The organism is Bacillus sp. FSL H8-0545 (genome assembly GCF_038006105.1).
In the GTDB taxonomy this organism is placed as follows: domain Bacteria; phylum Bacillota; class Bacilli; order Bacillales; family Bacillaceae_G; genus Bacillus_A; species Bacillus_A cereus_U.
Window position 1 is genome coordinate 2,836,344 of sequence record NZ_JBBOUO010000001.1, and the last position, 230,686, is coordinate 3,067,029.

Consider the following 230,686-nt stretch of genomic DNA (forward strand, 5'->3'; position numbering starts at 1 on the left):
TGCCAAATGATTTTGGCTCATTTGGTTTATACGGTGAAACACCTGCTTCTTCCACATAAAAATATTGCGCAACTTGCTTTAAAAATTGCTCTACTGATAAGCCATTTAAATCTTTCACAACCCGGTTATAGTCCCAAATTGATAATTCATCATGAGGGAATAAAACAGATAGGAAGAAATTGAATTCCTCTTCTCCTGTGTAATTCGGATATTGCTCTCTTCGCATAACTCCTACTTTTGCAGCTGATGCAGAGCGGTGATGTCCATCTGCAATGTACAAGTTAGGGATATCTTCAAATGCATTTACTAAAGTCGTAATCACTTCTTCATCTGCAATCTTCCACGCAACATGCTCGACTCCGTCTTCTGCCGTAAATTTATAAATTGGCGCATGTTCTTCTTTCCAGCTTGCAATTAAACGTTTCACTTCTTCTTTTGTACGATAAGTTAAAAAGATAGGACCCGTATTTGCATCGCACACATCTACGTGACGAATGCGATCTAGTTCTTTTTCATGACGCGTTCTTTCATGTTTTTTAATTGTATCATCTTCATACTCGTCAATCGATGTACAAACGACAAGGCCTGACTGCGTTCTTCCTTGCATCGTCAGTTCATAAATATAAAGCGCTGGCTCTTCATCTTGAACGAACACTTCTTCTTGTATAAATTGCTTTAAATTTTCACCCGCTTTTTCATATACGCGATCATCATACGGTGAAAGTGCTGGATCTAAATCAATTTCTGCTTTATCAACATGTAAGAAAGAATATGGATTCCCTTTTACAACTTCTCTTGCCTCTTCACTATTTAATACATCGTAAGGTAAAGCTGCCACTTGCACAGCTTTTTCTTCTACTGGACGGATGGCCCGAAACGGTCGGATATTTGCCAAGTTCCTCTCTCCTTTACACAATCATTCGAACGGCTACAACACCTGTAATTTTGCTTATATTTTCCACAATATTCTCTTTAATTATATCATCAATACCATTATCAATATCAATCATTGTGTACGCCCAAGAATGTTTACTACGATTAATCATATCCGCAATATTAATATGATGTTCTGCTAAACATCCTGTAATTTGCCCTACCATGTTCGGAACGTTTTGATGCATAATCGTAATTCGTTTTTTTCCAATGTACGGAAGTTCTACGTTCGGATAGTTTACTGAATTACGAATATTTCCTGTCTCTAAATATTCACGTAATTGACGAGCTGCCATTACCGCACAATTTTCTTCAGACTCAGACGTAGATGCACCAAGGTGAGGCGTCGCTGTTACATTTTTCATCTTTATAACATTTTCATTCGGGAAATCTGTTACGTAATGTGTAATAATATCTTCTTCTAACGCTTTTTGAAGAGCTGTTTCATCTACAAGTTCTCCTCTTGAGAAATTGAATAGACGCATTCCTTTTTTCATCGTCTCTATAGCGTGTTCACCAACAATCCCCTTCGTTTGGTTCGTAAGAGGAATGTGTAATGTAATATAATCACAAGTTGCAAAAATTTCATCTAAACTAAATGCTCTTTGCACTTGCGTAGAAAGACGCCATGCTGTTTCAACAGATATATATGGGTCGTATCCGACAACGTCCATTCCTAAAGCTAACGCATCGTTCGCAACTAAAGCACCGATTGCACCAAGACCGATAACACCTAGACGTTTCCCTGCTATCTCTGATCCAACGAATTGCTTCTTCCCAGCTTCAACAAGCTGTGGTACTTCTTCTCCATCCAACTCTTTCGTCCAGCTCACTCCATTTATAATATTACGGGAAGACATAATAAGACTTGCGATAATAAGTTCCTTCACTGCATTCGCATTAGCCCCTGGCGTATTAAATACTACAATCCCTTTTTCCGTACAACGCTCAACAGGAATATTATTTACACCGGCACCAGCTCTTGCAATCGCCTTTAAATCTTCTGAAAATTCTTCTTGATGTAAAGAATAGCTGCGAAGTAAAATACCATCTGGATGACCTACTTTGTCTCCAATTTCATAGCGATTCCCATCAAAAATTTGCAAACCCTTTTCCGCAATTTGATTTAACGTCTGAACACGAAACATATCCCCATCTCCCTATCTATTCTCAAGCTCGAATTCCTTCATATAGTCTACTAATTCTTGTACACCTTGGGTTGGCATCGCATTGTAAATGCTAGCGCGCATACCGCCGACTGAACGATGTCCCTTTAGCGTAACGAAACCGCGTTCTTTCGCTTTTTGTAAAAACTGATTGTTAAGCTCTTCTGACGGTGTTGTAAACGGAATATTCATAAGTGATCGATACGTGGGATCAACTGGTGAAGTAAACAATTTAGATTCATCTAAAAAATTGTAAAGAAGTGAAGATTTCATTCTATTTTGTTCTTCAATCGCAGATACCCCGCCTTGTTCTTTCAACCACTCTAGTACAAGTTTCGTCACATAAATACTAAAGGATGGCGGTGTATTATATAGGGAGTTATTTTTACTGTAAGTTTCATAGTTTAGCATCGTAGGACAAGCACTACTTGCACTGCCAATTAAATCTCTTTTTATAATTACAATCGTTAAACCCGCTGGCCCTAAATTCTTTTGCGCACCCGCATATATGAGACCAAACTTCGTAACATCATATTGTTCTGATAAAATATTTGAGGACATATCCGCAACAAGCGGCACTCTTTCTACATGTGGAATATCCACATATTTTGTCCCCTCAATTGTATTATTTGTTGTAATATGTATATAATCTAGTTCTTCATCATTTGGTAAATCATCCATTTTAGGAATCGTAGTAAATTTCTCTTTTTCAGAAGAAGCAATCACTTGCACTTCCCCTACTTTTCCGGCTTCTTGCTGCGCCTTTTTAGACCATGAACCTGTCAGTACGTACCCAGCTTTTTTATACGTACTCATTAAATTTAACGGTATCATAGAAAATTGTAATGACGCACCGCCTTGTAAAAATAAAACTTCATAATCATCAGGAATGTTCATTAATTCACGAAGTAAGCTGCTGGCTTCATCAATAATACTTTGGAAATAAGAAGATCTATGGCTCATTTCCATAACAGACATGCCTGTCCCGTTATAATTTACAAGCTCCTTTTGCACTTTCTCTAAAACCGGCAAAGGGAGTATAGATGGTCCTGCTGAAAAATTATACACTCTCTCCATCACCCAGATAACCTCCCTATTTCTCATTTTTATTATTTTTTAAACTTTCTGAATTATAACCTATATACAATACACGGTCAATTTGTTTTCCGTTATTACGGCGTAAGACGCAATGGAATCGCTTGCATGTGCAAATATTTTTTTATATAAAGTGAGCAGAAAACATATCAACAAAACAACAGCCTAGATGCATAGTGCTCTCCTTTCAAATTTGATAGGTTCTTCTCTTATCTATTTTACTTTTTATACATTAGAAAAAGAGCGAATCTACATTCGCTCTTTTCCACATATTTATGGCCCAAAGCTTATCATCCAACCTAACATAAATCCAAATATAGAAAACAGCAGCATAAAAATAAATAAACTACATGCCCACAATGCATATTTTCGACTTTTGCTTTTTGTGATCATACCTATGACTGAGCACACCACTCCAATACCAACTATTTGCAGAAAACTTTTACCTATAAATGTTTCTTGAATAAGCAATATAATGTTCAAATACAATAACGCTAGAAAGGCAATAATTAATGAAATAGTCCCCATCCACGTTTCCTGTTTATACATATGATTCTTTCCTTTTTTTAAGAATGCCAATTCCATAACCTCGCTTCACCTACTTTCAATTTTCTAACTTTTTCGTGGCTCATCAATTTTTCAACTTCTACTTTAGGCCCAGTTACAACTGCCCCGTATGTTTTTATCCCATTTTTTTCAAGGAAAGAAATACGCTTTGACAACTCTAATACTTTCGCTCTAGATAGCTTCACTGCTAAATTTTCATGCTTCTGTAATGACTTTAACACATCAATAAATTGTTCCTCATGAGGTAAATCACTTACAAAAGCACCACTTGGACTTGAAATCATTTCTGCTGGAAAGCCAATCGGGGCTACATACATACCCTCTTCATTCGTTTGCTTCTCCTCTAATCCTGTATTAACGGCATACCACACAATATCAATAGTAGGAAACATATTCGTTACCTCTTGTACACTTAATAATTCTCTAAAAGATACAAATGCTTCTACAACAGATTCTTGCGGAAGACCCTTTAATACCTGCGCTTCTTCGCTACTATTATAGGACGCATTATAATTATTAGGATGAGACAACACCTCGTTATCTATATATGGGACTTCTGGAATTTTTTCATCTGTTGTATATTCACGGCTTACTTTCGTTGCTCTACTTAATACATAATCTGTTTTCTCTTCTCCTATTCGAATATCTTTCTTTCCTACCCTTTTATACAAATCAAAATGCAATTGCAAACTAAGCGGTAGCAATGTTTGCTCCATGTCCCTATCTTTCAAAAATACATTTGGTTCTGTTACACTTAACGTTTGATTTACTACATTCCGTATCTCCATTGCGTTTGTAGGTGCCACTGTATAATATAAGAGTGTAGATATATATAAAATAGGTTGAATAAGTAGTAAAAAAGTAAATACAATCAAAACATTCGTAATACGCGCTCTTTTTTTACCTATTTTCAACACTTGCTCCTGTTTTCCATCAGGAAGTGAAGCCGGTCTTTGATCAAGAGCTTCTTGTAACAATTCTTTATAATCATCTTGTTCAGAATGAGGTTTATCATTTGTCATTTTGACTCTTTTCCTCCTTTAACAATTCTTTTAATCTCTTTCTCCCACGAAATATGTGACTTTTATACGTGTTTAACTTTAAATCTAATACAGAAGCACCCTCTTCGTACGTTAATTGATGTACGTCATATAATAAAATAGCTTGTGCCTCTACCAGTGGTAAAGAGTGAATAATCTGAATTAACTTTTCGTAACTATTTTTTGCGACTACATACTCTTCTGTAGATTCACCTGCTTGTATTGTCTCTAATTCCTCCGTTCCTACAAAAGCTACTTTTTTCTCTTTCCTAACAAAATCAATAAACGTATGATATGCCACATTAAAAAGCCATGATTTTACCTTTTGGTTTTCATAGTCTTCTAGATAAAGATACGCCCGATAAAAAGTCTCCTGCATCAAGTCCTCCGCTACGTGATGGCTACGAGAAAGGGAAAATAAATACCGGTACACATCGTTTATATAAACCTTATATATTTCTTCAATTTCCATCCCCCTCCTCCTTTCATATATAACACGAATAAGCGCGTTAAAAAGTTGCATTATTTTTCCTTTTTATATTTTTTATTTATTAAAAAAGAAATAACATTTATAGATTTCAATAACTATTTACAATTATAAACAAAATATGAGATGTTATAACTGTAAATTCCTAAAAAAACTCCACATGTAGTATGTACGGAGATTATCTCATGGGTTATTTACAAATTATAGGTGGGGAATATTTGACGCTTATTTCATAAACATACAAAAAAGTGTTAAGTACATAATCGTACTTAACACTCTAGTAATAAAGTATAATAGCTACTTACTCGTAAAGAACCGATCAAAAATTTGATAAATAGCTGAAAGACCAAAGAGCCAATAAATAGTATCCACAAGCGCCGGCATAGAACCAAACCATTTCTCAACTACATTATAATCTAACGCTACAAACAACCAATTCAAACCGCCAAGAATCACCAAAATTACTGTAAGGTATGACAAAAATTTCATTATGATTGCCCCCTAGGTGATAAGATGGTGAAAGGCCTTTCACTAAAATATATGTAATGGATTCTAAAACTTACCTATTTTATAAAATTTATTTTCGATACCATCCATTAATAACTGCCTCTGCTTCTTTACTATGTATTTGATATGAATGATTACTATCATTAGAGCCAATAAACCAAATTGAAAAACCTTTAAAATACGGCTTCGGTTCTAATACATCTCGGTAAGCACGCCACCCGTTAAGTTGTACATCTTTTGAAAACACATTCGTAATATCTGGGTTCCACGGATTTTGCAGTCCAAGTTCACGTGCTGGTACATTAAATCCACCAAAATATACTGGCTTTCCTGTTGCTTTATGTAATGTCTCAAGTTGCTGAACGACATTTTGGCCACGATTATATACTGTCGTCGCAAATAAACTTTGTTTTACTTCTTCGTATGATGGATTTCTTTTTCCTGAAACTTCAAACCAACTATCAATACTTACGATGTCGACCTTTTTTAAATACGGGCGATTTATTTTCTCGTTAAATTTCGCCTCAAAAGAAGGATCCCAACTTGCAGTTAACCACCAGTTCATTTGATACAAAACATTTCCTTTATACTGCTGGCGAACAAAATCGATTGTATCATTCCAATATCCTTCTGCATATTCCATATTCACGAAATTAGAAGCGATTTTCAGCCCATAAATATTGTACTTACTTGTAATGGAATTAAAAATATCTTGTAAAACAACCGTTTTCCAATTCCAGAAGAAATCGTTAATATTACTCGGGTTCCATTCCGTCTCTCCAATATTTCCTTGCTGAATAAATGGGAATGGCTCCAGTATAACTTGAATATTACGCTTTAATAATTCTTGAATTAAAATAATAGCTTGTTTCTTTTGTGCCTGATTAATTACCATGTTAGCAGAATTCACATTCGGAATATCAACTTGAATCGGTACATTCACCGTATTTAAATTCAAGCGCTCTACATCAGCTAACACTTTCGCTACATTTCCTACTTCCCATACCGTTACGTTTCCTGATTTTATTTTTCCAGATTGAACAGTATTTACATCTGCCTGTATATTTCCTTGGAAACAAAAAGAAAACAACATGATACACACTCCTAAAATACTTACTAAACTCTTACTTTTCTTCACAAGTTTCCCCCTATAATTTTTGACATACTTGCTTATTCTATACAACGTTTCACATATATTCCATAAAAAAAAGAGTGGAATTTTCATCCATAAAAATGCTATTCATCCTTTATTCATACCTTATTCATACTAACCTCCTAAAAATAGTAAGGTAAATAAAAAAGGAGCGTATTTCCGCTCCTTTTTTATCTTTTCACGATTGAAGTTATTGAATTTTTTCTGATAATCTAACCACATCTATCTTTTCGCATAAATAAATTTTTATACTCATAAATGTATCAAAAAATTTTTATCTATATTCGCTTTTTGTTTGTATTACTTTTACATTTACTTCATTCGTATTACTTTCATATCTTTGAATATTCATGATTACACCTCCATTATATTTGTATATAACATCCGCCTAATTATGATATTTGGTAAAATTCACTATTCGAGACGTAATTATTGCAGTAATCAAGATAATAAGAGCAGTTATCAAGCCAGATTCTCCAATCCAAATCTCAGTTTGATATCCTGTACTTGCACGTGCGAAAGGTCCTTGAATAATGGCATTCCAAGTAGTATGGATGATAACCGAAGGCCAAACGCTACCTGTGATAAGTCGTAAATAAGCTGTAATATAACTGAATGGCACAATACAAAAATAGATGCCAAGTACTGAAAGAAGGACAGATGTTCCCTCTACATATAGACCAGCAATAACAATTGGAACATGCCACGTTGCCCAAATCAATCCACTAATAAGGATGGGCCGTGAAAACTCTGCATCGACTAGCCTTGTGAGCATATAACCTCGCCAACCCATTTCTTCTCCCAAAACTGGGATTAAGTTAAGCAAACTTCCTAAAATGCCGCTCAATACTACTAGATAAATGAAACTGAATGGTGCCGTTAGATACTGAAGCCCAAGTATATTGTAGATTGGTTCTAACATACCACCTTCGGGATGCTGAAACCCCGCAATTCCGCTCAACCAGGCGATAGAATAAGTAATTCCACAAATAATCATAGGTATTAGCAGAGCAAAACCAATCCCCTTCCATATCTTTAAGTTACCGAGACTAAAAGATACATCTTTAAACCCTTCTTTCAGTATTATGCGAGTCAAAATAGAAGAAAATGCTGGGGTAAACATATATACCACAATAAGCGGCATACTTTTAGTAATTATTACTACTACATTTAGGATAATAGAAGTAATGATTAAGATACTCAGAAAGAGTTGAAGTCCTATTTTAGCACGTTGGATTTTATCTTTATTGTGGAACGATTTTGCGTGTAATATCATTGTAATCCGCCCTTCCCCTTTAATTCACTTGTTTATCGAATTTACTTCTTGTCATTTCCACAGACACAACTTAGAATAAAAATATTTTGGCATACAGATTAATTCATCTTTAAAATCCCTCCCAAATTTATAATCTAGTCTTACTTGCGACTCATCAATGTAATTATTATTTATAAGTTGTCATAGCCGATAGTACAAAAGTGTAATGATTAGTCTATGACCTGTGTCAATTAACCTTATGACAATATGTAACTAGAAAATATGATATGGGATAGATAACAATTGAATTAAGGCAATTGATTCGTGCAAGTGCATGAATCAATCTCGCTTTTAAAAATAATTCAATTGAGGTGGAAAAAAATGAATAAGAAAAGAATAATTGCAATGGTTAGTACAGCTTTATTAGTCACAGGATGTGGAGAAGTAGGAAAGGCTCAAACAGTAGCAGTCGAAAATTCAGGCCAATCTATCCAAAAAAATATAGTTAAATCAATACAATCACAGGCTAACCCATTAAAAACGATAGAGCCGTCAAAACCATTTGAGGATTTAAAACCACTTAAGAAAATGATTGGGAGTGCACAATATGTAGGATTAGGAGAAAATACTCATGGAAGCTCTGAAATTTTCACTATGAAGTTTCGACTTGTGAAATATTTGGTTACTGAGATGGGTTTTACAAATTTCACAATGGAAGAAGATTGGGGAAACGGCTTAAAGCTAAATGAATATATCCAAACAGGAAAAGGAAACCCTAGGGAATTTTTAAACTTGTTATATCCTACTGATGAAATTATAGCCATGATTGAGTGGATGAAAGATTATAATGCTGATCCATCCAATAAAAAAAAGATCCAATTTATTGGGCTCGACTTAAAGGAATTGGACCAAGGTTGCTTTAATAAAGTAATTGATTATGTAAGGCTGCATCGACCAGATTTGCTGGTAGAAGTAGAAGAAAATTATAAAGAATTGTCGGCTTTTAATGGAAGTACACAGGAATATATGGACCTTGCTCCTGAAATAAAAGAAAAGTTCAAAGCAAACGCTGAGAGAGTAGCTCGATTACTAAAAGATGAGAATAAGCAAGCCAACACAGAAATAGTTTCACCCGAGTACATCTGGGCGAAAGCAACGGCAAGTGCAATAGAGAAATTTACCACAATGCTAATTCCTAACGACTATCCAAGTATGTTAAAGCTACATGAGCAATACTTGGCCGATCATGCAATGTGGGCACAAGAGGCATTGGGTGGTAAAACTATGGTATGGGGACACAATATTCATATAGCTAAAGAAATTATCGATGAGGAATTATACCCTTATGCTGCGGGGCAGTTTTTGAAGGAACGTTTAGACAATAATTATGTCACAATTGGTAGTACAACTACGGAGGGGAATTTTACCTTATACAGCGAATATGATCCTTCCACCGGAGGTAAGATTACAACGGGTACGATTCCACAAGATGTAAATAGTTTCAATTATACCCTCGGAAAAGTACCATATAAAATGTTTTTATTGGATAACCGTCACCTTAAAGGACAAGCAGAGAAATGGGTTAAAGCAAAAAGGCCATTACTAAGTATAGGGGGACAACTCCTCCCGGACGGTTCTTTATACTTTGATACTTCATTGCTTGAGCAATTTGATATTATTTTTCACATTCGAAAAACAAGTCCATCTCATATTAAATAAAAGTACAAAACAATCCCGTTCTTGTATCTGCAAGAACGGGATTGTTTTATGGAGATTAATATAAGCATCTTTTTTAACCAGAAGTAGGTTACTCTCCCCTTTTTAGCATCATTTAGAGATGTCATATGACACTTTTACACTAGTGAGAATGACAAAAAAAGCAATATAATTCGTTTATTACATAGATAGGAGCGATGAGCTTTATGAAATCAAGATTCATCCAGAATGGTTATTTTTTATTACTAACTTTCATTACAGGTTTGTTTTATTTTTGTTTTTATCTAATAGCTCTGCTATTCAGTTTCACCCTTTCATTTACGGTAGTTGGGATTCCATTAGTTATACGCGTACTACAAACTACCACACCCTTTATCCAATTCGAGCGCATACAAACGAAAATTTATACTGATATTTCGACAGAATCTTACGATAGAAGTGTAACAACGGATACATCGGACTGGGCGCAAGTAAAATTAGGACTTACGGATCGCCACACCTGGTCTGCTGTCTTTTGGTTAATGCAGAAATTTGTGATTGGCATTTTCAGTCTCATTAGTGCAATCATTTTTTATGTAATGCCACTTATGTTCCTGTTAGCACCACTATTGTATCGATACATCGATATGAATATTATTTTCATACAGATAGATACTTTTCCCAAGTCACTCCTTGTAATGTCTATCGGTATAGTGTTTACCGCCATAAGTATTAAAATAGTAGATGGTTTAACGAAAAAATTTGGAGGTTATACACGCAGTATGATTCAGCAACTAAATCGATAGAAGTTTGTAGTCTACGAATAGTAGGCAGTTTAAACTTAAAAATATAACAATGTAAGAAGGATTATTCTATAATATAGGAAATGAGAAAGAAGGCTACTTAGGGGGTAAATAAATTGTTTGATATGGTTAAATATTGGTTTTGGTATGATTGGATTATGTTAGGAATCCGTCTACTTGTTAGTGTGTCTACCCTCCTAGCAACATTAAATTTCCAGGATGGTTTAACATTACCACTTTGGATTATTATTATTTGGGAAATTATTGCCTTCTCTATTCCATGGGTAGCCTTACTATTCAATTATAAATATTACTTATTCACAGAAATATTGCTATATGGTGGACTATGTATATTCTTAACCTCTTTATTTCCAGAAGCTTACAATATCTTTCTTATATCGGTATTTCTTATCGCAGCAAATAGTAAGCATTTGTCCTATTATTGGACAGCTCCAACAACAGTTTTTATAACAACTGGAATTTTCTATGCGGTTGCGCAAAGTAATAGCTATTGGGTTATGGTCACCTATTATGGATTCGCTTATGTAATGGGATTCGCCTTTCATTTATTAATCGTCAATCATAAGCAAAATGAAGCAATTCGTAAACAAAACGCAGTACTTGAGCAATATATGTCTCAGATTGAACGCATAACACTGGCAGAGGAACGAAACAGACTGTCGGGTGAGCTTCATGATACAGTTGGTCACGCTTATACTTCTATTATTATGGGGATGGAAACGTTGCGCACCGAACTTGCTACTGAAATGGGTATACAGAGGCTAGATTCTCTGCTTGAAATGGGACGTAAAAGCATCGAGGACGTGAGAGGTTACCTACATCAAATGGAGTCTCCGTGTCAATCGCCCTCCTTAATTCAATCTCTACAAAATCTTGGAGCCGAATTTCAGGAGCACGCTCAGGTTACTGTAAGTTTTCGGGCATACGGAGAGGAATATCAATTGTCTCGGCAAGCGAAGATAGCGTTATCTCTTACAAATGCAGTACGTCATGGTCAGGGGACTGAAATTATAGTTTCATTGCAGTTTGAACAACAATATACGAGGTTAGAAGTTCAAGATAACGGAAAAGGAAATGTAGAATGGCAGGAAGGCTTCGGTATGAATGCGATGAAAGAACGGGCAATGAATTTGCAAGGTCAATTGTCTGTATATACAAAGCCAGAGGAAGGAATGCTTGTTACATGTACCATACCGCGACAAACTGAAATAAAAGATGGACTTATTCGTTTGTTAATTGTAGACGACCAGCCATTTGTTCGGGAAAGTTTGAGGACACTACTCGATAGATATGAAGATTTAAATGTAGTCGGTTTGGCTGAGGATGGCAATCAAGCCATCGATTTGTGTGGGCGCCTTCAACCCCACGTTATACTTATGGATTTAGATATGCAGCACATGGATGGAGTCGAAGCAACCAAAAAGATTAAGCAACAATGGCCACATATCCGCGTATTGATTTTTACAACTTTTCAGGATACCGAACAGGCGTTGGAATCACTTCGCAACGGTGCGGATGGTTTTTTACTCAAATCTATTGAAACATTGGAGCTAGCTAATACGATCCGACTTATTCACAAAGGTGGGACACTGATTGATCAGGGAATGTCTCACAAAATATTTGAGAAGTTTGATGAGCAAATCGAGACACCACAATCAAAAGCAACTGCTTATGAGCTAACAGCTAGAGAGATAGAAATATTGCAGCTAGTAGCAAAAGGACTTCGATACACTACCATAGCATCAAGGTTATATTTATCGAATGGTACGGTCAGAAACTATGCTTCCACAGCTTATACAAAGTTAGGAGTCCGTAACAAAGAAGAAGCTGTTCAAAAGGCTCTAGAAATTGGAATTATTGAATAACAAAATGTTATGCGGTGTATAAAAATGAGCAACAAAGAAAAAGAACGCTTTGTGTGGTTTCTTTTGTAACAGAGTAAATAAGGCCCGTTATCGTATAAGTAAATGTTAAAACACTTACTGTTTTGTCATAATAAAATCATTGAATCTTATTCTCTAAAATACAAAAGCCTACTATCAATTTAACTGATAGTAGGCTTTTAAAATGATTTAAGAACTGGGTTATGTTCTAATTTAACAGTTTTCATCAGTGGAAATATTATCACTTCGGCTGTAAAGTTAACACTTTCCCCTCTATTCCCTCCATATTAAGTGTAGTCGTATGATACTCACCATTCACCCAATCATCTATTTGATCATGATACCAATCGCTTCTAAAATGTCCTGACTGTCCCGGCCCCACTATATGATAACCGTTTGACATATCTTTCGTATCAATGACAAATCTCCATGAAGCACCGTGATTTACAATACCGTTATCTCCGTAATTCGCTGCTTGAACCGTAACTTGACTTCCTCCAATTGGAACTGGTTTCTCACGATTAAATGCGAGTAGTGCTAATATACTAGATGATCTCGAAATTGGATGTGTAAAAGCAAGTTGATGGTAATCGCCCCACTTCCATTCTCCAACATCGGATCCATACTCCTTCTGCAATTTCTTCATTACATTTGCATACGACGTATGTACAACTTCCGTGAAGCCACCATACTTTGAAAACCAAGTGCTATTTTCACCATTTACTTGTTTACGAATTAATTCATCGACAACTTGTTGCTTACCTTCAAATAACTCCATCACATCTTTCGGAATTTCTTTTGAAAATACTGTATTAGAAATCTCTTTCATTACTAAATGAAAAATTAATGGTGCTGCTTCATCCTTACTATCGTAAAAATTCCACTTCGATAATTCTTTTACTCCTTCTTTCTCTACTTCTGATAAATTTGTTTTATTTAACTCATTCAAAAATATAGGAACAAACTCTTTCCCATATAAATTTTTTTGATCCATCTGTAACTCTTCTAAATCTTTTACCGTATACTTATCCTTCTCTTGCAAAAACTCTTGAATACGCATTTGTCTGTACGGCTGCGCCCACGTATTACTAATATGGTATGGATAAGCGTCATCAACAATTTTATTATTCGCAGTTGAAATGAACCCTTGTTTTGGATTTATTACTTTCGGAAGCTGATCAAACGGAATATACCCTTCCCATTCATATTCATCTGTCCATCCAGGTACAGGCAAACTACCATCGCCTTTTTTACGCACTGGTATATTTCCGTTCGCTTTATAAGCAATGGTTCCGTCGTTTGATGCAAACAAAAAGTTTTGAGTCGGTGTGTGAAAATCTTGAAGAGCTGTTTCAAACTCATTCCAGTTTTTTGCTTTATTCATATTTAATACTGCCCTTAATTCAGCTGAAGGCTCTAAAGCAGTCCACTTTAAAGCGAATACTGTTTTCGTTTTCTCCTTACCCTTATCCGCAAATTCTGAAATTACTGGACCGTGCCTCGTAATTGTAACTTTATAAGGGATTGTTTTTCCGCCCTTTACCTTAATAGATTCGTCAACAACAGCAGCCTTTTCCCACTTATCGTTATACAAAAATTCATTTTCATTATTAGGATTGCGCTTTTCAATGTATAAATCTTGTACATCTGGTCCTGTATTCGTAACGCCCCATGCAATTTCCTTATTGTGCCCTAGCATAACACCAGGTACGCCTGCGAAAATAACTCCACTCACATTTATATCTTTCATTTCTAATTCAGTTTGATACCATATAGACGGCGTTGCGAGAGATAAATGAGGATCATCCGCTAAAATCGGCTTACCAGATGCACTCTTCTCACCGCTCACAACCCAGTTATTACTCCCATTAAACTCTGGTGGAATGATCGTCTTTGAAAAACTTTGTGCTACATTTACATTTGTATTTTTCAGTTCAGCTAGTAATCTAGGTGCATCTTTCGGATAAGCCGGAAATAGTTCAGCTGCTTGCTTTTCCGGAAGATTTTTCAACGCCCAATATCGAAATGCTTGTCCATGCCAATGTCCTCCTAAATCAAACGCCATATACTTTCCGATCGTTAAAGAATCAACCATTGACCATTCAGTAGGTTCATAACCTAATAAAGTAAACTCAACCGGCAATTTCTTTTCCTCTTTTGCCTCACATATAAAAGCGTTCACTCCATCAGCAAATGACTGTAAAGCATATTTCGCTTCCCCATCATATTGACTAACAGATGCTTCTGCCGCTCGCCGTAAACCGAGCGTTCGAAACAACTTATCTCTATCAACAGCTGCTTCCCCTACAACTTCACTTAACATACCAGAAGCTTGCCTTCTACTTAAATCCATTTGAAACAAACGATCTTGCGCTTGTACATACCCTTGCGAAAAATATAAATCATGTGCATTTCCCGCTTTAATATGCGGTACTCCTTTACTATCCCGCTTCACCGTAACAGCGTGTTGTAAATCCTCTAGCTTTATCGTTCCATCTATCTTTGGCATAGAACTAAGCGTATATATGTTCAAAAAAATCATAACGCAAATAAACAAAAAAAGAACGATACTACTAGACCAAATGAAAATTCTTTTTCCCCTATTTCGTTTCTTTTTTATAACGACTTCCATACAATCCCTCCTCTCTCAATCTATTCGCTTCTATTGTAAAAGAACCTTTTAGAAAAGAAGAAATCATTACTTGCTCATGCTATGGATCATACAAACTGAACACTTCTCTCTTACGCACTATTTCCTTTCCTTTACTGAATCTTACTCGTCCTTTCTTACACCAATTCCTCAAAATCCCATTTACATAAGCAAGTGTTCCCTTATTATTTTCAAACGCGATTTTAAGCGCCTCTAATACTGTCTCTCCTGAAACTTTTTGTATCCACTCCTTCAATTCCTTCACGATATATGGAGATAGACTACTTATATTTTGTTCGTAAAACTTATAAACTTTACTATGCGAAGTAGCCTCTTCTACCGTTTCTACCTCTTTCATATCTTCTTTCTCTTCAATAACTGCTTGTGAACCCTCTTCTTTCGGCATACCAAAATACTGTAGTAATAATGGAATCTTGTATTCTTCTTCAAGACATTTACGTAAAAACATATGTATGAACTCGTTACTTTTCACAGTCTTTAACTCACGTAACACACACTTCTCTACATTCGTATTTAAAATAGGGTTATAATGTAGCCAATTTATTATGAATAACTCTTTCGTTTCCGCATCATATAAAATCTTCCCGTATTCCACAAACCGGTTCAATAACTTCTCAACAGTCTCCATACTGTAACCAGTTTCAAGCTCTGCCAAACGCTTTGGCAATATGTAAATACCACATTGCTTCGTTTTCGTACCAGTTAACAAATATATATAAAAATAACGCTCTTCTGGCGTTAAATCTAATATGAATTCATCTTGCCAAAAGTTCACCTGCACATTACGGTACACCGCCATCAGTTTCCCTCCACTCTTTGCTAGCAAATAGGAAAATTCCAATCCTTCAATATAAATATAGGAATGAGGTAACGGTTTTGGCATTCGAATTTCAATTTTTTTTACTACTACTACACCGGTTTTATTTTTTCGCGCTTTTTTGTTCTTGTAGTTGTTTTTGTTTTTGTTTTTGTTTTTTCTTAGTGATTTATTACTTGGTAGGTGCTTATAAGGGGCTTTGAAGGGGGTTATATAGTGTTTGCATTCCCCTCTTATCTGATGTCTAATTACAAAGGTCTCCAACAATCTTCATACATTGCAGACAGCCATTATGATTCACCTGCTCATATTTACCCGAAAACAAAAAGCACTTGTTGCCTTCGTAGACAATTCAGTGCTTTAAGGTTGAAAGTTTATAAATAAAAGTGTCTATAATCGACATAGTTGATTGAAATACAATTCTGTTACATTTATTTTAGTAACGATAATATGATACATACCGAATTATCTATAACTGAACGTTCTGGACGAGATTTCATTAACACTGTTAATCCAATTAATGAAGTGACTAGCGTTTGTGCTAATGCTTTAGCATTCACATCACTTTGCAGTTCTCCAGACTGAATACCTTTGGCGATTAATTCTTGAAATATAACTGAAAGATACATTTGATGTTCTCTAGTCAACACTTCAAATTTTTCATTATGAGGGGCAATCTCAACCATTGTGTTAATACAAAAACAGCCTTTATTTGATTCTCTTTTATATTCCTCTTCCACCATATTTTCAAAAAACATACGAATTGATTCTTTGACAGATTGTTCTTTTTGAAGTTTTGTTCGAATGCTAGCTGCGTGTAAATTCGTGTATCTCCGTAATGCAGCTTCAAACAGCCCTTCTTTATCACCAAATGCCGCATATAAACTCGGTCTTTGTATTTCTATTTTAGCAGTTAGATCACTTAATGAAGTAGCAGCGTATCCTTTCTCCCAAAAAAGTTGCATAGCAGCATCCAAAGCTTTTTCTTCATCAAATTCGCGTAGTCGAGCCATTTAACCCCTCCTCTTTCTTCATCTGTTTTCTAAATTACAAATCACGATTTTATGTACTAATCAGTATATTATATATCGTATAAAATTATAAATGATATGTCAAAAGAAACTGAAATTACTTTACAATTCACTTGACATAGTAACTTCTCCCTGTTTATATTTTACTTACGAAATAATATACCGTTCGGTACGTTATTTTTCAAAAAACAAAAGGAGATGCTATTATGGATGCTAAAGAAAAAATGACAACTACTCTTACTCAGAATCATGATCAGTTCCAATTACCTACCAATACAATCATGCCTCGCTATATAACTCTATTATTTTCAATAGCTTGCGGGATGGCTGTGGCGAATATATACTTCGCTCATCCTCTACTTGATTCTTTATCAAATGAGTTTAAGATCAACCATTCAACTATTGGTGTCGTTATTACGATTACTCAAGTTTGTTATGCACTCGGATTACTTTTATTAGTTCCACTTGGTGATTTATTAAACCAAAAAAGACTTATTATTGTTCAAATGCTTTTATCCGTTTTCGCTTTAATTGTGGTCGGAGTCGCTCCTTCAAGTACCGTACTTTTTATAGGTATGGCCTTCGTCGGAATTCTTGCGACTGTTACGCAGACACTCGTCGCATACGCATCCATTTTAGCTAACCCAAAAGACCGTGGGCGAATAGTAGGTTTCGTCACGAGTGGTGTCGTAATAGGAATTCTACTTGCACGTACATTTGCCGGAACATTAACAGATCTAGCGGGATGGCGTTCCGTTTATCTTACCTCTGCTGTACTTATGCTCTTCGTAATTGGTTTGTTATATCGTAATTTACCTAATCTTGAACATAAAAAAACGGCTATGACCTATCGTAAACTATTACGTTCTGTTCTCTTATTATTTGTAGAAGAAAGGATCTTACGTATTCGCGGAATATTAGCATTGCTTATTTTTACTTCCTTCAGTATTTTATGGACTTCATTAGTTTTACCTCTAAGTGCTGCACCATATAATCTATCACATACAGCTATCGGAGCATTTGGTCTTGCTGGAGTTGCTGGTGCATTAGCTGCCACTAAGGCCGGACAACTCGCTGATCGCGGATTCGGAGAAAGAACTACTGGCATAGCCTTATCCTTATTATTACTTTCATGGCTCCTAATTAAATTAATGAACCATTCTCTATTCCTACTAGTTATCGGCGTTATCCTTTTAGATTTAGCTGTGCAAGCTGTACATGTCACGAACCAAAGTATACTTTTCACAGTGCGTCCTGAAGCGCGAAGTCGGCTCACTGCTAGTTATATGATTTTTTATTCTATCGGCAGTGCTACAGGTGCAATTCTTTCCACAAACATTTATGCAAGCTACGGATGGAACGGAGTTTGTATATTAGGTGCATCTGTTAGTGCTTGTGCTCTTTTATTCTGGGCAATGACCTTACGACGATCATCACAACTAAAAGAAGAATAATTCATTTGTGTATTTTTTAATACGTGTTTTTCTACAAGGCTATAAAGTGAAACTTTGATCAGTGGGGGTTTTGCTCATCCCCCCACTGATTATTAACCTACACCAATCGGGCGTTTACGGGCAGCCCGACTCCCACAAATAGCGGGATAAAATATCATTTACTTTTTAACATAAATCAACGGCATTTTTAATATAAAAATGCCGTTGATTCCAAATTTTATGTATGCGATTCGCCATTTCATGATAATAGATCATATACTAGCGAAATATATCTATTACAAATTACCTTTAACTTGTCCAACAATCTCATTTATCGTATTTCGATCAAACTTATCACTAATTTCGTATGGCTTACGATCTCCTACTAATTGTACCCCTACGATGTCTTTGCGGTCCTTACCATATTGCACTTCAATAATAGATCCGCGCTCTATTTGTTTCCAAATGTAACCAGCTTCATCTTTATTATCTAAAATAATACAGTCCTCAATATTTTCATCAATCCCAATTAACTTGTTATCATCCATATACCCAACCTCGTATTGTAGACGTTCTTTCGCTTTTCCACTTACTAATATACCTTTGCTACCATATGAGTAATCCGTATAATCCTTTTTCTCCGCTTGTACCGCTTTCGGCTCTTTTGCTTCAGTTTTTTCAGCAGTTCCACACCCCGCAATAAGACCGATTGGCATCACCGCCGTTACTACTACTCTAGTAAATTTCTTTATCATTTGTAACCAACCTCACATACTTATTTGTATTAAATGATAACTCATTAAATAAATGTAAGTTATTTCCATCCTAATCTTGAACTTTATATGCTAACTGATTGTTTGGGATTATATTTTCCACTCCATTTTCTAAACGTTTATTAAGGTGTAAATAGATTAAGAAAGCTTCCTTACCTTACTTGTGACCTTCTCACAACTATAGATAGCTTGTAGCAGTTACAAAATCAAAGCCTTCAAAATAACTAACTGAATTGTCATACTGAAAATTATAAATTAAAACAATAGAATTATAGGATTTATTTAATTTAACTCCTTCCTTAATTCGAGAAAATATTTTATCATCATATGAACATCCTGCTAATAACACAGAAATATCATCACTCGCTTCTTCTAACACTTTCTTTTCAATAAAATCCTCATCTACATCAATCATATCAATATTAAAATCAACAAAAAACCTTGCTGGTATAGAGTCTCCTTCTTCATCATACGTAACATCCATGTATGTATCTAACTGATCTTGCGTTTTCATATTACCTAACCAAATTGAAACCATTCCATGTACTTCCATCAATGGCGTCCTCCATTATTAAAATATTATACTTTCTCATTCAAATTACGCTTTAAATAATCGGCAATTTTCATTTCTCCTCTTTCAACAGCAAATGTATAAGCATCCATATCTTTCATATTATTACCGGAGTATTTTATCGTGATATCTATACCATTCATAACTAGCAATTTAACAATTTCAAAATGACTACTATATATTGCAGCAAACAGAGGACTTCTATCCGATTCACTTGTATCCATTTCAACATGATGTTTAATGAGATACTCTGCAATATGTAAATATCCTTTTGTAGCCGCTCTTTCAAGGACATTTGTAGAAAAAGTACCACCCTTTGCATGAATATCTATCCCTGAATTGACTAAGTACTCTATTATTTCTAAATGTCCATGAGCTGTCGCTACATGTAACCACGTACCAAATGGCGTCACATATTCCAACATCTTCGGCTCTCTCTCAAGTAAATCTCTTAACGTGTTTAATTGACCACTCTTTATAGACTCTCTAATTCTTTTCGCAATTTGAATCTTATCCATTGTATTTCTCCTTTAATTCTTATCTTGCAGAACTAATTTTATAACTTATCGACTACTTTAAAACTCATGATTCCTATCACTCACTTTTTCTATATTATACCATTCTCTCAATTAGCTCTGTCTTCATTTACAATAAAATGCAATTCATTTTATTCAAAAATCAGACCGCATGTCGAGAAACTATAGAAAGTAAACATGCCTCTTGAATACAATTAGTATTAAATTTGAGAAGTATGGAAGACTTGATACAAAATACAAACTAGATAATTACAATTAAAAGGGTCTTTATATTAAGGAAGGAAGTGCACAGCTATGGATTTTAAAACAGTGATGCATGAGCTTGAATCCCTCGGTAAGGAAAGAACGAAAAAAATATACATATCTAACGGTGCACATGAGCCAGTTTTTGGAGTAACTACGGGCGCTATGAAACCAATCGCTAAGAAAATAAAATTAAATCAATAGTTAGCTGAGGAACTTTATTCCACAGGTAACTACGATGCAATGTACTTTGCAGGCATTATTGCAGATCCAAAAGCTATGAATGAATCTGATTTTAATCGTTGGATGGATGGGGCGTATTTTTATATGCTATCCGACTATGTTGTAGCAGTAACTTTATCAGAATCAAATATCGCACAAGACGTTGCCGATAAATGGATTGCAAGTGGGGACGAGCTTAGAATGTCTGCAGGCTGGAGTTGCTACTGCTGGCTTTTAGGGAATCACAAAGACAATGAATTTTCCGAAAGCAAAATTTCCGATATGCTTGAACTGTTGAAAAATACAATTCATGATTCGCCATAACGAGCAAAATCCTCTATGAATAATTTTCTAAACACTGTGGCAATTTCATATGTGCCACTACACGAAAAGGCAGTCGAGACTGCAAAAGAAGTTGGTATAGTTGAAGTAAAACGTGACAACAAAAAAGTAGTTTGCTAAATGCTCACGAAAGTATTCAGAAAGAACTTGATAGAGGAAGACTTGGTTTCAAACGTAAATATGTAAGATGTTAAAAGTATAAAGGTGTCAATCTAAGCAAGATTGACACCCTTTTTGTAGATATTAAAAGTTACGGGGCGGGGAACCAATCATTCATTTCCCACTGTACATCTTATCCGTTAGAAACTTCTTCTTTCAATTTATATACCCTATCTCTTTTCTCATCATTTTTGATAAAAGTAAGCTTCCCTTCCGTAACAAAACCCTCTAATATTAAGCATACTTGTCCATATGCTTTCGGCTTATTCGTAGTGAATCTTTCATCGGGTATTTTACCAGATCGTATTAATCGTTCGCATAGCTCAAGTGCACTTATTTCTTCAGAATCAATTAATTCCAAAATATCTTTTTGTAATGGCGATAAAGGAGCTGGTATCTTAGATACCTCAGCTACCTCCACCTTTTCTTTTTCTTCTTCAAATAAATCTTCAAATGAAATTTGATTCATTACATCTTTTCCTTTCTGACAATGGATTTGTATAACATGAACTGAATCCTATATGTACTAGAACTTTTAAATTTAGTTATTGTCATGTAGTCCTTACCTTATTACATGAATTTCATACATTATGTACAGCGTTTCAAGTAGTATGTTTCGATTATACCAAATATACGTTCTGTTATCTATTGTAAAATTCGTTATAGCAGGACTGAAAGCAATAGTGAACATCATCTGATTTGTTAGTTGCACAAAACATGTAACAAATCTATACTCATCTTTTAGTTTGTCAGCCACTTCTATAAAAGTAAGACTAGAGCCACCTAACCCATGTAAACAAAAGATAACCGGATTTTTCTTATTATCCCATTCTGTGATGTGTACTTTCTTATTTCGATTATTAACACAATTTGTAAGATGCTAACAAATAAACAACACTACCAATCGCAGTGTTTGGGCTACCTCCACATGTCTATCAAGCTAAGAAAAGCGAACATCCAAAACAAAAAAGATGGCGAGGTTAATGTTGTAGCATCTGGAAAGCAGGCAGTCTCTAAAGCCTAGTTAAGCAGATACAGTAATCAAGTATTCTATGTTACGAATGAAAAAGGATCTGATATGAATATCAGATCCTTTTTCACTGCTTCTTTTATAAATTTAAGTTCTTCATACATACATCGTTTCACACGAGGTTGCTATTTACTAGTACACGATAACCGGTTCATACGTGCTTAAATTATCATACACAGTATTTACAATACTAGAAGGCAGGTTCACACATCCTCTAGATCCGCCTTTTCCCGTAGCAATGCATAATTTATTTCCTTTAAGGAAAGGAAATATGTCCACTGGCTTTTTAATAGAATCAAAGTGTATTTTTATTTGTCGGACTTAATCTTTTCGCAATACTCTTCTAAAGTTAACCCATTTTCTTTTAGATAAATAGCAACTTCTTTTCCTACATAACGATAATGCCATGGCTCATACTTAATACCAGTAATATTCTCTTTATCTTTTGGATAGCGGAGAATAAACCCATACTCTGCAGCATTCTTATCTAACCATTTGAATGCATCAGTCGTTTCAAATTTTGCATTTAAATCTTCTACCGTATTCTGCCATTCAACTGAAATAATGTCTAACGCTAATCCAGTATGGTGTTCACTTGCACCAGGATACTGAAGATATTCCAATGCCTTAGCACTAGCCTCTTTATCCGACAAACCTTGAGATTTATAGCTTTTAACTGAAGCATCATAATAAGTTTGTTGTAATTTTATAGCTCGATAACCTGATCTTAAATAAAGGTTGATTCCCTCTTTTTTTGCAGCTGTTACCATATCCTGATAGGAAGTTGCAATTCTGCTATCGATTTTCATATTTGGCTTAGCATTTTGAGTGATACTTGTTAATTCAATTCCTAGTTCCTTTGATAACATATGCTCTCTATTTACAAGGATAATTCTCCAATCATTAAGATCAGAGATAGGTAAAACATCTTTTTTATTCGCATTTATCTCATTTTTATTTTTATCGTTATTATTAGTAGTTTCCTGAGATGTTTGCTTTCCACTACAAGCAGCAAGGCTCCATCCCATTGCCAATACCAATGCTAAAATTATAAATTTTTTAATTGTATCTCATTCCCTTTTTGTTTATTAGTCTTTATACCAATTTCCCAACACATCTCTAGGAATCTCCTTGAAATCCTTCAAAGAAACGGGGCCGACAAATTTTTTAATCCCATGATTTTTAGAATCTTCATCCGAATAATCTTTTAAAAATTGAATTTTAAATTGTTTCTTACCATCAGCATAGTCGGTTACTGTCGGTACGAGTGCCGCTTGTCGTATACCAAAAGTTTTATCTTCATACTTGACGAATTGTATATAAGATAGTCCTCCAACCAATGTTTCTAATTTTTCTTGAGCAGAAATAAGATTTCCAAGAGAATAATAGATTAGCGTTTCATGTCCATCTTTATTTTGTTTCCACTCAATTGGTTGAATTACATGTGGATGATTTCCAATTACTACATCTACACCTAAATCTGTTAAATATTGAGCAACTTCTTTTTGTTGCTTTGAAGGTGTAGTGGTATATTCTACTCCCCAATGCACCATAACAATCACCATATCAGAGCTATTCTTTGCCTTTTCCACATCATTTTGGATCGCCTTTTTATCAATTAAATTTAATGCCCAAGACTTATCAGCTGCAACTTTAATTCCATTCGTACCGTATGTATAATTAAGTAGCGCAAAACGAATACCATTTTTTGTAATCGTTTTTATTTCATTGCGTTCATTTTGACTCTCATTAATGCCTAACGGGATAACATCCGGATATTTCTTCCAGTATTCTCTTGTATTCATAACACCGTTAATACCCATATCCATAGCATGATTTGTCGCTTGAGTCACTATATTGAATCCAGTGTCCACTAAAGATTGACCTACTTCTTCAGGTGTATTGAAAGTAGGATATCCCTGTACTTTTAGATTATTTCCTGCAATTGGAGTCTCCTGATTCACTATAGCAAGATCACTTGATTGAACAGCTTTTTTTATATTTTCATAAATATAGTGATAATCATATGAACCGTCTTTTTGTTTGCCATCTTTAATTACTGCATCATGATATAAATTATCACCCGTTGCTATTAAATTCACAGCCGATTTTACTTTTTTATCTTCAATAAAATTAGGAGATTGTTGAATAGGACTTTTATCTACCCAATTTGGTGCTTTTAATGATTTATCTATATTTGATTGAGCCGGTGGTAATGAAGCTTTAGATGTCTTAACATCCGTATTACCACAAGCGGTTAAAAGCACTAAAAAAATAAGACATAATAAAAAAATTCTTTTACTTCTCTGTAAATTATGTAACATGTGATCCTCTTTTCTGTTTTATTACTTATAACCAGTTCTAACAAATAACTTTTTAAAACAGCGTATTTTGGTTTTACACTTAATCATGGAAGGGTTACATCTACTTCGGAATATTCGGATAATCATTTTCCACTTTCTAACAATCTATCGATTCCATCAGAATTGATAGATTGCTAGAAAAACATTATCCACCAGGGTGTCGACCAGATTTTAATCAGCATCCTCCAGATATTGAATTTGATATACTTGTTCCAATTGTAGTAGCTGGTTAATCTAAACAAGAAAGGAGAATAGTTCATATAGCCTCCTCTCTTGCTTTACGTTTGTGAGTGGCTCCAAAAAGAGGGAATCGTTGCCGGACCCCCTTTAGATATTGCGAAATCTTTGTAACTAATTTCTTTAAGTTGAGCGACAATCATTCTACTGATAACAACAAGTAAGACCCAAGAACTTATTTTACCAATATACGAAAAAAGTATCAATATTTTCTGCGATCCGTATAAAGAAGCCAATTAGGAGAAATGAAAAAGGAAGTGGCATTTTATATGTGTTGTTTCGCACTGTGAATTGTACATAAGTTTTAGCAAAAATAATAAATAAAGGCTCTATTGCAAAGTTTTCTACATGAAGCTACACTTTAGAAAACAGGATCTAGGAGAATTGGGCATGTCTTTTCGTTCTTCCCAGAAAATATATTTTCCTTCACTGATCAATTGTAAAAAAACAAGCCATCCAATTCATAGAGGATGAATTGGATGGCTTGTTCTGTATCAAAAAGAAAATCTGTTATTTGATTACTTCAATTTCCCCTCAAAAACAATTTTTCTACCACACGGTTCAACTTCTGTTTTCCCGTCTTTCTTCACTTCATGAAAGATTGGCTCTTCCATGCGACGAGACGGTGCATATCCTTCTTGTTCCATACGTGCTAAACAGTCTGTAATTGTTTCGTTTTCTAGTACTTCAAATTTCTTTTTATTAGGTTGTTTTGTCATGCCCTAACCTACTTTCTATTTTTCTTGATGCGAATTGATTCTTCATGTAAATAATATATAACATTGCGAGAATACCCATTATAATCATAACTGCAATAAAAAAGCTTGTATACTGTATTTTTTCTATAAATACGCCTCCTAATACAGGGCCCATAATACTTCCTATACTAAAGGCGATTCCGGATAATATATTACCTGCTGGTAGTAAGTGCCTCGGTAATAAATCTGTCATAAATCCAAGACCTAATGAGAAGCACGAGCCAATGACCATACCAGCTAAAAGCATACAGGCAAAGACGATCCAGTAATATTGATCAAATACTGCTGCAAGTAGGAAAATGCCAGTACTTACGCTGAACATCCACGTTAAAATACGATCTCTTCCGTATTTATCACTTAACATACCGAGCGGGATTTGTGTAATAATACCTCCAACTGCGAATGCTGGTAATAAGAAGGAAACTTCCGCTACAGACCATCCTTTGCGAAGTGCGTATACTGGCAAATTACTATTTAACATCGCTTCAAGTACACCGTATGCAAGCGGACCAATTAACGCAATCCACGCTAATCCAACGACTTGTTTATAACGAGAAAAGGATGATTCACTTTCAGCTTTCGCCTCATCTTGTGCTGGAAATGCATTTTTCGTTGGTAGTAGTAAAAGCCAACCTATTAAGCAAAGTATAGTAGATACGATAAATGGTGTTGCAAGACCGTACTGAACAGTGCTTGCTAAATACGGACCAACTGCGAAACCAATTCCGAAGAATACACCGTATATCGATACTTGTCTACCTATTTTACTAGGATCTGACGTTGTCGTAATCCATGTTTGCGTTCCGACATGGAGCATATGATCTCCAACACCAACTAGGAACCTAAGAATAAACCATACCCAAAATGAAAAAGTTTGTGTAAAAAAGAATAATGAAATAATAACGAGAAACCCACCAATTACGATAATTGGTTTCATTCCAAACTTTTGCATCGGTTTTTCAAGAAACGGTGAAATAAATAATATCCCGATGTATAATGCCGTTGCATGAATACCGTTAATACTTGAACTAACCCCTTCTTGTTCAAAAATCATTGCAATGGCAGGTAAGAGCATACCTTGTGATAAACCTGAGATTGCCACAATCCCAACCATAATCCAAAAAGTAAAACGCATCGACATCCTTTTCCCTCTCTTTCTCACGCTTTCCAACTTTCATTATAAACTGTTTCTTTACATGCGTGTACGAATATTAGCAATAAAAAAGAAGCTAAAAGAATCAACCTTTTAGCTTCTTATCCTTCCCAAACTTGTGCTTTCACATGGTAATGAAAATGTTTAAAATATGGATTTTCATAAAATGATGGTCCATATAAGTAGTAATGTGCATGGGCGATTGGTAGTTGCTGCACTTGCATATACATCGGATCAATAATAATTTTTACATATTGATGATCATTATATGGCGAATGATACATTAAAAATGGATTATGCATTGACTCTCTCCCCTTATACATACAAATGCTATAGTATATGCAAGTTTTATATTTTGGGAATTATTTATTGTCTAACCAATCCTCTACATGCTGTATAAACACATCTAAACAATCAATAAACGGTGAATGCCCGCAATCTTCTAACACCTTCAACTCCGCATTTGGCAAATGTTTCGCTAATTCCTCGCCAACTACTTGTGGTACGACATAATCGCGGTCACCTTGTATGACGAGTGTTGGGGCTTGAATACGGTGAATATGTCCATTTCCTCGTACAACACCATTATGTTCATCTGAAATATTAAATGTAACTAATGAATAGTTCACATCAACGAAATTGCGCTGCGTTAACATATCATCTAAATACTTTTCATAACGATCCGGTTCAGGTTGATTATGTGTATATATTAGTAGATTCCATACTGTACGGTAATATAATTTATTCATATTTTTTATTGCATCTAGTACGGGGGCAATTTGCACTGGATCTTGCGCAATTTCTTCTTTCGTTTTTAATAAACTCGATACGATTGGTTGCCCGTTAATATCTTTTTTAAATATCGGGTACCCTTTCATTCCAACCGATTCTACTAATATTAGTTTTTCTACAAAAGTTGGGTGGCTCGCTGTAAACTCCATCGCAACACCGCCGCCCATTGACCATCCCATTAATGAAAATTTCTTTACATTTAATTTATCTATAAAAAGTTTCACATCTTCCGTAAAGTCTTGCAAAGAATCTATCGGCTTATTATACGTTGATTGTCCAAATCCTCTTAAATCAATTGCGTAAATATGATATTGATTTTGTAGTTTCTCAATAACTAAATCAAAGTGTTGTGACGATGTCATATTTCCATGAATGAGCACGAGTATTTCTTCATTTTGCCTTCCAACTTCTTGATATGCAATCGTTTCTCCGTTCGATAGTGAAACATACTCCATTGTTGCAGGCTTAATCATCACAAGTTCCCCCATTCTTTTAATAGAAAGAAAATTCTTTACTTAATTAAAGAATACCACACAGAATGTATGTTCTCAATATAAAATCTATACGAAATTTCCACATAAAACTGCATGTCTATTACTAGACAGTTATTATAAAAAAGTATATAGTTAGCTAGGTAACTAATTTGAAAGGATCCAAATACATGGACGAAAAACAACATTTTTTCCACATTGTCAGTCAAACTTCTCGTAAGTTTACGAAGAAATTTAATGAACGTGTATCTCCAACAGGATTATTTAGTGCGCAATGGGCTGTTATTTTCCGCATTAATCAAACTGGATCTTGTACTCAAACAGAATTATGTCAGTATTTAAATGTTGAATCACCAACGATGACCCGCACGTTAACACGTATGGAAACGATGGGCTGGATTATTCGTACGGAAGGAAAAGATCGCCGTGAGAAGCTCATTTCCTTATCGGAAACAGCAATAGAAATGATTCCAGTATGGCAAGAAGAAGTTGATTCCTTTGAAGAAAAGACGCTAGAAGGTATTAAAGAAGAAGACTTACATGAAGCTTTTCAATTGTTACAACAAATTATCAAAAATTTAGATCATTAATATGGAGGGATGACGATGCAAAGTGAAAAACTTTGGACGAAGGATTTCCTCGGAACTTGTTTTAGTAGTCTGTTTCTCTTTTTAACATTTTACATGCTTATGACTACTCTGCCTGTCTATGTTATAGACAGCCTAAAAGGAAAACCTGAGGAAATTGGTTTAGTTGCAACTGTTTTTCTTATTTCATCTGTTTTATGTAGACCATTCACAGGAAAATGGCTCGATGATTTAGGAAGAAAGAAAATATTATTCATTTCACTTTCACTATTTTTAGCCGCTACTGTTATGTATTTCGGTACGCAAAGTTTATTTTTATTACTTGCCCTTCGCTTCTTACATGGTATTGGATTCGGAATGGCAACAACAGCAACTGGAACAATTGTAACTGATGTAGCACCAGCTCATAGACGCGGTGAAGCACTTGCTTATTACGGCGTATTTATGAGTCTACCGATGGTAATTGGTCCTTTTTTAGGTTTAACAATTATTTCCCATTTTTCATTTACTGTACTATTTATCGTTTGTTCAGTATTTTCATTACTCGCATTTTTATTAGGATTACTAGTCGATATTCCACATGAAAAACCAGTAAGTAAACAAACACGAGAAAAAATGAAATGGAAAGACTTAATTGAACCATCTTCTATTCCAATCGCTCTAACAGGATTTGTTTTAGCCTTTTCTTATAGTGGCATTTTATCCTTTATTCCTATTTATGCGAAAGAACTCGGTTTAAGCGAAATTGCAAGTTACTTCTTTATTTTATACGCACTTGTTGTTGTAATTTCTCGTCCATTTACAGGAAAAATATTTGATCGTTTCGGTGAAAATGTACTTATTTATCCAGCTATCATTATTTTCACAATTGGGATGTTCATTTTAAGCCAAGCGCAAACTTCATTTTGGTTCCTTGGCTCAGGTATGTTAATCGGTTTAGGATACGGAACATTAATTCCAAGTTTCCAAACGATTGCAATTTCTGCCGCTCCAAACCATCGACGTGGTTCTGCGACAGCTACTTACTTCTCGTTCTTTGATAGCGGCATTGGCTTTGGTTCTTTCATTTTAGGTATAGTCGCTTCCAAATCAAGTTATCATAATATGTATTTTATCGCAGCTATTATCGTTGCGTTCACTTTACTTCTTTATTATGGATTACACGGACGAAAACAAAAATTCAAGAAACAAAGTACAGACGGACAAATCTCTGCATAACGCTCATAAGGAAAGTAAACTTACCCGTTTACTTTCCTTATTTTGTATTTCTTTTAAGACGAGCGTATACTTATAATAGAAACTAAAGGAGGTACATACATGAATGTAAAGAAATCTCCCCTGCTATTACTGTTACTAGTATTACTATTCGTAGTTACAGGGCTTGGGTTTACTTTTTTTAAACATAATAAAACGACCCCCACTAAAGATACTGTCACAAAAGAAAACTGGTTAGACGATCCTTACTTACGCTGGTCGTATACACATATGAAAGAATTTACTTTAATTAATGAAGTAAAAAACAATCCTGACCAAGTTGCTCCCTTCCCTACCGCGTTACAAAACTTAGACGATTTTGCTGTGGAGCGTAGATTTGGAAATACAACTCCTCTAAAAAAACTTTTAGACGAAAACAAAACAGACGCTTTTGTCGTTGTACATAATGGACAACTTGTTTATGAGCGATATTTCAATGGATATAACGGGAGTGATCCTCATGGAATGGCATCATTAGCAAAGGTGTTTACTGGTGCAATCATACAATCTCTCGCTGAAGAAAATCTTATTGATGTAGAGAAAACAGCTGACACTTACATAAAAGAATTAAAAAATACACCGTTTGGTAAAGCAACACTTCAGCAATTACTGGACATGCAAGTTTCTGCTGAATACCCTACTCACGGATATATGCAGCTAGGACTAGAAAATCAAGATGCACAACTATATTTAGCTAGTAATATTTTACCCCGAGGTAAAAATTACGAGGGGCCTATGAAAATTTATGATATGTTACTAGAGGCAGAAGAAACTGCACCGCCTGGCTCCGCTTTTTCTTACAATAACGGCTCAAGTGAAACACTCGCTTGGATTATCCGAACAATCACTGACAAATCATTAGCGGAAAATGTAAGCGAGCAAATTTGGTCTCAAATTGGTATGGAAGAAGACGCTTATTACGTTACAGATGAAACAAAAGTAGAACAAGCAAGCGCTGGTTTAAATGCAACTGCTAGAGATATGGCGAAGTTCGGGCAATTACTTTTAAATAATGGTCAATATAACGGAAAACAAATCGTCCCTTCTTCTATTACAGAAGGTGTAAAAAATGTACAAGAAGGCGAACTCGCAATTGGCAGCGGCGCTTCAATTTCTTATCATAATCAATGGTGGATTCCGCATAATGAACAAGATGCTTTCGAAGTGTTAGGCAGTTACGGACAAACTCTTTACATCGATCCGACAGCAAATATGGTAATCGTCCACTTCTCTTCTAACGCTGCGCCTAGTAATGAAATCCATTCGGTTTATTCCGATATGTATGTTGATATTGCACATCATTTGGAGAAGCTTCCGCGGTAGTGGAGGCTTTTTTATTTACACAAATCCTATTCCAGTTATCACTTGGTTATTAGAAGTTGCCGAAAGGATTACTATTTGAACCACGCCTAAACCCTATTTATAGTGATAATATTTTATAAATTTGAAAAGACTAGTGCTTAGGAAAGGAGGGATTGTGAATGTCTGTGAAAAAGCTATTAACTGGATTAATCATTTCCCTTACGATGATTGTAGTTATGACTACTTTAGGATCGCTCCGTGTATTTGCCGAACCCGACGTTGTGAGACAGCCTATCGAGGTTGAATTGAATGATGATTACTTTAATCCGAATGTCATCACTGTTCCGGCTGGGAAAACGACAACGTTGCTATTAAAAAACAAAGGAAATAGAGATCACACCTTTACGGTGAAAAAGCTCGGAATCGACGCTGAGGTCCCGCCAGGAAAAGAAAAAACAATTACCGTAAAACCTGAAACCCCCGGTACATATGAACTAATATGTCGGTTCCACTACTTGAAAGGAATGGATGGAAAAATAATAGTCAAATGACATGCAGTACCGACCCTTACTTTTTTATGAAGTGACACTTAAATTCGCGGGGGGTGTCTATCCCCCACGGATTATGAGCTCTCACTAATCGGTTTTTTACGTGCAGCATAAAATCTTTACATTGTCGTAGCGTACGAAATTTGTGTTTTGTTGGTACTAGCCCATGCCCATCAACTTAAGAAAATAGATTCACCCCAAAACGAAAAAATGAGCTTTTCTGTTAAAAGTTAGCACAAAATTTCGTTCTGGGGGTATTTGTTTTTCTTAGCTTGATAGCAATGTGGCGGTACCCCATTACGAAAGAATAGAATAAAGAAGAAATATTCCTTAACGTACAATTTTCTTTTTTCGATCGTGTGACCCCTAGTAACTGAGTAATTATAAAATAGCTTTCTTCTCAGCTTCATTCCTTTCAGAAACTTCAAGTTTCATATATATAGAAGAAACATAGTTCCTTACAGTCCCTTCAGATAAAAACAATTTTTTTGCAATTTCTTTATATCGAAGTCCCTCTTTAAGAGCACCTAAGACCTCAATTTCACGTCGAATTCATAAGGATACTTTTTGGGTATTGAGCTATATGCTTTAAACAAACGATTCGCAACACCTTGAGACAACATAGTCTCTCCTGAATTTACCAATCTAATTGCCGCTACTAATTCTTTAGGTGGGGCAGATTTAAGTACATATCCTTCAGCCCCTGCTTTAAGTGCTTCAGAAACACTAGAAGATTCTTCAAAAGTCGTCACTATAATAACTTTCGTATTTGTTTTGATATTTAACTGCTTTTGTTAGATGTAAAGTATTCCAGATACTGATGGCATTGATAATTATGTTTAAGGCACTGGCCCTTTGCAATTGATGCTGTATGGTTTGTTCCCTAAGCTCACCTTATTTCCCGAAGAAAATAGCTCTTGCAAGTCCATTCATGGCTTCTCCTTTAATTCGAATGGTGGCAGCACCTTTTATTAGAATTGTCCCCTTAGTTTAACAAATGCTTTTTTGTAAATAATATGTTTGTTAAACAATTAATTAAGGGGGACTTGTATGCCACAGGATCGGAAAGCAGAAGTTCAAAACGATGCATACGAAGGAAAAGCGATCATGCCAGATAATCCACAATATCTACCGCGTCACGTGCAAATGGAGCTGCCTCACGAATTTTCTGTAAATCCTCTGTTTGCCCGCGAAGGAGAATCAGTCGTTCCGCGCTTTCACATGCCTGATGAAGGCATGTTACCAGAAACAGCGTATCAAATCGTCCATGATGAAATTGCTCTTGATGGCAATGCCCGCTTGAATCTTGCAACATTCGTTAGCACATGGATGGAGCCTGCCGCAGAGCACTTATATGCCAAATCATTCGACAAGAACATGATTGACAAGGATGAATATCCACAGACAGCCGAAATTGAGGAGCGGTGTGTCCGCATTTTAGCCAACCTCTGGCATTCGCCCACCCCCCTTACGACTATGGGCGTTTCAACAACTGGATCGTCGGAAGCATGTATGCTCGGGGGGCTTGCGTTAAAGAGACGCTGGCAAAATGCACGCAAAAGCGAAGGGAAGCCGGTGGATCGGCCCAATATTGTGTTTAGTTCTGCTGTTCAAGTCGTTTGGGAAAAATTCGCGAACTATTGGGAGGTTGAACCACGCTATGTGAAGGTTAGCCCAGAGCATCCCCGATTGGATCCTCAGGGGGTCCTCGCTGCCGTGGATGAAAATACGATTGGTGTAGTACCGATTCTCGGTGAGACTTATACCGGGCTTTACGAACCGGTTGCCGCCATTGCGAAAGCGTTGGACGATTTACAGGAGAGGACGGGCCTCGACATTCCCATGCATGTGGATGCGGCTTCGGGGGGATTTATAGCACCGTTCCTTCAACCAGATTTAGTCTGGGATTTTCAATTACCGAGGGTGAAGTCCATCAATGTATCCGGACATAAATATGGATTAGTCTATCCTGGGTTGGGTTGGATAATTTGGCGGGAAGCTGAAGATCTCCCTGAGGATCTAATCTTCCGCGTCTCCTATTTGGGCGGGAACATGCCGACTTTTGCCCTGAATTTCTCTCGTCCTGGCGCACAAGTGCTCCTGCAATATTACAATTACCTGCGTTTGGGGAAAAGTGGGTACTATGATGTCCAAAGGGCTTCTCAGAAAGTCGCTCTTTTTCTTAGCGAGGCGATTCAGAAGATGGAACCGTTCGAACTTTTGTCCGATGGTTCGGATATTCCGGTTTTCGCTTGGCGACTGAAAGATGGTTACACATTAAACTGGAATCTTTATGATTTATCTCGACAATTGCGTGTGTTCGGCTGGCAAGTACCCGCCTATCCATTGCCTCCAGATATGGAAGCGGTGACGATTATGCGCGTTGTGGTTCGAAATGGATTTTCCATGGATCTCGCGCATTTATTTTTGAGGAACCTCAAACAGACCGTTGCCTTTCTGGATTCCCTGGACGGGCCTATGCCACATGATACGAAATGTGATAATGGGTTTCATCACTAAATGAAAAAAGCCTAATTTCTTCATATTTAATTGAGAAATTAGGCTTTTTAATATTGAAATTTCCTTAACGTTGTAAATCAGCATTTTTCTGACGCTACCCCATAAAGAAAAGACACCCTAAGGTGCCTTCCTCCGACTTGAACCATCTAAATTTTAATAATATGTATTGGACTCCCATCCAAATATTATTTTACTATGTTAAGTTATATTGTTCATTGAGGGTATCGCCAGCATTTCGAAAAACCCCAGGTTAAGCAAAAAATATAATAAGCCGCCCATATGGACAGCTTATTTACATAATTATCGTTATCGGAAGATATGTTCATAAATAATGAAAACTCTTCTTTATAATAAACATAATAAATAAAGTATTTGCATTTAAACTTTATAAAACTCAAATGTATTTTTTTCTAAACATATTGTTTCATTAGAATTTTTGATAATAATATTAAAAATTTGACTATACGGATGCATAAACACTTCATACTGAATCCGACGTTCTTCATGAGACTTCCTTAAATAATTAATATCGGCTCCTCTTTCAATAATATCACGGCTAGACCTTCTCATTAATTCTGTTTCTCCATCTGTATAGAAGTAAATTTTCAAATCAAATAAATTTGGATTAATAAATGCGACACTCATTCCTTCTACAATCGTCACCTTATTTTTCGAAGAAATTAACTCACTTTTTATATAATGTGTATCCATTGTATAAAAATCTAAACCAGCTCTTACCATTTGAACATCTCTTTCTAACGCAGACAAATGATGGGCTGATGGATGACAAGCTGTCATTTTATCATAATGATTTTCATTCTGATATGTATAGTGGATATTTGTATACTTTCGTACATTTGAACTAACAATGTATGGATCTGTATTAATATAATTCACTTTATTTTGATTTAATTGGTTTATGAGCTTATTGGCGAACGTTGTTTTTCCGGCAGCACCGTGTCCTGAAATGCCAATAACAATCTGTTCATCGGTCATACTAATCCAATTTATAATTTCTTGTAATAACTTTTTCATTATTCTCCCCCTGTTACTAATATATCCCTTTATTTATATCATCTTAATATAGAGGTATCCTTCTATAAAATCATACACGAAGTGAAAAAATGGTATGATTATCCATCATATCATCTCTATTTTAAAAAAACTATATTAATTTTCGAAGGATTTTATTGTTATTTAAACAACAACTTTATTATTTAATAAAAAATTCTTTCTCTAGGGGTAGTACCACATCGCTATCAAGTTAAGCTTTTGAAGACCCCCCAAAACGAAATTTTATCTCGCTACAGTTAGTTACTTATAAGAATTTAGATTCGTTTGAGATAACAATAAATTTCTTAACCTGATGGTGATGAAGCGAGACCTCATTTAGAAAAAGCATCCTATTTGGATGCTTTTTCTAAATGAATATATTACTATCTAACTGCTGCTATTGATCGTCTCAAAAAATCCAGTAACTTCATCATAAAAAATACTCTTAGATTTATCTAGGAGCATTTTTTATGAAACAGTATTTTTTATTTGCTTATGAACCACTTTATTATAGCAACCATGTTTTACTACTTGCCTAACATCATCTACTTCTATTCCCATTATCTCTGAAATATCTACAACAATTGTATTCTGTAGAACACTCACTACATATCCCATTAATTGCAAATTAGAATTTTTACGATATGAAAATTGAACGTAATTCCCAATGGTTACCTTTATTTTATACTCCATTTGGTACCCTCTGAATCATCTTTTTCACTTAACTTAGTGTACCATCTCCAATTGCTGCGTAATTTTTCTGTCTAACTTTTCGGGTTCAGTTCATTATATTTTCTACTTTGTCTTTATATACAACATATTCTTTCCCATCCACTACTGCTACCACTGCAAATTCATCTTTTGGATTGAATGAAAGCCAGTCAGCCCACATGTTTGTATTTGGTCCTCCACTCCACATATTATGAACAGTGTTTTTAGTTAAATTCATAACTTTATAAGACGCATTTGGTGCATTTGTTCCAGTCTTTATTTCAAATGTGTATGCGTTATGAATTTTTTTATAAAAATAGAAAACGTTTGATGGACGAAGCTGATTCATAAAATCCTGTTCTTTTTTCTCTGCAATTTTTATCCCTTCTTGTAATGTGACAACATCTGTTCGTAATGTTTTCCAACTGTCTTTAGCTGCATTCAAGTTAGGGGCTAAGAATTTATATCTATTTTGATCGGCTTTTTGATTAGCTTTATCAATATGTCCCAGTACGCCCGAATATTGAGAGTCTAAATCATCCCATTGCGTGGACATATAAGTAAGAGCAGTAATAGCATTATCAATCGCACTATGCATATCACTAATATTATGAAACGCAACTCCTACTACACGATTTAATGTTATCTTATAATCTACATTCTGACGTAATTTTGCTAATTCCGGCTCTAGCCAACCTAACTTACCTCTTGCATCACCTATCATTATCCCACCAGCAATCAATGTGGGAAGAAAGGGGATCTTTACCATGTCTAATCCTTTAGATTCTATGTCTTTCTGATAGTTTACTTGCCCTAAAAGGTCCTCTAGACGCTTTTGATCATCCTCTACCGCAGCTCCTTGGTTTTTTAAAATAGACTGCAAGGTCTCTTTATGGCTCCCAAATACTCTAACATCTTCTCCAATAGCATTTTTAAATTTAGTTAATTCTTCTATTAATACTTTTGCAGACTTTTGATTTTGTTGAATTTCCTCCCGTAAATCCGTAATCCCTTTTTTTAAAGTATCTCCATTCCCAGTATTGATCGCCTCTACTAATGTTTCATAATGATTTTCAAATTTTGTATCGTATTCAATAATACCTGTCAATGTATCTAAAAGCTGTTTTTTTACTTTCGTATTCCATGAAACTGCATGTGCTCTTGCATTCTTTTGATCTTGTACAATTTTACTAGGTAAATCTGCATATCCATTAATAGTAATTCCTTCAAAACTCACATCCGGATTATTAATTAACAAATAAGAATATTCATTCATAGATTTTACAAATAACCCAGCATCTTGCACAGTTTTTTTCATCTGTTCTTCATTTGCTGAAAGAGACATATCTCCATTGTTAGTTTGTTCAATTTCACTTGCAAAAGCTACTACTGGTGTAACTGCATAAGTTGTTGTCATAGTTAAAAATGTCGATACAGCGAGTATTTTATAAGGGATTTTTTTCATCATTTTATACTTCTCCTATATAGGTTTTGATTTCTAATTCTATTCCTATTCCTCTTTAAAAGCGACGTCTTTCAATTTTTTTGAAAATCAGCAATACAGCACGGTTATCTTGGTATCTGGGTAAAAATTTTATAAAAACGAAAGGCGAAGTCTTTAATGAGACTCCGCCTTTTTGGTGTATAAGGAATTATTAATTGTTGCATTACTATTGAACAACGTAATCATAGATTCTCTATGTTTTAGGTGACTTTGCAACAAAACTAATATTTTCTTATTTTTGCGGAGTAACAGGCTCCACTTTTAATTCTTTGATTCCTTCTTTTAAAGTGACCGCATCTGTGTGTAATGTTTTCCAACTGTCTTTAGCTGCATTCAAGTTAGGTTTTAAGAATTTAAATTTATTTTGATCAGCTTTTTGAGATGCAGTTTCAATATGTCCAAGTACTCCCGAATATTGAGAATCTAAATCATGCCATTGCGTGGACATATAAGTAAGAGAATTAATAGCATCATCAAGTGCCTTATGCATCTCACTAATATTAATATACGCAACTCCAACTACACGATTTAATGTTACTTTATAATCTACGGTCTGACGTAATTCTGCTAATGTAGGCTCTAACTTAGATAAATTACCTTGTGCTCCGAGTACTATTAGACCACCAATTAACGGTAGGCCAAAAAGGGCACCCTTCATTACATTAAATCCATCAGATTCTAATTGTTTATAATAATTTACTGATCCTAAAATTTCATCTAGACGTTTTTGATCGGCCTCAACATCAGCTCCTTGGTTTTTTAAAATCGATTGCAAGAGATCTTTATTACTTCCAAATGCTCTAACATCTTGTCCAATAGCGTCTCTTAATTTAGTTAATTCTTGTATTAACTGTTGTGCAGACTTTTGGTTTTGTTGAATTTCACCTCGTAAATCTGTAATTCCTTCTTTTAAAGTTTCTCCATCCCCTGCATTAATCGCATCTACCATTGTTTCATAATAATTGTCAAATGTTGTGTCGTATTCAACAATGCCTGTCAATGTATCTAAAAGCTGTTTTTTTACTTGTGTATCCCATGTAAGAGCATGTGCTCTTGCATTCTTTTGATCTTGTACAATTCTACCAGGTAAATCTACATATCCATTAATAGTAATTCCTTCAAAGTTCACATCTGGATTTTTAATTAACATATAAGAATAGGCATTCATAGATTTTGCAAATAACCCAGCCTTTTGCAAAGTTTCTTTCATCTTCACTTCATTTGTTGAAAGAGACATATCTCCATTATTTGTTTGTTCAATTCCGCTTGCAAAAGTTGCTACTGGTGTAACAACAGAAGTTGTTGTCAAAGTTAAAAACGTCGATACAGCGAGTAGTTTATAAGGGATTTTCTTCATCATTTCATATTCCTCCTATATAGGTCTTAATTTTCAGTTCTATTCTTGTTTAAAAGCGATGTCTTTCGAAATGAATTCTGCATCTTTATGAATATCATTCCAGCTTTGTTTAGCAGCTTTTAAATCATCCGGTATTAAAGAGAATTTATGTTCTTGCATAGAGTCGATATTATCATGTAAATCTGTATAGTTAGCCCCCATTGTATTCCATTGCTTTTGAATATTCGTTAGAGACAGTATCGCTTGGTCCACTGTCTGATACAGATATGCCAATGTGTCTTTCGCGTTAGTAAGCGAAATAACTGCTTGGCTAGCACGATCAGCTTTCGTACCTAATTCTCCGATTTTTTTAGAGATTTCGTTATAGGAGTTCATATGACCAGACGCCGTGACACCAGCTGCTGTTCCTAAACCGATACCAGCTGCACCAAGAGCCGACAGGCCACCAATAACAGCCGGTGTTGCTGTACCGCCAGTTACGACAATTACTACCGCTCCTCCAATAGCTGCAATAACTAAAATAGCTGCTCCCAATCCACCACCAATTGACCAGGCTAATACATCGTCAAAATGTTTTTTCTGAGTAGAACGGAGTTGCTCAATTTCAGCTTGAAGTTGTGGAATCGTAGCCTGTTGACCTGCTAATATTGCCGTTAATCCACCTTTCCCATCTGGGCCACCAACATTATTTTTAAAATCTGTAGAATTTTGATATAGTTTCCCTTTGAAGTCTTGTAACATCTTAATTACATCTGTAACTTCTTTTGAATTTGTATTAATTGTAGTGATTAAATCATTTATGCCCTCTTTTAGGCCTGCCTTATCTTTCTTTTGTACAGTATCTACTAATGTGTCGTAATAATTTTGAAATTGTTCATCGTAATTTACAATATTACGTGCTGTTTTTTGAATCTGCGGTTTTGCTGTATCTAGCCAATAATTCGCATTGATTTGAGACAGTTCCTGATTAAGGTGAATATTTTTGATTAATTCTCCCCCTTCTGAACCTAAATCAATATTGGATAAATTTACATTCGGTTGCTTAATCATTGTTTTTGCGTACAAATCCATTACAAGAATATGAGATCCTGTTTCAGCCAATGCTTTCTTCAGTCCTTCAGGCCCTAATGCATAATTCCCTATTTCCTGTTCTTGAGCGGTCTGTTCTTGTGCAAATGCATGAATAGTGTTACCGGTAGTAGAAGTTATAACCGTTGCCAGCGTGGCTAAAGTTAACACTTTAAATGGAAATTTATTCATATCTATTTTCCTCCCTATTTTTCGATAGATTCTTATAATCTTCATACTTTTTATAAATTCCTAATATTAAAATTTATAAACCTGTTCTTCAAGATAACTTGTCATATTTTTTAATCTTCTTAATGTATCTTTTTGAGACTCCTGGTTAGTAGTATCAACATTAGTAGATAAATTTGTAATACTATTTTTTATTAGATTCAAATCTTCTTTATAGCGTTTCATTAGATCAAGTTCTACATCTACTTGATTTGCAAACGTATGCAAATCATTTTGCATAAGAAGAAGCATTGATTTTTGTAAATCTGCTATTGATAGTTTCGTTGTTAAATCATATAATTTTTGGTTTTGTTTCTCTAAATCATCTAAATGTGCTCGCTGTTCTGCTGTTAGTTTATTTACTTCAGCGAAGGCACCATATGTTTTCTTAATTTTTTCAGTGTCAATAGCTTTCATCAAGTCATACTCTTGCGTTTTTGCGGCTGCAGCTGCAGCTATTTCACCTTGCTTGCTTTTCTCAATTGCTTCACGAGCTGCTTTTTTTGCCGATTCAATCTCTAGAGCAGTTTTACCCTTTTCTTTCGCTTCTTGCGCTGCTTTTGTCTCTGCTTCTAAAATAGAGTTATTAATTTCTTTTCCTTTGTTATACGCTGCCAACCCTGCTTGTGCAGCCGGTTCAATGATTTCTTTTGAAAGACTATAGACTTCTTTGAAAATAACAAATCCTTGTTCATTTAAAGCTCCTGGTACTAATGCTATTTGTTGTAAATCATTTTGAATTGCTTTTTTTGTATTTAGTAATTCATTTTTTAGCTGGTCTATTTTCCCTGTTCCATCTGAACTTAGTACATCCTGTGCTTTTGTCACATCAGTATCGAGATCTTTAAGTTTTTTATCAAGCTGTAATTTAAGATCTGTTAATTCATTAATCTGACGTTGTACATTGTCTTGGTTCGTCATAGCCATTTCTTGAAGAACTTCAAGTCTATCCACAAAACCTTCTTTATCTTCTTTATTGTCTACAAACGCTTTTAATGTTGGATAATAGCTATTAAATTTAGTTACAAACCCTTTACTTTTTGAATTTAATAGAATTAAATGTGGATAAAGTTCTGATGACCATTCCTTCATATCTTGCTTGATTAGGAATTGATTTGTATTTAAAGCTGGGACTTCCTCAAGCTGTACATTAGGACTCATTAAAGCTTGATCAATATATGTTTGGATTAATTTAGATTGTGCACCTAATTTTCGTAAGGATGAGGAAATATCCGTATTCTCTTGTTGCGTTTCTGCCTGAACGATTGGCATTGCGAGAGTATTGATAGGAATAGTCGCCCCAGTTACTATTGATGTTATTAAAAAACCTTTAATTATTTTATTTTTCATTCCGTACACCTCTTCACTATTGTCTGTTTATAATCTTATACATACATCTTGAACGACCTAACGCTAGGCTCTTTTCTTGCACATACTTGAGGAAGGAGAATTCTTTCGGATAGAGAGTGTTAAACCCTCGTTATTATTTACTTTTTATAGAATGTAAGGACCTTACTTCCCCCTCATTTAAATACTATGTTTTTCACAAGTAAACAATAAAAGTTCATCACCTATATTTGAATTAGCTGTCAAATGAATAGTATAATATTGATTTTTCTCTGGAGTTGCTGCTTGACTTACAGGAGCCCAGATAGATAAACTCATTGTTCCTAAAGCTAACCCTGCCATGACCTTTTTGATAATAAGTTCATAATATCTCTCCTAGTTTTGTCGGCAAGGCCCTACAAGATTACAAAAGATGAAATTATACTGTACATTGCTTATACTTTTATTACGGAATAAAATCATTTCTGCTATGTAGAAACTTAAAACACTTTTTCAAATGTGATACTTTTGAGATTCTAGACCCTTTTGGAAATGAACGAATATTACGATAATTAATTTCGACATAATATTACTTGCAACTTTAGTGAACATTTATTATTGCAATCTTCTCCCCCTCGAGTGGTCATACCAATTGCACCTTTATTAAAACATCAATTTTTTAATACGTAAATAGTAGAATTTTGTCGATTATATTCAATAATTCGACTATCGAGTATTAATGTGACTGAAAATGTTATACTTATAAAATAATTTTTTAATATAATTTAAGTAATTATAGCAGTTACAACTTGATATGCTTAGTTAAAAAGGAGTTATTTTAACTATATAAAAAATAGCTAATATAATTTAAATTTTTTTTAATATAATTTAATCACACTCTGCATATCGATCCCCTTTATTTAGATATGCATAATTACATATTTCTCCATGACAAAAAACAACAAATAAACAACAAATAAACAACAAATAATAGACAAATAAACAACAAATAAAAGATAAATAAGCAACAAATAACAACATTTTTAAAAAACATGTCGTTATTTGTTATTTTTCGTCATAAGATTTATAACTTAATATAAAGATTTAATAAAATGCGGTTTAATGTCAGCTCTAAAAAACAGTAAAATTGGTACAAAGTTGAATACATTAATGATTACAGCTAGTATCGTATGGGTTCTATTGCAAAGTTTTCTAACTAGGGTACACTCTAGAAAAAGGAACGAGGAGAATCATACATGCAATATTTTAATGGGAAACAGTTCAAGAAAGATTTTATTTTGGTAGCCGCTGGCTACTACTATCGTTTTTCTTTAAACTATCGGGATGTATCTGAGATTTTGAAAGAACGTGGGATTTCCGTACACCCTACAACTATCATGCGATGGGTTCATGAATATGGTAATCTTATTTATCAGATTTGGAAAAAGAAAAACAAATCTGCGCAACTCTCTTGGCATCTGGATGAAACCTAAATTGGGTAAAAACAAATCAAGACTAAAATGAAGAAAATATAGAATAAATAAGGCCTCCTACTTTGGTTATATGAACACAAAGTAGAAAGCCAGTTTAGTTTATGTTGTTCAACAATCGCACTCTTCACCTTAAGTTCTACTCGAGTTAAAACAACAATTGTTGTAATATGAAGTTATTAAAACATTTGTTGTTTTAAAGAAATTACGGGAAAACAATTTGTTTTTATGGCACGATATCGAAAAAAAGCAAAAGAACTTGGGAGGAACTTTTAAAAATATCCTCCGTATGAATAAAGCCTTTGATAAAATTAGTGCGATTGCCTTTGTTCGGCAAATGCACCCGATTACGGAATAGTAGCGCCCCCCAGTATAATCACCTTTTTACGAAATAAATGCTCCCATCATAAACTTTTGGCCTATTAAAAATAATCCCCAAGCAACTATTCCTAGTGAAATCGCTAGAACTAAATGAACAGATTGCTTTAATGCGATATAGATCACAAACAGCATTATCGCTGTTGCAGGAAATCCTACTAAAACGCCAAGTGTAAATTTGTTGATGTTTTGAGTAGATTCTCCTTGAATTGTTAGCCAAATAATACTTAGGATGCTGATTAAAGGAAGAGCAGCTACAATGCCTCCATATACAGGGAATCGCCTAGCCAATTCTGTTACGATGCCAATAATGGCAGCTGAACTTATAATTTTTATTAGCAAATACATTCATTTTGATACCTCACTTAAAATACGAAATGCTTCAACTACCATTTCCCTTTCATTAGCCGATAACCTGGTAAGTGCAGCTTGCAGTTTATTTTCATCTAACTCTGTATTCTTCTTTAATATTGCGGAACCTATTTCTGTTAAATGTAGATACACCTTACGTTGGTCTTCTTCCGACCTTTCTTTATACAACCATCCATTACCCACTAATTTTTTTACATGTTCCGAAGCTGTATTGTGTGAAATTGATAATTGCTCAGCAATGTCACGAATCATAACATATTGCTTTTTCTGAACCGTTTGTAAAATACGAACACTTTGATGTGAAATGGCTTCCTCTTGCTTAGGATGTAAATTGAAGTAAATATCGGAAAAGTAATTATTTATATTTTGAATCATTAAACCACGCTCCTACATTAATTGTATAATACGATTATATCGCAAATGACGATATATTATCAATAAAAAATTCTCCCTGTCTTTTCTATTTTAGTAACGGGGATCAGAGTATAAAATAAGCGCTTATCCTTTTTCAAGGATTGCGCCCGTTTGTTAAACATTATTTAAAAATATCTTCTAGTTCATCTTTTAATATTTCCTTGGTCTTGCCTAGATTGAATTGGGAATTATCAAGCCAAATTTTCTTCATATCAAGATTGTCGTAGATTTCTTTTTCGAGCAACTTCATAGCCTCTAACACCTTAATAGTTCCATCTACTCCATATAATTTGTGGCTTTCCCCGTAACCTTGTTCAGTATAATATTCGATAAACCCCTCCGACCATGCTTTTGGCCGTTCATCTAAAGCTTTTTTAAAGGATGTTTCAAGGTTGTTTTGATCCACATATATTAATAACGGATTTAAACTTTTTATATTCTCGGCTAACCCTAAAACGTAGCCTGAAACCTCTTCCATCGATCTATTATATTTGACCAATCCGATAGTCAATGGGTTTTGCATAAAACAACATTCAAATACATAAGGTGAATCTTCATGAAGTGCCTTTTCACCAAAGTCCTTCCAACTTTCCGTTATGAGTTCTGTATTTTTTTCAAATGAAAGTTCATAAATATCACGAGTGCAAATTTCATTGAATAGCTGATGAGGTATTTGTTCCCCATATTTTTCCTTGATTTTAACATACGGAATAAAATATCCGTTTCCTTTCATCACCACGTTATTTTTTAGCATTTTTTGGTACTCAGGGTATTCTTCTAGAAGTCTTCTATATTCGTTTTTATCAAAAAAAGCGACACTATCATAATCAGCAGGGTGATCTAAATTGCCTTCTAAAAAGAGTTGAGCATCCAACCCTTGTTTTTTCAAAAGCTCGTGTACAAGTTTTGCAATAGTTGTTTTTCCTGATCCGGGTAAACCTTCGATCAAAATTAATTTTGTATTCATCCTGTCTCCTTTGTTTAATTCTTTTTCAGTTAAATGGCCCGATTCTTGAAGATCAAAGAAAAACAAGCCAGCTTTTCTGTTGCATTTATTTAACGGGCAACGTATTAAACCTTTTCATATATTTTACCATATAGTCGTTTATTTTCTCCTTTCAATCGCTTATTTTCACCCTCCAGTTCCTTAATGCGCTCACGTAATAATTGAATCATTGCATCCTTACTCTCATCGCTCATTTGGCGTTTTACAGCTCCAGGTGACTGTTGCCATTGTTTACGAAGCATTTCAATTCGACTTCGAAAATTGGGATGGTTATATAAGTAAGACTTAGAAACCCCTGATTCCACCGAAACGGAGTTGAAGTTAATACGCTCATTTTTTTTAATCAACTGTTTGATTGCCTGCTCAACCTGTTGAGCCGTTTCTTCGCTCTTCATCTTAGCTAGGGCCACAATGGCGTCTGTAGATCGTTTATGTTTCATTGTAATACACCTTTTTCTTTAGTGATTTGAGCATCAAATAGGATTTTCTTTGCGCCATCTCCTCGATGAGACTTCCCTTCGGCAAGTTGATCTCTAATCTTGATGAGATTATCTAGTTGTTCCTTGGTCTTCTCATTGTAGATTGGGTAGTTTTGTGTCATCTTGATATGCTCTTCGACACGCTGAATTTCTTTTTCAAAGTTAAGCAGATTATCAGGAGTTGTGCAGAAGTTTGGACAAGTCAAGCAGGGCGTCACCACATATGGGCAACCTTCTTTTTTAGAAGCCAAGCAAAACCCAAGAGGTACTCGTACCGCCTCTACATTACTGAGTATGTACTCCCAATGGATCAGGTCTTCGTCCATAGTCATCTCATTGACTTGAATCCCAACATAGAACGCACGCGTTTCTTAATAAAACGATGATCCTGTTCCACTATATTATTGAGATATCTAACTTGCCTTAGTTGTATACCTTCAGGCATATGTTTCTCTTCTTTCAACTCTTGAATCGCTACAGGATAGGCAGGATTCTTATCTACTGTTATCACGCGAGGTTTAGAAACGTACGAAAAAGCGCTTGGCTGCTTGTTTATCTCTTGATTGACTTAGATAAAAATCAATTGTATCCCCTTCTGAATCGACTGCACGATATAAATACATCCATTGCCCTTTTACTTTGATATATGTTTCATCGACTCTCCAAGAGTCATTTGTTGACTTAAGATGATGTCGTACTTTCTCTTCTAATTGAGGTCCATATTGATGAACCCAGCGCATAATCGTTGTGTGAGCAATTGATAATCCTCTTTCCTCCATCATTTCCACCAGGTTACGAAAGCTCAAATTGTACCGTAGGTACCACCTTACTGTTAATAAGATTAGTTCAGGCTGATAATACTTCCATTTGAACAAATTCTCCTTTTCCATACTGATCACACACCTTTTGTAGAGTAGTAATATCAGTATGTCCAAGTTTAAGAGATTTTTTGCACCAGAACCAAAAACGCCATCCTTTCCTATGATTCTACAGAAAGAATAGCGCATTTTTTCATTTTAGGGGCATTTCTTTTTATTAGCTTGATAGCGATGGGGTATCGCCACATTTCTATCAAGCTCCTTATAGAAGCAACGGGGGAACTTTAATATAATAAGAATTAAAGATAGTATAAAGGACCAAAAATTAAATATATTAAAGGTGGAAAATGACATGGAAAGAAAGTACCGATTATATCAAATTGATTCATTTACGAAGAAAAAATTATCAGGTAATCCGGCTGGTGTAATAACAAATGCAGATGGTTTATCCTCGGGTGAGATGCAGAGGATTGCTAGAGAGCTTAACAATTCGGAAACGGCATTTATCTTTAAATCAGACAATAGCGAATCTGATGTACATATTCGTTTTTTTACGCCTACTCATGAGGTCCCTATCTGTGGACATGCGACGATTGCTGCCCACTATGCTCGTGCAGTTGAAAATAGTTTAAATACAGTTAAAGTTTATCATAAAACTGGTGCCGGCATTTTACCAGTCGATGTGATTAATGAAGATAATGATTACAAAATTATTATGACGCAGGGTAGTATAAGTTTTGAAACTGTGATTGAAGGTGTAGCTTTAGAGAATATATTTACAGCTTTCAATATTAGTGAAAATGATTTATTAGAAGATTGTCCAGTACAAATCGTTTCAACCGGGCATTCTAAGGTGATGATTGGAATTAAAAATTCGGAACTTCTTAACCAATTAAACCCTAATATGGATTTACTCACAAAAGTCAGTGGATTAATTAATTGCAATGGTTTCTATGTGTTTACGATGAATGCTCCCGACTCTGATATTTTAATTCATGGAAGAATGTTTGCTCCTGCAATTGGTATTAACGAAGACCCTGTTACAGGTAATGCGAACGGTCCTTTAGGCGCATACTTGATACATCATAGACTTGTCAAACATGATAATACTTTATTTAGTTTTAAAGCAGTGCAGGGCGAAGCTATAAAACGGGCGGGTATCATTGATGTTCAAGTGAAAATTTGTAATCAGGAACCAGAGGAAGTAAGAATTGCAGGAAATGCTGTAATCGTATTTAAGTCCGATTTATTACTTGATTAGCAATTCATATGCAAAGTTCGAATCGTAAATGGAGGTCTTTATTAATATGAATTTCAGTCATTGTAAACTGTAAATCATAATAAAGTTATTTCTATGACGGGGAATTTGTGAAATAATACATTCAAACAAAAAGGTGCTTTTGTTAAATAGAATAAATAAGAAAAGTAAACACCCCCAGAACGAAAATTTTGTGCATGTTGCTCGTATTTATTGTTTGGCGATAAGTCGTTCTTTAAGCTTGATGGCGATTTAGTGCTATCCCTAAAACATCTGGACTTTAATAGCCAACTAAAAAATGCAAACAAAAAGACCTTTAATCAGTCGTTTTGTTTGCATTTCCTTTTTCTAAAACCACAGAAAAGATAAGTACTATAGTTAACACCATAATAAACCTTACTTCACTTCCATCACTTACAAAAAATGAATACAAAGTATAAATTAAAATTAATATTCCATAAATAACTTTGTGCAATGAACTCCCCCCCTTTTTGCCGTATATATTTTAGTGTAAAAATTTAATTCAAGCCCTATATCAAAATGAAAATAAAAAGCACCTGTGATATACACAAAGTGCTTTTCTCTTGTCAATTTATCTATTTTCTTTTTATAACTCAAATTTCTTCGAATCGTACTTTTCTAGAGTTTGCTGCAATTCATTTTGTTCATATGGAATATGTTTATCTGTCTGTACATCTTCAACATTTTCTCCACCTGTTAATAATCTCCTGTACTTAAAAGAGTGCCCTGTTAATACTGTTTTAATCATTTTGTATTGCCCTCCTTTTGTTTGATTACTTGTATCATAAAACAAGTATCTGAAGTTGGTATGTAGTCTATCTAGAGTGTATGTAAATTTAAAAAATCTCTAATAAAATGTTTATGTTGTAACGTTACCACCAAAACTAGTGCTTCAAACACCATAATTTGAAGAGACAGTAACCCATATTCTAGCTTGAATTCCCTCTACAGTTCTATATTGAGTAAAACCAGTTGATCCCTATAATATAAAAAGAGCACCACTTTTTGGATGCTCTTCGTTATAACTATATAGTATTTAATTTCCTTCTTTTGTTGGTACCATTTTTCCTTCTTGAGAACCTGTACCTTCTGTTCTTTCAACAGTTTTTACATCTCCTTTGGGAGTTGCTGGCACTGCATCTTTAGGTGCATCAAAGTTTTGTGAGAAAGACGTTGTTCCATCTGCACTCTGTGTAATTACTTGATTTGAACTATCTTCATTTGATTTTAAATTGTCCATTTTCGCATCATCTGCACCTACTGCACCACCCGCTAATAATCCTGTACTTAAAATTGTTCCTGCTAATAATGTTTTAAACATCTTTCATTACCTCCTGTTTATTTGTAATATTCATCAAAAAAGTATCTAGAGTTAATGTTTTAGTCATTATCTTTATCTACTTGCTTTTTGATTACATTTAGCATAAGACAAGAATCTATAGTTGATATGGACTGTATCTGGAGATTATGTAAAGAAAAATAGATGGTCGCTTGGTGTGTAGGCAAGAACATATTATTAAAATCAATTTTGAATTAAGACCATAATGGGGCCCCACCACATCGCTATCAACTTAAGAAATTAAATGTTCCCCAAAACGAAAATTTGATATCTCTACGGTTATTTATGAGAACTTAGCCCATTTTTTTCGTTTTGGGGAAAGTTATTCTGATTAGGTTGATGGGCGGGCATAGGGTATCACCAGCATTTCGGAAAAAAAACACGCTAAGAAAAATAAAATCCTTGCTGCATATGAAATGTAGCAAGGATTTTTTAAGTTGTTTCATTCGAGAGCCGAAAAACACGAATTAGCCCCATGCCATCAAGCTAAAATTTTATAGTACCCCCAGAACGAAATTTTGTACTAACTTGTAACAAAAAAGCTCATTTTTTCGTTTTGGGGTATTTGCTTTTCTTAACTTGATGGCGATGTGACGCTACCCCATTATACAAAAGACAAAAATTAGAAGCCGATAAATGAAAAATAATAATTCCTTATTCAACTAACGAATGCATTATTTGAACAACCTAAGGCTGCTTCGGTAGCCATTTTTTTGTACCAACTGGCAGTTTAGTTTTCAATATGTGAAAAGGGATTTCTAAGTGATTAATTGAATATATATTTATTGTTTACTAATTTTTAGGAGGTCCCTTTATGGGAGATAGGCTTTACTGTATTGCTGCATATCAAGTTCTTAATGAAGAAAGACTAGGAGCTTCGTACGGTTCTATAATAACTTATAGTGATGCTGTGACAGGATCTCCTGTTAGTGAGCTAGGGTATTTTTTAATTTATTTATTATAGTAATGTAACCGAAGAGGTTGATATGGTGACATATCAACAAACTGAGGTGGTACACTCTCGTCCTCAAGAATTATTTCCTTGGGGTGAAAGTTTTTTTATTATGTCATAATTTAAAGTTTTTGAGAGGAGAAATTATATGGATCCTATTTTATTAGATGTTCCGTTACAGATAGAAACAGACAGACTAATTCTTCGAGCACCACTTCAAGCTGGTGACGGGAATGTAGTATACCAAGCTATTAAGGATTCAATTAATGAGTTAAAACAATGGTTGCTTTTATTCCAGTCAATTCCTACTGTTGAAGAAACGGAAATTATCCTGAAAAATGCCCATATAGATTTTTTGAAAAGAGAAAGCTTTCGCTATCTTATCTATCATAAGGATACTAATGATTTTATTGGAACTGCTAGCCTTCACGGAATTAATTGGAAGATTTCTAAATGTGAAATTGGATACTGGATTAACATGCAATTTAGTGGCAAGGGATATATGACAGAAGCAGTAAGTGAGTTAACAAACCTTGGATTTCAGTTACTCAAATTTAGAAGGATTGAAATACGATGTGAATCTAATAACACTAAAAGTCGTACGATCCCTGAAAAACTAGGTTTTGAGCTGGAAGGGATATTACGTAATGAAGATCTTTCAGCTGACAGTAAAAAACTAACTGATACCTGCATCTATGCAAAGGTAAATTAGATTAAAATTTTAATAATCAATTGAGTCTGTGTACATAGTTTATTCCCCTTCTAATCCGTTATTGTGATTTGTTTAGAACTATAGTACATCAATATGTTTAAAATGAAATGTACTGAAATGGTATATTCTATTAAAACAAGAAGATTTACTTCTCATAGTAATAATGTCAGTATTATATACAAATGTTACAATCATTTTATAAATAAATTACTTTATGAAGTTATAAAATTAGGACCGTACATATTAGACATATCTAAAATGTACGGTCCTTTTGTTTACTAGTGGTTCACTTATCTAACCTAAAGATAAGTATGTGGTCCTTTTACAATTTGAATTTCTTTTTAAGCTTCTTATATTTTCTATATGAACGTCTAACAATGTTTAACATGAAATACGGTATTTTAACAGGGAAAGGCAATTTATAAATGAAAGGCAAGTAAAATGTAAAATATGCCTTTTCTAGGTCTCTCCACTTACTATCTTCTTTTGTTTTTAAGAAATCAGATACATCGACTACATATCCCCTTCCGTTTTCCATCATCACATTTTTCCCGTGAACATCACAAGGAGTTAATCCTTGCTCCCTTGCATACTCTATAGCTTCATTGATATCAAGGATTACCTGCTTAGGAATTTTAATCCCCTTATGAATAGCATCGTATAAGGTAATTTCTTTTAAACGTTTCAATACTATGAAATTTCCCCCTTTATATATAAGCTTCGAATAAGAAGGATGATTTCCGATTCTTCGGTATACTTCTGACTCTTTTTCAATTCCTTCTCCTTCTCGCGCGTAAACTTTCACTACCCAATCTTTGTATTCTTTGTGCATAAATACTGCGGCATAATTACCTGTCCCTAAACACTTCCAAAGTCTAGGAATATCTTTAACTACTACAGGCTCGAATTCATCCTCACTTCTTATGCTTACCTCTTTTAATAATTCGTCCTTTATCAATCCCACAAAACTATTTATACTCATCATTCCCACTCCGGTTTTGCTAAAAGGGGTTCCACCCCATACCCATCAAGTTAAAAAGTACCTTCTTCCCTAATACGAAAAAATGAGCAGACTTCACTAAGTAACTAACTTTAGAGAAATAAAATTTTCATTTAGGGGGGTACTTCAAAACCTTAAAATGGATATTCTACGCAAATATATACTATTGATACAATAAGTTATGTTAACTTCACATGATTATATTATACAAAAACTCAGCAAATACCGTTACAAAAAGTGTACAAGCCATATCTACTCTCTTTAAATAGTTTATTGCGAATCTATTTTAAGGAGATCAGTAAATGGCATATTATGTAGGCTTAAATATATTTGTTGCCCCAAGTGCTAATAGTAGTAATGATAGACTTGCTCAAATGTTTATAGGAGCTCAAAACTATTGATTTACCTATATCAATGAAGAGTATTCCGCAGATAAAATTGACTGTTTTAATCCAGATACTTTAAATAATTTACTCCCATATACTCAAGGAGTTAACGAATGGATTGGATTATTTTTTGTCGGAGGAAATAGATTAGCAGATGGAGAAAACACTGGGTGCACTTCGTATGTACCGATTGTTCAGAATGGTGAAATAACTGATTTTCAAGCTAATATTGTTGTCACTGATGAAGCAGATCATTTGTTACTTGCTCATGAAATCGGACATGCATTATTTGCTAGAATGGTAGGAAACAATATAGAAAGCACAGCACCTTGTTGTCCAAATGATCCTACAGGTCATAGTAACGAAGAAAATGATCTAATGCTTCCGATAGTACCAGCAATTCCTAATCCTATTCTCACACAAGAAGAGGTAGAAAAAGCTCTGCAAAGTCCTAAAGCTTTTTATGTTCAATAATTAATATAAAAAAGAGGACAAGAAAATTCTTACATCACAATTCCCCCCCATTTCTCTACTTATCAAGTAACATTAATAAATGAGGTACCGTCACATTTTCATAAATCTAAGGTTACACACTATTCATTAAGCAAAAAAGACCGTATCACTACGGTCCTTTTCTCTCTCTTATGCAAACACTATGACTGTGTAACTTTATTAGAAACAAGTAATTTTTCAATACATATAGGTAACATATCTAATAACGTTTCAAATGCGTAATTTACGTCCAGACGCTCCGTCCATTGATGTGCATCTTTTCCTACCGGCCCCATATTTAATACTGGAACGTCAAACTCTTCTAATTCCTGAAGTGGAATTGAATAACCTTTATCCCATAATGGCATATTGTCTACAAGAGAACTCATTGAGTCCAATGGGTTTTGTAAGCCCACATAGCTCAAGTCTGAAATTCCTCCAAAATAATTTTGATTTTCAAATGTAATGCTATGATTATAGTGGGCATACTTTTCCATTTCTACAACTACCTCTTTAATTAAAGGATTGTTGCGTGAACTCACAGCTGGATAGTATGGCGGCGCAAAGAAAAGTACAATCATCGGAGCCTTTTCTTTACATAAGATAGATAATTTGTCTACTAAATCAATGGTTACCGCACGATCATCTTTATCTTCTCTATTTTTTATAATATTAGATTGAATTTCATCTATTTTTTCTCTTCCATGTTGTTCAATTGCATAAGTGATAAGCTCTTCATACGTTAATACATTTACTTTGAGATTAGGCGGTATGAACGGATTATGCTTAGAAAAATGATACGCTCGCTCCTCATACGATTCTTCGATTTTCTCTGCTACTTTCGTTACTTTTTGACGTAATAATGAAACTACATCTGTCATCGTTTTTTCTAGTAAAAACAAGTTAAATAATGTGACAGCACGATGAGGAATTTGTACAGAATAATCCTCCTTTAAGTCTCTTTGAAGCAAGTTAGTTGGTGGTGGACTCGCTTCACCATCTACAATATCACAAAGGTCCGTATTCAACTCTAATTCTGCTGTTAATAATGCAGCCATATAACTCCCATTTAATCCTGCAAAAGGTTCGCCTACATGTGTCTCTTTTCCATAGCAAAGGAAACCAGGTAACACCTTACCAATAGAACCAGTATAAATATACTTATTTTGGTCACCAGGATGCCTTGAAAACATAGGCTCTGAATTTAGAACCGTTTTATACTCTAAGTCATGTTCTCTTGCTAAGTCTAATAATCTCGGAACAGCAGCCCTCATCCCTACAGAGTTCACTTCTTCATCTGGAACAGCTAATAAAAGAACATTCCCATCAAATCTTCCTTCACAAGCTTGCTCAACCATTGCCATTTGTAAAGCTAGACCACATTTCATATCCATTGTTCCTCTACCAAATAGCCAATCTCCTTGTTCTATATCTTCACGTACGTGATCTGGTAGCTCATCTTTATGAGAATAAAACATAGATGTTAACTTTTTAGGGTTAAATGCATCTTCTTTCCACACTCCGTAATCTTGTACATCTACAACATCAAAGTGACTAACAAGAATTACGGTATTTTTCGTACTATCACTTTTCTTTACTAGCGCTGTAACAAAATATCTTCCATCCCCGGTCGGATTTTTTTGCAAATGATGCGGATTTTGTTTGAAATACTGTAAGTCTGATAATTGTCCTACAACAAAGTCTGGTAATATAACTTCAGCTTCTGAACCTGTAATACTAGGAATTTCAACAAGATTGCTTAATAATTGCACTAATTGTTCTTTTGATTGCCACTTTGACATATAAATCCCCCTATTTTTCCGCATTATGAAAATCAATTCCAATATATGAATAAAAAATGACGACAGCTATCAAAATTATAATTCTGATGTACTGCCGATTTTTATTGATATTTCATGAGCTGCTTGTTTTACCTTACTAATAAGAAAAGATAGTCGATCATCCTTAATGCGATGACTAATTAACCCAACACTTAATGCTCCTACTACTTTATGATTAAATCCGATAATAGGTGCAGCTACTGAAGCTGTCCCTTCTGTTTTTTCACCATAACTCACAGCATATCCTTCATTTCTTATTTGCTTTATTTGATCGAAAAGAATTTGCTTTTGTTCTGGTAAAGAAGAAAGTAAATGTTCTACAATGTGTTCCATTTCATTCGTGTTCATATTGGCAAGCATCGTTTTATTTGCGGCGCCAATTGAAAGTGGAATCTGTTCCCCTAAGTTATCGATAACTCGAATTTTTAAAGGGCTATCAATTCTTTCAATGATAATAGAATGTGTTCCATTTGGAATGTTCAAATAAACACTTTCTTCAACTTCAGAGGCCAAACGCTTCATTACTTCTCTTGCAACGGATCTGTAGTCTACCTTCTCCAATTGACGTAATCCTATTTCCATCCACATTGGCCCAATCTTGTACTGTTTTGTTTCTGAAATTTGCGTAACTAACCCATGCTCCATCAAAGAGTTCAGTAACCTATGTACTGTACTAACCGGGAGATGTGTTCTATCAGCTATATCAGAAATAGCCCAATACTCTTTTTCATTTGTAGAATTCAGTAACTTAATAATACCTATCGCTCGATCAATGGACTGTACCATAACTCGCCTCAACTTTACTTGTAGTATGTTTAGCCTAATTAACTATCAATTTAACAAAAATTCAAACTGAAATCAATTAATTTATTTAATTTTCCAAAAATAGAGATATAACACTATCAAAAAAATGAAAACGTAAACAAAAAAATATTGACTTTTCTTTTTAATTATCTGAAAATTAGAACAAGATTTCACATCACGGAATACATTCCATAATACGGAAAAACATCAATCTTCATACTACCAATTATGAAAGTGAGGAAAACAATGACGCAAGTAAACAATACAAACAATGAATTAAAGCGCACGATGAAAGGTAGACATTTATTCATGATTGCACTCGGTGGTGTGATTGGAACGGGGTTATTTAACGGATCTGGTTTTATTATAAGTCAAGCTGGACCTGGTGGATCCGTACTTGCCTTTATGGCCGGTGGATTATTAATGTATCTCGTTATGCTATGTCTTGGTGAGCTTGCTGTAGCAATGCCAGTTTCAGGTTCCTTCCAGGAATATGCCACTAGGTTCATCAATCCCGCAACTGGATTTACCATCGGATGGTTGTATTGGCTAAGCTGGGCGAATACGACTGGTCTTGAATTTACAACTGCTGGTATTACAATGCAGCGATGGTTTCCTGATATTCCTGTCTGGGTTTGGTGTTTAATATTTGGTGTTACAATATTCACTATTAACGCATTATCCGCTCGTAGTTATGCAGAAACAGAATTTTGGTTTTCAAGTATAAAAGTATCTGCCATTATCGCTTTCATTATTCTTGGCGGCGCCGCTATGTTCGGTTTTATTGATTTAAAAGGAAACGAACCCGCTCCGCTTCTTTCAAATTTCGTAAATCATGGTGGTTTATTCCCAAATGGACTTGCCGCTATCTTATTAACAATGGTTACAGTCAATTATTCCTTCCAAGGTACAGAACTTGTTGGAATCGCAGCTGGTGAAAGTGAAGATCCAGCAAAGACTTTACCTCGTTCTATTAGAAATATAATATGGCGCACGATGTTTTTCTTCGTCTTAGCAATCTTTGTTCTCGTGGCTTTAATTCCTTGGGAAGAGGCAGGATTAACAAAGAGTCCGTTTGTTGCTGTATTTGATAATATAGGTATTCCATATGCAGCTGATATTATGAACTTTGTTATTCTTACTGCTGTTCTTTCTGTCGCAAACTCAGGACTGTACGCCGCAACTCGAATGCTTTGGTCATTATCAAAAAATGATATGGCTCCAGCCTTTTTAAAGAAATTATCATCACGAGGGATACCTCTAAACGCTTTACTCTTGACGATAGCTATTTCTGCTTTTTCTCTTTTGACAAGCGTTGTAGCTGCTGAAACGGTTTACTTATGGCTGATTTCAATTTCTGGAGTCATTACAATTATTGTTTGGATGTCAATTTGTGTTTCTCAATTCTTTTTCCGTAAACATTATTTAGCCGAAGGTGGAAAATTAGAAGACTTAAAATTTAAAACTCCACTTTATCCACTTGTACCAATTCTTGGTTTTGGATTGTATGGCATTATATTAATAAGTCTTATCTTTATCCCAAGTCAAAGACTAGGAATCTATTGCACTGTACCATTTATCATCTTTTGCTACACCTACTATCACTTTAAGATAAAGAAAAGAATTGCTACTAACACTCATACAGAGACTAAAATTAGCGAAACTTCTTAATACTATACTTAAAAGCCCGCACATTGCTTTTACTTCATGTGTGGGCTTTTCTCATTGCTTTATTCATTTTTCCAGGTCCCCTATTTTCCCCTTACTATTGCAAGGATTATTTAGGCGAACTATAAGTTGAAGAGTTATCCTCAAACGAGTCAGTATTGCTATACCCTTTAGCTCAGATTTCAATTGTATCTTGCTTTTGTTTCCCAAGTTCTGCGAAGAATGATGTCGGTATCGTTAATGTAGTAAATGCTACACCAGCAATTATGATTTTTTACTGTTCATAAGTTGCTGATTTTCCTTACTATTACTCTTTTGTTTTGATATATTAAATACATACTATGTCACATTAAAAATTAAAAGACAGACAGGAGTTAGATACGATGATAAAAGGTTTCGGAGGAATATTTTGGAGAACTAAGAATCTTGATGTTATAAAAAAATGGTACAGTGAAGTGTTGAAGATTGAAATAGAAAATTGGAATGGGACTGTGATTAAACCCGAATTAGGAACTGAGACTATCTTTTCTTTCTTTGCCGAGAATGACAGTTATTTTCCTACAGAACAACAAGTGATGTTAAATTTCCAAGTACATAATCTAAACGAGACTATTCAGCATCTTGAACAAATTGGTGTACCTCTTGAAAAGAAAGAAGAGATTAGTGAATTTGGAAAGTTTATTTGGATTAAAGATCCTGAAGGTCGATTGATCGAACTTTGGGAGAAATAGCCCGTTGTAATCATTCGCTATTAAGCTAACAGGTGCTTTAGTTCAATAAAAAAAGTTGATTCCTTTGAAGTGCACCTTCGTTTATTAGACACAGTCTAACAATCGGAGGTGCACTTTTTCAATCTAAATTAATACTTTTAATAAAATCAAAATGATTTTCATCAGCTAATTTATCGATATAACCTGTTATATACAGATTTGCTTTAGATACTTCTGTATTCTTAAATTCAGAATAAAAATCAGGAGAAAATGATACTTCTAAAACAACACTATCCCCAGGTTTAATATTTAACTTATTACCTTTAGCCAACACTTTAAATGGATTGGTTGTTTGTCCAGATTTTGTAGATGATTTAGGAAATGAAAACATAACATTATTTTGCGCAATAACATAATCGGTATTATTAGTCATTTTTATTTGATAAGATATTTCAGTGTTCATATTAAGATTTTTAGAAATTAATTCATACACTATTCCATTTTCAACATCTTCGTATTTAAAAGTACTATTATTTTTACTAGAACAAGCACTCAAAATAAAAAACAAAACCAATATGATTATTCCACATTCTTTTTTCATTGATCTATTACCACCTATCAGTAAACACTATATTCTCTTTGGATTGTCATACCATTTGAAACGTACGTAACACTAGTAGTACTCTAAAAGCTAGAATTAGAACCGATAATGACAGTAGCGTCCAGTTCCTTGTTTCTAGCGACTTTCGTGCTAAGCCCAGCACCAGCAAAGATTTCAAAGGCCTGGGGTGCCTGAACTTCGCTTGTCTCTATCAAAAGATGGCCATCCAAAGCTAACCACAGATTAATGCTTCTTCTGCCACTCTTCGCAGAATGTTAAGACCATCCTCACCTCCGTCAAGCGTCACATTTGGTTCATGTAGGCGTGCCTCCCGGGGGAGAAACTTTATTATTTCGGTAGGAACGTAAGGTACGTTCGCAACTAGGATATTTACATGGCCCTTAAGTGAGTGGGGTAGAGCTTTATACAAGTCACCTTCAAAAGCATGACCGCCAAAATTCGTTACATTGCGGCTAGCGCATTGTACTGCGATAGGGTCAATGTCAACAGAATACAATTCAACTCGTCCCAAAGCTGCTGCCAGTGCTGCGCCCACAGCACCTGATCCACAACATAGATCAACAATGATATCGCTAGAACGTGACAGAGCCTCTGTTTGATGAACAAGGAACTCGGTACGTTTACGCGGTACAAAAACGCCTCGATCCACTTCTATTCGTAGACCACAAAACTCCGTGTATCCAACAACGTATTCCAGAGGTAAACCGTTGACTCGCATTTCTACCATTTTCATAAGGTCCTCTGGAGTTAGTGCCTCTGAAATAAGTAACCGGGTCTCATCTTCTGCGAAAACACAACCGGCACTCCGAAGCTTGCTAACTATACATTTTTCCATTTTAATATCCAAAAAGAAATTTGTTTTATTCTCTATATTATCTCACCACTTTTGATAAAGTTTGTTTGTAATTCAGAGTTCGTTAAAAATAGCTAATATCCTTCTTCAATAATCTGGATCTTACATACAGTGAAACTTTAATCAGTGGGGGTTTTGTCCATCCCCCACTGATTATTAGTTGAACCAATCGGGCGTTTACGGGCAGTTATCTCCCACCTAACTTCCTAGCATTCGCCGAATTTCGAGGTGGGAGTTTTACTGCCCGTTAATACGGGGTAAACTGTCATTTGATGAACATATTCGTCTATGCCCACCTCTTTCCCTTGTATATAGAGCATTCTTATCAATTTCTGTTTTCGTCAAATCTAATTAACAGAGATATAAACAAAAATACATATTTTTACACTATTTCGATTTATATACACAAACTATAATTTTAACGTTTTGGGCTATTTGCTTTGCTTAAGTTGATTCGCATAGGTACTACCCCTCTTTGAAATATTTCAGTTCAAAATGAAATAACATTTCGACATAAAATATCAATCTATCTATACATTACGACAACAGTCTTAGAAATCTGATTTTTCATTATATTAAAGGATATTACTCAAACAACCTCGAATATTGTAATACACATACATAAGGAGGTTGACCTATTTTGTTTCGTTCATTTACAAATGGATGTGTTGCCCTTGTGCAGCGTTTCTTACCAGAACCGTTTATTTTATCATGCTGATTAACTGTTTTCGTTATCTTCTTCGGCATGTTTGCAACGCACCAAACACCGGTAGAAATGATTACGCATTGGGGCAATGGCATTTGGGGACTTCTCGCCTTTTCTATGCAAATGGCTCTTGTACTCGTGACAGGATCTGCATTAGCAAACGCTCCTCTTATTAAAAAGGGATTAACAAAAGCAGCGAAACTACCGAAAACGAATGGACAAGGTATTATTGCAATTTCAATCGTAAGTTTACTAGGAGCGTACATAAACTGGGGATTTGGTATTGTTGTATCTGTTTTATATGCAAAAGAAGTGGCAAGACAGTTAGAAGGATTAGATTATAGGTTGGCAATTGCTTCTTCCTACTCTGGATTTCTCATTTGGCATGCAGGCCTTTCTGCTTCTATCCCTCTTACGTTAGCAACAGGCGGCGAAACGTTAATCAAAACGACCGCTGGAAGTATTAAAGAAGCGATTCCAATAACAGAAACGTTATTCCCACCATACGCTCTCGTTCCAGTTCTTATCTTTCTCGTTACGATGCCTCTTATTAACCGAGCAATGCATCCAGATGAAAAGCATACAATTACTGTAGACCCTAGCGTGTTCCATGAAGAGGCTGCCGCTCAAGAAGTAGAGCAAAAAACATTCGCTGAAAAAATGGAAAATAGTATGATTATTACACTTTGCATTGGATTATTAGGTCTTATTTATATTTTTAACTATTTTAGTACGAAAGGCTTTAACCTTACACTTGATATCGTTATTTTTATGTTATTGATTGCCGGTCTTATTTTCCACCGTACTCCGATTCAATATATCCGCGCTTTCTCTGACTCAACTAAGAGTGCTTCAGGTATTTTACTTCAGTTTCCGTTCTATGCTGGAATTATGGGGATGATGATTGGAGTAAATAGTGAAGGTCTGTCGCTCGGAGGAGCTATTTCTACTTTCTTTATTAGCATTTCAAATGAAACTACATTCCCGCTCTTTACATTTTTAAGTGCTGGCATTGTAAATATTTTCGTTCCATCTGGAGGCGGTCAATGGGCAGTGCAAGCACCCATTATGATTCCAGCTGGCGCTGAACTTGGTGTACCTGCTGCGAAAACAGCGATGGCAATTGCATGGGGCGATGCTTGGACAAATTTAATTCAACCTTTCTGGGCATTACCGGCATTAGCGATAGCTGGTTTAGGCGCTCGTGATATTATGGGATTTTGTGTTGTTAACTTACTATATGCAGGATTTATCATTAGTCTATGTTTCTTATTTATTATCTATACAGCTTATTACCTTCCTCCACTCTACCTCTGCATGATTTAATGCTTCATATGTAAACAAATCTTCACACACTTTTTCAATCATATGAGGATTGTTCTTAAGGAAATTCCACTGCAATACTTTAGGAAGAAAATATGTTTCATATTCTTTACTTCCCTTTATTACCTCATCAACTTCTCTTTCACAAATCCCTCTTATTAAATAATCATTTCTTAATTGTATTTGAATTTGTTGAAACGTTTCGCTGTATTTCTTCAATTGGACTAAACAATTAATATACGTACGCAAAAGTTCGTCATCACAATTGCAACACTTTATAATACGATCTATTTCATTCATAATGTACGAGCCTTTTCTTCTATTTGTAATAGCCATTTTTCACGCTTCTCTAGTTTACTCGTTTTCACAGATTGAAAAACTGACCGTTTTATATCGCGAATACCACAAAAACGTAAAACCCCTCGTTTCATCATAATCCAATCCGCTGATCGATATAATAGGGCCACATACCATAACGGTGAGTCTAACGTATTAATAACCCACGCCTTCTTTCCTTTCAATAACCCTTTTGGTAATGACCCCTCATATTTATAAGCAAATCCAGCTACAAAAATACGATCGATAAATCCTTTTAAAATAGCAGGCATGCCCCACCACCATATCGGATATATGAAAAGAAGAATATCCGCCGCTTTCACTAATTCTCTATATTGCTTCGTCTCTTCTTCATTTAGTAAATCACGTCTTTTCTTCTCTTCATTAAATACAAGCACTGGATCAAATTGTTCTTTATGTAAATCAAGTAGCGTAACAGAATGATTTGTTTCCCCAAGTCCTTTTTGCACATGCTCTAAAATTGCCCCGTTTAAGCTTGAAGGATTAGGATGAGCATATATAATTAGTACGTTCACTACAAAACAACTCCCTCTTTAGTTAATCTTTCCCCTTCTTTAACATCTTCTCTACAATTCGCACATTTTTCGAACTTTGTAACAAACGATTTAATACTGTTAGTAACTCTTCTTTTTCTAAACCGTTCAGTTTCTCTTTAACCGTACTCTCACCAGCACCTTGAATATCATACACAACCGCCGCCATATGTTTACAATAATTTTCGTACGGACACTCGCAGCTACTTTCTGCAAAATCTTCAAGATCAATAACTACTTCATAATTTCCTGCATTACCAGTCACAAAAGCAAATACTTTATTATCATGTACTTCAACATCTTCTACATGTCCCTCTTCATAATATTCATATCCTCTATCTATAATGTACTTTGGAATCCATTTCATTATATCTTTTAATAAGTACGCATACATCACAATACCTCTTCCTCTAATTCCCTTTTGACTTCCAAAATCCTGCATGTTATTCTAATAACTGTCAAGTAGCGAGTCTACGTGACAAAACGACTGACACCTATTCGGCGGAGGTGTCTCTTTTCATTTGCAGCCGATATGAAGTGCCTCTTTCAGGCACATTCAATCTTTGACACTACACACTCAACACCATTCCCTTGTATCAGGCTGCTTCAGCAGTCTTTTACTTTACATACTTCAAAAAAAGAGAGCCTAGCTCCCTTTTCCCGCTTTATAAAATACCCCTTTTTCAGCATAGCGATATTCATCATCAGCTAAAGTAATTTTCCCATCCAGTTTGAGTTCATCTAATAGTCTTGATAAATAAAATTGATGTAACATTTTTTTAGTGAATTTTCCTTCATGATGCGAAACGATATGTTCTTGAATATCTAACAATGATATTGGCTTATCTTGCTCTATCATATATTCATAAACTGTACTACGCAGTTTTACGTATTTTTCGAGTGTCACAGTACTTCGCAACCCCTTTCTTCTTATTATTATGTTTTCGTAATCGGTTTTTTTGCAACAAAAAAACCTCTCCGATAAGAAGAAGTTACGTATATCTTCGTCTTATCTCCCAGAACAAAAATGTTCTGCTGGAATTAGCACCTGCATCGCGGTTGCTGGGTTTCATCGGGCCAGTCCCTCCACCTCTCTGGATAAGAAAATATTCACTTTAAATTTAACTATACGTAATTTTATTATAATTGTCAAATAAATATAAAAATTATATTTTCTTCTTTATTGTTCATACTACAAAAAGATGTACAAAAGGAGGCTACTACGTTGCAAAAGAATGCTCGTGGATACGTACAAGATTCTTTTCAATCATTACAAGAAGCGAAACATTGTTTAGAAGATGCATTACAAACTGTTGAAGAAGATTTTAATCGTGCACGTATTGAACAATCCCTTTACGCTGTAGAACAAGCATTACAAAGATGCGATTATACAGTTCATATTTTAGAACAAGAATGAAAACTTCCCATCAAAAGATGGGAAGTTTTTTTCAAATGGCATACTTCATCATTATTACCGTTATGATTAAAAAATATACAGAATTAACAATTTCTAAAATCCCTACTTTTAATATAGAAATCTTTTTGCCATACAACATAATGGCCCGAATTACACTTGGTACAAATATGAGTGAACACCACGGATTTATAGTAAATACGATTACCGTTAATATAATATGATATCCCCAAGATATAAAACGATACTTCGGATTATTTTTTTCACGAATCATCGTTTTCACATAAAACGTACTTCCTAAAAAATATAGAAATGAAATAAGCGCAATGAATAATGCGGTTCTATCAATAAATTTCATTGAGAAATAATAACTTATTAAGCCACCTATACAAAACACAATAATCGCGCAAATATCATTTATTAATGCTCGTTCATTTTTTTGACGAGCATAATACATATTTACAATAAACAATGGAATCATTAATACTGCGAATAAAAGAATTCGCCATTCATATAATAAAGAAATCATCCCAAATACAAATGCAATGATAAAATAAACAATTGCAGCGTGTAGAAATTCTTTTTTTCGTCTTTGCCTTATGTACATGAGAAATGGATAAGTAGCTAAATAGATAAAGAACCAGGCTAAAAACAATGGGATATGATAAAAAGTAGGTTTACCAAGTAATACACTTAATAGAAATGGTATGACAAGCATCGCCCATGCTCCATGTTGCTTCGGAATAACTAACTTCATTAACTATACACCTCCCTCTTGAAAATAGTTCTCACCTACTATTATACAAATAATTTCATATAATAACGGATATATATTAGATCTATTTTTTGACAATAAAAAATGCTCCTTACACTATGTAAGAAGCATGAAAGAGGCAAACGAATATGTAAGTCGCGACCCTACCTTATATGAGTATGCTTTTCTATGTCACGTTATGCTCATCTAATATACCGTATTTCTTTTTAAATCTTGTGAGGATCGTAATCCATGACGTGCTAAATAACAGAAGGAAAATAACATTCGATATCGCATGACTCAGATCAAAGTAAAAACTTGCGACATAGTAGGAAATAACTGTTTCCCACGTTGCTTCTTGTATAAAACCAAGAAGACCCCACAAATTCATAATCCAGCCAAATAGAAATCCAACGGCAAATCCATATATGAGTCGTCCCCATAGTTTTTTCATCAAAAATGTATTTCGGAGTAATCCTGCTATAAAACCGATCATGCCCCAAGAGAACATTTGCCACGGAGTCCACGGACCTTGTCCTAAAAAAATGTTAGATACAATAGCCGCCGTTGCCCCAATCATAAAGCCAGTTTCACTCCCAAAAACAATTGCAGAAACGATAATGACAAAAGAAGTCGGTTGTACACTCGGTAAAATAGAAAATGGTACCCGGCTAACCGCTGCAATCGCCGCTAACACAGCAACGATAACAATTTCACGTGAAACAAACGCCTTCCTTTCAAAACGGACATAGAAAGGTAACATAATGATAGCTAATAAAAACAAACTACTTACCATGTAATACCCGTCCATAATAAGAGTCGTAAAGAGTAGTGTACATATTACAACAGCAAAAATAAATATTATAAATGCGACATATCGTTTGGACACGCTTCGTACACATCCTCCCACGTTAATGCAAATGGCAACTCTCTACGGATGAATCGGTTAATAGATGTTGTATAAAAGAAGTTACCACTAAAGAACTCTTTCGGTGCATCATTCATAATGACTTTCCCGTCAAATAACATCATACATCGATCAACGTATTTCGCTGCAAACTCAATATCGTGCGTTGCCATTACAATTGTTGTACCTTCTGTTTGCAACTGTTTAAATAGCTCTCCGACTCTTTCCTTTTTCCATGGATCTAGTCCCTTTGTCGGCTCATCCAGTAATAATAAAGTTGGCTTTGATAATAACGTTGTACATAATGCGAGTAATTGTTGCTCTCCGCCGCTACAATCATGTGGATGGCGCTCTTTAAGTGAATCTAACCAGAACTTTTTCAACATTTCTTCTGCTATTACTTTTCCCTCTTCGCCATATAATTCACGCGCACGCTCATAAACCTCTTCCCATACTGTATCAAATGTAAAATGATAGTACGGATGTTGCGATACGTACCCTATACTTTTAAATCGTTCTTTCGAATCAATTTTATGTATCACTTTTCCATTCCACTTTACCTTACCTCTTCTAGCTTTTTGCAATCCTGCTAAAATCGTTAACAGTGTAGACTTCCCAGTTCCGTTTTTCCCAACTAGAGCTGTCCATTTTCCCTTTTCGATGTACACTGTTAAACCTCGTAAAATAAGTGGACTATTTTTTTCATATTGAAAAGATATATGTTCTGCACTTAAAATTACTTCTTGCTTTTCACATTGTTCTACTTGCCCATTCCTATATGATATCGCTGAAAAATCATTCATTTTCATTTGCGCTTCTCGCACTGTAAATGGAATCTCTTTCACATTCCACTCTAAAAACAATCTTGGAATTTGCGGAATGAATGGACGGAACTTTTCTACTTCCCACATGTTCGCTATAACCGTTTTAGGGCTACCATCATAAACGATTCGGTCCTTATCCATACAAACGACACGAGTCGCTAGCGACATCACCTCATCTAAACGATGTTCACTTAAAATAATCGTAATTCCAAGTTCTTCATTAATACGCTTTAACAATCCTAAAAACTCTTTCGCTGCAATCGGATCTAGCTGCGCTGTCGGTTCATCCAGTAATAGTAGCTTCGGCTGCATAACTAATACCGCTGCTAAATTTACTAGTTGTTTTTGACCACCAGATAAAGTATGAACAGATTGATGTAACAAATCTTGAAATCCTAAAAAACTAATGAGTTCCGCTATTCTTTGTTGAATAATATGTGATGGTAGCCCGATATTTTCTAAAGAGAATGCTAATTCTTGAATAACTGTATCCATTACGAGCTGATTTTCTGGATTTTGAAATACCATACCAATTTCTTGTGCAGATAATAAATCAGGTACTTCTTCTAATAAAGCACCATCATAATATGTATGTCCAGAACGCGTGCCAATTGGAAGTAACTCCTTTTTGAAATGCTTTAATAAAGTTGTCTTCCCAGAACCTGAACCACCAGCAAGTACTATAAATTCTCCTTTTTGAACAGAAAGAGAAATATGCTGTAACGCTTCTTCATTTTCATCAGCATATATAAATGATAAATTCTTTATTTCTGCATGCGCCACCATATCCATTCCCTTCCTTCCATTACAATAGGTAAACTAATAAACATCATAAATAGGAAAAACATCATTCCATCGTATTGCTGGAACAGTATTGATTCCACTTTCGGATAAATGATTAACTTTCCTCCGCCGTAATAACTAAATATGAATGAGGCTATAAGTAGAATACTTAAATAACTTAGCGTGTACCAATCGCGTCTTTCCATTCTATATCGAATATAAGTCGTACGCTTCGTTACACCAAATCCGCGAGCTTGCATAGAATCTGCTGTTTGTAGTGCATCTTCTAACGAACAAACTAATAACACTTGCAGTAACTTCATCCCATTTCTTATACGCTCAATGAGTGAACCTGAATCTAATTGTACACCTTTCGTTTTTTGGACGAGTGTAATTTTCTTTAACCGCCTAATAAACAAAGGAACAAATCGCACTGTAATCATCGTTAACAATGCAACTTTCGGTGAAATTCTTGAAAACAAATATAAAAATTTATGACTCGAAATAATATCGTTATAAGAAGCAAACGTAAACATAATCGTAACTAATAATAGCCCCATAACAAGCCCAAACATAACTGCCTCAAGCTTAATCCGGCTATCTCCTAACCAAAATAACGTAGTCGCCCCTCTATGTGTTAATAAAGAATTAAATAAAATTACCATTAGAAAGAATACGATAGTACTAGGCAGCATGTTTCTTATTTTCTCGCCATTTCCTTGCACTATATTTAAGATTACTATTAGTACAATCGCTCCAATTAAAAAAAGAGGATGAAGACACATCATACATAGTATCATCACCCCAATATAATAGAAAAAATTCACAAAAGGATGTAAAGAAGAAAAGCTTATTTTCATAGTCCTTTACCGAAGGTCCTTTCTTATTTTAATACATACACCCATTCAATTATATCTCCTGGTTTTACTGTAACTACACCAGCACTACGATTCGGAAATGCACCGTTCACACGGTATTTCCAACCACTTGTATCACTTATATCTTTTTCGTATAAATCATTAATCCCTTTTACGTAAACATCACCTTTAGATCCACTTGCATCAACATCTAATCCTGTACTATTTAGTACACTATATACAGTAGCACCTTCTTGTACATCAACCTTTTTCGCACCTAATAAGTATCCTTCATGTCCTTTTACCGAGATAGTGACTTGTTTCGCTTGCGGTTTCGGTACTGGTACTGGATCTGGTTTTGGTGGTTCAGGAGTTGGTACTGCCGGAGTCGGTATCGTTTTCTCCTCTTTATTCGGATCTTCCTTTTGCTCCTGCTTCGGTGTTTCTTTCGGCTGATTAACAACCTTCGCTTCTTCTTTTACTTCTGGTGCTTTCTGCTGCTGAGGTTTCTCTTCTTGTACTTTTTGTTGTTCCGGTTGTTTATTTGCAGCAGGCTGTTCCTTTGGTTTCTCTTCCTTCTTTACTTCAGGTTGTTCCTGCACCTTTTCTTCTTTTTGTTTCTCTTCTACTTTTTGTTCTTGTTTATCTTTCTGCTCTTCTTGTGGTTTCTGTTCCGGTTTAGCTTGTGTCTCTTCCGGTTTCGGTACATCTTTTTGTTCTTCCTGTTTCGCTACTTCTTTTTGCTCTTCTTGCTTCGGTTCTGCCTTCTTCTCAGGTTTTACAGCCGTTTCTTCACATCCAACTAATAATCCTAATGAAAGAATTAAAGAAATGAACCATTTCATCTTACTCATGCTGCCCCTCACCTTTCATAATAAAGTGAAACTTTAATGAGTGGAGATTTTGTTCATCTCCACTCATTATTAGCCCTCACCTTTTATAATAAAATTAGGAACAAATGATTGCTCCTAATTTTTGTTAAGCTGCTTTACGTCTCCATAATACATATGCAGAAGCGATACATAATACACCCATACCTACTTGTGGAGCTGCACTATGAGAAGATGCTCCTGTTTGTGGTAATTGATTCTTATTCTTATTTGTTTCTTTATTAACTCGTTCGTTATCTACAACAACTTTTAGATTTTCATCTTTTGGTTGTTTTTGTAACTCTTCTTGTTGTTTCGGTTGTTCTACAACTTCTTTTTCTTCTACAGTTGGCTCTGGTTCTACAATTGGTTTCGTATCGATTTCATTCTCTACTACATTTGACCAATCATAAATCGATTTTCCAAGCTCTTTAAACTGAAGTAAAGCTAAAAATGCTTGCTCTGTAGCCATTCCGCTACCCTTTTGATCACTTGGTAACCATTTGAACTCACCATTTGGAAGCTGATATGACATTAAATTTTGTACTGCTTTATTAAGACGATTGTGATCTACATCTTTAACTAACGATAGTCCAATAATTGCTTGTGCAGTACTATTAGAATTCTCTTGTCCATCAGCGGCAAAACCACCATTACCTAACTGCTGCTTGTATAAGTAATCCACAGCTTTTTGAATAGCTGGCTTAACGTCTTGTTGTTCTTGATAAGGAGCTAATGCTGCTAATACCATACTTGTTACATCAACGTTACTAGCACTTTCTTTATTACTTGAACTATCATATGTCCAGCCACCGTCTGTATGCTGCGCCTGTAAAAGTGCTTGTACTAAAGCAGCTCGATTCCATTTCGCTTCGGCCGGAACCTCATATTTCTTTGTATCTAATGCAAGTAATGTAAATGCGTATCCTGTAACGGAATTCACTTTATCTGATTCAAATAAATTTTGTACTAAATTTTGTCCCTCTACCTTTGTAGGATCTACATTCATTGCATTCATCATAATAATCGTTCTAGCTAAATCTGTTGCTGAAAAACGATTTAAACGCTTCTTAACTTTTTCAGCTACTGGCTTAACATAGTTTATTTTCGTTTCAAGTGGAACATTTACACCTGAACGAGCAAGTCCAATCGCAACCCAATCACTACCAATTCCATCTTGTAACATCTTTTCTGACGTTTTAGAAATCGCTTCGTTTAATTGTGCTGCTGGAATTTCGACTTTCTCTTGCTTTGGTTGTTCTGTTGTTTTATCTTCTAGTTTTGGTTCTTCTGTTTTACCATCTGGCTTTTCTGGTTTCGGTTCCTCTGGTTTACCATCTGGTTTTTCTGGTTTTGGTTCCTCTATTTTACCATCTGGTTTTTCTGGTTTCGGTTCCTCTGTCTTTGGCTCTTCTACAGTTTTACAAGTGCCAAATTTATCTAACGTTTGTTGCAATGTTTCTTGACTCATATTGCTCCAGTCTGCGACGTAACGAAATGCAACAACATCCCCAGACTCTAATTTATAACTATCCGCCCCAACTTCTGCAGATTTGTCATTTACATCATACAACCAACCGCTCGTTGCTCCGGCCATTAATCCATCGATGCCCTTTATATAAGTTCCAAATGACATACTTTCAGATGTTACTTTGTCACCCATGACTTTTTGTAGCAAACTAAAAGCTGTTTCTCCATCTTCAATGGAAACTTCTTTCGGACATAACATAATTCCTTTTTGTGATTCACCAATAATTGCAAGTTTCGCTGTCTTTCCTTCAGCAAACGTAATATGTACTGTATTCGAAAAAGAAACAAATACAAGTGCCACTGTCATTAATGATGTAAGCAGCCATTTCTTTAACATTGCCATCCCAAAATTCCCTCCCTTTACTAACATTCACACAAAAAAAGACCCTTTAAGGGTATGCGGTTGACACTCTCTTTTTGTAAGTGTCGAACAAAAATGTACAACACCTCCTACCCGCATTAACGAGCAGTAAGACCTCCACCTCAAATTCAGCGAAAGCAAAGAAGTTAGGTGGGGATCAACTGCCCGTAAATGTCCGATTGGTGAAGGCTAATAATCAGTGGGGATGAACAAAATCCCCACTGATTAAAGTTTCACTTTATCGTAAATACGATAAACCTATACATTCTGCAAATTTTGATTTTCTGTATTATTTTACTATTGACAAAGAATTTTGTCCATGCTTTATCGGATTTATTTTCTAAGAATAATAGCTTAATAGCCTTCCATTAATAGAAGTCATCCCTCACTATGTAAGCTTTTATCACTAACAATAATTCCATCTTCATCTACATAAACATATTCATTCGGCTTCCATTCAACTTCACCAAATTGCAATGAAATATTTCGCTCTCCTTTTCCTTCTTTTACACTTCTATTTGGCATCGTCCCCAATGCTAAAATACCGATATTAATATTTTTTAGCTCCATAGAATCACGAACATATCCATTTACAATAATTCCTGCTAAGTTTCTTTCTTCCGCAATAGCTGCTAAATTATCACCAAGTAACGCACAATTTTTAGAAGCTCCACCATCAACCACTAATACCGTTCCTTCTGGCAGTGTTTGTAACCCCTCTTTTACTAGTACATTATCATCCTTCACTTTTACTGTTGCGATTTTCCCATAGAATTGTTCTTTCTTTCCATAAGATTGAAAAGACTGGCGACATATTTGTAATTCTTGTTCAAATTCATCACATAGATCGGTAGTTTTCCACATCTCTTTCCCTCTTTTCCTTTTATATTACATATTCTTGGATTTTTTTCGTTTCCCTGTCTAATGTTGCAATAATTTGTATGTGCGGTGAAAGTCATATATAAATGAAGTAAAATAAAGCTTACCACTTGAAACTATTGCTTTAAGTAAAAAGCTTTATTATAATCTATTGCACTCCTATGAAAAACATTTATTCTAGCATAAACATAAGAAGGGATGGATCATAATGATCCATCCCTTCTGTCAAAGTATAATGTCACTAAAAATTCTTTGAAAATCTTAGTTCCAAATTTTATTTACCCATTCAGGATGATCAATAAAAGGATTACGATTATGTTGATATTTTGTAAAAATCACTTCATTACGCTTTCGCTCTAAATCATCGACAGGGTCTTGTTCATTCCATTTTAGTAAAACAGATAGTTTCCCCATGTATGGATCTTTGTTGTTATTCACCTTTTCATTTAGTTCTAAGTCTATTTCGCCGTTGTCTCCTTCGTAACGAACAGCCATGTAAAACAGCATTCTAGCGATATCTCCTTTTACACTATCACGAGGTTCCCAAGAATCACTATCATATTTACATTCTGTTGCTTCCGAATGATTCATACCACCATTATCAAAATCCAGATTTCCACGTGAACTATTTACAGATACATCTGTCGCTCTTAAATGATGCAGATCTGTTCCTGGTCCTGCAGCCGTTCCAAAATCACCGTGTGATTTCGCCCAAACATGCTCTCGGTTCCAGTTATCAACTCCTGAACCATTCGTAAATTTCTCTTGCGAACGCCCAGTATATAAGAGCAACACATTATTTTTATTATTTGGATCTTCATCAGTATCTCTTAGCGCTTCCCAAACCGCACTGTATGATATCTTTGTATGATTATCAATAACATTATGAAGTTCCTTCTTTAATTCTAAACCCGTTTTTCCTATAGCGTTATTATAATATGTATCGTCATAGTTTTTTACAGTAATCTCTTGTGCTGAAAACGTATCTACTTGTGGAGATGCAGAAACTACTTCACCATGTATGATATCTGTGAATGATAGAGATGCAGAACCTAAAATAAAAAATGAAGATAGTGTAACCATAGCAAGTTTTGTGTTTCGGAACTTCATATACCCATTTCCCCTTTAAAATATAATTTGAATTGATTAATCAAAAAAGCCTATGTACATAGTTTCTTTTTCATACTGTTCTCCTAAATTTTAGTTTCTTCAATTACATAAACAATTTTTATTTTCACAAAGAATATTCTTCTCTAGTAAAGACTATTAAAATATTCTCTTACAGTAAAAAGTAGTTTAATGATAACTTATAAACTTCAATTTTTTTATGCAATTATACATATTTATTGAATAGTTCATAAAAAAAATTTACATAAAAAAGCTCATTTCTTATCTTTTCAAATAAGAAACAAGCTTTTCTTTTCCAACTACTAATCCTAATATAGGTCTATCTGTCTCGAAAACTTTTGGAGTTACTTGATGTTTATGTTGAGAATAGAACTACCTTTATTTACTTATTTATTTGGCATCGAATCTATATACTTTTTAACTACTTCATATACATATTCTTGATTTGCCGCTGCTGTATTCGGGTTGTATTTTCCGCCGTTTGTTTTATTGTTAGATAATACTCGAATTCCTAAGAATGGTACATCATAAGCTTTTGCGATTTGCGCTGCTGCAGCGCCTTCCATTTCTTCTACAGATGTACCGTATTTTGTATGGAACCACTTAATTCGATCAACTTCATTATTCCAAACGTCTGCTGAACCTATAGTACCTTCTACCACTTTACCTTTTGTATACTTGTCTTTTACTGCATTAGCTGCTGCAAGTAAATCCTTATCTCCCTCGTAGTATCGGATTTTCTCAGCATTTGGATCTTCTCCTGCACTTCCTTCAGAAGCCATCAGGTCCATAGATATCCATTTTGCCGGCTCAATCCCCTGGTTCTCATTCATATTTGTTGTTTTTAGTGAACCTATATTCGCGACTTTTTTTCCTAAAACAATATCAAATACGTTTAAATTAGGATCATGTCCACCTGATGTTCCTTGGTTAATAATCGCTATAGGCTTATATTTTTCAATAGCCACTGCTGTAGCGGCTGCTGTATTTTCCATTCCTTTACCTGTTTTCGCAACGATTACAGGATAATTGTCTACAGTTCCTTTATAAAATACAAAACTCCCAGACTTTTCTTCTTTCACATTTTTTAACCTTTTTGCAAATTTTTCAGCTTCTATTGGCATTGGGCCTTGAATTAAGATAGGATTTTGAGTACTTTTCGCCTCTGCTGCTTGTTTTGGACTAGCATTACATCCTGCAAGTATTGAGAATGATAATGCGATAGTAGTTGCTAGAGCACCATATTTTTTCAACAGGTTTTTCTTCATAAATAATCTCTCCTCTTTCTCTTGTTGTTTTCTATACTCGATGTTTTGGTCCAAAGAAAAAAGCTCTAGAAATTGTAGAAGAATCTCTACTTTCTAGAACTACGGTAGTCAAAGTTAATTAAGCACAAGGTAAAGCAAATGCAAAATTATAAATCGGTAGCGCTCATTACAGAAAACGACCGAATACTTTAACCCGTAGTCCAGTTCTTTCATTGGGAACTAGGTAGAAACGCTCGGACCATATTACCGAGTATATACGAGTGATGTTTTTTAAAATTATTATATGGATAATATAACAAACTATTAGTGAATATACAACAAAAATATGAACGTTTTTCATTAAACTTTAAATAAAGTTCGTTTTTAAAGGGTTGTTTAATAAAAAAAACCATTTTAAAATGAATATCATTAAGAAAAAAACAAAAAACATATACTAAACTATATTAGCTCACAACAACCGTTAGGAAACATCCGTCCAAAATAAAAAGAAGCTCCAATAAGCTTATATTTAGGTCATAGATTTTATAGGGGTATCTCCTCATACCCATCAACTTAAGAAATACGCTCTTCCCAAAAACGCAAAAAATGAGCTGAATTCTCATAAATAACTGTAGAAATATAAAATTTTCGTTTTGAGGATATATTAAAAACTTAGGTTGATGGGCATGGACGGTACACCTATTATGAATAATAGGTATGAAACATTTCAAAAAATAATAAAAAGAGCTGATTCAAAGTTTAGTTTAAATCCGCTCTTTTTTAGTACTTTTATGCCGATATATCTTGTTTTTCTCACGGTGCAAATTGTTTTTCACTACGGTTTGCCATAAATATAAAACATAAAGATAGGTGCTGAACAAATGCAAATGATCAGAGTAGATTTAACAAAAATATTTTATGAAGCAAGCGAAGATAAATTTTTATCAGGAGTAAGACCTGTCTGGTAAGTGTAGCGTTTATAAAAGAGACTCGCCGTACATGGGACGAGCCCTTAAAATACAATCCTGCTAGGAATTTTCGCGCTATATTCTCTTTTATTTATGGTAATTGATTCACAATATTTTCTAAAAATTTGTCTACCTTTTCTTTTGATGTATCCGGTGTATGATAACCAATCGTAAATGTAAGTCTTCCATTATAAGAGCTTGCACCCATTGAAAAGAATGGCGCATACATAATGGGTGCTGTCATATACCCACCCTCAGCTTGAACTTCACCAAACTGAATAGGTTCATCAGCGATCACCCCGAAATTTGTCAGTAATGGCAACGCCATCCCCATCTGTAAAGCCTGTTCGTATTGCTGATTATACATTTCCTTCACCACAGATAGCTTCATACCTGCCAGTAGCTCCATTCCTGCTGCTGAAGAAAGACCTGGATTTTGAGACTTTATTTTATCCATTGATTGTTTAATTCGAACGAGAGTCTGATTAAATGATTCATCATCCTCCATTTTAATCACTGGCATTTCCATGCCAGATAAGTTGCAAATAGCACCAGTTGTATAATTAGGCAGATATCGACGTAAATCAATTGTTAAACCGATCATTTTTTCTGCGGTGCGAGGTTCTGCATACACAGTGAAATGTGATAAAGCTCGGAAGTATGCAGTCATGATTACATCATTCAAGGTAGCCTGTTGTGCTTTTGTCCATCGGGTTAGACGTAGAGATTGCTCATGGCTCAACCTCCGTACGGACATTTGGGGGGATTTATTTTTGTTGGGTTGAGATGGAAAAGACCATAACGATGCCTGTTGTTCTTGGTTAGGACGATACGCACTTTTTATGTCCGATATTCCAGCATATTTGAATACATGTGATTGATCTCGAAAACCCTCATTTCCCTCACCAAACTCCTTTATAATTTGATTCTTAGATTGTCCCAAGGAAAGTTGAGTATAAATTGCTCCAAGCAAATTAATATATTCCTTGACCCCTGCACCATCTGAACATAGATGAGATAATTTCACAACTAACATGTCTGTTGTAGTGCCTCGTAATAATTTTGTTTGAACCATAGGCCCCTGAATACGATCACCAGGTTCCTTAATAAAATCTATTGCCATTATTTCAAGTTCTTGATCATTTCCTTCTGTAAAAAGGCAAATAGGTGAGTTAGTGGCAGATGAATGTTCCTCCCAGTAAGGAATATCATTTTCTACAAACCGGCTGTTCAAAACCGGCTGCAATTGTAACGTTATCCTTACTGATTGTTCAAGTATTTCCTTTGATATACCTACAGGAAAATAAAGAACTGCATTAATTTGTTGATCTGCAGCATAAAGACCTAATAAATAATTCATTCGATCTTGAGGTGTTACTGAAAACTTTCTTTGTTCCATAATTTCGTCCCCCTTTTAAGACTTTTTTTCGTATAACCTTATTCTCCATATGGTTGTAACTTTTCTAGTCACTTTTCTTCAAGAACAAATAATTCTTATTTTTTGTTTTTTTTACGGAAGCATCTTTTCCGTACTGGCCCCATTCTTTTCGCGGCTCTTTGCAGGTGATATACCCATTATTTCATTATTATTAATCCTTCCTATCTCTTTCTTTAAAATCAAACGAATGTTGATTCTGTTTATATATATGCAAACATTTTATAATAGTGTTTGGAAAATATCAATAAAAAACAAATCTTTTTTATGTCTGTTAATAAAAAACAATAATATAATACGTTCAGGTGTTACTTCATACTAAAAGGTTGATGGGCATGGAGGACCACCAACCTTTTATCAAATTTCTTTAGATGTTTGTATTCATTATTATTAAACTGAATATTCAATCCTTATTTATTTCATTCATTCATTATGTAAATAAAAAAGGATAATCCGCCCTCATAATGGACTAACTATCCTATAAATTATTATCTGAATTTAATAAAACTAGAACTTCTTTCCCTATGTATATTTACTTCGTTACTTCTCCAAACTGCGCTCTCGTCACTTTCATCAAATCTTCAACTTTAAGCTCAATTTGCACGCCGATTTTCCCGCCGCTTACAATGATTGTTTCAAGTGATTGGGCACTTTCATCAATACATGTAGAAAATAATTTCTTCATCCCTACTGGTGAACAACCACCGCGAATATACCCTGAAACTTTTGTAATATCTTTAACCGGAATCATTTCTATCTTTTTTTCGCCGACTGCTTTTGCCGCCGCTTTTAAATTGAGTTCCTCATCTACCGGGATAATGAACACATGATAATCTTTACTATTCCCTTGAGCGACAAGTGTTTTATATACTTCTCTCACTTCTCTACCAATTTTCCCCGCAACTGATACGCCATCAATTTTCCCGTCGTTTGGATCATATGACATCATGGAATATTCAATTTTTTCTTTATCTAATATTCGCATCGCATTTGTTTTATCTTTTTTCATAATGTTCTCCTTAAAAGGTTATTTCATATCATTAAGTTTTCTTTTATTATACACTCTTTTCCATTTCTCCTACATCACTTCACGCTTTTTTCAAAACTGAAAACATTGATTTTTCAAAATTCATCTGATATAATTTGGAAAAACTTATGTTAAGGAGAGATTTGTAATGCGGAATTTTAATACTTCTTTCCAACTTCATCATCATACGTAACGCCGTGTATCCGAAGAAAAATTTTTCTTCGTGGGTACAGGGCTTTTCCTGTTGACCCACGAAGCGTTCATAAAGCTATGTGGGTATTTTTATACCCGCATAGCTTTTTTTAATTTAAAAGAGGAGTGATTCTAGTGGAAATGAAAAATGTAAAAGGAACAAAAGACTATTTACCAGAGGAGCAAGTGCTGCGGAATAAAATTAAAAGAGCATGTGAAGATACATTTGAACGATATGGATGCAAGCCTTTAGAAACACCAACGTTAAATATGAATGAACTTATGTCATACAAGTACGGCGGTGGTGATGAGATTTTAAAAGAAATATATAAACTTCAGGATCAAGGAAAACGCGAGCTTGCCTTACGTTACGATTTAACAATTCCATTCGCCAAAGTTGTCGCAATGAATCCAAATATTCGCCTCCCTTTTAAACGTTATGAAATTGGTAAAGTATTTCGAGATGGTCCGATTAAACAAGGAAGATTCCGCGAGTTCATTCAATGTGATGTTGATATAGTCGGTGTAGAGTCTGTCATGGCAGAAGCTGAACTCATGAGCATGGCATTTGACCTATTCCGAGCGTTAAACTTAAAAGTAACGATTCAATATAATAATCGAAAATTATTAAATGGTATTCTCGAGTCTATTAACATCCCTACCGAATTAACGAGTGACGTAATTTTATCATTGGATAAAATCGAAAAGATTGGGATTGATGGTGTACGAAAAGATGTATTGGAGCGTGGAATTTCTGTAGAAATGGCCGATACAATATGTAATACCGTTGTATCTTGCCTAAAACTTACTATTGCCGACTTTAAAGAAACTTTCAATAATCCACTTGTTGACGATGGAGTAAACGAATTGCAACAATTACAGCAATACTTACTCGCTCTCGGAATAAATGAAAATACGATATTCAATCCGTTTTTAGCAAGAGGACTCACAATGTATACAGGCACTGTGTATGAAATCTTTCTAAAAGATGGCACGATTACATCTAGTATCGGTAGCGGTGGTCGTTACGATAATATTATCGGAGCCTTCCGTGGTGATAATATGAGCTATCCAACTGTAGGGATTTCATTCGGTTTAGATGTCATTTATGCAGCTCTATCACAGAAATCAACAACATCATCTACAGCGGATCTTTTTATCATTCCACTCGGGACAGAATTACAATGTTTACAAATCGCCCAGCAATTGCGCTCTACTACTTCCTTAAAAGTCGAACTTGAACTAGCAGGACGCAAATTAAAACGTGCCCTGAACTATGCAAATAAAGAAAATATCCCATACGTACTTATAATTGGTGAAGAGGAACTATCTACAGAAACAGTTGTGCTGCGAAATATGAAAGAAGGTAGTGAAGTAAAGGTTCCCCTTTCTTCTTTACGTAATTATTTATAATACGAACCACCCTCATTTGGGTGGTTTTTCTAGTGCATAAATAAAGAGTCATTCAGTTTACATAATATAATTATCGATTGCTATAAATATGATTTTCAACCATATACAAAAAAAGAGGGCAGATATGCATCTCCCTCTTTTGTCTAACTATTATTATTCTTGTTCTTGCTCGTCCATAATCTTCTCAAACGCAGCAGATACTTTTTCAAATTCCTCGTCATTCTCTATGTATGAGAATTCATTATCTTCTTCTACTTTTAAAAAGAAGATATCAATGTCTTCCTCGGTTTCTGTTTGAATGTCTTCTACAAAGGCAACCGCAATGTATTCTGCTCCTTCGACATCCATCGCTCCAAGCACTTCAACTTCCTGTTCTTCATTATTCTCATCGGTAAGACTAAAAATTTCGCCTACTTCAATTGCTTCCATATTCATTCTCCTCCTATCATACTCTAAAAAATAAAACGTTCAAATTGCACACTTACTAACATATCTTTCCATAAAAAAGTTGAATTCATACAGAAAGAACAACAAATTCTTGCTGATTCAGCAAAAGTATTCAACTATAAGGATATCATTTTTGAATAGGAATGAACATATTTTAAATGAGATAATTGGATTAATTAATTTAAAATCCTCCTTTTTCTTTTCGAAAGACCTCCATGTTCCATAATGATTCTTTCATATAGGCAGCTGGAATGCCACCTTTCAATCTGTAAGTAAATACTAAAATAGCACCTCCTATCCTGATTCCTTTCCGTACGTTTTTAGGATGAGAGATAAATCCTTCTATATAAACTAAAGAGACTTATGCAGCAATTCCAATACATCTTTCATAGCAAAAGGACCGTCTTTTTTTACATGCTCAGCGAATTCCGAAACGAGACGTAACGTTTTCACACTTTCGATTGGATGCTCTCCTGACGCACTTTCAGCAGAAAGCATAACAGCATTCGTTCCGTCCAATACAGCTTGAAATACATCAGTCACCTCAGCTCTTGTAGGAATAGAATGATCTACCATAGATTGAAGCATTTGTGTTGCCGTAATTACATATGTATTCGATCGATTGCACTCGCGAATCATCATTTTTTGTAACAGTGGAATAAATTGATATGGCAATTCCACACCTAAATCTCCCCTTGCGATCATAATGCCATCCGCTTCTTTGCATATGTCTTGAAAATTCTCGATTGCTTCCATCGTTTCTATTTTTGCAATTAAATTTGGGGAAGTTTCTTTATGTTCATGTATAAAACTTCGTATTTCCTTTATATGACTAGGTTTTCGAACGAAAGAACACGCAATAAAATCAACTTCCTCTTCTAGAAGAAATTGAATATCTTTTTTATCTTTCTCCGTAATAGCTGGCAAACTAACAATTGTACCTGGTAAGTTCACCCCTTTATGAGAGGAAATATTGCCACCTGTTTTTATCCTCGTTTCTATTTTGTCCGCACTTACCTTTTCAACAATTAATTCAACTTCTCCATCATTAATAAGAATTCTACTTCCAACTTTTACGTCATTCGCAATCCCCACATAATCAACACTTGCTTCTTCTTTATTCCCTTGAACTGGATTGGTATGTAAAGTAAATAACTCCCCTGCTTCAAGTGTAATTTGTTCCTCTTTCATTTCACCCAATCTTATTTTAGGACCTTGTACATCCCCTAGAATTTTAATAGAATCGTCTAACGATTTTACTAAACGAATGATATCTTTATGACTTTCATGCGTGCCATGTGATAAATTCAACCGAACAATTTTCATACCATTGTTTATTAACTGCGCTAATGTTTCTTTATTATTACTTGCTGGACCAATTGTACAAACTCGATCAATTGTCATTTTCCCACCATCCTTTTTTAAATGTTTCCCATAAAATAAAGAGAAGATTCTTTTTATAGGAAAGACCGTGCAACTAAGGGCACACAGAGGTTTATATGAGGAGAAGCGATTGCTGAGTAAGTAGCTTAAATTTAACTTTTTGACTCCATAGTTATTGTTAGTTTCGTTGCAATAGGGTACTACTAATAATAAATCTTGTTTACATACGAACGCTAGATTCGGATATCGAAAACAACCAATGGAGGAACCACAATGACTACTCTTCGTAAAAAAATAATGGGACTAACTTTAGCGGGAACGGTAGTGCTATGGTCATTAGCAACAGGAAGCATGATGAACGGTAACGAGGTAAAAGCTGAGGTAAAAAAAGTAGGAAAGCAACCTAAAAATGTAATTTTTATGGTTATAGATGGGACAAGCTCTTCTGCTACAACATTAGCCCGGTGGTACAAAGGTTCATCTCTTGCACTAGATCAAATTGTATCCGGAGGTGTTCGTACGTATTCAGCAGAATCAGCTATTACGGACTCTGCACCGGCAGCCACAGCTTTAGCGACCGGAAATAAATCTAATTCAGGCTACGTGGGCGTATTACCTTCTGTTGTGAATTCACCTGGCTTAGAACCAGTGAAAGAAGAATGTAAGTTTCGTCCAGTTGCCAACGTCTTAGAAGGCGCAAAACGTTCCGGCCGCGCGACAGGAATCATTGCTACATCAGAAATTCAGCATGCTACTCCGGCTAGTTTCTCTGCCCACCATGCTAACCGCAAGAATTTTGAAGTGCTTGGTGAACAGCAAGTTTATCAAAATATAGAAGTTGTATTAGGTGGTGGAAAGGCAGCACTTCAGCCTACAACAAGCAATGGAATTCGTAAAGACAACGAAGATTTAGTAAAAGTGATTCAAGGCAAAGGGTACGACTTTGTCGAAACAAAAGATGCGTTACTAAACTCCAAATCAAATAAAATCTGGGGTTCTTTCTCTAATACTGCCCTTGCGTTCGATATGGATCGTGAAGCAGACCAGCCTAAACAGCCAACTCTTTCCCAGATGACGAGAAAAGCAATTCAAACATTATCAAAAGATAAAGATGGTTTCTTCTTATTCGTAGAAGGCAGTAAGGCAGATTGGGCAGCACATGCAAATGACCCTATCGGGATGATTAGCGATGTATTGGCGTTTGATGATGCGGTTACAGAAGCATTAACATTTGCGAAGAAAGATGGTAACACTATGGTCATTGCTTTAGCGGATCATGGTAATAGCGGTATTTCCATCGGTAACAGCAATACCACAAAAGGATATGATACTACACCAGTATCAGCTTACATTGACCCACTGAAAAAAGCGAAAATGACACTTGAAGGTGCTACAAGTAAACTAAAAGATGATTTATCTAATATAAAAGAAGTAGCTGCTCTTTACGGTTTAGACAACCTAACTGATGATGAAAGAAAAAAATTAAAAGCTGCACATAAGAAAACTGATGTAGGTCCAATCCTTACTAAATTATTGGCCAACCGGGCGAACATCGGTTTTACAACTGGTGGTCATACAGGTGAAGATGTATTCTTATACTCTTACGGTCCTCAAAAGCCATACGGTTTAGTCCAAAATACAGACATTGCGAAAATAATGGCCAAAGCAATGGGCTTTCAATTAGGAGAAATCACTAAGAAATTATTCTTAGATGCTGAAACAGCCTTTAAACAAATTGGTGCAACTGTAACGATTGACAAAAAAGATGCACGAAACCCGGTGCTTGTAGTAAAACGCGATAATACGGAGGCCAAATTGTTTGTTAATAAAAACATTATCTGTATCGGTGGAAAAGATCATGAATTAGGAAGCATCGTTGTAGAAAGCAATGGGAAATTCTATGTACCTGAAAAAGCAATTCAACTATTCACTAAGTATTCTCGCTAAAAAAGATTGCCTCTTAGTATACAGGCAATCTTTTTTTGAGTAAAAGGATTATTTTGTTTAAATCTTCCTTAAATCGCACTCCTATTCGTTAATCTCAAAGTAACTTCCTGTATAATACAATTAAGTAATTAATAGGAGTGTTATTCATGCCAGATATATTAAGACTCGTTATCTTTATTGTTGTTGTAATTGGTGCAATCATTAACTTATACCTAGAGTTTAAAAAACCTAAAAAAAGTATATTCTCAATAATTTTTCTATCGATACTCCTTATTGGGGCCTCAGGTTTAATTAAAGATATTTTATCTCGACTTTTATAGACGAATGAATAAAACCCGATATTCCGTCAATAATGTAGACAACATTATATTTTCTCCATTCCCCCTTGGAGATGAGCAGTTAGCTTTTGCTAGCTGCTCTTTTTACGGATTCACTACATAAACTTCTGCTGCATATGATTTTCCTGTTAAATAATTATCGATGGAAAAGTAATCGTTTCGAGGTACATTCAAAATCAATTCATTTATACGATTAATTATGCAAGAATCATGATGTGTGATTTCTCCTAACTCCTTGTACTGCCCTGCTCCTTGTTTCCATTTCACAATTACAACATCACTCTTTTACAACTGATCAAATTGTTCTTGCGTTTCAAGTTTTACAAAATTCATATACATTCCCCTTTGTATTAAAATGAAATTCCCGTTAAAAACAATGAACTTTAAAAACTACTAAATTGTAAATATAAATACAAGGGAGCGTTTTATATGACTTCCTATCAAAGAATATCTTTAATAGTTATCACTCTTTTTTATCATTGTGATGTTCCTTTCAAATGAAGTCTTTATTTCTTAACACCCAACGAGAATGTACAACAAACTAAAAAGGCCTACTCGCACGAGTAGGCTTTTGAAACTATGAAAGCTTCGTTAATAATTGATTTAAATCTTTTTTCGTTTTCGTCGTTAATGACTTCATTTTATTAACATCTATCTTTTCTTTCTCCGCTCCTACAATTAACGGATACATACTTTGCCCGATAGTTTTAAATTCAGTCGGGTGTGATGCCTCTAAATCTTTCTCAATTACATCCCACTTCTCATTAATTTGTTTTCCAAGTTTATTAACTGTTTCTAATTTAGGGCTTGCAGCTAATTGCTTATCTAAGCTTTCAATTAATGTAACGACTTCTTTTACATTTGTTTTCACAGCTACGCTTTTCTTCGGATCTTTCGTTGTTTTTCCGTTGTTGTTTGCACTTGTACTTTGATCTGTTGTCTTTCCGTTATTGTTTGTACTTGTGCTTTGATCTGTTGTTTTCCCGCTAGTAGTTTGATCATTCGTTTTTCCTGTCGTTTCTTTTTCTTTTGTTGTTTTGCCGTTACTTTCTGTTCCTGATGATTCCTTTGTATTTTTTGCATCCTTATCTGTTTTTTCATTCGAAGAAGTATTTGTGTCTTTTTCAGTATCTTTCGTTGTTTTTGACGCTTCATCTGCACTCGTCGTTTTTGATTGCTCTTCATTTTGCGCTGTTGCTGGATCCTTCTTCGCTTCATCTTTATCTGTGAAGGTACTACAAGCTGCCATTGAAAGCATTGTACCAATTGCTACTGATGCGATAGCGACCTTTTTCATTTTCATAAAAATCCCCCTATGTTTATATAATTTATCCTCCTCTTTACGATTCTATTTTCTCTTAAAAAATCCCTTTTCACACGAATCACCATCTTTCCGACAGTAATCTTCATAATAATACGTACAAAAAACGATAAATTTATTTTAATATTCGAGTTTCTTCTACCTCATTTTTCTTCTCTGTAGCAAAAGAAAAAGAGTATATTGTCACATGAAGATTTACAATCTACAAATGACAACATACTCTCCTATCAATTTTTTATCTTTCTTGACATTTTATTTACACAAAAAATAAAATAATTCCTAATTTTTTTATTTCTCAACACTTGTTAACATAATATTTTTATGAAAAACCACCGTTCGAATGAATGACTTGCCCAGTAACCCACTTCGCCTCTTCACTTACTAAAAAAGCGATTAAACGGGCAGCATCCACCGGTTTTCCAACTCTACCTTGCGGGAATTTCCATACTAAATGATGCTGTAATTCCTCTGTAATCCATCCTGTATTCGTTGGTCCTGGATCAACAGCATTGACTGTAATCCCCTTCTCCATAGCTACTGGTGCAACTGACTTTGTAAATGCTTCTATTGCTCCCTTTGTTGCTACGTATGCCAGTTCATCTGGCATTGGCGCTAGTGACTGCCCAGAAGTAAGATTGATAATACTTCCACTCGTTTTAAGTGAAAAATGTTTCATAAATAATGAACTTAATAGCATAGGAGCACGAACATTGACCGTATAATGTTTATCTAACTGCTCTACATCTAACTCTTCAATTTTCGTATGCGTAGAATACGCCGCATTATTAATAAGAATAGATGGCTCACCTAAACGTTCTGATACCATATACAATACACGATTAGGCGAATAAGACTGCGATAGGTTGATTTCTGCCATTTCACATCGAACGCCGTAACTTTCAATTTCCTTTTTCAACAAAAAGGGTTCTTGATCATTCATTCCCCACGGCATTGCTTTATCATACCGAGGCCAGTACGTGAAAAAGACGTCTATCCCCTTTTGAGCAAGCACCTTGCATACAGCTGCACCAATTCCATTCAGACGAGTTGCCCCTGTTACAATTGCTATTTTCTTCACCTTTTCTCCTCCATCTATAGATAGATCCTCTGCACGAATACAGAGGATCTACCTTCTTATTGAATATTTGACAATATACGCTCTGCACCTAATTTTAAAATTCTAATTAAAATTAAATTGGCAATGGTAAACAGTATAAATAAAATAATAAACATAACCCACAGTCCTACCTGAAGGACAAAGTATAATACACTTACTCCCGCTACAATAATTAAAGCTATTAAAATATTAGCTAAAAAATTCCATAAAGTTGTGTATCGACTCTTAAATAATTTCTGTTCTGTATCCCAATGTATATCTGCAGTTTGTGCATCCCAGCGCGTACCGATTAAATTAATTAACAATAACCCGTTCGCACTTAGCAAGAACCAAAGTATCATAAAGACTGGGGAAACTTTTGCTACAACTGCCATCGTAATACCGAATACTGCTAAAATGACCACATTAATTAACCAAGCAGTTATTGCTTTCGCAAAAAAGATATCCGAAGCCTTTACTGGTAAATAACGATTCACAAACCAAGAGCTTCCATCTCGTGAGAATGACGTTGTTGCAATAACGTTACTCCCCATTAAAAATAAGGATGCACAAAGGCCAACACCAATTGCGAAACCTGCAGATTCTGGATTATCAATATATTCCGTAATCCATTTTAAATTTCCATCTTGTACAAATAAAACAAAGAACAGCATAATTGGCATAACGAAAGTTTGCACAATACAATTTAAGAAAAATTGTGGCGTGCGGAATAACGTTTTAAATTCTTTTTTCACATATGCTTTTAAATGTGAACTTTGTACCGTTGATTTCTGTAAACCTTCTGCTGAAATTACCTCTTTCTTTGCTGTACTCGTTGAAAGACCAATAACCCCTTTTAAATATGTACGCTCTGCAATGTAATAAAATATCCCGAAACATACGATTGAAATAAGGATAAAAATAATTACATATAAAAGACCTTTCCACGATGTGTTTTCTACTAATCCCATCGCTCCAAAATATGTAGTCGGAAAATAATTTGTCATTTGAACGAAAAGAGAGGATTGATTATTTACAAGGTAGTCCGCAGCTGTGTCTCCAGAAAACGCACTTTTATTTCTCCACTGCATAAATACATTAATCCCTACGATAAACAGTATACTTACGATTCCGATAAATATATTTCCCCGGTCTTTATTTTTCGCTATATTCGTGTACCTCATAATAATTGTCATAATCAATGAAGCTAAAACTAACGGAAGGATCGGGAAGAATAAGTAAATGACAATCATATATAGGTAGTATGTAATAAACGCACCACTCTTTAAACCGTAAGTAATAAAGATAGGCCATAAAATAAACGAACTCATTACGTATTGTGTAATTAATACTGTAAAAAACTTCGCTGAAATAATTTGGGATGGTTTTAATGGTAATGGCAACAACATTTCAATGTCATTACTATAATAAAATACCGTCAAAATGTTCGTTATACTCATTAAAAATACCCATATACTCGCAATCGCTAGTCCCATTGCAATAATAATTCCTGGCTCCTGACCTATTTGTTTCATACCTTCATATATTCCATGCGTCATCGAACCAAATATTAAAAACCCAACAAATAAAATCGCTGCAAAGGAGAATAAATATGCCCATCGTTTCTTTTTATCAGTTATAAAATCTGCATAATTTAATTTCAATAATACCTTCGTTAACGTCCAAATTTTACTCATTACCCGTCATCTCCAAGAACATTTTTTCAAGTGATTCATTGGATTTAAAATGATCTCTCATTTCATTTAAATTTCCTTTAAACTGCAAATTCCCCTTATTAATAATAGCGACGCGGTCACATATTTTTTCCGCCACTTCTAATACGTGTGTAGAGAAAAATACAATCTTCCCTTTATCTGCATGTTCTCTCATCATTTCTTTCAAAATATATGCAGATTTCGGATCAAGCCCTGTTAACGGTTCATCTAAAATCCATACATCCGGCTCATGTATAAGCACACCAATAATAACAATCTTTTGCCTCATACCGTGTGAATAACTTTGAATTTGATCAGATAAAGCATTATAAAGATCAAACTTCTTCGCTAAAGACTCTATTCGTTCTTGCCTTACTTCCTTCGGCACTTCGTACATATCAGCCATAAAGTTTAAATATTCAATTCCTTTTAATCGTAAAAACATATCCGGGCTATCTGGAACATAGCCAAATGTTTTCTTCGCTTCCATCGGGTTTTTCATAATATCTTTACCATTGATTGTAATGGTCCCTTTGTCCACCCCATGAATACCAGTAATCATCTTAATTGTCGTTGATTTACCTGCACCATTCGGTCCTAAAAATCCGAATATTTCTCCGCTAGGTACAGATAAACTTAAATCTTTTACTGCGTAGTTAGATCCATTATAACTTTTTGACACATTCACAATTTCAATCATTACATCCAATCCTTTCCTTAATTACCAGTTAACTATATTGATATTATAGCATACTTATATTTTCAGATTTTTACATTTTTCAGTTTTTTAACCTTTAAAATAAATATAAACTCCTAATCCAACGATTAAAACAACGGCTAGTATAATATAAATCATCGTAAGTCGTTTAATATTTCCTTTTGTCGCTTTACTATAATTCGCATCACCATTTCGCCCAATTAACACCGTTCCAATTACAGTAATCACTACAAGTAATATAACGATCATTATCCCAGTTAACATTTCTTCCTCCCCCTCCTTACAACCATTTTACGATATTTCCCTTTTTATTTTACAGAATATTTAACCTTTTTTACTATTATTATGAAATAAACCGCAAAACTATTATTACTATGAATTTCCATATGTGATATATTTATAACATATAGTGATTTATTTCTAACATCGAAAGGAGAATCTATCGTGAAAACAACTTGGATAAAATATTTAGGATTTCTCGGTTTCTTTGGGTTTCTCGGATTTTTTTACGAAAAAGGATTGTTTACTATGTTCTGTTTCTTCTCCTTTTTCACGACATATAGAAAAGTTCATCACGATGAGCTTTTTGAACAAATCGTCAATAAATCATGCCGCAATGCCTTTATCATTACATTACTAACAACAACTATCATTATGTTTATTGAAATGTTATTTCCGAATCCAGTTTTACAAGAGATTGATATCGCTCTTATTTTCAGCACACTCATTCTTACATTCGGATTCTCTATCTTCTTTTACGATAAACCTGTGGATGAAATGGAAGATGCACCATGGCGTTCGTAACGAAGATAAAAGAATACCGCGCCAAAGTGCATATGACGCAGGAAGATTTAGCGAAAAAGGTTGGTGTACGTCGTGAAACGATTAGCCATCTTGAAAAAGGAAAATATAATCCTTCCTTACAGCTTGCTCATGATATAGCGAGAGCACTTCATAGTACGATTGATGAGGTTTTTATTTTTGAGGATTAATAAAGGGATACTCAAAAAACTCTAACCAACAACTGTTAAATATTTTATTATTGATGTTTTTGGACTTTTATTACTATATGGTTGCATACACATTATTCTTAATATACTCTAGTGAACAGCATGATTAATAAATCTTTTAGAGAATACCTTATGCTTTCTCTTTGTATGAATGCTGACAAGCAGATAAAAAAGGAGGCTAATCAAAATCAGCCTCCCTCCTCATTATTTATCCCACTAGTTACGGGCAGTAAGACTCCCACTGATTAAAGTTTCACTTTATCACCCATACAAAACCGCATGAAATACACCTAACAGTAAGTATTGATCCTCTATATAATCCTCATCATATACATTCATCTCGATGTAATACATATCTTCCTCAAGACGAATATTCCAATCTGCGATTACATAGCCCTTTCGTAATACCTTTCCAATCCCAAGTGAATTTTTGTGAACAACATATTCTTCTGTCTTATATGTAAAGGTAAATAAGAAATTTGCATCCAATAACTTTCCGTCACATACAATTATTTCATGCTCTGCACCATTATTATCGATGTACGTTACTAAAATCTTTCTTTGGCGCCGCCTACTTGCATCCTTTGCAATGATGCGAATATTGTCCTTACTATCCTTTATTTCATAATTGATATTACTACCAACTTTTGGAATGAAGTCTAGCACTTTCATCAAAGTATTTTTATAATAGCCCCGTACTACACTTACTTGTTTGCTTCCATTGTAAACCTCTATCGGCATCGTGTCTGCCTTACTATCACACAGTCGTTTGTAAGAAAGCTGCATAATCCGCTCTCCTCTTAAGTACTGATCAAACGTCACAGGATATTCTATCGCGCGCAGTTCCTTATTTAGCTCATATAAATAGCGTTGAACGCTCTCTACTAATGTTGCAGTAGATATACGCTCCTGAAGTTCAAATTCTTGCCAACCGGAAGAAACTCTCCACTGATTGTCCTCTTCATAGAAAAAACAAAGAATTAACTCATCATCTTCAATCGTTTCATAATTCATATGTATGTTCTGCCCGTGTTGAACTTGTTCCATCCACTGTCCTAAATAAATGCCCAGCTCTGCGACCTTCATGCATGACTTTTGAAAAAGTACTCTATCACCCACACAAATCGTTAAATCCCCTTCGATAAAGCCATTTGTATAAGCAACATACCGTGGCTCATCCTTCTGTGGAATAGCCTTGTCTAACTCAAATAAAAACGTTAACATCCTTCACTCACCTCTAGTTGTTACACAGCTCATACTTGACATCGCATTACTCTGAGAAACTATGTATTATATACACATATTTAACTAATACCTTATAACACGTGAATGACATTAGTATAGTAGCGCTATTTTTTCTTTGCGAATTCCCTCAAAACAACATACTCCCAATATATCGACCACAACTCAAATTATATCAGCGATTTTTTCAATATATCGATTTACCGACACCCATCGACAATAGGAAAATCTTATGAGAAGGAAACTACTTTTCCTTCTACAATTTCCATAATACGAAGCAGACTCTCCACTTCATAGGTCGGCTTAACACTTGTCTTGTTTTCTTTCAGACTCGGGTTATACCAACACGTATCAATACCGTAATCTTCTCCGCCTTTCATATCAGAAGTTAAGGAATCTCCAACCATTAGTACACTTGATTTATCAGTAATCCCAAGCTTTTCAAATGCATAATCAAAAATCTCACGTGCTGGTTTTTGATGGCCTACCTCTTCAGAAATAATGATATGATCAAAGAAGTTACATAAAGGCGAATTTCCAATTCTAGATTGTTGCACCTTAGTGTATCCATTCGTAATAATACCTAACTTACAATCTTGAAGATTCTCACATAGTTTCACTGCACCTTCTATAAGATGTACTTCTTTCCCTAAGTTTTCAAGGTATACGTCACTAAATTGCTGCGCGTCTACTTCTATATTATGAAGAGCAAATAATTGTCTAAATCGCTCTACCGCTAATTCACTTAGCGTAATCATTTTATTTTCTAAATCTCTCCATAATCCATTACTAATCTCTTTATAACTTGCAAGATAATCATTATACCCTGTAGGCATGCCAAATTGTACAAACGCGTTATGTAATGCGTTTCTTTCTGTTTCAGGGAAATCTAATAATGTATCGTCTACGTCAAATAGTATTACTTTGTATTTCATGATGCTCTCCTCAATTCCTATATTCTCATAGCTTAATTATAGCAACAATAAGAAAAGGAGGCTAATCCAAACCAGCCTCCCTTCTCATTATTTACCTTCTAGCAATAATTCTTTCATTTCCTCTAACGATTCTTTCGTAAATCCAAGAGCTTTTTCAGCGTATGCTTCAACTGATCCATACTGCTTTTTAATTTCATCAATCGCAGCTTGTAAATACTCAGCACGAGCTTCAAACATCGCACCTAATATCGCTCTACTTTCATCGTTTTGTAATTTCGCACCTAAAAATGCCATCATTTTTTCGTTTAACTTCTCACGGAAACCGTTACTTAATAAATAGTCTTGCATTACCGTTTCTTCTGATACACCTAATAGAAGTAATAATAATGCGGAACCAAATCCAGTACGGTCTTTTCCAGCTGTACAGTGGTTTACTAAAGGTAAGTTTTCCGGATTTTGCGCGAGTTTTAAGAAGCTCACGAACGCCTCGTTGCCACCTACGAAATCTTGATTCATTTTCACAAGATATTCGCCTGGTTTTCCTAACATAGAAAGGTCACCAACTTGGAAAAACTCATTTATATTTAAATCTTTCGCTAAGTCTTGCATAACTGGTAAGCATACTTGACGAGCACCTGTAATGCCTGGGTTCGGCTTATGCTTTACTTCAAAATCTGTACGGTAATCACAAATTAATTTTAAGCCTGACTTCTGTAAATACTCAATATCCCATTCTGTTAATCCTGCTAATTCTTCAGAACGATACAATTTACCCCATTTTACTTTACGGCCTTCAGTCGTTTCATATCCGCCCATATCACGGAAGTTAAACGCACCTTGTAATGGTAATCTACGCTCCGCGACTGTAACTGCTTGTCCATTACTTCCTACTAACCTAAAATAGGGACGCTCATTTTCACTCGGATTGGCAATTGTAGTAAATGACTCTCCATTTACCGTCACAAGTAATTCACCATTTTCTTCAATATGATCTGGTGAAGTACCCCAATAAATTTTAACTTCTTCTATATTATTTTCCCACTCTATATGTAACGTGTTATCTTCATTTCGTTCTACAGTTGCTTGTAACCAATTTATTTGTTGCTTCATACTTCCACCAACGCTTTCTTCGTATAGTATAATCCTTCTCTATTGTATTATAGGAAAGCTTACTTTGTCGTTTCGATTTTTCTTTTTATCTTACAAACATGCAAAAAGTTCTTTTACTCGTTCAAAATTTGTACATGGATTCCCGCTAAATGAGTTCGCGAGACTACGTCATTCATCCTTCTAAACCCTTTTCACATATCGCTCACTACAACTCAGCTGCTGACATCCATTCTTTTCAAAAACATCATTCATCCACTCATCTTGTACATTTGCCTCACCAATATAATAAGTGGCTCCTATTTCCTTCAATACAAACATCGTTTTTGTAAATAAGTCAGATTCATATCCTTTATTTCGCATACTCGGAGCGACTGCGAAATACATAAGTTTCCCTTCTTCTAACGTACCCCGTTCAATATGAGGAACTACTATTCCTATTGGCTTTTCATTCAAGATTACTGTTAAACAATGTTCTTTCCATTGCCCACCAATTTCTTGTTCCATCATATTTACAAATTGATCATACGCTATTTCTTCTTCCATCAGCTCATTCCAAAGAGAATAAAAAGCGTCTTCTCCGATCTCTTCAATAAGCTTAAAATCAATATCACTTTCTATATCTTCCACTTCATATATATCTTTAAATACTATTATATTTTCAGCAATATGTTCAAATGAATACTTTCCAAAGCATTTCTTATATACATCATAATTGGGACTTTTTGAAGAAACCTCAAATTGTAGATTTTCTAATCCACCTTTTTTCGCCTCAGTAACAAAATATTGCACCATTTCTTCAATTTGCTCTTCTGTAAAAACCTCTGCATTATTTTCTTTTATCATTATAGAAGAAGCACTTCTTCTTATTTTAAAATGTTTTTCTAATTGTTTTATAATCGTCATACTCTTCCCTCATCTATATAATACTTGAATTTAAGTTTGGTCTCCTTGCATGAGCAGGATTGTCCTTGAATATATAGAATACTAGAAAAGATCGCATCTTTAAAGTGCGGAGGAGGTTCTCCATTGGATATTACAGCGCTGCAACAACAGTTAGAGCTTATACAACAAAATGATTATTCGCACATGCAACATATAGATATAAATGAGTTAACAACGAACATGCTTCAGCACATTGGAACTACTGACAGTTACATTCGCTATCAGCTGATTTATAATTGTTTTTCTCACTTTATTCAATATGAGCTTCTACTCGATGATCAACTTAAATTACTTTTACATACTTGTTTAAGCGATGAATACTTATATTTTGATATTAATTCCCCATATACAGATGGGGTTTTCACACGCTCTTATACTGTTTCATTAATTGCTTTAATCCTCCAATTTTCCAACTCCCACTACTTTCTAACTGAGGAGGATGTTACAGAAATAAAACAAAATCTCATAACATATACAAATTTAGAGACTGATTTCCGTGGATATATTGAAGATAAAGGCTGGGCTCATTGTATTGCACACGTTTCTGATGCATTTAATGAAATTATCCAAAATTCCTATATTACCTTTGAATGCTATGAAGAAATGATACATTGTTTATTAAATAAAATCTTCACTTCGGCAGATATTTATCATAATAATGAAGATGAAAGAGTTGTCACTCCGTTAGTATCGATGGTATATCATGACTTTGCACAAGAAGATTTAATTTCAATTATTCATAAAAAAGTACAGAGACTTCCTCAAATTAGAAAACGCCTTTCTCTCAATGAATATTGCATTTTATGCGCCAACATTAAAACATTTTTACGTACATTATTCTTTAGAACAAAAAATGATCACAACTTAGCTTTTACCGCACATAAGACGGAAAAAATGTTAAAGGAACTGCCTAACTATTATTAAGTACAAGGAGAAAAAATATGGGTTATATTGAAGACATGAGACAACGAGTAGGAAATCATCCACTCATTTTAATAGGGTCACACGCCATTATATTAAATGAAAATAATGAAATATTACTGCAGCTCCGTACAGATTTTAACCGCTGGGGGATTATTGGGGGTGCATTAGAATATAACGAAACACTGGAAGACGCTGTGAAACGCGAAGTATTTGAAGAAACTGGACTTACCGTAAAAAATGTAGAACTGTTCCGTACATACTCAGGACCAGATTTCTATCAAATCTATCCAAACGGTGATCAAGTACATGGTGTACTCGTTGTTTATATTTGCCGAGAATTTCAAGGTGAACTTGTATGCGATCAAACGGAATCGAAAGAATTACGCTTCTTTCCGCTTGATGAGTTACCTAGCAATCTTCCTCCTGTTATTGAGAGGATTATTACAGATTTCCAACAAAAACAAGGGAACGCTTAACGTTCCCTCTCAAATCCAATCCGTTTTTTTATTTCCGCTAAATTCACCTTCGCAATAGCCCGCGCCCTCTCAGCACCTTTTTCTAACGCTTCATATAGTAAATGCGGCTCATTCATATACGTTGCGTATTTCTCACGAGGTCCTGCTAGCTCACGATCAACAACGCGAAATAACTCTTTTTTCACATCGCCCCATCCGATTCCGGTCTCATACTTTTCACGCATCGACTGAATTTCATCTTCTGTCGCAAATTCTTTATAGATTGTAAATAACGTTTCTAGTTCTTTCGGTTCATTTGGAAGTGAAGAATCTGTTTTTATTTTGAATATTAATTTTCGTAGTTTTTCTTGCTCTGCAAATAACGGGATGACATTCCCATAACTTTTACTCATTTTTCTTCCATCAAGACCAGGTAAAATCGCTCCTTCTTCTTGTATCACATACTCTGGAAGCGTAAATGTCATACCAAATGTATGATTAAAGTACGTCGCAATGTCACGAGCAATTTCAATATGCTGAATTTGATCTTTTCCGACAGGTACATGAGTAGCTTGAAATAATAATATATCAGCCGCCATTAAAATCGGGTACGTATATAATCCCATATTCACACCTGCATCAATTTCTAATCCCGCTTCTTTATTTTGCTCTACCTTCGCCTTATACGCATGAGCGCGGTTCATAAGTCCTTTCGGAGTTAGACAAGCTAATATCCAAGCTAATTCTAGAATCTCCGGTACTTCTGTTTGTCGATAAAAAATAACATCTTCTCCAAGTCCAAGCGATAACCAAGTAGCTGCTACCTCTTTCGTATAACTACTAAACTGATTCGGATCATGCACCGCATTTAATGCATGATAATCAGCTATAAAGTACAATGCTTTTCCTTCATTATTCTCTGACATTTGCAATGCAGGTTTAATCGCACCAATATAATTTCCTAAATGCGGATAACCTGTCGGCTTAATTCCTGTTAACATAATTTTCTCACTCACTCTAACTCCTCCTTTCTCAAAATAAAAAGAGCCCCTCATCCTTAAAAAAGGACGAGAGACTCCCGCGGTACCACCTTAATTAGCTATCATTAGCTCACTTCATACTTCGATAACGTGAAGTAACCGTCTTTACCTACTCATTTCAGTTAGAAGCTCCAGAGCCCATTCCATATTCATCCCTTACTGATTCCCACCACATATCAGCTCTCTGAAAAGTTTTGAATATGTACTCTTCTCTTTCATTGCTTTTTAGTTATTTTTTTACAGTTTATCACATTTGACCTCAATATAAACCTGAATTTTCTGATTTTATAACAAAGATTTTCATTCTTGGACCCTTTAACCATAATTAACTCCTTGTTTTTAACATTCCGTGGAGGCTTAGGAATTTTAGCAATAGTTATTACCAATTTACCCCTTATAATATATAATCAATATATAGAGAATTTCTTTACAATACAAAAACGGGGTGAAGTTATGGGTTGGTTTACTAAAAAAATTGGTAAGTTTAAGAGCAGTATTCAGACTGACGATGATACTTTAGGGGTTATTATACATTTCACACCTATCGCTATATATTTATACACCTGCGATGAGTATATAGAAACATTTGACGGTGCGCTCACTTTTGAGACTGAAAACGGAAATCAAGTAGAAATCGGGGGTACTTTCATTTCTCTTGAAGTTGATGCGAATTTTCGCATGGACGATATAATATTTGATTACAAACTAAAGGAAAGCAATCTACCTATTGTTGAATTAAAAGCCTACGTATGATGTTTATTGATGGATCAGTCATGGCACAGCTGGGTACTCCTAATATGCAAATCAATTATCAATAAAAAAGAGCTAAAACAGATAAAACTGTTTTAGCTCTTTTTTACGTATTCAACTTAACAAATCTATAACTATGCGTAACTAACACTTTTAATATCGCATATCCTGGAATTGCTAAAATAACCCCCATAATTCCAAATAAATTTCCGGCAGTTAAAATAATAAAAATGATAGTAATTGGATGAATGTCTAACTTTTTCCCCATTACTTGTGGTGAAATAAATTTCCCCTCTGCTAATTGTACAACCATCATGACAATAATTACTTTTAAAATCATTGCTGGTGAGTCAATAAAAGCAATAATTAACGCTGGCGTTATCGCAATAACAGGACCTACATATGGAACGACGTTTACAATCATCGCCAAAATAGCAAGTAATACCGCGTATTTAATGCCGATTATAAGATAACCAATGAATAGCATAATACCGATAAATAAACTAACGATAATCTGTCCTCTAATATACGAACTAATCGCATAATGCATATCATCTAGTATTCTCTTCGCAGCTGGTTGTCTTTGCTCAGATATAAACTTTAAAAAATGATTTGGTAATTGCTCACCATCTTTTAAAAGATAGAACAATATAAATGGAACCATTACAAATGTTAAAACAACTTCAGTAAGTGTACTTAAAAATCCAGTTACATTTCCTGTTACTGATGATAATGATTTTGTAAAATTCATTGTAGAATCTTTTACGATATTAGCAACATCAATATTTAAACTTTCCTGCATTCTACCAATTACATTACTTTCTCCAAATTTACGTGCTGCCCTTTCGATTTCATGCCCGAAATATGGCAAGTTGTCTATTAAAGCATTTACTTGATCTTTAATAATCGGAATAACCGTCACCGCAAGAAAAACAAATAATCCAAGAACAAGTATATATATCGAGGCAATTGACACAATTCTCGACACACCTTTTCTTTCTAAAAGAGAAACGAATGGATGCAATATATAAAATAGTACTCCCGCTAATAATACTGGGAAAAAGATTGTTTTTAAAAATACGACGAACGGTGTAAAGACGAATGATATTTTTGTAAGTAATAATATATTTACAAACAGCAACGCAAATCCAAGTAGTACAGCTAAATAATTTTGTTCTTTAAAAAACTTTTTCAACTTATCTCTTTTTCTTATATTTACTTTCTCCAATTGTACCACCTCTCTAATTAGGAAAAGCCCTAAAAAGGGCTTTATAAAATAATTAATAATAGCCTTTATTTCCTTGCAGCTTTTACTACAAATGATACAATAAGAATTAACACAATTGCCCCTAATAGTGCTGGCACGACATGAATCCCACCAAATGATGGCCCAAAAGATCCAAATAATCTACTACCTAACAAAGCTCCTAGTAAACCAGCAATTATATTTCCAAACATACCAGCCGGAAAATTTTTACCCGTTATAGAACTAGCAATTGCACCTATAATAGCACCAACTATTAATGTGATAATCCATCCCATTTTTAGTCCTCCATTTCTATTATAGAATAAATCTATTTATCAACTAACTTATTACGTAACCCTTGTAATTATTATATCCAGAAATGAAAAATCTTGTCAAACGCATGAAAATACAGAAAAAAGGAGCGTTATTATTTATGATTCAAAAATTAATAGCAAACTCTTATAATACTGCTTTGTCTATTTTAAACATTCAAATTCCTGCTTACGAAATTGAAGCAAAATACATAAATAGTACGGCCATCCCCCGTTTATACGATACTGTAACTGATATTCAAAACTGCGATGAGACATTCCATGGATATTTCCTGGAAAATTCACTCATTGGATTTATTTCTTTTAAAGTTGATGAAGATATAGTTGATATCCATCGTTTAGTAGTCTCACCCAATCATTTCCATAAAGGGATAGCAACTAAGTTACTACTTTTTATATTTGACATGTTCTCTTCTTCAAAAGCGTATATTGTACAAACAGGGAAGAACAATACGCCTGCCCTTTCTTTATATAAAAAACATGGTTTTATTGAAATTCAAGATATCGTACTTCCTGATGGAATGGTTTTGACCTCGCTAAAAAGACGGAATACACAAAATAGTTTGACTTAACTATTTATTTATGTTATTTTTTACCTTATAAAACCTTTTGCTGAATCCAAATTTTGGAGCGGGGGAACCATTTATGTAGCTTTTTGCTACTTGGGGCGAATCTTTTTTAAGTAGGGACACTCTCACTTCCCGAGTCCGACAGCTAACCTCGTAAGCGTAATGGGAGAGGAAGGTGCTTTTTTGCCTATGTTACACAGTATGCCTCCTTAGTTATAAATATGGGAACGATACCAATTAAAAACCTATATTTATAGAAAAGGAGAAATGTATAATGTTACGTTTATCAGATCACGCAATAAAAATGATGGAGCAAAGACTTCGACTAGAACAACACCGCACATATCAAGCAAATAAAGTTGTAGATAACTTACATCACAAATACTTCTTTCAGCATATTTTCCAGCCAAAAAGATAAGTACTGACCTTTAACAAAATACAGCGTACACTTTTTCGGTGTACGCTGTATTTTTCATTTTCTCGCCTTAATAATAAAAGTAGTCGGCACCATTCTAGCCTTATATAAAGAATAGTACTTCGTAGACGGCTCTGCTACTTCTCCAGCAAATACATAAGATGGTTCAGGCTCTTCTATTCTCTCAATTATAAATCCCGCCCTATTTAACTCATTTATGTATGTACTCATTTTTCTCTTATATAATGTCGCTTGTACTTCTTCTCCTTTAAATGTTTCAAATGTAATAGGATTTTCCTCATGATAAGAAGAATTTAAAACAATTTCTTCTGTACCATACTGTAAGTTTGAATATACCGGATGCTCCCAGCTAAAAATAAAGCTTCCTCCTGGTTTTACATATGAATATATAAGTTCCAATGTTTTTCTTAAATTAGAAGTCCATCCTAATGCATAGATGGAATATACAATATCAAAATGTTCTTCTGGAATATTTAGCTCCTCTTCCATCGCACCACATATTAACTTTGGATTCCAATCTTTTAGCGTTTCATTTGCTGTTTCAATTTGTGTCTCTGAAAGATCGAGCCCCCACAACTCTTTCGCACCACGCTCCGCCATATATTCCAAAGAATGTCCACTACCACATCCGATATCTAGAACCGTTTTATTCTCAATTAAATCAAACAAATGAATTTCATCTTCTGATGCCGTATACGGTCCATATTTAGGTAAACAATCTACTTGAAAAAAATGAGGTGCTACTACGTCCCAACACTTTTTATTCACTTGTAACATTTCTGTTTGTTCCATACTTTGCATTCCCCCTTCGTTCTCTTCCACCAGTACTTTTTATACGTGATGGCCTCATTTTCCTTTCAGATTGATGATATTCGCTAACAAAAAAAGAGTAGCTTCTCAGCTACTCCCTTTTCTTACGATGCATGCTCATCTTTCTTCTTCTTCATTAACGCTCTCTTCTTCATCGCCTTCGTCAAGTATCCACCTTTAAACGAACGGATTTCATAAGAAGACATAAACGCTTTCGGTGCAATTTCATTAATAATTTCTAAAAGTTCTTTTTCTCTTGAACGCTTCGCAACGATATCTAAGCGATAACGTATAGAATTTATTCCTTCACCTTCAAATACTGTAACGCCAAATCCAGAATGGCGTAATTCATTTACTAATTCATTACAACGGTCTAGTAAACTAACTTGATACGTAATATATCCAATTGCTAATTTATTCTCTATATAACCGCCTAATAATAGTCCCGCACTAAAGCCGATGACATAGGCAACAATGTTCATCCAATTTGATAAATCTTGAAATACAATACCTAAACTGACAATGTAAATTGCTCCTTCTAACAATCCTACACCTGCAGCGGATCTTGTTTGATTCTTTACAAGCAAAATCGTACGGATTGTTAAAGTTGGAACGTAAATAATTTGAAGCACAAAAATAAGTAACGCTTGTAACATTGGTATCCACCTCTTTCGCAAATTCTTTTGTCATGATAACATACATAAGCTTTAGAAATCGATGGGTTTTTTAATTTTTTTTAATTTTTTTTCATACTATTGAAATGCCTCAAAAATAAGCGTATTATATTTGGCGTAAATCCGATAAATACCAGTAAATCACTCGTATTATATCATTTATTTTTAAACGCAAAAAAGGAACCAGATTAGGTCCCTTTCCTCATAACTCTATGTTTTTCGAAGCATGTTCTCTTTGTTTCTCTTCTTCTTTTACTAGCTGCATATTTGCATAGGCTAAATTCGCAATCATTAAAAAGTGTCCACCTAATATTCCAGTACCAAATGCCCACATTTCCATTTCATGCTCAATTTCATACATAATGATAGCCCCTAATATTGCGGCTGCAAATCGGTTTAGAACTCCTAATCCAGGAGCCTTTTCTTTCATCACAATACTTCTTCCTAATTTTTCAACTCTGCGAGCTAATAACCAAAGACAGTATGCACTTACAGCTAATCCAATACCGAATCCTGTCACTTGTTTTCCAAACGGAGTAACCGCCCACATTAGTAGTAAACCACTAAAGATCGTATACAATTGTAATCGATATACACGTAAGGCTACTTGAATCAAAATATCCGCTCCTAATTTCACATTTTATTATGTGTCAGAAGAAAAGCAGCAACTTACACAGTTGCTGCTTTCTCTTGTTCTTGTTCCATTTTTTGAATTTCAACACGTTTAATTTGATAAGCATCTTTTTCTAACACTTTAAATTCATAGCCTTCTGCTTCAACGCATTGTCCTTCTTCGATTTCATGATTTTGCATCATAATCCATCCACCGATTGTATCCACATCGTCTTCTTCAATGTGTAATCCAAACAAATCTTTTACTTCTGTGATAAGCACTTTTCCATCAACAATTTTATGATACTCGTTCACATGTTGAATTGGTGGTGCTTCATCTTCATCATATTCATCACGAATTTCGCCGACGATTTCCTCCAATATATCTTCAAGCGTTACAATTCCAGCTGTTCCTCCGTACTCATCATATAAAACAGCCATTGGAATTCGCTTCTTCTGCATTTGCAGTAATAAATCATGAATTGGAGTCGTTTCCATAACTTCAATAATCGGACGCATATACGTGCGAATCGATGATAAATCTTCTTGATCGTTGTTCATATATCGAATAAAGAAATCTTTTACATTGACCATACCGATAATATCATCTTTATCTTCTCCAAAAATCGGATAACGTGTGTATCGTTCATTTTGGATTACTTTCATGTGTTCTTCTACTGAATCTTCAAGATAGAAACCAACGATTTCTGTACGCGGTACCATGATTTCTTTCGCAATGCGATTATCAAATTCAAAGATATTATTTACATACTTGTATTCAGCTTGATTAATTTCTCCACTTTCGTAGCTCTCTGAAAGAATAAGACGTAACTCTTCTTCTGTATGAGCTACTTCATGTTCAGAAGCTGGCTTCAAACCGAATAAACCAGTTACAACACGAGCAGAACCATTCAATACCCAAATAAATGGATACATAACTTTATAGAATATCATTAACGGACCTGCTAATAACAATGTCACTTTTTCAGCTTTTTGAATTGCCATCGTTTTCGGAGCTAATTCCCCGACTACAACGTGCAAGTACGTCATCGTCATAAATGCAAGACCAAATGTTACTACTGATGAGATAGAAGGATTTAAGTTCCATTTCTCAAATAACGGGTGTAATAATTTTTCTATCGTCGGTTCACCTAACCAACCAAGTCCCATCGCTGTAACTGTAATACCTAATTGACAAGCAGATAAATATTCATCTAAATTTGTTGTTACCTTTTTCGCTGCTAACGCACCGCGTTTCCCTTCCGCAACAAGCTGATCAATGCGACTTGAACGTATCTTAACAATCGCAAACTCTGCTGCTACGAAAAATCCAGTAAATGCGATTAAAATCGCAACCATGACTAAATTAAATATTTCCAATGAATCCCCTTAGTTAAAAAACTAAGGTGTCCACCTCCTGTATACTATAATGTTTTCTTATTTGTTCGTTAGAAAACATAGCCCGATACAAAAATTAAAGAGGTCGGATTTCACTTATTCTATAATAATAGAATAAGTGTCTGTATTAAAGCTGTCGTTTGACCTGATAAAGATTTCGATATTTTTTCACGTTGTGAATCAGTCAATTCATCTAAAAGAGGCTTTAACTCCGTTAGCTCTGCTTCTAATCTATGAATATGGTCTGTCACTTCATTCACTTGTTTCGAAACGTGTTCATTGATACCGAGCAGCTTTTTCTTCTCCTCGATTCTCTCTTTAATCTCACAAAGCGGCATATGCATTTCTTTGCACTTCTCAATAAATTGTAATGTCTCAAATGCTGTTTCGTCGTAATAGCGATAATTAGATTGAGATCGCTCCGCTTTTAAGATTCCTAGATTCGTATAATAATCAATCGTTCGTTTCGACACGTGAGCCATGAGAGCCAACTGTCCGATTCGATACACCTTCCCAACGATCTTCCCCCCTTGTTTATATTACTATTATCATACAATACATAAACTGTACAGTCAAACGTGACGGTTTGTTATTCACATTGTATACACAATTCCATAACGCTCTACAATAATCAGAAAATTAAGTTATAATATCATTATAAAAGAAGAAGGGAGGCTACGCTCATGTACTACAACACTTCATTCGAAAACGATCAACCTGTAGGCCGTCTATAATCTAAGACGGGCATTCATATAACAAGTGCGCTATGCCTCGTCTTAGGGAATAAATCATAACCCTAAAAATAGACGGAGGTCATTCAAATGAAACAAACAATTTTAGGAGCTATATGTTTATCACTAGCAGCAAGTATTTGGGGTGGTATGTACGTCGTTAGTAAATACGTACTCGACTTTATCCCGCCACTTACACTCGTTTGGCTACGCTTTATTATCGCTTTTGTTGTTTTATATGTGATTTTGAAAACAACTGAAAAAAAGCAAAAGAAAAAAGTAACCATACACAAAAAAGATTGGCTATTATTCGCTTGGATTGGCTTCATCGGATACTTCATTTCGATTACATGTCAATTCATCGGGACAAAATTATCCGACGCTCATACAGGCTCTTTAGTAACATCAGCTACACCTGCATTTATGGTTATATTTGCAGCGCTTATTTTAAAAGAAAAACTAACCACTCGTAGACTTTTATCTACTATCATAGCGACAATCGGTGTCATTATCGTTATCGGATGGGATATTGAAATCGGCTCCTATTTTATCGGTACAATCATTTTAGTTGGAGCCGCTATTACTTGGGCTTTACTATCCATTTATGTAAAAATCGCTTCAACTCGATTTTCATCTTTAATTATTACAACGTACGCAATATTCTTTTCACTCTTTTTCATTACACCTTTTATGGTGTGGGAATTCCAATCAACTCCTATTGAACATATGAACATGTACGTATTATTAGGCGTACTCTATTTAGGAATCGTCTCAACCGCAGGTGCATTTTTCCTTTGGAATAAAGGATTAGAATTAATGGATGCTAGCATCGGTTCATTATTTTTCTTCTTCCAACCTATCGTTGGTTCACTACTGGGCTGGCTTTTATTAAATGAAACATTAAGCAGTAACTTTTTCATTGGTGGTATCCTTATTATATGCAGTGTTCTAATTACTACTTTTGAAAAGTAAAAATAGTATAAAAAAAACAGGAAGAGACTTAGTCTCTTCCTGTTCGCATAATTGGGTCTTGATCATGGAATCCTATACAAATTGGTATACTACTTTGTACTCCACTACATGCACTTATAAAACTACACACTGTTCTCGCAATTAAATATAAAGTAATACCTACAGCCCTTTTATCTGAATCAAAGCCATTTTCACCATAAATATCAGCTAACTCTCCTAAAGACGGTCCTTCTATTTCATCCGTCCAATCACTGGCCCAATTCTCATCATCTTCTTCAAGAAACATGTAATCGTCACAAATATAAAACTGACTATCCCACTCATTATCAAGATCATACTCAAAATAAATCGCCTTTTCTTCTTCACCTTCAGCAATTTCTAACGCTTCTTTCAAACCTATTCTCATACTTTCCTTGTATAAGTCTAATGGAATCAATTTAATGCGCTCCGCATCCTCACTTGACGCTAGTGTGCGACAAATATCATAATACTTCGATTCTATTTGAGATACTGATAACGAAAATATATCTTCCTGCATTTCCTCTAAATACTGAAAAATATCCAAACTATTTCACTCCATACTCTTTACGCAGACCAATGCGCTGGTCGAGACAACACTTTCGGTAATTTCGTATGTTTGTCCCCTTTCGCCGCATTAATTTGGACTTGCGTAAGAAAAATACTATTGGTAAAATCTGCTCCTCTAATATCTGCATCTCGCAAATCTGCTCCGATGAGATCCGCTCCCCTTAAATTTGCATCTCGTAAATTAGCCGCAATAAGATAAGCTCCTCTTAAATTTGCTCCTTGTAAATCCCTCTTTTTAAGGTTAGCTCCCATAAGATCTGCTCCGCGGTGACTGATTCGTTTTTTACGTGCAGCATTCATTTCCTTCCATACTAATTCACTCGTCTCTAGAAGGAGAATGTTCACTTCTGCACGGTGTAATGGCACATTTACTTCCATTAACTCATCTGGACTTAAATTAGAAAGACGCTCAGTCTCTTCAATTGCTTCCTTCAGCTCTTTATGAATTGTCTGCGTCGCCTTTAATAGAATAGCCTCATTCAAATACCACAGCATTTCATGAAGCTGATGCATAACCGGAAAAGCATCATACATTTCTCTCGCATGCTCGGCATCTTTCCGCCAATCAATTCCTTTAAACGTAACTTGAGAAATCTTTTGTCCAGCACCGAAACATTCAAATACTGTACAACCTTTATACCCTTTTCCTCTAAGATCTCTATGTATACTACATTTATAATCTGATTGTAAATTTGTACAAGGTTTACCAACATCTTTATTCACCGCAAAATCTACTGATGCTGCAAACGGTAATGCCACACAACATAATCCAAAACATTTTTCACAATCTGCTTTTAAACTATTGTGATTTACATCCTCTTCTACATGAAAATAATCGTTATTATTAGTCAAAATATATACCCCCTGTTGTCTTTTGACTATTTCATAATATTCCAACTGCACTAAATAATCAATTTAAAAACAAATGGACCTATTTCATTTCAAACAACAACATAATCCTTTTATTTCTTTTCATTTAAAAAGGACATCCACTACAATATTAATTATAATTAAATTACGAACTTTCAAATAATAAGGAGCGATACTATGGCATTAGAAATGAAAACAAACTGTCAAATTTGCGACCATTCCCTTCAGCCCGATTCTGAAGCATACATTTGCGTGTATGAATGTACATTTTGTGCACCATGTACAGAGGAAAGACAAAACGTTTGCCCAAATTGCGGCGGCGAGTTAGTACGTAGACCGAAAAAGAAATAATAAAAAGGCAAAAACGAACAGGAATATGTTCATTTTTGCCTTTTTATTTAACCTTTAAAATTACTTCTATTATTGATTTAAATGATTTTTAACTGCTCTTATAACCAATTCATGATCTACTTCTGGTGGTAATCCTGAGACTGTTATCATTCCAATAACCCCTACATTTTTTATTTGGATAGGAAAGGATCCACCAAACGCAGCATATTCCGAGCCATCTAAACGGTATTTTTCATGATATGGAATTCCGCTTATTTCACTTTCTATCTGCATATAATACGAGCTATGATTATGCAGAGAAACGACCCGTTTTTTACGCTCAATCCATTTCGTATTTTCCTCAGTTGTCCCTGTCATCTTGAAATGAAATAATTGCACACCATTTTTGGTTATATCAACAGCAATCAACTTTCCCTCTCGCTTTGCTGTTTCAACGATAAATAAACCTAATTGCAAGGCATCTTCATTTGTAAAAGAGGAAAATTGAAGTGTTTCCTCCTCTATTAATATTTGTTTACTTATTTCACTCAAATTTGAAGTGCTCATATCTTTAACCTCCCTAATTGTTTTATACCAATTTACATTTTTCGGAATCACCAGACTCTATAGTACCGTAAAGCTTGTTTTCTTCTTACTGGTGCTATTATGAATTATATTTAACTCATTAAAAATGTATGTACTTTAAAGTGCTATAGGTACTAAACATTTAGTACAGGAATCGTCTACTTCTGTGATTCAGCTAATTCATTATAAGAAGTACAAAAAAAGCAAAGCGCCCACGCTTTGCTTCTTACAGAATTCCTTTTAACTTTTCACAAATTAACTTCGCTAAATACTCATAACCTTGTGGTCCAAAGTGTAAACCGTCTTTTTCATCATCTTTTACGAATATTTTATAATTTTCTTCTTGAATCATCTCAGCATATAAATTGAGAAAATGGCTCCCTGTTTTTCTTGCTACTTCCTCTACCACCGCTGCATACTGACCGAGTATTTCATTTGTTCTATTACGTTGTCTTTCTTCATCAACTGGTGCAGGACTAATAAGTAATACTTTTTCTGGTGAGATCGCACTTACAATTTTCTCTAAATTTTCTTTATATGCTTGTAATGGAACTTGAGCAAAAGAAACTGCATCATTCGTACCAAGAAAAACTGTTATAAAGTCTGGTTTATATGATAATACATCATCTTCAATCCTATTTAACGCATCGAACGTATTATCACCCGGAACACCTGCATTAACCACTTTCCAATTTGGAAACATCTCTTGCAAACGTGGTGTTAACCTCGGCGTTCCATCAAAAAATGTTTCGTCAGCTGTAATACTATCCCCAAAGCATACTAACGTTTTCATAAAGCTAACTCTCCTTTTACGTATGAAACAGCTTTCCTTCTATCGCTTTCATATATCTTTCAGCAGAACGTTCCACTGCCTCATTTGCATTTTCTTTTACTACTCGGTGAAAAGCATTATATAAACGATCAAATTGTAACGGTTTCACTCGATTCGCCATTTCCTCAACTTTTCTCGCCGGTAATGGAATTAAATTTGGATAGCTGTACATGAAGCTCACCCACTGTTGATCCGCTACAACTTGTATGATATCACCTGTTAATAAAATACCTTTCCCATCATTTCCTTCTTCCCAGTGTAATACAGAACCGCCACTAAAATGTCCTCCGAGACGATGAACAGTAATTCCATCCGCTAATCGTAAAGACTCGCCAGCCCAATAAATGATACGACTACTCGGGCGCATTACCCACTCTTTGTCGTCTTCGTGTATATAAATTGGTACATCAAATGTTTCTGCCCATTCTACTTGTGTTGAATAATAATGCGGATGAGATAGTGCAATCGCATCTAATCCGCCACACTCTTTTATCTTCTCAATTGTCGTTTCATCTAAATAAGTAATACAATCCCATAGTAAACGATATGACTCTGTTTTTACTACAAATGCCGTTTGACCGATCGCAAATTCTGGTTTTGTCGTAATACTATAAAGCCCATTTTCTTCTTCTATAATTTCATTTTTATATGTATCACTCGTTTGCAAGTTTTCTAAAGTCGTCCAAGACTGCCCTTTCGGATTAATATATTGTCTCTCCTCATCACAAATAAGACAACTTACCGGTTCTTCTACACTCGCTGCATACTGAACGCCACACGTTGTACAAACGAAATTGTTCATAGTCATTCTCCTATCCCTTTAATTTTTTATTAAGCTGATATTTGTTGATAGTTTTCTGCTTTTTTATTTTCAATTGATAAGCTGAATTTCCATCACTCCAAATGCTCTTCATTTAATCTAGTAATTTCTATTGCAGGATCTCTTTCTTTCAATTTTAGAGCTAAACTTTCCACACCAAATACTTCTGTAAATGTGTGACTACCTACAATTAAGTTAATGTCTTTAAATTTCGCATGTTGTACTGTATATAATGTTTTTTCTCCTGTTATGTACGTATCACAACCTTTTTCTAGTGCACGCTCAATAAGGTTTGTATTATTTCCTGCACCTGTTAAAATCGCAATCCGTTTTACTGGCTTATCATGGTTTTTCCAACTCTTCACTTTCTCTTCCATTCTCTCTTCAAGTTTTCCAACTAAGTTTGAAAAGGGAATCGCTTCTTTATATTCTCCTATTCCTGGTAGCGCTTCTTCCTCATACGTGGAATATTCCAGTATTGTATCTATCCCAATTTCATTAAATAACGACGTACACGTGCCAAACTTTACAAAATCTAACGGCAAATGAATCCAAAAATGATTCATTTCATATTCTTTTAATTTTTTAATACAAGCCTCTTCCATACCGAATAAAAAACTCCACGGCGCATGATGTGTAAGTATCATATCAACCCCATTTTGATATGCTTCTTCAATCGTCTCTAGCGTCAAATTTGTCGTGTAACCTATTTTGTGAAATTCCTCTTTACTAATGTGAGTGAAGTCATACTCGTCATCACCGTATTTATTAAGATGCTCTTCAAAAAGTGATGCAATATGTTCTTTAAACTGCGTTATATGCATTTTCATTTCTCCTTTCTTCTACTTTTATATTTCAAAAATAAGGAAATACTATGTAACGACGTTACATACATATAGGAGGACAATATGAAACCTGAATTTTTAAAAGCTATACATGAAGCGATTGGAAATGTTGAACATATTCATATAGAAGAAAGTGGTGCAGATAGTTTACTCATTCATCACGATGATGCACAGCAATTAAAACAAGTTGCTGAAACTTTAGAACATAATAATTTCCGCTCTACTATTAGAACAGCTGGGGATGCTTCTTATATTGAAGTGTTGAACAGGTAATGAAAGACCGGATATATTCCGGTCTTTCTTCTATATCTTCAATTATTACTGCATTTGATAATCTATTTAACATTTTTTGAAAGACCTAAATGCATTTTGAATAATTGAAAGATCGTACATTACCATTTCAATTCACCTACACCCGGCTCAATAAACTTCCCTGACACATCCTCATTTGATTCTATTACCCAATCATATATATTTTGTGCTCCTTCAGCAGGAGTCATATTCGCATCAGAAGCACCAATGTCCGTCTTTAATTTCCCTGGATGAATGGCGGTTACACGAATTCCTTTATCCGCAAACTCTTGCTGTAAACAGAGTGTTAACATATTTTGTGCTGCTTTCGCAATTCGATATGAATACGAAAACTCTCCTTGAGGAAACTCTTTGGCCGCCATTTTATGTAATGACCCTAACCGAGAGGATATATTAATAATTCTCGGATGGTTCGACTTAGTTAAAGCCGGATATGTACCTTTTATAGCTCGAATAACACCTAAACAATGAACGTTAAATAGGTCCGTTAACTCTTCTGAATTGGTACGTAAAACCTCAGTTTCCTTTCCAGTAATTCCGGCGTTATTTATAACTAAATCAATATACTCTGTATACTCCTCAACTTGCTTCTTAATACACTCAGTACTCTCATCATCTGACAAGTCTGCTAATATAGGAAAACATCTAGAAGAAAACATCTGTTTTAACTGTTCTATCGCTTCCACACTTCTAACTAGCGGATAAACGATATGCCCATTCTCATGAAATACTTTTACTAACTGTAACCCTAATCCTCGATTTCCACCTGTAATAAGTACCCTCATATATCCGTCTCCTTATTTTTATAATAAATAAGAAAATCTGCCCACTTACCATTCCCCATAGAAAACGCCTCTCTCATACATTCAAATGAAAAACCAGCTCTTTCTGCCAAACGAACGGATGGCTCATTATCAACATGTATATGTAATTCGATTCTATGAAAATGAAGGCCATTAAAAAATAACGGCAGCGCAGCTATTACACTTTCTACTCCGTATCCATTTTTCCAATATTGATTATGAATAGAGTAGCCCATCATTGCCCATTGATAGTCCATACGTAAAATTTTTATAAGCTCTAGCTTTCCAATATTGGCGCCATCTTCTTTCTGAAAAATACCTAGAACGTACATTTCATCCCGTCGTGCCGCCTCATCAAATCCTCTTATCCATTCCGTGAACCATTCCTTTGTTGAAGACGACATGTCATGATAGCCATCATCGTATTTATATTGAGATGGTAACCTCTTATTGAATCCATCTAACCAACTTTCATAATCCTCTTTTTGAAATGGACGGATAATCAGTCTCTCTGTCTCTACTTGTAATAGTGGCAGCTTCATTTATATCTCTTCCTTTAATTATTAATTGAATATTCTTTATTACCTTACACAAAATACAAAATCTAGTAAATTATTATGTTTTTTATAAACAAAAATCCAGTTATGCTTACTACATAACTGGATTCCTTATCGTTTAACAACTTTTTTATTTTAAAATAACAACTTCCCTTAATTCCCTCTTCAACACTTTCCCTAAAGCGTTTTTCGGTAATTCGTCCATAAATACAACTTCCGGTATTTTATAGTTTGCTAGTTTCTCCTTACAATGTTGAATAATTTCTTCTTCTGTTAAAGGTGTTTGAATGTCCTTTACAATGTAAGCTGTTGGAATCTCACCCCAAAAGTCATCTGGAATTCCAACTACTGCAACTTCTAAAACACCGTTTATTTCATGAATAACATCTTCTACTTGATCTGGATATACGTTGTCACCACCGCGTACGATAACGTCTTTATATCTTCCCATAATATGTAGAAATCCATCGTCATCTATCATGCCAGCATCGCCCATGTTAAACCAATTATCTTTTACTACCTTCTTTGTCGCCTTTTCATTATTCCAATATCCTTTAAACATGTACGGACTTCTTACATGAATCTCTCCAACTTCATTTGTTGTTAGTTCATCACCTGTTTCTGGATGAACAATTTTCAATTCTACATGTTTAAGAGTTTTTCCTACAGAAGACATCTTTTCTTTTCCCATCATTGGATGCCATGAGGTTACAACCCAGCCTTCTGTACTACCATACCCTTGCACCATATATATTCCTTTTTTCATATATTTTTGAATGAGTGTTTCTGGCACTTTTGTACCACCGCTTTGCGCTATTTTAAAGGTTGAAATGTTACGCTCTTTTTTATTTAGTTCATCAAGCATATAACTATAAACCGCTGGAAACGCAAGCATCGTAGTAATTTTCTCTTCTTCAATCTTATCCCAAATAAGAGTAGGATTTGAATCAGATAAGAAAATCATCGTTATGCCATGATAAATGCAATTTAAAATAGAAAGCACCCCACTCATATGAAACAATGGATGCACTGATAAAAAGCGTTCACCTGCTGGAATTTCTCTTTGCCCCGCAATCTCAGCAAAATAATAGTGTAAGTTTTTATGTCCAATCACACATGCTTTTGCCTGTCCAGTCGTTCCTGAAGTAAATAAGTAAATCGCATCATCATCTTCATGAACTTCTACGTTCGGTTCTGTAATTGGCTGTTCTTGCAATTTTAATTCAAATGAACCAAAGCCTTCTTCTGTCGTTTTAATTACATAAGGAATTTCTTTAACAGCATCAATCTTTAATAACACTTCACTAAATTCTTCATCAATAACTAATACTTTTAACTTTGCTTCTTTTACAATCGTTTCTAATTCATAAGCAGTAAGCTGATGATTTAGCGGAATAAATACCGCTCCAATTTTCAAACTTGCCATCAGAACGCTTGGAAACGGGGGATTATTTTTACATAGGATTCCTATACGATCCCCTCTTTGCAAACCGTTATGTAACAAATAATGTGCAAGCTGATTTACTCGTTCATTATACTGCTGAAATGAATATCTTTTCTCTCCCCCTACAAGCGCTTCCAAATTTGGTGATTGCATTGCTCTTTTTTGTAATAATTGTCGCATCGTTCTCAAGTAAAACTCCCCTTTATATATGTTAGGTTTTTTATTTTACCAGATTAATTATTAATTTACTAAAGATTACACTTAGTGAATATAAAATCAATAAAAATAGCCATCTACTTAACAAGTAAATGGCTATTTCCTCTTATATATTTGAATACTCCTTATTCATCACATATCGTAAATACTCAGGTGCACTTTTATTAATCTCTTCATCACTAAGCTTATATTCTGCACCATATAAATAAAACGAAGGTATAAATTCCATTCCCGTGTATAAGCTTGTAGCGTGAAATGGTTTCGTCAACTCAGCCATTGTAATCCCGCTATTTTCATAGTCTTTTTCTAATCCACCTATAGAAATAGCTACACCAAACTCTTTTCCCTTCACTTTATCCCCTTTAGATCCGTAAGCAAATCCATACGTTAACACATCATCAAACCACTTCTTTAATAAAGGCGGTGAGCTATACCAATAAAATGGAAATTGAAATATATATCGGTCGTGTTCTACTAACAGCTTTTGTTCCTCTTCAACATTAAACTCCCAATTTGGTGCCGCTTTATATAGTTCATGCACCGTAACTTCATCGGAATGTTTCTCAAGCTCTTCTATCCATCTTTTATTAATTCGAGACTTTTCAATATCAGGATGTGCTACAATTACAAGTGTTTTCATATAGTTTCTTCCCCCTTATAAATAATTCAAACCCGTTAGTATTAGTATGAATGAGTCACATATAATTGAAAAGTACGTACTTTCAGGTACTATAGGAACCTTGAGGTACCTTTGGAGGTGTTATATGAATCAAAATGATGACTGCCCAATTGCAACAACACTCGATGTAATCGGCGGAAAATGGAAAGTTTATATTTTATGTGTTTTGATGGATGGAAAAATGCGAACAAATGAAATCAAACGAGAAATTCCAAACCTTACACAAAAAGTTCTTACACAACAACTTCGGCAACTTGAAGCTGATGGGATTATTCATCGTACCGTATATCAAGAAGTACCACCAAAGGTTGAGTACACAATAAGTGAACACGGAAAATCTTTAATGCAAATTATGAATGAACTATTTGAATGGGGAAAAGATCATCAGATGAAAAGATTAAATGACTAAAAGAACCCTACCTACTTTGTTACATCTTCTATGCAAAGAATTCTTTTGAAATTTTGTAATAGGAGTATCGTCACATCACTATTAAGTTAAGAAAATAGATTACCCCCAAAATGAACTTCTTTGCTATAAAAGACAAAAAGTTTCTGTTTTGGGGGCACTATAAAATTTAAACTTGATACCGATGTGTTACTACCCCAATTTGATATAGGCTTCGTGAATTTCGTGTGTTTGTCCTCGTTGTAGCTGGAATGGATTTGGCAATTGTTACAGAAAAAAGAACCAACATTCTTACAAATCTGAAAAAACGAAAATGGCTGTTTATGAAACTTTCTATATTTATACTTAAAGTTGGTGCTACTTCTTTATTGCATTAGATAGTAATGTAATTTATAATACGTTTAAATGATTAAATTCTTAAACGGAAGGTAATGTTAGCGAAATGAACTGTAATGATAAAGTAATGCATATTTTAGAAAATTTAAGACCATGTTTTCAAGGGTTGGGAGATCCAACTCGTCAGCAAATTGTATCACTTTTAATTGATAAAGATAGCTTGAATGTGACGCAAATTGCGGAGCATATTCCCATGTCAAGACCTACTGTATCTCATCATTTGAAAATATTGAAACAATCAGGGTTACTTCAAGTTCAGAAAAAAGGCACTGAAATGTATTATTGTCTTGAATTTAATGAAACAATAAATCTTTTAAAAGAACTTGTTTCTTTAGTTGAAGATGAATGTAAGAATTAGGTACTCATTTATAGTTTAGGGACACCTTTTGTCCCTTTTTTTAGCGACATTACGTTAAAATGTTTAAGTTTTTAATCGTTTAAACTTACAATCTCATACTAATTAAAATGGAGGTTTCAGATGAATAAGAAAACAGTATTAATTGTTGGTGGGTATGGAGTTGTTGGTAGTCAAATTGCTCAAATTTTACATGATCGACATCCTGATTTGGAAATTAGATTAGGGGGAAGAACCTTAGGGAAAGCGTTACCTTTTGAATCAGAGAGAGTAAAAATAGTCAAGGTAGACAACACAACAGATGATCCTTTAAGAAATTCGGATGATAATTTCACATTAGTTGTTAATGCGGTTAATGACCCGCAAGATAGACTACTTCTATCTGCAGTTCGAAAAAAAATTCCATTGGTTGACATTACTCGTTGGACTGAACGCTTTAAGAGTTCTATTGATCGATTAAAAAATGTTGAGGTCCAATCCCCTGTTGTATTAGCTTCAGGGTGGATGGGGGGGACAGCAGCCCTTTTTTCTAAAATTTATTCAAAAGATCTTCAAGAGGTTACGGTTGATATCAACGCACTATATTCTCTTCAAGACAAAGCAGGACCAAATTCAACAGCATATATGGACCGGTTAACTATTCCATTTGAAGTCAAAGCTCGAGAGGGAATGCGACAGGCTTATCCAATGACTAATCCAATCAAAGTCCGCTTTCCCAACGGTTATATAACCAAATGTTATCGTTTGGATACTCCTGATCACGTAACCCTGCCAGAATCAATTCATGCTGTTTCGGCTAACTTTCGTATTGCTTTTGATAGTAAAATATCTACATATGGACTGGTTTCTCTGGTGAATACAGGGATTTGGAAAATGATTAGCGGAGAAAAATTTACCGATTTACGGAAAAATATTCTCTATAAACCCGGAAAGGGAAGTGCACATAACATAGTTATTCACCTTAAAGGTTATGATGCTACTGGTGTATTGCATAGACGATGTGTGAACATATCAGATCCATTAGGACAGACACATCTTACTGCTTTAGGAGCAGCTGTCCAAGCAGAGAACATTTTGCTAACATCTGATATTGTGGTTCCGGATTCTGAAATTTACTTTCCGGAAAATCTATTAGATTTGGGTGTGAATGCATCTACAATTTTAGATTTTTATAGGGAATATGGGGTTAATATTACGAAAGAAAATATATAAAAGATACCGTTCTATTCGTGGTAGTACACATAGGGCTATCAAGCTAAGAAATACAAACACCTCCAAAACGAGAGAATGTGCATCTTCATGTGAAAATGTACATTCTCTCGTTTTGCGGTGTTATAAAAGTCTTAAAAATTATAGCCACAGAATTACTTTCCTATCCTCTTCTTAATTTTGAAGTCTAGAAAGTCAGCATTTAAACCAAGCTTAATAATATTGCTTTTGTACGATTATCCGTTACTTCATAATAAATTTCTAATCCTTTCCGAGTACCTGTAACGATTTTAGCAGCTCTTAGTTTGGATAAATGTTGACTAATTGTACTTTGAGGCATTTGTAATGTTTCATACATTGTTGTTACATTAGTAGGGCCTTTTGTAATCATTATTTCTACTAAGGATAAACGGGCAGGATGCGCCAATACCTTCAATGCTTCAGCAACCTCTTCATACATTTCTTTTTTTGTTTTCATATTTCTTACTCCCCTTTTATATAAATATTAATGATATCCATATATATAATTCGAAAGGATATACGATTTTATGTCCGTCAATTAAAAAATTTAAATATTAAAAATTCCTTTAGTTTGAAACTAGATGGGTTTATTACCATAAAACGAATTCCCATCTTCAATATTCTATAGATTCTTCTTTTCATTCCCTTGATGTTGTGTGGTAGGAACGTTTTTGTCCTCATTTTCAGGCCCGTTATTTTCGTTTATATTTCCTTGCTGTGATCCTCTACCGTTATTCTCTTGCTCATGTCCATTATTTCCTTGAGACCCTCTACCGTTGTTCTCTTGCTGGTGTCCATTATTTCCTTGAGATCCTCTACCGTTGTTTTCTTGCTGGTGTCCATTATTTCCTTTTTGAGGCCCTCTACCGTTGTTTTCTTGCTGGTGTCCATTATTTCCTTTTTGAGGCCCTCTACCGTTGTTTTCTTGCTGGTGTCCATTATTTTCTTTTTGAGGCCCTCTACCGTTGTTTTCTTGCTGGTGTCCATTATTTTCTTTTTGAGGCCCTCTACCGTCGTTTTCTTGCTGATGTCCATTATTTTCTTTTTGAGGCCCTCTACCGTTGTTTTCTTGCTGATGTCCATTATTTTCTTTTATTTGCTTCGGTTGCTGTTCCTTGGATTGCTTTTGTTCTATACGCTCTTGTTTCTCGTATCTTTCTTCTTTTACAGGAGACGAATCCGATGATACATCAGGAGATGACTTTGGTTGCGAATGTATCTCCTCATCGCGCTCCCCTTGATTAGACGGCGGTACAGGAGGAGTAATCGATTTCTGCTTCTCATCTTGCTTTATATAAACACCTGTGCCAACTCCTGCTTTCTTGGCGTTCTCTCGCATTTGCATCGTACTGCTTTGATATACGACTGTAACGTGTTTTGTCTCATACTCTTTCTTTAATTTTTGCATAGCCTTTTCCAACTGTGGTTCTAGCGACTTGTCCTTTGTAACAGCTGTTAGCATAACTTGCTTATCATTCGTTAAGTACTTATCCTCTTGACTCTGCTTTATAATAGTACGTATTACGTCTTGCAGGTCATTATTTTCCCATCGTTTCATTTCTTTTAAAATACGCCTTCCATCATCATTACAAGCTCGCAAATCTATAACACGAAGATCCTTTGTTACGCTCACCTCTAAACTTGGATTTATATCCACTGAGACATAAGCAAATACTTTTTCTTCCGGTTGGTTGTAGAAAAACAGCAACACACATAGAAAACAAGTAACAAGTAATGATGCAGGCTTTAAGAAAGAAGGGATTGAAAAACGCGGTGCTCTTTGCTCTTGTTTGTTAAACAAGATTTCCTCTCCAATCATGTAAGAGTGTACTTGTCTTTTAAACGTAATAAACTCTCCATTTGGAGTTAAAACAACTACGCTATGTTTTTTTATATCCATCACAATTCCTTTATTCATCATGCTTCTCCCCTCTTATATAATCAAGAATATATGTATAGTTGTTTGCAAAAATAATACACATCGCAATAATGTATTTTCTATGTCGCTCCAACGTTTTACGACTTACCCTAACACGCGGTTCAATATGTTTCAGCGGTAACTTTTTCTTTCTGAACAGCTCTTCCATCATTTTCTCGTCTTTTATAATAATCTTTACAATTTCTATTAAGTGCTCACGCGTATCACGATGCTTAGGAGATTCCTTAGCAAGCTCTGAAAATGTGATTTTAAACTCAGCTAGCACACTTTGAAAATGAAGAATTTCCTCCTTACGGTTACTATTTTCCATCTCTTTCATATACTCCGTAAGCGATACTTGCATTTCTAATATTTCCTCTTGCTTATCTTCTTTTAAAAAGACAAGATTATGCTTAGACTCCTTGCGTATATAGTCAATTACATCTCTTTTTATAAGAAGATCAGCAAACGCTAGAAAAGATTTCCCTTTTTTATATGAATACTGTTCAATTGCTTCGTTAAACGCAAACAACCCAATGCTATATTCATCATCCTGTTCTGTAATATAACGGCGGCAGACAGACGAGATTGATTTTCTAATAAACGGCTGATACTGTACGATAAAAGCTTCCTTATCTCCTCCGTTGTTTTGTATGTTAAATACGATATCTTCTATTTTCGTTTTTTTTAAGATCTTCATTACTAAACTCAACACTAGTAATCTCCCTGCCTCCTTCTGCTTCAAATAGCAAAATGGTCACTAAACAAGTGACCATTTAACCACATTTTCTTAGTACTTTTCTTTGGGCTTGTCTTCTTGCTGTTACTCATATTTTTCGAGGCCGACTTTTTTAGATGACTATTTTTTCCACTTGCACTAAAGTGAAGTCTATATTTTGTACTGCTTTCTTGTTTTCTTTTGCAATACCACTTGTTCTTCCTGCTCTTTTTCTATTTTATCTGCAATCTTTGAATAACTCTTCTCTATATTTTTGGTAATTTTAGCTTTTTCTTTCATTTGCTTTCTTCTACTTATATATATTCGAAGGAATAAATAATTTTATGGGGGTCAAAAAAATATTTTTTATAAAATAGTTATTTTTTCAAAAATAAAAACCATCAATTTGAAAAAAGATTGTTCAAATTGATGGTTTTATTGTTATATATATTAATTTTTTATAACTAAGGTTAATCATTTCTTTAATTTATTATCGCTAATAAACTAAAATTCCATAGTGCCCCCAGAACGAAATGTTGTACTAACTTGTAGCAAAACAGCTTATTTTGGAGTATTAGTTTTTCTTAGCTTGCTGGCAATGGCCCATCGCTATCAAGCTAAAACCTTATATTACCCCATCGCCATCAAGTTAAGGTTTTGAAGTACCCCCTAAACGAAAAAATTCTTTATCAATAGGGGCACCATATCAAAAAAGAAAATTGTAAGTTTAGACACATTTTAGATACAAAATAACCGGTTATTTATTTTCCTACCTTTCTAGGGAGGTTTTTCTTGTAATGGTCTTAAATGATTGATTTAAGGTTATAAACTTAAATCATAAATAAAAGATAGAGTAAAAACTATATAAGAAATAAATGTAACGAAAACAAGAAAACATATAAACTGAGCATTAGATACATATTGTTCTATTCCTTTTTTCATTTTAATTAGTATTATTTTTCAGATGTGAAGTATCAATTTGAATTTCACCTTTCCAAGATCCAATTACTTTTCCAATTCTATTTATATTTACATCTAAAGTAAGGGGCTGTTTAAAATCGTCTTTTCCCTCAGAAACTATAACAAATGTAGCAACACCTTCGGGTTTATCATTATCACGAATGCCTACATCATTTAATTTTTTACCTGCTGCCATAAGTTCAAAAGGAAGACGGTCATCTGAATCATGGATAAATGATAGTCTCCCTTCATGTTTAATCTCAGGGTTTTCCTCTTGTTGCCCATTAATTTTACCATCACTTTCAAGCTCTAATCCTGATGTATCAAATTCAAATGGTACTAAACTTCCGTCAGCTTTTTCCATTCTATAATGAACTGATATACGTGAATCTGCGATATATAATTCTTTGAAATGTACAGTAATACCTTGATCTGTAATTTTTTCATCAATAGGAATATATTTACCATTCTTCATCATATCTTGTGTGACACCATTTTCATCTTGTATTCCTTCATTTACAACTTTATCATTTGTAATTGCATCAGAAAAATATGAGGCAACATTTGTAGCCGCTACTTGTACTTGTGGAATCATTGCTGTTGTGAAAAGTGCTGCTGCAGCTACTGCTGTATACATGAAACGTTTTGATTTTTTACTCATGTTTGTAAAGAGTCCCTTCTTCTGTTGTTTTTTGTGATTTATATTAGAAACATTGTCTAGCTTGGAACGACTTTCAAATGTTTTCCATGCTTGTTCTATATCAATTTTGATTTCTTGTGGTGAATTTGCAGATTCTTCATCTAGCATTACGTTTTCCCATTGATTTAATTTGCTGATTTCTACTAATAAATCTTGGCATGCTTCACATGTATCTAGGTGCTTTGTGTATTCCTTTCTTATATCATGAGAAAGTTCTCCATCAATATATGTTTGAATAAATCCGACATCATAACATTTCATTTGTTATGCCTCCTCCATTTGTTTATAAATCTTGCGAAATTTCATTTTGGCTCGGACCAATAATGTTCCAATAGAAGATATTTCAATTTGAAGTATTTCTGCAATTTCTTTATATTGAAAACCAGAGAATTTCATTAGTAAAAGGGTTCGTTCTCGATCATTCATTTTATTTAGTATCGTTTGTACCTTTGTAATTTCTTCTTTTCTTATCCAATCATCGTCTAATGATGAAACATTTTGTACTTCATGGTATTGTATTTCTTTATCAATCTTCGCTTGTTGCCTTTTTTCAGATCGCAAATGGTTATAAGCTACATAAGTAGAAGATTTAATCAACCATCCAGGTATGTTTTCAATTACTTTCCAGTCGCTACGATATAATTGTAAAAATACTTCTTGTGCTAACTCTTCAGCGATAGATTGATCTTTAACAATCCATATAATCTGTTTCACAGCATAAGCATAGTACTGCTTAAATAAATCTTCAAAAGGCATATCAGAAGCATGACTTTCTTCATTTTTTATGGTTAACATGTTAGTTTAAACCTCACTTTCAATTTGATGCCTGTATTATTGAGAAACCAGAAAAACGGATTTTGTGACAGTTTTTCTGGTTATTTTTTTATTATGTACTAAAAAAAGCATTCATCTGATTAAAAGATAAATGCCAAAAGGGAAATAAAAACATAAAACTATAACTCTTGCAGTAGTTTTCTATTAATGGGGTACCGCCACATCGCTATCAAGCTAATAAAAAGAAATGCCCCCTAGAATGAAAAAAACGCCATCCTTTCCTATGATTCTACAGAAAGAATAACGTATTTTTTCATTTTAGTGGAACAATTAATCTCTTAAGTTGATGAGCATGCAGCAAGCCCCTTTAAAGGTAATATTGCGGTACCAGGCTGCCCTCTATACTGAAAAGGTAATATCACAACTCAAACTGCTATATTTATTTCCTGTCGAATACACTCTTTTTTATTAGCACGTTTCCATAAATATATGGTGTAGAAGAATAAAATTGCAATAATAATATATGCAAAAAGCGACGAGGCTTGAACATTCCCCATAAAATTAAAGAAATTATTAAAAGTGTGGAAAGTAATGGTGATAATAATTGATTGCTTATTTACGATAAGTAAGGACAGAACAAGTCCAACTAAAAATGCATATATGATTTGTAAAATGGTATCTTCAATAGACTGCCCACCAATTAGTTGTAATAAATGGGTGATACCAAACAAAAAACTTGAAATCAAAACTGATTTTTTTATCCCCTTTGAAAACAACATTTTGAGCATAAATCCACGAAAAAAGATTTCCTCAATAAATGCAACAACAAAAAATTGCATGATAAACATAAAAAATAAGTCAGATACCGATGTTGTGTTTAATCCTTTATTACCAAGTAGTATTACTAATAGAACAAGCACTAATGGGGAATTTAATAAAATGGTATTCTTCATTGAATTATTTAACTTAATATCAAAGAAATAGAATTTCCACTTGTTCTTTATTGTTAAATATATTAAAATTCCCACTGCTAAAGGAACAAGTCCAATAAATTGTAATACTGGACTGGATGGCTTAGTAATAGTTTGATAGGCCCCGTTAAGCGTGTAAAAAATCATTAATAAAAATTCTAACCCAATAATTTTTAAAACAATATTCTGATTTACCTTCATCTAGAATCCTCCCCTATTTATCGATTTGAGCATTTTTCTTTTGGATTACTGCACTGTTACTATTTATAGATTAATAGTAACTTATTAATTCATCAAATAATTTACTGATATTTCAAAAAAATATAGTATAAAACACTTTATTGTCCTCATGATAAGGTAAACAAATACCTCAAACGAGAAAATTGATCTCTTCAAATTGAAAATATATAAAATTCCTTTTTGGGGGTTTTATATATTTTTTTAGTTGATGGCGATGTGGTGAGACCCCATAAAGAAAAGACACCCTAAGGTGCCTTCCTCCGACTTGAACCACTTTAATTTAATAATATGTATTGGACATTAAGTAAACACGTCCTATAAAACAGAATCATTTATTTTCAACAGATTGTTAGTGTACAAATACAAGAGAATCGAGATCGTTTGTTTGGCTAGATTAAAGCAACGCCACACCTATATGGTTGAGATGTGTTACGCCTTCTAATCGGAGAATCAGCTTTATAGAACGTGTCCACAATTTATATTTTACTACATGTAATATTTATTTTATGTAATTTTTACAAATATGTATAATTACATAAAATTCACGAGAAAAAAAGAGTATACTTTGATATTGTGTAATAAAGATAAGGCCCACCTACGGAAATAGGTGGTTTTTTTGTTGGGCATTACTATCCCATTGCACAAAAGGGAATTTGCATTAAAATAATATCATATTCTTAGAGTTCTTATATTGAGAAAAAAGACACTCTTATGAGTGCCCCTTTTTTTAGTAACCGAATCCGCCGCTACCGCCGCCCCAACAACTACATCCTATAATGATTAACAGGATGAATAGAACGATCAGTAAAGCAAATCCGCCACCTAACTGTCTACGCTTAAAGACTAAAGTTACCTTTAGCCCCCCAAGACTCGCTACGAGCGAATGGCTAGTTCTTACTCGACGGGAATCCCACCCGTTATATGATACGACCTAGGCTCGGCCACACACCTGCCTCGTTAGTTAATATGAAAATGAAACCCAATGTCTTTCAGGCGAAAGTATAATCTTGGTTTGGAAATATACAACTGTTTGGACATAAAAAAGACCATCGAAATGATGGTCTTGCAGACTGTAGACAAATGCATAAAATAACGGATGACCCTTTCTCTGAACACTTACTTTACTTCTTTCATAAATAGTCTAACGTTTTCAGCGATTTCTTTGAATTTGGTATGGTGTAAATAATGTGATCCATCCATGGTTACTACTTTCCCATGTACCGAGTCTTTGATCTGCCCTTCATGCAGAGGTATCCATCCTGCTACACCTTCATTATTCGCTTGTACAAAGAGAAGAAGTGGAAGATATTTAGGGAAGATTAAACCTTGAGCCCCTTTAAAATTAGACGAAATATGGTCCATCTCATTCAAGGTTGTGTCATTATACATGTTTTTATTCGAAATCATTTTCATTTGCTCTACGGTTTTTTCATCAAATGCCAGTCCAGCATAGGGGTCAGCACTGATTTTCATAGCCAATCTTAAGAGACCTGATTTTTTGAGATATGCAAACGTTTTTAATGGGAAATTGATATCCATACCCGGTTGTGTTGCAACACTGCTATCGATTCCGACAAATGCAGTCACCTCGTTTGGATATTTGTTCACATAATCAATTCCATAAATGCCTGTAATGGAGTGGCCCATGAGCATGTATCTGTTAATATTAAGCTGCTGTAGAGCTTCATGAACTTCACTTACCATATTCTCTGTGGTTCGCTCTTTTACAGTTTCATCACTTAATCCATAACCGAAAGGCTCTACCGCAACAACTTTGTAAAATGGAGATAATTCATCGATAAGAAGCTTAAAATCAAGCCCTGGAGTAGCTGTTCCATAACCAGGCAGGAGCACGATCGTTTCCTCGCCCTCGCCTTGAATTAACACATTCATGTTTCTCCCGTCTACAGATACGTGCTGCCCGTAGGGCACTATTCGTTTTTGCTCCGAATGACTACTCATCACATTTGCGATATAAACAATACCTAAAAAAAGTACAATGGCTAGAACGATTGCTCCTATGATTTTAAGTAAGATGTTTCGCACTTTCTTTATTTTCATTCCACTCAGCGTTTTCTTTTCCTCTTGTTGTGTCACTGTCATCTTCTCCTGTCCTGATCTGTTTGCCTTCCTTCATGTGCCTGTAATGAAAACTTAACCAATGAAGATGTACTCACCATGACGACAATATGAACTGAATATGAACTGCCAAAAAAAATGCTACGGCTCTATATGCAAGTAAGCTTGCATATGAGTCGTAGCATAGAGAATGAATCTAACTAATCTGTTGGTGTAGTGATTGGCAAGGTGACAATGAAGGTCGTTCCTTGACCAGGTTCACTTTTCACTCGGATGTCACCTTGATGAAGCGACACGATCTGTTTAACGATAGCGAGTCCCATACCACTTCCGTCATACTTACGACTGTGGGAACGATCGGCCTTAAAAAAACGCTCGAATATACGCTTCTGGTCGTCAAGGTGAATACCAATACCAGTGTCGGATATTAGGATTGTCACGTTTTTGATATCTTGTTTGATGCTTACGTTAATCACGCCGGCATCCTCGGAAAATTTGATGCTATTTCTGAGGATATTCGTCCATACCTGATTTAACAGGTCATGATCAGCCGTTACTTTAACTGTCTGTAAATCAAGCTCGAAATGTATATCGCGAGCAGACCATTGTGGCTGGAGCGCCACGATTATCCGTCGGATTTGTTCATCGAGGCTGAGCGTGACGAGCCGCAGTTGCTTTGACTGCGATTCAAGAAAACTCAGCTTTAGCAGGTTATCGCTCATTTTGGACATCCTTTTCGCTTCAGCGATGATAATATCAAGATAACGGCTTCGTTCGTATTCTGAAAGGTCAACTTGCTTAAGCACTAGAGCATAACCGGATATCGAAGTGAGCGGAGACTGAACCTCGTGCGACACGTTCGTTACGAATTCCCTGCGCATCTGCTCAAGTTGCTGCAGATCGTGCATCATTTCTTCGAAGCTGCGAGCCAAAGTACCCAGCTCACTCGTTTGCTTAATATTCAACTTGACGTTGAAATCTCCAGATGCTATCCGCTTGGTCGCTTTTGTCAGCTTTTTTATCGGTCTTACCAGGAATACAGAGGCAACTAGAATCAATAAGCTTCCTGCAATCAACGAACATGTTGCAAAGACCAATGCCCACTTTGTGACAAAAGAGGCTGAAGGAGGGGCGAGCGCTTCCAAAAATATCGCTTTCGTTCCCATTTCCGTTTTCAACGGCAACCCTAAGAGGACCGTGGCAATACCATTAGGAGTGTCCTGAACAACACCTCCATCTAATACTTTCTTTAGTTGCTCCATCGTCACAGGCGCAGGTTTGTGTCCGTGAAGTTTACCGTAAGACTTGAACTGACCCGTTGCTTCGTAAATTCGAATATAATAAGAATCGAGCTGCTTCATTTCACTTACGAACAAGTCCGCTTCACGTAACGGAAAGGTCTTGTAAATCCGGACGATGTCTTGGCCAAAGTTACGTAAGTTGATTTGAGCGTTTTCGTTCAATTTATCTTCGAATATCCAAGTTGACACCAAAAAAGAAATGATCGTGCCCCCGATGATGGAGACTAAAAATGTCAGGACAACACGTATATATAAGGATCTGATCATTCATAAACCTCAAGCCGATACCCAAGCCCGCGCACCGTTTCGATCCGAAAATCGGGTGTTGTCGCGAACCGTTCACGCAACCGTTTAATATGTACGTCTACCGTTCGATCATCTCCGGCGTAATCGATACCCCAAATCTGATCGATCAACTGCACGCGCGTATAGACTTGTCCGGGTGTTCCAGCGAGCTTATACAGCAATTCGAACTCCTTTAGCGGCAACGTAAGCGACTCCGTCCCTTTCATCACCTTATAGGTCTGTCGATCAAGGATGACGTTCCCGAAATGGATCGTCTGCGTGGAGCCAATCTTGTATCGTTTGAGTAGTGCCCTAACACGAACCGTCAACTCTAACGGATCGAATGGTTTGGTTAAATAATCGTCCGTCCCAAGTTCGAAACCTTTCACTTTCTCCCATGTTTCTCCTCTCGCAGTCAGCATAAGTAAAGGTAGATCAGGATTGGCTCTTCGGAGCTCCTTGCTTAACGTCCAACCATCCATAATCGGCATCATAATGTCAAGTACGACAAGATCGACATTCGTTGAGATGTAGACGGCCAGTGCTTCCTTGCCGTCCGCTGCTTCAGCTGTTGCGAATCCGTCGTTGCGTAGAAATAAACAGACGAGTTCGCGAATGTTCGCATCGTCGTCAGCAACTAGTATAGTAGGCATCGGTTCCCTCTTTTCCACCGCATTATTTCAAGTAATCATTATACTATAAATTAACACGTATGTTGATTAACCAAAGTAATACAGTTTCTTGATTTATCGACCTGTAGAATTCAAGTGTTTCTTTCAAACTAATTTGCCACTCAATTGACAAGGATTCACAAAGAAACAGGCGTGTGAAACCTGCAAATGACAAGCGTTTGTTTTGTCTTTTGGCCTTGTGCACGAAGAAATTTCAGCAAAGCATAGGCAATTATAGCTGTGAATAACTGATTGAACAACGCATTGGATGTTGTGCCAAACAATACAGGAACGTTCAAATTCAGCTAAATCCAGCGGAAAAATGATTCAATTGCCCAGCGCTATTTGTACATGGCGGCGATTCCTTCGGACAGATAGATTGGTAGAACACATATTCCCCAAACTACTCCAGTAATTACACCATCTGAAATAACACGTCCCATACCCACTAATTATTTTTCATCAAATGCGTAAATGGCGTATCAACTTTGATTGCACATTCGTTCCAAATCATTACTTGTTAATTTAAGTGAATTCCACCATAAAGATTCATATAGGTTTAGTAATTAGTCAAAGTTATTAGGGTGTTCTGTCGTATAATTTATATATTATCATATAATACCTCCTGATTTTTGTATATTATAGTTCTACATCAACACATAATATATAACTTTTTCTCATTGCTTATTGAACTAATCTGCTCCGTTCAAGAAGAACCCTATCAGTTTAAATAACTCAGATTTTGGCAAAATTAAATTGATTCAAATGATACCCACCTTTTAGTAATCTCAGAAAATTTCTTAGTCGCGAGTGAGGTTGGTTTTCTTATAGCTAATCCAATAGTTCGATAGCTATCACTTTCAAGTGGAATGGCTGCAAAAGAAATTTTTGATGTCGGTATAATCATTTCTGGCAATATACTAATTCCTAGATTATTCTCCACCATGGAGATCACTGAGTATTCATTCATATTTTCGAATCTAATATTGGGGCTAACTTTATTCTCCCTAAATATTTTTTGAATATCATCATAACACTGATATGTTGGCATAATAAAAGGTACATTTTCTATTTGTTGCATTGATACTTGGTTTTCCTTACATAATGGGGATTGGTTAGATACAACACATAAAAGTCGATCCCTCTTCAATTGTACGATTTCAAAGGATTTTTCAAAGGATTCAAAGTAAGTATCATTATTAATAAATCCACAATCTAATCTCCCGTTTTGTAACCAATTCTCAACCTCAGCATAGTTTCCTTCCAGTAATTCGATTTCAATATTTGGAAACTTTTCCTCCATTTTTTTAAGAATACCAGGAATCCAGTTTTTAGAAATACTCGAAAAAACCCCCACTCTTACTGTTCCTTTTTGGAACCCATTGATAGCGGCTACTTCCTGCTTCAGCATGTTGTTATAGTATAAAATTTTCCGAACGGTAATTAAAAGCTCCTCTGCATTTTTGGTCAATGTTAAAGTAGAGTGATTACGAATAAATAAAGGAAAGGACAACTCTTTTTCCAAACTGCTAATTGCATGACTTACAGCAGATTGGGTGAAACCTAACACTTCTGCAGCTTTTGTAAAACTATTGAGTTCTGCCACTTTGTTAAATATTTCATATTTTGTTAAAGTCACTATGGTCCTCCTCATGAATTTTATTCATGTCTCCATTATATTTCTTCGTTTTATTTAATGCCATTACCAACATACAATAAGTGCATGCTCTATTATATGACCCTTGACAAGGGATGTATTTTTTATGGAAGGATGAAGTGAAATGCAAAAAATTTTAGTTACAGGTGCTGCAGGTAAGATTGGCCAAGATGTTACAAGATTCCTAGATAAGCAAGGGAATTACCAGTTACGGCTAGCAGATATTAACTTATCTGCTTTAGAAACTTTTAAAGATACAAATCATGAAATCATATATTTAGATGTTTCTGATTTAGCTGCTTGTCAAGAATTTACGAAAGGTATAGATATAGTTATACACTTGGCAGGTAATCCTTCGCCAAATGCTGATTTTTATGGCTCCTTATTAGAAAATCATATAAAGGGAACCTATAATATTTTTAGAGCTGCTAGTGATAATAATGTATCCAAAGTGATAGTTGCTTCCAGTGCTCAAACAATTGAAGGCTATCCTTTGGATTATCAACCACATGCTTATTCACCCACGAGGCCCAAAAATATGTACGGGGTAAGTAAGTGTTTTGCAGAGGCTGTTGCTTCTTATTTTGCTTATGAAGAAGGGTTACAAAGTCTTGCTATTCGTATAGGTGCATATGATGATTATAATCCATATGGTAAACCACTAACAGCTAGAGATATGAGTGCATACTTAAGCCCAGAAGATTTTATGGACCTTCTCTTAAAGTCGATGACGGCAAAGAACTTACCTCCATTTTCAATTTTACATGGTGTATCTAACAACAGGTTTAAACGAATTGATATTGAAGGAACAAGAAAGTTAGTTGGTTATAGCCCAAGTTCTGATGCTTTTGTACTAAGTGGTATTAAGTTCTTTGATTCTTGATAAAGGCATATCTAGAAAAGAGATTATATTATTGTTATTTAGCTTTTATTTGTTCTATTTTCAATAGCTGTAGTTTCTAAAATCATAATATTCCAATTTTCTCAGATAGGGCACACTATTCTTCTGTCTCATTTGTGGAACAACTCTATTGTCACCACTAGTTCCACAGATGTTCTTTTCCTTTTCAACATTATGGGGGAGCACCACATGCCCATCAACTTAAGGATGGAAACAAAATAAACTTTCGTTCAAATGAACTAAAAAACTCTTAAAATACTTTTTGTCCTTAAAAATGAGTATGCCAAATAAACCTTGGTAGGTATAGTTTCAAAAATTATGCTGCTTTCTTTTGTTTTTCCAATCGATTATACTCATAGACAATACCCAGAATATCAAAGACTGTTTTCTTCTCATATCGATGAGATTTCCGCCCGTTTTTCTGTAGTAGGGTAAACAGGCGAACTAGGATCTTTGTTATTCTTTGGGTGTTTTCTCGTATAGCTTGATACAAAATGTATAAATGATCTTGGATCATTCCAATCGCTTTATATTCACTCAATTCTTTTTGTTTTTTTTGTAGAATTAGTTGCCGCATTTTAAACATTGTAGAGGAACAAAGAAAAATGGCAATCAATTTTCCATAAACATGGCATTCTAATCGTTCTTGTTTGATATCGTGCCAATGGTGGATTTGAAATAATGATTTCCAAGTTTTAAAGATAATCTCAATTTGCCAACGGAGCGTATAATAATCATGTACTTGTTCCATCGGAACAATTTCCCAAGGTGTATTGGTAATATATATGTTAATTCCAGTTAATCGTTTGCTCTTTTCAGAATACGTAATTCCCTTCTTACTCTCGGTATACACTTGCTTTTTTCTACGTTCATGAAGTTGTTTTTCGGTTAAACGATAGATGATAACTCGTGTGAATAATTTTTTATCCCTTCCAATGTAAGCATTTTTCATTTCATAAACTTGCCCTGGTTGTAAGGTATTCATAATGTGTTCTAAATCGACTTTGATGTGTTGAGACTGTTTTTTAACTGTCCCATTTCGAAAGTATTCAGGAAACTCATTTTTGATATATACCATATTGTTTAATTTAAGCCGTGATATATAATACACACCACGTTGGTCCATTTGATCTAAATCTTCCAGTGAATAATAGCCTAAATCTCGAATACAGAGATCCCCTGGCCGCAAAGTCGTTAAACATTCTGTTCCAAAGGTCTTATCATTATTTTTCCCTGGTTCAACTTGAAAATTTAAAAACTGTCCACTATGTAAATCATATTCTAATTGAATCTTTATACCGGCTGTTTGGGCACAACCACCCGATCCAGGATACACGCTAGCTAAATGTTTCGGCACTTGGAAAATCGTTGCATCTAAAATACGAATTCGTTGAAAATGGGTTAATGATGAGCTTGAAATTACTGATGTTTCGCAAACTTTACTTTGCCATAATGCAGAAAAAATATGTTTTAAAAACTTAACAGCTTTTTTATTAAAGCGCTTATTGAGTCCTTCAGGACTCATGAGGATTCCTGTGGCTGCATGTAATTGGCTACATAATCGAACGAGAGAATCGCTCGCTATCCGTTGACTCACCCAAATACAAATTGTAGCTAATTCATTCCCTGAAAACTTTCGTTTTCTTTTCACAAAACCCAATTCTCTCGCGAGTTCTTCCAAAATAGAAGGTGTTAAATGTTGATGAAGCTCTTCAGCAAATAGTTGTAATTCATCTTGAATCGAGAGATTCATAAAAAACGTCATCCTTTCTCAATCAGCTTGTTTAGAAAGAATAACGTTTTTTTACACTTGGAGGTAGTGAAGATTTTTAAGTTGATGGGCATGGGGGAGCACCATCAAAACGCGAATTTCGTACGCTAAGCAAAATTTCATAAGAAAAAGCCGATTTCCGGTACTCTAAGAGAATAATTGGCTTTTTACTGTTAAGTTGTTTGTAGTGATTGTAGGGAGTCTAATGATGCAATTTCTTTTATACTAAATCGGTATTTTCCTAGAATATTAATGTGTTCCCATTCTAATGGAGAAATATATTTCAATAATTCTTCATTAAGATGGGAATCAAATAACTCAACTTTCGCACCTATAAAATAAGCGGGGAGATTTAGCTATATTGAATTTAGAGTCTATCAATTGTGTACTGTACAACTTGAGTAAAATGAAAAACACCTCGATCCTTGGTATAGTGAGATTACCTAGAAATCACTACCACAGAAGAGGTGCCTTAACTACAATAGCTCAAAATAACCAATATCATCAACTACCAAAAGAACTTAATTCTATTTTTTCCGAGCTTGAAATGAAGATCCAGCTAAGGATGCAGTCTATCGCTTCTTATAAACGGTGCCAATGTTCAATTGGCGCCCTTTCCTGCTGCTGTTTAGTATGAATGCGATTAAAAAAGTAACTCGACTTACGAAAAAAAACACTCCAAAGTGTTGATTGTGCTTATCATCGTAACTGCAGTAAAAAAGTTGAATTGCTAGCACACTATTTTGAAACCTTGGTTAACTATTCCAACTTTGAAGTATTTCCTGTTTTTAATCAATGAGTAAGGGGCAAAATTTAAAGTATATGGTGGCACTATTTGTACTTCTTTCTGTAATCTCTACTCATCGAATAAATTTAGAGCTATCACTCATGCCTTCAGTTGAACACCCCGATGACTGAACTAAAATAAGTTATGGATGAAGCGCCCGTGCCATCGCATCAAAATAATTCTGACTGGCACGCTGACTCACTTCGGCTTCAGGCACAAGTACTTCAAAGCAATGGAAGCAGCCGGGGTAGAGATGAAATTCAACATCTACTCCTGCTTGTGCAAGTCGTGTTACATATTCAATAATTTCATCTCGGAATAAATCGAGTTGACCTACACATGTATAAGTTGGCGGTAGTCCTGCTAAGTTGTCTGCTCTCGAAGGTACGGCATAGGGAGATGGTTCGTTAGTATCGTTCTTCTTTCCCAAGTACATATTCCAAGCCGTTAAATTGTTTGATCTATTCCATGTTGCATTGTCTTCTATAATCTCATAGCTTGATGGTGTTATGTTGTGGCTATCAAGCATCGGATACAGCGGCATCTGAAAAATAATAGATGGACCTCCTTTATCACGAGCCATTAATGCAAGCGCTGCTGTTAGTCCACCGCCTCCACTTGCACCGGCAATCGCAACTCGATTCACATCAATTCCAAGCGAGTCTGCCTCATTTGTCATCCAAACCAAGCCTGCATAACAATCTTCAATAGCCGCTGGATAAGGATGTTCGGGCGCAAGTCGATAATCGACAGACACAACAACGCATTCAGCAGTCTGAACAAAGCGTTCACACAAAACATCGTCCATATCAGGGTGGCCCATTACGTATCCACCACCGTGAATCCACAGCATAGCTGGAAGTTTATCAAGATTTTTCTCAACAGGTTCGTAAATTTCAACTAACATCTCGCCGGCTGCGCCAGGAATCATTCGCTTGGTCATGTTTACAAGCTCTGATTTTTCCAAATGTGGATTCGACAAGAGACTTCGACTCGCCTCTAAATCCCCCTCTAATTGAAAGCCTGGAAATTGTGAGAAAGCCTGTTTTAATTCTGGTAATACTCGACTGTCAATTTTCATATAGATTCCTCCAGTTAAATAATGAAACTTGATGTAATCCTTATGGAATAATTAACGGAATAGATGTGTCTCCGGTTCTCCTTCAGCTTCCCATTTGGCAATTTCCTCTCTTACACGAGGGGCAACTTCTGTTCCAAGCAATTCTATGGTACGCATGACCTGATCATGTGGCATGGTACTTAATGGTACATACATCATAAAGCGTGTAATCCCTACATGCTTACGAAGATGAATGATTTTTTCGGCGACTGTATCTGGATCACCAACATACAACGCCCCTTCAAAACTTCGTGCAGCATCAAAGCTGGAACGATCATAATAAGGCCACCCCCGCTCTTTACCAAGTTTATTCATGCCTGCCTGAGTGGAAGGAAAAAATGTATCTGCTGCCGATTCCGTATTCTCTCCAACAAATCCAATTGAATGAGATCCCACCTGAAGCTTTGATACATCATGACCAGCGTGAGCCGCTGCTTTCTTATATAGCTGTACAATTCGTGCAAAGTGCATTGGGCTACCACCAATAATCGCCAGCATAAGTGGTAATCCCAGAAAACCGGCACGGATAGCAGATTCCTGATTCCCACCGCTACCAACCCATATCGGTAAAGGATTTTGAACAGGTCTTGGATATACACCTAAATTATTGATTGCTGGTCTATGTCCGCCTTCCCAAGTCACTTTTTCGGACTGACGTATTTTGAGCAGTAGGTCCAAATGTTCTTCAAACAGTTCTTCATAGTCTTTCAAATTATAGCCAAACAATGGAAAAGATTCGATAAAGGAACCACGACCCGCCATAATCTCTGCGCGTCCATTTGAAATGCCATCCAGTGTAGAAAAATCCTGAAAAACGCGCACAGGATCAGCTGAAGAAAGCACGGTTACTGCACTCGCGAGCCGTATCTTTTTCGTTTGTGGTGCCGCCGCTGATAGAACCATCGCTGGAGAGGATGCTGCATAATCCTTCCTATGGTGCTCACCAACACCAAACACATCAAGTCCTACTTGATCAGCAAGAACGATTTCTTCAACAACTTCACGTAATCGCTGTGCGTGACTTATCACTTCACCACTATGAACATCTGGTTTCGTTTCTACAAAAGACGTAATACCTATTTCCATTTGTTATCTCTCCTAGTCCAATTAGATTTTAAGTAAAAAAAATTAATCATTTCCTTTATGGTAGTAACGTGTTTCTCATATTGGCTAACACACGTTTATTTCATAAAATCTTAACTCGTCTGGTCATAGCCCAAAAAAGAAGAGCTAAAGCACTGACAGAGGCTCCGAGTAAAGAAACCCCTCCCCAGCCAAAGTGTACGTATATTTGAGTCGACGCAATTGAACCACCAGCACTGCCGATAGAATAAAACACCATATATCCAGCAGTAAGTCGACTCCGTGCTTCTGTATGCGATGGAAGAATCATGGCTTGATTCGTGACATGTATTGCTTGTACGGCCAAATCAAGTAAAACTATCCCTATCACTAATGCGATTAATGACTGCTCTATATAGCTGATGAACAACCATGAAATCAATAATAGAGCTAAAGCAATGCCTGTCGTTCGTTGTCCGTAACCTTGATCGGCCAATTTCCCTGCCCGTGCCGCAGCCAAGGCTCCAGCCACACCTACAAGACCGAATGCGCCAATTGCACTATGAGATAGAGCAATTGACGGTGTACTAAGTGGCAGTACTAGTGAAGTCCACAAAATGCTGAAATCAGCAAAAATCAGCATGGCTAGAACGGAGCGAACGCGTAACGTTCGTTCTTGAATAAACAAAGCAAGCACCGATCTAATCAACTGAGGGTAGGATAGCGATTTTACCTCGCGCTCAACATTGGGCAACATCTTTATAAACATAAAAACCATCAAAAGCATGAGCGCTGCAGAAAATAGATATACAGAACGCCATCCCGCAACATCTGTTAATATACCAGCAAAAGTACGTGCGAGAAGTATGCCAATAACTATCCCACTTGTTACAATGCCAACGACACGTCCTCTTTCTGTAGGGGAAGCGATAGTCGCTGCAAACGCCACGAGAGTCTGTGTCACAACTGCAAGCAGACCCACCAAAGCCATACCTGCGAAAAGTACCATGCTGGAGGAAGCAGTACCAACTATAACCAGAGCTGTTGTAGATAATAGCATCTGACCGACAATTAGACGTCGCTGGTTTAACAAATCTCCAAGCGGTACGAGTAGTAGTAAGCCCAATCCATAAAAAATTTGTGTAATGGTAATAACAACACCAATAATGGAATGGTTAATACCAAACTCATTAGATAGTTGATCAAGCAACGGCTGTGCAAAGTAAATATTGGCAACAGACATTCCACAGGCAGTCGCAAACAATAATACCAAAGCGTGAGACATGGATGGCTGTTGATTCAAATTAGGTTTTGTTATGGAAGATTTATGACTTATCTTAGTGTAGAGTGGATCATCTTCTATATTTGTCTCTGTTTTGCACATACCTTAACCTCCAATCACATTAGATTTTTAATTATAACATACCGTTCAGTACGATATGATTACTGGTAAATATAACTTAGCCGTATTCATGATGTCAACGATTTTTTTGCACTAAAGTTAATATTGCATTAAATGAATGGAGCTTGATTTGACAGGAAGAATGGCTAATTATATAATAATTACATACTGTTTGGTAATAAAAACAACAATTGTAATTACCTACACACCTATCCTAAAACAATTAATAAAATCAAAGTTTGAGGAGGAGAATTCTTAATGGCAAGAACCCGTGAATTTGATGAGGATCAAGTTTTAGATGCAGCAATGCAGTTATTTTGGGAGAAGGGATATGAGGCTACCTCATTAAGTGATCTTACTTCTAGAATGGGCATTCAACGCCCTAGTATTTATTCGACTTTTGGAGATAAGAAAGAATTGTTTGAAGCCGCACTTCGCAGGTATACAATGTCTCGGGCCTCTGATATACGAAATAGGCTTCAAAGTCACTCCTCTGTAAAAGAGGCATTTTCTATTTTCTTTGCCGATGTCGTCAATGAAGAATACGCAGGGGATCTTAGTAAAGGTTGTTTTTGTATCAATACAATGGTTGAACTAGCACCTCATGATGAGAGATTTGAAATTTTGACCAGAGAACATCAAATGTACCTCGCCGTCATTTTTCAGGAGACGATCGAACGAGGAATCCAATCAGGTGAGCTGGAATTCAACACAGATGCAAAGTCTTTGGCACAGGCACTGATTGTAGCGTTAATCGGTCTAACGGTTATGATGAAATCTCGCCCCCAACGTTCATTTGTGGACAATGTAATAGCAGCGACGCTCACATTACTTAAGTGACATAATTGTATTTAAAAGTACGAAAACCATACCTTTATAGGGGTAACGTCAAATCTCCATCAAGTTACAATTTTATAGTACCCCCAGAACGAAATTTTGTGCTAACTTGTAACAAAAAAGCTCATTTTTTCGTTTTGGGGCTGATTTGTTTTCTTAAGTTGATGGGCATGTGGCAATGGCCCATATAACAACAATTAGTTAAATTAATATTTTATTCGTTGTTTTATTTCTTTAAAACGATCATGTATTAATTTCTTGATATCCGGGTGATCTTTATATAAGGTAACGGTATACATGATGGAAGATGCAAGAATAGTAGACCATATTAACCAATCTCCAGCATGAGAAAGAACTTTAATTATTTCACTCGTAAACTGTTCCTGTCCCGCTTGAAATGTCGATACGAGCGAGTTAAGATTGAACAACAATAAAATAACAATCCTGCCCAAAAGCATAATAATCCATCCGATAATATACGTATAGCCTCCAACACTACATAATTGATTATTATGATGAAAAACTTTCACCCTCTTAGCTTGCCAATAACCAACTATCGCTCCTAATATAAGCAAGCTAATTAATTCAATTGTAATAATATAGTCCAATCTATTTGGAAGACCCATATAAGTTCTGATTATAGCCATGATTGGTATACCAAGAAGATCGAAGCTATCTACTTTCTTCGGGATAAGCTGCCTAATAATCAATACAATAACAACTACAAGAATAATAATGAAAACTTTATTCATGCGATTAATCCCTCTTTTTTTCTTTTAAATAATACTCAATAAGTTGATTTACTTTTTCTTCTGGATATGATTCTGGTGTTTGAAGGACATGAATTACTAGCCCATCAATAAATCCGTACAGTATCTCTAATTCAAATTCTCTATTGTGACCTGGTGTGACGTATCCTAGATCCCTCATTAAATCTAGAATTATTCCCATAAGATACCTCGTATGGTCATCCATTTTCTTCCGAAGTTCAATAAGTTCTGGAGAACTAAAGGATATACCCAGAAATGTAATCCAAACCTTCCCTTCCAACATTTCTTCTTTATTAGAAGGAATAATAAATTTCATTAATCTTCTAAGTGCTTCTTCTTTCGTTCCCTTAAATTCACTTGTACGAGTGTTTGCCCGTTCTTCCATTCGATTCAATACTAAATTCATTGCATAATGAATTAATTCATTTTTAGACGAAAAATGATGCTGAACAAGTCCAACCGAAATGTTTGCCTCGTCAGCGATTTGCTGTATAGAAGCTTTATCAATACCTTTTTCTAATATTACACGCCAAGTAGCAGTGGCTATCTGATTCTTCCTTTGTATTTGATCAACAATTTTAGGCACTCATATCCTCCTCCCTTTTTATAATATGATCATATTATTTTAGGTTTCACATTGCTCTCAAGCTAACAAAATAAAATTCCCCTATAATAAAAAATACGGTATTCCTACCGTATCCTCTAAAAAAAGAAACAGCATCTACTAGCATTTTTGAAAAAACGTTAGGTAAAAGTAAGAACATACAGTAGCTGGCTTTATTTTTAATATCATTCTTATTCCCCTTACAATCGTTCCAAAAAGATAGTAACTTTCCCCAAGAAGACTCTTACTGTCGACGTTCAAAAGCAAGACGTACAGCAAGACCTGTCAAGACGCTTGCCATAAGCCAACGCTGCACTCGCAGCCACGTTGGGCGTGTGCCAAACCATTTGGCAACTCTACTTGCTGTAAATACAATTAGGAGGTTGACTATAAAGCTAACCGTTATTTGTGTAAAGCCCAGAACTGCACCTTGTAGAAGCAACGATCCTTTCTCAGGATCTTCAAATTGAGGTAGAAGTGACACATACAAAATAGCAATCTTAGGATTCAGCAGATTCGTCATAAGTCCCATTAAAAATAATTTCCGTGGCGGCTCAATAGCAATAGTACGAGGTTCCATAATAGATGTAGCACCAGGCTTAATCGAATTCCATGCGAGCCAGAGTAAGTAAGCAGCACCTGCCCACTTAACTGCTTCATAGAGAGACGGAACAGCTAGGAAAAGGGCTGTAAGTCCGAACATTGTTGCAATTATATAAATTATGAAGCCAAGCATGATACCCAAAAGAGAAATGAATCCTGCCATACGCCCCTGCGTAATCGAGCGAGAAATGAGATAAATCATGTTAGGCCCAGGTGAACAAACCATACTAAGTGAAACAATTGCAAAAGCTAGCAAAGTGCTAAAACTGACCATTAATCTTCCACCCCTTTATCTTACATAAATTTCTTATCGTCCATTTTATCATGATTGAGGAGAAAAAAGATTAATGTATGCCTATTCATATAAGGTTAACATAGCGTATTATTATCGGGATTCACTGTATTTAGAAGACTATGAAAAGTCCTCCATTTTTTTAAACTGGGGGACTTTCGTGATCACAAGGCTTTAAAAGTAACCTATCCATAGTGATATTAAAGTTACTACTAACAGGGCAAGAAGAAATGTGATATTTCGAATCCACTTTTGTATATCATCAAAATACCGTTCTATAAATGCAACGTTGATATAAAACATGAAAAATACAACAAAGAAGGTAAAGTTACCAAATTTATCATTCAATTTTTCATTAGTAAATGTGCTTACATGAAGGAATAGTAAAGCAAAAGTTACTAAGAATAACTCAAATAGCCTTTTTTTGCTCACGCCACCACCACCCTACAGTAATTTCCTTTCGTTTTATTTTATCTGAACGTAGTGTGTAGCAGACTGTAAATATTATTTACTTATGTAAAAAAAGGCTAACAATTCAAGATCGTTAGCCTTAATCGCGCCTTTTAAAAAATAACTCAATATAACAAATGAATGATTCTTCAACTTACACTATATTCTCCTTTTATTACAAAAAACGAACCTCGAATTGTTCCAGCAAGTTTAGACTTCTGTCTAGCAAACTTAAACTTCTCTACTAACTCCGTTGGTATCTCCATTCCCTCAGAAAGCTTAAATCCAACAGCCCGCTTCTTCGGGTTATCCAACGTATACATGACGTTGACTGCAAGACCATCCTCATAGAAGACATAGGAAAATTTAATATTTCCCACTTGAAAACACGATGTTTCTAAAGGTTTAGCCGCAAACTCAATATCACGTTCTTCTTTCAAAATGCAGTTCACATAGTCAAGAGTCTCCTCGCTTTCACTAGCTGGTACAACCGTAAATTCATACTTGTATTTGTTCATAAAGTAACGTGCTTCATGAGCACGTAAACCAGCAAGCGCTTCTGCTATAGGTGAAGATTCTAAGCCAGCTGTAGTTACAATTTTAAAATCTACGATATTGGACAATTCCATCTCTCCTTTAATCTCTTTACTTCCTAACAACTGGAATCCACATTTCACCAAATACTAAGCCGTTTCGCTGCCCCATCTCAACCGTTGTATTTGGCCCACCAACGTAGGCAAAATCCTTTGCTTCTGGTAAGACTTGACCAAAGGCAATGCCAGTAAGCTTATTACTTAGCTCCTCAGCCGTCTTGCCTTCCCCTTTAACTACTAAATATTCCCCCATAGGAAACTGGATAACTCTAGATTCTTCTTGTATTTGTGCCTCTGTCATAACACCAGCATAATACATCATCTTGTTATTCACCGCTTCGCTCACAGAAAAAATGTAATCATTTGTAGCTAAATCCTTTAAAGTGTCAAGCCTTCCATCTTGTTTAACGGCCTCCCAAAAGTCTTCTTTTTCTTTATTTATTCCAGCAAAGTCTGTGTATTCGCTCTTAAGTTCAGTTCCAATACCTAACACGATAAAGCTATCTTTTTCTTCTAAAGTATAATTTTTCATCTTCAAAACCTTCCTCTTTTTTAAATTAATCAAATGATTTATCTTTTCATCTGATAAGTTTATAATATCCTTAAATCATGTCAAAAAATGATACTGTTTAGGAGACCAACATGAAAAAAGTTGAACGGATTAATACCATCATGCGGTACATCAACAACCGCTCCCACTTTACAATTTCTGAAATCATACAAGAATTTAACATCTCACGATCGACAGCTATTAGAGACATTAGAGAGATTGAAGCCATGGGGATGCCGCTCGTCGCTGAAGTTGGAAGGGATGGTGGCTATTTTGTCATGCATAACTCTATCCTGCCCGTTGTTCGCTTTACTGATAATGAGGTCAAAGCTCTTTTTATTGCCTTTATGGCCACAAGAAATCAACAACTTCCCTACCTAAAGAGTCGTCAGTCTTTAGCCGAAAAACTACTAGGACTCATCTCAGAAATCCAGCAAGATGACCTTGTTCTTTTAAATCAAATCTTGCTTTTTGAAGGGACTAACCCTCATAATCCTGACCTACTTGAGCTTTCTGACCTCCCCCATCCTATGTTAGAAAAACTCATCCAAATCCTTCTTTTGGATAGCCATTTATTGATTACCATAAAAGAAGAAGCGGAAATCAAGTCTTATCCAATTTATCTACTACACCTTTATCAAGAAAAAAGCCATTGGATAATTGAAGTCTTTGACATAAAAGAAGAAAAAAAGAAGATGCTCCCTGTCGATCATCTCATCAATGTCGAACCCTATACGATGAAAAAGAGATTAAGTAAGAAAAAAATTTTAGAAAAACTAAGTAAGAAGGACGAAGCAATCAACCTTGTACTTGAACTTGGTCCAAAAGCGATTGCCCAGTTCAAAAAATACCATCCTTTAAAAATTTCTATTTCCTATACAAATCCTTACCAATCCACAGCCATTCTAAAGACTTTTATCAATGTTAACAATCTCGATGAATTAACAGAAATAACAAATTGGCTACTTTTCCTAGGTAAGGATATCAAAATTAGGGAAGTGCCTGAAGAATTGTTAGAAGGTTTAAAAGAGAGATTATGTTTATACTGCCCATAAGCAGTGACCAGTTACACTCAAAATAATATTGAGTTTGACTAGATACCAGTTACCCCTATTTAAATACCTAGTAAAAACATTTTATTCGTTACCGCTACTTTAAACGCTCTTCTAAGAATAACGCCAACACAAAAAAAGACATGAACTAATCTTTGTTCATGTCTTTTTTTATTAGATTTTAACCCTCACTAAATTACTTGTTTAATATTCTAATGTGGATTTATCTTATCCATAATCTCTTTCATTCTTTTTTCAAATCCCACTATTTTAGCACTTGAGCTAACAATAGCGAATTAGAATAATGACTTAATACTTGCTAGGACAGTAAGTATACCTACAATAATGACAAATACATTGCTCATTTTCCCTCTGTATTTAGCCAGTACTGGTACTTTACGAATCGCATACATTGGCAATAGACATAAGATCGCAGCAACTAACGGACCGCTAAGGGCATCAATGATTCCAAGAATACTTGGATTTGCATAAGCAACATACCAACATGTTAATACGACAAAAGCAAGAATCATTGTCTTAACTGTTTTTTCTTCGATAGCTTTTCCGCGTGTTTTACCAAACTTGATAATTACGTCACGCATTACCTCATATGCCCCTATATAATGGCCAAGGAAAGACTTAGTTATAGCCACAAAAGCAATGATAGGAGCTGCAATAGTGATTACTGGTGAATTAAGCTCATTAGCAAGATACGATAGAATTGATAAGTTTTGTTCTTTAGCCATCATAAGATCTTTTGGAGTTAAACTCAGTGCACTACTCCAAACAAAGAACATAACTACTACGAATGTCATAATATAACAAACTTTTTGTATTTGAGCACATTTGGCATCAGTAGCTTCTATTCCATAGGTAGCTCTCTGTTTTATAACAAATGATGAAATCAGAGGAGAATGATTAAATGAGAATACTATGATTGGTAGTATCATCAATATCACTCCAAAATACCCTGTCCCTGTTGAAGCAGTAGAAACACTTGAAAAACTGAGCATTGACGTATTCCACTGTGGAATTAAAGATATTGAGATAAAAAGTAAAGACACGATAAAAGGATATACTAGCATGCTCATTATCTTTACAATGATATCTTGACCAAAATTTAGTATAGCTATAAGGCCGAGCACTAATACAAGAGATAAAATGGCCCTTGGAGGCTCCGGCATGTGCAATTGATGCACGATAAAACTACTTGCAGTATTTGTAAGTGCAACCGAATACATCAGCACGATCGTATAAATTGAAACGAAATATACTATGTTAAAAATGATACTTGCCTTATTTCCAAAATACTCTCTTATTGTACCTGTGATCCCCTCATCAGCAGAATTAGAAGCGTATATCATTTTAGCAAGTGCCCTATGTGAGTAATACATAACAGGAAATGCAAGTATCGTAATTAACAGTAATGATAATAAACCACCTGAACCTGCATTAATCGGTAAAAAGAGTACTCCTGCTCCAATGGCTGTTCCAAAAAGGCTCAATGCCCAGGTAGTATCCTGTTTATGCCACTTTGTAGGATCTGGATATTTCTCATTTTTTACTGCAGTATTTTCAGCCTGAAGTTCTATTTTTTTTGCAGTATTCCCATTCATATAATAATTCCTCCTTGTGTCCTATTCTTACGTCTCTTTTTAGGCTTAAGAATATAGACCATTCTTAAAAATGAAACGCTTACTTGATGCACCATATTGTAAACGATTCCACCTAAAGCTGTCTCTCTTAATGTGCGAGGCATTTATCCTCCAACCCTATACTTCGTCAGCATTGATGATATTGTTTACACCAGCTAATACGATGTCCGCTGCTACTAAACTATTTTGAAGAAATTCTCCTTCTGGTCACACACCTTTCTGCAATTAATCGTTTCAGTCTGTCCAATTTTAAAATGTTTGATATTTTCTCCGTAGGTAATCGGTTACCTCTCGACGCCCTCATTATAACGTTTATATTTGCGAGTCTAATTTTTTTTTATTTTTAGAAAGACAGAATAAACAGAATTATGAATAGATAATAAATTACAATTGGCATGTAGCAATTGTGTCTATTTTTTGAAGCTGTATTAGTTAGCAAAAAGGAGAAAATAATACAGATATCCTTTTTGTTAAAACGTTGACTATATTGGGAACTCATTATAAAGATAGTTATATTCCCTTTTGCTGAAACATCTTATTTTAGACGCGAAAACTGTTATAATAAATAATCATTGTAGATGTAAAGGAATAAATTAAGAAAACATAAAATCATCTGACCGAATAATTATAACTAGTATCGAATCAATATTCATTTTTCAGAAAAAAGGAACTTCTTTATCAAGGAGCCACCAAATCTTCTATAATGATTGACATGTTACGCCTTTCAAAAGAATAACACCATAAGTTTCCATTTACTATATGTAATATTTATTAAGTGTAGTTTTTTCTAAATATGCATAATTTCATATTTAGAAAAAGATAGTATACTGTCGTATTGTGTAATAAATATATAGCCCACCTACGGAAATAGGTGGGCTTTTCATGTATAAAAATTGCATTTATTATATGACGATTAGAATTGCGGTCAAAATATTATCTCTTCCCCTTTAACTCTCTCAGTCTGCTTTTTTCAGCGTCTGAACCTACTTACGTACCAACTACATAACCAGTAAAAATACTAACAATTATAGCAATAACTAAGATTAATGTGATTTTAATCCACTTTTCCAAACATATATTTCATTTCAGAAGATTTAGTTACCATAGGGCACCGAACCGATGGTGCACTTACCCTAACTGACGTTTAAATGCTTTACCGGCGAAGAAGTAAGCGATAACCATAATTCCTACACACCAAGCAAGTGCAATCCAAATATCGTTACCAACAGTCCCTTCATATAAGAGGGCACGAATCGCATTCACGATTGAAGTTACAGGCTGGTTCTCAGCGAACGCACGAACAATTTTTGGCATCGTTTCGGTAGGAACAAAGGCCGAACTAATAAAGGGCAGAAAAATTAGCGGGTATGAGTAGGCTGTCGCCCCTTCCATAGACTTCGCTGTCAACCCGGGAATGATAGCCAACCATGTTAGCGCCAGCGTAAACATCCCAAGTATTCCAGCTACCGCAAGCCAATCCAGAATATTAGCGCTGGAACGGAAGCCCATTAAGAGCGCAACAAGGATAACCACCACGATAGTAAGTACATTAGCAACAAGTGAGGTTAATACGTGAGCCCATAATACCGACGAGCGCTTGATAGGCATAGTAATGAAACGTGCCATCAGCCCACTCTTTACATCCGTAAACAACCGCACTGATGTGTAAGCGACACCGGATGCAATAGCCATCAGCAAGATTCCCGGCAATAAATAATTGACGTAGTTATCCGTTCCTGTCTTTATGGCTCCGCCAAATACGTAGACAAACAACAGCATCATCATAATCGGTGTAATCGCTACCGTAATAATCGTATCTGGACTCCGCATAATGTTGCGCATTAAGCGCCCTAGTAATACCCCTGTTTTGCTTTTCATTTACATCTCCTCCTTTTTGCCGATGATCGCAAGGAAAATTTCTTCCAATGTCGGCTGCTTCTCGATATACTCCACTTTTGCTGGCGGGAACATCTCTTTAAGTTCAGTAAGAGTACCAGTCGTAATAATTTTTCCGCCATGCAAGATAGCGATACGGTCCGCCAGTTGTTCGGCTTCCTCCAGGTACTGGGTTGTCAGCAAGATGGTTGTGCCACCGCCGGCAAGTTCCTTGACGGTATCCCACACTTCAATCCGCGCTTCGGGGTCAAGCCCTGTCGTCGGTTCATCGAGAAAAATGACTGCTGGCGTTCCGATCAAACTCATCGCGATGTCAAGCCGGCGCTTCATCCCACCTGAATACTGGTCTGCCCTCTGGTTGGCTGCATCGGTCAGGCTAAATCTTGCAAGCAAATTATCAGCGACTTGAGCAGGACTAGAAACTCCACGCAAATTGGCAATCATTATCAAGTTTTCTCTCCCCGTGAGCATACCGTCTAAAGCTGCAAACTGCCCTGTCAGACTGATACTTTGACGAACATGATCCGATTGACGCTGGACGTCAAAACCGCAAACACCTACTTCGCCGCCATCTTGCTTCATCAGCGTAGAGAGGATATTGACCGTCGTCGTCTTGCCCGCTCCATTTGAGCCCAGCAGCGCAAAAATTTCGCCACGCTGCACTTCAAAATCTACCCCTTTTAACACTTCCTTATCTTTAAAGGATTTTTTTAACCCTTTTACAGAAATCGCTGTGTTGCTCATGCTTTTTTCCTCCTTAAAAAATGTTTTGTAAAGCTAGACTGCCTACACTCCTCTATTTAGTATTACTGATATTCTGTATTACTGATATTCTGTATTACTTAGTACTGATTTGAAAATATAACTGAATAGCGATGGTGGCAATTCACATTTGTAACCAGCTAATCAGTCGGTATTACCTTTTGCATTTATTTTTTTCTCAATTGCTTCATGATACTTTCATTCAAATCTTCACGATACTTGGAGACATAAGTTTTAGCGTTTGCCACTAGTTCGTCAGCAAAGGATGCCACGTCCTCCCCAGTGATTTCCAGCACTTGTCTGCCTTCCGCCGCACCGGCTTCAAACAAATCGATTAATTCATACTGTATGTGTAGCATATCCATCCCGTTGCCCGCTGAGAAATTCCACATGTAGTTTTGGATTTTCTTAAACACAAATTGGTAGTCCTCTGGCAGAGCTCCAACCCGTGCCATCATCATTTTGTACTCTTTTTTATCACCAATTAATTTTTTGAACATTTCCAACATATTATTTTTCCTCCTTTTTTATAAAGCAGAACAAGAAACTCCCAAAATATCGGCCGAATATTTTATCTTATGAGGCTAGTTTGACTTCAAGACGTTAATTTTTGATGATACAAAATCCCATTTTCTCCAAAATAATTCAAGCTCCTGACGGCCATCCTCATTTAGTGAATAAAACTTACGAGGCGGCCCCATATCTGATGGTTTCTTTTCAATATTCACAAGTTTTTTCTTCTCTAATCGCACAAGGATGGTATAGACCGTTCCTTCCACGACTTCAGTAAACCCAAGCTCATTCAGGTGGCGGGTAATCTCATAGCCATAGGTCTCACGGCGGCTGATAATTTCCAGCACACACCCTTCTAGCGAACCTTTCAGCATTTCAGTTAAATTTTCCATATTCTGATCCTCCTTTACCCCCTATTCTGTCTGACTTATATTCAGTATCACAGAGTACTAAGGTGAATTTTTACTGAATAGCTTTTGAAAAACCTCACTATTCAGTATTACTTATTACAACTACATTGTATGACTAAGTAGATAGAATGTCAACTCGATTTTTAAATTTTTTCTTAAATCCGCTTTTGCCTATTGGATACTGAATATATTTTTAAAAACTACGCTATTCAGTATTACTCATTACCACTACATTGTATGACTGTGTAGATAGAATGTCAACTCGATTTTTAAATTTTTTCTTAAATCCGCTATTATCTATTGGATACTGCCTATTTTCTTCTTAAGAAATCTCACCACATACCTATCCAGCTAAAAAAAGGAAATACCCCAAAACAAAAATTCCGCATTTTTGTTTTGGGCGTTATAATATTCCGAAGTTAATGAATGTGGCTAGCTCTCCTTATTAAGAAGACGGATCATTTTTTTGTTCTTCTACTAATGCACCTGTGCATCTAGTACATGAGCTTGCGAATACATACAAATTCTTTATAAAGCCAACTCTACATATAGGACATCCTTTTTGTTACGATAACATCATATTCATATCTTCTGCTGCGGTTGTAATTAGTTTTAAACCGAATGTTTCTTGTAATACATCAAGCACACCAGGTGAAATAAATTCAGGGGCCTTTGGACCAATGCGAATATCTTGAATACCAAGACTAAATAGCCCAAGTAAAATGGCAACTGCTTTTTGTTCAAACCATGATAGGACAATACTCACTGGCAATTCATTTACTTCACATTGAAAAGCATCTGCTAAAGCGGCCGCTATTTTCACTGTAGAAATTGAGTTATTACATTGCCCTAAGTCAATATAACGCGGAATCTCCGTACCAGGTACAACACCATAACTTACATCATTAAAGCGGAACTTTCCACAAGAAGTTGTTAAAATAACCGTTTCTGGCGGAAGGGACGTTGCTAATTCACGATAGTATTCCCCGCCTTTTCCTGGTGCATCACAACCTGCGATGACAAAGAAACGCTTTATTTTCCCTTCCTTTACTGCCTCAATAATTTCTGGAGCTAATGATAATACTGTATTATGATGAAATCCTGTTACTAACTGTTCATCCGACTCCATATGTACTTCGGGAAGATCTAGCGCTTTTTGAATCAATGGTGCAAAATCATCATTTTCAATTTTTTGTACGCCCTCTAAGCCTGCAATATCATATGAAAAGAATCGATCAGAGTATGATCCTTTAATTGGCATAACACAGTTCGTTGTAGCTAATATGGCGCCAGTGAATTTTTCAAAAAGGCGTCGTTGATCGTACCATGCCTTACCAATGTTTCCTTTTAAATGTTTATATTTTTTCAGCTTTGGATATCCGTGTGCTGGTAACATTTCAGAATGCGTATAAATATTAATTTCTTTTCCTTCTGTTTGCTTTAATAGTTCCTCTAATGCAAATAAATTATGACCAGTAACTACAATTGCCTTACCTTCTACATGATTTTGTGTAATTTGAACAGGCTCTGGAACACCAAAGTGATTCGTATGTGCCTCATCCAACAACTCCATCACCCGTAAAGCTGATTTCCCAACTTTCATAGCCATATCAATATGTTCTTGTTCATTAAAGTTAGAATTTGTTAATGTCATATATAGCGCTTCTTGCGTTGTAGCATCTACAAATGCATCTGTATACCCTAGCTGAGCAGCATGAGTACGATAAGCAGCAATTCCTTTTAATCCAAACACAATCGTATCTTGTAAACTTGCAATGGTTTCATTCTTACCACAAACACCCATCACTTTACATCCGCCTGTTGGCGTTTGTTCACATTGATAACAAAACATATCATCCCACCCTCTCCCAATCATTCCTTACAAACTAAGCATAATGCCCATTGAGAAAAAGGGATGTGATATCAATCACAATAATATATGAAAATTTGTGACAGTTCATATTGTTGACATAATATTTTTATTGACACTCTAAAATTTATACATAGGCATGTACACTTCTGTTGATGCTTCCAAATCGCTAAATAATTGCTTTAAAGAAAGTCTAACAATATATAAATAAAAATGAATCTTTTACTAGCTCATTGTACAAAACTAAGATTTCTTACTATATTTGGCGATAAAGCATTTTGAATCTCTTGCGTAAATAATTTTGATTTATAAAATACAAAATTTCACATATAAATACGCTATTCTTTCTTATAATCCAAAAGAAAGAATAGCGTATTTTATTAGTTGAGAATGTTTTAAGGTTATTATGAGAACTCCCTTTATTTACAGTACTTTTACACTACCTTAACATTGTTTACATTAATTTATGATATATTAATATAGAAACTACTTAAGAAATTTCATGTACATTTTATCTTTATGATCTCTTATTTAATTGATAGAGAGATCATGTTATATCTTTATAACAGGGGTGAATTAGGATGACTGAAACTTTAAAGACACTTATAATGCTTGATGTTACTTACGTTATTATAGCAATTATGACGGTACTGGTATTTGTATACTTGGAATTAAAATCTCAGTAACGTATTCAGGCGTAATCGATAGCTTCGCATTTAAATATAGTTAGAAAAAAGAGAGGAGAAAATTGTTTTCTCCTCTCTTTTTTATTCCCACAGTTTCTTATTTCAACAAATCCAATGTATGTAAAAGTAATCCTCTGTCCCCTACTTCCCCATGACCAGGTACTACTGAATTTATATTTCCATATCGGTTCAACACATTCTCAATCGATGTGGACCATTCATTTACATATGCATCAGCAACATTTCCTAAATCTTTTGCTTCCGCAGATTTCACTAAACAGCCTCCAGCTAAAATTTTGTATTGCGGTAACCATACGACAATGTTATCTTCTGTATGTCCTTTCCCTGGATAGAACGTTTCTACTTTCATATTTCCAAACTTCATATTCGTAATTGTTTGTAAGTCTCCAAGTGGCTTCTCATATCCATTTTTCTTTGCTAGTTCCGCAGTTAATGCTGTACTATGCGCTTTAATGCCTCTTTCTTTCAACGTTTTAATTCCGCCAATTCGATCAGCGTGCGCATGTGTAATAATGACATCCGTTACGCGCTTCTGAAATTTATTTTCTACCATCTCTATTAGTTCCTTCGTTAACTTATCATCCCAAGAAGAATCGACAAGTACTAACCCTTTAGAAGTAGTAAGAACTAGACCACTCGAAGGAACTGCTTCTCCGTTAAAATAACCTAACTCCGTATGAACCCATACATTTTTGTTTAACTGAGAAAGTGAAATAGTTCCGGTCTCATTCTTTATTACTTTTTGCTCTACCTTTTGTTCTGCTTGTACAGAAGAAATTGTACTAACAAATTGAATCGCTCCTAGTAAACTTACACATAATCCTACTTTTATCAACGTATTCTTTTTCATCCTTATCAATCCTTTCTTTCAAAATAAATAGTTATTACCTATAATAGACAATTCATTCCAAAAGTTTGTTCCATCTTTTCTTACATATTTTTCATGCGATTAATAAAAAAGCGTACAAAATTCTGTACGCTTTAAAACTTAATCTTCTTTTTACCATTCACGCTTTTTATTAATTTTCATTTTTTCTTCAAACGCCTTCTCTAAATCAATTTCTAATTTGTTTGCTAAATCACATACATTCCAAATTACATCAAACATTTCTAAACCAATCTCTCTTTTCGAATCTTGTATTTTATCACGCTTTAATATAACTTCCGCTAATTCACCTAATTCCACCATCACATACATCGTACGCTCTTCAATTGTTGTATCTTGAAACCCTTTTTCTTTACTGAAACTCGATACATATTGCTGGAATTCCGAAATATTCATATGTAATCTCCCTTCATCGTAAATATCTCATTTTTAATAAACTTAAAATCAAAATTGTATTTTGTTAAATTATAACATTCATACTATAATTTATTTATAGCCCATTAACGGAGGTGTTTCTGGTGACTCTATTCGCTTCCCCATCATTATTCATACTAGCAATTATTTCATTTGCACTAGCTTATTTTATTGGAGTAAAACAATACACTTGGCTCTTATCAGGATTCAATGAACGCCGCGTGCCGGATAAAGTCAAGTTATCAAAAATAGTCGGTCTTTATAATTTATTTGCTGGTGTCATTGCTACAATCGGTAGTGTCTTCACTACTCCTAATGTCAAAATCATTATTCCTATCATTGTAATTGGACACTTTATAATTGCTGCTTATGTAAATACACGCATGGTGCAGTGAAAAAAGATCACCCAAATTGGATGATCTTTTTTATAATTTATCCACATATTGCTTCGCTTCTAATAATGAAAATCCAAAAGCCTCTCTCACCCTCTTAATTGCTTTAACTTTTTTTCCTGCTTCTACAAGCTGACGTAATTCTTTATTAATCTCAGCTTTATTAATCTCAGCTTTATTAATCTCAGGTTCTCCTTCTACAATTCCCATTTCTTTCGTAATTAATTGTAATCTATCTTCAATCCTTTTTAAACGCGCATCATTTTTCTTTTCAATTTTAGTTAGTTTTTCAGCGATATAAATGAACCCAAAGACTGCTATCGGTATAACCATCCAAAATTCCATGAACGTTCCCCCTTACTAGCTTTTATTTATTTTTTCACTAACTTATGTAAATTTTACCATGACACACATTTAATGTATAATAGTAATATACAACATTATTGATAAAACCTATTATTTTAGGGGGACACTTTATGAAAAGATTTTTGAATACGTTATTGCAATTTGTAGTTCTTTCAATCGTGCTACATTTATTATTTGATATAGTTGGTTGGCTCGTTTTCAATGCACCAATAAAAAACAAAGAAATCATTATTTCCTTAATAACAACCTCATGGCTTATGTACATGTATCGAGATAAATTTTTTAAAGCATTCACTTCGAATTAACTTAAAATAAGAAACACTTCATCGGTAAAAGATGAAGTGTTTTCTTTTACTCTCCTTCTATCTATTTACTAATGTATAATAAAGTTAATATTCTATTTTTAAAAAGAAAGGAGCAACTATGAACTTAAAAAGTAACAATATATACGAGAAAATGAACCAATATTCCGTTGCTGGTTTAAGCCTTGCCGTCATACGTGATGGCAAACTAAACGAAGCGACTGCCTTTGGAACACTTGAATCTGGAACAAATAGAACTGTCACTACGGATTCCATCCTCAATTCTTGTTCTATTAGCAAATTCATCACCACAATGCTCGTACTAACATTATCAGATCAAGAAATCGTACATTTAGATGAAGACGTAACTGATAGACTCACATCCTGGAACATCCCTACCAATCTATTTACTTCACAGAAAAAAGTCACGTTGCGAAACTTATTAAGTCACCAATCTGGAATCATTGATCCTCCTAATAGTTTTGAACATTATAAGCTAGAGAAAGGAATACCTAAAATTCCTGAAGTCCTTTCTGGTAGAACATTATATTGCCCAGTACCTATAGAAATGAATTATGAACCAGAAAGTGAATTTCACTACTCAGACGCAAACTTTTGTATAATCGAACAACTACTAGAAGATATTACTGGGAAATCATTTAGTCAGTTACTAGAAGAACTTATCTTCCAGCCACTACAAATGAAAAATAGTACACTCTTCTCTCCCGAAGTCATAGATAAAACCGATGCTTTTGCTTGCGGGCATAATAAAGATGAAACTGTAACAAATGAGAACTATCCATTTTATCCATTCGCAGCTGCTTCAGGCATTTGGACAACACCAACCGACTTATCAGCTTTAGTAATCGAACTCATTCATTCCTTACAAGGAAATAGCAAACTAGAACTTTCTCAAAAAACAGTACTAGATATGATTTCTCCTCAAGGCTGCTCAAAATGGACTGGATTAGGTATTTTTCTAGATGATTCTAATGAAGACTTACAAATTTACTCACTTGGATGGGGTGTTGGATTTCAATGTATGATTGTATGTAATCCATACCGAGGTAATGGCGCTGTTATTATGACGAACTCGGATTTAGGTGTTCATCAAAAGGATGGGATTATTGGTGAGGTTTTAAAAATGTTATCCCTATAATGAACGAAACAGATATAAAGAAAGAAGCTGATTCTCCCAGCTTCTTTCTTTATATAACATTTTTCACCACAATTTTAATATGTTCTGGTGCTATAATTTCCGTTATACTTTCTTGGAAATCTTCATGCAACAATTCTTCAATATGTTCTAACTGCACTTCGACATGTGTACATTCTAAATTATGTATATTCAATAGTGCATAATGATCTTTTTTCTTAATTATTAAATATTGATTTTCTTCTGTTACGAGCATTGAACCTAATCGGGCTCCTAGTAGGCGTTGATCATCAAACTTCATAATTGCTTCTCCTTCCTTCACATAAATATAATTTACAAGTAATTATATTTATGGAAATAGCTCTAATGTAGACTATATCATAATTTACTAAAATATAAATATCATTTTTCTTCCCAATGAAAATTCCTGTTTTTTCATATATTTCGATACAAAAAAACTTTCTCAACACAAAAATAAGAATTTTCAGTTTTTTATCCCGTGAAAATCTATTATAATAAAGTTAATAAATGTTTGACCTCTCCTAATTCATGTACATATGGATGATCAGTAGCTGTTGCTACTGATCTATTTTTTTAATCTCAGAAAGTAAATAGGTCGCATCCTTTCCTACACCACAAATAAGCGCAGAGCCCCTTTGAGATTGCCAGGGCAATCCGATATAATACAATCCTCTTACTGGACTTATTCCCTTTATATGATTAGGAAATCCTTTCTCATTCACAGCCTTTTCTATTTCAATCCATTTATAATCTTGAACAAAACCAGTTGACCATATAATACTTTGTGCCCTATACGTATCACCATTCTGAAACATAATGTTATTTTCTGATGCACTTACTACTTTTCCCCATAGTTTCATTGCTTCATTACGAATGAGTTCCTTACCTTCAAAACCAAAAATAGGATCCTTTCTTTTCTGAAACCACCTTCCTCTTTTTGTATTTATTTCGGCATACAATAAACCTATTTTTTCTAACCAATTAAAAATGCTTTTTCTAAAAAGATGTAACGGTAAAAACGTTAAAGGATGACTTATAGACATTGTAACTTCATGAGTTTTTGCAAGTTCTACTGCTATTTGCATTCCTGAATTCCCGCCACCTACTACTAGTACTTTCCCTTTAGGAATTTGTGATGGTGTTTTATATTGTGATGAATGTATTTGAAAAATATGTGATGAAAGATGTTGTGAAAATGAGGGGATGAATGGTTGCTGAAAACCACCTGATGCGATAATAACTTTTTTCGATTGTAAAATTTCTGTAGGAGTGTGTAATTCAAATATTTCTTTCTCTTTCCTTATTTTTAAAACTTCAGTTTGCAATTGTACAGGTAATTTAAAATACGTTGCATATCCTTCTAAATAATTTGCAATCTCATCTTTATATGGAAATCCATTTTTCTCTCCTATTAATGCCATACCTGGCAAGCTACTATATGCCCTCGGTGTAAAAAGCTCCAAAGAATCATATCGGTTTCTCCATGAATCACCAATTCGGTTTCCCGCCTCAAGTAATAAGAAACTATATCCTTCCTGCTTCAAGTAGTATCCCATTGCTAATCCAGCTTGACCAGCTCCAACGATAATTATATCTTTCACTCCAATCCCTCCTTCTCACAAACACATGAATACATGTTCATATGTTCATACGTTTCCATAATCATAACATTTTATTTTTATATAATTCAATATCTACCCAAAATAAAAAGAGCAGTTTACTATAAAGTAAACGCCCCTTAATATGTATCATCTCGTTACTCATTAATATTTCAATTGTCCCTAAAGGATCTAACGGTCCATACACACTATCACCTAAATTTATTATCATTTCGACCTTACGACATGAAATATCTTTTAATACCGCCTTTAAAGCGTGACTATTTCCATAAATATCTGAAATTATCGCTATTTTTCTTTTCATTGTAACCCCTATTTTGATAAATTATTTATGAAACCTCAATTTCTAAACCATTTCCTCATAAAATGTAATTCTATTTAAAAACGGATCAATCACAGTTAATTCAATTGTATCCCAAGGTGTTCTCTCTATATCAGGTTTTGAATAAGCATAATCTTTACTTGATAAAGTAGCATAATAACTTTTTAAATCCTCTATTTTCACACGAATCGCACCACCTGGTGAAGCATCCCCATGATGTTCTGATAAATGTATCACAACATCATGTAACGAAATTTGCATATATAACGGCATATTGTCCTCATACCGATGTTCCCAATCCAACTTAAACCCTAAAAAGTTAATGTAAAACAAATGAGCCTTTTCAACATCAAAAATTCTAAATATAGGTGTAATCATTTATAATCCCCTCCTATTTATAAACATCCGCAGCCAATTCCCGCAAAACATCTACATTCATCACTTCAAAGCAACCATTATTTTTCTTTATAATCTCTTTATCACAAAAAACATTTAATGTTCGTAATAAATGCCGATAACTCGTTCCTAACAATTCGGCTGTTTCCGTTAAATTCCCACTAAACACAATTCTATTTCCGTGCTGAACCGCTCGTTCCCCTGCTGCTAACATGTAACTCGCAAGTCGATTTTCAAGCGGATACAGTAAATTAATTGTACTATTTTTTGAAAGTCGATTTAATTTATTGGCTAAAGAACCACAAATACATCTTAAAAATTTCGCATCATGAAACAACTGATTTCTAACTTTCCCTAAAGGCAAGCCAACACAATAAGAATCTGCCATGACTTGTACGTTTGAAGTGATCCTTTGAGAGTGAATTAACTCTACATCCCCTAACAATTGCAAGCTATCATAAAAACATAATAATACGGACTTTCCATTACTTAATGTGTTAAACGCTTTCGCTTTTCCTTCAACAAAGAAATATAAATAATCTATCTCTTCATTTTCTCTACAAATGAACTCAGTCTTTTTAAAAAATATAAGTTCCATATATGGCTTCATATCACTACTAAAAAATGAGTCAATATTATTTTGTTTCATATAATCTGCTAATTTATTTGAATTACATACTTTCTTCATAGTTCCCCACCTTTACAACTCATCCCCATTTTAATCAAAATTTTCTTCTTCTACTATGACATATGTCATAGTAATACACAATTTCAACATGATACAGTCATTACAAACATGAAATACAAAGGGGATATTACATTGTATAACTTTCTTTCTGTCTTTATTGGTGTGCTTATTGCCATTATGCTTCCATTGAACGGAATTTTATCTGAGTTGATTGGCAATTATACAGCGAGTGTTGTCATTCATCTTGTAGGTTTAATAGCAGTTGTTTTCGTGCTAGTCCTTAACAAAAATAAAATTCACTTTGAAAAAGGTATTCCGCTTTATTTATATAGCGCTGGAGCGATTGGTGTATTCACTGTTCTTTTTAGCAATATAAGCTTCTCTGCTCTTGGTGCCTCTATTACTATCGCATTAGGCTTACTTGGTCAATCTATTGCTTCTATCGTAATTGATCATTTCGGTTTATTAGGTATGAAAGTTGCGAAGTTTGAAAAGAAAAAACTAGTTGGGTTATTATTCATCTCTTCTGGAATTATTATCATGACAATTTATTAATGGGGGCAAGAATATGTTATATATTTGTATCGCTATTTTAGTTGGAGTATCCATCGTTGTTGCTAGAATTATTAACGCGAATTTAGCAAAGAAAATTGGAAATTGGGAAGGTACGTTTTTTAATTATATTACTGGATTATTTTTCTCTATGTTATTTTTAATTTTCAGTTCAGATTCGTTGTATATTTCTAGTCATACACTGCAATCCATACCTATCGCTGTATACTTAGGCGGATTAGTAGGTGTTATCGTCATCTCATTATCAAACTATATTACTCCTAAAATTCCAGCATTTTATTTAACGTTACTCATCTTTATCGGACAATTATTTACGGGGACTATCATTGATTTCTTCTTGTCACACGAACTCTCAATGGGCAAAATTGTCGGTGGAATTTTCGTATTAATAGGGCTTACTTACAATTTACTCGTTGATCGCCCTATAAAAACTGTGAAGCATAGCCACGTACAACTATAATACTTTACGCTTACCTATCATATATTAATAGAAAAGCTCTTCAAACGAAGTAATAGAGAGGAGAATATTCTATTAAGAAAATTATTTTACTGCTAGGTAGTGTATTGATTATTTTTGGAATCGTATGGTTTTTCAACTCTGGAAAATCTATTCAAGATTTCTATACAGCAAGCAAACCAAAGAAGAAAGCTACTATTATTTCAACTCAAAGAGACCCAAATGCACCTCCTGTCTTTTTAGGAAAACAGGAAATAAAAGATATACATGTAGAGTCAATTAAAACAAAAAAATCTATCTTCCTTACAAAAACAGATGAATTAAAAACATTCATTAACAGTATGGACACAGCAAAAAAAGGCGATTTAACGCTAGATGAAGAAGGTTCTGATTCAGTAGATTGTAACATGTGGATTACTTTCCAAGATGGGACTTATAAACAATATTTAATTTGGATAGTAGATAACAACAGTAGTGAAGTTATGATTGCCCATCAAAACACTCCTGATGACGTAGATCTTACTTATTATCAATTAAATGAAGGGAATTCGAAAAAAGTATATAACTTATTTAAAAAGGTTATTTAATAGAAAAAGTCATGAGCTAATAGGCCCATGACTTTTTCTATTTATATATATTCAGGGAACACTTTACAGCTCTTTTCCTGCTCTATATCATGTCCAAAGAAAACAATTGGATTCTCTTTCCTAACAACTTCTTTTAAACGTTTAATTGAAGATAAAGCTAATTCCGGATCAAATCCTGCAAATGGCACTTCACCTTCAAAATTTTCTTTCGTGTACGATGCATCAATCGTTAATAACACAGGTCCAGAGTTTTCCGTATTAATAAATAGTGACTGATGCCCTGGAGAATGCCCCGGTGTATACAACAGTTGAACACCTGGTACAACTTCATAATCCCCTTCAATAATTTTATAGTTTAAATTCGGCAAAATACACTCTTTTAAATATTCTTCTCTATACTGCGCTGCCTCATATTCAGCACGCTGTACAATGATCGGTGTATTCAAAAAAGCACCATTGCCCCCTGCATGATCAAAATGCAAATGCGAACTAATAATATATAAAAGATCTTCTGGCTCATACCCTGCACGCTTTAAAATATTTACGATTCTATCTTCTTCAGTCATTTTTGGTAAAATCTGTCCCTCAACAAATGTACCGTTAAAAAGCCCTTCATTATTAACTGCACTTTCTGGCATACCTGTATCTACTAAAATAGGCCCCTCTTCTGTCTCCAACAAATAGCACCATACAGGTAAGTTCAATAAATTCCCCGGTGTGAGCGTACTATTAACAGAAGAATGGTCTAACATACAACGACCTGCTGGGACGAAATAAAGCTTTTTCACTGTCATTATGTATCCACCTTTACATTTAGTTTTGAATAAAACAATATAGTAAAGAATTCCTCTTGTTAGAAATAAACTCCTTCTCTTCTTCCATTGTTTCAACTATTATTTTTAGGTTGTTCACAAATTCTTCATTACAGCATTACTTATCATTTTTAAATTTCCGAATAGCAAAAAACAATAACCTAGCTGTGATATAACATATAGCAATTCCTACGAAACTAACACTAAAATCATCTGTATGAATAGCCATAACTTTTAAAACATCTAAATTTAATACGTGACCAATTAACGAATACATAATGATAATTGCCATTACGATTAAATAATCGCTTTTGCTTAGTTTTGCTGTCATTAGTCATTCACCTCGCATTGTTTTCTATACCGATTGTACATTATTTATCAGAATTTTAAAACTAAATCAACGACAGCATAAAAAGGAATGTACTTTTTTACATAACAACACTTCCCATCTATAATGAAAGAGAAAAAGACTCTTACTTTAATGGAGGGAATAGAAATGAAAGCAATTGGTTTACATGAATACTTACCTATTGAAGAAGAAAACAGTTTAATTGATATTGAAGTTGAAAGACCTGTTGCCACAGGAAGAGATATACTCGTTAAGATCAATGCGATTTCCGTTAACCCAGTTGATACAAAAGTTCGATCTCCGAAAGATAAAAAAGAAGATGTAGCAAAAATACTTGGCTGGGATGCTTGTGGCGTTGTCGTACAAACTGGCGAAGGTTGTACATTATTTAAAGAAGGCGATGAAGTATTTTACGCTGGAAGCATAACGAGACAAGGTACATATAGTGAATACCATCTAGTTGATGAAAGAATTGTTGGTAAAAAACCAAAAACGTTGAGTGATGCTGAATCTGCAGCAATTCCTTTAACAGCCATTACCGCGTGGGAAGGTTTATTTGAGCGTTTAGGGATCGATTACTCTAAAAAAAGCGAAAACACATTTAAAAACATTTTAATTATCGGCGGAGCTGGTGGTGTTGGCTCGATTGCTATTCAGTTAGCTAAATGGGCTGGACTAAACGTAATCGCAACCGCATCCCGCAACGAAACCATACACTGGGTTGAAAAATTCGGTGCCGATTATATAATTAATCATCACCAACCTTTAAAAGATCAACTATTAGAATTTGGGCTAAAAGATGTAGATTATATCTTCTGCTTAAACAATACTGATCAACATTGGCACGCAATCGGTGACCTCATTAAACCACAAGGGAAAATTTGCTCTATCGTCGAAAATGAGCACCCTCTTGAGATGGGGATTTTAAAAAGTAAAAGTGCTACATTCGTTTGGGAGTTTATGTTTACAAAAGCGATGTATGAAACTGGTGATATGATTACGCAGCACGAACTATTAAATAAAGTAAGCGAGCTATTAGATGAAGGTATTCTTCAAACTACTTTAAATGATACGTTAACACCAATTAATGCAGAAAACCTTAAAAAAGCACATGCATTACTTGAAAGTGGACGTACAATTGGGAAGATTGTATTAGAAAAGTTTTAATAACAAAAGTCCGATTTCTAAATAAGAAATCGGACTTTTTTATTACCTTTATTTACTTGAAATCTCTTGATCATTTTGAACTTCTAACGGAGCTCTCTTCCCTATTCCGAAAGCATAGAAACTAATTGTTACGATAGCTAAGAAAACAATACCTACAACTAGTGAAATACGAGTATCATCGTTAAACCACATACCGATTAATACCATAATTAAAAAGGCAATTGTTAAATAGTTTGTAACAGGAGCAAATGGCATTTTGAATGGATGATCTTTCATCTCTGCTCCCTTTTCTTTTCTAAAACGAATTTGACTAATTAAAATAACAAACCATGGCACCATACCAGGAAGTACACTCGCACTATATACATATACGAATAAGTTTTTTGGCGCGATATAACTTAAAACAACACCAACCGCTAAACCGATAATTACACCAACTGTACCGAATAAAGGTACACCGTTACTAGAAATCTTCGCAAAGTATTTCGGTGCTTGCCCATTTACACCTAACGTATAAAGCATACGTCCAGCACTATAAATACCACTGTTACAACCAGACATTGCCGCTGTAATAACAACGAAGTTAATAAGTCCCGCAGCTGCCGTAATACCAACCTTCGCAAAAGTTGCTACGAACGGACTACCAATTGAACTTAATTGATCCCAAGGATAAACAGTTACAATAACGAAAATAGCACCAATATAGAAAATTAGAATACGCCAAATTGTGCTTTGAATTGCTCTAGTAAGTGTCTTCTTCGGATCTTTCGCTTCACCAGCAGTAATCCCGATTAATTCCACACCTTGATATGCCCCAACTACAAGTGATAGCGCAAAGAAGAATCCTGAAAAACCACCTGTGAAGAAACCACCATTTTTCCACAGATTAGATATACCAATTGCTTCTCCTCCGTTCCCAATTCCGAAGAAAATGAGACCGAATCCGGCAATAATCATTAATAAAATCGTAACAATTTTAATCATTGCAAACCAAAATTCAAATTCACCAAATGACTTAACCGAAATTAAGTTAGCAGCACCAAGAATAACCATTGCAATAACACCAGGTATCCAAGCCGGTAAATCTGGGAACCAATATTTCATATACGCCCCAACTGCGATAATCTCTGACATCCCAACGATAACCCACTGGAACCAGTTACTCCACGCTGTCATATAACCAGCTAGCGGATGAATATACTTGTGGCCAAATGTCGCAAATGAACCTGTGCTTGGCTCCATATACAACATTTCTCCCATGGCACGCATAATGAAGAAGATGAAAACACCTGCGATTGCATATGCAAGCATTACTGACGGACCTGTCCATTTAATCGTGCTGGCTGACCCCATAAACAAACCAACACCAATTGTTCCGCCTAAAGCAATCATTTGAATATGACGTGCTTCTAAACCTCGTTTCAATTCTTTGTTTGCCACTTCATTTCCCCCTCTTAGATGATTCATAGCCGCATTTAAAGTAAGATGCTTTACCCTAATTCCTCTTCGGCTTGAAAATGATGAAACAAACGTCATTTTAGACTAACTTTAAAGCTATCCTAAAATCTTATTTTGCCTCTTATAAAATTTCCAAACCCCCTCATCTTCCTATTTTCTATAAAACTTAAAATTGCTTACTTCATATTAATTCATTTATCTGAAAAGTTCAATTATTTTTTCAATAAATCATTATACATAAATCTGATTAATTTTTAACTAAATTAACAATAAAATACATCTATTCAATATGATTCTAGTATAAATATTATTACAATATAAATAACCGAGGAGAAAGTATTCACCTCGGTTATTTATCACATACACATTAATATGTATTGTTTATACTACACTTTTCCACCATTTAAATGAATTTCATTTCCATTGCTACTGTCAATTTTAAATTCTATTTCCACATTCACCATACGCTCTGTTCACATATCTGCCTGAAGGTTTAATATATTAGTAAAATTACTTCTCTTTGCATACCCAATACATCCGTCCAGTCTTAATCACTCAATTCTCATTTCTGAAAAGTGATCCTTAGTAGTACAAAAACAAAAAAGCCCAGCAATTCCTCACTGGACTTCTTCTTTATCTTCCAACAAAACTTCCTTATCAAAACGAACAAATTTACTCTGTACTTCCATTCCAGCTGCCTCATATACGCGAGGTGCTCCTGTAATATTCTCTGAATCTACATTAAATTTTCACTGATTGTTCTTTTTGATAGATAATTTCACCATCAATAATAGTTGTTTCTACTTTTAAATCTTTAATTTGGTTTGGATCGACACTTAAAATGCTGTCATTTAATATAACTAAATCCGCCAACTTTCCGGTCTCTATGCTTCCTTTTATCTCTTCTTCAAAACTCGCATAAGCACCATTCCATGTGTATAGTTTAATAGCTTCCATTACGCTTATAGATTGATTAGCACCAACCTCTATTCCAGACTTGGTTTTTCTATTGACAGCAACATGAATTCCTAATAAAGGATTATAGTCAGTAACTGGTGCATCCGAACTACCTGCTGCAATGATACCACGATCAATAAAATCACGAGCAGCGTACATGTGATTCACACGATCACCATAGTGCTCTACATATATCTCTCCGAATTCATATGGAAATGGAGGATTTGGAATAGGAATCATCTCAAGTTTTTTCATTCTCTCTTGTAAATCTGGTGAAGAAATTCCCGCGTGCTCGATTCGATGACGGTGATTTTTTCTTGGTGATTCCTCTAGCGCCCTTTCTACACAATTTAAATACATTTCAATAGCTTTATCGCCTTGTGCATGTACAGTGATTTGATAACCTTTTTTATGCGCTTCACCTAAAACCCGGTAAATTTCTTCCTCACTATAATAAAGAATGCCATAATTGGTAGGGTCACTCGAGTACGACTTACGGGTTGCAATTGTAGGCCCAGTGCTACTTCCATCTGTAAACAATTTAGCTGGTCCGACTTTGAATCTCTCATCTCCGGTACCAGTTACCACACCAGCTTCGACCATTTTATTAACAAATTCATGGGAGTTATTTATTTGACATATCATTGCATATATTCGGACACGAATATCCCTACTCTTCACAGCTTGTTGTAGTAAACGATAACTCTCAGCTCCATCTCCACCTGCGTCATGTATACTTGTTATGCCCGCTGCAACGAAATGATCTGATGCAATTTTCACAGCCTTCATCATTTCACTTTCTGTATAACTTGCAACCTCGCTCATCCTCATATTTGCTGCTTCAATTAACTTTCCTGTAAGCCTACCTGCCTGATTCTTTTCAATAACCCCCCCACTCGTGTTCGGTGTGTTCTCGTTAATTTGCGCAATTTCTAATGCTTTGCTGTTCACCACGCTTATGTGGTGGCAAGTACGGGTTACAATAATAGGGTGTTCAACTGAAATTTCATCCAGCTCAGTAATTGTTGGATAACGCTTTTCCTTCACAGCGGTTTCATTAAAGCCCCAAGCACGTATCCATTCACCTTTTGGCGTTTCTGAAGCCTTCTTTTTCAAATCATCTAACAAAGCCTCGATAGAATCAATATGTTCAGCTTTGCAACTGACAGCCAATTGATTTAGTCCATGAGAAATGAGGTGAATATGGGAATCAATGAATCCAGGAAGAAGCGTTTTTCCTTGCAGGTCAATTACATCCGTTTTTTCTCCTATAAAACTCTTAACCTCCTGATTTGAGCCAACAACTACGATACGATTATCTTTTATTGCTACAGCTTCGACTACTTTATTCTTTCGGTCTACTGTAATAACTTCTCCATTTATCAATACAACATCAGCTTTCATAAACTCAACCCTTTCGGAATTACTCTTTTCGAGTAATTCATTCAGTATTTAAAGTTATATCTTTCAATAAGCTCTTCCGCTTTTTAACAAGATTTATCAATAATTAATTAAAGTTGAGTTAAACATTCTTTCATTGTTTTAACGATAAAAGTAAAGTCTTCCTCTGTGATGCTTAATGGAGGCGCAAGGTGCAAAATATTATTGTAACCTGCAACCGTGTCACCATTTTTACCAATAATTAGACCTTTTTCTTTACAAGCATTGATGACTTTGTTCATCTTTTCAATAGAAGCTGGTTCTTTTGTTTGCTTATCTTCCACTAGTTCAATGCCTAAAAGAAGGCCTTTTCCGCGAACATCTCCTACATTTGGATGCTCTTTTACATCCTCAAGTTCATATAACAGTCGTTCACCCAATTCTTTGGAACGTTCAATGAGTTTCTCATTCTCCATAATTTCTAAATTCTTCCAAGCTAAAGCACAAGCAGCAGGATTTCCTCCGAACGTATTCACATGGCGGAAGCGATCATAATCATCACTACCTACGAATGCCTCATAAACCTCTCGTCTAACTGCTGTTGCTGACAAAGGAAGATACGCACTTGTAATACCTTTTGCCATTGTAATGATATCTGGTTTGACGCCATAATTCATAAATCCAAACGGCTTCCCTGTCCGTCCAAATCCACATATAACTTCATCACAAATGAGCAACGCACCGTGCTTCTCGCAAATTTCTTTTACTTTTTCCATATATCCATCAGGAGGCATTAAAATTCCGCCCCCGGTAATAATTGGCTCCATAATCACACCGGCTACTGTTTGGCTTAACTCCCATGTCATGACACGATCGATTTCATTAGCACTTGCCAGTGTATGAACATCATCTGGATTTCGATACGTATCAGGCGGTGCTACATGCAAGAATCCTTGCCCCAATGGTTCATATTTATACTTTCGCTGCGCTTGACCTGTTGCTGCAAGAGCCCCCATTGTGTTACCGTGGTAAGCACGATAGCGTGAAATAAACTTATAGCGTCCATGATCACCTTTTTGTTGATGATATTGACGAGCAATTTTAAACGCTGTTTCATTCGCTTCCGATCCACTGTTAGAAAAGAAAATGACGTATTCGTCACCAAGCCATTCATTCAATTTTTCTGCTAATTTAATAGCAGGAACATGACTTTGTGTCAGAGGGAAATACGGCATTTCTTCAAGCTGTTCAAAAGCCGCTCTTGCAAGCTCTTTTCGACCATACCCAACATTCACGCACCAAAGACCGGACATACCGTCTAAATAACGGTTTCCATCAATATCCGTCACCCATGCCCCTTCTGCTTTTGTGATAATTAAATTCGTTGGACTAGGGGCTGCTCCTCTCATTGCATGCCAAAGGTACTTTTCATCTGTTTTTTTCAAACTTTGCGTTTGCTCTGTCGCTTGCACAATCACCAACTCCATTCTATCTTTTTATGATTTCATATCATTCTTTCAATAACGAGCCGTAAGCATTTTCTTGCGAGTATAGAATTCTACGCCATCTTTTCCATTTGCATGAAGATCACCATAGAAGGATTTCTTATAACCTGAGAATGGGAAGAATGCCATTGGAGCGGGAACTCCAAGATTAACCCCAAGCATACCTGCATCAATTTCTTCACGGAATTCACGAATAGCTTTAGCGCTATTTGTGTACAGGCATGCACCATTTGCGAATGGTGATGCATTAGCAACACGAATCGCTTCCATTAAGTCTTTTACGCGTACAATAGAAAGAACCGGTGCGAAGATTTCATCTTGCCAAATTTTCATTTCCTGTGTCACATTGTCAAAAATCGTTGGGCCAACAAAATAACCTTGGCTGTTTGCTGCATCGTCTTCACGTCCGTCACGAATAAGTGTCGCTCCCTGCTCTACACCGGATTGAATGTATCCGAGTGTCCGCTCTTTATGTCCTTCACGAATAACAGGACCAAGGAAAACACCTGCTTCCAGGCCATTACCAATCGTAATTGCATTAGCCTCTTGAAGCAGTCTATTAACGAGCTCATCTGCAACGTCTTCTTCCACGACAACAACAGCCGCAGCCATGCATCGTTCACCAGCTGAACCGAAAGCAGCATTTATAATTTCTTTCACTGTAGAACTAAGGTCCGCATCTTTTAATACGATCGAATGATTTTTTGCCCCTGCAAGAGCTTGTACACGTTTGCCGTTAGCTGCTGCTGTTTTATATATATATACTCAGCCACAGGTTGGGAACCAACGAAAGATATAGCCTTCACATCCTCATTGTCAAGAATGCCGTTAACGACGTCATGTGCACCATGCACAATATTTAGTACTCCATCTGGAAGACCTGCTTCTTTAAACAGTTCAGCTATGCGATTAGCCAATAGCGGTGTTCTTTCAGATGGTTTTAATACAAACGTATTTCCGCATGCAATCGCGAGTGGAAACATCCAGCATGGCACCATCATCGGAAAGTTAAATGGCGTTATTCCTGCGATTACTCCGATCGGGTAACGATACATCCCTGATTCAACACCGGTAGCAATATCGGGAAGTTGTTCTCCCATCATTAAAGTGGGTGCGCCTGCGGCAAATTCGACACATTCAATCCCCCGCTGTACTTCACCGTATGCTTCTTGATAACTTTTTCCGTTTTCCAAGGTTACGAGTTTAGCTAACTCTTCCCAGTTTTCAATCAATAGCTGTTGATAGCGAAATAGAATCCGAGCACGCCGAGGAACAGCGATCTTTCTCCATGTTTTGAATGCTTCTTTAGCAGTTGCTACAGCTCTATCTACATCTTCTTTAGTCGAAAGAGGCACACGAGCAATAATCTCTCCTGTTGCTGGATTTGGTACATCTTCAACATGTTTACTTGTAGATTCTATCCATTGTCCGCCAATATAATTTTTCAACGTTTGTACATTTTTCATTACTACCATGGTGAAGCCTCCTATTTTAAAATAACCGTCCTATGTATTTATTACACTCACAAAAGAAAGCGCATTCATTTGACGGTATGTAAACTTATTTGCATACATTTCTTCAACATTACTAATCTTAATCTTATCCATTGAATACACAGGAGCAGTCATCTGCTTAGCATTTGTCCACTCCCCAGTTCACATTATTTTAGATTAATCTCATGGTTCATCTTATAATTCTTTTTCAGAAATACTGGGCAATCCCATTCACAAACAAGATCCTTAGCTAAGGAAACGACCCAGTCCTTTGTAATATGATACTTTTTTCCATCAACAGTAATAAACACTTCACCGTCTGTCACATAGAAAACTTCCTGTTCTTCTACATGCCACGTTCCTTTATTCGGTTCGCCTACCCACGGTTCCCATGTGTTGGCACCTAGTTGCTCTGCTTCTTCTGCTGTAATTTTTTTCGCAAAAAACATGATGATATCCCTCTTTCTTATTGGTAATTTTGACGGAATACGTTCCTATAAATCTACTGTTTTAACATTGGTAGCTGTATTAACATTGGTAGCTTTTAAACGTTTGAACTCTTTTCTCATAAAGTATATGGCAATGAGAACACCTGGAATTTCTGCAGCAGGAGCAGCGTACCATACACCTTCTACACCCCAGTATTTCGGGAAAATAAATAGAAACGGTAACATGAACAACAATATTTTGCTTACACTAATAAACGTTGCGGACCAGTTTCTTTCTTGTGATTCAAAATAACCAGAGATAAGCAAACTAACTGCACTAAGCGTAAACAAACAATTGAATATAACTGTCGTCCAAATACCCAGTTTCTGTAATTCAGGATTACCACCGGAAAAAAATGCCACAATTGGATCTGCAAAAATGATTAGTATGGCTGTCACGATTACAAAGAAGGAAACTGTAAAAATGAGTCCCATCTTAATTGCTTGTTTCACACGATCAAGGTTGCCCGCACCGTAATTATAACTAATAATCGGTTGAAGTCCTGTCATCCCACCGAGCGCTGCTAAGGCGAGGAGATTTGTAATGTAACCGTTTTGAATTGTGAAAGCTGCAACGTGCAAACCACCACCGTAGCTTTGCAGTAAGTTGTTGGTGAAAATAATTGCAATAAACATCATGAACTGACTCGAGAAAGATGCAAAGCCCGTCCAAACCACTTCACCAATCTTCTTGAGATTAATCATCATATCTTTCATTTTCGGCTTAAGTTTTGTTTTACCAAACCAGAAATAAAAGATTAGGAGAGCAGGAATCGATTGCGAAATCGTATTAGCCCATGAAGAACCCATCATCCCCATGTCATACTTCACTACCATAATCCATTCCATAGTCCCAGCAACCACCGCTGCGACTAACCAACTGTTCATTGATAATATAGGTTTTTCATCGATATTAGCTAAAATACTTAATACAACGGCCAATATCGTTAATGGCAACGAAATCCATAGCAGTCGGCTATATTGCACCGCATATGGAAGCGCTTCATCACTTGCTCCAAATAAAATCATAATATCATTTTCAAAGATCAATCCAAGTATGGCTAACAAAGTGGAAAGGAAAAGAGTAAACCATAAAGTTTGTCCCATAATACCTCTAGCTTCCTCTATCTTGCCTTTTCCAAGCCGAAGTGAAATGACCGCTCCGGCTCCCACACCTAAAAGAACACCAATCATACGGGTAATAACCATGACCGTAAATCCAATTCCGATCCCTTCGACTTCCAGCTCCTGAAAGCCACTGACGAAATAGCCATCAACAACCGATACAACTCCTAAAATTACGTTAGCCATAATTCCCGCCAAAGCAAACCGTAAATATAGTAACGGAATACTTTTGGTTCCTAGCACTGAATCATCCACCGGCTTATTCATTACTTCTGGTTGCTCTATTTTTGATGACGGACCGTTGTCCACTATTTTCATGAGCATATCCCCTTATAAATAATTTATATAGCACGTTTTGCTCAATTAATTCGCATACCAACCTACAGGATTGGCATGCTGGTGGATATTGATTTGCTTCGTTTCCATAAAATGCTCTAGCCCAACAGTACCTAACGCTCTGCCGATTCCACTTTGCTTATATCCGCCCCAAGGGCCTTCAACATAAGCGAGATGATAACTATTAATCCAAGTAATTCCCGCACGCAGTTTACTAATAACACGTTTTGCTCGGTCCATATCTTCAGTAAATACAGCACCGGCTAATCCATAAATGGAATCATTCGCTTTTCGGATGGCATCTTCCTCATCTTTAAATTTCTGTACAACAAGGACTGGACCAAAAATCTCTTCCTTAACAATACACATATTCGCATTTACATCAGCAAAGATTGTTGGTGCAATGAAAAATCCTCGATCAAGCCCATTTTCTGTTAAGCGCTTACCACCACAAACTAACTTTGCCCCTTCTTCGATTCCACTCTTTATATAATGTAAAACTTCATTCATATGAGACTCGTTTGTGAGGGCTCCCATTTCAATGTTCTCGCTTTCTCCGTTGCCAACTACAATTTTGCTCGCACGCTCGGCCAATCTTTCAACAAACTTATCGTAAATGGTCTCTTGTACAAGCAAACGGGATGCAGCTGAACAAACTTGCCCAGCATTGTGGAAAATACCAAACATCGCATTATCGACTGCGGTTTCAAAATCCACATCGTCGAACACAATAAGTGGAGATTTACCACCTAGTTCAAGTGTGATTTTTTTCATATTGCCCGCAGCTGCGCGCATAATACTTTGACCTGTTTTTGTTCCACCGGTAAAGGCAACTTTGTCAACATCATGGCTCTCTGCAAGCTCATTCCCAACCTTTGAACCAGGTCCCAATACCAAGTTTGCCACTCCGTCCGGAAGTCCAACCTCTTCGATAATTTCAAATAATTTAAATATGCTTACAGGAGTGACGTCAGCAGGCTTAATTACAATTGTATTCCCCGCGGCAAGTGCAGGAGCAATTTGCCAAACAGCTAACATAAGCGGAAAGTTCCAAGGTACAATAAGTCCACAAACACCAATCGGTTCATGAATAATAATTGTTTCCGAAGCATCCTCGCGAGTGTAAGATTCCTTTTTCATACCTTTGATCAAGTCAGCATAATAGCGGAAGCATTGAATCGACACCGGAATATCCACATGGGTTGTTGCACGGATTACCTTACCGTTATTTGCAGTTTCCAAACGGGCAATTTCAGCTGTCTTCTCTTCAAGACGGTCTGCAATCTTATATAGATAGTCAGCTCTTTCATCAGCCGATAAATCCGACCAGATTCCGCTGTCAAACGCGTTACGAGCCGCCTTAATTGCTATCTTCGCATCATCTGCTGATCCATGAGCAGACGTTGTTATAACCTCTCCGGTTGCAGGATTGATAATGTTTCTTCTAGCACCTGATAATGCTTCTACCCATTTCCCGTCAATGAACATGTTAATTTCCATAAACACCTCTCCTTTACGCGATAATATCTACCAGTTTGAAACCAATATGTGCTATATTGACCAGCATCGTTTTCTGATTATAGAATGGGAATGATTTGAGGCGTTCCTTTTCAAATCGGTATCCACCTGCACTCCCCGTAACGATCCATTGTGCCAATAACTTACCAAACAATGTCGAGAGAGACGCGCCGTGGCCCGTATAACCCGTTGCGAAATATGCGCCTTCTTTGGATCTACCGATAACCGGGAACGTATCAATTGTAACCCCGATAAATCCACCCCACCTGTAATCAATCTTGCTTCCTTCTAGGTTTGGCATTATTTTAACCATAGCATCGTAAACATTTTGATAAACAGCATCACCTAAGTTTGGACGAATATCGCCACCGCCAAATATGATCCGATTATCTGGTGTGCGCCTGAAATAGTAAAGGAAACTGCTTGTATCAAAAACCATGCGATCTTTAGGAATGACGGCATTCACCAGTGATTCTGGAAGCTGTTCAGTAGCAATAATACGTGCCGAAATTGGCAGTACGCCTTTATTCAGTTCAGTCATGATTTTTCCAGAGTAACCATCTGTAGCCACAATAATGTCTTTCGCAGTAACAGCACCTTTTTCTGTTACAACTTTCACACTATTTCGGCCGTACTCAATAGATAGTGCTTTCGAATGCTCAAAGATTTTTGCACCGATCGATTTAGCAGCTTCTCCCAAACCAATTGCATAGTTCAGTGGTTGGAATGAGTAACTCGAATTGTCGACTAAACAGCCATAATAATGCGGAGAATCGATCTCTTGATGCAACTGACTTCGATTAAGCACGCTTGATTCGTATCCGAAATTTTTGTTTAAGTATTCACTTTCATGTTTCAACCCTTCAAAATGCTTGGCTTTGTAAGCCGCCACAATGTGACCTGTCTTTCTGAAGTTACAGTTGATTTGATGCTCGTCGATAATGTTTTTAACTAATTCAACACTAAGCAGAGAAAGATCGTTAAGCTGCCTCGCCTCTTCGGCACCATACTTCTTGGCAAGCTCCTGCATCGTTGACTTATAGCCCGGCAATACCATCCCGCCGTTGCGACCGCTTGCGCCATATCCGATTGTTTCCTGCTCAAGGACAATGACACTCTTCCCTAACTTTTGCAAATGATATGCAGAAGAAAGACCTGTGAAACCTGCGCCAATAATGACAACATCCGCCTCTTCATTTCCTTCAAGAGGTTTTCCTTTGTCATAGCTGTTTGCAGTCGCTGTCCATAGTGAGAGAGTATCCATATGATCCATCTTATCCATAGCTAATCCTTCTCCTTTCGTGACATGTATGTTACAATACAGTCAAAAATATTCAAAATATTCACATTTATTGAATTAATAATATGACTTGGAGTTTCCTCCACGTCAATAGCCATTTGAGAGTTTTTTGAAGTCATTTTGTGAAAAAAATGGAGTAACTCCACTTTTTTCATTGGGGGGACATCTATGAAAATTGGTACATTTGCGAAGCTTTTTCATGTTACGACTGATACCGTTCGTTATTACATTGAACTAGGATTATTAATACCAGACAAAAAAAACACCCAGTATCAAATGAACCAATTGTGTTTCGACGACATGACTTTTATTAGTGAGCTGAAAAAATTTCATTTTTCATTGATAGAAATCCAACGAATTTTATCATATCGGCGTGTCACAAATTTCTCAGACCATGAGGATATCGACTACTACAATAACTTGCTCATTGATAAAAAGGACGAGCTAACCAAGAAAAAAGAAGACATATCAAAAGCTATCCAATTGATTGAAAAAGCAGCTCAAACTAGCTCGCCTTCATCCAAAGAAGAGAATATTACAGGAATCCCGCTTGATTTTGTAAATTTGCTCTATTGTCCGAAGTGCCGTATTCCACTTGAAATGGAAGATGTAACGATTAAAAAAGTTTACATTCACACGGGGCGTTTAACTTGTAGCTGTGGATACGAGGCTGCTATCGAGGAAGGTATTATCATTACCGCGAATTTGTACGAGACGTCTCCTTATCCATCTTATTTTTACGATAAAGAAACGATTAAAGAGATCAATCCCAAAATGATTAACTTATTTGAAAAAATTAATTTTCAGTTTCAAAAAGTTCTACAAAATATAGATTTGAAAAACAAATTAATTGTGGAAACAAACGTTGACGCTTTCGTATCACTACCCAAATATATCGATGTTCTTGAAACAAGCGCGTCCTATGTATTCAGTGGCTATTCACTTGCGATGCTCAAGAAGGTTAGAAACAGAATTGAGCGTATGAATCCGAAGCCACGCGTCCTTTATATTTTGAATTCCGATTTAAATCTACCATTAAAACCGCTTAGCATCGATGTTTTTGTGGATAGTTTTTCAGTAACTGATTTTTCACTGCTCAATCCGCAGTTCCCAATTCACGTTCTAAAAAACTATTTACATAACAGTTCAACAATTGTCGGCGGATACTCATATTATGATAGTTCGGCCAAATCCTTGAAAAACATTTCAGCCTTATATCCAAATTCTCACGAACATATTTTACATCCAAAATACTTAGAAGAAAATTTATCAGGCCACGAATTTCAAATCACGCAAAGTGAAAATATCGGTTACTGTACAGATCCAGGACCTTATTTCGATTATCATGTAAGAGACGAAAAATTCCACATGCTCATGTATTTGGCTAGTACGAAACAATAGCACAAAAAAGCGCCATCACAAGTGATGGCGCTTTTTATATGTAAGAGATACTAGAAGATATCCTTCTAGCCTACTCCCATTTATAAGTCCAAAATTGTTCAAGTTGCAGCCATTTTAATGTTGCTGCATCTTTGTTTTTTATTTTTGCATGTGTTTCTTCAAGCATTGCTTCTGTTTGTGAACGATGCGCGCCTAGTGCAGCTAATTTATGTTCAAATACTTCACTAATATTATTTACAACATCCGGCTCACCGAGTACTGCTTCGCGATTTCTCGTAATCGCAACTGCATGAATGACTGGACGCTCTTCTTTTTGCATACGTGATACAGCGCGAACTACAGCACGGCCAAATGCATCATGATCTGGATGTACGCCGTGTTCTGGATAAAATGTAATAATTCGAGATGGATTTACTTCTTGAATAATCGCTTCAATTTTATCTGCAACAAAATCAACATCTTCAAATTCTAACGTTTTATCATGGAAACCAAGCATTCTTAAATCTTGAATCCCCATCGCTTCACATGCATCTTTTAATTCTTTTTCACGGATATTTGGAATCGTTTCACGGTTAGCGAATACATTTTTCCCCATGTTACGTCCCATTTGTCCAAGAGTACCGCATGCATACGTTACAGGTACTCCTTGATCTGTTAATAAGCGAATTGTTCCTCCCGCAGCAAATGCTTCATCATCTGGATGCGGAAATACAACAAGTACATGTCTCTCCATAAGTTTCCCTCCTTCTTACTTAAATGGCGTTAAGCTTAACTCAAGCGCTACCGCTAAGCGGCCTTGATTATCATGACCTGCTAGTAATAAACGCTCTTTATCGTCTACTTCCCAGTGCGTAATGCCTTCTGCATATACCCAGCCATGATCCATTTTCAAACCAACTCGGTATGGGTTGGTTCCAGTTATTTTCCCGCGTTCAAAACGGATAATTGCATTTCGAATGAATGCTCCAACTGTCATCAACTTTTCATTAAAGTGTGACGCATACGCTCCGTTTGTTGTTTCTAAATGAATATATACATCTTTATTTACAAAACGTTCAATTTCATTTTGAATAAGAGAACTATCTTTTACTATTTCCATCGGAATTCACCTCTTTAAACCATTTTACGCAAAAATAATGTAAATTGCTATCTCTATATTAGAGGACAACGCTCACTTTTCCTAATAATTTGCACTGTGTTTTTTATATTTTTTATATGATATGTAAAAATCACATTTTTTCCTTCACTTTGTTAAATAGTTTTCTTTCTTTTTTGAATTTGCTACAATATACTTTATCCCGTGTTAATGTAGCGAGATACATTTCGACAATTGAATACATACTTTAAAGAAGGTGACATGCTTGGAACATTCAGCACATGAAGTAGCAAATTGGCAATATTATTTTGCAATTGCCGTATTTTTAGTCACGTACGGTTTTATTATTTCTGAGAAATTGAATCGTGCTGTAATCGCATTATTCGGTGCTGCTATTATGATTATTTTTGGAATTGTAGATTTACATACTGCTTTCACATCACATATTCAATGGGAAACGATCACCCTTTTAATTGGGATGATGATTCTCGTACATATTACGAGTCAATCGGGCGTATTTGAATTTGTAGCCATTAAAGCAGCAAAAGCAGCTGGCGGAAAACCAATCCGCATTTTATTATTACTATCCCTATTAACCGCTGTCGGTTCTGCATTTTTGGACAACGTAACAACCGTATTATTAATCGTACCTGTTACACTATCCATTACACGTATTTTAAAAGTAAATCCTGTTCCTTATTTAATTTCAGAAGTACTATTTTCAAATATAGGCGGAACAGCAACACTAATCGGTGATCCGCCTAACATTATGATTGGATCGGCTAATAAGCATTTAGACTTTAATGCCTTTTTACTTAACTTAGCTCCAATTGTACTTATCATCGCTATCGTTACATTAGGCATTATTTACTTCATGTATCGTAACAAACTAAAAACAACAACTGAGCAAATTAAAATACTGATGGCATTAAATGAAAAAGATTATATTAAAGATCAAAGCCTCCTTTTAAAATCGATTACAATTTTAGGACTAACTATTTTAGGCTTTGTACTTCATTCTATTATTCATGTAGACGCTGCCGTTATTGCGATGACAGGTGCTACACTTCTTATGTTAATTGGCGTGAAAGAACACGATATTGAAGATGTATTTGCCCACATTGAATGGGTAACGATTTTCTTCTTCGCTGGACTATTCGTTCTCGTTGGCGGGTTAATTGATATCGGACTTATTTCTTCACTCGCAAAAGAAGTAATCGACGTAACAAATGGCGACATCGGTTTCGCTGCTATACTTATCTTATGGGTATCTGGCATCGCATCTGCGACAATTGACAACATCCCATTTGTCGCAACGATGATTCCACTTATTCAAGATTTAGCTACAGGACTCGGACTATCTGTCGATTCTCCGCAAATTGAAGTACTATGGTGGGCGTTATCTCTTGGAGCTTGCTTAGGAGGAAACGGAACGTTAATCGGAGCGTCAGCAAACGTAGTCGTTGCTGGTATTGCAAAACGTGAAGGTCATGGATTCTCTTATATGGACTTCTTAAAGATTGGTTTACCATTAACAATCATCGCATTATTATTATCACATGCTTATATATATTTACGTTACTTAATGTAAAAATTGTAGTGCATGAAATTATATCGGCGATTCGATAACGAATATCGACTTACCGACAAATAACGACAGTAAAAAAGGTATGCAGCACTACGCCGCATACCTTTTTTCATCACCAAAATATACCTATAATTGCTAATCCACCTAAAATCATACCACCAATTTGTCCGATGATTGTTGGTGATAATTGAACACCTTTTCTCACTTCAACAACTGGTCTTTCGTGCCTTAGTTGCTGCACTTCACTTTGAAGTTGATGTACACTTCCGTGTAGTTCTTTAATTAGTTCTTTTAATTCAGCGACCTCTTCGTTTACTGGTTTTGTTTTCTCCAAATTCATCTCACATAACCCCTTATTTTTCAATCAGTACACTGTAAATTTTCGCCAATTATCATTATATCTCCTGCATACTACATATATAATATGGAATGTACTTTTAATCTTGCAGCTCTATCCATTCATCCCGCAATATCCCCATAATCATTCGATCAAAACACTTTCCATCTCGCTGAACTACTTCTCTCATACACCCTTCCATCTGAAAACCCATCTTTTTATACAACGCAATGGCAGCTTTATTATAAGAAATAACATCGAGGCCAACGCGGTGTAAATTCATTTCATAGAACGCATACTTTAAAATAAGATGCAACGCTTCTCTCCCATATCCTTTTCCTCTATCATTTGCATCGCCTATACCAATTGCTAATAAACCTGTTCTGTTATTCCACTCTATGCCGTGAATTGCAACAAAACCAATTAAGCGATCATCTTGAACTGTTCTTAACATGAAAGAAACACTATTGGATCTCCGTCCCTTTAATAGCCCATCACTCGCTATTTCATGTAACGATTGCGGGAATGCTAAGTCTGTATCTACATTTCTTAAATATTCACTATCCTCTTGCCACTTAGCCATCACTTCAGCATCTGCTTCTCTAATAGCTGATAATTTAATAGTTTTATTTTGAAAAAGATTCATCGTCATTTCAAACTCCCCCTTTATTTAAATAGCGGGGACAATTATTCTAGCCTATTTATCCCGCATTAACGGGCAGTAAGACTCCCACCTCAAAATTCAGCTGGAGCGAAGATGTTAGGTGGGAGATCAACTGCCCGTAAACGCCCGATTGGTTCAACTAATAATCAGTGGGGGATGAATAAAACCCCCACTGATTAAAGTTTCACTTTATCCCCTTGTTCCATAAACTGTTGTATTAACGGGATACTTACAATAAGCGCTGACATTGGCACATCTCCTCTTCATTAAATTAACTTCATTGTATAATTTTTTATTTATTCTAACAATAAAAAGACCCTCCAAATTTAGAGGGCCTTTCCTAATAGCAAAACTGTATTATTTCGTAAACATTTTCTCCGCTTCATCCATCGCCATTTTATTTCCTAAAGCAGAATAGTCAAGCCATGGTTGGTCATTAATAATGTATACGTGCTTACCTTTTACAGCTTTTAAGTCTTTCCAAATTGGTGTTTCTTGAAGTTGTTTAAATGCTGCTTTTGCTTTATCGTCTCTGTTTACAACAACGAAAATAGCATCTGCATCAAAGTCAGGTAATACTTCTTGTGAAATGACTTCGAAAGGACGGTTTCCATCAATTTTCTCTACACCATTTGCAGGCTGTAATCCTAAGTCTTGGAATAAAATTGGTCCCATCGGTCTTTTCGTACTAAATACACGTAACTCTTTTGCAGTAACGCGAATTGCCATTACTTTTTCGTTATTACCTAGCTCTTTATCTATTAAACTTTTCACTCGTTTTGATTGTTCTTCATAGTCTTGAATATATTTATCTGCTTCTTTCTCACGGTTTACAAGTTTACCTACTTCTTTTAAATGATCTCTCCACGTACCTTCATCTAAATTAAAAGCATGTGTTTTTGCAATTTTTTCGTATTTCGCTAAATCTTTGCCAGCATACTTTTCATCAACATAAATTTCAGTTGGTTTTAACTGAAGTAATGCTTCCATATTCGGGTCTGTTACAACGCCAAGTTTCTTCGTATCTTTCAGCTGTTCTTTTGCGTGTGGTAAGAAATCCTTTAAATCTCCGCCAATAACAGAACCTACTGGTGTAATTCCTAATGCAAGTAAATCATTTGTTAAGTGAATAGACATTGAAGCAATTTTTGGGTCATTACTTTTTTCCGTTTTTTTAGTTGCCTCTTCATTAGGTTTCGATTGACCACATGCTGCTAATACTAAAATACACATAATGCTAAATAAAATGGAAAGTTTCTTTTTCATATGTTCTCCTCTTTGAAGTATTTATTTTGTTTTTGTAAGTAAATAAAGAAAATACGGCGCTCCTAAAGCCGCTACTACTACACCAGCTGGAATAGAGTTTGGCTCGAATACAGAACGACCTATCGTATCTGCGAGTACTAAAATAATCATTCCAATAATGCCAGCTAACGGAAGGAAGTGCTGATATGTACTACCTACTAACTTCCTTGCAATATGCGGAGAAACTAAGCCGATAAAGCCAATTCCCCCTGCCATTGATACACTTGCACAAGACAATCCTACCGCTGTAGCTAAAAGCAGTAACCGTTCTTTTTGAACAGATACACCAAGTCCTGCTGCTACACTATCACCTAGTGACAGTGCATTTAACGTTTTAGATTTCAGCCATGCGTACGGAGTTAGTATCAAAATCCAAGGTAATAATGCTAGGACATGAATCCAATCTCTTCCCCACACGTTACCAACTAACCATCTAGAAGCGAATGTATACGTCTCATCATTTAACTTGAGCGAGAAAAATAACGAAAGCGCACTAAAACCAGCCGAAACTGCAATACCAACAAGAATAAGTCTAATGGGAAGTAAACCTTTTGACCGATCACTCGCAAGTATAATAATAAGAAATGCAGCTAACACTCCTCCGCCAAATGTAAATAATGGTATTAAAATCGATGCACTCTCGTTAATAGAATGAAAGAGAGTAACGAATACAATAAGCCCGAAAGATGCACCCGAATGCAATCCAAGAATACCGGGATCTGCGAGTGCATTACGAGATAGCCCTTGCAAAATCGCACCGGAAATTCCAAGGCCGATACCTGCTAACATTGTGATAATAATTCTTGGCATACGATAATCGAATAGCACTGTTGCACTCTCAAAATCACCATAACCAAAAAGCGTTTGAATCACTTTGAGTGGTGCAATGCTCAGCGTCCCCGTATTTAAGCTAATCAAAATTACAGCGATACTCATACAACCGAATATTGTAGTTACAGTAATAGCTCTCTTTTTATCCGTGTTAAAAAGATCCTTCACTTATAACTCACTCCCAACTTTACGTGCTATATAGAGGAAGAACGGAACTCCAACAAGAGCTACCATAATCCCTATCGCAAGTTCTTTAGGAGGATTTACTGTTCTTGCTCCTAAATCAGCTAACACCAATAACATAGCTCCTAATAATGCTGACATAGGAATAATAAGCCGATAATTAACACCAACTAATTTTCTAGCAATATGTGGGATGACTAGTCCTACAAATCCAATAGAACCAACAGCTGAAACAGAGACACCCGCAAGAATAACTACTATAATCATCCCGAGTATTCTCGTTCGGTTCGTTTTCACACCTAAATTCGTAGCAACATCATCCCCCATTGATATGAGTGAAATAGATCGCCCTAGCACTGTCGCAAAAACAATCGTTATGAGAATAATAGGCACTAAAAGTTTCAAGTGTTCCCACTTAACCCCCGCAACACCACCGGCAAACCAAAACGCTAAATCTTGGCTTAAATCATAATAAATTGCAATACCTGAACTTAATGAGTGTAAAAGCGCTGCCATAACTGCTCCAGCAATCGTTAACCTCATCGGTGTTAACCCTCCTGATGTTGCCGATCCGATAATAAAAATGAGTACGGTACTTAAAACTGCTCCAATAAAGGAAACAATCATTAAGTAGGAATACGGCATATGCGGGAAAAAAGCAAAACTAAGTGCTACTACAAACATCGCACCCGCATTTATTCCGAGCACACCTGCATCAGCTAAAGGATTTCGTGTTACCCCTTGCATCACAGCCCCAGCGACTGCAAAAGCAGCACCTACAACTGCCGCGCCAATCACCCTTGGAAGTCTTAGCTCATAAATAATTTGATGCTGCGTTAATTTCGGATTGTAATCAAAAACCGCTGCCCACACCGTTTGCAAATGAATATCCTTTGCACCGAATGCAACAGCTAAAAATATAGACCCCATTAAGCATAAAATTGTTAAGCTCATGAAAGAAATGAACTTAATATGTATCCAGCGATTATTGCCAGCATGTACAGTAGACTTATGTAACATGTTTCATTTCATCCTTTATATTCAGTTGTTTTTTATAATTATTTTTTATTTATAATCATTATTGATAATAATTATCATTTTCATTTAGCTATTATATCCCCACCTTTTTTAAATAGCAAACTATTTTTTTACTTTGTTAAAATATTAAAATACTTATTACAATTCCCTTCTAAAACTTACAAATACATGCAAAATAGCACGATGTTATATTTTCAAATTTATAGTATACTGAGTTATTATTTTGATTTTTCAAATAAAAATCCTGAAGGTGAAAACATGTTTTATATAAAACAACTACTCTATTTTACTTATGAACAAGCATTATCCTGTTTGTTCCCAGTCGTTATTTTCTTGACACTAGCCTTTTCAAAAATCATTTCTATTCCGGGGTTATACCGGTATGATTTCATACTCATCGTATGTCTTCTTATGCAGTGGATTATGTACAAGACTGGACTTGAAACAAAAGACGAGCTAAAAGTAATTACTGTCTTTCATTTAATTGGACTTTTGCTAGAAATATATAAAGTACATTTTGGATCATGGAGTTATCCTGAGGAGGCGTATTCAAAAGTTTTAGGTGTTCCGCTATACAGTGGTTTTATGTATGCGAGTGTCGCAAGTTACATATGCCAGGCGTGGAGAAGATTGCATTTGCAAATGTATTATTGGCCAAAGGCTATTTTTGCTGTGCCGTTAGGAGCTATGATTTACTTCAATTTTTTCACACATCATTTTCTATATGACTTTAGATGGGTATTAACTTTACTATTATTCATTATTTTCTTTCGGACATTTGTGGAATTTTCATTACAAGGCGTTACATATAAAATGCCGCTCGTACTTTCCTTTTTCCTTATCGGATTCTTTATTTGGATTGCAGAAAACATCGCTACCTTCTTCGGAGCATGGCAATATCCAAATCAACAGGAAACATGGAACCTCGTTCACTTAAGCAAAATTAGCTCATGGTTTTTATTAGTTGTCATTAGCATTATGATTGTTACACAACTCAAACATTTGAAGGGGTCGAAAGGATAATGCTGATTACGTTAGAAATATTAGAATTAATTAATTTTCTCTACTTGCTCAATAAAAAAACGAAATCCATCTGGGATTTCGTTTTTTTAAGCAATTAAATTCAAAACTATAGAGATTTCACCAGACGTTCCATCGCCTTCATTTGACCAATATGATCTGCTTCATGATAAAGCATCATACCGTAAAGCTCCCCTACTGTTTCCAATCCTAAGAATGGCTCTGGAAGTTTATTTTCAAATGCTTCTGCTGGAATTTCATTAATGCGCTTCGCTTGCTCTTGTAACTGAGACTTTAACACTTCTAATGATGGCCCTTCTGTTTCCCATTTAGATGGTCTTGATCCATATCCAAACATACCTGGATATTCACTTGGTAAATGTTTAAATTCTCTTCCAAACATGAAAGTCTCTGCTGCAGATAACACGTGACCGATATGCCAGCGGATTGTGTTATTAAAGCCATCCGGCTGCTTATCCGCAGTTTTGTCATCTAAAGTTTCCATAAATTTAAGTAATGCTCCACGCGTTATTTCAAATTGTTTTAAACCAACTATTCTATTCATTTTATCGTCCCCTTTTTTATGTACAATTTATTATGAGCTAAAAATGTTCAACTTATTAAAGTTTCACCTTGTTTAATCTATCAGAAACAATTAAAAAATACATCTAATATGCTTACTGAAAACAATAAAAAAGGACCTCTCCTCATAAATATAGAAATACTTACTGCACAAATATTACAGTAAACAAAAGAGGAGTGTATTTGCATGTTAGATGTTTTAAGACACCAATATAATCTTATTAGCTCTATAAGAGAAAACCTATTTACGTTTTTGGAAGAAATCCCACTAGAAAAATTACATAGCACAGTGCCGAATTTCGGAAGTGGCAGCATTATAAAAACCCATATTCATGTAGCCGATTGCTATCGATACTGGCTTGGAACATTCGCATTTAACCAAAAACGAGCAGATTTTTCATTTGCTAGCGATTATGAAATTGAACATGCAGATGTCAAAAAAGTCCGTGCTAGATTTAAAATAGTAGATGAAGTTGTACAACGCTTTTTAGATGAATACAATAACCGGTGGCTCGAAAATATAGCAAATGAAGTGAAATGGCAAAAAGAGCCTTGGAGCACAACTCCACTATGGCTTTTAACTCATACGGAAACACATGAGTTTCATCATAAAGGACAAATTGTATCTATGGCTCGCCACCTTGGATATACTCCTCCTGATACAGACCTTAGTTGATTCGTTTTTTCAATTATTATGGCCATACTTAAAAGTGATTATAAAAATATGCTATAAAGAACCGATACTTGTTTCATTCAAGCATCGGTTCTCTCTATACAAAAATGCTAATTTCCTTTCATTTGAAGCAAATATTTCTCCACTTAATCCCTTGCAAAAAACTCCCTCGTTACATCAATAAATTGTTGCAGTGGCGATGTCATCCATTTATCTTTATGCCAAGCAATTTGCGTATAAATCGGGGGAATTGTTTCTTTTAAAACTAACTCCTTTACTGTACCTTCTCGTATATCTTTTTCTACTACTATCGCCGGCAAAACCGCTATACCTAAATCGGCAATGACACATTGTTTAATTGCCTCTACACTAACAAACTCAATCTTATTTGCTGGATATACATCTTCTGCGCGAAATAGATCTTCAAATAAAGTCCGATACGAGCAACCGAGTTCTGTTAATAAAAGTGTTTCACTCTCTAAATCTTTTGTAGAAACGGACGGTTGTTCAAATAAACGATGCCCCGGAGCTGCTACTACTTTTAATTCTTCTTTCAAAAGTGGCTCCACATGTAAAACGTCTTCTATTTTACATTCGTCTAAAATAAATACAAGGTCTACTTTCCCCTCCATCAATTGCTCTTTCGCATCTTTATTGGAATGCGCTGGTTTAAATATAAGCTTTATTTTGGGGAATTGTGCTTTAAACATCTTTAATATGGAAGGGAGCCTATATGTACATTGACTTTCTTGCGCACCAATTATTAACGTACCTGCTATTTCCTCATCATCTTTCACAGCCATTTTCGCTTCGTTACTAAGCGCAATCATCTTATCGGCATATAGTTGAAACTTCTTCCCTGCCTCAGTTAAGAAAAGGCGTTTCCCTAATCTTTCAAATAACGGCGTACCGAGCTCAGCCTCTAACGTTTTAATTTGCGCTGTCACGCTCGATTGTGCAAAGTTTAATTTCTTCGCAGTTTGTGTAAAATTCAAGCTTTCCGCCGCTACTTTAAATGTAATTAATTGTTTTATCTCCATTTATCATCCCTCTTTCCAATCGATATTTCCGATTGATTTCATCGAAATAATCTTCTTTTTCTATTGATATTTGTATTGTATGATAAAGAACATCTACAAACAATATAAATGGAGGTATTCCATATGAAAGCACTTTATTTCGAAACATTCGGAGACGCTGATGTACTACAATATAAAGAAATAGCTAATCCAATCATAAATCCAAATGAAATTCTTGTTCGCATGCAAGCAATTGGTTTAAATTTCGCTGATATTTATAGACGCCGCGGCGATTATCATCTCGCTGGTAATCCGCCTTATATATTAGGTTATGAAGGGGCTGGTATTGTTGAAAAAGTAGGAGCTGACGTTACTACTATCAATCCTGGAGATCGCATTGCATTTGCTGACGTTCCATTTGCAAATGCAGAATTAGTTGCTGTTCCATCAGAAAAAGCAATTCCACTTCCAGATTCTATTTCTTTTGAAACAGCCGCTTCTATCTTATTACAAGGATTAACAGCACATTATTTAACGAAAGATAGCTATCAAATAAAACAAGGTGATATAGCTTTAGTACATGCCGCAGCTGGTGGTGTTGGTCAGCTTCTCATCCAAATGATTAAACTTCAGGGCGGAACAGTAATCGGTCTTACGTCATCAAAAGAAAAAGCAAAGATAGCCACATTAGCCGGTGCTGATCACGTATTTTTATATACCGAAGCATGGCATACGAATGTACTTGAAATGACTAATGATGCTGGCGTAAATGTTGTGTATGAATCAGTAGGTTCTACATTAGAAGAAAGCTTTAAAGCGACTAAAATTGGTGGTACTGTCGTATTTTACGGAATGGCCGGTGGTAATCCTGCGCCAGTTGATCCACGTATGCTTATGGATACTTCGAAAACTTTAACTGGCGGAGACCTTTGGAATGTACTTATATCTTGCGAAGAGCGAAAAGAACGTTCCTCTCAACTATTCGAATGGATTGCGAATGGAAAATTAAACATCGCGAGTCCTACTACATTCTCTTTACAAGATGGTGCTCTTGCACATGAATTATTAGAGAGCCGTAAAAGTACTGGGAAGATTTTATTAATCCCATGATTCATCTAACTAAAACAGGAAGCTAGATTTTGCTAGCTTCCTGTTCTTATTTCTATTTGAGATATTATTATATTTCCACACTTTCTTTTCCTTTTTCAACATAACTCATATCCCCAACCGATTCGACTGTATACTTCCCATCTTCATATAAAACTTTCGTTACACTTGCATTTTCCACTCCAAGTTTTGTTTTACTACGATCCAGCATTTCTATTAATGCAGTAATCAGAAGTCCATGAGCTACAACTAAAACGTTGCCTCCATCATTTTCTGCAGCTTCTTCACTAATCCTATTAATTTCTTTTTTTATACGCGTAGAAAATACTGCCCAATCTTCTGCCTGTTTTGTAGGGTCTGCTGCTCTAATCAGATTAATAACTTCTTCAATAGAATACTTCATGAGTTCGTCTGGTGATGTAACACCTGCAGCTTTTCCGATAGCATCCCACATAATTTCAACTTTTTCGCCTTCAAAAGTGCCAAAGTTCAATTCACGTAAATCTTTTCTTGTCTCAAGTTTTAACTCTGATTGCTCACTATATTTTAATACTAAATTAGCAGTTTCAATCGCTCGACCACTATCACTACTATATACACTAGTAAAATGAGTATCTTTTAATCCCATTCCTAGATTCGCGGCAACTTCAACACCTTTTTCTACTAACGGAGAATCCGCCCAACCTTGCACGCGATGATTCGCATTTAATATTGTTTTACCGTGTCTTGTAACATATAACGTAACTAATTTCCCATTACTACCTGTTTCTCGCGTCTTCATCATATTCTCTCCCTTTACATTTCTATATCAATCTTATCATCTCAATTATCCATCGCGCAAAATATACGTAAGTAGATCTGCTTACTAAAAAACGCTATCTTTCTGTACATCCCTACAAAAAGATAGCATTTTTTATGATTACATTTCTTAATCGGTACTTTTATTCAGAAAAAGCACTCGAATACTGAACAACCCCTTCAACACCTTGAAGAGCATTCTCTCTAAGTTCCATCGCCATAAACACTTCATCTGGCACTTCAAATGGTGCTTTTATATTCCAATCACTTGCTTTCTTAAAACCAAATTTCGGATAGTACTCTGGATGCCCTAATACTACAACTGATCCATATCCAAGTTCTTTCGCTTTTTCTAGCGCCGCTACGATAAGTTTGCCACCAATTCCTTTTTTCTGATGGCCTGGAGCAACTGATACTGGTGCCAGTGCTAATGAATCTACAGTAGTCCCGCCTTGTTCTATTGTAATTTTGGATAACATAATGTGCCCGACTATTTCCTCATCTACCGCAACGATTGATAACGCTGGAACAAATGCGTCACATTCTCTAATACGTTTTACAAGTTCATGTTCTTTTTTATCACTAAATTCTTCATTTGAAAACGCTTCTTTTACAACTTCTTCTGTCTTACTATAATCATTTTGTTGTTCTTGTCTAATCTTTATCACTTTATATTACCCTCTATTCTTTCTTATTTCTTTTTCAATTTTACGAAGCGCTTTTTTCGATCCGCGCTCAATATCATGCTGCATTTTTCTTTCTTTATAATCGACAAATAACGTATTTAAATCGTATCCATCTGGATATAATTCCTTTGCTGCCACGTCTAAAGTAATACGTTTTACATTCACTTCAGTGAATTCACCGTTATAATATACAACGACATTATAGAAATTATCTTTTTCCTTATATACGATTCCGAAATCGTTATGATCTAATAATTTCACACGGTCGCCAATCTTATATTCATAGTGATTTTCTCTTTTTTCTTGTACGAATTTCGGTTTTCTAATTTTACTTTCATTCACTTTTTCTAAACGATATTCTTTATTTCCCATATACTCTTTCGCTCTTTGCAGTACATGTTCTTTTACATTCATTTTATTTGCAATCCAAAGTGCATTACTTTCACCAGATTTACCGATTACTAACTTATAAAGCGGTTCTAACGTTTCACTATTAAACTGCATTGCCGCATTCATAAAATCACCATGCATTTCTGAAAATCGTTTAATTTCTCCGTAATGCGTACTCGCAATTGTAATACATCCCGTTAGATAAAATTCTTCTAAAATAGATATCGCAAGCGCCGCACCTTCATTTGGTTCTGTGCCGCTTCCTATTTCGTCAAATAGTAGTAACGTATTATTATTTGACATCCTCATAATTTCAGACAGATTTTTCATATGAGATGAAAATGTACTTAGTGCATTTTCAATACTTTGATTATCACCTATATCTACAAACACATTTTCGAAAATAGCAATTTCCGTTTCTTTATCTCCAGCGATGTGCAAGCCAGACATTGTCGCTAATGTTAAAAGTCCAATTGTTTTTAACACAATCGTTTTCCCGCCCGCATTCGGTCCTGTAATAATTAAACTACGGTACTCTTGACCGATTTCAAAATTTAACGGTACAACTTGCCCTGTTAAAAGCGGATGCTTACAATTCACTAAATGAATGTGACCATGATCGTTTAACTTCGGTTCTATTCCATCGATACTTTTACTAAACTTCGCTTTCGCAAATACCATGTCATATTGACTAATCAGTTCCATATTAATTTTTATATGATAAATATTTTCTAATATCATTCCTGATAAAGTCGCTAAAATTTGATACTCTTCCATCGCTTCTTCTGCTTTCCAACTTGCTAGTTCCGCATTTAATTTTGTAACCGTATGTGGTTCTATAAATACAGTAGAACCTTTTGCAGATGCTTCCACAATACTTCCTGCAACTTGATTTTTATAGGTAGATTTGATTGGAATCGTATAGCGATCATCTTTTTTACTAATAAAGAATTCCTGAATATATTTCTTATTTGCACTATTATTTAAAAACTTCGTTAAACGTTCTTTTATTTTTCCATCTATAGCATCGATATTATTTCGAATTCGTTTTAACTCTTTACTAGCAGCTGCATCAATGCTATTTCCCTTAATCGAAAAATTTATTTCTTCTTCGATACTTTTATATTCAGTCATTGAGTTTGCATAAGAAGCTAATACTGGCGCAAAAAATTCTTTATCTAGCATAAACTTTTTAATCTTTCGACACCCACGTAAAAAGTCTGAAACACTTACTAATTCTGCTGGATCTAAAATCATCCCTTTTTCTAATTTTTGAATTGTACTAGCTATATTGGATATTCCGAAAAAAGGCACATGCCCTTCTGCATCTACTATAGCTCGTGCTTCTGTCGTTTCATTTAAGCGATTTCTCACTACTTTTATACTCGTACTCGGCTCTAATTTATTTAATAATTCCTTACCTAAACCACTTACACAATAAGATTTCACTATTTCCATTAATTCGTTATATTGTAACTTTTCAAAAGTCATCGTATTCATTTTGTTTCTCCTCACTATGATTGATTTCTATCATCAATGAAGATACCTACTCATTAGATTCCAATGAATTCTATATTATTCAATTACCATTTTTATACATTAAAAACATATACAAAAAAGCTGCGGGGATACCGCAGCTTTTACATTTACAAGGCAAGTGTAATAACGTATAAGGAAATAAGCCATCTAAAAAGTATATGGCAATCCCTATTATTACAAGCTTTATAAAGTATTGTAGGTATCTTCATAGGTTTCGAAATAAATCCATGACAAAATTAGGGGTATGATGTACATAAAAATCCCCTGGTCTTATCCGATTTATTTCATTAAATTTTTCCTATTTAGTACCTACCGCACTCACAAAAAGCACCTCTCATTAATTTATATTTTAGTCATTGAAATCTAATTTATTGAAATCATCATACTATATGTTTTACAAGAAGTAAAGGTGTCATACTTTAATAACTATGCAGAATGTAAAAAAGAAGAGGAAAACTTATATTTCAGTCTGCCCCTTCTTTTTCATCACAAATTTACTGTTGAATATATATTGAAACAGAGCCTCCATTTACATGGAACTGCCCCCATCCATCTTTATTAATTGTTACAGTATTTGTTTGATTACCCGTAATATCGTACCATACTTCCCCAGCGTTATTCTTTCCAACATCCATCCACTTTGATCCTCCTGGTCCGTCTGAGAGTAATGTCGCTAAACCAGAATTAGCATGTACACCATCACCTTCTCTTGTCCAGCCAATCACATCTGGATGGTCTAAATAATCACGCTGCGTACCATATGCAAAGTTTTTTCGTGCCGTCAAAATTGGATCAATTTTATCTTTTAACGCTGGAATTTCATAACTACTATTTCCGCTTGTCCCATAGTAATCACCATAGAAAACTGAAGGATAGCCCTCTGCACGAGTTAAAATAAATGCATATGCCAGCGGCTTAAACCACGGACTTACTACAGATTCCAATGACTGCCCAGGCTGAGAATCATGATTCTCAACGAGAGTAACTGCGAGTGCAGGGTGATTTTGCATTACTGTTCCATTTAAAATATTTCTCATATCATAATTCCCATTTCCTGTTGAAGCATAATGAAAATTGTAATGAAGCGGTGCATCAAATACAGATTGATTATAATTGACTTTCGCCAAATAATTGTTTAAAGTCTGGATGTCATTTTGCCAATATTCAGCCACTGTAAACATTTCTTTCCCCGTTTGCTGTCTGACATGATTTACCCAATCGCGTAAATATTCATGATCAATATGTTTAACAGCATCTAAACGAAAGCCATCTAAATTTAATTCATTCGCATACCACGTTCCCCAATTTTTCATCTCCTTCGCAACATCAGGATGATCAAAATCAAGATCTGCATACATCAAATAATCATAATTCCCATTCTCGCTAGACACTTCCCAGTCCCACGCTTTACCTATACCCCTAAATTTATAAATTCGATTTAATTTCCTTCCTTCATCCCAATCCGTTCCGTCAAAATGATACCATTTCCATTTGAAATTAGAATAAGAATCTCCGCGTCCTGGAAAGTTAAACCCCGTCCATGCATTAATTTCATAATCACCTGACACTTCAATATTTCGATTGTTTCGGTCTACCTCTACAGCTGTTACGGTTTCAGTATAATCAGCCCCACCTTTATGGTTCATAACTACATCACCATACACATCTATGCTTTGCTTATGTAAAGCTTCAATTGCAGATTTCAACTGTGCTTTTGTCCCATATTTCGTCCGCACCGTTCCTTTTTGATTGAATTCCCCCAAATCATATAAATCATACGCTCCATATCCTACATCATTTTGTGAAGTCCCTTTATATGCAGGTGGTATCCATACAGATGTAATTCCTTTATGGGCTAAATTTTCAGCATCAGAACGCAAACGATTCCAATGATTCCCATCATTCGGAGCGTACCACTCAAAATACTGCATTAATGTTCCATTGTTTATCGTTGCTGCTTCCGCCTTATTCCCCTCATATATATTAGGAAAAAGTAAAATAAACAATAAACAGACTACCATAATCCTTTTCAACATATTTACACCATCCCCTTCAAGAAAACGTTTGCATAATTTATTAAAATTATTATAATATTCGTTCTACAGTTAGTAAAGTAGTAATCTTTTAATCTCTCACATTATTTTTCATGTAACTTCACATATTCCACAAGTATCTCAACATAGTTTAAAATTCACATCTTACTCAATTTTGTTTACAATTTACCTATAAAAGCATAACGGAGGGATTTCAATGACAGACTTTCAAAGACAATTTTTCGCACGATTAAATATAAAGAATAAAGAAATAGTTTCTTTTAAAGATTTACCTAACATTATGTATGCAATGTCACAATCTGTCCCTTTTGAAAACTTAAATATTCTCGAAAACAACTTTAAAGAAATATCAAAAGAAAATCTAAAAGAAAAAATTTTATTAAACAACCGTGGCGGCCTTTGTTATGAATTGAATCCGACTATGTATTACTTCCTTAAAGACTCTAAATTCGACGTCCATCTCGTTTCTGGAACAGTTTATAACGCTGCAAATTCTATATGGGCTGTTGATTCAGGACATATCGCAACTGTTTTACAACATCATAATGAACTTTACTTAATTGAAGTAGGTTTCGGATCATATTTACCCCTTTCCCCTGTTCCTTTCTCAGGTGAGATCGTTCATTCTGTAACAGGCGACTATCGTATTCGTAAAGAAACGACTGAAAAAGGTAATTATATTTTAGAAATGCGTAAAAATAATGAGTTTCTAGATCAATCTTCTACTAATGATTGGACAGTAGGTTATGCATTTCACTTGGAAGAAGTAAATGTGGAAAAAGCAAATGCAGCACAAAAAATTATCGTTGAACATGAGGGTTCCCCTTTTAATAAAGTACCTCTTATTGTAAAACTGACTGAAAATGGGCATGCCTCTTTAACGAAAGATAGCCTTACAATAGCGAAAAACGGTAAAAAAACGAAAGAAACAGTTACAGAAGAGCAATATAAAAATCTTTTACATTCAACGTTCGGCATTACATTAAACTTTTAAAGCCTCGCCATTTCCGGCAAGGCTTTTTATTTTCCAGCAGGGATTTTTTGCAATTTGTTGTATTTCATAGTTATATAGGAACATAACTACATATTTAGAAAGGAAATGATTATGACAGAACTTAAAGATCGACTACAAGTAGCTGATAAAGAAAAATGGGATTTAACGGACATTTACCATACAATTGAAGATTGGGAAAGCGACTTTCATAAAATTGAAGTATTAACGAATGAACTACACAAGTTTAACGGAAATATTCACGATGGCAATAGTTTATTAGCTTATTTAACAAAGAGTGAAGAAATATCTAGCATATTATCAATAATGTTCGCTTATGCAAGACTACAATCTGACCTTGATACACGTGATACTTCAAACCAAGCTCTTGTCGATAAAGTATCACAGTTACATGTGAAAGTAAGTGCGGCTAAATCTTTCTTTTCCCCCTTCTTGCTTAGTGTAGATGAAAACACATTACATTCTTACATAGAAGAAGCAGAAGGCTTACAATATTATAAAGAAGACTTATTCGAATTATACCGCTATAAAAAACACGTTTTGAATAAAGACCAAGAAGAAATTTTATCACAGATGGGTGAAGCACTCTCCTCCCCGCAGCATACATTTGGCATGTTAAATAATGCAGATATAATTTTTGGTGAAGTGACTACTGATGATGGAGAAAAAGTAAACTTAACACGTGGAATGTATTCAAAGTTAATAGAAGATGAGAATCGTGAGAAACGTAAAGAAGCTTATAAAGCTTATTACAAGCCATATGTTCAGTTAAAAAACTCTATCGCTTCTACTTTGTCCGCAGCTATTAAAAATAATGTTACTGTTTCAAAGCTACGAAAATATCCATCAGCTTTAGAAAAATCATTATTTGGCGACATGGTTCCGAAAGAAGTATATGAAAATTTAATCGATACGACGAAAAAAAACATTCAATCATTACATACGTATAATGAACTTAGAAAAGAAAAATTAAATGTAGATGAACTAAGACAATACGACTTGAGTGTTGATTTAGTAAAAGGTGTAAAACAAGACATTCCATACGACGAAGCGTTTGATATAATGATCGCGTCACTAGCTCCTTTAGGTGAAGAATATATCGAAACATTAAAAAGCTTTAAAAATAAACGATATATAGACGTGAGAGAAACACCAGGAAAACGTTCTGGCGCTTATAATTTTGGTGTATACGGTGTTCATCCTTTCATTCTTTTAAATCATCACGATGATTTAAATAGCCTTTTCACCCTTACTCATGAATGTGGTCACGGAATGCATACGCATTACTCACACGGATACCAGCCAAGAATTTCTGCACATTATTCCATTTTTGTCGCAGAAGTCGCTTCTACAGTAAATGAAGTATTATTAATTCACTATTTATTAAAAGAAGCGAAAGAAACGAACGTACGTAATCATTTAATTAACTACTTTATCGATAGCTTTAAAGGTACCTTCTTTACACAAATCATGTTCGCTGAGTTTGAAAAAATCACACATTCAATGGCTGAGCAAGGTAAACCATTAAATGCCCAAGTCTTTAGTGAAATTTATGAAAAATTATTTAGAGAATATAATGGAGACTCCATCGTATTTGACGAAGAAGTAAAATATGGCTGGTCTAGAATCCCTCATTTCTACCGTCCATTTTACGTTTACAAATACGCAACGGGCTTCGCCTCTGCAATCCAAATCGCCGATAAATTATTAAGCGGCGACCCAAATGCCCAGAAAAATTATATTGAATTCCTTAAAGGTGGAAGTTCTGACTATCCATTAAACCTACTGAAAAAAGCTGGCGTTGATTTAACTACACCAGCACCGATTGAAAGTGCGTTGAATCGTTTTGCTCAACTTGTTGAAGAGTTTTCAGCATTATAAGAAAAAAGCATGCAGAGTATATGCTCTGCATGCTTTTTTCATTTGAATCACTTTATTCTAAATGCTGCTGCGTCACACAGTGAATCATGCCACCATACGCATACAATTCATTTACATGAATCCCAACAATCCTTCTTCCTGGAAACTGTCCTTCAATGATTTGAAGTCCTAACTTGTCATGTTCATCACCATATATAGGTACCAATACGACTTCATTTCCAATATAAAAATTCAAATATGAGCCCTTACATTCTGCTTCTTTCACCACTTGTCTTGTTACCGGTACTGGAATGAGTTGAAATGGATTTCCATCTATATTTCTCGCTTGTCGCAATTCTTGATAATGCTTTTCGTGCGCCTCCAAAAGGTACGACTCTCCTTCCCCAAAAGGATCATATTCATAAAGAATCGTATTTTCATTTACAAAACGCGCTGCCCCATCAATATGGTAATCCGTATCTTCATCATAATTATCCTCACCGCGAATACCAGTTATCCATATGAAATTCGTTACTCCCAAGTACTTCGTTAACTCCATTTCAATCTCTTCCTGACTTAGTGTGGGATTTCGATTTTCATTTATAATAGAAGTTTTTGCCGCCATTAAGGTTCCATTTCCGTTTATCTCTATTCCTCCACCTTCTAGACAGACACTTGATTCAACTTTTGGAATGCTATACATTTCACTTATTTTCTCTGGAATAACAGCGTCTTTTTCATGCGGGTATTTATTCCCCCAACCATTGAAAATCCAATGTGTTAATGAAAAATCCCCTTCCTTATTTTTCACAAAAATAGGCCCATTATCTCTTATCCAAATATCATCAGTTTCTTGAATTAAGAAATCAATTTTAACCATATTTACTTTCGCTTCAATTAACTTCGATTGGACATGTGCTTTTTCTTCTTCATCGTATACAACAATATGCACATTTTCTCCATAATGAAGCTCCTTTGCCATCGTTACCCAAATATCATCCAACTTAGCTCTGTAACCTTCACCTCTATGGGTTCTGTCATGAGGCCATTGGAGCCATGTCCCCTCATGTTTTTCCCACTCAGCAGGCATATAAAACAAACTATTTTCCATATTTCTCATACGTGTTCACCCCTTCTTCGAATGTAAGTTCAGTCTAAACTTTGACATCGTGTTAAGGTCAACAGAAATATATTCATTTACTTGTGGCAACCAAATAAGATTACTCGCTATTTCTCCTTGTGATACACTACTTCTCCTTGTAAAACCGTCACTAAAACTTTCGCATTCGGAATCTTATCGGCACTCATTTTAGTAATATCTTCATTTAGTAATACCATATCAGCTGATTTCCCTACTTCAATCGAGCCAGTAATGTTATCAAGACCTAATGCTTTGGCTGGCTTAATTGTATAAGCATCAATAGCTGCATGTACATCGGATAAGCCTTTCTCATCAATACTTAATGCATTCGAAATCGTCACAAGTGGATTCTGTTCATTTACATCCCAATCACTACTAAGCGATACATTTGCTCCTGTTTTCCAAATTCGCCCTAACGGCATAATTCGTTTCATCTGTTGATCTGAAAAATACGTACTTGCCCAGCTTTGTTTAGGATCTTCCGCAAAATCATGACCTACTTGAAAATCAGCGCTAATACCTAATTTAGCAAAACGATTTATATCACTATCTTCTACCATCTCCACATGCGTGAGCGTATAAGGCTGATTTGCCCCTTCTTTTTTCGCTGCTTCAATTGCGTTTAAACTTTCTCTTACCCCGCCGTCTCCAATCGCGTGGATTAATGCACCGTAACCAATTTTATTAAGTTCAGTCAACCACCACTTCATCTTTTCTTCTGGAATATAGTTCAAACCATATGGAGTCCCTTGAAACCACTCAAATTTATATTTTTCTAGTATTTTAGCTGTGCTATTAATACTAATTCCATCACTATACATTTTCACTTGATTTATAAGCATTCGGGATGACAAATCATCACGTTTAATTTTTTTGAAATACTCCATTTGTTCTGCTTCATTTAAATTCGGATATACCCATGGACGAAGTACTACTCGTGACGTTAGCTTTTTTTCATCATAAACTTTATTCCAAACATCTAACCAGCCTCGCTTCCAATAGAGACGTCCATCACCGACTGTAGTAATACCATTCTTCGCAACCTCATCTAATCCGTCCAACAAACCTTCATAATTTTTTTCAAACAGATTCGGCTGGGAATTCCATGCTTTTTCCATCACGATATCTCCAGCTGTATCATAAAGAATACCAAACGGTTCTCCTGTCTCTGGATCTCGAATGATTCTTCCGCCTTGCGGATCTTTCGTATCTTTATTTATCCCAGCTAACTCCAATGCTTTCGAGTTAACCCATACAGAATGAGAGGTTCTTTCCATAATTAATGCTGGATTATTAGGAAATAACTCATTTAGAACTTGTAATGGAGTTTGTTGTTCTGATTTTTCGTCCATATCTTTTAACAGCTCTTCTAAACTAAATCCAGTTCCGCTTATCCATTCCCCTTCTTTTACATCTTTTTTACACGCTTTTAAATACGAGCGTTGTTCTTGCAAAGAAGCATCTGGTGAGACACTACAATTCCCTGCTGCTGGTGATTTCGCTTCAAATATATGATTATGATTGTCCACAAAACCAGGGAGGATAAAACGCCTTTGTAAATCCACCACTTTCGTATCTTCATTTATAAATCCCTCTACATCCTTGTTTGAACCAACAAATGTAATTTCCCCTTCTTTAACGGCTACAGCCTCTACGATGTCTTGCTTTCCATTTGAAGTATAGATTGTACCATTTTTAAATACTACATTCTTCGGCAACTGATTAGGTAGAACAGAGCTACCATTCTCACCTTCTCCTACTTCAGGAGTACACGCTGAGATCCATACCATACTAAGAATTAGACAAATAAGTAAAATTTTTCTTTTCATATTCTTTCCCCTTTTTATTATGATAAATTGCTTACATATATAGAATAAGGATTGACATAATGTTAATGTCAATCCTTATTCTCATTCTATTTTCGTAACTAAAAAACAAATTTGTGTAGCATACTCCTCTACTAAACAATCACATTCAGGTCCCTTTATATAGACTTCATATGGGTGACTATCTATTATATAGCCATTGCTTTCCACCCACTCTTCTAATGCCATATAAGCATAGCCTATATAGTCATAGCTGCCATAATGCATAGTAGTAACGAGTTGATGCTGATTTAGCTTTTTTATTTCGCACTCTTGTAATACGCCTTTATTGTCCTCATACATAACCGGAATTCTTAATTCAATATCACTGCGATTTGGAATATACTCTTTATCATAAAAAACTACGGATGGAGAACCGGCTATTTGAAAACTATTTTTTTGTACTTTTTCATATAAGTCATAAAAATAATCATCCATATTATCTATATCTATTTGTAATCTTTGAGCAATTACCGTTATTTCATTTCTCATTCCAATTAATATATCGTAACTTCTATGACGAGCAATATTTAAACCATTATTCATGCTTACCATTTCATTCATTTCAGAAATAACCTGTAAATTTTGTTTCACCTCATGAGATAACTCTATAATTTGCGCTTGCATATGTTTAATAAATGAATTTTGATCTGCTGACTGGAGAATTACTTTAATTTTCGGTAAAGGAAACTTGTACTCCCTCAGCTTTTTAATTTTCAATGCTATTTCTAGCTGTCCTTGCTCATAATATCTATATCCATTTACCGGGTTCACATATGCTGGTTTTAATATCTCCTCTTTGTCATAATGCCTTAGCATCCGTGTACTCATTTTACAAATTCGCGAAAATTCAGTAATTGTATACATATAAATACCCCTTGAATACATTTTCTTATAAGCTTATTTATTAAAACCAATCAAAAAGTTTTCTAATTGAAGAACCTTCATTCTGATCGTTCAGCCTTTTCATTTTTGAAGGTAACAAATGACTCGGACAATACCACGTTAAACAATTCATCGCGCCTCCCATTGTCGATATTTCTCCTACATGAATTTGAATAACTTGTTTCTCAGTACGCTGTTGAATATATCGTAAAACTTCCTCATCTTTAGCTAATCCAAACTTAGGAACGTAAAGCGTATCACATGTTTCTAACATATTTATATATAAACCTTTTGCTGACGCTATCTCTTCATCGTATTGACCCTTCTCTGTATATGACGAAGGAACAACTATAAATTCAGCTTCTGGCATTTGTTCTTGAATAATCTCTTGAACATTATATCTAAATTCACGATCTCCTAAAAAATCGCTAATAAACATTGTATGTTCATCAATAAATTTAACCATTCCGTCTGCGTGTGCAAGTACATCCCCTTCTTCAGCAGGAATAATAATAACCCGGCTCACATCTAAATCCCACTCTAACTGCTCAATAATTTCCTCTTCCGTCCAATCATCATTATCATCAAATATACGTTCTGTTAAAATAACGGTATCTTTTTTATTCCAAATAAGATTTCCACCGTCTAATATCAATGGAGATGTCACATATTCAAAGTCGTTCTTTTTCAACCATTTATTAAATTGTTGATCTAAATATCGCCCTTGATCTTTCGGTAAGTAATTTGGTTGATATTTAAATTTAACAAGATGATTTGTTACAACTGGAGCAACATCTCTTAGCCAAATATCATCATACTCAAAAAAGCTTGTATGAAAGTCTTGCTCTTCAACAGATAAAGATATAAGTTGATCGGTAAATGCTTTGTTTTCGTTTAAATATTCATTAAAATAAATCAAGTCTTCATAAAATGGTCGATAATATTCATTCGATTTATCTGGTATTGCAGTAAAAATAATTCCATTATGTTTTTGTTCCATATTATTTACCTCACTTTTTAATAATGATTGAATAACTGATTTCAATAAGCCCACTACTGCCCAATTCATTTCTCTTTTCATTACAATTTTTAAAACGTGCACATTTCATGAATGGATTATAGCACGGAGAAATATTATATATTTATATAAAAAATATAAAGCCGTCGTTAAGCCGTAAACTGACTCTTGACAAGATTTTTAAATTTTAATCGTCGTACACAATGAAGGATTAGATGATTTTTTTATCAAGATTCAAATCCATTACTTCTGATAGAGCGTTTTGATTATATAAATTCACTAAATGCGTTTCTACCCCTATACAAATTGCTTCAAGCGGAAGATCGTTTGGATCCTGACCAAATGGATCCTCAATTTCACCCCCTATTGCTTCAATCCCTATAAATGCAAAACTTATAAACGTAGTTGCAAGTACTGTAAACCATCCAAGACTATCAACAAGGCCAATCGATAAAGTCCCGCAAAATATGAGCAGTAAAATTTTAATATGAGCAAAATATGCAAAAGGAATAGGCGTTGTTTTGATACGGTCACATCCACCCACAGCCGTAAGCAGAGTATTCAAATCAGCTTCCATATTAATTATTGCATTTGGATGAATTTGACCCGTTTTCAAACCTTTTGATAGTATAGTTTTTAACATGAAAACTATACTAATCGGTAAATGAATAGACTTAGCCAAGATTTCTCGTTCCTTCTCAGAACAAATATCAAACAATGATTTTATTTCAGATAAATCTTTTTCATCTCTCAAATGTCCTTTCGCTAACTTTGGAAAAGCAATTAATAAATGTGAAAATTTTAGTTTTTCCTTATCCGTATTTTCCTCTTCAGACTCCCAATAACATAAAAAACTAACTGCTAAATTTCTAGTACAAGCACCAATCATGCCAAATAACTTTCTACCTTCCCAATATCTATCATACGCAGTGTTAGTACGAAAAACTAACAGTAGACCTAAAGCCCCTCCAACAATTACCCAAGGAGTTTGATTAATTTTTATTTCTACATAATAATAATTAATCACAGTTACTATCGTTGAAACGCATATATATAATAAAATTTGCGGGAAAATATCTCTTATAACTGTCCCCTTTAATGTAAATATTTGATGTAAACTATTTTGATTATTGTAATGTACCATATTTACAAAAGCCTCTTCCCTTTTTAACTTTTTATCCTTTAAAATTACGAAAGTATACAATTAAATAGTAGAATCATAAACCCTATTATTATGAAACTGGTTAAAATTATTTCTTTCAATATCTTTACTCCTTTTTTACCAAAAGATAAAACATCTTTTTTTGATTTAAACAACTAATGTTCACTCTTCTAAATCACGACGCATTATTTTAGAATTTGCAATAAATAAAGCACTAATTAATACAAGAATTGCGCAAGCATATAACAATGAATCCATTGGACTATCATGGTCTATAATAATTAGACGAACAATAGCCGTAATACCTATATATATAAAATAACGTAATGGAAAATGAAAGTTCATTTGAAAATACTTTATAATCATTACGATGAATTCAAAATATAAAAAGAATACGACAATGCTATCAATTAAATGATAACTAGATTCCTCACCACTCAATTTCAGTTCTTGTATAAATTGAATGACTTCTTTCATAAGAAACACACTTAAAACAACTCCCAAACAGATCAAAGCTACATTTATAATGCACTGTAGAACGATAGGGAAAAACGAAAATACTATTTTAAAATTCTTCAACACAAATATTTTTCTCCTTTTCCATATAAAACAATCATGACAATATACTTACATTTGATTATCATTACATTAAAATTATACATTTATTTCTTATTACAGATGTTCAAACAAGACAAAATAAGTAAAGATAGCATTTCACCTATTTTGTCTGTAAAGCAACATAGCGAAACTATAATCGATTACTTCAATTGAATCGGTTGTTGCTGTGTAACACAATGTATCATTCCGCCATTTTTATAAAGCTCTCTCACATCAATGCCGACTACTTTACGATCCGGGTATAACTTCTGAATCGTATCGTTTGCGATTTTGTCATTTGGGTCATTATAATTAGGCACCAATACCACTTTATTCCCAATATAGTAATTGATATATGATCCCTTATAGTCGAGAGTTTTCCCATTTTCTAAAGTAACCTTTTCTTTACTAAGCGGTAAGTATTCATACTTATACTTCTGTCCTGAAGCATTTTTTGCATCTAGCAATGTATCCATATCTTTGTTTGACAAACCCCATTCCGCCAAGTCGTCTTCTTTCATCGTTACAATGGTAGATTTATCATGGAATTTAGCAAATCCATCAATATGAAAATCCGTAATATCTAAATTAGGCACTCCATCTAACCAAATAAAGTTTGTCACCCCAAGGTCACTTATATATTTTTCAATTTCCTTTTCTGATAAATCAGGATTTCTATTTTTATTCGTTACTGCACTTCGAGTTAATAAAGCAGTCCCATTGCTGTCTAATTCAATTGCGCCACCTTCAAGGACGAATTTCCCCCAATCAATTCTTTCAATCCCTAATTGTTTACTAACATTCTCACGTACACGGGCATCATTTTTATAAGGAGTTTTCTTCCCCCAACCATTAAATGCTGGATCTAATATTTTTAGATTTTTATTATTGTCATAAACAAAAATCGGACCACTATCCCTTGCCCACACATCATCAGTAGGAGCGATAAAGAAATCAACTTTATCCATATTCAGCCCTTTATCTATTAAAAGCTTATTGATTCGCTCTTTCTCCTCCTCATCATATGCAACAATGTGGACTTTTTCACCCTCAGTTAAAGCACTTGCCATCTTAATCCAAATAGGTTCAACTTCCTGCTTATACTCTTGACCATATGTGTATTCATGTGGCCATTGTAGCCATGTACCTTCATGTTTATCTTTTTCATCCGGCATCGTATATTTTCCAGCGTTTTTCTGTACCTCTACCTTTTCACTCTCTTTCCCTTTTGCATTTTCATTCCCCCCTTCAAAAGAACACCCACTAATAATCGTTGTAGATAATGTAGCTATTAAACAAAACTTTACTACTTTTTTCATTTTGCAACCTCCTGTTCATGTCTACAATAATGTAAGGCTTAACATAGTGTGAAGCTCAAGCTTTTTCATCAATGTAAAAATTACCAATTATTCTTCTGCATGATAATCACATAAGTTCAATACAAATAGATGACATTCACAAAACGCATTCCCTATATTTAACATTAATATCATTTAACTTCCTTCATAAATTTATTCTAATATTAATCCCCTCTCATACCTGCTTGTTCACTAAATAAAACATTACTAAATAAAAAAATCGGTATTGATAATTTCATATCAATACCGATTTTTAAATAATTATTTTCCTTCTATTAAATCTTTCGCCATCTTTCTAAACTCTTGATTAAATGTATCGTTCATTCCATTTTGTACGTTAGAGAAAAGAATTACAAAAATTCGTTTATCTCCATTAAAATTATTAAATGTATTCCATCCAGCTAATACTCCATGATTATGATTATAATCTGCATTAATGTAGAAACTAAATCCATACTTTCTAGCGGGCGATACAGTAAACATATCTGATAAACTTTGTTTAGAAAGCAATTTACCATCTATAATTGCCTCATCTAACCTTTTCATATCTTCAACAGTTGTATACATTTCACCACAACCATATAGCCAACTCATTCTTAAACGAGGCGTAGCTATTAACTCATTATCTTTTTTCGTATATCCTTCTGCTAAAAACATATCTCCTGGGAAAGTGGCACCCATCCCAGATTCATGCATTCCAACAGGAGTAAAAATGTTTTCTTTCACATAGTCAGCAAGTGGTTCATTTGTTATCTTTTCTACAATATATGCAAGCACCATATAATTATAATCTGTATATCTCCATCCCGTTCCTGCAGGAAATTCAAGCTTTTGAGATCCAATCCATGTTACTAACTTTAAACGTGATGCCGCATCAACTCTACCTTGTCCCTGCTCTGGCAATCCAGAAGTATGTGTTAACAAATTTCTTAACGTAATATTTTTATCTGCCGGGAATGACGGAATATATTTATTCACATTATCTTCTATATTCAATTTCCCTTTTTCTCTTAGCTGTAATATAGATATTGCAACTACTGTTTTTGTTATGGAACCGATGCGATATTTTGTTCTTGGCGTTGTTAAAATTTTATCTTTTACATTCGCATACCCGTATCCTTTTCGTAAAACCACATTATCTTTATCCGCCACGAGAACCGTTCCGTTAAACCCTTTATCTTTTAAATACTGATCTAGTTTCGTTGCTGCAACCTCATAACGTTTTTGTTGATTTACATCAACTTTTGGTTTATCATTTCCATCCTTATTCTTAGAATCTGAAAATGCCTTCAAATTATATTTCTTATCTTTATTTGCATATATTAGTGCAGCGACACTCCCACAAAAAATAGCAAAAATAAAAAAAACAATTAACCATTTCTTAAACATATAGGAACCCTCTTTTATCTAATTTCACTTTATACTTTTCCATTCTATTCTATATCTTTTAATTTTCAAACATTTTATAATCTATCTATCATTCATCATATTACACTAGATTCCTTTTTCTCACACTCAAATTTTGACTACTCTCTATTGTATTTCTTTTTTGTAAAATTTCCACCTTACAATCGGATGCATCCAACTTGAATTTCAATTTCTTATGTAACATTCGTTACACATTAGCCAGAATGGAGGTGTTAATTTGAAAAAGACCGATAAACGCAATCGTTTAGACGATATGATGTTTCATTATCGGGTAACAAAAAATAACATAGTTTCAATTGAATATTGCGGAAAACAGATTATGATTTTAAAAGGAAATGACGTTGAAAAGTTTTTAAACAAAATAACTCGGGCAAATAATGAAAAAGAAAAACAACTTATTATGGCTAAAATTACAGGTAACTTCAAAAGAGGAAATGAACGTTAATGAAAACGAATCTCATTTATAACTTAATTATACAACATATAAAAAAAGAAATGTCGCTCCCACGACATTTCTTTAGATTTTCTTCATAAAAGATTTACATTTTTAATATTCGTTTACTTTCACATAAACTCACCACTGAAATACAAACGGTGCTTCTTATTTAATTACACAATAAATGCTTCATTACGTCTTCAAGTAATACGTTCGGCTTTAAGGCCTCGTTTTCCGTACGCCACCCTATAAATCCATCTGGCCTTATTACTACCGCTCCTCCATTTTCTATCCCATATAAATTCCTAAAATTATTACTTTGATCGATGAAATCACCAGTTAAACCCACCTGATACACTTTTATCCTTACGCCTAATCGGGATGAAACAACATTTGCAGCTTCAGTCCAAACACTATGCCCTGCCTCAGTAAGTAATACAAAATTGCTACCAAATAGATCAAGTATAGAAACTTCTTTTCCTTCATAAGTTCCAAAAAAATGTGGCGCACGCGTTCCCGGGCGTCCGTTCAAATCAACTATATCCATTCTATGCGGAGTGTTACATTCGTCTATAATTGCTTCTGAGCAATACTGATAACCAGCAGTGACAGCTAAACTATCCATATTACTCAAATTACCTTCCTCTCTATTCGCTGCACGAAATAATATACTACTCGCATGGTCCGTCGTTAATTTTGCAACAGGATATCTCTCGTCATGATACGTTTCTAACAATTTGGGATTTGCTTTCCCTTTTATAACAGCCGCTAATTTCCAAGCTAAATTATGTGTATCTTGTATCCCTGTATTTGAACCGAATCCTCCTGTTGGCGGCATAATATGTGCTGAGTCACCAACTAAAAAGATGCGATTTTTCTGAAATTTCACCGCTGTACTTTCACTCGCTTCCCACGGCAAAATACTTAATATTTCTGGCTTAATATCCGTACTTCCAATTGCAGTTTGAATAATTTGTTTACAGCGTTCTATAGAGAAATCCTCTGGTCGCTCCCCTTTTACTGGATCATAAGCTACATGATAAATCCATTTACTTTCGTTATCGACTGGAATAAGCGCACCAATTACTTCTGGATGTACTATCATAGTAAAACCGAATGCGTCTCCTTTAATAAATCCACTCAAATCCGCTTCAAAATATATGTTCATATAATAACCACCGATTGTACCACGGCCCTCGGTTAGAATACCTAGCTGTTCCCGTATTTTACTTTTCGCTCCATCTGCTGCGATTACATAATCACAATATATGACACTCTCTTTTTCTGTTTTTCGATCTCGAATAGTTGCTATTACTCCGTGCTCATTTTGCTCATAAGAAACCAATTCATGATAAAAAGATAGTTCTCCGCCTAATGCTTTCGCTTCTTGTAACATCATCTCTTCTAAAGTAATTTGATAACAAGCAGTTTGTTTGGATGGGCTAATCTCTTCCACTTTACGAACTAACTTTTCGTTATTTTCATACTGAGTCGCCCTTATTTGTTCCAACTCTTCATTCTTTACCTCTGCTATCGTTTGAACCGCAATTCTCCCGTGACAATTCTCTAATGCTTTACCAACTAATCTAATTCCTTTTTCTAGGCCTAATTCTCGAAATAATTCCATTGTGCGAAATGTGATTCCACCTGCTTTCGGATGAATCGCAGTAGACGGATGCCTTTCTATAAGCACATAATCAATGTTATGTTTTGCAAGAAATAATGCAGACGATAATCCTGATAATCCCCCTCCAACAATTAAAACTGGTACATGTTTCGATTTCATACATTTTCCCTCCACATATATTCTTCTGAGCTCAGTGACATAAATATAATCAAAAAATCAACAAAAATATAGACTTATATTTCATTTTGAATTATCATATAGATAGATTACGCCCCAAATTTCTTTTTTCCTTTTATACATCTACAACTATGAGGACTGTGTATGAATAAAAGGAAAAAAAACAAAAAGAGCCTTCGTTATATAACGAAGGCTCTTTTTGTTTTTATGACAGTTAAATGGACACAATGTAATGAAGTCCTTACAATAGATTTCAAGGGGATCATTTACAATAAACGTATAATATTTTTAATTAACCTCACACAGAATACATATAAGTACAAGAAAATAATTAAAAACCAATTACAATTCAAATTTCAAAAACACACAAAAAGGAGGAGATACGATGACTAATAAAAACGAAACTGCTTGGAATTTAGAGAGTAGTTATACTGACCTGCCCAAATCATTTTTCACCGAAATCCCCCCAACTCCTGTACGCTCACCGGAGTTAATTAAACTAAATAATTCTTTAGCAATATCTCTTGGCTTTAATCCTGAGGAACTAAAAAAGGACGCTGAAATTGCCATTTTAGCTGGTAATACTATTCCAAAAGGAGCTCATCCACTAGCTCAGGCATATGCTGGACACCAATTTGGTCATTTCAACATGTTAGGAGATGGTCGTGCCCTTTTAATTGGAGAACAAATTACTCCTTCAGGCGAACGCTTTGATATTCAATTGAAAGGTTCTGGCCCTACTCCATATTCACGCCGCGGTGATGGCCGTGCTGCACTCGGTCCAATGCTACGCGAGTATATTATTAGCGAAGCAATGTACGCACTTGATATTCCAACTACTCGCTGTTTAGCAGTAGTCTCAACTGGCGAACCAATCTATCGCGAAACAAAGCTACCTGGAGCTATTTTAACAAGGATTGCAAGTAGTCATATACGTGTTGGAACATTCCAATACGCGGCAGCTCGCGGCTCAATCGAGGATCTCAAAGCGTTAGCTGACTATACGATAAAAAGACATTATCCAGAAATTGAATCTACTGAAAATCCATACGTTTCATTACTACAAGAAGTTATTAAGAGACAAGCAAGCCTCATCGCCAAATGGCAACTCGTCGGCTTCATTCACGGCGTAATGAACACTGACAATATAACGATTAGCGGTGAAACGATTGATTACGGTCCTTGTGCCTTTATGGATAGTTATGACCAAGGAACAGTATTTAGCTCTATTGATGTAAAAGGTCGCTACGCATATGGAAATCAGCCGTATATGGCTGCATGGGACCTTGCACGATTAGCTGAATCTTTAATGCCGATTCTACACGAAGATGAAGAAGAAGCGCTAAAGATTGCACAAGATGAAATTTCAAAGTTCAGTGTGCAGTACGAAAACAATTGGTTCCTCGGAATGAAGAAGAAATTAGGACTATTTAGCAATGAAGAGCAAGATCAATCACTTATTGAGAAACTTTTAAAAGCAATGGAAAAATATAAAGCAGATTATACAAATACATTCCGTGCATTAACTGACACTACATTAGAAAATGCACCTTTATTTGAAAGTCCCGAATTTAAAGAATGGTACGAGCTATGGCAATCTCGGTTAGAAAGACAAAAAGAATCGAAAGATGATGCATACAAATTAATGAAAAATAACAACCCAGTAATCATCCCTCGAAACCACCGAGTAGAAGAAGCACTAGAAGCAGCTGTTAAAAATGGAGACTATAGCGTAATGGAGAACCTACTTCAAGCTTTAGCAAATCCTTATGAATATTCTCAAGAACAAGCGGATTACTGCACGCCTCCAGCGCCGACTAATCGCCCTTATCGAACTTTTTGCGGGACGTGATTGTTTAATATGTAAAAAGGTGTGTTCATACAAATTGTGTGAACACACCTTTTTTATACACTTCCCTTTCAAAAAGATGCACTGAAGCAGATTGTAGTTATCCTTACTATATTTCACTCCCCCTGTCTTAAACTAAAAAATAAAACTAGTTTTATTCCAATTTTTTAATAGTAAATCTACTAAACAAATATTGAGAAATATAAAACCCCATTTCTAAATATTGTTATTTTTGATATCGTATTTTATAAGAATATTCAAAAAGCGAGGGGATTTCATGAACGTTCAATTACAAGGTAATGAACAAGTTACACAACTATTTAATGATTGGTATCGAGCTATATTACAACATCAAACTATCCATGCAACAAAACTAAAAAAAGATATCGAAGATAAAATCTCTAGTTCAGAAGAAGATACAAGCCTACTATTATATTATTCACTTTTTAATTTTAGATATACCGTTTTAACAGATGGATTAAATATTACTAAAGATGCCTTTAATAAAATTGACTCTTTCCCACTTCCAGAGAATGGCCTACTTTCTTATCATTATCATTTTTTCAAAGCCATTCACAACACAATTATTGGGGACTACAATACGGCAAAACACCTCTTCGAGAAAGCTAAGAAGCTGTTAATACACGCATCTGACGAATTAGAGAAGGCTGAATTTAACTACCGCTTAGCTTCCTATTATTATCAAACATATCAACCACTAGTAGCAATTCAAACTGTAAATGAAGCTAAAGAGATTTTTTCAAAACATATAAACCATGAAATTAATGTAGCTTTATGTGATAACATTTTTGGTTTATCTTGTATAGATTTAAAACAATTTGAACAAGCAGAAATAAGACTCAATTCAGCATTAAATATTCTACAGAAATATTCAGAAGAGACTTTATCATTAAGAGTGCGACACAATTTAGCTTGGTTATATGCAAGTCAAAATCTTCCAGAGTTAGCAATGCGTCATATTTCAGAGGTTACAACAAAAAAACCAAATCATTTTAAAGCACTTTTTATTGAAGCACGTGAATACTACAAACTAGGCGAATATGCCCAATCTAAAGGATTTATAGAAAAAGGATTAAGTATCTCTAATAAATTAGAAAACAAAGAATTTCAACATCGCTTCATGATTTTAAAAGCATTAAATAATAAAACTCCTATCAATGATTTAGAAATGATAATTTTGGAAGGAATTTCTTACTTTAAAATAGAAAACCTTTGGGAGTGTATACAAGAATACACCGATATTCTAGCAAATATATTTTATGAAAATGAAGACCATATAAAAGCTAGTAAGTATTTCCATATGGCCAATCAAGCAAGAAAAAAACATGAAGAAAAAGGAGCTTTGGTATAATGAAAAAAATCAAATTGAGCATCATAGGCTTAGCTGTTATGGGCATCACAACTCTTGGGTTAGGTCATACTTCCGAAACACCAAAAACACAGCAAGGATATGTTGCATTGAACATCGGGGACACTCCCGCACCACAAAGACCTGATTTTTTCAAATCCGTTGGCGTAAGTAAAGACTACAACCCAACAACTGCTGAGAAAACACTTTAAAAAGACCTTCTTAATCGAAGGTCTTTTTAAATACGCTTATGTAGTTAATATAATCTTATATTTTTTGATACAGTGCTTCCCATATGCCTCCGGCGGGGTTCGAACCCGCACTCCTTTCGTAAGCATAGGCTAAGGGGAACACGCTTCCCTACGGAATTTCACCGACAGGAGTTTCACCCGTCTCAGCTCATTTGCTTTTCGGTGCTTCTGAAACCTTCGCCTTGCGACCCGGTTCTACACTGTTTTCCGGCGCTCTTCCCTTCTAGAGCTACGGAGGCAGTTTTTCTTTCAAGCAAAGGGATATTTCTACAAAAATAGAAATATCCCTTTGTTTCATATGAAATCACTCTATTTCTTTCATCAAATCAGCAATCCCCCTGCTCCCCTCACTACCAACTTTCTCAAGTTCTTCTACAACTAATTTTCTTCTTTCCATAGAATGATTTTGACTTAATTTCGCTTTTCCTTCTATTTTATTTATCTTTATTTTAAACCCAACTATTCCCCTACTTAATCCTTCCATATAATTCGCATCTACATCATTCAGTGAGTAGGTACTCTTTGGATTTTCATATTTATGTACTAAATCTTGAAGAGAATCTATTAATTCCTGTTCATCTTCAACAATTTCTAACTCTCCATAGACATGCACCGCAACATAGTTCCATGTTGGTACTGCTTTATTTGTTTCATACCATGATGGAGAGATGTAACTATGTGGCCCTTGAAAAACAGCTAACACTTGTTGATTTCCACTATCTTTCCACTGCTCATTTGGACGTGCAAAATGACCATATAAAGTAAGTGTTTCCCTATTTAACAATAACGGCAAATGCGTTACGTATGGTGCTCCGTTATGTTGAGAAAATAAAGTCGCAAAGCCATTTTGTTCAATAATTTCGTACTTCGTCTCTTCATCTTGTATAGTGAAATGTTTTGGTATGTACATAAGTGTCCTCTTTTCTTTTCTTTTCTTATCTTCTTATTTCCCATTATATTTACGAGATTTATTATTTGGCAGGGACAGATTGTAATTGTTTTATAAGGTCAGTTCATATAGTAAAACCTCTTCTTCAAAAATAATAGGTGGCATTATATGATTTCTGCCACCTTAGTCTATTTTCTTATTGATACAAACTCCCTTATTCAACTATCCTTCATAGCTTTTTCTAATACAGTTTCAATGAATTCCGTTTTGCCTAAGCTATAACCTCTGAATATGCGTATCCTTAAAATCAGTCTCATATTTCAATCCATACCCAATCATTCGATCCATCCCAATATGTGCTGTCCATATTAAACCAACCATTAAAATCGTATCCACCTTAAAATAGACCCCTATTAAAACAAGTAATATGGATATGATATATGTGTGAAATAGATTATAAATTTGTGCACCAACACGTTTGTTAATGGCGTACGCCACCATTGCTAAATCAGGTGCAAAAAGTAATACGATAAATAATAACCAGCTAAATCCACATAATGCATATATATAAATCGTAGCTAATAAGACGACCAATCCTTCAAAATGTATAATTCGTTTCTCCAAACTTCATCATTCCTTATCTTTTAACTTAAAAATTTTATTCGGATTTAAAATATTTTGCGGATCAAGAGCTTTCTTTATTTTCTCCATTACCAATAGTGCCGCACCATGTTCTTCTTCTTGATACTTCTGCTTCCCTATTCCAACGCCATGCTCTCCTGTACACGTTCCGCCACGCTTAAGAGCATACAGTACTATACTTTCGTTTATTTCATCTGCTTTTTTCACTTCATCTTTATCGTTTGGATCAATCATTAAGAGCACGTGAAAATTCCCGTCTCCTACATGGCCAAGAATACCACCAACAAGACCAACTTTATCTAATGTCTCTTTCGCATGTTGTATTGCGCCAGCTAATTCTGAAATTGGAACACAAACATCCGTACTCATTAGCTTTTTACCAGGATAACTATGAACGTAAGAGTATGCTAAGTTATGTCTTGCATCCCACAATTTATTTCTCGCCGCTGTTTCAGTTTCAAAAGCGACTTCTTTACATTTATGATCAAAAACAATTTCCTTCGTAAACTCGATATCTTGCGTTAGCCCTGCTTCATTTCCGTGAAACTCTAAAAACAGTGTTGGTTCTTCTCTGTAATTTGTTTCATTATAATGATTTACTTGTTTCATAGATAGTTCATCAACGAGCTCTATTCTCGCAATTGGAATACCAGCTTGCAGTATATTAATAACAGCTTCTACTGCATCATTTATAGTTGGAAACGATGCTCTCGCAGCCATAACATGTTCTGGTATGCCGTATACTTTTACTGTTAGCTCTGTAAAGCATCCAAGCGTACCTTCTGATCCTACGAAAATACCATTTAAATGATAACCTGATGATGACTTCGCCGCTAAATTGCCAGTATGTATCACTTGTCCATCAGCAAGTACCACTTCTAAATCACGAACTTGATCACGCATTACGCCATACTTAACCGCTGTCGTTCCGCTCGCGTTTGTAGCAGCCATGCCTCCTAACGTTGCATCTGCGCCTGGATCTACACTAAAAAATAGACCATACTTTTTTAATTCTTTATTGAGCTGAGAACGAGTCACTCCTGGTTGTACTTTCACAAGAAAATCTTTCTCTCTTATTTCAAGTATTTTGTTCATTAATGAAAAATCAACCGTAATCCCCTTTTCATACGGAATTATATGGCCCTCTAAACTGGAGCCTACTCCAAATGGAACGACAGCCTTTCCATGCAGACTCGCTACTTTCATAATCTCGCTAACTTCTTCAGCCGTTTTTGGATACACAACTACATCCGGCAAACTACTAGTATGGTAAGATTCATCTTTACTATGTAACTCTCTTACTGTCTTATTAACCACTACTTGATCTTCAGGAAGTACATCCTTTAATTCATTTACTAAACGTTCAATTGTTATTTCCATTACGTACTCTCCTTTTATATTATTTACGCCGCATTAATTATACCATTTTTATACAAAATAATCAGAATAGTAAGATTCATGTAATTTTATATATAAAAAAGAACTTGCAGTTTTTCTATGGCTAAATTTACAGCTGATGAAAAAATACAAATCGTTCTACGTTATTTGAACGGAAATGAAAGTTATCGAGAAATGGGTAGAGCGATCGGTATAAGTGGCACAATCATTTTGAATTGGGTAAACCAATATAAGCAGAATGGTGTGGAAGCTTTTCTAAAACGATGTACAAATTACACACAACAATTTAAACTAGACGTACTAAACTTTATGATTGAAAACGGTATGTCCTTATTTGAGACGGCAGCTATCTTTAACATTCCTGCCCCTTCAACGATTTCTGTTTGGAAAAAACAACTCGAAACACAAGGAATTGATGCCCTTCAATCTAAGAAAAAGGGGCGTCCATCCATGAAAAAAGATTCAAATAAACAATTAAAACAAGCTTTAGCTGAAGGGTCAGTCGAAGCACTTGAAGCACGTATTAAACAGCTTGAAATGGAAAATGAGTACTTAAAAAAGTTGAATGCCTTAGTTCAAAACAAGGAAAAGTCACTAAACAAGACAAAGCGCAAGTAGTCTATGAATTAAGGTATAAATATTCGGTGAAGGCACTCGTGGAGTTAGCTAATATTCCACGAAGCACGTATTATGATTTAGTAAAGAAAATGAATCGCCCAGATGTAGATGCCGATTTGAAAGCTGATATTAAAGCGATTTATGAGGAGAATGAAGGTCGTTATGGCTACCGTCGCATTCGTGATGAGTTAACGAATCGTGGTCAGAAAGTGAATCACAAAAAGGTGCAACGTATTATGAAAGAGCTTGGATTAAAGTGTGTTGTGCGTATGAAGAAATATAAATCCTATAAAGGGAAAGTCGGTAAAATTGCACCCAATATTTTAGAGCGTAATTTTTATGCAGATGTACCGAATCAAAAATGGGTAACAGACATCACAGAGTTTAAATTGTTTGGAGAAAAACTGTATGTATCACCTGTATTAGACTTGTATAATGGTGAAATTATTACCTATACAATTGGTTCTAGACCGACGTATTCACTTGTTTCAGAGATGTTAGAGAAAGCATTAGAACGTTTACCTGAAAACCACCAGCTACTGATGCATTCGGATCAAGGATGGCATTATCAAATGAGACAGTACGTCCGTACACTTGAATCAAGAGATATCGTACAGAGTATGTCTCGAAAAGGAAACTGTTACGACAACGCAGTAATAGAGAATTTCTTTGGGATTATGAAGTCGGAGTTCCTCTATATAAAAGAATTTGAATGTATAGAGCATTTTAAAATAGAATTAGAAAAATATATAGATTATTATAATAAGAAACGGATTAAGGCAAAATTAAAAATGAGCCCGGTACAATACCGGACTCATTTGGATCAAGTAGCCTAATGAAATAACCGTGTCTAACTTTTAGGGGTCACTTCATACAAGTTCTTTTTTATAAAACTACATTTTAGACGATTTCTTCAACAAAATCATAAACCAAACTAAAGTAAATGCCATCATAGAATGAGAGAACCCTACAATATAAGTTAACCCTTTAAAGTCCGCTCCATTTAGTTGAAGAAGTCCTCTCGCTGCCAACGAACCTAACATTAAAGTTAATGCGATATTATGTAAAATAAACCAGTTATTAAATCCTTTCACTTCATGAAAAGCGAATACTTTTGCTAATCCTAAAGCAATTAAAAAGAAGAAAAAGCCAAGTACTAACGTATGCGTATGCAAAAGATTTAATAGTGTAGATCCTATTATCCCTTTAAATTTCCCGTACTCCCTAGCGAATATTCCTGATAGTAAACCAATAATTAAATAAGTAAACGATGCGTTATATAATTTCTTCATTATGTACCTCCTTAAGTAGAATGTGTAGTGTGTCATATTTAGTAATAATGATAGTTATATAGTAAAAACTCCTAGTTTCCTAGGAGTCATTGTATATGCATCTCACTCTTTCCAGTTAATCCTAATTATAAAATATCCTTCTATGCAAAACAATCGAACTTTATGTGAACAAGTAACTCTCAATAAAAATAACTTGCACTTTTATTTTGCACAATCCATACTAATTGTTATAACTTTTAAAGGGGGTGCAATAGATTGATAGTTCTTGAAACTGAACGACTCACTCTTCGCTGGTTTGATATAAAGGACGCTCCATTTATTCTCGAATTAGTAAACGATCCTGCATGGATTCAGTTTATCGGTGATAAAGGGGTTAAAAACTTAGAAGATGCAAAAAATTACATCTTAAATGGACCCGTCGATATGTATAATAAAACGGGCTTTGGTCTTTACTTAGTGGAACGAAAAGAAGATCTTACTCCACTTGGTATGTGTGGTCTTATTAAAAGAGATTCATTAGAAGACGTTGATATCGGCTTCGCCTTTTTAGAAAAATTCCGTTCCAAAGGATATGGCTATGAATCAGCTGCTGCGGTAATGGAATACGGTGTACAAAAACTAGGAATGAAACGAATTGTAGCAATTACTTCTATAGATAACACTGTTTCAGGAAAGCTTTTAGAAAAAGTAGGATTACGATTCGAGAAAATAATTTCAGACTCAGAAGAAGATCTGAAATTATTTGGGTATAACGCATAATAAAAAAAGGTCGCCATTCACGGCGACCCTTTTACTATTTCACTTCTACCGTATAAGTCCCTGTTCCCCCGCCGTACTGATATACATGTAAATAATACTTCCCTGGATGCGTATAGTAACTACCTACTAATTTATTTCCTTTCATTATAGATAGATAAAACAAAAATTATCACATGCATCTATCCATCAAAATAAAAGCATTTTATTAAAATACATTTAATATCCCAATGGATTTATGTTAATATTTTAAATATTAACATAAATAAAACTACCTGCTTTTCATACGAAACTCTTTAAACTTTAACGTGCAACTTATTTTCAGTTGAATATGGCATATGAAATGGGGTTGAGAAATTTATAAATCACTTTCTTTTTATACTGAAATTTTGTTGAAATAAAATATAAATAAAGGGAGCCTACAAACGATGAATGTATCTTTAATTACACCTACTACCGATTTACAAGAAGAATACTTAGATTTTTATAACGAATGGAAAAATAGCGGCGAAACAATGATTCCGTGGGTTATCTCAAAAGACCCTTCTAATTTCACGGCAATGATTCAAGAATTACACGACGCACATAACGGAATAAATATACCTAAAACATGGGTACCAGATTCTACTTATTGGCTCATTACAAATGAAAATAAAGTTTTGGGAGCAGTTAATATTCGTCATAGTTTGACGGAGCATTTATTTAATGCTGGCGGCCATATCGGTTATGGCATTCGCCCTTCTGAAAGAAAAAAAGGATATGCTACGAAGCTACTCGAGTTGTCATTAGAGAAAACGAAGGAATTAAGCATTACGAAAGCACTTGTCGTTTGCGATGAAGTGAATACAGCTTCAGAGAAAACGATTTTACATAACGGCGGTCTCCGTGATGAAGATTTCACTGAAGAAGATGGTAATGTTGTGAGAAGGTATTGGATTGAGCTCTAAATAATCAAAAACAAGCCAGAAAGTGATTACACACTTTCTGGCTTGTTTTATCCCGCTATTCGCCGGGCAGTATAACTCCCGATTGGTGAAGGCTAATAATCAGTGGGGGATGAACAAAACCCCCACTGATTAAAGTTTCACTTTATACTACTTCTATTTCAAACTGCACTGTAATACCACTCGGATCTACTACCGTAAATCCATTTGTAGTTTCATTTATTTCATGTTGTTTTTCTATTAATCTTTCTTTCACTTCATCTAACGCTTCTTTGTGTGGTAGTACAATGGTATATACTTTTAATCCAGTTGTATGTGCTGGTGGGTGCGGGTTATTTACCCCGTTCCAAGTATTTGCACCGATATGGTGATGATACCCACCTGCCGAAATAAATAAGCAATCATCTTCACGCTGTTGCACTTCAAAGCCTACTGTTTCTACATAAAACTCGTGTGACTTCTCTACATCAGATATTCGTAAATGTACGTGCCCAACGATAGTGTCAGCAGGTAATCCATCAAACTCATAATTAACGAGCGTTGCTAATTCTTTTAAATCAAGTGGCGTACTTCCTCCTGGTCCTTCTTCCCACTGATCACGCGGACGGTCCGCATAAATCTCGATACCGTTCCCCTCTAAATCTTGTAAATAAAACGCTTCGCTATACGTATGATCACTTGCGCTATTAAATCTTGAAATTGGTAAAATCTCATTTGAATATGTATAACGCCCTTCTTGCTCAGCTGGACTATCAATTACGTTCTTATTACGAATCACACCAAATAATGCCGAAGCAAAAGCCTCACGAGTCGGAACTAAAAAGGCGACATGATATATACCCGTCGTACGTGGTTCTTGAAGCGCTGCATCTTCTAACTGCTCAAGTACAAGTAGCGTATTCTTACCACCTTTTCCTGCTAAATATGCTTTATTCCCCTCTTGCTTAATTACTTCTAAGCCTACTACATTCTCATAAAAAGCGATTTGACGCTCTAAATCTTTCACTTTAAATTCAACATGACCAATACGTGTTTTTGGATGAATTTGTACCATGAATAACTTCCTCTCCAGTTTCCTTTAGTTTTTTATATAAGTTGATAGGCAATAGCCCTATTCAACGAATACACCTTAATTTTGTTTTTTTGTAGCATCAACTTTTAGCCATTTTTTCGATATTTCGCTTAATTTTCCATCTTGTTCTAATTCTTTTAGCGCCTTATTTATATCTTCTAACTTTTCACTCTTTTTTGCAAATGGAAATGCGATCTCTCCCCATTCAAGTGGACCAAATCCCACTTTCACATTATCTAGTTTCGCCTTCGTGATTGTTGTTTCCACTTGAACTTTATCATTATAATAAGCATCGACACGCCCCAGCCCTACTTCATTCAATTCCGCTGTTGGATCTTCTGAGAACGTTTTAATTGTAAAGGCATTATCTTTGTTTAATGCTTTTAACTCTTGTTCTCCTGCTGTGCCAAGCCCAACTCCTACCGTCTTTCCTTTTAAATCTTCTAGCGACTTAATTGTTTTATTATCTTTCTTCACCGCGAAAACAGAGCCTGAATACACATATGGAATTGAAAAGTCATATTTCTTTTTTCTTTCCGGAGAAACTGATAGTTCATTTGCAATCGTATCAATACGGCCTGAATCTAATAAACCGAATAATCCTTCAAAATCAGAAACATTCCATTCCACTTTATATCCAGCCTTTTTAGCAGCTGCTTCAATAATTTCAGCGTCAAACCCTTTTACTTTCTCACCTTCTTTAAAAATAAATGGGCTACGCCCTGCAGAAGTCCCAACTTTCACTACTTTTTCATTTGTTTTTTCGCTCGCTTTATCCGAACCACAAGCTGATAAAACTCCAACTGATACTGTTAATGCTAATGTTAGTAATAATGATGATTTCCTCATAACTCTTCCTCCTAAATAACGAAATGATTGCCTTCTTCAGAAGCATTTAGTTGTCGTAAAAATTTTTTCGTACGCTCATTTTTGGGATTCCGAAAAATTTCTTCTGGTGTTCCCTGCTCTACGACAATGCCATCAGCCATAAATATAATGCGATCTGCCACCTCTTTCGCAAAATTCATTTCATGTGTAACAATAACCATCGTTATATGTTGCCTTGCCAAATCTTTAATAACTTGTAGTACTTCATTCACTAATTCTGGATCAAGCGCTGAAGTCGGTTCATCAAATAGTAATACAGCAGGATTTAAAGCCATTGCTCTAGCTATCCCAATTCTTTGCTGTTGCCCACCTGATAACATTGTCGGATAAAAATTTTCTTTATCAGCTAAGCCTACTTGCTTTAATATTTCTCTCGCTATTCTCTTTGCCTCTTCGTCACTCTTTTTCTGCACAACCGTTAATGGTGTTGTAATATTTTGCAATGCTGTTTTATTTTTAAATAAATTATAGTTTTGAAAAACCATTGCTGTTTTTTTGCGTAATTTTATTATTTCTTTTTGATAAAGTTTTTTCGTATGAATCTCTAAATCTTCAATTCTAATACTGCCATCATCCGGTTGTTCTAATAAATTTAAACATCGTAGTAATGTCGATTTCCCTGAACCAGAAGGTCCAATGACTACTACCACTTCCCCTTTTTTGACAGTAAGTGAGATTCCTTTCAGCACTTCATTATGTTTGTAAGACTTATACAAATCTTTTAGCTCAATCACATATATCACCTCATTTCTCTTATAAATACGGTGCATCAAGTTTCTTCTCCAACTTTTTCTGCCCCCAGCTGATTACGATTGTAATAATCCAATACACAATCGCTACCGCTAAATAACTTTCCATATAACGATACGATTGCGCAGCTAGCATTTTCGCTTGTGCTAATATTTCAGCCACTCCAAGTGCAAAAGATAACGAAGATTCTTTTAACAATCCGACAAAATTATTTCCAAGTGCCGGCACTGCTACACGAATAGCCTGCGGAAAGATAATTTGTCGCATCGCTTGTGCCTTTGTCATTCCAACTGATAAACAAGCATCCATTTGTCCTGATTCTACAGCATTTAATGAACCTCGAATGATTTCTGACAAATAAGCAGCATTATTTAAACTGAGACCAATTAAAGTTGCTTGCATAGCTGTAAGCACTGTAAAAGTCGGAAAAATTTGTGGCAATCCGAAATACAGCACAAACAATTGAACTAATAACGGTGTTCCTCTAAAGAAAGAAATATACACCCTGACAATTGGATATAAAAATTTCGTTTTATTTTTTGTAATGATTGCCAAGCCCACTCCTATAACGAAAGAAATAATCATTGAAACAACAGTAATCCCTAAAGTTATGTATACATATTTAAATAATTGCGGAAAACTTTCTAAAAAATACGTTACATCAAATTTCACCCTATCCCCCCTCTCTAAACAAAAAACTCTTCTTACACATATAAGAAGAGTTGAATGTTAATCCATTTCCCTTCATCTCCCAAACGCCTTTTACGTTTGCTGGAATTAGCACAGTGCTTTTTTAGCCTGTTGCTGAGATTTCACCGGGCCAGTCCCTCCACCTCTCTTGATAAGAAAACCAATAAATTTTTCCATTTATTTAGTTGTTATTATGAAGAATACAGCTAAATTAAAACAATGTCAATAGGAAAACTAAGAATTAAATCCCACTCTTCTTCGGAATTACTATTCTTAATAAACTATACACAAAAAGCCATTATTTCTATCAAACTTAGAAATAATGGCTTCATTTTTATTTTTATAGCTTATAATATTTATTTCATCTTATGTACTTCTGCAACTAACTTTCCGCCCTGAATGCCCATATAAAGCTTAACAGGAGCATCATTCGTATTTTCAAATACTAAGTCTAAATATGGATACGCAATTGTAGCATCTCTTCCCTGCGGGACATAACCTACTGTTTTAGAATGTGTAGTTCTCTCTACCATTTTTAAACCAGCTTGATCTGCTGCATTGTATAGAGTTGATGATGTTTGACAAACGCCACCACCATAACCATCTACTAATTTACCATCTACAATTTCTTTACCTAATTGATATCCTTTATCTGGCGTTGTATCACCGATTAATGCATTAAAAGAGAAACTGTCTCCTTTTGCTAATACAACTCCATTTATGCTGGCTGCTGACAAACGAATATTCTCAATACGGCCACCTGCTGAGCCACCTAAATTCGTTTCATATCTACCAATTACCGTGCCACTTCCTTGCGCATCACTTAATGTTGCGGTAGGCTTTTTCTCAACGATAGGTAACTGATATGAAGAATCCCACATACCTACATTTAATAATTTGTCTACTAATTCTTTTTCCATTAATTCATAAGAAGGCTTTCCTTCTTGCCATGATCCATCAGGCGCTATACGTGAAGGGACCATCTTTTTGTCAACGCTTTTCCCAACTTCACCAGCAACCTTCGTTACCGATTTTTTGAATTTCGCCTCATCTTCAAAATACCCTAAGCTCGATAAGTCTATTTTCTTCACTTCAGTACCAGTACGCCCATCCACTAAGCTAATTGAATCCTGTACATCAGCCTTGGCCTCTACAACGTTCCCACCAAAATCACTTACTAATGCCACATCACTTACTTTTGTTCCACAACCACTTACTACAGCTACACATAGCACCCCTACTAATATACCCTTTATTTTTCGGAACAATATACTCTCTCCTTTTCCCCAACATTATTTCTTATGTATTATTTCATTTTTATGTATGTTTTGTTACAATCATTTTACAATATATTTAGAAAATGTTACAAGTTATTTTTTACTCTATTTAAATTACTCTTTTCTTTTGTAAATGTCTATACATATTTATATAAATTTTTGAGTTTGATAAGATTGTAACTTTTATGCAACCTATCTCCATCCAGTATATACCATTAAACAGATGAAATACAAATGTAAAACTCTTTCATTTCAGCGTATGTAGGTATTTGCCGTGCCACTACTCCGCTTTTGCACATACATTATGATGAATTTAACCTATTATAAAGAAATGGAGGATGTTTTTATGTATCCCTACAATCCTTATGATCCATATAACCAATATGGTTACCAACCTCAGTATGATTTACAAGCACAATACGAACAATATATTGACCAAACAGAACAAGTTAATCCATATGATCAAAATCGACAATTTCAACTTCCTATCTCTTTTCCTGGCACTGGAAACCGTCAACTAGAACGACGAGTAAATGAGCTTGAACAAAGAGTACGTCAACTAGAAAACACAGTTGAGCGCCATACACGTAGATTAAACCGCTTAAATCAGCGTTTACGTACAGTAGAAAATAGACTAAACATTCCATTTTCAGCATTAGAAGACGGATTTTAATTTCGAAAATAACAAATATATAAGGAAGGGACTCCCCCTTCCTTATATAAATTGACGAAAGTTTTTTCCATCTCTATACTGATAAGAGTTAATGAAATGAAACAAGGTGATAAATATGGATTTTGAAATAAATTTTCTTTCCTTTTATGTAGTACAAGTTGAAGGAAAAGGTGAAGCAGTTGATAAACGCTATAAACATTTTCAAACATTAGACGCTGAAGAGTATGAAGATAGCTCTTTAAAAGAATTTTTGAATGGTGAATTATTAAAAATTTCAAAGCGAAAAGTAGAACGTCACGCAAAAACAGAACAAGCCCCAACAAAGATTGGTCGCTTTATTGTAGAAGAAGGGCACGAACTCGATTCAAACCCTCATTACAACTTATTTAATCGTATTCGTTTTGCAGAAACAAAAGAAAACTTCAAAGATATGAGCGAACCTCTCGTTTATACATACCTTGACACAAGCGCTGTACGTGGTGGTGTATTTTTAATCGCTCAAGCAAAACTACGCAAATACTTTGATGATCCATTCGTATTCGTAATGAAATGTGACTTCGAACCAAAGGTTGCTTCCATTTCTGATGAATCAACGCTTATTCGTAACGTTGAAATGGCCATCACAACAAAGAATATGAAATCTATCCAATACCCATACATGCCTGAAGAAGGTATGGTGGAGCCTGGCGAACTAAAAATACACCAAGCATCACACGCCCGCTACTTTGAGGACTTCTTAAAATTCGTCGAATACGAGCGCTCTATGCCTGAAATTATGAAAACACAAGTAATGGACATGGTATACGACCAAATTGAAGATGTATTTGAAGAAGGTACAGAAGAACGCGAACAGTTCGACCAAGCGATGGAAGTATGGGCTGCCAGTCCAAAACGTGAAATCATGGAACAGTTTTCAACAGAAGAAGTAATGGAAGCTACTGCTCAAATCGTCGAGCACGCCCCTGAAGTAGAATTAAAGCTAAAAGCGGATCATATCTCTGTGAAGGCTTTGCTTGCTGATTTCGGAGACCTAATACATATTGCAAAGGTAAACGACCGATATGTATTAATGATTGAAGCAGACACACTTACGTTCGAAAAAGGATTCTCTCCAATTGAGTTTTTGAAGCCGGATGAATTGCAAGATGTGATTGAGCGGATTGAGAATAAGCAGCAGTATAGTTATGGCTCAGGAGAAATCGAATAGAATAATGTAAAAAGGCAACTAAAATAACAATTATGTGTCTACACGCGTGACCATACAGTACTTAAATTTTCGGTTCTATCACTGAATAAATGCTTCCATATAACTATTTTTAACTGAGCGCTGTGAACAAGCGCTCTTTTATTTTGGTCACATTTACGTGTCTATTTGGTGGTCACTAAAAGTATATGGGTACTAACACTTTCTACTATTTGAGTTTTTGAAGCCGGATGAATTGCAAGACGTGATTGAGCGGATTGAAAAGAAATAGGGATACTAATATGTTTGTGTGATTTAAAGAAACAAGATATCATTTTATCGATTTAATTTTACAATTTGCTACTTCCCCCCCTCTAAACCCATATACATAAGATAATATATCTATTTGGGAGGTGCAGGGTTTTGTTCTTAAATCAAAATCCACAGCTTGCTTCGTATGAAATAGGAGATTGATCATATGGTGACCTTAATGTTCGCACTTGGGGAGAAGGAGCTTCGCTTAAATTAGGTAAGTTTTGTTCCATAGCCGACCATGTAACAGTCTTTTTAGGTCGCGAACACAGAACAGATTGGATTAGTACCTATCCATTTAATGCAAAAGTTCCCGTGGGTGCGGGGTTTAGCGATCATCCCAAAACTAAGGGCGATGTAATCATTGGTCATGACGTTTGGATAGGCAGTGGCGCTATGATTATGTCTGGAGTCAAAGTTGGTTCGGTATCGCTTCTCACCAGAAGTGATTGAAGAACTTCAACAAATTTCCTGGTGGGACTGGGATATATCTACTATCACGGCGTCTTTACATTTTCTTCTTTCAGATAATGTAAGTGAGTTTATTCGAGAATATAAAGAATGATCAACTCACTTAAAAAGTAAATACTAAAAAACTCCTATATCTATAAATGGAATAGGAGTTTTTACATTGCTCACTAATAAATTCTCCTCATAACAAGGACTAGCCTTAGCTACCTTAATACATTTACGTTACCTTTCCCTCTTCCTCCACCTTCTTCATCTCAGCCAAATACCTAAGCTGCCTTTCCGCCTTTCTAACCGCCGTAGGAAAGTGAATCTTCAGAAGTTCTACTGCAGATTCACTTATATAATATCTTTCCGTTATACTTTCCCACGTGTCACTACTTTCAAATACACTCCATACAAAAGGACGCTCTGTATTTTTTCTCAGTTCTTTAAACACCCATTTTCGCATCCTTTTTTTCGCTTTTTCTGTTAGTTTTCCGTTCTTTACAAGTTCAAGCTCACCATGTCTCTTGTATCGCTTATTAATATCTCTCTCACTATATGCTTTAAGAAATATATTCGCTGTATTCTCAGCATCTGCGAAAGCACGATGTTGCCTACCTTCCCATGTTAAACCGAGCTGCTCCACTGCAAATTGTAAACTTGGTGTATGCTCAAATAATTCTTCATATGCCTGGAAAACAAATTTTTGCACATCAAATCTGCTCTCTTTTTCCATACATGGGCATTCTATACCGTATAATGTACAATCTTGAGATAGAAAACGATAATCTTCTTTTCCCCATGAAATAAATATAGAATCTTCTCCGATGAACTGAATAAATTTCTCTATAATTTGAGGGAATTTCTCTGCACCAATTAAATCTTTCTTTGTAATTCCAGTTAATTTTGTTGTATGACGAGTTAATGGGGCACTTGGTTTTACTAACTCTGAAAATTCTCCAATAACCTTCATTGTACTCACATCTATTTTTACAGCTCCAATATCAACTATTTCTGACGGATCTTCTGATTTATACGGCCTAAAATTCCTTTCAATATCAAACACAATGAAGTGTGTAGCGTTTTTCAATTTGTATACCTCTTTCTAATTCCTATTAATATGAAAAGCCTAATTAACAGCTTCACTTTATTTTCAGTATCTATTTATACATGCAGTTTATACATTTAATACATTTAATACATTTAATACATTTAATACATTTAATACATTTAATACATTTAATACATTTAATACATTTAATACATTTAAATATAAATCGAAAATTCAGTCTTATTATCATATGTAAATAGGAGGACCTTCAATAAAAACGCAAAAAAAAGAAGGGCAAGCCCTTCTTTTTTCATAATTACTTCTTGTTTACGTTTGTAGCTTGAGGTCCACGGTTACCTTGTTCTACTTCGAAAGTAACTTCTTGACCTTCTTCTAAAGATTTGAAGCCGTCGCCTTGGATAGCTGAGAAATGAACGAATACGTCTTCTCCGCCTTCAACCTCGATGAAACCGAAACCTTTTTCTGCGTTAAACCATTTTACTTTACCGTTTTGCATTTAAAAAATCCTCCTACAATGTACCTATATGTACATATTCATTTTCAACCACTTTACAATAATACATCATATATTAAAAAACTGCAACCCCCAAGGAGATTTAACATTGCTATCCTCCTCGGAAGTTACAGCTCATTTAAATCTCTATATTATTAAAAGTAAAATGGTTTAAAGTAACTATATCATATCAATATAATAAAAGTAAAGTTTTTTTAAGCTATACAGCTTTTTTCTTCCATTGCATCTCTTTTAATTCACCTGATCCAGCTACAACATAGCCTTCTTTTTCATTAACAATGCGCCAACCATGCCCTTTAACCGAATCACATACTGTAACAATTCCTTCTTCAAGAAGCACACGGCAAACGGTACTAATTCCCGCCTTATTTTGCGTTGACGTTGTATATAACACATGTTGATCCACACTTAAATCTAAATAACTACTCGCTTTTTGTTCACTTTGACATGTATGCCAACCTATTTTATCACTTTCGATACTCTCATCTATTCTGCAAAAAGAAATATTCCCGCTAATTCCCTTGCACGATCCACTTGCCGATACTAAATAGGAATTATGTATAGTCAACGCAGAAATCATCTGATTCATCGCTATTTTAATCCTTTTTAATTTACGTGTCTCTAAATCAAAAAGCCAAACACCACCATATTTAGTATGTATTTTCGTACCGATAAATAAGTAATGTTTATATAAAAATAATGATCGAATAGATGGTGCCTCGCTACCGTAATTAAGAAATGGCTGAATAGTCTCCCATGTGGAACCAAAATTATTAGAATGATACAGTGTTTTATCTCCATGAGCAATTACTGTTCCATTCTCATTACTACATACATTCCAACTCGTTGCTTTCGTTGGAAAGCGCTGGATCGTCCACGTTTCTCCACCATTCATACTACGAATAAAAACTCCTTCGTCTCCTACTCCGTAAACTACGTTACCTTCACTATGTAAATCTCGAATTCGTTTTTGGAAACCAGTTAAAACCTGTTTCCATTCTCCATCTTTTTCAATGAATAAACCATTATATGTAGTAGCTAACAAAAGCTTCCCATCTCTTAACTTTGTAATAGCAGTTGCACTTAACATTGTTTCCACGTTGACACTCCCATTCCTAGAACTTCTCGGCAAAAGCAATTGCAAAATCACTGCATTTTTCAACATCATCTTTATCTTCTGGAGCTAATTCAATTTTCAATCCTTCTTGTACAAGTTCTGCCCCGCATTTTACAAGACGTTCTTCAAATATCGTTACCGCTTCACAAAACAGTTCATACGCTGTATCACCTGATCCAAAAACAGCCACTTTTTTACCCGTTAAATCTATATTTTCTAACTCATCATGGAAATCTTCCGCTTCAAATGGTAATTCACCATCACCCCACGTATAAGATCCTAAAATGATTCCATCATAAGCTAATAATTCTTCAGCATCCATACCTTCCATCTCTTGCAATACTACTTCATGATCAAAGGCATCTAAACTTACTTTAATTAAATCAGCAATACTCTCTGTATTCCCTGACATACTTGCATACGCTATTAAAATTTTCGCCACTTTGACATCCCCCTTTTACAATAAATGATTCTCATTCTCATTCTCATTATATTAATAATGATAATCAATTTCAATTATATTTTTGTTATTTTATTTTATTCCATAAAAAAAGAACAGATGACTATACAATCATCTGTTCCTTTTTATTACTTTTTAAAAATACCAAATGGTTTTCCAACTGGTAATACAACTTTTTCGAAGTGTGTATTTAACACAGCTGCTGCTGAACCATAGAAAGATAATAATGAAATACATAGTTCAGAATACGCTGCTAAATTATGCATTGCGTGCGGCATAACACCTAAAGTACTTAATGAAAGACCGATAAATAAGAAATCAATAAGGACGAAAATCATAAATAATACTTTATGTGTTTCCATTGCACCAATTGTCATAAAAATCGTGAAAATCAAGTATCCGATAAAGGCTACACCAAGCTGTTTTGAATCTGCAGTTTGGGCTAATTTTTCGCCAAATACTCCAAGTTGAATTAACCAAGTCATTCCAACACCTAACCAAAATAGGCCGTACGCACCAAATGCTGTTGTACCGAACGTATTGTTATGCTTTGCATCGTGAATGCATGCAAAGATTTGTGCAAATCCTCCTAAAAAGATTGCCCATGGTAATACAAGTGAAACGCCATCTGTTAAGCCTAACTTTTGAGATGATGCTACAAGTGTTACCATCGCTAATCCAAATAGACCAATTCCAGATGGATCTGCTGTTGTCATTTTCACATGATGTGTAGTAGTTTGATTGCTCATATAAACCTCCTGATTATAAACATACTCGAATACAATACTTAAATCAGAAGGCTATGTCAATGGTTTTTTTTGTATGTTGTCAGACCTTATTTCCTATAATAATCGAATACACTTTGGGCCACATCATACGGTTTTATATTTACATTTGGCAACTCATTTATCGGCATCCATAAAGGAATATAACTCCCTCTATCTTTCAACTCGAACTCCTCGCCTTTACCACTTCCGAAAACTCCACCTATAATATGGGCATTATAATAATACTCCGTACCTTTATACTTCACCTTTGCAATCAGATGCTCCACTTGTATATGTACCCCTAATTCTTCATAAATCTCTCGCTTCGTTGCTTCTTCAGGTGTTTCTCCTTCTTCAATTCCCCCGCCTGGAAAAATAAAATACATCTCACCTTCTCGAACACGTTTTATAAGAGCGATTTTACCGTCCTGTACAATAATAGCTGCACCGCGATTTCTTCTCACTTTATTACCTCAACACCAATCGCAACTGTTCCCCATTCTTTTTCTTGTTCTTTCGTATAGATTTTGTATGTACTTTCTAACATTTCCTCTAAGCTAACATTTTCACGGTCAAATAATTTTTTATCAATTTGTTCGTACATTTCCTTAAAACTCTCGTATCGCTTTACCTCTGTTACCTTTACAATAATTGTTTCTGCCGTCATAAGGTTGGTAAATACAATTTCATCACCATGTTTTATTTGTTGACGCTTTTTATCATACAATCTAACTTCAAATACTTTTTTACCCGAATAAATAGATTGAAAAGGCTCATTATATAGTCCCATTTTATGTCTCATATTTCCCACTCCTTTTCATTAGTCTAACATATAGGGAATATTCATTTTCCCTCTCCTCAGAAATACTAAACGTAACAATCTTACCGGTTGTTAGAAGTGAAGAATTAATAATAATGATGCTATACTGTATACGTTGTCCAATAAAATCCCACACATATGAGAGGAGTTTTCTACACTATGCGCTACGTTATCGTAACAGGAACTTCACAAGGTTTAGGTGAGGCAATCGCCGTGCAATTGTTAGAAGAAAATACAACCGTTATCTCTATTTCTAGGAGAGAAAATAAAAAGCTTACAAAAATCGCCGAGCAAAACAACAGCAATTGTATTTTCCATTCCATAGATCTTCAAGATGTACATAATTTAGAAACGCATTTTAACGAAGTCTTTTCATCTATTCAAAAAGACAATGTCTCATCGATTCATTTAATTAATAATGCAGGCACAGTTGCACCAATAAAACCCATCGAAAAATCAGAAAGTGAACAATTCATTACGAACGTTCATATTAATTTAATTGCACCGATGATCCTTACTTCCACTTTCATGAAACAGACGAAAGACTGGAAAGTAGATAAACGCATTATAAATATTTCATCTGGTGCAGGAAAAAATCCTTATTTCGGATGGGGAGCTTATTGTACAACGAAAGCCGGTATAAATATGTTTACACAGTGCGTAGCTACTGAAGAAGTGGAGAAAGAATATCCTGTAAAAACTGTCGCTTTTGCACCGGGTGTTGTTGATACAAATATGCAAGCACAAATTCGTGAAACAAATAAGGAAGACTTTATTAACTTAGACCGCTTCACCGCATTAAAAGAAAAAGGAAAGCTACTGTCACCTGAATATGTTGCGAAAGCTATTCGTAACTTACTAGAGACTGAAGACTTTCCGCAAGGCGAGGTTATTCGAATTGATGAATAACGAAAAGGCACGCTAAATTAGCGCGCCTTTTTGTTCTATTTCTCTAAAAATATAAGTACCGACTCCATAATCTTCTCATAACCAATTTCTTGATAAATTTTATTAGACGTTGGATTTGCTAGATCGGTATATAATGTCGTTGTTTTGTAGCCTTCATCTAGCATACGTTGACTAAGTTCGGCTACACAAATAGATGCATATCCTTTTTTTCGTTCCTCTTTCGGCGTATAAACGAAATTGACTGTTATATTATTTGTAGTCGGTCTCGTTTTTGCAGCTACAGAGACTAGTTTTCCGCCCACCTCCAGACCAAATAGACGGTTAGTAGTTATTAGTGTATATGCAGTTTGTTTTGCTTCTTCTTTCGTAGTAGGAAGCTTCACATCTTCACAAAATTGATATATCCACTGTTCTATTAATGGCAGCTCATCACTATTTACTGCTCGAAAAATTCCATCTCCGCTCCACTTCTTCTTTACTCGTTTTAATTCATATACACCTTGTTCCATTCCAAGTGTAGTTTTTTTCCGTTCTAATATCGCAATCTCTTCAGCTAACTTCTGTATGACTTTCTTATTACCAATGAAACCAGGAATATCCGGATATACTTTCGTTAACTCCTTTGCAAGTTCCGCTATATCCTCTTCCGAAATTTCAGAAGTTGCAACAATCATTTGTATCTTCTCTTCTGTTTGAAGAAATACAACCGCAATTTCCTCTCCTTGTTTCGCTACCCCCATAAATATCGGTTCTTGAACAACTTGCAATACACCTAATATTAAATTATTTCCCTGCTCGTTCTCTCCTAAAAATGATGTAACATCTTCTTTAAAACGGAGAACATCTTCATATACATGCAATTGAATCATCGACAATCTCTTCCCTCAATTTATATTTAAATAAAGTATTGGCGATTAATTCATTAAATCCTTCTTTTACGATTCGATAATATTTGAAACTAATGTGTTCAAATCATTTTCAGCATGCAACACTCTCTTCTTTTCCTTCTCAAATAGCTCTTCTTCTTTTCGAAACGATTCTTTACGTTTATTAATCATACGCTCCATTTCTTTTTTACTCGGTCCACCATATACATTTCTTTTTTGAATAAAAGCTTCTGGTGATATAATTTCTTTCCACTCTTCTTCTAATAAATTTACTTTCAAATTTTCTTGTAAGTATACATTTATGTCTTTGAAATTTAATTCATGTAACTCCTTTTTCTGTTCCAATGACATATTCGCAATCGCACTTGCTGCATGATGTGCATGCCGAAATGGTATTTCATAGTTTTTCGTTAAAACATCTGCGAAATCTGTGATCGTAATCGCGTGTTTATATGAGCGACTTTTTAACGTTTCCTCTTCTACTTTCATCGTTCGAATAACTGCGTTCATAATACAAAAAACACGAATCGCCTTTTCGATTCCTTTATATAAATACGGCTGCAAGTCATCCTCCGTATCAACAATATCGCCAAATGGTGTATTATGAATCATTTGAAATACAGTAAATGCTTCCCCTAAAGCACTACTCGTAATAGCGCGGGCATGTTCAATTGAAACGGGATTTCGTTTTTGCGGCATAATACTACTTATTTGCACATATGGCTTTGCTACAGTAATCCCATCATATTCTTTCGTCGCTAATAGTAAAAAATCATGAATCCATCTACTCGTATTCGTCATAATAACCATTAGTAACGAGCTAACTTCTAATAAATAGTCCGCTCCAGCAACAGCATCATATGAGTTCTCAATTACATTTGTAAACCCAAGTAACTGCGCAACTCGTTCTCTCTTAATAGGAAAACTTGTTGTAGAAAGGGCAGCTGCCCCCATTGGAGAATGATTTACAAGATGATACGCTTTTTTCATTCTTTCTAAATCTCGTTGCATCGTATCGTAAATTGCCAAAACATAATGACCAAATGTTGTCGGCTGCGCCGGTTGTGTATGTGTATACGCGGGCATAATTGTTTCCATATGTTCACCGGCAAGCTCCAGCATACTTTCTTGCAGCAATAAATGATGTTCCATTAACCGTAATACAAATTGCCGTAAACTCATGCGATACATCGTTACACCCATATCATTTCTACTTCTACCGATGTGCATATTACTTACAAATTCACACTTTGCTTCTTGAGAAAGCAAATGTTCAACTAAGAAAAAAAGATCTTCATGTTGCTCTGTATATAGCAACTTCTCCTTTGGAATCCCCTCTACTTTTTTAAGTGCGGTTAATATAACTTTCGCTTCTTCTCTTTTCATCAACTTTTCTTCAGTTAACATAGTAATATGTGCCCTATGCACTTGAAACATATCTTTTAATAAATAATTACGCTGAAAATTAAATACGTGCTGTAATACACAATCTACATATGTTTTCCCAGGGAAATCAGCGCCTTCCTTCTTAATAAACTCTTCTTTACTCTGTTTCATCACCTTTTCCCCTTTCGCCTAAGTGTTACTACCCATCATACCCAGGGATGGTGAAAAAGTGCTTGTACATAAAAATAAACTCGGCGCTCATAGCACCGAGTTTACTTAATAAAAGTCGCATCATACTTATCACTTTGCAACACTTGGAAGTGTAGATTTGCTAAATGTTTACGTATTTCAGCACTGTCATCTTCATTTAAATTATTTGCCAAGAAAACAATTTCTGTACAGTTTCCCCGTTTATCCATTGCATAAACAGCTTTTGTTACCGTCCATGGTGTATAACCATTCTTTTGCCCGGCATGCCTGAATGTTTTACGATATTTCTTTGCACTCATATCTGTTTCGACGATATTCGCCCACACTTTTTCTTCCGCTTCTGTAAGACCACCTTGATGATTTGCCTTTTGAAGCAGTACCATATAATCGTTAGCGGAAGCAGCCGGCAATCTATCCGACCAAATTTTGTCGTAACGTTCCTCTAAATATAGAGGAATTTCCTTCTGTAATAATGGTCCCTTCTTTTTTAAGCGTTCATGAATAATCATAGCATATTCACGATATTGCTCTTGAGACATTTCTTTTAACTTTTTCTCTATTTTATATTTTGGAACATGTAATTCTTTATGCAAATATCCCGGAATGTATAAAGATGAAACGATCGGAAATAGCGGTTGATGTGCAGGAAGCGCTAAACTTTGTAAATTCCGATTAATATTGTCTAATCCTAATACCTCCATTAAATATTCAGTATTTGCATTAGAACTAAACTTAACCATTCCTTTTGCAACTTCTTCTAAAGAAACCGCTCCTTCAGTTATCTTTTCTTTTTTTTGTAAATAATTTTGCCATCTATCTTGTGCACCACCATCTGTACTCGGCACATAATAACGATTCACATCATTAATTGAAACGAAACTAGACGGATCGATTTTCCCCTCTGTAACTTGTTTCGTATATTCAAGCGCCACAATTAACTTCATCGTACTAGCAACTGGCAATACAACATCTGGATTTACAGAATACACAACTTTATCATTTCTCTTTACTAGAAGAGCGCTATTTTTTTCATTTTTATGCTCTTCAATAAAGGATGCGATGTACTGCGCATCATCATTATTTGAACTCCACACCTTTTTCACTAAAAAGTTACCCGATATCAGCAAAACAAAAATACCCACAATCACTGCGCATACTATAGTTTTTTTCAAGTGAAATTCCTCTCCTATTGTGTAACTCTTCTCTATTTATCTCTTAAAAACAAAATAATGGAGATGATTATTTAAATAATCATCTCCATTATTTTAACTTGCATGTTCCTATTATGTCTACGTCATAATTTTCACAAAATCCTCAAGAAACTTTTTATAATGTAATGACCAACCAATTCTCACCCAATTTTTCAATGCTTTCGCTTCAGGCTGCGGGCGAAAATCAGCGATACTCTCTCCTTTTGCAGCTCCAATCGTATCGACATCAACACGGCGATACACGTAATCTAAAAGAGATGGATTTACCGCTACCATCATCGTAACTACATCGTGCACTGGGCTTCCTGTTATTTTAGGATTCAGGTTTTTATAAGCTTTATAATAATAATTGAAAATCGGTTCTATTAATTTCTTGAAATTCGTTTTAGAATGTTTCGTAATATATTTCACCATTTCCGGTGTAATAATCGCTTCTGAAGTAACGTTAAGCGGTATTAATGTCACATTTTTTGCATTTTGCATAACTAATTGTGATGCAATTGGGTCTCCATGAAAATTTGCCTCCGCGACTGGCGTAACATTTCCGGGCATTAAAAAAGCACCGCCCATTATATAATATTCTTTCACGTACTTCATCATCGGTTTTTCTAAAATAAATGCCGTCGCCAATGTTGTTGACCTGCCAGCATCAACAATGATTAATTCTCCTTTATACTTTTCAAGAATATCGAAAAATGCACAAAATGATTTTATATTTGGAGAAAAGGCTTTCGGAGGCTTAATTGGTCCTAAGCCATCTGCTCCGTGAATCTCCGGATAATACGTCACAAAATCTCCGGATAAAGGAATTTTCGCACCATTAATAACAGGTATATCTTCTCGCCCTGCCATTTGCAATAAATACGCCGCATTACTTGTCGCCTTTTCTTGTGTTACATTTCCATATCCCGTTACGACACCAACAATATCAATATCAGGATGTAACAATCCATACATAATTGCTAAAGAGTCAT

Annotated in this window: 230 protein-coding genes, 18 pseudogenes, 4 riboswitches and 1 other annotated feature (2 of these 253 only partly in view); of the genes and pseudogenes, 62 read left to right on the top strand and 186 right to left on the bottom strand. The window is 35.2% G+C overall.

Features of this window, described 5'->3' with window-relative positions; genetic code table 11:
* From MHI07_RS14820 to MHI07_RS14860, 9 genes are all read right to left on the bottom strand, one after another.
* Positions 1–895: the 5' portion of a DUF1015 domain-containing protein gene (locus MHI07_RS14820; protein ID WP_340824732.1), read on the bottom strand. 353 nt of this gene lie to the left of the window's left edge; only the first 895 of its 1,248 coding nucleotides appear in the window; it begins with the start codon at positions 893–895; its stop codon lies beyond the left edge, outside the window.
* Positions 896–908: 13 nt separating this feature from the next.
* Entirely contained in the window at positions 909–2,081 is a 1,173-nt protein-coding gene (locus MHI07_RS14825) for a 3-phosphoglycerate dehydrogenase family protein (protein WP_016105381.1), read from the bottom strand.
* Between the two features lie 12 nt (positions 2,082–2,093).
* Positions 2,094–3,176 carry a 3-phosphoserine/phosphohydroxythreonine transaminase gene (gene serC, locus MHI07_RS14830; protein WP_002110718.1) on the bottom strand — a complete coding sequence of 361 codons (1,083 nt, stop codon included), beginning with the start codon at positions 3,174–3,176 and terminating at the stop codon, positions 2,094–2,096.
* A 291-nt stretch (positions 3,177–3,467) separates the two neighbouring features.
* Entirely contained in the window at positions 3,468–3,779 is a 312-nt protein-coding gene (locus MHI07_RS14835) for a hypothetical protein (RefSeq protein WP_002110719.1), read from the bottom strand.
* Positions 3,761–4,783, bottom strand: coding sequence for an anti-sigma factor (locus MHI07_RS14840; RefSeq protein ID WP_002110720.1), 1,023 nt, complete (start codon positions 4,781–4,783; stop codon positions 3,761–3,763). The genes MHI07_RS14835 and MHI07_RS14840 overlap by 19 nt, the downstream gene beginning before the upstream one ends.
* Positions 4,773–5,273 (bottom strand): sigma-70 family RNA polymerase sigma factor, encoded by a 501-nt coding sequence (locus MHI07_RS14845; RefSeq protein ID WP_340824735.1) that lies wholly within the window; start codon positions 5,271–5,273, stop codon positions 4,773–4,775. The genes MHI07_RS14840 and MHI07_RS14845 overlap by 11 nt, the downstream gene beginning before the upstream one ends.
* A 312-nt stretch (positions 5,274–5,585) precedes the next feature.
* Positions 5,586–5,777 (bottom strand): DUF378 domain-containing protein, encoded by a 192-nt coding sequence (locus MHI07_RS14850; protein ID WP_002084566.1) that lies wholly within the window; start codon positions 5,775–5,777, stop codon positions 5,586–5,588.
* Positions 5,778–5,865: 88 nt separating this feature from the next.
* On the bottom strand, positions 5,866–6,933 hold the full coding sequence (locus tag MHI07_RS14855) for a glycoside hydrolase family 113 (protein ID WP_340824737.1): 1,068 nt from the start codon (positions 6,931–6,933) through the stop codon (positions 5,866–5,868).
* A gap of 403 nt (positions 6,934–7,336) precedes the next feature.
* Positions 7,337–8,224: a CPBP family intramembrane glutamic endopeptidase gene (locus tag MHI07_RS14860; protein ID WP_070128741.1), complete on the bottom strand. Its 888-nt coding sequence runs from the start codon at positions 8,222–8,224 to the stop codon at positions 7,337–7,339.
* Between the two features lie 360 nt (positions 8,225–8,584).
* Here MHI07_RS14860 and MHI07_RS14865 point away from each other — a divergent pair, with 360 nt between their 5' ends.
* The 3 genes from MHI07_RS14865 to MHI07_RS14875 all read left to right on the top strand — a co-directional run bounded on the left by MHI07_RS14865 (position 8,585) and on the right by MHI07_RS14875 (position 12,587).
* A complete protein-coding gene (locus MHI07_RS14865; RefSeq protein ID WP_215579027.1) occupies positions 8,585–9,922 on the top strand; it encodes an erythromycin esterase family protein in 1,338 nt (445 codons plus the stop codon).
* A gap of 203 nt (positions 9,923–10,125) precedes the next feature.
* Complete coding sequence (locus tag MHI07_RS14870; RefSeq protein ID WP_002084562.1) at positions 10,126–10,704, top strand: sensor domain-containing protein; 579 nt, start codon at positions 10,126–10,128, stop codon at positions 10,702–10,704.
* 113 nt (positions 10,705–10,817) lie between these two features.
* Complete coding sequence (locus MHI07_RS14875) at positions 10,818–12,587, top strand: hybrid sensor histidine kinase/response regulator transcription factor (protein WP_340824747.1); 1,770 nt, start codon at positions 10,818–10,820, stop codon at positions 12,585–12,587.
* Between the two features lie 259 nt (positions 12,588–12,846).
* On the opposite strand, the gene MHI07_RS14880 is transcribed toward MHI07_RS14875, so the two are convergent.
* The 3 genes from MHI07_RS14880 to MHI07_RS14890 all read right to left on the bottom strand — a co-directional run bounded on the left by MHI07_RS14880 (position 12,847) and on the right by MHI07_RS14890 (position 17,106).
* A complete protein-coding gene (locus MHI07_RS14880; RefSeq protein WP_340824749.1) occupies positions 12,847–15,237 on the bottom strand; it encodes a penicillin acylase family protein in 2,391 nt (796 codons plus the stop codon).
* Positions 15,238–15,316: 79 nt separating this feature from the next.
* Positions 15,317–16,159: a DnaD domain-containing protein gene (locus MHI07_RS14885; protein ID WP_340824752.1), complete on the bottom strand. Its 843-nt coding sequence runs from the start codon at positions 16,157–16,159 to the stop codon at positions 15,317–15,319.
* A 365-nt stretch (positions 16,160–16,524) separates the two neighbouring features.
* A complete protein-coding gene (locus tag MHI07_RS14890) occupies positions 16,525–17,106 on the bottom strand; it encodes a TetR/AcrR family transcriptional regulator (protein ID WP_340824755.1) in 582 nt (193 codons plus the stop codon).
* Between the two features lie 224 nt (positions 17,107–17,330).
* Here MHI07_RS14890 and MHI07_RS14895 point away from each other — a divergent pair, with 224 nt between their 5' ends.
* Positions 17,331–18,578, top strand: coding sequence for an MFS transporter (locus MHI07_RS14895; RefSeq protein ID WP_340824758.1), 1,248 nt, complete (start codon positions 17,331–17,333; stop codon positions 18,576–18,578).
* Between the two features lie 275 nt (positions 18,579–18,853).
* Here the strand turns inward: MHI07_RS14895 and MHI07_RS14900 are convergent, their stop codons facing one another.
* From MHI07_RS14900 to MHI07_RS14915, 4 genes and pseudogenes are all read right to left on the bottom strand, one after another.
* Positions 18,854–19,312: a hypothetical protein gene (locus MHI07_RS14900; protein ID WP_078181543.1), complete on the bottom strand. Its 459-nt coding sequence runs from the start codon at positions 19,310–19,312 to the stop codon at positions 18,854–18,856.
* Positions 19,293–19,484 (bottom strand): annotated as a pseudogene (locus MHI07_RS14905) (hypothetical protein); the annotation flags it as partial. The gene MHI07_RS14900 and the pseudogene MHI07_RS14905, both read right to left, overlap by 20 nt.
* A 24-nt stretch (positions 19,485–19,508) precedes the next feature.
* Positions 19,509–19,883 (bottom strand): immunity 22 family protein, encoded by a 375-nt coding sequence (locus MHI07_RS14910; RefSeq protein ID WP_340824761.1) that lies wholly within the window; start codon positions 19,881–19,883, stop codon positions 19,509–19,511.
* Positions 19,884–19,909: 26 nt separating this feature from the next.
* Positions 19,910–20,419 (bottom strand): ankyrin repeat domain-containing protein, encoded by a 510-nt coding sequence (locus MHI07_RS14915; RefSeq protein WP_340824764.1) that lies wholly within the window; start codon positions 20,417–20,419, stop codon positions 19,910–19,912.
* Between the two features lie 312 nt (positions 20,420–20,731).
* Between MHI07_RS14915 and MHI07_RS14925 the strand changes: the two are divergent.
* Positions 20,732–21,438 (top strand): annotated as a pseudogene (locus tag MHI07_RS14925) (DNA alkylation repair protein).
* A 98-nt stretch (positions 21,439–21,536) separates the two neighbouring features.
* Here MHI07_RS14925 and MHI07_RS14930 read toward each other — a convergent pair.
* The 9 genes and pseudogenes from MHI07_RS14930 to phaZ all read right to left on the bottom strand — a co-directional run bounded on the left by MHI07_RS14930 (position 21,537) and on the right by phaZ (position 28,209).
* Positions 21,537–21,872 (bottom strand): DUF3895 domain-containing protein, encoded by a 336-nt coding sequence (locus tag MHI07_RS14930; protein WP_002161149.1) that lies wholly within the window; start codon positions 21,870–21,872, stop codon positions 21,537–21,539.
* A gap of 249 nt (positions 21,873–22,121) precedes the next feature.
* Positions 22,122–22,241: pseudogene (locus MHI07_RS14935) on the bottom strand (alpha/beta fold hydrolase); the annotation flags it as partial.
* Between the two features lie 500 nt (positions 22,242–22,741).
* Positions 22,742–23,473 (bottom strand): M15 family metallopeptidase, encoded by a 732-nt coding sequence (locus MHI07_RS14940; protein WP_321145680.1) that lies wholly within the window; start codon positions 23,471–23,473, stop codon positions 22,742–22,744.
* Between the two features lie 48 nt (positions 23,474–23,521).
* A complete protein-coding gene (locus MHI07_RS14945; protein WP_016100474.1) occupies positions 23,522–24,757 on the bottom strand; it encodes a CapA family protein in 1,236 nt (411 codons plus the stop codon).
* A 317-nt stretch (positions 24,758–25,074) separates the two neighbouring features.
* Positions 25,075–25,357, bottom strand: a pseudogene (locus MHI07_RS14950) (DUF817 family protein); the annotation flags it as partial.
* A gap of 194 nt (positions 25,358–25,551) precedes the next feature.
* Positions 25,552–25,752 (bottom strand): NETI motif-containing protein, encoded by a 201-nt coding sequence (locus tag MHI07_RS14955; RefSeq protein WP_000166302.1) that lies wholly within the window; start codon positions 25,750–25,752, stop codon positions 25,552–25,554.
* Positions 25,736–26,932, bottom strand: a complete 1,197-nt coding sequence (locus MHI07_RS14960; RefSeq protein WP_088099277.1) for an MFS transporter — start codon at positions 26,930–26,932, stop codon at positions 25,736–25,738. Before MHI07_RS14960 ends, MHI07_RS14955 begins: the two co-directional genes overlap by 17 nt.
* 113 nt (positions 26,933–27,045) lie before the next feature.
* Positions 27,046–27,246: a hypothetical protein gene (locus MHI07_RS14965; protein WP_131231390.1), complete on the bottom strand. Its 201-nt coding sequence runs from the start codon at positions 27,244–27,246 to the stop codon at positions 27,046–27,048.
* A gap of 60 nt (positions 27,247–27,306) precedes the next feature.
* Positions 27,307–28,209: an intracellular short-chain-length polyhydroxyalkanoate depolymerase gene (gene phaZ, locus MHI07_RS14970; RefSeq protein ID WP_002161144.1), complete on the bottom strand. Its 903-nt coding sequence runs from the start codon at positions 28,207–28,209 to the stop codon at positions 27,307–27,309.
* Positions 28,210–28,397: 188 nt separating this feature from the next.
* On the opposite strand from phaZ, the gene MHI07_RS14975 reads away from it, so the two are divergent.
* The 4 genes from MHI07_RS14975 to MHI07_RS14990 all read left to right on the top strand — a co-directional run bounded on the left by MHI07_RS14975 (position 28,398) and on the right by MHI07_RS14990 (position 31,921).
* Positions 28,398–28,817 carry a MarR family winged helix-turn-helix transcriptional regulator gene (locus MHI07_RS14975; protein ID WP_002013810.1) on the top strand — a complete coding sequence of 140 codons (420 nt, stop codon included), beginning with the start codon at positions 28,398–28,400 and terminating at the stop codon, positions 28,815–28,817.
* Positions 28,818–28,832: 15 nt separating this feature from the next.
* A complete protein-coding gene (locus tag MHI07_RS14980; protein WP_340824782.1) occupies positions 28,833–30,032 on the top strand; it encodes an MFS transporter in 1,200 nt (399 codons plus the stop codon).
* A gap of 99 nt (positions 30,033–30,131) precedes the next feature.
* Positions 30,132–31,391, top strand: a complete 1,260-nt coding sequence (locus MHI07_RS14985; protein WP_070139690.1) for a serine hydrolase domain-containing protein — start codon at positions 30,132–30,134, stop codon at positions 31,389–31,391.
* Between the two features lie 158 nt (positions 31,392–31,549).
* Positions 31,550–31,921, top strand: coding sequence for a cupredoxin domain-containing protein (locus tag MHI07_RS14990; protein ID WP_088078915.1), 372 nt, complete (start codon positions 31,550–31,552; stop codon positions 31,919–31,921).
* Between the two features lie 378 nt (positions 31,922–32,299).
* Here MHI07_RS14990 and MHI07_RS14995 read toward each other — a convergent pair whose 3' ends face one another.
* The 3 genes and pseudogenes from MHI07_RS14995 to MHI07_RS15005 form a co-directional block, all read right to left on the bottom strand.
* Complete coding sequence (locus MHI07_RS14995) at positions 32,300–32,470, bottom strand: response regulator transcription factor (protein ID WP_340826906.1); 171 nt, start codon at positions 32,468–32,470, stop codon at positions 32,300–32,302.
* Positions 32,446–32,670, bottom strand: coding sequence for a hypothetical protein (locus MHI07_RS15000; protein WP_340824786.1), 225 nt, complete (start codon positions 32,668–32,670; stop codon positions 32,446–32,448). The genes MHI07_RS14995 and MHI07_RS15000 overlap by 25 nt, the downstream gene beginning before the upstream one ends.
* Before the next feature lie 4 nt (positions 32,671–32,674).
* Positions 32,675–32,863 (bottom strand): annotated as a pseudogene (locus MHI07_RS15005) (Tn3 family transposase); the annotation flags it as partial.
* Between the two features lie 105 nt (positions 32,864–32,968).
* Between MHI07_RS15005 and MHI07_RS15010 the strand changes: the two are divergent.
* On the top strand, positions 32,969–34,438 hold the full coding sequence (locus MHI07_RS15010) for a glutamate decarboxylase (RefSeq protein WP_340824790.1): 1,470 nt from the start codon (positions 32,969–32,971) through the stop codon (positions 34,436–34,438).
* Between the two features lie 378 nt (positions 34,439–34,816).
* Here the strand turns inward: MHI07_RS15010 and MHI07_RS15015 are convergent, their stop codons facing one another.
* The 7 genes from MHI07_RS15015 to MHI07_RS15045 form a co-directional block, all read right to left on the bottom strand.
* Positions 34,817–35,473, bottom strand: coding sequence for a uridine kinase family protein (locus MHI07_RS15015; protein WP_340824792.1), 657 nt, complete (start codon positions 35,471–35,473; stop codon positions 34,817–34,819).
* 486 nt (positions 35,474–35,959) lie between these two features.
* Positions 35,960–36,184, bottom strand: coding sequence for a DUF2187 domain-containing protein (locus MHI07_RS15020; RefSeq protein ID WP_002144097.1), 225 nt, complete (start codon positions 36,182–36,184; stop codon positions 35,960–35,962).
* Positions 36,185–36,269: 85 nt separating this feature from the next.
* Positions 36,270–37,670 carry a hemolysin BL regulatory component HblB gene (hblB, locus tag MHI07_RS15025; RefSeq protein WP_340824794.1) on the bottom strand — a complete coding sequence of 467 codons (1,401 nt, stop codon included), beginning with the start codon at positions 37,668–37,670 and terminating at the stop codon, positions 36,270–36,272.
* 268 nt (positions 37,671–37,938) lie between these two features.
* Positions 37,939–39,066: a hemolysin BL binding component B gene (hblA, locus tag MHI07_RS15030; RefSeq protein ID WP_340824795.1), complete on the bottom strand. Its 1,128-nt coding sequence runs from the start codon at positions 39,064–39,066 to the stop codon at positions 37,939–37,941.
* Positions 39,067–39,102: 36 nt separating this feature from the next.
* Positions 39,103–40,323 carry a hemolytic enterotoxin HBL lytic component L1 gene (hblD, locus tag MHI07_RS15035; RefSeq protein WP_340824796.1) on the bottom strand — a complete coding sequence of 407 codons (1,221 nt, stop codon included), beginning with the start codon at positions 40,321–40,323 and terminating at the stop codon, positions 39,103–39,105.
* A 66-nt stretch (positions 40,324–40,389) separates the two neighbouring features.
* On the bottom strand, positions 40,390–41,709 hold the full coding sequence (gene hblC, locus MHI07_RS15040) for a hemolysin BL lytic component L2 (protein WP_215579049.1): 1,320 nt from the start codon (positions 41,707–41,709) through the stop codon (positions 40,390–40,392).
* Between the two features lie 177 nt (positions 41,710–41,886).
* Positions 41,887–42,048, bottom strand: a complete 162-nt coding sequence (locus MHI07_RS15045) for a hypothetical protein (RefSeq protein ID WP_154214316.1) — start codon at positions 42,046–42,048, stop codon at positions 41,887–41,889.
* 893 nt (positions 42,049–42,941) lie between these two features.
* On the opposite strand from MHI07_RS15045, the pseudogene MHI07_RS15050 reads away from it, so the two are divergent.
* Positions 42,942–43,175: pseudogene (locus MHI07_RS15050) on the top strand (IS6 family transposase); the annotation flags it as partial.
* Positions 43,176–43,559: 384 nt separating this feature from the next.
* On the opposite strand, the gene MHI07_RS15055 reads toward MHI07_RS15050, so the two are convergent.
* The 6 genes and pseudogenes from MHI07_RS15055 to MHI07_RS15080 form a co-directional block, all read right to left on the bottom strand.
* On the bottom strand, positions 43,560–43,901 hold the full coding sequence (locus tag MHI07_RS15055) for a DUF3147 family protein (RefSeq protein WP_215557217.1): 342 nt from the start codon (positions 43,899–43,901) through the stop codon (positions 43,560–43,562).
* Positions 43,902–44,300: a MarR family winged helix-turn-helix transcriptional regulator gene (locus MHI07_RS15060; protein WP_002199889.1), complete on the bottom strand. Its 399-nt coding sequence runs from the start codon at positions 44,298–44,300 to the stop codon at positions 43,902–43,904. It lies immediately after the preceding gene.
* Positions 44,301–44,460: 160 nt separating this feature from the next.
* Complete coding sequence (locus MHI07_RS15065) at positions 44,461–45,306, bottom strand: hypothetical protein (protein ID WP_078181424.1); 846 nt, start codon at positions 45,304–45,306, stop codon at positions 44,461–44,463.
* A 104-nt stretch (positions 45,307–45,410) separates the two neighbouring features.
* Positions 45,411–45,785, bottom strand: a complete 375-nt coding sequence (locus MHI07_RS15070; protein ID WP_078181423.1) for a DUF6262 family protein — start codon at positions 45,783–45,785, stop codon at positions 45,411–45,413.
* Entirely contained in the window at positions 45,782–46,156 is a 375-nt protein-coding gene (locus tag MHI07_RS15075) for a hypothetical protein (protein WP_340824803.1), read from the bottom strand. The genes MHI07_RS15070 and MHI07_RS15075 overlap by 4 nt, the downstream gene beginning before the upstream one ends.
* A 5-nt stretch (positions 46,157–46,161) precedes the next feature.
* Positions 46,162–46,714 (bottom strand): annotated as a pseudogene (locus tag MHI07_RS15080) (IS6 family transposase); the annotation flags it as partial.
* Between the two features lie 280 nt (positions 46,715–46,994).
* Here MHI07_RS15080 and MHI07_RS15085 point away from each other — a divergent pair.
* On the top strand, positions 46,995–47,903 hold the full coding sequence (locus MHI07_RS15085) for a PhzF family isomerase (RefSeq protein ID WP_002161204.1): 909 nt from the start codon (positions 46,995–46,997) through the stop codon (positions 47,901–47,903).
* Positions 47,904–48,216: 313 nt separating this feature from the next.
* Here MHI07_RS15085 and MHI07_RS15090 read toward each other — a convergent pair whose 3' ends face one another.
* From MHI07_RS15090 to MHI07_RS15100, 3 genes and pseudogenes are all read right to left on the bottom strand, one after another.
* Entirely contained in the window at positions 48,217–48,375 is a 159-nt protein-coding gene (locus tag MHI07_RS15090; protein ID WP_002087303.1) for a hypothetical protein, read from the bottom strand.
* Positions 48,376–48,507: 132 nt separating this feature from the next.
* A complete protein-coding gene (locus tag MHI07_RS15095; RefSeq protein WP_171903091.1) occupies positions 48,508–48,669 on the bottom strand; it encodes a hypothetical protein in 162 nt (53 codons plus the stop codon).
* 294 nt (positions 48,670–48,963) lie between these two features.
* Positions 48,964–49,242: pseudogene (locus MHI07_RS15100) on the bottom strand (alpha-ketoglutarate permease); the annotation flags it as partial.
* 832 nt (positions 49,243–50,074) lie between these two features.
* Between MHI07_RS15100 and MHI07_RS15105 the strand changes: the two are divergent.
* Both MHI07_RS15105 and MHI07_RS15110 read left to right on the top strand, forming a co-directional pair.
* Entirely contained in the window at positions 50,075–50,224 is a 150-nt protein-coding gene (locus MHI07_RS15105) for a hypothetical protein (RefSeq protein ID WP_215571844.1), read from the top strand.
* A gap of 136 nt (positions 50,225–50,360) precedes the next feature.
* Positions 50,361–50,924, top strand: coding sequence for a GNAT family N-acetyltransferase (locus MHI07_RS15110; RefSeq protein WP_340824807.1), 564 nt, complete (start codon positions 50,361–50,363; stop codon positions 50,922–50,924).
* Positions 50,925–51,246: 322 nt separating this feature from the next.
* On the opposite strand, the gene MHI07_RS15115 is transcribed toward MHI07_RS15110, so the two are convergent.
* Positions 51,247–51,906 carry a serine/threonine protein kinase gene (locus MHI07_RS15115; RefSeq protein ID WP_033716704.1) on the bottom strand — a complete coding sequence of 220 codons (660 nt, stop codon included), beginning with the start codon at positions 51,904–51,906 and terminating at the stop codon, positions 51,247–51,249.
* A gap of 659 nt (positions 51,907–52,565) precedes the next feature.
* On the opposite strand from MHI07_RS15115, the gene MHI07_RS15120 reads away from it, so the two are divergent.
* On the top strand, positions 52,566–52,784 hold the full coding sequence (locus MHI07_RS15120) for a hypothetical protein (RefSeq protein WP_016105459.1): 219 nt from the start codon (positions 52,566–52,568) through the stop codon (positions 52,782–52,784).
* A gap of 179 nt (positions 52,785–52,963) precedes the next feature.
* On the opposite strand, the gene MHI07_RS15125 is transcribed toward MHI07_RS15120, so the two are convergent.
* The gene (locus MHI07_RS15125; protein WP_070139695.1) at positions 52,964–54,604 is read right to left on the bottom strand and encodes a M20/M25/M40 family metallo-hydrolase; all 1,641 of its coding nucleotides are present in this window, start codon (positions 54,602–54,604) and stop codon (positions 52,964–52,966) included.
* Positions 54,605–54,679: 75 nt separating this feature from the next.
* Positions 54,680–55,429 carry an IclR family transcriptional regulator gene (locus tag MHI07_RS15130; RefSeq protein ID WP_340824810.1) on the bottom strand — a complete coding sequence of 250 codons (750 nt, stop codon included), beginning with the start codon at positions 55,427–55,429 and terminating at the stop codon, positions 54,680–54,682.
* 264 nt (positions 55,430–55,693) lie between these two features.
* Here MHI07_RS15130 and MHI07_RS15135 point away from each other — a divergent pair, with 264 nt between their 5' ends.
* Both MHI07_RS15135 and MHI07_RS15140 read left to right on the top strand, forming a co-directional pair.
* Positions 55,694–57,118, top strand: a complete 1,425-nt coding sequence (locus MHI07_RS15135; RefSeq protein ID WP_340824812.1) for an amino acid permease — start codon at positions 55,694–55,696, stop codon at positions 57,116–57,118.
* 380 nt (positions 57,119–57,498) lie between these two features.
* The gene (locus MHI07_RS15140; protein WP_002033235.1) at positions 57,499–57,846 is read left to right on the top strand and encodes a VOC family protein; all 348 of its coding nucleotides are present in this window, start codon (positions 57,499–57,501) and stop codon (positions 57,844–57,846) included.
* Between the two features lie 118 nt (positions 57,847–57,964).
* Here MHI07_RS15140 and MHI07_RS15145 read toward each other — a convergent pair whose 3' ends face one another.
* Positions 57,965–58,426 carry a hypothetical protein gene (locus MHI07_RS15145; RefSeq protein WP_070170422.1) on the bottom strand — a complete coding sequence of 154 codons (462 nt, stop codon included), beginning with the start codon at positions 58,424–58,426 and terminating at the stop codon, positions 57,965–57,967.
* Positions 58,427–58,509: 83 nt separating this feature from the next.
* A pseudogene (locus MHI07_RS15150) lies at positions 58,510–59,282 on the bottom strand (putative protein N(5)-glutamine methyltransferase).
* A gap of 658 nt (positions 59,283–59,940) precedes the next feature.
* Between MHI07_RS15150 and MHI07_RS15155 the strand changes: the two are divergent.
* A pseudogene (locus MHI07_RS15155) lies at positions 59,941–61,332 on the top strand (short-chain fatty acid transporter).
* On the opposite strand, the gene MHI07_RS15160 reads toward MHI07_RS15155, so the two are convergent.
* The 4 genes from MHI07_RS15160 to MHI07_RS15175 form a co-directional block, all read right to left on the bottom strand.
* Positions 61,276–61,629 (bottom strand): group-specific protein, encoded by a 354-nt coding sequence (locus MHI07_RS15160; RefSeq protein WP_340824817.1) that lies wholly within the window; start codon positions 61,627–61,629, stop codon positions 61,276–61,278. The pseudogene MHI07_RS15155 and the gene MHI07_RS15160 overlap by 57 nt on opposite strands.
* Positions 61,626–62,201, bottom strand: coding sequence for an NAD(P)H-dependent oxidoreductase (locus MHI07_RS15165; protein WP_340824819.1), 576 nt, complete (start codon positions 62,199–62,201; stop codon positions 61,626–61,628). The genes MHI07_RS15160 and MHI07_RS15165 overlap by 4 nt, the downstream gene beginning before the upstream one ends.
* 22 nt (positions 62,202–62,223) lie before the next feature.
* The gene (locus tag MHI07_RS15170) at positions 62,224–62,613 is read right to left on the bottom strand and encodes an SWIM zinc finger family protein (protein ID WP_078174477.1); all 390 of its coding nucleotides are present in this window, start codon (positions 62,611–62,613) and stop codon (positions 62,224–62,226) included.
* Positions 62,614–62,865: 252 nt separating this feature from the next.
* On the bottom strand, positions 62,866–63,126 hold the full coding sequence (locus MHI07_RS15175; protein WP_012261278.1) for a hypothetical protein: 261 nt from the start codon (positions 63,124–63,126) through the stop codon (positions 62,866–62,868).
* Between the two features lie 99 nt (positions 63,127–63,225).
* A riboswitch (SAM riboswitch) is annotated at positions 63,226–63,324 on the bottom strand.
* 120 nt (positions 63,325–63,444) lie between these two features.
* On the opposite strand from MHI07_RS15175, the gene MHI07_RS15180 reads away from it, so the two are divergent.
* Complete coding sequence (locus MHI07_RS15180; protein ID WP_002110871.1) at positions 63,445–63,636, top strand: hypothetical protein; 192 nt, start codon at positions 63,445–63,447, stop codon at positions 63,634–63,636.
* A 31-nt stretch (positions 63,637–63,667) separates the two neighbouring features.
* On the opposite strand, the gene MHI07_RS15185 is transcribed toward MHI07_RS15180, so the two are convergent.
* From MHI07_RS15185 to ybaK, 11 genes are all read right to left on the bottom strand, one after another.
* Complete coding sequence (locus tag MHI07_RS15185) at positions 63,668–64,390, bottom strand: YwiC-like family protein (protein WP_340824825.1); 723 nt, start codon at positions 64,388–64,390, stop codon at positions 63,668–63,670.
* A 184-nt stretch (positions 64,391–64,574) separates the two neighbouring features.
* Complete coding sequence (locus MHI07_RS15190; protein WP_340824827.1) at positions 64,575–65,276, bottom strand: ECF transporter S component; 702 nt, start codon at positions 65,274–65,276, stop codon at positions 64,575–64,577.
* Positions 65,249–66,910, bottom strand: coding sequence for an ABC transporter ATP-binding protein (locus MHI07_RS15195; RefSeq protein WP_340824829.1), 1,662 nt, complete (start codon positions 66,908–66,910; stop codon positions 65,249–65,251). The genes MHI07_RS15190 and MHI07_RS15195 overlap by 28 nt, the downstream gene beginning before the upstream one ends.
* The gene (locus MHI07_RS15200) at positions 66,883–67,761 is read right to left on the bottom strand and encodes an energy-coupling factor transporter transmembrane component T (protein WP_340824831.1); all 879 of its coding nucleotides are present in this window, start codon (positions 67,759–67,761) and stop codon (positions 66,883–66,885) included. The genes MHI07_RS15195 and MHI07_RS15200 overlap by 28 nt, the downstream gene beginning before the upstream one ends.
* Positions 67,762–67,784: 23 nt before the next feature.
* Complete coding sequence (locus tag MHI07_RS15205) at positions 67,785–68,612, bottom strand: DUF4430 domain-containing protein (protein ID WP_340824833.1); 828 nt, start codon at positions 68,610–68,612, stop codon at positions 67,785–67,787.
* A gap of 124 nt (positions 68,613–68,736) precedes the next feature.
* A complete protein-coding gene (locus tag MHI07_RS15210; RefSeq protein ID WP_340824835.1) occupies positions 68,737–70,500 on the bottom strand; it encodes a DUF4430 domain-containing protein in 1,764 nt (587 codons plus the stop codon).
* A 396-nt stretch (positions 70,501–70,896) separates the two neighbouring features.
* Complete coding sequence (gene rraA, locus MHI07_RS15215) at positions 70,897–71,382, bottom strand: ribonuclease E activity regulator RraA (protein WP_070139707.1); 486 nt, start codon at positions 71,380–71,382, stop codon at positions 70,897–70,899.
* A 276-nt stretch (positions 71,383–71,658) separates the two neighbouring features.
* On the bottom strand, positions 71,659–72,507 hold the full coding sequence (locus MHI07_RS15220) for an endonuclease I family protein (protein WP_078174484.1): 849 nt from the start codon (positions 72,505–72,507) through the stop codon (positions 71,659–71,661).
* 404 nt (positions 72,508–72,911) lie between these two features.
* On the bottom strand, positions 72,912–73,793 hold the full coding sequence (locus MHI07_RS15225; protein ID WP_215579065.1) for a 5'-methylthioadenosine/S-adenosylhomocysteine nucleosidase: 882 nt from the start codon (positions 73,791–73,793) through the stop codon (positions 72,912–72,914).
* Between the two features lie 176 nt (positions 73,794–73,969).
* Positions 73,970–74,073, bottom strand: a riboswitch (purine riboswitch).
* 758 nt (positions 74,074–74,831) lie between these two features.
* Entirely contained in the window at positions 74,832–76,139 is a 1,308-nt protein-coding gene (locus tag MHI07_RS15230) for a condensation domain-containing protein (protein ID WP_340824841.1), read from the bottom strand.
* 568 nt (positions 76,140–76,707) lie between these two features.
* Positions 76,708–77,184: a Cys-tRNA(Pro) deacylase gene (gene ybaK / locus MHI07_RS15235; RefSeq protein WP_340824843.1), complete on the bottom strand. Its 477-nt coding sequence runs from the start codon at positions 77,182–77,184 to the stop codon at positions 76,708–76,710.
* 345 nt (positions 77,185–77,529) lie between these two features.
* On the opposite strand from ybaK, the gene MHI07_RS15240 reads away from it, so the two are divergent.
* Positions 77,530–78,807, top strand: coding sequence for a histidine--tRNA ligase (locus MHI07_RS15240; RefSeq protein WP_340824846.1), 1,278 nt, complete (start codon positions 77,530–77,532; stop codon positions 78,805–78,807).
* 153 nt (positions 78,808–78,960) lie between these two features.
* Here MHI07_RS15240 and MHI07_RS15245 read toward each other — a convergent pair whose 3' ends face one another.
* The gene (locus tag MHI07_RS15245; RefSeq protein ID WP_002013967.1) at positions 78,961–79,242 is read right to left on the bottom strand and encodes a DUF1292 domain-containing protein; all 282 of its coding nucleotides are present in this window, start codon (positions 79,240–79,242) and stop codon (positions 78,961–78,963) included.
* Positions 79,243–79,605: 363 nt separating this feature from the next.
* A complete protein-coding gene (locus tag MHI07_RS15250; RefSeq protein ID WP_340824848.1) occupies positions 79,606–80,658 on the bottom strand; it encodes a pyruvate kinase in 1,053 nt (350 codons plus the stop codon).
* Between the two features lie 252 nt (positions 80,659–80,910).
* Between MHI07_RS15250 and MHI07_RS15255 the strand changes: the two genes are divergently transcribed.
* Positions 80,911–82,584 (top strand): alkaline phosphatase, encoded by a 1,674-nt coding sequence (locus MHI07_RS15255; RefSeq protein WP_340824851.1) that lies wholly within the window; start codon positions 80,911–80,913, stop codon positions 82,582–82,584.
* Between the two features lie 422 nt (positions 82,585–83,006).
* Here the strand turns inward: MHI07_RS15255 and MHI07_RS15260 are convergent, their stop codons facing one another.
* The 6 genes from MHI07_RS15260 to MHI07_RS15285 form a co-directional block, all read right to left on the bottom strand.
* Positions 83,007–83,189: a hypothetical protein gene (locus tag MHI07_RS15260; protein WP_229163523.1), complete on the bottom strand. Its 183-nt coding sequence runs from the start codon at positions 83,187–83,189 to the stop codon at positions 83,007–83,009.
* Positions 83,190–83,499: 310 nt separating this feature from the next.
* Complete coding sequence (locus MHI07_RS15265) at positions 83,500–84,225, bottom strand: hypothetical protein (RefSeq protein WP_002161089.1); 726 nt, start codon at positions 84,223–84,225, stop codon at positions 83,500–83,502.
* Positions 84,226–84,562: 337 nt separating this feature from the next.
* A complete protein-coding gene (locus MHI07_RS15270) occupies positions 84,563–85,321 on the bottom strand; it encodes an SDR family oxidoreductase (RefSeq protein WP_340824856.1) in 759 nt (252 codons plus the stop codon).
* A gap of 56 nt (positions 85,322–85,377) precedes the next feature.
* Positions 85,378–87,036 carry a putative ABC transporter permease subunit gene (locus MHI07_RS15275; RefSeq protein ID WP_088078943.1) on the bottom strand — a complete coding sequence of 553 codons (1,659 nt, stop codon included), beginning with the start codon at positions 87,034–87,036 and terminating at the stop codon, positions 85,378–85,380.
* A complete protein-coding gene (locus MHI07_RS15280; protein ID WP_002146599.1) occupies positions 87,029–87,754 on the bottom strand; it encodes an ABC transporter ATP-binding protein in 726 nt (241 codons plus the stop codon). Before MHI07_RS15280 ends, MHI07_RS15275 begins: the two co-directional genes overlap by 8 nt.
* An 87-nt stretch (positions 87,755–87,841) precedes the next feature.
* The gene (locus MHI07_RS15285; RefSeq protein WP_002142517.1) at positions 87,842–88,036 is read right to left on the bottom strand and encodes a hypothetical protein; all 195 of its coding nucleotides are present in this window, start codon (positions 88,034–88,036) and stop codon (positions 87,842–87,844) included.
* Positions 88,037–88,216: 180 nt separating this feature from the next.
* Here MHI07_RS15285 and MHI07_RS15290 point away from each other — a divergent pair, with 180 nt between their 5' ends.
* Positions 88,217–88,576, top strand: a complete 360-nt coding sequence (locus tag MHI07_RS15290; protein ID WP_002161086.1) for a DUF3796 domain-containing protein — start codon at positions 88,217–88,219, stop codon at positions 88,574–88,576.
* Complete coding sequence (locus MHI07_RS15295) at positions 88,564–88,764, top strand: helix-turn-helix transcriptional regulator (protein ID WP_002084410.1); 201 nt, start codon at positions 88,564–88,566, stop codon at positions 88,762–88,764. The genes MHI07_RS15290 and MHI07_RS15295 overlap by 13 nt, the downstream gene beginning before the upstream one ends.
* Positions 88,765–89,043: 279 nt before the next feature.
* Here the strand turns inward: MHI07_RS15295 and MHI07_RS15300 are convergent, their stop codons facing one another.
* The 4 genes from MHI07_RS15300 to MHI07_RS15315 all read right to left on the bottom strand — a co-directional run bounded on the left by MHI07_RS15300 (position 89,044) and on the right by MHI07_RS15315 (position 92,972).
* Positions 89,044–90,006, bottom strand: a complete 963-nt coding sequence (locus MHI07_RS15300) for a tubby C-terminal domain-like protein (protein ID WP_002161084.1) — start codon at positions 90,004–90,006, stop codon at positions 89,044–89,046.
* A 248-nt stretch (positions 90,007–90,254) separates the two neighbouring features.
* The gene (locus MHI07_RS15305) at positions 90,255–90,959 is read right to left on the bottom strand and encodes a YjjG family noncanonical pyrimidine nucleotidase (protein ID WP_340824864.1); all 705 of its coding nucleotides are present in this window, start codon (positions 90,957–90,959) and stop codon (positions 90,255–90,257) included.
* 87 nt (positions 90,960–91,046) lie between these two features.
* Entirely contained in the window at positions 91,047–92,069 is a 1,023-nt protein-coding gene (locus MHI07_RS15310; RefSeq protein WP_340824866.1) for a tyrosine-protein phosphatase, read from the bottom strand.
* Positions 92,070–92,249: 180 nt separating this feature from the next.
* Complete coding sequence (locus MHI07_RS15315; RefSeq protein ID WP_002199842.1) at positions 92,250–92,972, bottom strand: GNAT family N-acetyltransferase; 723 nt, start codon at positions 92,970–92,972, stop codon at positions 92,250–92,252.
* Positions 92,973–93,095: 123 nt separating this feature from the next.
* On the opposite strand from MHI07_RS15315, the gene MHI07_RS15320 reads away from it, so the two are divergent.
* Together MHI07_RS15320 and MHI07_RS15325 are read left to right on the top strand one after the other, a co-directional pair.
* On the top strand, positions 93,096–93,935 hold the full coding sequence (locus tag MHI07_RS15320) for a DUF2785 domain-containing protein (RefSeq protein WP_002110905.1): 840 nt from the start codon (positions 93,096–93,098) through the stop codon (positions 93,933–93,935).
* Between the two features lie 17 nt (positions 93,936–93,952).
* The gene (locus tag MHI07_RS15325; protein WP_002161079.1) at positions 93,953–94,411 is read left to right on the top strand and encodes an NUDIX hydrolase; all 459 of its coding nucleotides are present in this window, start codon (positions 93,953–93,955) and stop codon (positions 94,409–94,411) included.
* Here MHI07_RS15325 and MHI07_RS15330 read toward each other — a convergent pair.
* The gene (locus tag MHI07_RS15330) at positions 94,408–95,445 is read right to left on the bottom strand and encodes a tryptophan--tRNA ligase (protein ID WP_340824870.1); all 1,038 of its coding nucleotides are present in this window, start codon (positions 95,443–95,445) and stop codon (positions 94,408–94,410) included. The two genes, MHI07_RS15325 and MHI07_RS15330, sit on opposite strands and share 4 nt — an antisense overlap.
* A 5-nt stretch (positions 95,446–95,450) precedes the next feature.
* Positions 95,451–95,658, bottom strand: a binding site (T-box leader).
* A 225-nt stretch (positions 95,659–95,883) separates the two neighbouring features.
* Here MHI07_RS15330 and MHI07_RS15335 point away from each other — a divergent pair.
* On the top strand, positions 95,884–96,183 hold the full coding sequence (locus MHI07_RS15335) for a hypothetical protein (protein ID WP_033714105.1): 300 nt from the start codon (positions 95,884–95,886) through the stop codon (positions 96,181–96,183).
* Positions 96,184–96,286: 103 nt separating this feature from the next.
* Here the strand turns inward: MHI07_RS15335 and MHI07_RS15340 are convergent, their stop codons facing one another.
* Both MHI07_RS15340 and MHI07_RS15345 read right to left on the bottom strand, forming a co-directional pair.
* Positions 96,287–97,408 (bottom strand): AI-2E family transporter, encoded by a 1,122-nt coding sequence (locus tag MHI07_RS15340; RefSeq protein WP_002110910.1) that lies wholly within the window; start codon positions 97,406–97,408, stop codon positions 96,287–96,289.
* 65 nt (positions 97,409–97,473) lie between these two features.
* Positions 97,474–97,722: a GlsB/YeaQ/YmgE family stress response membrane protein gene (locus tag MHI07_RS15345; protein ID WP_002110912.1), complete on the bottom strand. Its 249-nt coding sequence runs from the start codon at positions 97,720–97,722 to the stop codon at positions 97,474–97,476.
* A 137-nt stretch (positions 97,723–97,859) separates the two neighbouring features.
* Between MHI07_RS15345 and MHI07_RS15350 the strand changes: the two genes are divergently transcribed.
* A complete protein-coding gene (locus MHI07_RS15350) occupies positions 97,860–98,330 on the top strand; it encodes a GNAT family N-acetyltransferase (RefSeq protein ID WP_078181135.1) in 471 nt (156 codons plus the stop codon).
* Between the two features lie 28 nt (positions 98,331–98,358).
* Positions 98,359–98,503, top strand: a riboswitch (cyclic di-AMP (ydaO/yuaA leader).
* A 98-nt stretch (positions 98,504–98,601) separates the two neighbouring features.
* Positions 98,602–98,745 (top strand): hypothetical protein, encoded by a 144-nt coding sequence (locus tag MHI07_RS15355; protein WP_000945246.1) that lies wholly within the window; start codon positions 98,602–98,604, stop codon positions 98,743–98,745.
* A 54-nt stretch (positions 98,746–98,799) separates the two neighbouring features.
* Here the strand turns inward: MHI07_RS15355 and MHI07_RS15360 are convergent, their stop codons facing one another.
* The 5 genes from MHI07_RS15360 to MHI07_RS15380 all read right to left on the bottom strand — a co-directional run bounded on the left by MHI07_RS15360 (position 98,800) and on the right by MHI07_RS15380 (position 102,766).
* On the bottom strand, positions 98,800–99,555 hold the full coding sequence (locus MHI07_RS15360; protein ID WP_340824877.1) for a class I SAM-dependent methyltransferase: 756 nt from the start codon (positions 99,553–99,555) through the stop codon (positions 98,800–98,802).
* A 122-nt stretch (positions 99,556–99,677) separates the two neighbouring features.
* Complete coding sequence (locus tag MHI07_RS15365) at positions 99,678–100,229, bottom strand: DUF2179 domain-containing protein (RefSeq protein ID WP_002110919.1); 552 nt, start codon at positions 100,227–100,229, stop codon at positions 99,678–99,680.
* 220 nt (positions 100,230–100,449) lie between these two features.
* Positions 100,450–100,863, bottom strand: coding sequence for an ATP synthase subunit I (locus MHI07_RS15370; RefSeq protein WP_002110920.1), 414 nt, complete (start codon positions 100,861–100,863; stop codon positions 100,450–100,452).
* 53 nt (positions 100,864–100,916) lie between these two features.
* Positions 100,917–102,239 carry a hemolysin family protein gene (locus MHI07_RS15375; protein ID WP_131231073.1) on the bottom strand — a complete coding sequence of 441 codons (1,323 nt, stop codon included), beginning with the start codon at positions 102,237–102,239 and terminating at the stop codon, positions 100,917–100,919.
* A gap of 119 nt (positions 102,240–102,358) precedes the next feature.
* Complete coding sequence (locus MHI07_RS15380; RefSeq protein WP_033710905.1) at positions 102,359–102,766, bottom strand: MerR family transcriptional regulator; 408 nt, start codon at positions 102,764–102,766, stop codon at positions 102,359–102,361.
* Between the two features lie 312 nt (positions 102,767–103,078).
* Here MHI07_RS15380 and MHI07_RS15385 point away from each other — a divergent pair, with 312 nt between their 5' ends.
* Positions 103,079–103,960: a DMT family transporter gene (locus MHI07_RS15385; RefSeq protein WP_002161071.1), complete on the top strand. Its 882-nt coding sequence runs from the start codon at positions 103,079–103,081 to the stop codon at positions 103,958–103,960.
* A 28-nt stretch (positions 103,961–103,988) separates the two neighbouring features.
* On the opposite strand, the gene MHI07_RS15390 is transcribed toward MHI07_RS15385, so the two are convergent.
* A complete protein-coding gene (locus tag MHI07_RS15390; RefSeq protein ID WP_340824884.1) occupies positions 103,989–104,525 on the bottom strand; it encodes a hypothetical protein in 537 nt (178 codons plus the stop codon).
* A gap of 20 nt (positions 104,526–104,545) precedes the next feature.
* On the bottom strand, positions 104,546–105,400 hold the full coding sequence (locus tag MHI07_RS15395) for a pentapeptide repeat-containing protein (protein WP_340824886.1): 855 nt from the start codon (positions 105,398–105,400) through the stop codon (positions 104,546–104,548).
* Positions 105,401–105,595: 195 nt separating this feature from the next.
* Between MHI07_RS15395 and MHI07_RS15400 the strand changes: the two genes are divergently transcribed.
* Entirely contained in the window at positions 105,596–105,769 is a 174-nt protein-coding gene (locus tag MHI07_RS15400; protein ID WP_001162783.1) for a DUF1272 domain-containing protein, read from the top strand.
* A 69-nt stretch (positions 105,770–105,838) separates the two neighbouring features.
* Here MHI07_RS15400 and MHI07_RS15405 read toward each other — a convergent pair whose 3' ends face one another.
* From MHI07_RS15405 to MHI07_RS15420, 4 genes are all read right to left on the bottom strand, one after another.
* Entirely contained in the window at positions 105,839–106,315 is a 477-nt protein-coding gene (locus MHI07_RS15405) for a heme-degrading domain-containing protein (RefSeq protein ID WP_078181132.1), read from the bottom strand.
* Between the two features lie 244 nt (positions 106,316–106,559).
* Positions 106,560–107,126 carry an SGNH/GDSL hydrolase family protein gene (locus MHI07_RS15410; protein WP_078181131.1) on the bottom strand — a complete coding sequence of 189 codons (567 nt, stop codon included), beginning with the start codon at positions 107,124–107,126 and terminating at the stop codon, positions 106,560–106,562.
* Positions 107,127–107,142: 16 nt separating this feature from the next.
* Positions 107,143–107,967, bottom strand: coding sequence for a hypothetical protein (locus MHI07_RS15415; RefSeq protein WP_340824892.1), 825 nt, complete (start codon positions 107,965–107,967; stop codon positions 107,143–107,145).
* Between the two features lie 92 nt (positions 107,968–108,059).
* Positions 108,060–108,809: a Nif3-like dinuclear metal center hexameric protein gene (locus tag MHI07_RS15420; RefSeq protein ID WP_340824894.1), complete on the bottom strand. Its 750-nt coding sequence runs from the start codon at positions 108,807–108,809 to the stop codon at positions 108,060–108,062.
* 84 nt (positions 108,810–108,893) lie between these two features.
* Here MHI07_RS15420 and MHI07_RS15425 point away from each other — a divergent pair, with 84 nt between their 5' ends.
* A complete protein-coding gene (locus MHI07_RS15425) occupies positions 108,894–109,103 on the top strand; it encodes a hypothetical protein (RefSeq protein WP_002066340.1) in 210 nt (69 codons plus the stop codon).
* A 119-nt stretch (positions 109,104–109,222) separates the two neighbouring features.
* Here the strand turns inward: MHI07_RS15425 and MHI07_RS15430 are convergent, their stop codons facing one another.
* The 4 genes from MHI07_RS15430 to MHI07_RS15445 all read right to left on the bottom strand — a co-directional run bounded on the left by MHI07_RS15430 (position 109,223) and on the right by MHI07_RS15445 (position 112,802).
* Entirely contained in the window at positions 109,223–109,927 is a 705-nt protein-coding gene (locus tag MHI07_RS15430; RefSeq protein WP_078181127.1) for an SDR family NAD(P)-dependent oxidoreductase, read from the bottom strand.
* Positions 109,924–110,487, bottom strand: a complete 564-nt coding sequence (locus MHI07_RS15435) for a GNAT family N-acetyltransferase (protein WP_002199821.1) — start codon at positions 110,485–110,487, stop codon at positions 109,924–109,926. The genes MHI07_RS15430 and MHI07_RS15435 overlap by 4 nt, the downstream gene beginning before the upstream one ends.
* A 145-nt stretch (positions 110,488–110,632) precedes the next feature.
* A complete protein-coding gene (locus MHI07_RS15440) occupies positions 110,633–112,135 on the bottom strand; it encodes a class I adenylate-forming enzyme family protein (protein ID WP_016105523.1) in 1,503 nt (500 codons plus the stop codon).
* 133 nt (positions 112,136–112,268) lie between these two features.
* A complete protein-coding gene (locus tag MHI07_RS15445; RefSeq protein WP_340824898.1) occupies positions 112,269–112,802 on the bottom strand; it encodes an NAD(P)H-dependent oxidoreductase in 534 nt (177 codons plus the stop codon).
* Positions 112,803–112,926: 124 nt separating this feature from the next.
* On the opposite strand from MHI07_RS15445, the gene MHI07_RS15450 reads away from it, so the two are divergent.
* The 3 genes from MHI07_RS15450 (at position 112,927) to MHI07_RS15460 (ending at position 115,210) form a co-directional block, all read left to right on the top strand.
* A complete protein-coding gene (locus tag MHI07_RS15450) occupies positions 112,927–113,250 on the top strand; it encodes a winged helix-turn-helix transcriptional regulator (protein ID WP_002137377.1) in 324 nt (107 codons plus the stop codon).
* Positions 113,251–113,689: 439 nt separating this feature from the next.
* Positions 113,690–114,001 carry an ArsR/SmtB family transcription factor gene (locus tag MHI07_RS15455; RefSeq protein WP_000995769.1) on the top strand — a complete coding sequence of 104 codons (312 nt, stop codon included), beginning with the start codon at positions 113,690–113,692 and terminating at the stop codon, positions 113,999–114,001.
* Positions 114,002–114,121: 120 nt separating this feature from the next.
* A complete protein-coding gene (locus MHI07_RS15460) occupies positions 114,122–115,210 on the top strand; it encodes a hypothetical protein (protein ID WP_002161057.1) in 1,089 nt (362 codons plus the stop codon).
* A gap of 199 nt (positions 115,211–115,409) precedes the next feature.
* Here MHI07_RS15460 and MHI07_RS15465 read toward each other — a convergent pair whose 3' ends face one another.
* The 13 genes and pseudogenes from MHI07_RS15465 to MHI07_RS15525 all read right to left on the bottom strand — a co-directional run bounded on the left by MHI07_RS15465 (position 115,410) and on the right by MHI07_RS15525 (position 127,484).
* Positions 115,410–115,685, bottom strand: coding sequence for an ArsR/SmtB family transcription factor (locus MHI07_RS15465; RefSeq protein WP_016105526.1), 276 nt, complete (start codon positions 115,683–115,685; stop codon positions 115,410–115,412).
* 165 nt (positions 115,686–115,850) lie between these two features.
* On the bottom strand, positions 115,851–117,146 hold the full coding sequence (locus tag MHI07_RS15470; protein ID WP_340824903.1) for an anti-sigma-I factor RsgI family protein: 1,296 nt from the start codon (positions 117,144–117,146) through the stop codon (positions 115,851–115,853).
* Positions 117,139–117,861, bottom strand: coding sequence for an RNA polymerase sigma factor SigI (gene sigI / locus MHI07_RS15475; protein WP_033714738.1), 723 nt, complete (start codon positions 117,859–117,861; stop codon positions 117,139–117,141). The genes MHI07_RS15470 and sigI overlap by 8 nt, the downstream gene beginning before the upstream one ends.
* Before the next feature lie 174 nt (positions 117,862–118,035).
* The gene (locus MHI07_RS15480) at positions 118,036–118,164 is read right to left on the bottom strand and encodes a hypothetical protein (protein WP_256416133.1); all 129 of its coding nucleotides are present in this window, start codon (positions 118,162–118,164) and stop codon (positions 118,036–118,038) included.
* 643 nt (positions 118,165–118,807) lie between these two features.
* Positions 118,808–119,785 carry a DUF4179 domain-containing protein gene (locus tag MHI07_RS15485; RefSeq protein ID WP_078174523.1) on the bottom strand — a complete coding sequence of 326 codons (978 nt, stop codon included), beginning with the start codon at positions 119,783–119,785 and terminating at the stop codon, positions 118,808–118,810.
* Between the two features lie 3 nt (positions 119,786–119,788).
* Entirely contained in the window at positions 119,789–120,319 is a 531-nt protein-coding gene (locus MHI07_RS15490; protein ID WP_048543752.1) for an RNA polymerase sigma factor SigX, read from the bottom strand.
* Between the two features lie 404 nt (positions 120,320–120,723).
* Complete coding sequence (locus tag MHI07_RS15495) at positions 120,724–121,470, bottom strand: CPBP family intramembrane glutamic endopeptidase (protein ID WP_016105530.1); 747 nt, start codon at positions 121,468–121,470, stop codon at positions 120,724–120,726.
* Positions 121,471–122,236: 766 nt separating this feature from the next.
* Positions 122,237–122,332, bottom strand: a pseudogene (locus MHI07_RS15500) (YjcZ family sporulation protein); the annotation flags it as partial.
* 293 nt (positions 122,333–122,625) lie between these two features.
* The gene (locus MHI07_RS15505) at positions 122,626–123,606 is read right to left on the bottom strand and encodes an alpha/beta hydrolase (RefSeq protein WP_078181932.1); all 981 of its coding nucleotides are present in this window, start codon (positions 123,604–123,606) and stop codon (positions 122,626–122,628) included.
* A gap of 182 nt (positions 123,607–123,788) precedes the next feature.
* Entirely contained in the window at positions 123,789–125,156 is a 1,368-nt protein-coding gene (locus MHI07_RS15510; protein ID WP_078181931.1) for a sensor histidine kinase, read from the bottom strand.
* Positions 125,153–125,827 (bottom strand): response regulator transcription factor, encoded by a 675-nt coding sequence (locus MHI07_RS15515; protein ID WP_078181930.1) that lies wholly within the window; start codon positions 125,825–125,827, stop codon positions 125,153–125,155. Before MHI07_RS15515 ends, MHI07_RS15510 begins: the two co-directional genes overlap by 4 nt.
* Positions 125,828–126,204: 377 nt before the next feature.
* Positions 126,205–126,450 (bottom strand): annotated as a pseudogene (locus tag MHI07_RS15520) (GNAT family N-acetyltransferase); the annotation flags it as partial.
* Between the two features lie 146 nt (positions 126,451–126,596).
* The gene (locus tag MHI07_RS15525) at positions 126,597–127,484 is read right to left on the bottom strand and encodes a LysR family transcriptional regulator (RefSeq protein WP_002165339.1); all 888 of its coding nucleotides are present in this window, start codon (positions 127,482–127,484) and stop codon (positions 126,597–126,599) included.
* Positions 127,485–127,626: 142 nt separating this feature from the next.
* On the opposite strand from MHI07_RS15525, the gene MHI07_RS15530 reads away from it, so the two are divergent.
* Entirely contained in the window at positions 127,627–128,385 is a 759-nt protein-coding gene (locus MHI07_RS15530; RefSeq protein WP_002014092.1) for an NAD-dependent epimerase/dehydratase family protein, read from the top strand.
* Between the two features lie 334 nt (positions 128,386–128,719).
* On the opposite strand, the gene MHI07_RS15535 is transcribed toward MHI07_RS15530, so the two are convergent.
* The 4 genes from MHI07_RS15535 to MHI07_RS15550 all read right to left on the bottom strand — a co-directional run bounded on the left by MHI07_RS15535 (position 128,720) and on the right by MHI07_RS15550 (position 134,527).
* Positions 128,720–130,156 (bottom strand): IS4 family transposase, encoded by a 1,437-nt coding sequence (locus MHI07_RS15535; RefSeq protein ID WP_340824914.1) that lies wholly within the window; start codon positions 130,154–130,156, stop codon positions 128,720–128,722.
* A 947-nt stretch (positions 130,157–131,103) separates the two neighbouring features.
* Positions 131,104–132,042: an alpha/beta hydrolase gene (locus tag MHI07_RS15540; protein ID WP_340824916.1), complete on the bottom strand. Its 939-nt coding sequence runs from the start codon at positions 132,040–132,042 to the stop codon at positions 131,104–131,106.
* 51 nt (positions 132,043–132,093) lie between these two features.
* Positions 132,094–133,167, bottom strand: coding sequence for an LLM class flavin-dependent oxidoreductase (locus tag MHI07_RS15545; protein WP_340824918.1), 1,074 nt, complete (start codon positions 133,165–133,167; stop codon positions 132,094–132,096).
* Between the two features lie 100 nt (positions 133,168–133,267).
* Positions 133,268–134,527 carry an MFS transporter gene (locus MHI07_RS15550; RefSeq protein WP_340824920.1) on the bottom strand — a complete coding sequence of 420 codons (1,260 nt, stop codon included), beginning with the start codon at positions 134,525–134,527 and terminating at the stop codon, positions 133,268–133,270.
* A 276-nt stretch (positions 134,528–134,803) separates the two neighbouring features.
* Here MHI07_RS15550 and MHI07_RS15555 point away from each other — a divergent pair, with 276 nt between their 5' ends.
* Positions 134,804–135,385: a TetR/AcrR family transcriptional regulator gene (locus MHI07_RS15555; RefSeq protein ID WP_002066413.1), complete on the top strand. Its 582-nt coding sequence runs from the start codon at positions 134,804–134,806 to the stop codon at positions 135,383–135,385.
* 203 nt (positions 135,386–135,588) lie between these two features.
* Here the strand turns inward: MHI07_RS15555 and MHI07_RS15560 are convergent, their stop codons facing one another.
* From MHI07_RS15560 to MHI07_RS15585, 6 genes are all read right to left on the bottom strand, one after another.
* Positions 135,589–136,134, bottom strand: a complete 546-nt coding sequence (locus MHI07_RS15560) for a hypothetical protein (protein ID WP_002137530.1) — start codon at positions 136,132–136,134, stop codon at positions 135,589–135,591.
* 4 nt (positions 136,135–136,138) lie between these two features.
* Positions 136,139–136,738: a TetR/AcrR family transcriptional regulator gene (locus tag MHI07_RS15565; protein WP_002066410.1), complete on the bottom strand. Its 600-nt coding sequence runs from the start codon at positions 136,736–136,738 to the stop codon at positions 136,139–136,141.
* Positions 136,739–137,000: 262 nt separating this feature from the next.
* A complete protein-coding gene (locus MHI07_RS15570; protein WP_002066409.1) occupies positions 137,001–137,633 on the bottom strand; it encodes a LysE family translocator in 633 nt (210 codons plus the stop codon).
* A 192-nt stretch (positions 137,634–137,825) separates the two neighbouring features.
* A complete protein-coding gene (locus MHI07_RS15575; protein ID WP_078174087.1) occupies positions 137,826–138,083 on the bottom strand; it encodes a DUF3963 domain-containing protein in 258 nt (85 codons plus the stop codon).
* A 167-nt stretch (positions 138,084–138,250) separates the two neighbouring features.
* Positions 138,251–138,760, bottom strand: a complete 510-nt coding sequence (locus tag MHI07_RS15580; protein WP_340826907.1) for a phage tail protein — start codon at positions 138,758–138,760, stop codon at positions 138,251–138,253.
* Positions 138,747–139,226 (bottom strand): GyrI-like domain-containing protein, encoded by a 480-nt coding sequence (locus MHI07_RS15585; RefSeq protein WP_033714001.1) that lies wholly within the window; start codon positions 139,224–139,226, stop codon positions 138,747–138,749. The genes MHI07_RS15580 and MHI07_RS15585 overlap by 14 nt, the downstream gene beginning before the upstream one ends.
* Positions 139,227–139,336: 110 nt before the next feature.
* Between MHI07_RS15585 and MHI07_RS15590 the strand changes: the two genes are divergently transcribed.
* Positions 139,337–140,299: a helix-turn-helix transcriptional regulator gene (locus MHI07_RS15590; RefSeq protein ID WP_340824925.1), complete on the top strand. Its 963-nt coding sequence runs from the start codon at positions 139,337–139,339 to the stop codon at positions 140,297–140,299.
* A gap of 293 nt (positions 140,300–140,592) precedes the next feature.
* Here the strand turns inward: MHI07_RS15590 and MHI07_RS15595 are convergent, their stop codons facing one another.
* The 10 genes and pseudogenes from MHI07_RS15595 to MHI07_RS15635 all read right to left on the bottom strand — a co-directional run bounded on the left by MHI07_RS15595 (position 140,593) and on the right by MHI07_RS15635 (position 149,391).
* A complete protein-coding gene (locus tag MHI07_RS15595) occupies positions 140,593–141,912 on the bottom strand; it encodes an aromatic amino acid transport family protein (protein ID WP_340824927.1) in 1,320 nt (439 codons plus the stop codon).
* A 146-nt stretch (positions 141,913–142,058) separates the two neighbouring features.
* Positions 142,059–142,216, bottom strand: a pseudogene (locus MHI07_RS15600) (L-serine ammonia-lyase, iron-sulfur-dependent, subunit alpha); the annotation flags it as partial.
* A gap of 611 nt (positions 142,217–142,827) precedes the next feature.
* Positions 142,828–143,022 (bottom strand): annotated as a pseudogene (locus tag MHI07_RS29400) (PRK06770 family protein); the annotation flags it as partial.
* Between the two features lie 57 nt (positions 143,023–143,079).
* Positions 143,080–143,829 (bottom strand): ABC transporter permease, encoded by a 750-nt coding sequence (locus MHI07_RS15605; protein ID WP_002014105.1) that lies wholly within the window; start codon positions 143,827–143,829, stop codon positions 143,080–143,082.
* Complete coding sequence (locus MHI07_RS15610; protein ID WP_002161044.1) at positions 143,830–144,591, bottom strand: ABC transporter ATP-binding protein; 762 nt, start codon at positions 144,589–144,591, stop codon at positions 143,830–143,832.
* Between the two features lie 185 nt (positions 144,592–144,776).
* Entirely contained in the window at positions 144,777–145,118 is a 342-nt protein-coding gene (locus MHI07_RS15615; protein ID WP_002014108.1) for a DUF1048 domain-containing protein, read from the bottom strand.
* A 75-nt stretch (positions 145,119–145,193) separates the two neighbouring features.
* Positions 145,194–145,514, bottom strand: coding sequence for a PadR family transcriptional regulator (locus tag MHI07_RS15620; RefSeq protein WP_002128372.1), 321 nt, complete (start codon positions 145,512–145,514; stop codon positions 145,194–145,196).
* Positions 145,515–146,097: 583 nt separating this feature from the next.
* The gene (gene hcp / locus MHI07_RS15625) at positions 146,098–147,384 is read right to left on the bottom strand and encodes a hydroxylamine reductase (protein ID WP_340824930.1); all 1,287 of its coding nucleotides are present in this window, start codon (positions 147,382–147,384) and stop codon (positions 146,098–146,100) included.
* Between the two features lie 801 nt (positions 147,385–148,185).
* Complete coding sequence (gene bla2 / locus MHI07_RS15630) at positions 148,186–148,959, bottom strand: BcII family subclass B1 metallo-beta-lactamase (protein ID WP_088078984.1); 774 nt, start codon at positions 148,957–148,959, stop codon at positions 148,186–148,188.
* A 150-nt stretch (positions 148,960–149,109) separates the two neighbouring features.
* Positions 149,110–149,391, bottom strand: a complete 282-nt coding sequence (locus MHI07_RS15635) for a MazG nucleotide pyrophosphohydrolase domain-containing protein (protein WP_088078985.1) — start codon at positions 149,389–149,391, stop codon at positions 149,110–149,112.
* A 122-nt stretch (positions 149,392–149,513) separates the two neighbouring features.
* Here MHI07_RS15635 and MHI07_RS15640 point away from each other — a divergent pair, with 122 nt between their 5' ends.
* Positions 149,514–149,804 carry a DUF3784 domain-containing protein gene (locus MHI07_RS15640; protein ID WP_340824934.1) on the top strand — a complete coding sequence of 97 codons (291 nt, stop codon included), beginning with the start codon at positions 149,514–149,516 and terminating at the stop codon, positions 149,802–149,804.
* A gap of 30 nt (positions 149,805–149,834) precedes the next feature.
* On the opposite strand, the gene MHI07_RS15645 is transcribed toward MHI07_RS15640, so the two are convergent.
* On the bottom strand, positions 149,835–150,146 hold the full coding sequence (locus MHI07_RS15645; protein WP_340824936.1) for a hypothetical protein: 312 nt from the start codon (positions 150,144–150,146) through the stop codon (positions 149,835–149,837).
* 131 nt (positions 150,147–150,277) lie between these two features.
* Here MHI07_RS15645 and MHI07_RS15650 point away from each other — a divergent pair, with 131 nt between their 5' ends.
* Both MHI07_RS15650 and MHI07_RS15655 read left to right on the top strand, forming a co-directional pair.
* Positions 150,278–150,472, top strand: a complete 195-nt coding sequence (locus MHI07_RS15650) for a hypothetical protein (RefSeq protein WP_070144248.1) — start codon at positions 150,278–150,280, stop codon at positions 150,470–150,472.
* 118 nt (positions 150,473–150,590) lie between these two features.
* The gene (locus MHI07_RS15655) at positions 150,591–151,628 is read left to right on the top strand and encodes a serine hydrolase domain-containing protein (RefSeq protein ID WP_340824938.1); all 1,038 of its coding nucleotides are present in this window, start codon (positions 150,591–150,593) and stop codon (positions 151,626–151,628) included.
* 49 nt (positions 151,629–151,677) lie between these two features.
* Here the strand turns inward: MHI07_RS15655 and MHI07_RS15660 are convergent, their stop codons facing one another.
* The 5 genes and pseudogenes from MHI07_RS15660 to yeiL all read right to left on the bottom strand — a co-directional run bounded on the left by MHI07_RS15660 (position 151,678) and on the right by yeiL (position 154,671).
* Positions 151,678–151,926, bottom strand: coding sequence for a hypothetical protein (locus tag MHI07_RS15660; protein WP_088099389.1), 249 nt, complete (start codon positions 151,924–151,926; stop codon positions 151,678–151,680).
* 277 nt (positions 151,927–152,203) lie between these two features.
* Complete coding sequence (locus MHI07_RS15665) at positions 152,204–153,247, bottom strand: flavin-containing monooxygenase (protein ID WP_340824942.1); 1,044 nt, start codon at positions 153,245–153,247, stop codon at positions 152,204–152,206.
* A gap of 133 nt (positions 153,248–153,380) precedes the next feature.
* Positions 153,381–153,569, bottom strand: a pseudogene (locus MHI07_RS15670) (metallophosphoesterase family protein); the annotation flags it as partial.
* 42 nt (positions 153,570–153,611) lie between these two features.
* A complete protein-coding gene (locus MHI07_RS15675) occupies positions 153,612–153,965 on the bottom strand; it encodes a glyoxalase superfamily protein (RefSeq protein WP_340824944.1) in 354 nt (117 codons plus the stop codon).
* A 13-nt stretch (positions 153,966–153,978) separates the two neighbouring features.
* The gene (yeiL, locus tag MHI07_RS15680; RefSeq protein ID WP_340824946.1) at positions 153,979–154,671 is read right to left on the bottom strand and encodes a transcriptional regulator YeiL; all 693 of its coding nucleotides are present in this window, start codon (positions 154,669–154,671) and stop codon (positions 153,979–153,981) included.
* Positions 154,672–154,779: 108 nt separating this feature from the next.
* Here yeiL and MHI07_RS15685 point away from each other — a divergent pair, with 108 nt between their 5' ends.
* The 3 genes from MHI07_RS15685 (at position 154,780) to MHI07_RS15695 (ending at position 156,288) form a co-directional block, all read left to right on the top strand.
* Positions 154,780–155,226, top strand: a complete 447-nt coding sequence (locus tag MHI07_RS15685; protein WP_002121099.1) for a DMT family transporter — start codon at positions 154,780–154,782, stop codon at positions 155,224–155,226.
* 13 nt (positions 155,227–155,239) lie between these two features.
* Positions 155,240–155,704 (top strand): DMT family transporter, encoded by a 465-nt coding sequence (locus MHI07_RS15690; protein ID WP_002121102.1) that lies wholly within the window; start codon positions 155,240–155,242, stop codon positions 155,702–155,704.
* A gap of 104 nt (positions 155,705–155,808) precedes the next feature.
* Positions 155,809–156,288 carry a hypothetical protein gene (locus MHI07_RS15695; RefSeq protein ID WP_002161034.1) on the top strand — a complete coding sequence of 160 codons (480 nt, stop codon included), beginning with the start codon at positions 155,809–155,811 and terminating at the stop codon, positions 156,286–156,288.
* 41 nt (positions 156,289–156,329) lie between these two features.
* On the opposite strand, the gene aiiA is transcribed toward MHI07_RS15695, so the two are convergent.
* Positions 156,330–157,082, bottom strand: coding sequence for a quorum-quenching N-acyl homoserine lactonase AiiA (gene aiiA / locus MHI07_RS15700; protein ID WP_340824949.1), 753 nt, complete (start codon positions 157,080–157,082; stop codon positions 156,330–156,332).
* A gap of 136 nt (positions 157,083–157,218) precedes the next feature.
* Positions 157,219–157,431 (bottom strand): hypothetical protein, encoded by a 213-nt coding sequence (locus tag MHI07_RS15705; RefSeq protein WP_286097510.1) that lies wholly within the window; start codon positions 157,429–157,431, stop codon positions 157,219–157,221.
* 165 nt (positions 157,432–157,596) lie between these two features.
* Between MHI07_RS15705 and MHI07_RS15710 the strand changes: the two genes are divergently transcribed.
* Positions 157,597–158,616, top strand: coding sequence for a zinc-binding alcohol dehydrogenase family protein (locus tag MHI07_RS15710; RefSeq protein WP_340824953.1), 1,020 nt, complete (start codon positions 157,597–157,599; stop codon positions 158,614–158,616).
* A 48-nt stretch (positions 158,617–158,664) separates the two neighbouring features.
* Here the strand turns inward: MHI07_RS15710 and MHI07_RS15715 are convergent, their stop codons facing one another.
* From MHI07_RS15715 to MHI07_RS15755, 9 genes and pseudogenes are all read right to left on the bottom strand, one after another.
* Positions 158,665–160,056 (bottom strand): amino acid permease, encoded by a 1,392-nt coding sequence (locus MHI07_RS15715; protein ID WP_340824955.1) that lies wholly within the window; start codon positions 160,054–160,056, stop codon positions 158,665–158,667.
* A gap of 635 nt (positions 160,057–160,691) precedes the next feature.
* Positions 160,692–160,823 (bottom strand): annotated as a pseudogene (locus MHI07_RS15720) (GNAT family N-acetyltransferase); the annotation flags it as partial.
* Positions 160,816–162,435, bottom strand: a complete 1,620-nt coding sequence (locus MHI07_RS15725; protein WP_340824957.1) for an amidohydrolase — start codon at positions 162,433–162,435, stop codon at positions 160,816–160,818. The pseudogene MHI07_RS15720 and the gene MHI07_RS15725, both read right to left, overlap by 8 nt.
* A gap of 107 nt (positions 162,436–162,542) precedes the next feature.
* Complete coding sequence (locus MHI07_RS15730) at positions 162,543–163,898, bottom strand: aspartate aminotransferase family protein (protein WP_340824959.1); 1,356 nt, start codon at positions 163,896–163,898, stop codon at positions 162,543–162,545.
* Between the two features lie 30 nt (positions 163,899–163,928).
* A pseudogene (locus tag MHI07_RS15735) lies at positions 163,929–165,391 on the bottom strand (CoA-acylating methylmalonate-semialdehyde dehydrogenase).
* Positions 165,392–165,576: 185 nt separating this feature from the next.
* Entirely contained in the window at positions 165,577–165,858 is a 282-nt protein-coding gene (locus tag MHI07_RS15740) for a cupin domain-containing protein (protein WP_340824961.1), read from the bottom strand.
* Between the two features lie 45 nt (positions 165,859–165,903).
* On the bottom strand, positions 165,904–167,340 hold the full coding sequence (locus MHI07_RS15745; protein ID WP_340824963.1) for an MATE family efflux transporter: 1,437 nt from the start codon (positions 167,338–167,340) through the stop codon (positions 165,904–165,906).
* A 45-nt stretch (positions 167,341–167,385) separates the two neighbouring features.
* Positions 167,386–168,858, bottom strand: coding sequence for an aldehyde dehydrogenase family protein (locus MHI07_RS15750; protein WP_340824965.1), 1,473 nt, complete (start codon positions 168,856–168,858; stop codon positions 167,386–167,388).
* A 13-nt stretch (positions 168,859–168,871) separates the two neighbouring features.
* The gene (locus MHI07_RS15755; protein ID WP_002161016.1) at positions 168,872–170,158 is read right to left on the bottom strand and encodes an NAD(P)/FAD-dependent oxidoreductase; all 1,287 of its coding nucleotides are present in this window, start codon (positions 170,156–170,158) and stop codon (positions 168,872–168,874) included.
* Positions 170,159–170,344: 186 nt separating this feature from the next.
* Between MHI07_RS15755 and MHI07_RS15760 the strand changes: the two genes are divergently transcribed.
* Positions 170,345–171,577 (top strand): MerR family transcriptional regulator, encoded by a 1,233-nt coding sequence (locus MHI07_RS15760; RefSeq protein ID WP_016105573.1) that lies wholly within the window; start codon positions 170,345–170,347, stop codon positions 171,575–171,577.
* Between the two features lie 70 nt (positions 171,578–171,647).
* Here the strand turns inward: MHI07_RS15760 and bshB2 are convergent, their stop codons facing one another.
* A complete protein-coding gene (bshB2, locus tag MHI07_RS15765; protein ID WP_000439468.1) occupies positions 171,648–172,310 on the bottom strand; it encodes a bacillithiol biosynthesis deacetylase BshB2 in 663 nt (220 codons plus the stop codon).
* A 15-nt stretch (positions 172,311–172,325) separates the two neighbouring features.
* Entirely contained in the window at positions 172,326–172,676 is a 351-nt protein-coding gene (locus tag MHI07_RS15770; RefSeq protein WP_000407037.1) for a YojF family protein, read from the bottom strand.
* Between the two features lie 262 nt (positions 172,677–172,938).
* Between MHI07_RS15770 and MHI07_RS15775 the strand changes: the two genes are divergently transcribed.
* Positions 172,939–174,264: an ArsB/NhaD family transporter gene (locus MHI07_RS15775; protein WP_340824970.1), complete on the top strand. Its 1,326-nt coding sequence runs from the start codon at positions 172,939–172,941 to the stop codon at positions 174,262–174,264.
* Between the two features lie 109 nt (positions 174,265–174,373).
* On the opposite strand, the gene MHI07_RS15780 is transcribed toward MHI07_RS15775, so the two are convergent.
* The 5 genes from MHI07_RS15780 to MHI07_RS15800 form a co-directional block, all read right to left on the bottom strand.
* Positions 174,374–174,601 (bottom strand): hypothetical protein, encoded by a 228-nt coding sequence (locus MHI07_RS15780; protein ID WP_002161008.1) that lies wholly within the window; start codon positions 174,599–174,601, stop codon positions 174,374–174,376.
* Between the two features lie 97 nt (positions 174,602–174,698).
* On the bottom strand, positions 174,699–175,250 hold the full coding sequence (locus MHI07_RS15785; RefSeq protein ID WP_002161007.1) for a GNAT family N-acetyltransferase: 552 nt from the start codon (positions 175,248–175,250) through the stop codon (positions 174,699–174,701).
* 369 nt (positions 175,251–175,619) lie between these two features.
* Positions 175,620–176,528 carry an iron-hydroxamate ABC transporter substrate-binding protein gene (locus tag MHI07_RS15790; protein WP_078181256.1) on the bottom strand — a complete coding sequence of 303 codons (909 nt, stop codon included), beginning with the start codon at positions 176,526–176,528 and terminating at the stop codon, positions 175,620–175,622.
* Positions 176,529–176,549: 21 nt separating this feature from the next.
* The gene (locus MHI07_RS15795; RefSeq protein WP_078181257.1) at positions 176,550–177,566 is read right to left on the bottom strand and encodes a FecCD family ABC transporter permease; all 1,017 of its coding nucleotides are present in this window, start codon (positions 177,564–177,566) and stop codon (positions 176,550–176,552) included.
* A complete protein-coding gene (locus MHI07_RS15800; RefSeq protein ID WP_016105577.1) occupies positions 177,567–178,601 on the bottom strand; it encodes a FecCD family ABC transporter permease in 1,035 nt (344 codons plus the stop codon).
* Between the two features lie 276 nt (positions 178,602–178,877).
* Here MHI07_RS15800 and MHI07_RS15805 point away from each other — a divergent pair, with 276 nt between their 5' ends.
* Positions 178,878–179,642, top strand: coding sequence for a DUF817 domain-containing protein (locus MHI07_RS15805; protein ID WP_088079011.1), 765 nt, complete (start codon positions 178,878–178,880; stop codon positions 179,640–179,642).
* Positions 179,643–179,748: 106 nt separating this feature from the next.
* Here MHI07_RS15805 and MHI07_RS15810 read toward each other — a convergent pair whose 3' ends face one another.
* Positions 179,749–180,204: a DinB family protein gene (locus MHI07_RS15810; protein WP_002161005.1), complete on the bottom strand. Its 456-nt coding sequence runs from the start codon at positions 180,202–180,204 to the stop codon at positions 179,749–179,751.
* Between the two features lie 204 nt (positions 180,205–180,408).
* Between MHI07_RS15810 and MHI07_RS15815 the strand changes: the two genes are divergently transcribed.
* Complete coding sequence (locus MHI07_RS15815) at positions 180,409–180,897, top strand: DinB family protein (RefSeq protein ID WP_340824975.1); 489 nt, start codon at positions 180,409–180,411, stop codon at positions 180,895–180,897.
* 143 nt (positions 180,898–181,040) lie between these two features.
* Here the strand turns inward: MHI07_RS15815 and MHI07_RS15820 are convergent, their stop codons facing one another.
* On the bottom strand, positions 181,041–181,934 hold the full coding sequence (locus tag MHI07_RS15820; protein ID WP_131231002.1) for a LysR family transcriptional regulator: 894 nt from the start codon (positions 181,932–181,934) through the stop codon (positions 181,041–181,043).
* 123 nt (positions 181,935–182,057) lie between these two features.
* Between MHI07_RS15820 and MHI07_RS15825 the strand changes: the two genes are divergently transcribed.
* Complete coding sequence (locus tag MHI07_RS15825) at positions 182,058–183,023, top strand: quinone oxidoreductase family protein (RefSeq protein WP_340824978.1); 966 nt, start codon at positions 182,058–182,060, stop codon at positions 183,021–183,023.
* A 67-nt stretch (positions 183,024–183,090) separates the two neighbouring features.
* Here the strand turns inward: MHI07_RS15825 and MHI07_RS15830 are convergent, their stop codons facing one another.
* From MHI07_RS15830 to amyS, 4 genes are all read right to left on the bottom strand, one after another.
* Positions 183,091–183,801: a histidine phosphatase family protein gene (locus tag MHI07_RS15830; protein WP_340824980.1), complete on the bottom strand. Its 711-nt coding sequence runs from the start codon at positions 183,799–183,801 to the stop codon at positions 183,091–183,093.
* 160 nt (positions 183,802–183,961) lie between these two features.
* Positions 183,962–184,486 carry a GNAT family N-acetyltransferase gene (locus MHI07_RS15835; RefSeq protein WP_340824982.1) on the bottom strand — a complete coding sequence of 175 codons (525 nt, stop codon included), beginning with the start codon at positions 184,484–184,486 and terminating at the stop codon, positions 183,962–183,964.
* Between the two features lie 6 nt (positions 184,487–184,492).
* Complete coding sequence (locus tag MHI07_RS15840; protein ID WP_340824984.1) at positions 184,493–186,394, bottom strand: endonuclease MutS2; 1,902 nt, start codon at positions 186,392–186,394, stop codon at positions 184,493–184,495.
* Positions 186,395–186,927: 533 nt separating this feature from the next.
* Positions 186,928–188,469: an alpha-amylase gene (gene amyS / locus MHI07_RS15845; RefSeq protein WP_340824986.1), complete on the bottom strand. Its 1,542-nt coding sequence runs from the start codon at positions 188,467–188,469 to the stop codon at positions 186,928–186,930.
* Between the two features lie 214 nt (positions 188,470–188,683).
* On the opposite strand from amyS, the gene MHI07_RS15850 reads away from it, so the two are divergent.
* Entirely contained in the window at positions 188,684–189,481 is a 798-nt protein-coding gene (locus MHI07_RS15850; protein ID WP_340824988.1) for an arylamine N-acetyltransferase family protein, read from the top strand.
* 111 nt (positions 189,482–189,592) lie between these two features.
* Entirely contained in the window at positions 189,593–191,380 is a 1,788-nt protein-coding gene (pepF, locus tag MHI07_RS15855) for an oligoendopeptidase F (protein ID WP_340824990.1), read from the top strand.
* A 52-nt stretch (positions 191,381–191,432) separates the two neighbouring features.
* Here the strand turns inward: pepF and MHI07_RS15860 are convergent, their stop codons facing one another.
* The 8 genes from MHI07_RS15860 to MHI07_RS15895 form a co-directional block, all read right to left on the bottom strand.
* Positions 191,433–192,479, bottom strand: coding sequence for an agmatine deiminase family protein (locus tag MHI07_RS15860; RefSeq protein WP_204208628.1), 1,047 nt, complete (start codon positions 192,477–192,479; stop codon positions 191,433–191,435).
* A gap of 107 nt (positions 192,480–192,586) precedes the next feature.
* Positions 192,587–194,329 carry an amidohydrolase gene (locus MHI07_RS15865; RefSeq protein ID WP_340824994.1) on the bottom strand — a complete coding sequence of 581 codons (1,743 nt, stop codon included), beginning with the start codon at positions 194,327–194,329 and terminating at the stop codon, positions 192,587–192,589.
* Between the two features lie 81 nt (positions 194,330–194,410).
* Positions 194,411–195,232 carry a MerR family transcriptional regulator gene (locus MHI07_RS15870; RefSeq protein ID WP_340824996.1) on the bottom strand — a complete coding sequence of 274 codons (822 nt, stop codon included), beginning with the start codon at positions 195,230–195,232 and terminating at the stop codon, positions 194,411–194,413.
* Positions 195,233–195,272: 40 nt separating this feature from the next.
* Complete coding sequence (locus MHI07_RS15875) at positions 195,273–196,250, bottom strand: agmatine deiminase family protein (protein WP_340826908.1); 978 nt, start codon at positions 196,248–196,250, stop codon at positions 195,273–195,275.
* A gap of 229 nt (positions 196,251–196,479) precedes the next feature.
* Entirely contained in the window at positions 196,480–197,412 is a 933-nt protein-coding gene (locus MHI07_RS15880) for a bestrophin family protein (protein ID WP_340826909.1), read from the bottom strand.
* A 180-nt stretch (positions 197,413–197,592) separates the two neighbouring features.
* Entirely contained in the window at positions 197,593–198,012 is a 420-nt protein-coding gene (gene psiE, locus MHI07_RS15885; RefSeq protein WP_340824998.1) for a phosphate-starvation-inducible protein PsiE, read from the bottom strand.
* A gap of 176 nt (positions 198,013–198,188) precedes the next feature.
* Entirely contained in the window at positions 198,189–199,346 is a 1,158-nt protein-coding gene (locus MHI07_RS15890) for an agmatine deiminase family protein (protein WP_002160988.1), read from the bottom strand.
* Between the two features lie 300 nt (positions 199,347–199,646).
* A complete protein-coding gene (locus MHI07_RS15895; RefSeq protein ID WP_340825002.1) occupies positions 199,647–200,774 on the bottom strand; it encodes a serine hydrolase domain-containing protein in 1,128 nt (375 codons plus the stop codon).
* A gap of 256 nt (positions 200,775–201,030) precedes the next feature.
* On the opposite strand from MHI07_RS15895, the gene MHI07_RS15900 reads away from it, so the two are divergent.
* A complete protein-coding gene (locus MHI07_RS15900; protein WP_340825004.1) occupies positions 201,031–201,258 on the top strand; it encodes a hypothetical protein in 228 nt (75 codons plus the stop codon).
* Positions 201,259–201,418: 160 nt separating this feature from the next.
* Here MHI07_RS15900 and MHI07_RS15905 read toward each other — a convergent pair whose 3' ends face one another.
* Positions 201,419–203,035 (bottom strand): FAD-dependent oxidoreductase, encoded by a 1,617-nt coding sequence (locus MHI07_RS15905; protein WP_340825006.1) that lies wholly within the window; start codon positions 203,033–203,035, stop codon positions 201,419–201,421.
* A gap of 403 nt (positions 203,036–203,438) precedes the next feature.
* Between MHI07_RS15905 and MHI07_RS15910 the strand changes: the two genes are divergently transcribed.
* From MHI07_RS15910 to MHI07_RS15920, 3 genes are all read left to right on the top strand, one after another.
* A complete protein-coding gene (locus MHI07_RS15910) occupies positions 203,439–204,905 on the top strand; it encodes a protein adenylyltransferase SelO (protein WP_340825009.1) in 1,467 nt (488 codons plus the stop codon).
* 274 nt (positions 204,906–205,179) lie between these two features.
* Complete coding sequence (locus tag MHI07_RS15915) at positions 205,180–206,274, top strand: response regulator aspartate phosphatase (RefSeq protein ID WP_340825011.1); 1,095 nt, start codon at positions 205,180–205,182, stop codon at positions 206,272–206,274.
* Positions 206,274–206,483 carry a hypothetical protein gene (locus MHI07_RS15920; RefSeq protein ID WP_070170482.1) on the top strand — a complete coding sequence of 70 codons (210 nt, stop codon included), beginning with the start codon at positions 206,274–206,276 and terminating at the stop codon, positions 206,481–206,483. Before MHI07_RS15915 ends, MHI07_RS15920 begins: the two co-directional genes overlap by 1 nt.
* Positions 206,484–206,826: 343 nt before the next feature.
* Here MHI07_RS15920 and MHI07_RS15925 read toward each other — a convergent pair whose 3' ends face one another.
* The 3 genes from MHI07_RS15925 to MHI07_RS15935 form a co-directional block, all read right to left on the bottom strand.
* Positions 206,827–207,432: an FMN-binding negative transcriptional regulator gene (locus MHI07_RS15925; RefSeq protein ID WP_340825017.1), complete on the bottom strand. Its 606-nt coding sequence runs from the start codon at positions 207,430–207,432 to the stop codon at positions 206,827–206,829.
* 255 nt (positions 207,433–207,687) lie between these two features.
* Entirely contained in the window at positions 207,688–208,035 is a 348-nt protein-coding gene (locus MHI07_RS15930; protein WP_340825019.1) for a DUF4260 domain-containing protein, read from the bottom strand.
* Positions 208,036–208,041: 6 nt separating this feature from the next.
* Positions 208,042–209,433 carry an FAD-binding oxidoreductase gene (locus MHI07_RS15935; RefSeq protein ID WP_340825020.1) on the bottom strand — a complete coding sequence of 464 codons (1,392 nt, stop codon included), beginning with the start codon at positions 209,431–209,433 and terminating at the stop codon, positions 208,042–208,044.
* Positions 209,434–209,550: 117 nt separating this feature from the next.
* Between MHI07_RS15935 and MHI07_RS15940 the strand changes: the two genes are divergently transcribed.
* Positions 209,551–210,905, top strand: a protein-coding gene (locus tag MHI07_RS15940; RefSeq protein WP_087947246.1) for an IS3 family transposase whose coding sequence is annotated in 2 segments (ribosomal slippage) — positions 209,551–210,004 and positions 210,004–210,905 — 1,356 coding nt in all. Because the reading frame shifts where the segments join, the coding sequence is not laid out codon by codon here.
* Positions 210,906–210,962: 57 nt separating this feature from the next.
* Here the strand turns inward: MHI07_RS15940 and MHI07_RS15945 are convergent.
* Positions 210,963–211,361 carry a DUF2871 family protein gene (locus MHI07_RS15945; protein WP_002160976.1) on the bottom strand — a complete coding sequence of 133 codons (399 nt, stop codon included), beginning with the start codon at positions 211,359–211,361 and terminating at the stop codon, positions 210,963–210,965.
* Positions 211,362–211,616: 255 nt separating this feature from the next.
* On the opposite strand from MHI07_RS15945, the gene MHI07_RS15950 reads away from it, so the two are divergent.
* Together MHI07_RS15950 and MHI07_RS15955 are read left to right on the top strand one after the other, a co-directional pair.
* Positions 211,617–212,120: a GNAT family N-acetyltransferase gene (locus tag MHI07_RS15950; RefSeq protein ID WP_215557296.1), complete on the top strand. Its 504-nt coding sequence runs from the start codon at positions 211,617–211,619 to the stop codon at positions 212,118–212,120.
* 425 nt (positions 212,121–212,545) lie between these two features.
* Positions 212,546–213,064, top strand: a complete 519-nt coding sequence (locus tag MHI07_RS15955) for a GNAT family N-acetyltransferase (protein WP_002111067.1) — start codon at positions 212,546–212,548, stop codon at positions 213,062–213,064.
* A gap of 142 nt (positions 213,065–213,206) precedes the next feature.
* On the opposite strand, the gene MHI07_RS15960 is transcribed toward MHI07_RS15955, so the two are convergent.
* The 5 genes from MHI07_RS15960 to MHI07_RS15980 form a co-directional block, all read right to left on the bottom strand.
* On the bottom strand, positions 213,207–214,115 hold the full coding sequence (locus MHI07_RS15960; RefSeq protein ID WP_131230937.1) for a VOC family protein: 909 nt from the start codon (positions 214,113–214,115) through the stop codon (positions 213,207–213,209).
* A 75-nt stretch (positions 214,116–214,190) separates the two neighbouring features.
* Positions 214,191–214,982 carry an amino acid ABC transporter substrate-binding protein gene (locus tag MHI07_RS15965; RefSeq protein ID WP_340825029.1) on the bottom strand — a complete coding sequence of 264 codons (792 nt, stop codon included), beginning with the start codon at positions 214,980–214,982 and terminating at the stop codon, positions 214,191–214,193.
* A gap of 11 nt (positions 214,983–214,993) precedes the next feature.
* On the bottom strand, positions 214,994–215,755 hold the full coding sequence (locus MHI07_RS15970; RefSeq protein ID WP_340825031.1) for an amino acid ABC transporter ATP-binding protein: 762 nt from the start codon (positions 215,753–215,755) through the stop codon (positions 214,994–214,996).
* 19 nt (positions 215,756–215,774) lie between these two features.
* Positions 215,775–216,443, bottom strand: a complete 669-nt coding sequence (locus tag MHI07_RS15975) for an amino acid ABC transporter permease (protein WP_002199730.1) — start codon at positions 216,441–216,443, stop codon at positions 215,775–215,777.
* A gap of 69 nt (positions 216,444–216,512) precedes the next feature.
* Positions 216,513–216,619: riboswitch (SAM riboswitch) on the bottom strand.
* 198 nt (positions 216,620–216,817) lie between these two features.
* Positions 216,818–217,729 carry a VanW family protein gene (locus tag MHI07_RS15980; protein WP_002111070.1) on the bottom strand — a complete coding sequence of 304 codons (912 nt, stop codon included), beginning with the start codon at positions 217,727–217,729 and terminating at the stop codon, positions 216,818–216,820.
* 355 nt (positions 217,730–218,084) lie between these two features.
* Here MHI07_RS15980 and MHI07_RS15985 point away from each other — a divergent pair, with 355 nt between their 5' ends.
* The 3 genes and pseudogenes from MHI07_RS15985 to MHI07_RS15995 all read left to right on the top strand — a co-directional run bounded on the left by MHI07_RS15985 (position 218,085) and on the right by MHI07_RS15995 (position 220,471).
* Entirely contained in the window at positions 218,085–218,411 is a 327-nt protein-coding gene (locus MHI07_RS15985; RefSeq protein ID WP_002160970.1) for a hypothetical protein, read from the top strand.
* Between the two features lie 115 nt (positions 218,412–218,526).
* Complete coding sequence (locus MHI07_RS15990; RefSeq protein ID WP_002033604.1) at positions 218,527–219,618, top strand: DUF3900 domain-containing protein; 1,092 nt, start codon at positions 218,527–218,529, stop codon at positions 219,616–219,618.
* A 399-nt stretch (positions 219,619–220,017) separates the two neighbouring features.
* A pseudogene (locus tag MHI07_RS15995) lies at positions 220,018–220,471 on the top strand (CatB-related O-acetyltransferase).
* 123 nt (positions 220,472–220,594) lie between these two features.
* Here the strand turns inward: MHI07_RS15995 and MHI07_RS16000 are convergent.
* The 7 genes from MHI07_RS16000 to MHI07_RS16030 all read right to left on the bottom strand — a co-directional run bounded on the left by MHI07_RS16000 (position 220,595) and on the right by MHI07_RS16030 (position 225,091).
* Complete coding sequence (locus MHI07_RS16000; RefSeq protein WP_340825037.1) at positions 220,595–221,449, bottom strand: exonuclease; 855 nt, start codon at positions 221,447–221,449, stop codon at positions 220,595–220,597.
* Between the two features lie 277 nt (positions 221,450–221,726).
* The gene (gene cspB / locus MHI07_RS16005) at positions 221,727–221,927 is read right to left on the bottom strand and encodes a cold shock-like protein CspB (RefSeq protein WP_001179147.1); all 201 of its coding nucleotides are present in this window, start codon (positions 221,925–221,927) and stop codon (positions 221,727–221,729) included.
* A 217-nt stretch (positions 221,928–222,144) separates the two neighbouring features.
* Positions 222,145–223,044 carry a WD40/YVTN/BNR-like repeat-containing protein gene (locus MHI07_RS16010; protein ID WP_078174150.1) on the bottom strand — a complete coding sequence of 300 codons (900 nt, stop codon included), beginning with the start codon at positions 223,042–223,044 and terminating at the stop codon, positions 222,145–222,147.
* A 16-nt stretch (positions 223,045–223,060) separates the two neighbouring features.
* Positions 223,061–223,504, bottom strand: a complete 444-nt coding sequence (locus MHI07_RS16015; RefSeq protein ID WP_002160966.1) for a flavodoxin — start codon at positions 223,502–223,504, stop codon at positions 223,061–223,063.
* A 146-nt stretch (positions 223,505–223,650) separates the two neighbouring features.
* Positions 223,651–224,271, bottom strand: a complete 621-nt coding sequence (locus MHI07_RS16020) for an acetate uptake transporter (RefSeq protein ID WP_002111076.1) — start codon at positions 224,269–224,271, stop codon at positions 223,651–223,653.
* A gap of 86 nt (positions 224,272–224,357) precedes the next feature.
* Positions 224,358–224,753 carry an NUDIX hydrolase gene (locus MHI07_RS16025; RefSeq protein ID WP_340825040.1) on the bottom strand — a complete coding sequence of 132 codons (396 nt, stop codon included), beginning with the start codon at positions 224,751–224,753 and terminating at the stop codon, positions 224,358–224,360.
* Positions 224,750–225,091: an ASCH domain-containing protein gene (locus tag MHI07_RS16030; RefSeq protein ID WP_016105802.1), complete on the bottom strand. Its 342-nt coding sequence runs from the start codon at positions 225,089–225,091 to the stop codon at positions 224,750–224,752. The genes MHI07_RS16025 and MHI07_RS16030 overlap by 4 nt, the downstream gene beginning before the upstream one ends.
* A gap of 177 nt (positions 225,092–225,268) precedes the next feature.
* On the opposite strand from MHI07_RS16030, the gene MHI07_RS16035 reads away from it, so the two are divergent.
* Positions 225,269–226,018, top strand: a complete 750-nt coding sequence (locus MHI07_RS16035) for a (S)-benzoin forming benzil reductase (protein ID WP_340825042.1) — start codon at positions 225,269–225,271, stop codon at positions 226,016–226,018.
* Between the two features lie 35 nt (positions 226,019–226,053).
* Here the strand turns inward: MHI07_RS16035 and MHI07_RS16040 are convergent, their stop codons facing one another.
* From MHI07_RS16040 to MHI07_RS16055, 4 genes are all read right to left on the bottom strand, one after another.
* A complete protein-coding gene (locus MHI07_RS16040) occupies positions 226,054–226,887 on the bottom strand; it encodes a GNAT family N-acetyltransferase (protein WP_340825043.1) in 834 nt (277 codons plus the stop codon).
* A gap of 66 nt (positions 226,888–226,953) precedes the next feature.
* Positions 226,954–228,462 carry an argininosuccinate lyase gene (gene argH, locus MHI07_RS16045; RefSeq protein WP_340825044.1) on the bottom strand — a complete coding sequence of 503 codons (1,509 nt, stop codon included), beginning with the start codon at positions 228,460–228,462 and terminating at the stop codon, positions 226,954–226,956.
* Positions 228,463–228,563: 101 nt separating this feature from the next.
* Positions 228,564–229,673 carry a serine hydrolase gene (locus MHI07_RS16050; protein WP_002111085.1) on the bottom strand — a complete coding sequence of 370 codons (1,110 nt, stop codon included), beginning with the start codon at positions 229,671–229,673 and terminating at the stop codon, positions 228,564–228,566.
* A 117-nt stretch (positions 229,674–229,790) separates the two neighbouring features.
* Positions 229,791–230,686, bottom strand: the 3' portion of a protein-coding gene (locus tag MHI07_RS16055; RefSeq protein WP_078181153.1) for a nucleoside hydrolase. Its footprint extends 37 nt past the window's final position; only the last 896 of its 933 coding nucleotides appear in the window; its start codon lies off the right edge, out of view; it ends in the stop codon at positions 229,791–229,793.

Bases quoted from the DNA above. Each gene is read 5' to 3' on its own strand.
- MHI07_RS14825 (WP_016105381.1), bottom strand. From the start codon at position 2,081: ATGTTTCGTGTTCAGACGTTAAATCAAATTGCGGAAAAGGGTTTGCAA.
- serC (WP_002110718.1), bottom strand. From the start codon at position 3,176: ATGGAGAGAGTGTATAATTTTTCAGCAGGACCATCTATACTCCCTTTG.
- MHI07_RS14835 (WP_002110719.1), bottom strand. From the start codon at position 3,779: ATGGAATTGGCATTCTTAAAAAAAGGAAAGAATCATATGTATAAACAG.
- MHI07_RS14840 (WP_002110720.1), bottom strand. From the start codon at position 4,783: ATGACAAATGATAAACCTCATTCTGAACAAGATGATTATAAAGAATTG.
- MHI07_RS14845 (WP_340824735.1), bottom strand. From the start codon at position 5,273: ATGGAAATTGAAGAAATATATAAGGTTTATATAAACGATGTGTACCGG.
- MHI07_RS14850 (WP_002084566.1), bottom strand. From the start codon at position 5,777: ATGAAATTTTTGTCATACCTTACAGTAATTTTGGTGATTCTTGGCGGT.
- MHI07_RS14860 (WP_070128741.1), bottom strand. From the start codon at position 8,224: ATGATATTACACGCAAAATCGTTCCACAATAAAGATAAAATCCAACGT.
- MHI07_RS14865 (WP_215579027.1), top strand. From the start codon at position 8,585: ATGAATAAGAAAAGAATAATTGCAATGGTTAGTACAGCTTTATTAGTC.
- MHI07_RS14870 (WP_002084562.1), top strand. From the start codon at position 10,126: ATGAAATCAAGATTCATCCAGAATGGTTATTTTTTATTACTAACTTTC.
- MHI07_RS14880 (WP_340824749.1), bottom strand. From the start codon at position 15,237: ATGGAAGTCGTTATAAAAAAGAAACGAAATAGGGGAAAAAGAATTTTC.
- MHI07_RS14885 (WP_340824752.1), bottom strand. From the start codon at position 16,159: ATGCCAAAACCGTTACCTCATTCCTATATTTATATTGAAGGATTGGAA.
- MHI07_RS14890 (WP_340824755.1), bottom strand. From the start codon at position 17,106: ATGGCTCGACTACGCGAATTTGATGAAGAAAAAGCTTTGGATGCTGCT.
- MHI07_RS14895 (WP_340824758.1), top strand. From the start codon at position 17,331: ATGGATGCTAAAGAAAAAATGACAACTACTCTTACTCAGAATCATGAT.
- MHI07_RS14900 (WP_078181543.1), bottom strand. From the start codon at position 19,312: ATGATAAAGAAATTTACTAGAGTAGTAGTAACGGCGGTGATGCCAATC.
- MHI07_RS14910 (WP_340824761.1), bottom strand. From the start codon at position 19,883: ATGGAAGTACATGGAATGGTTTCAATTTGGTTAGGTAATATGAAAACG.
- MHI07_RS14915 (WP_340824764.1), bottom strand. From the start codon at position 20,419: ATGGATAAGATTCAAATTGCGAAAAGAATTAGAGAGTCTATAAAGAGT.
- MHI07_RS14930 (WP_002161149.1), bottom strand. From the start codon at position 21,872: ATGAATCAAATTTCATTTGAAGATTTATTTGAAGAAGAAAAAGAAAAG.
- MHI07_RS14945 (WP_016100474.1), bottom strand. From the start codon at position 24,757: ATGTTACATAATTTACAGAGAAGTAAAAGAATTTTTTTATTATGTCTT.
- MHI07_RS14955 (WP_000166302.1), bottom strand. From the start codon at position 25,752: ATGACAAAACAACCTAATAAAAAGAAATTTGAAGTACTAGAAAACGAA.
- MHI07_RS14960 (WP_088099277.1), bottom strand. From the start codon at position 26,932: ATGTCGATGCGTTTTACTTTTTGGATTATGGTTGGGATTGTGGCAATC.
- MHI07_RS14965 (WP_131231390.1), bottom strand. From the start codon at position 27,246: ATGCATAATCCATTTTTAATGTATCATTCGCCATATAATGATCATCAA.
- phaZ (WP_002161144.1), bottom strand. From the start codon at position 28,209: ATGATTAAGCCTGCAACAATGGAGTATGTTTCACTATCGAACGGAGAA.
- MHI07_RS14975 (WP_002013810.1), top strand. From the start codon at position 28,398: ATGGACGAAAAACAACATTTTTTCCACATTGTCAGTCAAACTTCTCGT.
- MHI07_RS14980 (WP_340824782.1), top strand. From the start codon at position 28,833: ATGCAAAGTGAAAAACTTTGGACGAAGGATTTCCTCGGAACTTGTTTT.
- MHI07_RS14985 (WP_070139690.1), top strand. From the start codon at position 30,132: ATGAATGTAAAGAAATCTCCCCTGCTATTACTGTTACTAGTATTACTA.
- MHI07_RS14990 (WP_088078915.1), top strand. From the start codon at position 31,550: ATGTCTGTGAAAAAGCTATTAACTGGATTAATCATTTCCCTTACGATG.
- MHI07_RS15010 (WP_340824790.1), top strand. From the start codon at position 32,969: ATGCCACAGGATCGGAAAGCAGAAGTTCAAAACGATGCATACGAAGGA.
- MHI07_RS15015 (WP_340824792.1), bottom strand. From the start codon at position 35,473: ATGAAAAAGTTATTACAAGAAATTATAAATTGGATTAGTATGACCGAT.
- MHI07_RS15020 (WP_002144097.1), bottom strand. From the start codon at position 36,184: ATGGAGTATAAAATAAAGGTAACCATTGGGAATTACGTTCAATTTTCA.
- hblB (WP_340824794.1), bottom strand. From the start codon at position 37,670: ATGATGAAAAAAATCCCTTATAAAATACTCGCTGTATCGACATTTTTA.
- hblA (WP_340824795.1), bottom strand. From the start codon at position 39,066: ATGATGAAGAAAATCCCTTATAAACTACTCGCTGTATCGACGTTTTTA.
- hblD (WP_340824796.1), bottom strand. From the start codon at position 40,323: ATGAATAAATTTCCATTTAAAGTGTTAACTTTAGCCACGCTGGCAACG.
- hblC (WP_215579049.1), bottom strand. From the start codon at position 41,709: ATGAAAAATAAAATAATTAAAGGTTTTTTAATAACATCAATAGTAACT.
- MHI07_RS15045 (WP_154214316.1), bottom strand. From the start codon at position 42,048: ATGGCAGGGTTAGCTTTAGGAACAATGAGTTTATCTATCTGGGCTCCT.
- MHI07_RS15055 (WP_215557217.1), bottom strand. From the start codon at position 43,901: ATGTATTTGCTAATAAAAATTATAAGTTCAGCTGCCATTATTGGCATC.
- MHI07_RS15060 (WP_002199889.1), bottom strand. From the start codon at position 44,300: ATGATTCAAAATATAAATAATTACTTTTCCGATATTTACTTCAATTTA.
- MHI07_RS15065 (WP_078181424.1), bottom strand. From the start codon at position 45,306: ATGAATACAAAATTAATTTTGATCGAAGGTTTACCCGGATCAGGAAAA.
- MHI07_RS15070 (WP_078181423.1), bottom strand. From the start codon at position 45,785: ATGAAACATAAACGATCTACAGACGCCATTGTGGCCCTAGCTAAGATG.
- MHI07_RS15075 (WP_340824803.1), bottom strand. From the start codon at position 46,156: ATGACTATGGACGAAGACCTGATCCATTGGGAGTACATACTCAGTAAT.
- MHI07_RS15085 (WP_002161204.1), top strand. From the start codon at position 46,995: ATGGAAAGAAAGTACCGATTATATCAAATTGATTCATTTACGAAGAAA.
- MHI07_RS15095 (WP_171903091.1), bottom strand. From the start codon at position 48,669: ATGATTAAAACAGTATTAACAGGGCACTCTTTTAAGTACAGGAGATTA.
- MHI07_RS15105 (WP_215571844.1), top strand. From the start codon at position 50,075: ATGGGAGATAGGCTTTACTGTATTGCTGCATATCAAGTTCTTAATGAA.
- MHI07_RS15110 (WP_340824807.1), top strand. From the start codon at position 50,361: ATGGATCCTATTTTATTAGATGTTCCGTTACAGATAGAAACAGACAGA.
- MHI07_RS15115 (WP_033716704.1), bottom strand. From the start codon at position 51,906: ATGAGTATAAATAGTTTTGTGGGATTGATAAAGGACGAATTATTAAAA.
- MHI07_RS15125 (WP_070139695.1), bottom strand. From the start codon at position 54,604: ATGTCAAAGTGGCAATCAAAAGAACAATTAGTGCAATTATTAAGCAAT.
- MHI07_RS15130 (WP_340824810.1), bottom strand. From the start codon at position 55,429: ATGGTACAGTCCATTGATCGAGCGATAGGTATTATTAAGTTACTGAAT.
- MHI07_RS15135 (WP_340824812.1), top strand. From the start codon at position 55,694: ATGACGCAAGTAAACAATACAAACAATGAATTAAAGCGCACGATGAAA.
- MHI07_RS15140 (WP_002033235.1), top strand. From the start codon at position 57,499: ATGATAAAAGGTTTCGGAGGAATATTTTGGAGAACTAAGAATCTTGAT.
- MHI07_RS15145 (WP_070170422.1), bottom strand. From the start codon at position 58,426: ATGAAAAAAGAATGTGGAATAATCATATTGGTTTTGTTTTTTATTTTG.
- MHI07_RS15160 (WP_340824817.1), bottom strand. From the start codon at position 61,629: ATGAATGAAATAGATCGTATTATAAAGTGTTGCAATTGTGATGACGAA.
- MHI07_RS15170 (WP_078174477.1), bottom strand. From the start codon at position 62,613: ATGTATGCGTACTTATTAAAAGATATAATGAAATGGATTCCAAAGTAC.
- MHI07_RS15185 (WP_340824825.1), bottom strand. From the start codon at position 64,390: ATGAAGTTAGTTATTCCGAAGCAACATGGAGCATGGGCGATGCTTGTC.
- MHI07_RS15195 (WP_340824829.1), bottom strand. From the start codon at position 66,910: ATGGATATGGTGGCGCATGCAGAAATAAAGAATTTATCATTTATATAT.
- MHI07_RS15200 (WP_340824831.1), bottom strand. From the start codon at position 67,761: ATGAAAATAAGCTTTTCTTCTTTACATCCTTTTGTGAATTTTTTCTAT.
- MHI07_RS15205 (WP_340824833.1), bottom strand. From the start codon at position 68,612: ATGAGTAAGATGAAATGGTTCATTTCTTTAATTCTTTCATTAGGATTA.
- MHI07_RS15210 (WP_340824835.1), bottom strand. From the start codon at position 70,500: ATGGCAATGTTAAAGAAATGGCTGCTTACATCATTAATGACAGTGGCA.
- rraA (WP_070139707.1), bottom strand. From the start codon at position 71,382: ATGTGGAAAACTACCGATCTATGTGATGAATTTGAACAAGAATTACAA.
- MHI07_RS15220 (WP_078174484.1), bottom strand. From the start codon at position 72,507: ATGAAGTTCCGAAACACAAAACTTGCTATGGTTACACTATCTTCATTT.
- MHI07_RS15225 (WP_215579065.1), bottom strand. From the start codon at position 73,793: ATGAAGAAAAACCTGTTGAAAAAATATGGTGCTCTAGCAACTACTATC.
- MHI07_RS15230 (WP_340824841.1), bottom strand. From the start codon at position 76,139: ATGGAACAAAGAAAGTTTTCAGTAACACCTCAAGATCGAATGAATTAT.
- ybaK (WP_340824843.1), bottom strand. From the start codon at position 77,184: ATGAAAAAAGATAAAACAAATGCGATGCGAATATTAGATAAAGAAAAA.
- MHI07_RS15245 (WP_002013967.1), bottom strand. From the start codon at position 79,242: ATGAATATGGAAGCAATTGAAGTAGGCGAAATTTTTAGTCTTACCGAT.
- MHI07_RS15250 (WP_340824848.1), bottom strand. From the start codon at position 80,658: ATGACAATTGATCGAGTTTGTACAATTGGTCCAGCAAGTAATAATAAA.
- MHI07_RS15255 (WP_340824851.1), top strand. From the start codon at position 80,911: ATGACTACTCTTCGTAAAAAAATAATGGGACTAACTTTAGCGGGAACG.
- MHI07_RS15265 (WP_002161089.1), bottom strand. From the start codon at position 84,225: ATGAAAATGAAAAAGGTCGCTATCGCATCAGTAGCAATTGGTACAATG.
- MHI07_RS15275 (WP_088078943.1), bottom strand. From the start codon at position 87,036: ATGAGTAAAATTTGGACGTTAACGAAGGTATTATTGAAATTAAATTAT.
- MHI07_RS15280 (WP_002146599.1), bottom strand. From the start codon at position 87,754: ATGATTGAAATTGTGAATGTGTCAAAAAGTTATAATGGATCTAACTAC.
- MHI07_RS15285 (WP_002142517.1), bottom strand. From the start codon at position 88,036: ATGTTAACTGGGATAATGATCGTTATATTACTTGTAGTGATTACTGTA.
- MHI07_RS15295 (WP_002084410.1), top strand. From the start codon at position 88,564: ATGGCGTTCGTAACGAAGATAAAAGAATACCGCGCCAAAGTGCATATG.
- MHI07_RS15300 (WP_002161084.1), bottom strand. From the start codon at position 90,006: ATGTTAACGTTTTTATTTGAGTTAGACAAGGCTATTCCACAGAAGGAT.
- MHI07_RS15305 (WP_340824864.1), bottom strand. From the start codon at position 90,959: ATGAAATACAAAGTAATACTATTTGACGTAGACGATACATTATTAGAT.
- MHI07_RS15310 (WP_340824866.1), bottom strand. From the start codon at position 92,069: ATGAAGCAACAAATAAATTGGTTACAAGCAACTGTAGAACGAAATGAA.
- MHI07_RS15315 (WP_002199842.1), bottom strand. From the start codon at position 92,972: ATGACGATTATAAAACAATTAGAAAAACATTTTAAAATAAGAAGAAGT.
- MHI07_RS15325 (WP_002161079.1), top strand. From the start codon at position 93,953: ATGGGTTATATTGAAGACATGAGACAACGAGTAGGAAATCATCCACTC.
- MHI07_RS15330 (WP_340824870.1), bottom strand. From the start codon at position 95,445: ATGAGGGGCTCTTTTTATTTTGAGAAAGGAGGAGTTAGAGTGAGTGAG.
- MHI07_RS15335 (WP_033714105.1), top strand. From the start codon at position 95,884: ATGGGTTGGTTTACTAAAAAAATTGGTAAGTTTAAGAGCAGTATTCAG.
- MHI07_RS15345 (WP_002110912.1), bottom strand. From the start codon at position 97,722: ATGGGATGGATTATCACATTAATAGTTGGTGCTATTATAGGTGCAATT.
- MHI07_RS15350 (WP_078181135.1), top strand. From the start codon at position 97,860: ATGATTCAAAAATTAATAGCAAACTCTTATAATACTGCTTTGTCTATT.
- MHI07_RS15355 (WP_000945246.1), top strand. From the start codon at position 98,602: ATGTTACGTTTATCAGATCACGCAATAAAAATGATGGAGCAAAGACTT.
- MHI07_RS15360 (WP_340824877.1), bottom strand. From the start codon at position 99,555: ATGGAACAAACAGAAATGTTACAAGTGAATAAAAAGTGTTGGGACGTA.
- MHI07_RS15365 (WP_002110919.1), bottom strand. From the start codon at position 100,229: ATGTTACAAGCGTTACTTATTTTTGTGCTTCAAATTATTTACGTTCCA.
- MHI07_RS15385 (WP_002161071.1), top strand. From the start codon at position 103,079: ATGAAACAAACAATTTTAGGAGCTATATGTTTATCACTAGCAGCAAGT.
- MHI07_RS15400 (WP_001162783.1), top strand. From the start codon at position 105,596: ATGGCATTAGAAATGAAAACAAACTGTCAAATTTGCGACCATTCCCTT.
- MHI07_RS15405 (WP_078181132.1), bottom strand. From the start codon at position 106,315: ATGAGCACTTCAAATTTGAGTGAAATAAGTAAACAAATATTAATAGAG.
- MHI07_RS15410 (WP_078181131.1), bottom strand. From the start codon at position 107,126: ATGAAAACGTTAGTATGCTTTGGGGATAGTATTACAGCTGACGAAACA.
- MHI07_RS15415 (WP_340824892.1), bottom strand. From the start codon at position 107,967: ATGAACAATTTCGTTTGTACAACGTGTGGCGTTCAGTATGCAGCGAGT.
- MHI07_RS15420 (WP_340824894.1), bottom strand. From the start codon at position 108,809: ATGCATATAACGCAGTTTAAAGAACATATTGCATCACTTTTTGAAGAG.
- MHI07_RS15425 (WP_002066340.1), top strand. From the start codon at position 108,894: ATGAAACCTGAATTTTTAAAAGCTATACATGAAGCGATTGGAAATGTT.
- MHI07_RS15430 (WP_078181127.1), bottom strand. From the start codon at position 109,927: ATGAGGGTACTTATTACAGGTGGAAATCGAGGATTAGGGTTACAGTTA.
- MHI07_RS15435 (WP_002199821.1), bottom strand. From the start codon at position 110,487: ATGAAGCTGCCACTATTACAAGTAGAGACAGAGAGACTGATTATCCGT.
- MHI07_RS15445 (WP_340824898.1), bottom strand. From the start codon at position 112,802: ATGAAAACACTTGTAATTGTAGCACATCCTGATATTGAAAAGTCTCGA.
- MHI07_RS15450 (WP_002137377.1), top strand. From the start codon at position 112,927: ATGAATCAAAATGATGACTGCCCAATTGCAACAACACTCGATGTAATC.
- MHI07_RS15455 (WP_000995769.1), top strand. From the start codon at position 113,690: ATGAACTGTAATGATAAAGTAATGCATATTTTAGAAAATTTAAGACCA.
- MHI07_RS15460 (WP_002161057.1), top strand. From the start codon at position 114,122: ATGAATAAGAAAACAGTATTAATTGTTGGTGGGTATGGAGTTGTTGGT.
- MHI07_RS15465 (WP_016105526.1), bottom strand. From the start codon at position 115,685: ATGAAAACAAAAAAAGAAATGTATGAAGAGGTTGCTGAAGCATTGAAG.
- MHI07_RS15470 (WP_340824903.1), bottom strand. From the start codon at position 117,146: ATGAATAAAGGAATTGTGATGGATATAAAAAAACATAGCGTAGTTGTT.
- MHI07_RS15480 (WP_256416133.1), bottom strand. From the start codon at position 118,164: ATGAAAGAAAAAGCTAAAATTACCAAAAATATAGAGAAGAGTTATTCA.
- MHI07_RS15485 (WP_078174523.1), bottom strand. From the start codon at position 119,785: ATGAAATGTTATGATGTCGGATTTATTCAAACATATATTGATGGAGAA.
- MHI07_RS15490 (WP_048543752.1), bottom strand. From the start codon at position 120,319: ATGTTAACCATAAAAAATGAAGAAAGTCATGCTTCTGATATGCCTTTT.
- MHI07_RS15495 (WP_016105530.1), bottom strand. From the start codon at position 121,470: ATGAAGGTAAATCAGAATATTGTTTTAAAAATTATTGGGTTAGAATTT.
- MHI07_RS15510 (WP_078181931.1), bottom strand. From the start codon at position 125,156: ATGATCAGATCCTTATATATACGTGTTGTCCTGACATTTTTAGTCTCC.
- MHI07_RS15515 (WP_078181930.1), bottom strand. From the start codon at position 125,827: ATGCCTACTATACTAGTTGCTGACGACGATGCGAACATTCGCGAACTC.
- MHI07_RS15530 (WP_002014092.1), top strand. From the start codon at position 127,627: ATGCAAAAAATTTTAGTTACAGGTGCTGCAGGTAAGATTGGCCAAGAT.
- MHI07_RS15535 (WP_340824914.1), bottom strand. From the start codon at position 130,156: ATGAATCTCTCGATTCAAGATGAATTACAACTATTTGCTGAAGAGCTT.
- MHI07_RS15540 (WP_340824916.1), bottom strand. From the start codon at position 132,042: ATGAAAATTGACAGTCGAGTATTACCAGAATTAAAACAGGCTTTCTCA.
- MHI07_RS15545 (WP_340824918.1), bottom strand. From the start codon at position 133,167: ATGGAAATAGGTATTACGTCTTTTGTAGAAACGAAACCAGATGTTCAT.
- MHI07_RS15550 (WP_340824920.1), bottom strand. From the start codon at position 134,527: ATGTGCAAAACAGAGACAAATATAGAAGATGATCCACTCTACACTAAG.
- MHI07_RS15555 (WP_002066413.1), top strand. From the start codon at position 134,804: ATGGCAAGAACCCGTGAATTTGATGAGGATCAAGTTTTAGATGCAGCA.
- MHI07_RS15560 (WP_002137530.1), bottom strand. From the start codon at position 136,134: ATGAATAAAGTTTTCATTATTATTCTTGTAGTTGTTATTGTATTGATT.
- MHI07_RS15570 (WP_002066409.1), bottom strand. From the start codon at position 137,633: ATGGTCAGTTTTAGCACTTTGCTAGCTTTTGCAATTGTTTCACTTAGT.
- MHI07_RS15585 (WP_033714001.1), bottom strand. From the start codon at position 139,226: ATGAAAAATTATACTTTAGAAGAAAAAGATAGCTTTATCGTGTTAGGT.
- MHI07_RS15590 (WP_340824925.1), top strand. From the start codon at position 139,337: ATGAAAAAAGTTGAACGGATTAATACCATCATGCGGTACATCAACAAC.
- MHI07_RS15595 (WP_340824927.1), bottom strand. From the start codon at position 141,912: ATGAATGGGAATACTGCAAAAAAAATAGAACTTCAGGCTGAAAATACT.
- MHI07_RS15605 (WP_002014105.1), bottom strand. From the start codon at position 143,829: ATGAAAAGCAAAACAGGGGTATTACTAGGGCGCTTAATGCGCAACATT.
- MHI07_RS15610 (WP_002161044.1), bottom strand. From the start codon at position 144,591: ATGAGCAACACAGCGATTTCTGTAAAAGGGTTAAAAAAATCCTTTAAA.
- MHI07_RS15615 (WP_002014108.1), bottom strand. From the start codon at position 145,118: ATGTTGGAAATGTTCAAAAAATTAATTGGTGATAAAAAAGAGTACAAA.
- MHI07_RS15620 (WP_002128372.1), bottom strand. From the start codon at position 145,514: ATGGAAAATTTAACTGAAATGCTGAAAGGTTCGCTAGAAGGGTGTGTG.
- hcp (WP_340824930.1), bottom strand. From the start codon at position 147,384: ATGTTTTGTTATCAATGTGAACAAACGCCAACAGGCGGATGTAAAGTG.
- bla2 (WP_088078984.1), bottom strand. From the start codon at position 148,959: ATGAAAAAGAATACGTTGATAAAAGTAGGATTATGTGTAAGTTTACTA.
- MHI07_RS15635 (WP_088078985.1), bottom strand. From the start codon at position 149,391: ATGAATATTTCGGAATTCCAGCAATATGTATCGAGTTTCAGTAAAGAA.
- MHI07_RS15645 (WP_340824936.1), bottom strand. From the start codon at position 150,146: ATGGAATTTTGGATGGTTATACCGATAGCAGTCTTTGGGTTCATTTAT.
- MHI07_RS15650 (WP_070144248.1), top strand. From the start codon at position 150,278: ATGAAAAGATTTTTGAATACGTTATTGCAATTTGTAGTTCTTTCAATC.
- MHI07_RS15655 (WP_340824938.1), top strand. From the start codon at position 150,591: ATGAACTTAAAAAGTAACAATATATACGAGAAAATGAACCAATATTCC.
- MHI07_RS15660 (WP_088099389.1), bottom strand. From the start codon at position 151,926: ATGAAGTTTGATGATCAACGCCTACTAGGAGCCCGATTAGGTTCAATG.
- MHI07_RS15675 (WP_340824944.1), bottom strand. From the start codon at position 153,965: ATGATTACACCTATATTTAGAATTTTTGATGTTGAAAAGGCTCATTTG.
- yeiL (WP_340824946.1), bottom strand. From the start codon at position 154,671: ATGAAGAAAGTATGTAATTCAAATAAATTAGCAGATTATATGAAACAA.
- MHI07_RS15685 (WP_002121099.1), top strand. From the start codon at position 154,780: ATGAAATACAAAGGGGATATTACATTGTATAACTTTCTTTCTGTCTTT.
- MHI07_RS15690 (WP_002121102.1), top strand. From the start codon at position 155,240: ATGTTATATATTTGTATCGCTATTTTAGTTGGAGTATCCATCGTTGTT.
- aiiA (WP_340824949.1), bottom strand. From the start codon at position 157,082: ATGACAGTGAAAAAGCTTTATTTCGTCCCAGCAGGTCGTTGTATGTTA.
- MHI07_RS15705 (WP_286097510.1), bottom strand. From the start codon at position 157,431: ATGACAGCAAAACTAAGCAAAAGCGATTATTTAATCGTAATGGCAATT.
- MHI07_RS15710 (WP_340824953.1), top strand. From the start codon at position 157,597: ATGAAAGCAATTGGTTTACATGAATACTTACCTATTGAAGAAGAAAAC.
- MHI07_RS15725 (WP_340824957.1), bottom strand. From the start codon at position 162,435: ATGAAAGCTGATGTTGTATTGATAAATGGAGAAGTTATTACAGTAGAC.
- MHI07_RS15730 (WP_340824959.1), bottom strand. From the start codon at position 163,898: ATGGAGTTGGTGATTGTGCAAGCGACAGAGCAAACGCAAAGTTTGAAA.
- MHI07_RS15740 (WP_340824961.1), bottom strand. From the start codon at position 165,858: ATGTTTTTTGCGAAAAAAATTACAGCAGAAGAAGCAGAGCAACTAGGT.
- MHI07_RS15745 (WP_340824963.1), bottom strand. From the start codon at position 167,340: ATGAAAATAGTGGACAACGGTCCGTCATCAAAAATAGAGCAACCAGAA.
- MHI07_RS15750 (WP_340824965.1), bottom strand. From the start codon at position 168,858: ATGGAAATTAACATGTTCATTGACGGGAAATGGGTAGAAGCATTATCA.
- MHI07_RS15755 (WP_002161016.1), bottom strand. From the start codon at position 170,158: ATGGATAAGATGGATCATATGGATACTCTCTCACTATGGACAGCGACT.
- MHI07_RS15760 (WP_016105573.1), top strand. From the start codon at position 170,345: ATGAAAATTGGTACATTTGCGAAGCTTTTTCATGTTACGACTGATACC.
- bshB2 (WP_000439468.1), bottom strand. From the start codon at position 172,310: ATGGAGAGACATGTACTTGTTGTATTTCCGCATCCAGATGATGAAGCA.
- MHI07_RS15770 (WP_000407037.1), bottom strand. From the start codon at position 172,676: ATGGAAATAGTAAAAGATAGTTCTCTTATTCAAAATGAAATTGAACGT.
- MHI07_RS15780 (WP_002161008.1), bottom strand. From the start codon at position 174,601: ATGAATTTGGAGAAAACAAAACCAGTAAACGAAGAGGTCGCTGAATTA.
- MHI07_RS15785 (WP_002161007.1), bottom strand. From the start codon at position 175,250: ATGACGATGAATCTTTTTCAAAATAAAACTATTAAATTATCAGCTATT.
- MHI07_RS15790 (WP_078181256.1), bottom strand. From the start codon at position 176,528: ATGAAAAAGAAACTTTCCATTTTATTTAGCATTATGTGTATTTTAGTA.
- MHI07_RS15800 (WP_016105577.1), bottom strand. From the start codon at position 178,601: ATGTTACATAAGTCTACTGTACATGCTGGCAATAATCGCTGGATACAT.
- MHI07_RS15805 (WP_088079011.1), top strand. From the start codon at position 178,878: ATGTTTTATATAAAACAACTACTCTATTTTACTTATGAACAAGCATTA.
- MHI07_RS15810 (WP_002161005.1), bottom strand. From the start codon at position 180,204: ATGAATAGAATAGTTGGTTTAAAACAATTTGAAATAACGCGTGGAGCA.
- MHI07_RS15815 (WP_340824975.1), top strand. From the start codon at position 180,409: ATGTTAGATGTTTTAAGACACCAATATAATCTTATTAGCTCTATAAGA.
- MHI07_RS15820 (WP_131231002.1), bottom strand. From the start codon at position 181,934: ATGGAGATAAAACAATTAATTACATTTAAAGTAGCGGCGGAAAGCTTG.
- MHI07_RS15825 (WP_340824978.1), top strand. From the start codon at position 182,058: ATGAAAGCACTTTATTTCGAAACATTCGGAGACGCTGATGTACTACAA.
- MHI07_RS15830 (WP_340824980.1), bottom strand. From the start codon at position 183,801: ATGAAGACGCGAGAAACAGGTAGTAATGGGAAATTAGTTACGTTATAT.
- MHI07_RS15840 (WP_340824984.1), bottom strand. From the start codon at position 186,394: ATGAATACGATGACTTTTGAAAAGTTACAATATAACGAATTAATGGAA.
- amyS (WP_340824986.1), bottom strand. From the start codon at position 188,469: ATGTTGAAAAGGATTATGGTAGTCTGTTTATTGTTTATTTTACTTTTT.
- MHI07_RS15850 (WP_340824988.1), top strand. From the start codon at position 188,684: ATGACAGACTTTCAAAGACAATTTTTCGCACGATTAAATATAAAGAAT.
- pepF (WP_340824990.1), top strand. From the start codon at position 189,593: ATGACAGAACTTAAAGATCGACTACAAGTAGCTGATAAAGAAAAATGG.
- MHI07_RS15860 (WP_204208628.1), bottom strand. From the start codon at position 192,479: ATGAGAAATATGGAAAATAGTTTGTTTTATATGCCTGCTGAGTGGGAA.
- MHI07_RS15865 (WP_340824994.1), bottom strand. From the start codon at position 194,329: ATGAAAAGAAAAATTTTACTTATTTGTCTAATTCTTAGTATGGTATGG.
- MHI07_RS15870 (WP_340824996.1), bottom strand. From the start codon at position 195,232: ATGTATACAATTACTGAATTTTCGCGAATTTGTAAAATGAGTACACGG.
- MHI07_RS15875 (WP_340826908.1), bottom strand. From the start codon at position 196,250: ATGGAACAAAAACATAATGGAATTATTTTTACTGCAATACCAGATAAA.
- MHI07_RS15880 (WP_340826909.1), bottom strand. From the start codon at position 197,412: ATGGTACATTACAATAATCAAAATAGTTTACATCAAATATTTACATTA.
- MHI07_RS15890 (WP_002160988.1), bottom strand. From the start codon at position 199,346: ATGAAAAAAGTAGTAAAGTTTTGTTTAATAGCTACATTATCTACAACG.
- MHI07_RS15895 (WP_340825002.1), bottom strand. From the start codon at position 200,774: ATGTTTAAGAAATGGTTAATTGTTTTTTTTATTTTTGCTATTTTTTGT.
- MHI07_RS15905 (WP_340825006.1), bottom strand. From the start codon at position 203,035: ATGAAATCGAAACATGTACCAGTTTTAATTGTTGGAGGGGGATTATCA.
- MHI07_RS15910 (WP_340825009.1), top strand. From the start codon at position 203,439: ATGACTAATAAAAACGAAACTGCTTGGAATTTAGAGAGTAGTTATACT.
- MHI07_RS15915 (WP_340825011.1), top strand. From the start codon at position 205,180: ATGAACGTTCAATTACAAGGTAATGAACAAGTTACACAACTATTTAAT.
- MHI07_RS15920 (WP_070170482.1), top strand. From the start codon at position 206,274: ATGAAAAAAATCAAATTGAGCATCATAGGCTTAGCTGTTATGGGCATC.
- MHI07_RS15925 (WP_340825017.1), bottom strand. From the start codon at position 207,432: ATGTACATACCAAAACATTTCACTATACAAGATGAAGAGACGAAGTAC.
- MHI07_RS15935 (WP_340825020.1), bottom strand. From the start codon at position 209,433: ATGGAAATAACAATTGAACGTTTAGTAAATGAATTAAAGGATGTACTT.
- MHI07_RS15945 (WP_002160976.1), bottom strand. From the start codon at position 211,361: ATGAAGAAATTATATAACGCATCGTTTACTTATTTAATTATTGGTTTA.
- MHI07_RS15955 (WP_002111067.1), top strand. From the start codon at position 212,546: ATGAATGTATCTTTAATTACACCTACTACCGATTTACAAGAAGAATAC.
- MHI07_RS15960 (WP_131230937.1), bottom strand. From the start codon at position 214,115: ATGGTACAAATTCATCCAAAAACACGTATTGGTCATGTTGAATTTAAA.
- MHI07_RS15965 (WP_340825029.1), bottom strand. From the start codon at position 214,982: ATGAGGAAATCATCATTATTACTAACATTAGCATTAACAGTATCAGTT.
- MHI07_RS15985 (WP_002160970.1), top strand. From the start codon at position 218,085: ATGTATCCCTACAATCCTTATGATCCATATAACCAATATGGTTACCAA.
- MHI07_RS15990 (WP_002033604.1), top strand. From the start codon at position 218,527: ATGGATTTTGAAATAAATTTTCTTTCCTTTTATGTAGTACAAGTTGAA.
- cspB (WP_001179147.1), bottom strand. From the start codon at position 221,927: ATGCAAAACGGTAAAGTAAAATGGTTTAACGCAGAAAAAGGTTTCGGT.
- MHI07_RS16020 (WP_002111076.1), bottom strand. From the start codon at position 224,271: ATGAGCAATCAAACTACTACACATCATGTGAAAATGACAACAGCAGAT.
- MHI07_RS16030 (WP_016105802.1), bottom strand. From the start codon at position 225,091: ATGAGACATAAAATGGGACTATATAATGAGCCTTTTCAATCTATTTAT.
- MHI07_RS16035 (WP_340825042.1), top strand. From the start codon at position 225,269: ATGCGCTACGTTATCGTAACAGGAACTTCACAAGGTTTAGGTGAGGCA.
- MHI07_RS16040 (WP_340825043.1), bottom strand. From the start codon at position 226,887: ATGATTCAATTGCATGTATATGAAGATGTTCTCCGTTTTAAAGAAGAT.
- argH (WP_340825044.1), bottom strand. From the start codon at position 228,462: ATGAAACAGAGTAAAGAAGAGTTTATTAAGAAGGAAGGCGCTGATTTC.